Source organism: Streptosporangium sp. NPDC050148 (genome assembly GCF_055586505.1).
The window spans coordinates 1-228,425 of record NZ_JBVJIA010000009.1; the positions used below are offsets into that span (position 1 = coordinate 1).

193 protein-coding genes, 1 tRNA gene and 2 pseudogenes (1 of these 196 running past the window's edge) are annotated in these 228,425 nt (G+C 72.7%); 99 read left to right on the forward strand and 97 right to left on the reverse strand.

The window, feature by feature from the left end; genetic code table 11:
• Positions 1-104: 104 nt before the first annotated feature.
• From ACZ6RT_RS12115 to lxmK, 5 genes are all read right to left on the reverse strand, one after another.
• Complete coding sequence (locus ACZ6RT_RS12115) at positions 105-257, reverse strand: hypothetical protein (RefSeq protein WP_362692048.1); 153 nt, start codon at positions 255-257, stop codon at positions 105-107.
• Between the two features lie 39 nt (positions 258-296).
• Positions 297-455 carry a hypothetical protein gene (locus tag ACZ6RT_RS12120; RefSeq protein WP_344941908.1) on the reverse strand — a complete coding sequence of 53 codons (159 nt, stop codon included), beginning with the start codon at positions 453-455 and terminating at the stop codon, positions 297-299.
• Between the two features lie 79 nt (positions 456-534).
• The gene (locus tag ACZ6RT_RS12125) at positions 535-693 is read right to left on the reverse strand and encodes a hypothetical protein (RefSeq protein ID WP_344941908.1); all 159 of its coding nucleotides are present in this window, start codon (positions 691-693) and stop codon (positions 535-537) included.
• Positions 694-698: 5 nt separating this feature from the next.
• Positions 699-1,778, reverse strand: coding sequence for a T3SS effector HopA1 family protein (locus ACZ6RT_RS12130; protein WP_470153371.1), 1,080 nt, complete (start codon positions 1,776-1,778; stop codon positions 699-701).
• Complete coding sequence (gene lxmK / locus ACZ6RT_RS12135; RefSeq protein ID WP_399187753.1) at positions 1,775-2,863, reverse strand: class V lanthionine synthetase subunit LxmK; 1,089 nt, start codon at positions 2,861-2,863, stop codon at positions 1,775-1,777. Before lxmK ends, ACZ6RT_RS12130 begins: the two co-directional genes overlap by 4 nt.
• 404 nt (positions 2,864-3,267) lie before the next feature.
• Between lxmK and ACZ6RT_RS12140 the strand changes: the two genes are divergently transcribed.
• The 4 genes and pseudogenes from ACZ6RT_RS12140 to ACZ6RT_RS12155 all read left to right on the forward strand — a co-directional run bounded on the left by ACZ6RT_RS12140 (position 3,268) and on the right by ACZ6RT_RS12155 (position 6,783).
• Positions 3,268-4,290, forward strand: a complete 1,023-nt coding sequence (locus ACZ6RT_RS12140; protein WP_470153373.1) for a radical SAM protein — start codon at positions 3,268-3,270, stop codon at positions 4,288-4,290.
• Positions 4,287-6,035 carry an ABC transporter ATP-binding protein gene (locus ACZ6RT_RS12145; protein WP_470153374.1) on the forward strand — a complete coding sequence of 583 codons (1,749 nt, stop codon included), beginning with the start codon at positions 4,287-4,289 and terminating at the stop codon, positions 6,033-6,035. The genes ACZ6RT_RS12140 and ACZ6RT_RS12145 overlap by 4 nt, the downstream gene beginning before the upstream one ends.
• Positions 6,036-6,139: 104 nt before the next feature.
• Positions 6,140-6,319 (forward strand): annotated as a pseudogene (locus tag ACZ6RT_RS12150) (transposase); the annotation flags it as partial.
• 143 nt (positions 6,320-6,462) lie between these two features.
• On the forward strand, positions 6,463-6,783 hold the full coding sequence (locus ACZ6RT_RS12155; RefSeq protein ID WP_470153610.1) for a hypothetical protein: 321 nt from the start codon (positions 6,463-6,465) through the stop codon (positions 6,781-6,783).
• Between the two features lie 19 nt (positions 6,784-6,802).
• Here ACZ6RT_RS12155 and ACZ6RT_RS12160 read toward each other — a convergent pair whose 3' ends face one another.
• The 5 genes from ACZ6RT_RS12160 to ACZ6RT_RS12180 form a co-directional block, all read right to left on the reverse strand.
• Positions 6,803-8,116 (reverse strand): polysaccharide lyase family 1 protein, encoded by a 1,314-nt coding sequence (locus tag ACZ6RT_RS12160; protein ID WP_399187745.1) that lies wholly within the window; start codon positions 8,114-8,116, stop codon positions 6,803-6,805.
• A gap of 120 nt (positions 8,117-8,236) precedes the next feature.
• Positions 8,237-9,556, reverse strand: a complete 1,320-nt coding sequence (locus ACZ6RT_RS12165; RefSeq protein WP_399187743.1) for an ABC transporter substrate-binding protein — start codon at positions 9,554-9,556, stop codon at positions 8,237-8,239.
• A 91-nt stretch (positions 9,557-9,647) separates the two neighbouring features.
• Positions 9,648-11,684, reverse strand: a complete 2,037-nt coding sequence (locus ACZ6RT_RS12170; protein WP_470153377.1) for a DUF6807 family protein — start codon at positions 11,682-11,684, stop codon at positions 9,648-9,650.
• A gap of 126 nt (positions 11,685-11,810) precedes the next feature.
• A complete protein-coding gene (locus ACZ6RT_RS12175) occupies positions 11,811-12,692 on the reverse strand; it encodes a carbohydrate ABC transporter permease (RefSeq protein WP_399187739.1) in 882 nt (293 codons plus the stop codon).
• Positions 12,689-13,603, reverse strand: coding sequence for a carbohydrate ABC transporter permease (locus tag ACZ6RT_RS12180; RefSeq protein ID WP_470153379.1), 915 nt, complete (start codon positions 13,601-13,603; stop codon positions 12,689-12,691). Before ACZ6RT_RS12180 ends, ACZ6RT_RS12175 begins: the two co-directional genes overlap by 4 nt.
• Before the next feature lie 260 nt (positions 13,604-13,863).
• On the opposite strand from ACZ6RT_RS12180, the gene ACZ6RT_RS12185 reads away from it, so the two are divergent.
• Positions 13,864-14,835, forward strand: coding sequence for a LacI family DNA-binding transcriptional regulator (locus ACZ6RT_RS12185; RefSeq protein ID WP_399187735.1), 972 nt, complete (start codon positions 13,864-13,866; stop codon positions 14,833-14,835).
• Positions 14,832-15,809 (forward strand): aldose epimerase family protein, encoded by a 978-nt coding sequence (locus ACZ6RT_RS12190; RefSeq protein ID WP_470153381.1) that lies wholly within the window; start codon positions 14,832-14,834, stop codon positions 15,807-15,809. The genes ACZ6RT_RS12185 and ACZ6RT_RS12190 overlap by 4 nt, the downstream gene beginning before the upstream one ends.
• 71 nt (positions 15,810-15,880) lie before the next feature.
• Here ACZ6RT_RS12190 and ACZ6RT_RS12195 read toward each other — a convergent pair whose 3' ends face one another.
• Both ACZ6RT_RS12195 and ACZ6RT_RS12200 read right to left on the reverse strand, forming a co-directional pair.
• Positions 15,881-16,525: a LysE family translocator gene (locus ACZ6RT_RS12195; protein ID WP_399187732.1), complete on the reverse strand. Its 645-nt coding sequence runs from the start codon at positions 16,523-16,525 to the stop codon at positions 15,881-15,883.
• A 183-nt stretch (positions 16,526-16,708) separates the two neighbouring features.
• Positions 16,709-17,599 (reverse strand): LysR family transcriptional regulator, encoded by an 891-nt coding sequence (locus tag ACZ6RT_RS12200; protein WP_470153383.1) that lies wholly within the window; start codon positions 17,597-17,599, stop codon positions 16,709-16,711.
• 74 nt (positions 17,600-17,673) lie between these two features.
• On the opposite strand from ACZ6RT_RS12200, the gene ACZ6RT_RS12205 reads away from it, so the two are divergent.
• A complete protein-coding gene (locus ACZ6RT_RS12205; RefSeq protein ID WP_399187728.1) occupies positions 17,674-18,198 on the forward strand; it encodes a cysteine dioxygenase in 525 nt (174 codons plus the stop codon).
• A 167-nt stretch (positions 18,199-18,365) separates the two neighbouring features.
• On the opposite strand, the gene ACZ6RT_RS12210 is transcribed toward ACZ6RT_RS12205, so the two are convergent.
• On the reverse strand, positions 18,366-19,712 hold the full coding sequence (locus ACZ6RT_RS12210) for a M20/M25/M40 family metallo-hydrolase (RefSeq protein WP_470153385.1): 1,347 nt from the start codon (positions 19,710-19,712) through the stop codon (positions 18,366-18,368).
• Positions 19,713-19,991: 279 nt separating this feature from the next.
• On the opposite strand from ACZ6RT_RS12210, the gene ACZ6RT_RS12215 reads away from it, so the two are divergent.
• Together ACZ6RT_RS12215 and ald are read left to right on the forward strand one after the other, a co-directional pair.
• Positions 19,992-21,386, forward strand: a complete 1,395-nt coding sequence (locus tag ACZ6RT_RS12215; protein WP_399187724.1) for an aspartate aminotransferase family protein — start codon at positions 19,992-19,994, stop codon at positions 21,384-21,386.
• A 91-nt stretch (positions 21,387-21,477) separates the two neighbouring features.
• Positions 21,478-22,593, forward strand: a complete 1,116-nt coding sequence (ald, locus tag ACZ6RT_RS12220; RefSeq protein WP_399187723.1) for an alanine dehydrogenase — start codon at positions 21,478-21,480, stop codon at positions 22,591-22,593.
• An 82-nt stretch (positions 22,594-22,675) separates the two neighbouring features.
• Here ald and ACZ6RT_RS12225 read toward each other — a convergent pair whose 3' ends face one another.
• The 4 genes from ACZ6RT_RS12225 to ACZ6RT_RS12240 form a co-directional block, all read right to left on the reverse strand.
• Complete coding sequence (locus ACZ6RT_RS12225; RefSeq protein ID WP_470153388.1) at positions 22,676-24,088, reverse strand: tetratricopeptide repeat protein; 1,413 nt, start codon at positions 24,086-24,088, stop codon at positions 22,676-22,678.
• A gap of 223 nt (positions 24,089-24,311) precedes the next feature.
• The gene (locus ACZ6RT_RS12230; protein WP_399187719.1) at positions 24,312-24,602 is read right to left on the reverse strand and encodes an SHOCT domain-containing protein; all 291 of its coding nucleotides are present in this window, start codon (positions 24,600-24,602) and stop codon (positions 24,312-24,314) included.
• Between the two features lie 126 nt (positions 24,603-24,728).
• A complete protein-coding gene (locus tag ACZ6RT_RS12235; RefSeq protein ID WP_470153390.1) occupies positions 24,729-25,376 on the reverse strand; it encodes a response regulator transcription factor in 648 nt (215 codons plus the stop codon).
• A complete protein-coding gene (locus ACZ6RT_RS12240; protein WP_470153392.1) occupies positions 25,373-26,551 on the reverse strand; it encodes a sensor histidine kinase in 1,179 nt (392 codons plus the stop codon). Before ACZ6RT_RS12240 ends, ACZ6RT_RS12235 begins: the two co-directional genes overlap by 4 nt.
• Positions 26,552-26,683: 132 nt before the next feature.
• On the opposite strand from ACZ6RT_RS12240, the gene ACZ6RT_RS12245 reads away from it, so the two are divergent.
• On the forward strand, positions 26,684-28,504 hold the full coding sequence (locus tag ACZ6RT_RS12245; protein ID WP_470153393.1) for a gamma-glutamyltransferase family protein: 1,821 nt from the start codon (positions 26,684-26,686) through the stop codon (positions 28,502-28,504).
• Between the two features lie 85 nt (positions 28,505-28,589).
• On the opposite strand, the gene ACZ6RT_RS12250 is transcribed toward ACZ6RT_RS12245, so the two are convergent.
• A complete protein-coding gene (locus ACZ6RT_RS12250) occupies positions 28,590-30,047 on the reverse strand; it encodes a flavin-containing monooxygenase (RefSeq protein WP_470153394.1) in 1,458 nt (485 codons plus the stop codon).
• Between the two features lie 555 nt (positions 30,048-30,602).
• Positions 30,603-30,779, reverse strand: a complete 177-nt coding sequence (locus ACZ6RT_RS12255; RefSeq protein WP_399187710.1) for a hypothetical protein — start codon at positions 30,777-30,779, stop codon at positions 30,603-30,605.
• A gap of 176 nt (positions 30,780-30,955) precedes the next feature.
• Between ACZ6RT_RS12255 and ACZ6RT_RS12260 the strand changes: the two genes are divergently transcribed.
• Together ACZ6RT_RS12260 and ACZ6RT_RS12265 are read left to right on the forward strand one after the other, a co-directional pair.
• Positions 30,956-31,807 (forward strand): SURF1 family protein, encoded by an 852-nt coding sequence (locus ACZ6RT_RS12260; RefSeq protein WP_470153397.1) that lies wholly within the window; start codon positions 30,956-30,958, stop codon positions 31,805-31,807.
• A gap of 152 nt (positions 31,808-31,959) precedes the next feature.
• Entirely contained in the window at positions 31,960-32,271 is a 312-nt protein-coding gene (locus tag ACZ6RT_RS12265; protein WP_344888969.1) for a DUF3817 domain-containing protein, read from the forward strand.
• Between the two features lie 206 nt (positions 32,272-32,477).
• On the opposite strand, the gene ACZ6RT_RS12270 is transcribed toward ACZ6RT_RS12265, so the two are convergent.
• Complete coding sequence (locus ACZ6RT_RS12270) at positions 32,478-32,669, reverse strand: hypothetical protein (RefSeq protein WP_344888966.1); 192 nt, start codon at positions 32,667-32,669, stop codon at positions 32,478-32,480.
• A gap of 286 nt (positions 32,670-32,955) precedes the next feature.
• Between ACZ6RT_RS12270 and ACZ6RT_RS12275 the strand changes: the two genes are divergently transcribed.
• Positions 32,956-33,966: a winged helix-turn-helix transcriptional regulator gene (locus ACZ6RT_RS12275; protein WP_470153400.1), complete on the forward strand. Its 1,011-nt coding sequence runs from the start codon at positions 32,956-32,958 to the stop codon at positions 33,964-33,966.
• 72 nt (positions 33,967-34,038) lie between these two features.
• Here the strand turns inward: ACZ6RT_RS12275 and ACZ6RT_RS12280 are convergent, their stop codons facing one another.
• The 6 genes from ACZ6RT_RS12280 to ACZ6RT_RS12305 form a co-directional block, all read right to left on the reverse strand.
• A complete protein-coding gene (locus ACZ6RT_RS12280) occupies positions 34,039-35,421 on the reverse strand; it encodes a protein kinase family protein (RefSeq protein WP_470153402.1) in 1,383 nt (460 codons plus the stop codon).
• Between the two features lie 105 nt (positions 35,422-35,526).
• Positions 35,527-37,131: a serine/threonine-protein kinase gene (locus ACZ6RT_RS12285; RefSeq protein ID WP_470153404.1), complete on the reverse strand. Its 1,605-nt coding sequence runs from the start codon at positions 37,129-37,131 to the stop codon at positions 35,527-35,529.
• Positions 37,124-39,157 carry a serine/threonine-protein kinase gene (locus ACZ6RT_RS12290; protein WP_470153405.1) on the reverse strand — a complete coding sequence of 678 codons (2,034 nt, stop codon included), beginning with the start codon at positions 39,155-39,157 and terminating at the stop codon, positions 37,124-37,126. The genes ACZ6RT_RS12285 and ACZ6RT_RS12290 overlap by 8 nt, the downstream gene beginning before the upstream one ends.
• Positions 39,158-39,249: 92 nt before the next feature.
• Positions 39,250-40,827 carry a protein kinase domain-containing protein gene (locus tag ACZ6RT_RS12295; RefSeq protein WP_399187698.1) on the reverse strand — a complete coding sequence of 526 codons (1,578 nt, stop codon included), beginning with the start codon at positions 40,825-40,827 and terminating at the stop codon, positions 39,250-39,252.
• 316 nt (positions 40,828-41,143) lie between these two features.
• Complete coding sequence (locus tag ACZ6RT_RS12300; RefSeq protein ID WP_399187696.1) at positions 41,144-41,998, reverse strand: arylamine N-acetyltransferase; 855 nt, start codon at positions 41,996-41,998, stop codon at positions 41,144-41,146.
• A 102-nt stretch (positions 41,999-42,100) separates the two neighbouring features.
• Positions 42,101-42,622: an SSI family serine proteinase inhibitor gene (locus ACZ6RT_RS12305; protein WP_399187694.1), complete on the reverse strand. Its 522-nt coding sequence runs from the start codon at positions 42,620-42,622 to the stop codon at positions 42,101-42,103.
• A gap of 243 nt (positions 42,623-42,865) precedes the next feature.
• Between ACZ6RT_RS12305 and ACZ6RT_RS12310 the strand changes: the two genes are divergently transcribed.
• Both ACZ6RT_RS12310 and ACZ6RT_RS12315 read left to right on the forward strand, forming a co-directional pair.
• Positions 42,866-43,555, forward strand: coding sequence for a response regulator transcription factor (locus ACZ6RT_RS12310; protein ID WP_399187692.1), 690 nt, complete (start codon positions 42,866-42,868; stop codon positions 43,553-43,555).
• Positions 43,556-43,764: 209 nt separating this feature from the next.
• Positions 43,765-47,637, forward strand: a complete 3,873-nt coding sequence (locus ACZ6RT_RS12315) for a DUF4153 domain-containing protein (protein WP_470153408.1) — start codon at positions 43,765-43,767, stop codon at positions 47,635-47,637.
• Between the two features lie 183 nt (positions 47,638-47,820).
• Here the strand turns inward: ACZ6RT_RS12315 and ACZ6RT_RS12320 are convergent, their stop codons facing one another.
• Positions 47,821-49,515: a glycosyl hydrolase family 8 gene (locus tag ACZ6RT_RS12320; protein WP_399187688.1), complete on the reverse strand. Its 1,695-nt coding sequence runs from the start codon at positions 49,513-49,515 to the stop codon at positions 47,821-47,823.
• Between the two features lie 239 nt (positions 49,516-49,754).
• On the opposite strand from ACZ6RT_RS12320, the gene ACZ6RT_RS12325 reads away from it, so the two are divergent.
• The 4 genes from ACZ6RT_RS12325 (at position 49,755) to ACZ6RT_RS12340 (ending at position 54,238) form a co-directional block, all read left to right on the forward strand.
• Positions 49,755-51,278, forward strand: a complete 1,524-nt coding sequence (locus ACZ6RT_RS12325) for an N-acyl-D-amino-acid deacylase family protein (protein WP_470153410.1) — start codon at positions 49,755-49,757, stop codon at positions 51,276-51,278.
• Positions 51,279-51,456: 178 nt separating this feature from the next.
• Entirely contained in the window at positions 51,457-52,566 is a 1,110-nt protein-coding gene (locus ACZ6RT_RS12330; protein WP_470153412.1) for an alanine racemase, read from the forward strand.
• A gap of 43 nt (positions 52,567-52,609) precedes the next feature.
• Entirely contained in the window at positions 52,610-52,996 is a 387-nt protein-coding gene (locus tag ACZ6RT_RS12335; RefSeq protein WP_399187681.1) for a Rid family detoxifying hydrolase, read from the forward strand.
• Positions 52,997-53,026: 30 nt separating this feature from the next.
• Positions 53,027-54,238, forward strand: a complete 1,212-nt coding sequence (locus ACZ6RT_RS12340) for a hypothetical protein (protein ID WP_399187679.1) — start codon at positions 53,027-53,029, stop codon at positions 54,236-54,238.
• A gap of 50 nt (positions 54,239-54,288) precedes the next feature.
• Here the strand turns inward: ACZ6RT_RS12340 and ACZ6RT_RS12345 are convergent, their stop codons facing one another.
• Positions 54,289-54,843, reverse strand: coding sequence for a TetR/AcrR family transcriptional regulator (locus tag ACZ6RT_RS12345; RefSeq protein ID WP_399187677.1), 555 nt, complete (start codon positions 54,841-54,843; stop codon positions 54,289-54,291).
• Between the two features lie 86 nt (positions 54,844-54,929).
• Here ACZ6RT_RS12345 and ACZ6RT_RS12350 point away from each other — a divergent pair, with 86 nt between their 5' ends.
• On the forward strand, positions 54,930-55,715 hold the full coding sequence (locus tag ACZ6RT_RS12350; protein WP_470153415.1) for an alpha/beta fold hydrolase: 786 nt from the start codon (positions 54,930-54,932) through the stop codon (positions 55,713-55,715).
• Here the strand turns inward: ACZ6RT_RS12350 and ACZ6RT_RS12355 are convergent.
• Complete coding sequence (locus tag ACZ6RT_RS12355) at positions 55,667-56,287, reverse strand: LysE family translocator (RefSeq protein WP_470153417.1); 621 nt, start codon at positions 56,285-56,287, stop codon at positions 55,667-55,669. The two genes, ACZ6RT_RS12350 and ACZ6RT_RS12355, sit on opposite strands and share 49 nt — an antisense overlap.
• Before the next feature lie 113 nt (positions 56,288-56,400).
• Here ACZ6RT_RS12355 and ACZ6RT_RS12360 point away from each other — a divergent pair, with 113 nt between their 5' ends.
• Positions 56,401-59,289 carry a helix-turn-helix transcriptional regulator gene (locus tag ACZ6RT_RS12360; protein ID WP_470153419.1) on the forward strand — a complete coding sequence of 963 codons (2,889 nt, stop codon included), beginning with the start codon at positions 56,401-56,403 and terminating at the stop codon, positions 59,287-59,289.
• A gap of 151 nt (positions 59,290-59,440) precedes the next feature.
• On the opposite strand, the gene ACZ6RT_RS12365 is transcribed toward ACZ6RT_RS12360, so the two are convergent.
• Positions 59,441-59,821: a response regulator transcription factor gene (locus ACZ6RT_RS12365; protein WP_470153602.1), complete on the reverse strand. Its 381-nt coding sequence runs from the start codon at positions 59,819-59,821 to the stop codon at positions 59,441-59,443.
• 522 nt (positions 59,822-60,343) lie between these two features.
• Between ACZ6RT_RS12365 and ACZ6RT_RS12370 the strand changes: the two genes are divergently transcribed.
• A complete protein-coding gene (locus ACZ6RT_RS12370; RefSeq protein WP_470153420.1) occupies positions 60,344-61,534 on the forward strand; it encodes a Cmx/CmrA family chloramphenicol efflux MFS transporter in 1,191 nt (396 codons plus the stop codon).
• 79 nt (positions 61,535-61,613) lie between these two features.
• Here ACZ6RT_RS12370 and ACZ6RT_RS12375 read toward each other — a convergent pair whose 3' ends face one another.
• Positions 61,614-62,777 carry a serine hydrolase domain-containing protein gene (locus ACZ6RT_RS12375; protein ID WP_470153422.1) on the reverse strand — a complete coding sequence of 388 codons (1,164 nt, stop codon included), beginning with the start codon at positions 62,775-62,777 and terminating at the stop codon, positions 61,614-61,616.
• A gap of 1,136 nt (positions 62,778-63,913) precedes the next feature.
• Here ACZ6RT_RS12375 and ACZ6RT_RS12380 point away from each other — a divergent pair.
• Together ACZ6RT_RS12380 and ACZ6RT_RS12385 are read left to right on the forward strand one after the other, a co-directional pair.
• A complete protein-coding gene (locus tag ACZ6RT_RS12380) occupies positions 63,914-64,399 on the forward strand; it encodes a C40 family peptidase (protein ID WP_470153424.1) in 486 nt (161 codons plus the stop codon).
• Positions 64,400-64,715: 316 nt separating this feature from the next.
• A tRNA-Arg gene (locus ACZ6RT_RS12385) sits at positions 64,716-64,790 on the forward strand.
• A 302-nt stretch (positions 64,791-65,092) separates the two neighbouring features.
• On the opposite strand, the gene ACZ6RT_RS12390 is transcribed toward ACZ6RT_RS12385, so the two are convergent.
• The 7 genes from ACZ6RT_RS12390 to ACZ6RT_RS12420 form a co-directional block, all read right to left on the reverse strand.
• Complete coding sequence (locus ACZ6RT_RS12390; RefSeq protein ID WP_470153426.1) at positions 65,093-65,827, reverse strand: hypothetical protein; 735 nt, start codon at positions 65,825-65,827, stop codon at positions 65,093-65,095.
• A complete protein-coding gene (locus ACZ6RT_RS12395) occupies positions 65,820-66,368 on the reverse strand; it encodes an RNA polymerase sigma factor (protein WP_470153428.1) in 549 nt (182 codons plus the stop codon). The genes ACZ6RT_RS12390 and ACZ6RT_RS12395 overlap by 8 nt, the downstream gene beginning before the upstream one ends.
• Complete coding sequence (locus tag ACZ6RT_RS12400; protein ID WP_470153430.1) at positions 66,272-66,970, reverse strand: carbon-nitrogen hydrolase family protein; 699 nt, start codon at positions 66,968-66,970, stop codon at positions 66,272-66,274. The genes ACZ6RT_RS12395 and ACZ6RT_RS12400 overlap by 97 nt, the downstream gene beginning before the upstream one ends.
• 124 nt (positions 66,971-67,094) lie before the next feature.
• Positions 67,095-67,664, reverse strand: a complete 570-nt coding sequence (locus ACZ6RT_RS12405; protein WP_399187657.1) for a dihydrofolate reductase family protein — start codon at positions 67,662-67,664, stop codon at positions 67,095-67,097.
• A 133-nt stretch (positions 67,665-67,797) separates the two neighbouring features.
• Positions 67,798-68,598 (reverse strand): class I SAM-dependent methyltransferase, encoded by an 801-nt coding sequence (locus ACZ6RT_RS12410; RefSeq protein ID WP_399187655.1) that lies wholly within the window; start codon positions 68,596-68,598, stop codon positions 67,798-67,800.
• Between the two features lie 45 nt (positions 68,599-68,643).
• Complete coding sequence (locus ACZ6RT_RS12415; protein ID WP_470153432.1) at positions 68,644-70,044, reverse strand: cellulase family glycosylhydrolase; 1,401 nt, start codon at positions 70,042-70,044, stop codon at positions 68,644-68,646.
• Positions 70,045-70,403: 359 nt separating this feature from the next.
• Positions 70,404-71,189 (reverse strand): DeoR/GlpR family DNA-binding transcription regulator, encoded by a 786-nt coding sequence (locus ACZ6RT_RS12420; protein ID WP_399187651.1) that lies wholly within the window; start codon positions 71,187-71,189, stop codon positions 70,404-70,406.
• 148 nt (positions 71,190-71,337) lie between these two features.
• On the opposite strand from ACZ6RT_RS12420, the gene ACZ6RT_RS12425 reads away from it, so the two are divergent.
• Positions 71,338-72,207 carry an SIS domain-containing protein gene (locus ACZ6RT_RS12425; RefSeq protein WP_470153434.1) on the forward strand — a complete coding sequence of 290 codons (870 nt, stop codon included), beginning with the start codon at positions 71,338-71,340 and terminating at the stop codon, positions 72,205-72,207.
• Between the two features lie 71 nt (positions 72,208-72,278).
• Here ACZ6RT_RS12425 and ACZ6RT_RS12430 read toward each other — a convergent pair whose 3' ends face one another.
• The 3 genes from ACZ6RT_RS12430 to ACZ6RT_RS12440 form a co-directional block, all read right to left on the reverse strand.
• Entirely contained in the window at positions 72,279-73,454 is a 1,176-nt protein-coding gene (locus ACZ6RT_RS12430) for an NAD(P)/FAD-dependent oxidoreductase (RefSeq protein ID WP_470153435.1), read from the reverse strand.
• Between the two features lie 175 nt (positions 73,455-73,629).
• The gene (locus tag ACZ6RT_RS12435; protein WP_399187645.1) at positions 73,630-74,595 is read right to left on the reverse strand and encodes a TIGR03557 family F420-dependent LLM class oxidoreductase; all 966 of its coding nucleotides are present in this window, start codon (positions 74,593-74,595) and stop codon (positions 73,630-73,632) included.
• A 153-nt stretch (positions 74,596-74,748) separates the two neighbouring features.
• On the reverse strand, positions 74,749-76,089 hold the full coding sequence (locus tag ACZ6RT_RS12440) for an NAD(P)/FAD-dependent oxidoreductase (protein WP_470153437.1): 1,341 nt from the start codon (positions 76,087-76,089) through the stop codon (positions 74,749-74,751).
• A gap of 356 nt (positions 76,090-76,445) precedes the next feature.
• On the opposite strand from ACZ6RT_RS12440, the gene ctaD reads away from it, so the two are divergent.
• Positions 76,446-78,110, forward strand: coding sequence for an aa3-type cytochrome oxidase subunit I (gene ctaD / locus ACZ6RT_RS12445; protein ID WP_470153604.1), 1,665 nt, complete (start codon positions 76,446-76,448; stop codon positions 78,108-78,110).
• Positions 78,111-78,206: 96 nt separating this feature from the next.
• Here ctaD and ACZ6RT_RS12450 read toward each other — a convergent pair whose 3' ends face one another.
• Both ACZ6RT_RS12450 and ACZ6RT_RS12455 read right to left on the reverse strand, forming a co-directional pair.
• Entirely contained in the window at positions 78,207-79,187 is a 981-nt protein-coding gene (locus ACZ6RT_RS12450; RefSeq protein WP_470153439.1) for an MBL fold metallo-hydrolase, read from the reverse strand.
• Positions 79,188-79,238: 51 nt separating this feature from the next.
• The gene (locus tag ACZ6RT_RS12455; RefSeq protein ID WP_470153441.1) at positions 79,239-80,489 is read right to left on the reverse strand and encodes an epoxide hydrolase family protein; all 1,251 of its coding nucleotides are present in this window, start codon (positions 80,487-80,489) and stop codon (positions 79,239-79,241) included.
• A gap of 62 nt (positions 80,490-80,551) precedes the next feature.
• On the opposite strand from ACZ6RT_RS12455, the gene ACZ6RT_RS12460 reads away from it, so the two are divergent.
• Positions 80,552-81,520: a helix-turn-helix transcriptional regulator gene (locus ACZ6RT_RS12460; RefSeq protein ID WP_399187637.1), complete on the forward strand. Its 969-nt coding sequence runs from the start codon at positions 80,552-80,554 to the stop codon at positions 81,518-81,520.
• A 99-nt stretch (positions 81,521-81,619) separates the two neighbouring features.
• Here the strand turns inward: ACZ6RT_RS12460 and ACZ6RT_RS12465 are convergent, their stop codons facing one another.
• Positions 81,620-82,945 carry a carotenoid oxygenase family protein gene (locus tag ACZ6RT_RS12465; protein ID WP_399187635.1) on the reverse strand — a complete coding sequence of 442 codons (1,326 nt, stop codon included), beginning with the start codon at positions 82,943-82,945 and terminating at the stop codon, positions 81,620-81,622.
• 87 nt (positions 82,946-83,032) lie between these two features.
• On the opposite strand from ACZ6RT_RS12465, the gene ACZ6RT_RS12470 reads away from it, so the two are divergent.
• Complete coding sequence (locus ACZ6RT_RS12470) at positions 83,033-83,575, forward strand: PadR family transcriptional regulator (protein ID WP_470153443.1); 543 nt, start codon at positions 83,033-83,035, stop codon at positions 83,573-83,575.
• Positions 83,576-83,682: 107 nt separating this feature from the next.
• On the opposite strand, the gene ACZ6RT_RS12475 is transcribed toward ACZ6RT_RS12470, so the two are convergent.
• Together ACZ6RT_RS12475 and ACZ6RT_RS12480 are read right to left on the reverse strand one after the other, a co-directional pair.
• Positions 83,683-84,576, reverse strand: a complete 894-nt coding sequence (locus tag ACZ6RT_RS12475) for a serine/threonine-protein kinase (RefSeq protein ID WP_399187631.1) — start codon at positions 84,574-84,576, stop codon at positions 83,683-83,685.
• Positions 84,577-84,602: 26 nt separating this feature from the next.
• Positions 84,603-86,522 (reverse strand): N-6 DNA methylase, encoded by a 1,920-nt coding sequence (locus ACZ6RT_RS12480; protein ID WP_470153445.1) that lies wholly within the window; start codon positions 86,520-86,522, stop codon positions 84,603-84,605.
• 84 nt (positions 86,523-86,606) lie between these two features.
• Between ACZ6RT_RS12480 and ACZ6RT_RS12485 the strand changes: the two genes are divergently transcribed.
• Positions 86,607-87,410: a PP2C family protein-serine/threonine phosphatase gene (locus ACZ6RT_RS12485; protein ID WP_399187627.1), complete on the forward strand. Its 804-nt coding sequence runs from the start codon at positions 86,607-86,609 to the stop codon at positions 87,408-87,410.
• A 165-nt stretch (positions 87,411-87,575) separates the two neighbouring features.
• Here ACZ6RT_RS12485 and ACZ6RT_RS12490 read toward each other — a convergent pair whose 3' ends face one another.
• The 5 genes from ACZ6RT_RS12490 to ACZ6RT_RS12510 form a co-directional block, all read right to left on the reverse strand.
• Positions 87,576-88,406, reverse strand: coding sequence for a phosphoribosylaminoimidazolesuccinocarboxamide synthase (locus ACZ6RT_RS12490; protein WP_470153447.1), 831 nt, complete (start codon positions 88,404-88,406; stop codon positions 87,576-87,578).
• A gap of 189 nt (positions 88,407-88,595) precedes the next feature.
• Positions 88,596-89,276 (reverse strand): winged helix-turn-helix transcriptional regulator, encoded by a 681-nt coding sequence (locus ACZ6RT_RS12495; RefSeq protein ID WP_399187623.1) that lies wholly within the window; start codon positions 89,274-89,276, stop codon positions 88,596-88,598.
• A gap of 38 nt (positions 89,277-89,314) precedes the next feature.
• A complete protein-coding gene (locus ACZ6RT_RS12500) occupies positions 89,315-89,647 on the reverse strand; it encodes a hypothetical protein (protein WP_470153449.1) in 333 nt (110 codons plus the stop codon).
• 111 nt (positions 89,648-89,758) lie between these two features.
• A complete protein-coding gene (locus tag ACZ6RT_RS12505) occupies positions 89,759-89,890 on the reverse strand; it encodes a hypothetical protein (protein WP_470153451.1) in 132 nt (43 codons plus the stop codon).
• Positions 89,887-90,264: a VOC family protein gene (locus tag ACZ6RT_RS12510; RefSeq protein ID WP_470153453.1), complete on the reverse strand. Its 378-nt coding sequence runs from the start codon at positions 90,262-90,264 to the stop codon at positions 89,887-89,889. Before ACZ6RT_RS12510 ends, ACZ6RT_RS12505 begins: the two co-directional genes overlap by 4 nt.
• A gap of 202 nt (positions 90,265-90,466) precedes the next feature.
• Between ACZ6RT_RS12510 and ACZ6RT_RS12515 the strand changes: the two genes are divergently transcribed.
• The 3 genes and pseudogenes from ACZ6RT_RS12515 (at position 90,467) to ACZ6RT_RS12525 (ending at position 92,392) form a co-directional block, all read left to right on the forward strand.
• Entirely contained in the window at positions 90,467-90,964 is a 498-nt protein-coding gene (locus ACZ6RT_RS12515) for an SRPBCC domain-containing protein (protein WP_399187615.1), read from the forward strand.
• A gap of 104 nt (positions 90,965-91,068) precedes the next feature.
• A pseudogene (locus ACZ6RT_RS12520) lies at positions 91,069-91,515 on the forward strand (MFS transporter); the annotation flags it as partial.
• A gap of 340 nt (positions 91,516-91,855) precedes the next feature.
• Positions 91,856-92,392, forward strand: coding sequence for an MFS transporter (locus ACZ6RT_RS12525; protein WP_470153454.1), 537 nt, complete (start codon positions 91,856-91,858; stop codon positions 92,390-92,392).
• Positions 92,393-92,552: 160 nt separating this feature from the next.
• Here the strand turns inward: ACZ6RT_RS12525 and ACZ6RT_RS12530 are convergent, their stop codons facing one another.
• The 4 genes from ACZ6RT_RS12530 to ACZ6RT_RS12545 all read right to left on the reverse strand — a co-directional run bounded on the left by ACZ6RT_RS12530 (position 92,553) and on the right by ACZ6RT_RS12545 (position 101,833).
• Entirely contained in the window at positions 92,553-93,395 is an 843-nt protein-coding gene (locus ACZ6RT_RS12530; RefSeq protein ID WP_470153456.1) for a nitroreductase/quinone reductase family protein, read from the reverse strand.
• A gap of 486 nt (positions 93,396-93,881) precedes the next feature.
• Positions 93,882-99,077 (reverse strand): DNA repair ATPase, encoded by a 5,196-nt coding sequence (locus ACZ6RT_RS12535; protein WP_470153458.1) that lies wholly within the window; start codon positions 99,075-99,077, stop codon positions 93,882-93,884.
• Entirely contained in the window at positions 99,074-101,182 is a 2,109-nt protein-coding gene (locus tag ACZ6RT_RS12540; protein WP_470153459.1) for a flotillin family protein, read from the reverse strand. Before ACZ6RT_RS12540 ends, ACZ6RT_RS12535 begins: the two co-directional genes overlap by 4 nt.
• 12 nt (positions 101,183-101,194) lie before the next feature.
• Positions 101,195-101,833 (reverse strand): hypothetical protein, encoded by a 639-nt coding sequence (locus ACZ6RT_RS12545; RefSeq protein ID WP_470153461.1) that lies wholly within the window; start codon positions 101,831-101,833, stop codon positions 101,195-101,197.
• Between the two features lie 269 nt (positions 101,834-102,102).
• Here ACZ6RT_RS12545 and ACZ6RT_RS12550 point away from each other — a divergent pair, with 269 nt between their 5' ends.
• Positions 102,103-102,813, forward strand: coding sequence for a helix-turn-helix domain-containing protein (locus ACZ6RT_RS12550; RefSeq protein ID WP_399187603.1), 711 nt, complete (start codon positions 102,103-102,105; stop codon positions 102,811-102,813).
• On the opposite strand, the gene ACZ6RT_RS12555 is transcribed toward ACZ6RT_RS12550, so the two are convergent.
• On the reverse strand, positions 102,795-103,370 hold the full coding sequence (locus ACZ6RT_RS12555) for a dihydrofolate reductase family protein (protein ID WP_399187601.1): 576 nt from the start codon (positions 103,368-103,370) through the stop codon (positions 102,795-102,797). The genes ACZ6RT_RS12550 and ACZ6RT_RS12555 overlap by 19 nt on opposite strands.
• Before the next feature lie 489 nt (positions 103,371-103,859).
• The gene (locus tag ACZ6RT_RS12560) at positions 103,860-104,621 is read right to left on the reverse strand and encodes a PP2C family protein-serine/threonine phosphatase (RefSeq protein WP_399187599.1); all 762 of its coding nucleotides are present in this window, start codon (positions 104,619-104,621) and stop codon (positions 103,860-103,862) included.
• A gap of 250 nt (positions 104,622-104,871) precedes the next feature.
• On the opposite strand from ACZ6RT_RS12560, the gene ACZ6RT_RS12565 reads away from it, so the two are divergent.
• Both ACZ6RT_RS12565 and ACZ6RT_RS12570 read left to right on the forward strand, forming a co-directional pair.
• Positions 104,872-106,455, forward strand: a complete 1,584-nt coding sequence (locus tag ACZ6RT_RS12565; RefSeq protein WP_470153463.1) for a peptide chain release factor 3 — start codon at positions 104,872-104,874, stop codon at positions 106,453-106,455.
• A 100-nt stretch (positions 106,456-106,555) separates the two neighbouring features.
• Positions 106,556-107,545 (forward strand): Gfo/Idh/MocA family protein, encoded by a 990-nt coding sequence (locus ACZ6RT_RS12570; protein ID WP_399187595.1) that lies wholly within the window; start codon positions 106,556-106,558, stop codon positions 107,543-107,545.
• Positions 107,546-107,683: 138 nt separating this feature from the next.
• Here the strand turns inward: ACZ6RT_RS12570 and ACZ6RT_RS12575 are convergent, their stop codons facing one another.
• Positions 107,684-108,487 carry an SDR family NAD(P)-dependent oxidoreductase gene (locus ACZ6RT_RS12575; protein WP_399187593.1) on the reverse strand — a complete coding sequence of 268 codons (804 nt, stop codon included), beginning with the start codon at positions 108,485-108,487 and terminating at the stop codon, positions 107,684-107,686.
• Positions 108,488-108,542: 55 nt separating this feature from the next.
• Between ACZ6RT_RS12575 and ACZ6RT_RS12580 the strand changes: the two genes are divergently transcribed.
• On the forward strand, positions 108,543-109,142 hold the full coding sequence (locus ACZ6RT_RS12580) for a TetR/AcrR family transcriptional regulator (RefSeq protein ID WP_399187591.1): 600 nt from the start codon (positions 108,543-108,545) through the stop codon (positions 109,140-109,142).
• A gap of 107 nt (positions 109,143-109,249) precedes the next feature.
• On the opposite strand, the gene ACZ6RT_RS12585 is transcribed toward ACZ6RT_RS12580, so the two are convergent.
• The 5 genes from ACZ6RT_RS12585 to ACZ6RT_RS12605 all read right to left on the reverse strand — a co-directional run bounded on the left by ACZ6RT_RS12585 (position 109,250) and on the right by ACZ6RT_RS12605 (position 112,291).
• The gene (locus ACZ6RT_RS12585) at positions 109,250-109,912 is read right to left on the reverse strand and encodes a hypothetical protein (RefSeq protein ID WP_470153466.1); all 663 of its coding nucleotides are present in this window, start codon (positions 109,910-109,912) and stop codon (positions 109,250-109,252) included.
• Between the two features lie 323 nt (positions 109,913-110,235).
• Complete coding sequence (gene mscL / locus ACZ6RT_RS12590; RefSeq protein ID WP_399187587.1) at positions 110,236-110,664, reverse strand: large conductance mechanosensitive channel protein MscL; 429 nt, start codon at positions 110,662-110,664, stop codon at positions 110,236-110,238.
• A gap of 43 nt (positions 110,665-110,707) precedes the next feature.
• Positions 110,708-110,956: a DUF397 domain-containing protein gene (locus ACZ6RT_RS12595; RefSeq protein ID WP_399187585.1), complete on the reverse strand. Its 249-nt coding sequence runs from the start codon at positions 110,954-110,956 to the stop codon at positions 110,708-110,710.
• Between the two features lie 143 nt (positions 110,957-111,099).
• A complete protein-coding gene (locus ACZ6RT_RS12600; protein WP_344888781.1) occupies positions 111,100-111,279 on the reverse strand; it encodes a DUF397 domain-containing protein in 180 nt (59 codons plus the stop codon).
• A 148-nt stretch (positions 111,280-111,427) separates the two neighbouring features.
• Positions 111,428-112,291 (reverse strand): helix-turn-helix domain-containing protein, encoded by an 864-nt coding sequence (locus ACZ6RT_RS12605; RefSeq protein ID WP_399187583.1) that lies wholly within the window; start codon positions 112,289-112,291, stop codon positions 111,428-111,430.
• A 210-nt stretch (positions 112,292-112,501) separates the two neighbouring features.
• On the opposite strand from ACZ6RT_RS12605, the gene ACZ6RT_RS12610 reads away from it, so the two are divergent.
• From ACZ6RT_RS12610 to treZ, 5 genes are all read left to right on the forward strand, one after another.
• Entirely contained in the window at positions 112,502-112,930 is a 429-nt protein-coding gene (locus ACZ6RT_RS12610; protein WP_470153468.1) for a hypothetical protein, read from the forward strand.
• A gap of 181 nt (positions 112,931-113,111) precedes the next feature.
• A complete protein-coding gene (locus ACZ6RT_RS12615; RefSeq protein WP_470153470.1) occupies positions 113,112-116,600 on the forward strand; it encodes a BTAD domain-containing putative transcriptional regulator in 3,489 nt (1,162 codons plus the stop codon).
• A gap of 113 nt (positions 116,601-116,713) precedes the next feature.
• On the forward strand, positions 116,714-118,819 hold the full coding sequence (gene glgX, locus ACZ6RT_RS12620) for a glycogen debranching protein GlgX (RefSeq protein ID WP_399187577.1): 2,106 nt from the start codon (positions 116,714-116,716) through the stop codon (positions 118,817-118,819).
• Positions 118,812-121,361 (forward strand): malto-oligosyltrehalose synthase, encoded by a 2,550-nt coding sequence (gene treY, locus ACZ6RT_RS12625; protein WP_470153472.1) that lies wholly within the window; start codon positions 118,812-118,814, stop codon positions 121,359-121,361. The genes glgX and treY overlap by 8 nt, the downstream gene beginning before the upstream one ends.
• A 3-nt stretch (positions 121,362-121,364) precedes the next feature.
• The gene (gene treZ / locus ACZ6RT_RS12630) at positions 121,365-123,092 is read left to right on the forward strand and encodes a malto-oligosyltrehalose trehalohydrolase (RefSeq protein ID WP_470153474.1); all 1,728 of its coding nucleotides are present in this window, start codon (positions 121,365-121,367) and stop codon (positions 123,090-123,092) included.
• Between the two features lie 207 nt (positions 123,093-123,299).
• Here the strand turns inward: treZ and ACZ6RT_RS12635 are convergent, their stop codons facing one another.
• A complete protein-coding gene (locus ACZ6RT_RS12635; protein WP_470153476.1) occupies positions 123,300-123,932 on the reverse strand; it encodes a hypothetical protein in 633 nt (210 codons plus the stop codon).
• Between the two features lie 2,040 nt (positions 123,933-125,972).
• On the opposite strand from ACZ6RT_RS12635, the gene ACZ6RT_RS12640 reads away from it, so the two are divergent.
• Together ACZ6RT_RS12640 and ACZ6RT_RS12645 are read left to right on the forward strand one after the other, a co-directional pair.
• On the forward strand, positions 125,973-126,344 hold the full coding sequence (locus tag ACZ6RT_RS12640) for a hypothetical protein (protein ID WP_470153477.1): 372 nt from the start codon (positions 125,973-125,975) through the stop codon (positions 126,342-126,344).
• 173 nt (positions 126,345-126,517) lie between these two features.
• Complete coding sequence (locus ACZ6RT_RS12645; protein WP_470153479.1) at positions 126,518-127,195, forward strand: DNA alkylation repair protein; 678 nt, start codon at positions 126,518-126,520, stop codon at positions 127,193-127,195.
• A gap of 202 nt (positions 127,196-127,397) precedes the next feature.
• Here ACZ6RT_RS12645 and ACZ6RT_RS12650 read toward each other — a convergent pair whose 3' ends face one another.
• The 3 genes from ACZ6RT_RS12650 to ACZ6RT_RS12660 all read right to left on the reverse strand — a co-directional run bounded on the left by ACZ6RT_RS12650 (position 127,398) and on the right by ACZ6RT_RS12660 (position 130,302).
• Positions 127,398-128,477, reverse strand: coding sequence for a YbgA family protein (locus ACZ6RT_RS12650; RefSeq protein WP_470153481.1), 1,080 nt, complete (start codon positions 128,475-128,477; stop codon positions 127,398-127,400).
• On the reverse strand, positions 128,474-128,998 hold the full coding sequence (locus ACZ6RT_RS12655; protein ID WP_399187561.1) for an RNA polymerase sigma factor: 525 nt from the start codon (positions 128,996-128,998) through the stop codon (positions 128,474-128,476). The genes ACZ6RT_RS12650 and ACZ6RT_RS12655 overlap by 4 nt, the downstream gene beginning before the upstream one ends.
• A gap of 320 nt (positions 128,999-129,318) precedes the next feature.
• A complete protein-coding gene (locus ACZ6RT_RS12660) occupies positions 129,319-130,302 on the reverse strand; it encodes a MerR family transcriptional regulator (protein WP_399187559.1) in 984 nt (327 codons plus the stop codon).
• A gap of 134 nt (positions 130,303-130,436) precedes the next feature.
• Here ACZ6RT_RS12660 and ACZ6RT_RS12665 point away from each other — a divergent pair, with 134 nt between their 5' ends.
• Positions 130,437-131,885 (forward strand): cryptochrome/photolyase family protein, encoded by a 1,449-nt coding sequence (locus ACZ6RT_RS12665; protein ID WP_470153484.1) that lies wholly within the window; start codon positions 130,437-130,439, stop codon positions 131,883-131,885.
• A gap of 169 nt (positions 131,886-132,054) precedes the next feature.
• On the opposite strand, the gene ACZ6RT_RS12670 is transcribed toward ACZ6RT_RS12665, so the two are convergent.
• From ACZ6RT_RS12670 to ACZ6RT_RS12695, 6 genes are all read right to left on the reverse strand, one after another.
• Entirely contained in the window at positions 132,055-132,387 is a 333-nt protein-coding gene (locus ACZ6RT_RS12670; RefSeq protein ID WP_344888737.1) for a hypothetical protein, read from the reverse strand.
• Positions 132,388-132,424: 37 nt separating this feature from the next.
• Complete coding sequence (locus ACZ6RT_RS12675; RefSeq protein WP_399187554.1) at positions 132,425-133,102, reverse strand: uracil-DNA glycosylase; 678 nt, start codon at positions 133,100-133,102, stop codon at positions 132,425-132,427.
• Between the two features lie 83 nt (positions 133,103-133,185).
• Complete coding sequence (locus ACZ6RT_RS12680) at positions 133,186-134,061, reverse strand: carbohydrate ABC transporter permease (RefSeq protein WP_399187552.1); 876 nt, start codon at positions 134,059-134,061, stop codon at positions 133,186-133,188.
• A complete protein-coding gene (locus tag ACZ6RT_RS12685; RefSeq protein WP_399187551.1) occupies positions 134,058-135,668 on the reverse strand; it encodes an ABC transporter permease subunit in 1,611 nt (536 codons plus the stop codon). Before ACZ6RT_RS12685 ends, ACZ6RT_RS12680 begins: the two co-directional genes overlap by 4 nt.
• 12 nt (positions 135,669-135,680) lie before the next feature.
• On the reverse strand, positions 135,681-137,012 hold the full coding sequence (locus ACZ6RT_RS12690; RefSeq protein WP_470153486.1) for an ABC transporter substrate-binding protein: 1,332 nt from the start codon (positions 137,010-137,012) through the stop codon (positions 135,681-135,683).
• A gap of 143 nt (positions 137,013-137,155) precedes the next feature.
• A complete protein-coding gene (locus ACZ6RT_RS12695) occupies positions 137,156-138,415 on the reverse strand; it encodes an ABC transporter substrate-binding protein (RefSeq protein WP_399187547.1) in 1,260 nt (419 codons plus the stop codon).
• Positions 138,416-138,542: 127 nt separating this feature from the next.
• Here ACZ6RT_RS12695 and ACZ6RT_RS12700 point away from each other — a divergent pair, with 127 nt between their 5' ends.
• The 3 genes from ACZ6RT_RS12700 (at position 138,543) to ACZ6RT_RS12710 (ending at position 142,212) form a co-directional block, all read left to right on the forward strand.
• Complete coding sequence (locus ACZ6RT_RS12700; RefSeq protein ID WP_344888722.1) at positions 138,543-139,049, forward strand: PadR family transcriptional regulator; 507 nt, start codon at positions 138,543-138,545, stop codon at positions 139,047-139,049.
• The gene (locus tag ACZ6RT_RS12705) at positions 139,046-139,807 is read left to right on the forward strand and encodes an ABC transporter ATP-binding protein (protein ID WP_399187544.1); all 762 of its coding nucleotides are present in this window, start codon (positions 139,046-139,048) and stop codon (positions 139,805-139,807) included. Before ACZ6RT_RS12700 ends, ACZ6RT_RS12705 begins: the two co-directional genes overlap by 4 nt.
• 125 nt (positions 139,808-139,932) lie before the next feature.
• Entirely contained in the window at positions 139,933-142,212 is a 2,280-nt protein-coding gene (locus ACZ6RT_RS12710; protein ID WP_470153489.1) for an ABC transporter permease, read from the forward strand.
• A gap of 98 nt (positions 142,213-142,310) precedes the next feature.
• On the opposite strand, the gene treS is transcribed toward ACZ6RT_RS12710, so the two are convergent.
• Together treS and ACZ6RT_RS12720 are read right to left on the reverse strand one after the other, a co-directional pair.
• Complete coding sequence (treS, locus tag ACZ6RT_RS12715) at positions 142,311-144,005, reverse strand: maltose alpha-D-glucosyltransferase (RefSeq protein WP_399187541.1); 1,695 nt, start codon at positions 144,003-144,005, stop codon at positions 142,311-142,313.
• Between the two features lie 357 nt (positions 144,006-144,362).
• The gene (locus ACZ6RT_RS12720; RefSeq protein ID WP_470153492.1) at positions 144,363-146,021 is read right to left on the reverse strand and encodes an asparagine synthetase B family protein; all 1,659 of its coding nucleotides are present in this window, start codon (positions 146,019-146,021) and stop codon (positions 144,363-144,365) included.
• 71 nt (positions 146,022-146,092) lie between these two features.
• On the opposite strand from ACZ6RT_RS12720, the gene ACZ6RT_RS12725 reads away from it, so the two are divergent.
• From ACZ6RT_RS12725 to ACZ6RT_RS12750, 6 genes are all read left to right on the forward strand, one after another.
• Positions 146,093-148,000, forward strand: a complete 1,908-nt coding sequence (locus ACZ6RT_RS12725; protein WP_399187537.1) for a hypothetical protein — start codon at positions 146,093-146,095, stop codon at positions 147,998-148,000.
• 197 nt (positions 148,001-148,197) lie between these two features.
• Positions 148,198-148,857, forward strand: a complete 660-nt coding sequence (locus tag ACZ6RT_RS12730) for an anticodon-binding protein (protein ID WP_470153494.1) — start codon at positions 148,198-148,200, stop codon at positions 148,855-148,857.
• On the forward strand, positions 148,857-149,723 hold the full coding sequence (locus tag ACZ6RT_RS12735; protein ID WP_399187533.1) for a neutral zinc metallopeptidase: 867 nt from the start codon (positions 148,857-148,859) through the stop codon (positions 149,721-149,723). The genes ACZ6RT_RS12730 and ACZ6RT_RS12735 overlap by 1 nt, the downstream gene beginning before the upstream one ends.
• Before the next feature lie 141 nt (positions 149,724-149,864).
• The gene (gene lysA, locus ACZ6RT_RS12740; protein ID WP_470153496.1) at positions 149,865-151,247 is read left to right on the forward strand and encodes a diaminopimelate decarboxylase; all 1,383 of its coding nucleotides are present in this window, start codon (positions 149,865-149,867) and stop codon (positions 151,245-151,247) included.
• Positions 151,248-151,325: 78 nt separating this feature from the next.
• Positions 151,326-152,618, forward strand: a complete 1,293-nt coding sequence (locus tag ACZ6RT_RS12745; RefSeq protein WP_344888697.1) for a homoserine dehydrogenase — start codon at positions 151,326-151,328, stop codon at positions 152,616-152,618.
• 268 nt (positions 152,619-152,886) lie between these two features.
• Complete coding sequence (locus tag ACZ6RT_RS12750; protein ID WP_470153498.1) at positions 152,887-153,714, forward strand: polysaccharide deacetylase family protein; 828 nt, start codon at positions 152,887-152,889, stop codon at positions 153,712-153,714.
• A 36-nt stretch (positions 153,715-153,750) separates the two neighbouring features.
• Here the strand turns inward: ACZ6RT_RS12750 and ACZ6RT_RS12755 are convergent, their stop codons facing one another.
• The 4 genes from ACZ6RT_RS12755 to ACZ6RT_RS12770 are packed head-to-tail and all read right to left on the reverse strand — an operon-like array spanning position 153,751 to position 159,798.
• Positions 153,751-155,511: a glycosyltransferase family 2 protein gene (locus ACZ6RT_RS12755; RefSeq protein WP_470153500.1), complete on the reverse strand. Its 1,761-nt coding sequence runs from the start codon at positions 155,509-155,511 to the stop codon at positions 153,751-153,753.
• A complete protein-coding gene (locus ACZ6RT_RS12760) occupies positions 155,508-157,430 on the reverse strand; it encodes a glycosyltransferase family 2 protein (RefSeq protein WP_470153502.1) in 1,923 nt (640 codons plus the stop codon). The genes ACZ6RT_RS12755 and ACZ6RT_RS12760 overlap by 4 nt, the downstream gene beginning before the upstream one ends.
• The gene (locus tag ACZ6RT_RS12765) at positions 157,430-159,247 is read right to left on the reverse strand and encodes a glycosyltransferase family 2 protein (protein ID WP_470153504.1); all 1,818 of its coding nucleotides are present in this window, start codon (positions 159,245-159,247) and stop codon (positions 157,430-157,432) included. Before ACZ6RT_RS12765 ends, ACZ6RT_RS12760 begins: the two co-directional genes overlap by 1 nt.
• Positions 159,244-159,798, reverse strand: a complete 555-nt coding sequence (locus tag ACZ6RT_RS12770; protein WP_470153506.1) for an MCP four helix bundle domain-containing protein — start codon at positions 159,796-159,798, stop codon at positions 159,244-159,246. Before ACZ6RT_RS12770 ends, ACZ6RT_RS12765 begins: the two co-directional genes overlap by 4 nt.
• Positions 159,799-160,051: 253 nt before the next feature.
• On the opposite strand from ACZ6RT_RS12770, the gene ACZ6RT_RS12775 reads away from it, so the two are divergent.
• The gene (locus ACZ6RT_RS12775; RefSeq protein WP_470153507.1) at positions 160,052-161,203 is read left to right on the forward strand and encodes a glycosyltransferase family 2 protein; all 1,152 of its coding nucleotides are present in this window, start codon (positions 160,052-160,054) and stop codon (positions 161,201-161,203) included.
• The gene (locus tag ACZ6RT_RS12780; protein ID WP_470153509.1) at positions 161,200-162,999 is read left to right on the forward strand and encodes a glycosyltransferase; all 1,800 of its coding nucleotides are present in this window, start codon (positions 161,200-161,202) and stop codon (positions 162,997-162,999) included. Before ACZ6RT_RS12775 ends, ACZ6RT_RS12780 begins: the two co-directional genes overlap by 4 nt.
• Positions 163,000-163,072: 73 nt before the next feature.
• Here ACZ6RT_RS12780 and ACZ6RT_RS12785 read toward each other — a convergent pair whose 3' ends face one another.
• The gene (locus tag ACZ6RT_RS12785) at positions 163,073-164,773 is read right to left on the reverse strand and encodes a glycosyltransferase (protein ID WP_470153510.1); all 1,701 of its coding nucleotides are present in this window, start codon (positions 164,771-164,773) and stop codon (positions 163,073-163,075) included.
• A gap of 238 nt (positions 164,774-165,011) precedes the next feature.
• Here ACZ6RT_RS12785 and thrC point away from each other — a divergent pair, with 238 nt between their 5' ends.
• From thrC to ACZ6RT_RS12905, 24 genes are all read left to right on the forward strand, one after another.
• Entirely contained in the window at positions 165,012-166,070 is a 1,059-nt protein-coding gene (gene thrC / locus ACZ6RT_RS12790) for a threonine synthase (protein ID WP_399187514.1), read from the forward strand.
• Between the two features lie 190 nt (positions 166,071-166,260).
• A complete protein-coding gene (locus ACZ6RT_RS12795; protein WP_470153513.1) occupies positions 166,261-167,265 on the forward strand; it encodes a homoserine kinase in 1,005 nt (334 codons plus the stop codon).
• 465 nt (positions 167,266-167,730) lie between these two features.
• Positions 167,731-169,875 carry a transcription termination factor Rho gene (rho, locus tag ACZ6RT_RS12800; RefSeq protein ID WP_470153514.1) on the forward strand — a complete coding sequence of 715 codons (2,145 nt, stop codon included), beginning with the start codon at positions 167,731-167,733 and terminating at the stop codon, positions 169,873-169,875.
• Positions 169,876-170,185: 310 nt separating this feature from the next.
• The gene (locus tag ACZ6RT_RS12805; RefSeq protein WP_399187508.1) at positions 170,186-171,505 is read left to right on the forward strand and encodes a sensor histidine kinase; all 1,320 of its coding nucleotides are present in this window, start codon (positions 170,186-170,188) and stop codon (positions 171,503-171,505) included.
• A 12-nt stretch (positions 171,506-171,517) separates the two neighbouring features.
• Positions 171,518-172,162: a response regulator transcription factor gene (locus ACZ6RT_RS12810; RefSeq protein ID WP_399187506.1), complete on the forward strand. Its 645-nt coding sequence runs from the start codon at positions 171,518-171,520 to the stop codon at positions 172,160-172,162.
• A gap of 211 nt (positions 172,163-172,373) precedes the next feature.
• Positions 172,374-172,592, forward strand: a complete 219-nt coding sequence (gene rpmE, locus ACZ6RT_RS12815) for a 50S ribosomal protein L31 (protein ID WP_399187504.1) — start codon at positions 172,374-172,376, stop codon at positions 172,590-172,592.
• A 101-nt stretch (positions 172,593-172,693) separates the two neighbouring features.
• A complete protein-coding gene (prfA, locus tag ACZ6RT_RS12820) occupies positions 172,694-173,746 on the forward strand; it encodes a peptide chain release factor 1 (protein ID WP_399187502.1) in 1,053 nt (350 codons plus the stop codon).
• A 9-nt stretch (positions 173,747-173,755) separates the two neighbouring features.
• A complete protein-coding gene (prmC, locus tag ACZ6RT_RS12825) occupies positions 173,756-174,610 on the forward strand; it encodes a peptide chain release factor N(5)-glutamine methyltransferase (RefSeq protein WP_470153517.1) in 855 nt (284 codons plus the stop codon).
• A 10-nt stretch (positions 174,611-174,620) separates the two neighbouring features.
• Positions 174,621-175,286 (forward strand): L-threonylcarbamoyladenylate synthase, encoded by a 666-nt coding sequence (locus tag ACZ6RT_RS12830; RefSeq protein WP_399187498.1) that lies wholly within the window; start codon positions 174,621-174,623, stop codon positions 175,284-175,286.
• A 106-nt stretch (positions 175,287-175,392) separates the two neighbouring features.
• Positions 175,393-177,882, forward strand: a complete 2,490-nt coding sequence (locus ACZ6RT_RS12835; protein WP_470153519.1) for a DNA polymerase III subunit gamma/tau domain-containing protein — start codon at positions 175,393-175,395, stop codon at positions 177,880-177,882.
• Between the two features lie 52 nt (positions 177,883-177,934).
• Positions 177,935-178,315, forward strand: a complete 381-nt coding sequence (locus ACZ6RT_RS12840) for a hypothetical protein (RefSeq protein ID WP_344888643.1) — start codon at positions 177,935-177,937, stop codon at positions 178,313-178,315.
• A gap of 200 nt (positions 178,316-178,515) precedes the next feature.
• Positions 178,516-179,781, forward strand: coding sequence for a serine hydroxymethyltransferase (locus tag ACZ6RT_RS12845; protein ID WP_399187494.1), 1,266 nt, complete (start codon positions 178,516-178,518; stop codon positions 179,779-179,781).
• A gap of 57 nt (positions 179,782-179,838) precedes the next feature.
• Positions 179,839-181,209 (forward strand): glycosyltransferase family 4 protein, encoded by a 1,371-nt coding sequence (locus ACZ6RT_RS12850; protein WP_399187492.1) that lies wholly within the window; start codon positions 179,839-179,841, stop codon positions 181,207-181,209.
• 152 nt (positions 181,210-181,361) lie between these two features.
• A complete protein-coding gene (locus ACZ6RT_RS12855; protein ID WP_399187490.1) occupies positions 181,362-181,787 on the forward strand; it encodes a hypothetical protein in 426 nt (141 codons plus the stop codon).
• A gap of 78 nt (positions 181,788-181,865) precedes the next feature.
• Positions 181,866-182,081, forward strand: a complete 216-nt coding sequence (locus tag ACZ6RT_RS12860) for an AtpZ/AtpI family protein (protein WP_344888631.1) — start codon at positions 181,866-181,868, stop codon at positions 182,079-182,081.
• A gap of 67 nt (positions 182,082-182,148) precedes the next feature.
• Positions 182,149-182,940 carry a F0F1 ATP synthase subunit A gene (atpB, locus tag ACZ6RT_RS12865; RefSeq protein ID WP_399187488.1) on the forward strand — a complete coding sequence of 264 codons (792 nt, stop codon included), beginning with the start codon at positions 182,149-182,151 and terminating at the stop codon, positions 182,938-182,940.
• 70 nt (positions 182,941-183,010) lie between these two features.
• Entirely contained in the window at positions 183,011-183,238 is a 228-nt protein-coding gene (atpE, locus tag ACZ6RT_RS12870) for an ATP synthase F0 subunit C (protein WP_068921643.1), read from the forward strand.
• A 32-nt stretch (positions 183,239-183,270) separates the two neighbouring features.
• Positions 183,271-183,825: a F0F1 ATP synthase subunit B gene (locus ACZ6RT_RS12875; RefSeq protein WP_399187486.1), complete on the forward strand. Its 555-nt coding sequence runs from the start codon at positions 183,271-183,273 to the stop codon at positions 183,823-183,825.
• On the forward strand, positions 183,825-184,634 hold the full coding sequence (locus ACZ6RT_RS12880; protein ID WP_399187484.1) for a F0F1 ATP synthase subunit delta: 810 nt from the start codon (positions 183,825-183,827) through the stop codon (positions 184,632-184,634). Before ACZ6RT_RS12875 ends, ACZ6RT_RS12880 begins: the two co-directional genes overlap by 1 nt.
• A 23-nt stretch (positions 184,635-184,657) precedes the next feature.
• Complete coding sequence (gene atpA / locus ACZ6RT_RS12885) at positions 184,658-186,307, forward strand: F0F1 ATP synthase subunit alpha (protein WP_399187482.1); 1,650 nt, start codon at positions 184,658-184,660, stop codon at positions 186,305-186,307.
• 3 nt (positions 186,308-186,310) lie between these two features.
• Complete coding sequence (locus tag ACZ6RT_RS12890) at positions 186,311-187,210, forward strand: F0F1 ATP synthase subunit gamma (RefSeq protein WP_470153523.1); 900 nt, start codon at positions 186,311-186,313, stop codon at positions 187,208-187,210.
• 1 nt (position 187,211) lies between these two features.
• Positions 187,212-188,639 carry a F0F1 ATP synthase subunit beta gene (gene atpD, locus ACZ6RT_RS12895; RefSeq protein WP_399187478.1) on the forward strand — a complete coding sequence of 476 codons (1,428 nt, stop codon included), beginning with the start codon at positions 187,212-187,214 and terminating at the stop codon, positions 188,637-188,639.
• A 66-nt stretch (positions 188,640-188,705) separates the two neighbouring features.
• Positions 188,706-189,113, forward strand: coding sequence for a F0F1 ATP synthase subunit epsilon (locus tag ACZ6RT_RS12900; RefSeq protein WP_470153525.1), 408 nt, complete (start codon positions 188,706-188,708; stop codon positions 189,111-189,113).
• A gap of 42 nt (positions 189,114-189,155) precedes the next feature.
• Positions 189,156-189,578 carry a DUF2550 domain-containing protein gene (locus tag ACZ6RT_RS12905; protein WP_399187474.1) on the forward strand — a complete coding sequence of 141 codons (423 nt, stop codon included), beginning with the start codon at positions 189,156-189,158 and terminating at the stop codon, positions 189,576-189,578.
• Positions 189,579-189,636: 58 nt separating this feature from the next.
• Here the strand turns inward: ACZ6RT_RS12905 and ACZ6RT_RS12910 are convergent, their stop codons facing one another.
• Positions 189,637-190,227 carry a cob(I)yrinic acid a,c-diamide adenosyltransferase gene (locus ACZ6RT_RS12910; RefSeq protein ID WP_399187472.1) on the reverse strand — a complete coding sequence of 197 codons (591 nt, stop codon included), beginning with the start codon at positions 190,225-190,227 and terminating at the stop codon, positions 189,637-189,639.
• A 63-nt stretch (positions 190,228-190,290) separates the two neighbouring features.
• On the opposite strand from ACZ6RT_RS12910, the gene ACZ6RT_RS12915 reads away from it, so the two are divergent.
• Positions 190,291-193,512, forward strand: coding sequence for a S41 family peptidase (locus tag ACZ6RT_RS12915; RefSeq protein WP_470153528.1), 3,222 nt, complete (start codon positions 190,291-190,293; stop codon positions 193,510-193,512).
• Between the two features lie 296 nt (positions 193,513-193,808).
• Positions 193,809-194,126: an STAS domain-containing protein gene (locus tag ACZ6RT_RS12920; protein ID WP_399187468.1), complete on the forward strand. Its 318-nt coding sequence runs from the start codon at positions 193,809-193,811 to the stop codon at positions 194,124-194,126.
• A 134-nt stretch (positions 194,127-194,260) separates the two neighbouring features.
• Here ACZ6RT_RS12920 and ACZ6RT_RS12925 read toward each other — a convergent pair whose 3' ends face one another.
• The 6 genes from ACZ6RT_RS12925 to ACZ6RT_RS12950 all read right to left on the reverse strand — a co-directional run bounded on the left by ACZ6RT_RS12925 (position 194,261) and on the right by ACZ6RT_RS12950 (position 200,695).
• Positions 194,261-194,866 (reverse strand): TetR/AcrR family transcriptional regulator, encoded by a 606-nt coding sequence (locus tag ACZ6RT_RS12925; RefSeq protein WP_470153530.1) that lies wholly within the window; start codon positions 194,864-194,866, stop codon positions 194,261-194,263.
• Between the two features lie 123 nt (positions 194,867-194,989).
• Positions 194,990-196,465: an aldehyde dehydrogenase family protein gene (locus tag ACZ6RT_RS12930; RefSeq protein ID WP_470153606.1), complete on the reverse strand. Its 1,476-nt coding sequence runs from the start codon at positions 196,463-196,465 to the stop codon at positions 194,990-194,992.
• 317 nt (positions 196,466-196,782) lie between these two features.
• Positions 196,783-197,406, reverse strand: a complete 624-nt coding sequence (locus tag ACZ6RT_RS12935) for a response regulator (RefSeq protein ID WP_399187462.1) — start codon at positions 197,404-197,406, stop codon at positions 196,783-196,785.
• Between the two features lie 3 nt (positions 197,407-197,409).
• The gene (locus ACZ6RT_RS12940) at positions 197,410-198,789 is read right to left on the reverse strand and encodes a sensor histidine kinase (RefSeq protein ID WP_470153532.1); all 1,380 of its coding nucleotides are present in this window, start codon (positions 198,787-198,789) and stop codon (positions 197,410-197,412) included.
• Entirely contained in the window at positions 198,786-199,628 is an 843-nt protein-coding gene (locus ACZ6RT_RS12945) for an ABC transporter permease (protein WP_399187458.1), read from the reverse strand. The genes ACZ6RT_RS12940 and ACZ6RT_RS12945 overlap by 4 nt, the downstream gene beginning before the upstream one ends.
• A gap of 224 nt (positions 199,629-199,852) precedes the next feature.
• Entirely contained in the window at positions 199,853-200,695 is an 843-nt protein-coding gene (locus ACZ6RT_RS12950) for an ABC transporter ATP-binding protein (protein ID WP_470153534.1), read from the reverse strand.
• Between the two features lie 240 nt (positions 200,696-200,935).
• On the opposite strand from ACZ6RT_RS12950, the gene ACZ6RT_RS12955 reads away from it, so the two are divergent.
• Positions 200,936-201,319 carry a VOC family protein gene (locus ACZ6RT_RS12955; protein WP_470153535.1) on the forward strand — a complete coding sequence of 128 codons (384 nt, stop codon included), beginning with the start codon at positions 200,936-200,938 and terminating at the stop codon, positions 201,317-201,319.
• 160 nt (positions 201,320-201,479) lie between these two features.
• Here the strand turns inward: ACZ6RT_RS12955 and nucS are convergent, their stop codons facing one another.
• The 5 genes from nucS to ACZ6RT_RS12980 all read right to left on the reverse strand — a co-directional run bounded on the left by nucS (position 201,480) and on the right by ACZ6RT_RS12980 (position 205,205).
• The gene (gene nucS / locus ACZ6RT_RS12960) at positions 201,480-202,139 is read right to left on the reverse strand and encodes an endonuclease NucS (protein WP_399187452.1); all 660 of its coding nucleotides are present in this window, start codon (positions 202,137-202,139) and stop codon (positions 201,480-201,482) included.
• 115 nt (positions 202,140-202,254) lie between these two features.
• Complete coding sequence (locus tag ACZ6RT_RS12965) at positions 202,255-203,409, reverse strand: ABC transporter permease (RefSeq protein ID WP_470153537.1); 1,155 nt, start codon at positions 203,407-203,409, stop codon at positions 202,255-202,257.
• 79 nt (positions 203,410-203,488) lie between these two features.
• Complete coding sequence (locus tag ACZ6RT_RS12970) at positions 203,489-204,367, reverse strand: ABC transporter ATP-binding protein (protein WP_399187449.1); 879 nt, start codon at positions 204,365-204,367, stop codon at positions 203,489-203,491.
• Positions 204,364-204,768, reverse strand: a complete 405-nt coding sequence (locus ACZ6RT_RS12975; RefSeq protein ID WP_470153539.1) for a winged helix-turn-helix domain-containing protein — start codon at positions 204,766-204,768, stop codon at positions 204,364-204,366. Before ACZ6RT_RS12975 ends, ACZ6RT_RS12970 begins: the two co-directional genes overlap by 4 nt.
• Positions 204,765-205,205 (reverse strand): hypothetical protein, encoded by a 441-nt coding sequence (locus tag ACZ6RT_RS12980; protein WP_399187445.1) that lies wholly within the window; start codon positions 205,203-205,205, stop codon positions 204,765-204,767. The genes ACZ6RT_RS12975 and ACZ6RT_RS12980 overlap by 4 nt, the downstream gene beginning before the upstream one ends.
• Positions 205,206-205,390: 185 nt before the next feature.
• Here ACZ6RT_RS12980 and ACZ6RT_RS12985 point away from each other — a divergent pair, with 185 nt between their 5' ends.
• From ACZ6RT_RS12985 to ACZ6RT_RS13000, 4 genes are all read left to right on the forward strand, one after another.
• A complete protein-coding gene (locus tag ACZ6RT_RS12985) occupies positions 205,391-206,884 on the forward strand; it encodes a 3-hydroxyacyl-CoA dehydrogenase family protein (RefSeq protein ID WP_470153541.1) in 1,494 nt (497 codons plus the stop codon).
• Positions 206,881-207,198 (forward strand): ATP/GTP-binding protein, encoded by a 318-nt coding sequence (locus tag ACZ6RT_RS12990; RefSeq protein WP_470153543.1) that lies wholly within the window; start codon positions 206,881-206,883, stop codon positions 207,196-207,198. The genes ACZ6RT_RS12985 and ACZ6RT_RS12990 overlap by 4 nt, the downstream gene beginning before the upstream one ends.
• A gap of 30 nt (positions 207,199-207,228) precedes the next feature.
• A complete protein-coding gene (locus ACZ6RT_RS12995) occupies positions 207,229-208,035 on the forward strand; it encodes an alpha/beta hydrolase (protein ID WP_399187439.1) in 807 nt (268 codons plus the stop codon).
• 146 nt (positions 208,036-208,181) lie between these two features.
• Positions 208,182-208,970 (forward strand): alpha/beta fold hydrolase, encoded by a 789-nt coding sequence (locus ACZ6RT_RS13000; protein WP_470153544.1) that lies wholly within the window; start codon positions 208,182-208,184, stop codon positions 208,968-208,970.
• 132 nt (positions 208,971-209,102) lie between these two features.
• Here ACZ6RT_RS13000 and ACZ6RT_RS13005 read toward each other — a convergent pair whose 3' ends face one another.
• Both ACZ6RT_RS13005 and mce read right to left on the reverse strand, forming a co-directional pair.
• Entirely contained in the window at positions 209,103-210,389 is a 1,287-nt protein-coding gene (locus ACZ6RT_RS13005; protein WP_399187435.1) for a DivIVA domain-containing protein, read from the reverse strand.
• A 157-nt stretch (positions 210,390-210,546) separates the two neighbouring features.
• Positions 210,547-211,008: a methylmalonyl-CoA epimerase gene (gene mce, locus ACZ6RT_RS13010; RefSeq protein WP_344888579.1), complete on the reverse strand. Its 462-nt coding sequence runs from the start codon at positions 211,006-211,008 to the stop codon at positions 210,547-210,549.
• Between the two features lie 84 nt (positions 211,009-211,092).
• On the opposite strand from mce, the gene ACZ6RT_RS13015 reads away from it, so the two are divergent.
• Together ACZ6RT_RS13015 and meaB are read left to right on the forward strand one after the other, a co-directional pair.
• Positions 211,093-212,280 carry an acetyl-CoA C-acetyltransferase gene (locus ACZ6RT_RS13015; protein ID WP_399187433.1) on the forward strand — a complete coding sequence of 396 codons (1,188 nt, stop codon included), beginning with the start codon at positions 211,093-211,095 and terminating at the stop codon, positions 212,278-212,280.
• A gap of 2 nt (positions 212,281-212,282) precedes the next feature.
• Entirely contained in the window at positions 212,283-213,221 is a 939-nt protein-coding gene (gene meaB, locus ACZ6RT_RS13020; RefSeq protein WP_399187431.1) for a methylmalonyl Co-A mutase-associated GTPase MeaB, read from the forward strand.
• Between the two features lie 133 nt (positions 213,222-213,354).
• Here meaB and ACZ6RT_RS13025 read toward each other — a convergent pair whose 3' ends face one another.
• Positions 213,355-214,032 (reverse strand): DUF4230 domain-containing protein, encoded by a 678-nt coding sequence (locus tag ACZ6RT_RS13025; RefSeq protein WP_399187429.1) that lies wholly within the window; start codon positions 214,030-214,032, stop codon positions 213,355-213,357.
• A 55-nt stretch (positions 214,033-214,087) separates the two neighbouring features.
• Entirely contained in the window at positions 214,088-215,479 is a 1,392-nt protein-coding gene (locus tag ACZ6RT_RS13030; RefSeq protein ID WP_470153546.1) for a hypothetical protein, read from the reverse strand.
• 355 nt (positions 215,480-215,834) lie between these two features.
• On the opposite strand from ACZ6RT_RS13030, the gene ACZ6RT_RS13035 reads away from it, so the two are divergent.
• The 10 genes from ACZ6RT_RS13035 to ACZ6RT_RS13080 all read left to right on the forward strand — a co-directional run bounded on the left by ACZ6RT_RS13035 (position 215,835) and on the right by ACZ6RT_RS13080 (position 227,299).
• Positions 215,835-216,401, forward strand: a complete 567-nt coding sequence (locus ACZ6RT_RS13035) for a MarR family winged helix-turn-helix transcriptional regulator (protein ID WP_470153548.1) — start codon at positions 215,835-215,837, stop codon at positions 216,399-216,401.
• Between the two features lie 361 nt (positions 216,402-216,762).
• Positions 216,763-218,430, forward strand: a complete 1,668-nt coding sequence (locus tag ACZ6RT_RS13040) for a methylmalonyl-CoA mutase (protein WP_399187423.1) — start codon at positions 216,763-216,765, stop codon at positions 218,428-218,430.
• A 60-nt stretch (positions 218,431-218,490) separates the two neighbouring features.
• Positions 218,491-219,426: a tetratricopeptide repeat protein gene (locus ACZ6RT_RS13045; protein ID WP_399187421.1), complete on the forward strand. Its 936-nt coding sequence runs from the start codon at positions 218,491-218,493 to the stop codon at positions 219,424-219,426.
• A 105-nt stretch (positions 219,427-219,531) separates the two neighbouring features.
• Positions 219,532-220,944: an NAD-dependent malic enzyme gene (locus ACZ6RT_RS13050; protein ID WP_399187766.1), complete on the forward strand. Its 1,413-nt coding sequence runs from the start codon at positions 219,532-219,534 to the stop codon at positions 220,942-220,944.
• Positions 220,945-221,176: 232 nt separating this feature from the next.
• Positions 221,177-221,755 (forward strand): YqgE/AlgH family protein, encoded by a 579-nt coding sequence (locus tag ACZ6RT_RS13055; RefSeq protein WP_344888026.1) that lies wholly within the window; start codon positions 221,177-221,179, stop codon positions 221,753-221,755.
• Between the two features lie 199 nt (positions 221,756-221,954).
• Positions 221,955-222,206 carry a DUF3039 domain-containing protein gene (locus ACZ6RT_RS13060; RefSeq protein WP_399187419.1) on the forward strand — a complete coding sequence of 84 codons (252 nt, stop codon included), beginning with the start codon at positions 221,955-221,957 and terminating at the stop codon, positions 222,204-222,206.
• A 96-nt stretch (positions 222,207-222,302) separates the two neighbouring features.
• On the forward strand, positions 222,303-223,157 hold the full coding sequence (locus ACZ6RT_RS13065; protein WP_399187417.1) for a zinc metalloprotease: 855 nt from the start codon (positions 222,303-222,305) through the stop codon (positions 223,155-223,157).
• A complete protein-coding gene (locus ACZ6RT_RS13070; protein WP_470153551.1) occupies positions 223,154-224,551 on the forward strand; it encodes an MFS transporter in 1,398 nt (465 codons plus the stop codon). Before ACZ6RT_RS13065 ends, ACZ6RT_RS13070 begins: the two co-directional genes overlap by 4 nt.
• A gap of 97 nt (positions 224,552-224,648) precedes the next feature.
• Positions 224,649-225,335: a hypothetical protein gene (locus tag ACZ6RT_RS13075; protein ID WP_399187413.1), complete on the forward strand. Its 687-nt coding sequence runs from the start codon at positions 224,649-224,651 to the stop codon at positions 225,333-225,335.
• 212 nt (positions 225,336-225,547) lie between these two features.
• Positions 225,548-227,299, forward strand: a complete 1,752-nt coding sequence (locus ACZ6RT_RS13080) for a DEAD/DEAH box helicase (RefSeq protein WP_470153553.1) — start codon at positions 225,548-225,550, stop codon at positions 227,297-227,299.
• A gap of 95 nt (positions 227,300-227,394) precedes the next feature.
• Here the strand turns inward: ACZ6RT_RS13080 and ACZ6RT_RS13085 are convergent, their stop codons facing one another.
• Positions 227,395-227,799 carry a hypothetical protein gene (locus ACZ6RT_RS13085; protein WP_470153555.1) on the reverse strand — a complete coding sequence of 135 codons (405 nt, stop codon included), beginning with the start codon at positions 227,797-227,799 and terminating at the stop codon, positions 227,395-227,397.
• 209 nt (positions 227,800-228,008) lie between these two features.
• On the opposite strand from ACZ6RT_RS13085, the gene ACZ6RT_RS13090 reads away from it, so the two are divergent.
• A protein-coding gene (locus tag ACZ6RT_RS13090; protein ID WP_470153557.1) for a hypothetical protein crosses the window boundary here: on the forward strand, positions 228,009-228,425 show its 5' portion. The gene runs 291 nt beyond the window's last position; only the first 417 of its 708 coding nucleotides appear in the window; the start codon lies at positions 228,009-228,011; its stop codon lies beyond the right edge, outside the window.

Sequence of the window (228,425 nt, forward strand, 5' to 3'; positions counted from 1 at the left end):
CCCCCCCCCCCCCCCCCCCCCCCCCCCCCCCCCCCCCCCCCCCCCCCCCCCCCCCCCCCCCCCCCCCCCCCCCCCCCCCCCCCCCCCCCCCCACGTCAATCACGTCAGCAGCCGCCCTCGATGGTCAGCGTGCAGATGCTGTAGATCCAGTCGGTCGTCGTCGGGAGGGCCTCAAGGGTGTCGACCCCCGGGACCGCCGCGACCTCGGCGAGCGAGGTGTAGGCGTCGGCGCCCTCCATCAGAATCTCCGCGGACATGTGTTCACCCCCTTTGCGGCTCAGGCTCGAAGCGCCGGTTCAGCAGCCGGACTGGATGGTGTAGGCGATGCTGCACAGCGGGCTGGTGAGCCAGCTGTTGGGCGGGAAGGCCTCGAGGTTGTCGCCGCCGGGGACCGTCGCGACCTCGGCGAGCGAGGTGTAGGCGTCGGCGCCCTCCATCAGGATTTCAGTGGACATGGTGTTCTCCTTGTTGCTCTCAGGTGAATGTGGGGTCGTGGCGTGGCCGCACGTGTCGCGAGGCCGCCACGCGGTTTCGTCAGCAGCCGGACTGGATGGTGTAGGCGATGCTGCACAGCGGGCTGGTGAGCCAGCTGTTGGGCGGGAAGGCCTCGAGGTTGTCGCCGCCGGGGACCGTCGCGACCTCGGCGAGCGAGGTGTAGGCGTCGGCGCCCTCCATCAGGATCTCGGTGGACATGGTGTTCACCTCCTTTCCTGGATCTCGCGGGTTCCGGACCCGGGTTCGGGTCCGGTGGTCTCGAAGGGGAGCGGTGGCGAGGCGAGGTTGCGGTGCACCGCGCCGGGCATCGCCCCGGCGGCCCGCAGCGCCTCGGTCACCGCCTGCTCCCGGTCGCCGCCCTGCCCGGCGCAGGCCACCAGCCCGGCGGCGACGGCCTGGGAGCGGTGCTCGCCGAAGCTCAGCCCGCGCATCCCCGGCCGGAGGTCGTGCGGCTCCCAGGCCCAGCCGACGCCGCGGCCGAGCGCGGCGACATAGAGGGACAGGTCCTCGCGCAGCCCGCCGGCGGCGGCCGCGGCCGCGGCGACGTCCGGGGCGGCGTGCCAGGAGCGCCGCCCCAGATAGACGACGACGCTGTCGCGGCGGGGGTAGTGGTCTCGGGCCGAGAGCACCTTGGCCCGGTAGGGCAGCCGCAGTTCCTCCAGCCGCGCCAGCATCGCCCCCCACAGCCCGGGGGCCGCGTCGGGCGTCCGGGCTCCGGCGTACACCCGCACGCAGGCGCCCTCCTGCATGCCGTGGCCCTGCGATCCGTTGACGAGCAGGAAGCCGGGCGACAGTGCCGGCAACACCGCCGGCAGGGTGACCCAGCGCGACAGCCCCCCGCCGGCCTCGCCGCCGGTCCCGGTCCCGGTCCCGGTGCCGGTGCCGGTCCCGGTCCCGGTCCCGGTCCGGGTCCGGCCGGGGGTCTCGCCGCCGGTCTCGGTGCGAGCCTCGGCGCCGATCCGGTCCTGCGGGATCAGCACGCGCACGCCGTTCAGCCGGACCACCGCCGGCGAGCCGGGCTCCACCGTGGCCAGGACGCGAGTGCTGTCGTGCGGGACCATCGCGCGAAGCTCCTGCTCGAAGCCGGGGTCGTGCGGTGGCCTGCGCGGCTGCTCCCTGTGCGGGTCGCGGCCGGTGTGGAAGGCCTCGTACAGCGCGTCGGCGAGCACCTTGCGCAGGGCCTTGGGACCGCCGGCGGTGATCTCCCGGCCGTCCACGGTGGCCGAGGTCAGGTCCGCGCCGACGCGTACCCGCTCCAGTGCCCGCATCAGTGCCCGCGTCATCGTTCGTCTCCAAGGCCCAGGATGGTGGGGAAGGCTGCGGGGTCGAGCAGGAGCCTGCGCCCGACGCCGGCCGCGGCGCGCTCCAGGGGTGACAGCCGCCCGCGCCGGTGGCCGGCCACGATGAGCCGGTCGATCAGGTGCCAGCCGGCGAAACCCGCCGCCCTGGCCGCCAGCTCGCGATCCGAGCGCGCCGCGGGCCTGGCCTGCAGGTAGCCCGACCAGAAGGACTCGACGCAGGGCCGCAGGGCCTCGAAGCGGCGGGTGCCGTTGGCGACGACCTCGCGCTCGTTCGGGGTGTCGTCGCCGCCGGCCATGCCGAGCACGCCCCGGTAAAGCCATTCGCCGGCGAAGGCGCCCACGTCGCGCGCGGCGTCGGCCGCCCTGGCCTCCTCCCAGTCGGTCAGGTAGAGGGTGTCGTCGTGGTGCAGGAACTGGTCGAGCCGGATGTCGCAGTGCACCGGGACACGGGGGGCGCTGCGCTCCCACCGCGCCAGGTCGCCGATCGCCTCGACGATCGCGGGGTCGTTGTGCAGGATCGCCCACGCCTCCAGCTCGGCGCCGCTCGCGGCCGCGTAGACGCTCAGCGGGAGAGCCGACAGGCGGCCGAGCGGCGGGACCGGCGGCGGAGAGGTGTCCTGGGCCACCACCGGCGGCGCCTGAAGGGTGTGGAGCGTTCCGATCTGCAGACCGGCCGAGCGGGCCAGCTCCCAGGTGAAGTCATCGTCGGAGGCGAGGTCGGCTCCACTGCGGGCGTCCTGCAGCAGGGTGAAGGCCACCAGGCCGGATTCGGCGTCGCCGCCCAGGAATCGGGGCGCGTTGATCACCTGGTGTCCGTCGAGCAGCGCGCTCATCGCCCTGGTCCGCTCCACCCTGAGCCGGACCAGGTCCGCCTCGCCGAGGGTCTTCTTGACGAAGACCGGGACGCCGGCGTCGGTCACCCCCGCCCAGCTGTCGTTGCGGCCGAAGAACGCGGTGATCGCGTCCTGCCGCAGCGCTCCCAGGCCGAGCTCGGTGAGGAAGCGGGTGACCTCGGGCACCTGCTCCAGCGGTACCGGCTCCAGCGTCAGCCGCTCACGCACCGCCATCGCCGGCTCCCGGGACAAGGGCCGCGTGCGCGGCCGGTACGCGTTCGTCGTGCATGGTTGCGTCTCCCCGTCGTCGGAACGGACGTCCGCGATCCCCGGGCCGGACACGACGTCCGGACGTGACGTCGGACCGTGTCCGGCTGACCGCGGTTCAGAGCATGCAAGGCGCTACTTGCGCCGCACTTGGAAGCGACTGCAGGTGCGGGTGGCGAGGACGGCGCCCGCCGTCACAGCGAGCGTCGCCACCATTGTCTGCGCAGGTCACAGTGTTTCCAGGTGGTTCGTGGCAGGCGGGAGCGAGTGCCCTGCGCGCCCGAGGACACGCTGCAGCCGCTTCCAAGTGCGGCACAAGCGGCGCCGCGCATGCTGGCGCCCACCGACCGTCAGGCGTTGAAGGGAATGCCATGAGCAGCCTCAAAGGGCCCGGTACCGTCACCTGGGACGTCACCTATGCCTGCCCCCTGCGATGCACGCACTGCTACTCCGAATCGGGCAGGCGGCCCTCTCGCCAGCTGGGCCACGACGAGATGCTCCGGGTCGCCGACGCGATCGTCGCCCTGGGCCCGGAGTCGGTGGAGTTCGCCGGCGGCGAACCGTTGCTGGTGCGGGGGATCTTCGACGTCGCCGAGCGCATCAGGCAGGCCGGCATCGCCGTCAACCTCTACACCGGCGGCTGGACCTTCACCCCGCGGGCGGCCCGGGACGCCGTCCGGGTCTTCTCCCGGATCACCGTGAGCGTCGACGGGGCCAGCGCCGAGGTCCACGACGGGATCCGCGGGCGGGCCGGCTCGTTCGAGCGGGCGATGCGGGCGCTGGCCATCCTCGACGAGGTCGCCCCGCACCACGAGGTCAGGTTCGGCATCGACTGCGTGGTCACCCGCGGCAACCTCCACCAGATGGAGGAGTTCTGCACCGCCGTCGCCCCCCGCTTCGCGAACATGGCGTTCCTCATCTTCGGCGCCGTGCTGCCGTCCGGGCTGGCCAGCAGGCCCGGCTTCGAGGGCGAGCTGCTCACCGAACAGGAACTGAGCACGCTGGCGAGCCCTGAGCGCGTCACGCACCTGCAATCCCTGGCGCCGCCCTCGGTGCAGGTGATGACGACCGACAACTTCCTGCTGCAGATGAACCCCGACATGATCGCGCGCTACGGCTTCCCGATGATGCAGGTGGAGCCCGACGGGCAGGTCCGGGCGATGCCCATCTACGAAGGGACCGTGGGAAGCCTGCTGGCCGACGATCCCCTCACCCTGTGGCAGCGCTCGATCGAACGCTGGCGCGACCCCTTCGTGGTGGAGACCCTGTCCTCGATCCGCTCGATGCGCGACTGGGCCGAGGCGACCCGGCGCCTGGACCACCACTTCGGATCCGAGGAGGTCCGCCGCCGCATAGCCCTTCGCCCGGCCTACCTCGCTCCCGCCCCGGCATGAGCCGCGCGCACGGTTCCTGGCGGTCGCTGCTGGACCACCTGCGGCCCCACCGCGGCCTGCTGGCGCTCGGCGGGGCGCTCACCCTGGCCGGCTCGCTGGCCGGGCTGGCGATGCCGCTGCTGGCCAAGACGGCGGTCGAGGCGTTCGGCGCGCAGCGCTCACCGGCCGGGCCGCTGCTGGGCCTGACCGTGGTCGTGCTCGCGGCAGGCGCGCTCGCCGGCGCGCTGGGCAGGTACGTGCTGGAGCGGATGGGGGAGGGCATCGTCTACCGCGCCCGGCGCGACCTGGTGGACCGGATGCTGCGGCTGCCCGTCTGCGAGGTGGACCGGCTCAAGCCCGGCGACCTGCTGTCTCGCGTCACCTCCGACACCACCTTGCTGCGCGCGGTGTTCACCGACGGGATCGTCGAGTCGGTCACCGCGGTGTTCATGCTGGTGGGCGCGGTGGTGATGATGGCGCTCATGGACGGGCCGCTGCTGCTGGTCACCGTGGGCGTGCTCGTCCTGGTCGGCGGGCTGGTGGGCCTGGTCATGCCGCGGATCCGGCGGGCCTCGGTCCAGGCGCAGGAGTCGGTGGGGGAGATGGGCGCGGCGCTGGACCGGGTGCTGCAGGCCTTCCGTACGGTCAAGGCCGCCGGCGCCGAGCAGCAGGAGATCGACGCGGTGGCCGGCGCGGCCCGCCGGGCCCGCGACCGCGGTGTCGCCGTCGCCTGGTGGACCTCCGTCGCGGGCACCGCCTCCTGGGGCGCCGCCCAGCTCACCTTCGTGGCGGTGCTCGGCGTCGGCGGGGCCCGGGTCGCCTCCGGGGCCCTGCAGGTGTCGTCGCTGGTGGCCTTCCTGCTCTACCTGTTCTACCTGGTCGCGCCGATCGCCCAGCTGCTGCAGGGGGTCACCCGGGTGCAGGGCGGCCTGGCGGCGCTCAGCCGGATCCGGGAGATCGAGGACCTCCCGGCGGAGGAGACCTCGCCGCCGGGCCCGGTCGGCACGGACCGGTTGCAGGCGCCGGTCGGCGTGCGGTTCGAGAACGTGGCCTTCGGCTACGGCGGCGGCCGCCCGCCGGCGCACCACGAGGTGTCCTTCGCCGTCCCGGCAGGTGGCGTGACGGCGCTGGTCGGCCCCTCGGGGGCGGGCAAGTCCACGGTCTTCGCCCTGCTGGAGCGGTTCTACGAACGCCAGGGCGGCGAGATCAGCGTCGACGGGCGCGACATCCGGCAGTGGCGGCCGGCCGAGCTGCGCGCCGCCCTCGGCTACGTGGAGCAGGACGCGCCGGTGCTGGACGGCACGCTCCGGCAGAACCTGGTCCTGGCGGCGCCGCACGCCTCGGACGAGGCCATCGGGCGGGTGCTCCGGCTGACACGGCTGGAGGAGCTGGTCGCCCGCCTCCCCGCGGGGCTGGACAGCGAGGTGGGTCATCGCGGCGTCATGCTCTCCGGAGGCGAGCGCCAGCGGGTGGCCATCGCGCGGGCGCTGCTGCGCCGCCCCCGCCTGCTCCTGCTGGACGAGGCCACCTCCCAGCTCGACGCGGTCAACGAGCTGCTGTTGCGGGAGGTGATCGCCGAGGTGTCCTCGGAGACCACCGTGCTGGTGATCGCCCACCGGCTGTCCACGGTGACCGGTGCCGACCAGATCGTGGTGATGGAGGGCGGCCGGGTCAGGGCCATCGGTACCCACGCCGACCTGCTCGGCACCGACGACCTGTACCGCGAGCTCGCCGCCACCCAGTTCCTCGCCGCCCGGCCCGCCTAGGAGAGCTGTTCGGCGTCCGGACCTGGATAGGCCCGGTGACGGGCTGGCTGTGGCTGGTAGAACTCGGACGTGGCGCGTTTTGATGTGAAGGGTGCCGAGGGGCGTTGATCGAGCCGTATCTGTCGGTGGCGGTCATCGGGCCGCTTCCTCGGCGGGTGCGTGATCGGTTCGACGGGATCTTGTGGCGGTTTCGTACGGGATCTGGCCGGCGTGATGTGCCGGAGCGGTGTGGGTCTTGGTCCACGTTCTATTCCCGGTTCGGTGGCTGGGCCAAGGCCGGGGTGTTTCAGGGGTTGGTGGACGCGCTGCTCGTCGAGGCCGCTTTGCGTGGGCAGGTCGGGCTGGAGGTGGTCAGTGTGGACTCCACGATCGTGCGGGCGCGTCAGGAGCCGGCCGGGCCGGCCGGCCTCGGACCCGCCCTGCCGCGGTGGTCGCGGTGGCCGCGGACGAGGCCTGCTCCTCCAAGGCCAACCGCTCCTACCCGCGCCGCCGCAAGATCACCGTGGTCATCCCGGAGAAGAGTGATCAGCGGGCCGATCGGAAGAAGAGAGGTTCAGCGGGCGGGCGGCCCGCCGGCTTCGATGCGCAGCGCTACCGGCGGCGCAACACCGTCGAACGCTGTTTCCAGAAGCTCAGGACCTGGCGCGGTCTGGCCACCCGCTACGGCAAAGCCCCGGAAAGCTACGAGGCCGGGCTCTACCTCCGAGGCTCGGTCATGTGGCTGAAGCTCCTCACCTCAACCACATGATCCGAACTCCGGACAACTCCTAGCGGAGCTCGCCCGCGCCCGCGTGGCGGGAGACCGAGCGGCGCACCGACTCGGCCGGGTCGATCCCGGTGTGCAGGACCGGCGTCCAGCCCGCGTCCGCGCCCAGGTCGGGGTCGTTGACCGCGTTGTGGACCGCGACGAGGTCGATCGGGACGACCCGGCCCCCGACGCGGAGCACGTCGCCGCGGGAGGTCATGGCGGTGCCGCCCCAGTTGCGGACGATCGAGGCCGGGTCCACTGCGCGGCCCAGGCGGAAGAAGTTGTTCTCGGAGAAGATCTGCGACTGCACGCCCACGCCCAGGGCGTAGGAGAAGGTCTCGGCGTCGGGGATCTCGTAGTAGTTGTTGTAGACGTGCACCTGGCCGAAGCGCACGCGCGGGAGCCGCTGGAGCACGTTCTCGAAGTGGTTGTGGTGGATGGTGACGTTCAGCTTGCCCGCGTCGTTCGCCGGGTTGTTGGTCGAGCCGATCAGCATCGTCTTGTCGTGGCCGGAGAACCGGTTCCAGGACGCGGTGACGAAGTTGGAGGCGTTGGTGATGTCGAGCTGGCCGTCGTGGACCTGGTACGGCCTGCCGAAGTGGCGCGGCTGGGCGGAGTCGGGGTTGTCGCCGTCGGTGAAGGTGTTGTGGTCGACCCACACGTGCGTGGAGCCGGTCACCGTGATGTTGTCGTAGAGGGAGTTCCAGTTGCCCTCGGCGCCGTCGGTCGGGTCCCACTGCGGGAAGCAGTCGGCGGTGTCCTCGAAGGTGATGTTGCGGATGATGACGCTGTCGGCCTTGTCGACGTGCAGGTTGAGGCCGCGGATGCGGGCGTCCCTGCCCAGGCCGACGACGGTGGTGCCGGAGCGGACCTTGAGCTTGATGTCGGAGGTCTGCCGGGCGGCCGAGGCGACGCGGGCGGCCTCCAGCGGGCCCGACGGCTTGGCCGTCCTGCCCCACACCGCCGGGTCGTACGCGGCGAGGTAGCCCTCCAGCGTGTAGCCGCCGGTGACGTAGTCGGCGCAGGTGCTCTCGGGGGCGATCGTCCCCTTCACGTAGACGATCGACGGTGAGGGGGCGGCGAGCGCGGTGGCCAGCTCGGTGCGGGTGGAGACGACGTGCACGTTCGAGGCGGGCGCGGCGGCGCCCCCGGTGGTGCCGGTGCCCTCGGAGGCCCAGCCGTCACCCGCAGGCAGGGTCTGGCGTCCCAGGTCCGGCCGTGGGCCCTGGAACGAGGCGGAGCCGGAGGACGGGGAGACGGCGGTGGCGGAGGCGGCCGGGGCGGCCAGGACCGCCAGGGAGAGCAGGGCGGTGAGCGCGACGGCTCGTTTCATGGTGGTTCCTTCACGGGTCAGGCGGAAGGAGGCTCCGTACGGTCCCCGAGAGCCTTCCGGGTGGTGGGAGGCGGGCGCGCCCCGGTCAGGAGAGACGCACCCACCTCCGGTCTGTGGGGCTCAGCCGCCGTTGCGCTGTCTGTACGACGTCTGCGCCTCGGTCAGCTTGGCCGCGAACGCGTCCAGGAAGTCCTTGGCGGGCAGGGAGCCCTGAAGGACCTTCTGGAACTCGGGCTCCATGTCGGTCTTGGTGATCGCGTTGAACTCCGGCAGGTGGTAGGGCATCTGCACGACCTTCGTCGCCGGGTCGTTGAGGACCTTGAGCGCGGTGGAGACGTGCTGCAGCCCGGCGACCCAGGGCTCGTCGGCGACGTCGGTGTTGGCCGGGAGCACACCGGTCTTCTCCGACCAGTAACTGTTCATCTCCTTGGAGGCGACGAACTCGGCGAACCGGTACGCCGCGTCCTTGTTCCCGCCGGAGGCGAACACGCCGATGCCCGAGACCGGGTTGGACAGGATCGAGCGGGCGCCGGACGAGGACGCGGGCACGGCCATCGCGGCCACCTTGCCCGCGCCGAGCGTCTTGGCGTGGTCCTGGTACGAGCCCAGGTTGTGCTGCATGATCCCGATGTTGCCTCCGTCGAACTGGGCGACCATCTTCGTGTAGTCGTTGCCGATGTCGGCCTCGGGCGTGACCTTCTTGTACAGCCCGGCCAGCCGGGTGAGGGCCTCCACGTTCCTCGGGTCGTTGACGGTCGACCTGCCGGAGGCGTCGAAGATCTCGGTGATGCCGGACTGCCCGTACACGACCTCCAGCATCTGCGCGATCGAGCCGGCGCCGCCGCGGAGGGTGAAGCCGTAGCGGTTCCGCGCGGTGTCGGTGAGCCTCTCGGTGGCGGTGAAGAAGTCGTCCCAGGTCCTGGGCGGCCGGAGGCCGGCCTCCTTGAACCAGTCGGTCCGGTACCAGAAGACGCCCATGTTGGTGGACAGGGGGACCATGTAGGTCCTGCCGTCCGGCACGGTGTTCTTGACCGTGGACAGCACCTGCTCGTTCAGCCTGCCGTTCAGCGCGCCGCCCGAGAGCCGGTCGTCCAGCGGTTCCAGCGCCTTCTGCGCGACCAGGCCGGCGAGCATCGCGGTGGACATGCCTCCCACGTCGGGCAGGCCGCCGCCGGCGATGGCGGTGTCGTACTTCTGCTGGGCCTGGGCGATCGGGATGCCGACGTACCTGACCTGGATTCCGGGGTTGACCTTGTTGAACTCGGCGATGATGTGCCGCCACACCGGGGTGCGCGCGGGGCCGCCGTTGTCGTCCCAGAAGGTCAGCGTGGTCTTCCCGCCTTCGGAGGCCGACGGCTCGTCCGAACCGCAGGCGGCCAGGCCGGTGCCCATGGTCACGGTCACGACCAGGACCGCCAGGCGCTTCGCGCGTGAGATCATTGCCCTCCACCTCTCTCTTTCGTCTCCCCCGACGTGGTGTGACCGTACGGGTACGCGGCCCTCGGCGGGAGACCCCGCCGCGCCCGGCCCGTCACCACGCGACCTCCTCGGCGAGCGCCGCGGCCTCGCGCGGGCTCAGCCGCCCGTCCGCGACGACGGTGACCACCCGCCGCCGGAGGACGTTCTCGACCACCAGGGGGGTGTCCCAGGCGAGCGCCGCGCCCACCCCCGGGTACTCCTCCACCCGGACGAACCAGGGATCGTCCCGCTGCACGAACACCAGGGTCCACTTCCGCGCCGTCATGGCCAGCCAGGGCGCCGTCGAGCCGTGCACGGCCGGCTCGCCCTCGGCGTCCGCGGTGAAGACCCGGCGGTCTGCGGAGGACGCGGGGGCCCGCCAGAAGAACCCGCCGTACCCGGCGCCCGCGCGGCCCTTGGTGGCCGAGCTCCGGATCACCAGCGGCTCGCCGGTGAGGTTCGTCAGCGTGAACGACACCTCCAGCGCCCAGCAGCCGATGAGCTCCACCGCCCGCACGCTCCGCGCCTCGCGGGCCGTCTCGGTGCCGTCCGGGCCCTCCCAGGCCAGTGCCTGCCCGAACCCCGACGCGTCCGACCAGGTGAACTCCAGGTGCCGCTGCACGCCGTGGTCGCCGAGCCAGGACGGACCGGCGTCGCGGACGTAGGTGCGGCCTCCCCAGAAGTTGCCCCCGCCCAGGTCGGAGATGGCGACGCACACGCCCAGGTGGTGCGGGTGGTCGGCGGGCGCGACCTCGGTGACGGTCGTGCCGGCCAGCGTCCGCACCGGGTGCAGGTACGGCCGGGGGGAGGACGTCCGCGGCATGTCGGGCGCCACGACGTACTCGGCGACCTTGCGGCCGTGCGCCACCAGCACCGGCCGCGCCGGCTCAGGCCGGACCGCCCCCGGCCCCGGCGGGACCGCTCCCGCCTCCGGCCGCGCCGCTCCCTCGGAGACGCCCGGCGAGGGGCTCGCGGAAGGGCCCGGCGCGACGCCCGCCGGGTCGCCGGTCCCGGTCTCGGCTCCGGGGAAGGGCCTGCTCCAGGGCACCCGCAGCTCCGAGTAGAGCGCCAGCCGTTCCGCGCTCGCCGCCGTCACCTCGGCGATCCTGGGCAGCACCCGGCGCTCGGTGCCCACCTCCTGGAACACGTCCGGGATGGCCCGGGGCGGGGGCGCCAGCCGTACCGCCTCCAGGACGCGCATGAAACCCGCGGTCCTCTCCAGCGGCACCAGCAGCTCCGCGCCGTCGCGCAGGTGCGCGACGAGGTTCTCCAGCAGGTCGGTCCTGGGGTGCACGACCGAGGTCCCGTCGAACTCGATCCGGTCCTCGGTGTAGGTCAGCCTGATCCGTCCCCGCTCGCCGTGCACGATCAGGTACGGCTCGTGCCGCCGGTCCGCGCAGAGCGAGACCGCGACCGTCACCGTGGTCCGGTCGTCCATCCGCAGCCGCACGCACGAGGTGTCGTCCGCCTCGATCGCGTTGGCCCGGTAGAGCTCGACCTCGACGTCCCGCACCTCGGCCCCGGAGACGGCCAGCGCGGTCGCGGTCGCGTGCGCGAGCGGGTTGGTGAGGGCGCCGTCCACGACCGGTACGCCGTCCACCTCACGCCTGCCGGCCCAGGAGACCCGGCCGTAGTAGGAGTAGGGCCGTTCCCACGCGCCCGCCGCGCCGATCCCGGTGACCCGGCCGATCGCCCCCTCGGCGATCATCCTCCGCACCGCGGGGACGGCCTCCGATCCCAGGCTCTGGAAACCGACCTGGCAGGCGAGCCCGGTCCGGCGCGCCGTCCCCGCGATCCGCAGGTAGTCGGCGTACGTGGCGGCGGGCGGCTTCTCCAGCAGCAGGTGCGTGCCGGCGAGCAGCGCCTTCTCCGCCAGGTCCGCGTGGGTGTGGATGGGCGTGCACAGGATCGTCACCTCGGCTCCGGTACGCCCGATCAGGGCGGCCAGGTCGCCGGAGAACTCCGTCCCGTCCGGCAGGCCGTCGACCGGCCGGACGTCGCACACCCCGACCAGCTCCACCAGCCCGGCCTCGGCCAGCCTCCGCACGTTCGACAGGTGCCACCAGCCGTGCCCGTGCGCCCCGGCCAGTACCACGCGAACCGGTTCCATCACGCCGCCTCCCATCGCAGTCCGGGCCTCACGGGTTCCCCATCTCGGTGGCCGGGCCCGGGGCCGTCGCCGGGCCCGGGGACGGCTTCGCGGAGCTCGCGGAGCTCGCGGAGCTCGCGGAGGACGTCATCCCTTCACCGCCCCGGCCGACATGCCCTGCACCAGGTAGCGCTGGATCACCGCGAAGACCAGGACGACCGGCACCGCCGCGACGACGCCGCCCGCGGCCAGGGCGCCGAAGTCCACGCTGAACTCGCCCAGGGTGTACGCGAGGCCGACCGGCACCGTGAACTTCTCCTGCTCGCTGATGAACATCAGCGCGAACAGGAAGTTGTTCCAGCTGTGGATGAAGGCGAACGAGCCGACCGCGACCAGCGCCGGGCGCAGCAGCGGCAGCACGACCGCGAAGAAGCCGCGGAGCCGGCCGCATCCGTCCACCCAGGCGGCCTGCTCCAGCTCCACCGGGATGTTCCTGATGAAGCCGCCGAGCAGAATGAGCGAGAGCGGCAGCTGGAAGACCGTCTCGGCGATCACCAGGCTCCACAGCGAGTTGACCAGGCCGAGGGTACGGAAGATCTCGAAGAGCGGGATCAGCATCATCGCGCCGGGGATGAACTGGGTGCAGAGCATCCCGATCATGAACGGTGTCCGGCCGCGGAACTCGTACCTGGCCAGGGCGTAGCCGCCGGCCAGGGCGACCACGGTGGTCATCACCAGCGAGGCGACACCGACCATCAAGCTGTTCCTGAAGAAGAGCGCGAAGCTCAGGTCGTTCCAGACCGTCGCGAAGTTGTCGAACGTGATCGGCCAGGGCAGCAGCGAGGTCGACCCGCGGGGCCGGAACGCGAAGACCAGCATCCAGTAGAAGGGCACCAGCGTGAACAGCAGGTACAGCCCGAGGGGGACCCAGATCTCCCACCGGCGGGCCCGTCCCCGGTCCTGCCGTCCGGGCCGCGGCGCGGTCGCGGGCGGGGCCAGCCGCGGCCGTTCGGCCGTCTGGAGGGTCATGGCTTCGCTCCGAACCTGCTCAGCCGCAGGTAGGCGATCGAGAAGAAGGTCAGGATCAGGAAGGCGACGGTCGTCAGCGCCGAGCCGTATCCGAAGTCGTGGGACTGCACGGCCTTGGCGGCCACGTACAGCGGCAGCGTGGTGGTGGCGTGCGCCGGGCCGCCGCCGGTCAGCGTGTAGAGCAGGTCGACGTTGTTGAACTCCCACACGCAGCGCAGCAGCGTGGACAGGATGATCGCGTCCTTGAGGTGGGGGAGCGTGATGTGCACGAAGCGCCGCAGCCGCGCGGCCCCGTCCACCGAGGCCGCCTCGTAGAGCTCTTTGGAGATCGTTTGCAGGTCGGCCAGCAGCAGGATCGCGAAGAACGGCACCCCGCGCCAGAGCTCGGCGAGCACCGCCGCCCAGAAGACCGTGTCGGGGTCGGCCAGCGGCGCGGCCCCGTACCGCATCAGCCCCAGGTCGGCGAGGTAGCGGGACAGCCCGGTCGTCGGGTTGTAGAGCAGGATCCAGATGCCGGTCGTCAGCACCCCGGAGACCGCCCAGGGGGAGAAGACCGTCGCGCGGGCCAGCCCGCGGCCGACGAAGGTCTCGTTCACGATCAACGCCAGGGCCAGGCCGAGGACCAGTTGCAGGGCGACCTCGACGCCGACCCATTTGAGGCTGAAGCCCAGGCTCTGCCAGAACAGGGGGTCCTCGAACAGCAGCGTGCGGAAGTTCTCCAGTCCGGCGAAGCCGTTGTCCCAGGGCCTGGTGACGTTGTAGTGCTGGAGGCTGTAGTAGAGGACGCCGGCCATCGGGTAGACGAGAAAACCCAGCATGGCGATCACCGCGGGTGCGATCAGCACGTAGGGGGTCCTGGCGGCACGACCGGGACGGCGGCGCGTCCGGGGACTCGTCGGGGTGATTGCCATGACCGGCAACCTCCTTCCGAGTCGGCGTCAGGAACTGCAACCGGTTGCATGAAACATTGCGGACATCTCCCGGCAACGTCAAGGGCCCAATTTGGTAAACGCCCGCTTATCTGCCCATTTTTCGATATTTGCAACTTTCAGCGGTCCGGATAGGATGCCGGAACCTTCCGGGAATCGTCGGATTCGGTCGTTGACAGCGGTACAACCGCTTGCACTAATGTTCTCCAGGACCCGCAGGAGGGTCGCGACGGAGGAGTACGGTGGCAGCGACGATCAGGGACGTGGCGCGGGCGTCGGGAGTGCACGTCTCGACCGTGTCCCGCACGTTCTCGGCGCCGCACCTGGTCAACAGCGAGACCCGTAACCGCGTGCTGGCCGTCGCCGAGGACCTCGGCTACCGGCCCAACCGCGCCGCGCGCGCCCTGACCACCGGCAGGACCCACAACATCGGCCTCATCGTCGCCGACATCTCCAACCCCTTCTTCCCCCCGCTGATCAAGGCCGCCCAGGCGCACGCCAGGGCCCGCGACTACCACGTGTTCGTGGCCGACACCGACGAGGACCCGCTGGTCGAGGAGGAGCTGATCCACACCCTCGCCAAGCAGGTGGACGGGGTGCTGCTGTGCAGTCCCCGGCTCTCCAACCGGGTGATAGAACGCCTGCACGCCGACGTGCCGTTCGTGGTGGTCAACCGCCGGGTGAAGGGCATGCCGACGATACTGATGGACATCGGCCAGGGCGCCCGGCTCGCGATCGAGCACCTGGCCGGGCTCGGCCACCGCAGGATCGCGCTGCTGTCCGGCCCCTCCGGCTCGTGGACCAGCGGCGAGATGTGCGCCGCCGCGGCCGCCGCCGAGGGGGTCGAGGTGGTGATCATGGGCCCGAACGCGCCCACCGAGCGGGGCGGTCTCGCCGCCGCGGCCGAGGTGATCGGCTCGGGGGTCACGGGCGTGCTCGCCTACAACGACCTGGTCGCCATCGGGCTCATCGAGGGACTGTACGAGCGGGGCGTCCGCGTCCCCGGCGAGATCAGCGTGGTCGGCGTCGACGACATCGTGTCCGGCCGGCTGAACCGCCCCAAACTGACCACCGTGGCCATGCCCACGGCCGCCGCCGGGCGGATGGCCGTCGATCTGCTGCTGCACTCCTTCGGCGACGGAGCCACGCCCACCCTGGCGACCCTGGAGACCAGCCTGGTCGTCCGCGAATCCACCGGAGAGGCGCAGAAATGAACGTCGGAACCACCCCGTCGGGCGAGCCGGTCGAGCGGCACGTGCTGTCGAAGGGGCGGATGCACGCCTCGATCCTCAGCTACGGGGCGATCCTGCAGACCCTGGAGGTCTCCGGGACGAACGTGGTCCTCGGCTACCCCGACCTCGCCGACTACTTCACGCGCAGCCGCTACTTCGGCGCCGTGGTCGGCCGGTACGGCAACCGCATCGCCGGCGGGCGCTTCACCCTCGACGGCCGGACCTACGAGCTGCCGGTCAACAACGGCCCCAACAGCCTGCACGGCGGGACGGACGGCTTCGACCGGCGCGTCTGGCAGGTCGTCGACGCCTCGGACACCGCGATGACCCTGCGCCACGTCAGCCCCGACGGCGAGCAGGGCTACCCCGGCACGCTCGACGCCTCGGTCACCTACACGCTGGACGAGGACGCGATCCGGCTGGACTACCGGGCGGTCACCGACGCGCCGACCGTGCTGAACCTCACCAACCACTCCTACTTCAACCTCGCCGGTGGCGGTGACGTGCTGGGGCACGTGGTCCGGATGGACGCCGACCACTACCTGCCGGTGGACGACACGCTCATCCCGACCGGGGAGCTCGCCCCGGTCGCGGGCACCCCGTTCGACTTCACCGCGCCGCACCGGATCGGCGAGCGGATCGACGATCCGGCACTGGGCAACGGCTACGACCACTGCTACGTGCTGCGGAGCGGCGACGGCGGTGCCGGCGGCGCCGTCATCGAGGTGAGCGAGCCGACCGGCGGGCTGGTCATGACGGTCACCACCACCGAGCCCGGCGTGCAGTTCTACACCGGCAACATGCTGGACGGCGTCGCCACCGCCTACGACAGGTACGCGGGACTGTGCCTGGAGACCCAGCACTTCCCGGACTCGCCCAACCGGCCGGACTTCCCCTCGGTGGTGCTGCGCCCGGGGGAGGAGTACACCTCCTCCACCACCTACCGGTTCTCCTGACTCTCCCGGGCGGACGGGCGTTCCGGCCGTCAGGTCCCTCCGGCACCGAGGGCCCTCCGGCGGGGGCACCGTCAGGCCTTGGCGGCCGCACTCTCGCCGCTGAGGGCCGCGACGGCGCCCATGCCCAGGTAGACGACGCCGCTGGTGACGTCGAGGCGGCGGCGGGCGCGGGCCGAACGGCGCAGGCGGCCGGCCATGGCCGAGGCGAGCAGGGCGTAGGCGCCGTCGCTGACCAGGCCGAGCAGGGTCCAGACCAGGCCGAGCAGCACGATCTGCGGGGCGATCGGCCCGGCGGCCGGATCGGTGAACTGCGGCAGGAAGGCCAGGAAGAAGATCGCGGTCTTCGGGTTGAGCACGTTGACCACGAAGCCCTCCCAGAACAGCCGGGACCTGCCGGCGACCGGGGCCTCGACGGTCTCGTCCGCGTCCGGCCGCGCGGTCAGCCTGCGCACGCCCAGCCAGATCAGGTAGGCCGCGCCCAGGTACTTGACGATCATGAATCCGGTCGCCGAGGTGGCGAGCAGGGCGCTGATGCCGAACGCGGCGGCGGCCACGTGGACCAGCGAGCCGAGGTGGATGCCCAGCACCGACACCAGACCGGCCGAGCGGCCCTGCGCGACGCTGCGGGTCACGATGTAGACGACCGCGGGCCCCGGGACGAGCAGCAGGGTGAGGGTGGCGGCGACGAAGAGCGCGAGGGCTGTCGGATCCGGCATACCCGGATCGTAGGGTCGTCCTCTCTCCCGGCGCCTCACATTTTCCGCCCGGTCCCGGCTCCGGCCCCGGTCCCGGCTCCGGCCCCGGCTCCGATCCGGCCCCGGCTCCGATCCGGTCCCGGTCCCGGTCCTGGCCCGGATCCCGCCCGGATCCCGGCCGGAAGGCCCGGGACGGGCGGGTCGCTAGGGGCGCGTCACCGAGGTCAGCGCGGTCAGCAGGGCCGTGGTGGCCGGGGGATCGGGGGGCTCGCCGTAGGTGGCCGCGTAGACGTGGCGGGTCGAGCCGGGCAGCTCGATCGCGGTGACGTCCGGGTTCCGGTGGGCCCGCAGGGCCAGACCGGGCAGGGCGGTCACCCCCACCCCGGCGGCGACCAGGGCCTGGACGGCGACGCCGTCGTCGGTCGTGAAGGCGATCTCCGGTTCGAAGCCCGCCCTGTCGCACAGCTCCAGCAGGTGCGTACGGCACCGGTCGCACCCCCCGATCCAGCGGGAGTCCCGGTAGGAGGCGAGACCGCCGTCGGCCCCGGGGACCGCGGCGCTCGCGGCCTCCGGGATGACCAGGTAGCTGGGGTCGTCCAGCAGGTGGAGCAGGCGGATCCCGTCGGCCTCGGGGGCGGTGCCGTCGTAGCGGAAGATCACGGCCACGTCCACGTAGCCCGCCCGAAGCATGCGCAGCGCGTCCGGGGGCTCGGTCTCGGTCAGCCGGAGCTCCAGGCCCGGGTGCTCCCCGGCGAGGGCGGCGGCGGCCCTCGGCACGAACGTCCCCAGCGCCGAGGGGAAGGCGGCCAGCCTGACCCGTCCGGCGCGCAGGCCCACGTGGGCCGAGAGCTCGGCGGACGCGGAGTCGAGCCGGCCGATGATCTCGACGGCGCGCTCGGCCAGCAGGCGGCCCGCCTCGGTCAGCCTGATGCCCCGCCCGGCCCGCTGGATCAGCTTGGCGCCGGTCTCGGCCTCCAGCTTGGCCAGGTGGTGGCTGACCGAGGGCTGCGAGTAGTGCAGTTCCCTGGCCGCTGCGGTCACCGACCCGTGCCGGGACACGGCCGCGAGAACACGGAGACGCACGATATCCAGCATGTATTAACTTTATCGATGAATCAGGGGATAAATGCGCATTAGACGTTATGGGTCGTCCGGAGCATCCTGGATCCATGACGACGTTGACGCTCACCCGCCCGGGCCTGGCCGAGTTGGTCGAGGGAGTCCGGGAGCTCACCGCCTCCTCCGCCGGACCCCGGGCCACCGCCTTCGCCGTGGCCGGTCTGCTGCGTGAACGGCTCCCGTCCCCGGAGATCCTCACCGAGACCGAGCGCCTCGGCGACCCCGACCACTACGCCGCGCACACCCTGCACACCGAGGAGACCTTCTCGGTCGTGGCCGTGGTCTGGCGGCCCGGCCAGAAGACGGTGATCCACGACCACATCGCCTGGTGCGTGTTCGGGGTCCTGCAGGGGGTCGAGTACGAGACCCTCTACCGCGACCACGGTGACCACCTGACCGAGATCGGCCGCACGGCCAACCTGACCGGGGAGGTCAGCGGCTTCGCCCCTCCCGGGGACATCCACCGGGTGCACAACACGGGCGACGAGACCGCGATCTCGCTGCACATCTACGGCGCCGACCTGAGCGCCGCCCCCACCAGCGTCCGCCGGACCTACGACCTGCCCGTCCGCTGAGAAGAGACCTGTCCCTCCGCCGGGGGGCCACCCCGTCCCCGCGTGGGGCCGCCCGTCCTCTCTGAGGAGCGGTCGAGAGGCCCCCCGCGAAGGGCCGTCCACCGAAGGGTCGTTCCACCGGGGGCGCGCTCGAAGCGACGCCCCCGGCGGACGGGGCCGGACGGCCGTCAGGCGGTCGCGGAGCCGTACTCGTGCAGGAAGAGCGCCTCGGCGGTGGCGGTGCGGCGGAACTCCTCGATGTCGACCCGCTCGTTCGGGGCGTGGATCGCCGCGTCGTCGTCCTCGGCGCCGAAGAGCAGGACCGTGGCGGCCGGGAACTGCCGGACGAGGGTGGAGACGAGCGGGATCGAGCCGCCGGCGCCGATGTCGCGCGGGGGACGGCCGAAGGCACGTTCCATCGCCCGGTTCAGCGCGGAGCGGGCGGCGCCACCGGTGTCGGCGAGGTAGCCCGAGCCCATGTTGTACTCGCCGACCTCGACCTGGACGCCCCAGGGGGCGACCTGCCGCAGGAAGTCGACCACGGCCTCGACGGTCGTCTTGGGGTCGCCCGCGGGGGGCACCCGCACGGTCACCCTGGCCCTGGCGACGGCCTGGACCGCGTTGATGGCGCCGGAGACCGACGGCACGTCCAGGCCGGTGACCGTGATGGCGTACGAGGCCCACAGCCGGTCGGCCAGCGATCCCGAGCCGACCAGCGAGACGCCGTCCAGCACGCCCGCGGTGGCCCGGAACTCCTCCTCCGACGGGCCGGCGCCGAGGAAGCTGCCGCGCGGCAGGCCCGGCACCCGGATGTCGCCGTGGTCGTCGTGCAGGGCGGCCAGCATCCGGATCAGCGCGGCCAGGGCGTCCGGGGCGGCGCCGCCGAACGAGCCGCTGTGCAGTGACTCCCGCAGGGTGCGCACCTCGATCGTGAAGGCGCCCATGCCGCGCAGCGAGGTCGTCACCGACGGGTCGCCCACCCTGGGGTTGCCGGTGTCGGCGACCACGATCGCGTCGGCGCGGAACAGCTCGGGGTTCTGCTCGACGAAGGACTCCAGCCGCTCGCCCGCGTACTCCTCCTGGCCCTCGACGACGACCCTGACGCCGACCGGGAAGCGGCCCTGGAAGGCGCGGAGCGCCGCGACGTGCGAGAGGACCCCGGACTTGTCGTCGGCCGCGCCGCGGCCGTAGATCGCGCCGTCGATCTCGGTCGGCTCGAAGGGCGAGGTGCGCCAGAGAGCGGGGTCGCCGGCGGGCTGCACGTCGTAGTGCGCGTACAGCAGCACGGTCGGCGCGCCGGGCGGGGCCGGGGCCTCGGCGTAGACGGCCGGGAAGCTGCCCTCGACGGGGATCTGCCGGACGTGCGGCAGGCCGGTGCTGCGCAGCAGCTCCTCGGTCAGCGCGGCGGCCGCGTGGACCGGCTCCTCCGGGTGACCGGGGAAGGCGACCGAAGGGATGGCGACGAGCCGCTTGAGGTCCGCGATCGCCTGAGGCATGCCGGCGGTGACGGCGTTCTCGATCTCGTCAGGAGTCACGACGTTCCCTCGAATCTCTATATCTGGTGCGTCCCATTGCACCACAACGGCCGGGACGGCCGTGTCCGCGCACGATTCCAGCACACCTTGGTTCCGCACGGTGGAACCGGGGTCGGACGGATCCGGCGTGCCCCGCCGCACCATCGCGGATTTCGTCGTTGTTACATGACGGTTTTGCGGATTCCGGGGTTCTTGCACTCCAATGCCACGCTTTCACTTGGCAAGAACCTTTCTGGAGTGCAGACTGTGGGGAGCCCGGCTCAACGAGGAAAGATCGCCATGACGCACCCTGAGAACACCGACGTGGCCTCGCTCATGAAGGCCGCACAGGACAACCTGTGGATGCACTTCACCCGGCACGGCGCGTACGAGGGCGCCGAGGTGCCGATGATCGTCCGGGGTGAGGGCTCCTCCATCTACGACGTGCGCGGCAAGCGCTACCTCGACGGGCTCGCCGGCCTCTTCGTGGTCCAGGCCGGGCACGGCCGCAGCGAGCTGGCCGAGGCCGCCGCCAAGCAGGCCCAGGAGCTGGCGTTCTTCCCGCTGTGGTCCTACGCCCACCCCAAGGCCGTCGAGCTGGCGCAGCGCCTGGCCGCGGAGACCCCCGGCGACCTCAACCGGGTCTTCTTCACCACCGGCGGCGGCGAGGCCGTCGAGAGTGCCTGGAAGCTCGCCAAGCAGTACTTCAAGCTGACCGGCAGGCCGCTCAAGCACAAGGTCATCAGCCGCCAGGTGGCCTACCACGGCACCCCGCAGGGCGCCCTGTCGATCACCGGCATCCCGGCCTTCAAGCAGATGTTCGAGCCGCTGGTCCCGGGGTCGGTCCGGGTGCCCAACACCAACCACTACCGGGCCGACGAGATCACCGGCGTGCCCGGCATGACGCCCGAGCAGTACGGCTTCTGGGCCGCCGAGCGCGTCGCCCGCGCCATCGAGATGGAGGGCCCCGACACCGTGGCCGCCGTCTTCGTCGAGCCGGTGCAGAACGCCGGCGGCTGCTTCCCGCCGCCGCCCGGCTACTTCAAGCGGCTGAGGGAGATCTGCGACGAGTACGACGTGCTGCTCGTCTCGGACGAGGTCATCTGCGCCTTCGGCCGGCTCGGCACCATGTTCGGCGGGCAGAAGTTCGACTACGTCCCCGACATCATCACCTGCGCCAAGGGCATGACCAGCGGCTACTCGCCGATCGGCGCCATGATCGTCTCGGACCGGCTGTTCGAGCCGTTCAAGAGCGGCAGCGAGATGTTCGCCCACGGCTACACCTTCGGCGGGCACCCGGTCTCCTCGGCCGTCGCGCTGGCCAACCTCGACCTGTTCGAGCGCGAGGACCTGCTCGGCCACGTCACCCGCAACGAGCCGGTCTTCCGTTCCACCCTGGAGCGCCTGCTCGACCTGCCGATCGTCGGCGACGTGCGCGGCTCGGGCTACTTCTGGGGCGTGGAGCTGGTCAAGGACAAGGCCACCAGGGAGACCTTCACCGCCGAGGAGTCCGAGCGCCTCATCCGGGGCTTCCTGTCCGGCGCCCTCTACGAGGCGGGGCTGTACTGCCGCGCCGACGACCGCGGCGACCCGGTCGTCCAGCTCGCGCCGCCGCTCATCTGCGGCCCGGCGGAGTTCGACGAGATCGAGTCCATCCTCCGCTCGGTGCTGACGGAGGCGTGGAGCCGTCTGTGAACGCGGGGCCGGTGCCCCCGGCCGGGGCCGGCGGGTCACCGCCCGACGCCCCGGGAGTCCCACCGTACCGATGACAGGAAAGGGAAGATCAATGAAGATCGGCGTCCCCAGCGAGGTCAAGAACCACGAATACCGCGTCGCGGCCACCCCGGCAGGGGTGCACGAGCTCGTCCGCCACGGTCACGAGGTCTACGTCCAGCGTGACGCGGGCCTCGGCTCGCACCTGTCCGACGAGGAGTACCTCGGCGCCGGGGCCAAGATCCTCGACTCCGCCGACGAGGTGTGGGGTCAGGCCGAGATGATCCTCAAGGTGAAGGAGCCCATCGCGGAGGAGTACCACCGCATGCGCCCCGGCCAGGTGCTCTTCACCTACCTGCACCTCGCCGCCGGTCGCGAGTGCACCGCCGCCCTGTTGGAGCGGCAGGTCACCGCCATCGCGTACGAGACCGTCCAGGTCGGCAACACCCTGCCGCTGCTCGCGCCGATGTCGGAGGTCGCGGGCCGGCTGGCCCCGCAGGTCGGCGCGTACAACCTGATGCGCTTCAACGGCGGGCGCGGGGTGCTGCCCGGCGGCGTGCCCGGGGTGGCCCCCGCCAAGGTGGTCGTCATCGGGGCCGGCGTGTCCGGGCTCAACGCCGCCCAGATCGCGGTGGGCATGGGCGCGGACGTCACCGTCCTGGACCTCAACGTGGACCGCCTGCGCTTCATCGACGCGATCTACCAGGGCCGGATGAAGACCCTCGTCTCGACCTCGTACGCGATCGAGAGGGAGGTCCTGGAGGCCGACCTGGTCATCGGCGCGGTGCTGATCCCCGGCGCCAAGGCCCCGACGCTGGTCTCCAACGAGCTGGTCTCCCGGATGAAGAAGGGCTCGGTGCTCGTCGACATCGCGATCGACCAGGGCGGCTGCTTCGAGGACTCCCGGCCGACCACGCACGCCGAGCCGACCTACCGGGTGCACGACTCGATCTTCTACTGCGTGGCCAACATGCCCGGATCGGTGGCCCACACCTCCACCTACGCGCTGACCAACGCCACGCTGCCCTACGCGGTCAAGCTGGCCGACCTCGGCTGGAGGTCCGCGCTCCAGCGGGACGCCTCCCTCGCCCCGGGCCTCAACACCCACGCCGGGCGGCTCACCAACGAGCAGGTCGGCCTCTCCCTCGGCCTGCCGCACGTGCCGGTCTCCGAGGCCCTCGCCGCCTGACGTCCCCGCCGGGCCGTACGACCCGCTGCCGTACGGCGCAGGTCGTCCCGTCCCCGCCCGCGTGATCGGCCCCACGGCCCGGTCACGTGGGCAGGGCCGTGCGCAGCGCGCGGGCGGTGACCAGGACGTGCTCGATCTCCACCGGGGTCGGCCAGGGCGCCCCGCCGGGACGCAGCAGCGTGGCCCGTACGGACGCCAGGTGCTCGACGGCGCCCCGCGGCAGCCCGCTCCGCTCGGTCAGCCAGGTCGTGACGTCGGTGTGGTCGCGCAGCGGCCGGGTGACGAGATCCCAGGTGCCGAGCACCTCGGTCAGGTCGGAGACCCTCAGCGGGGTGCCGCCCCGGCGGGCGACGGCGGCCGCGGCCAGCTCGGCCCGGGCGACCAGCTCGGGCTCGGTGGCCCGGTCCCACAGCGGGGACGGCGGATCGCGCAGCCAGCGCTCGGCCTCGCGGGCGAAACCCGCGGCCGACAGCAGCGCGGCCAGCTCCACCGCGGCCCGGTGGTGACCGGCCTGTGCCGCCTGGCGGAACCAGTGCTGCCCGCCCTGGAGATCGCTGTGCTCGGCGATGAGGAGCAGACCGAAATTGAAGGCCGCCTCGGGATCGCCACCCGCCGCAGCCCGGCTGAACCAGTGGCTGGCCCCCTGCGCGTCGCTCATCTCCACGCACACGAACCCGGCCGTCCGCTGGTCGTCGATCCGGCCGGTGCAGGCCGCGCGCTCGAACCAGGCGCGGGCGGTGCGCAGGTCCCCCAGGGAGAGCGCGATCCCGCCGAGCTGGGACGCGGCGCCGGGATGCTCGTTCCTGGCGGCCAGCCGGAAGAACGCCTCCGCCCCCTCCGGATCCCGGTTGGCCTGCAGGAACAGCCCCAGATGGTAGGCCGCGTCGGCGTGACCGCCCCGGGCGGCCAGCTCCCACCAGCGCAGCGTCTCGTCCTCCTCCCCGGACGCGTAGGCGAGGAACCCCAGGTCGTGGGCGGAGGCGAGGTCTCCGTCCATCGCCGCCCTGCGGTGCCACTCCCCGGCGGCCTCGGCCTCCCCGCAGTCCTCGCAGAGCAGCGCGAGCCGCCGGGCGGCCCCCCGCGAGCCCGCCCTGGCCGCGGTCTCGAACCAGCGGCGGGCGGCCGGGACGTCACCGTGCTGGTCGAGCAGGAGCGTGGCCAGGTTCACCGCGGCCTCGACGTCACCGGCCTTCGCCGCCAGCTCGTACCACCTGGCGGCGTCCCCGGGGCTGCCGTGCTTCTCGTGCCAGACGCCGAGGTTGTAGGCGCTGTCGAGGTTGCCCGCGGCGGCGGCGCGCTCCCACCAGTGCCGGGCCGCCGACCGGTCGCCCCGCTGCGCGAAGTGACGGCCGAGCAGGTGGGCGGCCTGCACGTCACCGCCGTGCGCGGCGAGCAGCAGCCCGGTCTCGCCGTCGGCGTCGTTCTCGTGCGCGGGCATGCGGGGAGTGGGCACCAGCCCCGCGGTCGTCTCCGGGTCGTCGGGCCCCCATTCCATGTCACCCTCCTCGCTGACGGCACGCGGCCGACAGATCACAGGGTGACACGTAACCGATCGGTGACGGAAGGTAATCATGCACATCGGGCCCGCGCCGTTCCCGATTCCGGACCCGCGGCCGTCCGTCCGCTCCCGGAGGAGCGCCCGACCGCTCCTGGACGAGCGGACGGGCCGAGCGGACGGACGGACGGCCGCCCGGATGACCGGCCGCCCGGGATCTCGGTCAGGCGCCGCTGCGGAGCACCGACACGCGCTCCAGGTACTCGTCGCCGCTCATCTCGCCGCGGGCGTACCGCTCGGCGACGATCTGCTCGGCCGCCGCGGTCGGGCTCTGCGGGGGAGCCGCCGGGGGCGTGCGGCGCGCGGCCCACGGCCCCCGGCCCGCACGGCGGGCCCGGAACGCCAGCGTCGCCACCACGATCCAGAACACGATCCAGAAGGCCGGGAACACCGGCCACCACGGTCCGGGCCCGCCGTGCGGGACCATTGACGGGACCATCGAGAGGACGTCCATGTCCTCACCTCCTTCGACACGTCAAGCCTCCCGCCGGGGGCCTCGCCGCGAATCGCCCCGCGGTCCCGTCCCGCCCTACCGCGGGCGGTGTACGACGCGGCCCACCGGGCGCGGCCGGGGGGAGCGTCAGGCCCAGCCGGGGCGGACCAGGCCGGACTCGTAGGCGATGACGACGAGCTGGGCGCGGTCGCGGGCGTGGAGCTTCATCATGGCCCGGCTCACATGGGTCTTGGCGGTGGCGGGGCTCATGAACAGCGCGCCGGCGATCTCGTCGTTGGTCATGCCGGTGCCGACCAGGGCGAGGACCTCGCGCTCCCGCTCGGTGAGCGAGCCGAGCTCGCGGGTGCGCCGGGGCTCCTTGGCGCGGCTGGCGTACTCGGCGATCAGGCGCCGGGTCACGCCCGGGGAGAGCAGGGCGTCGCCCGCGGCCACCACCCGCACGGCCTGGATGAGCTCGGCCGGTTCGGTGTCCTTGACCAGGAAGCCGCTGGCGCCGTTGCGCAGGGCCTCGAAGACGTACTCGTCCAGCTCGAAGGTGGTCAGGATGATGATCTTCGGGCCGGGGGGCATCTCGCGGGTGGCGGTCAGCCCGTCCATGCCGGGCATCCGGATGTCCATCAGGATCACGTCGGGCCGCTGCTCGGCGGCCAGCCGGAGGGCCTGGGCACCGTCCCCGGCCTCGCCCACCACGGTCATGCCGGGCTGGGCGTCGAGCAGGGCGCGGAACCCGGCCCTGACGAGCGCCTGGTCGTCGGCGAGAACGATCTTGATCATCGGGGTGCCTCCGGGATCGGTCGTGGTGCCTCCGGGAGCGGCCGGGACGCTTCCGGGAGCGGGAGCCGGGCCTCGACGCGGAAGCCCCGGCCGTGGCGGGTGGCGGTCAGCGTCCCCCCGAGGGCCGAGGCCCGCTCCCGCATGCCCGGGATGCCGTTCCCGCCCCCCAGGCCCTCCGCGTGGGCCTCGCCGCCCTCGGTGCCCGAGTCGGTCACCCGGACGGTCAGCGTGCGCGGCCCGTAGTCGAGCACGAGCCTGACCGACGCCCCCGGGGCGTGCCGGGCGACGTTGGTCAGGGCCTCCTGCGCGATGCGGTACCCGGCCCGGTCGACCTCGGCGGGCAGCGGCCTGACCTCGCCGGTGACCTCCCGCTCCACCGGCAGCCCGGTGCGGCCGACGAGGTCGTCGAGCAGGCCGAGCCCGGCGGTGGGGGAGCGCGGGGCGTCGTCGCGGAGCACGCTGAGCACCGAGCGCATCTCGGTCAGCACGTCCTTGGACGCCTGCTTGATCGTGGTGAGCGCGGTCCGGGCCTGTTCGGGATGCTCGTCGATGAGGTGCAGGGCGGTGGAGGCCTGCACGTGGATGAGGGAGATGTTGTGCGCGAGCACGTCGTGCAGCTCCTGGGCCATGGTCAGCCGCTCCTCGCTGGCCTGCCGCCGCGACTCCTCCTCCTCGGTCCTGGCGCGCTCGGCCCGCCGCTCCCTGCGGGTCCGGGAGAACTCCGCGACCACCAGCACCAGGCCCATCAGCGCGGCCACCGTGAGGAGGTGGAACCAGTCGCGGGTGGGGACCGGGGCGAACCAGACCGTGTAGACCACGACGAAGCCGTAGGCCGCGGCCCAGACCGGCCAGGCCACCCGCCGGTGACCGGCGGCCACGGCGTGGTGGAAGGCGATCACCGGGCTGAGGAAGACCGGGCCGTAGGAGTAGCCCAGGGCCATGAAGAGCGCGGTCGAGTCCACCGCGACGAGCATGCCGAACACCGGGTGACGATGGCGTACCACGAGGGCGAGGGGGCCGGTCAGCAGTAGCGCGCAGCCCAGCGGGTCGAGCGGGGTGCGGAGCAGCCCCGGGTCGTGGATCTGCCAGCGCTGCGCGGCGAGCGTGCCCACGCCCTGGAAGAACCCCGCGACGAGGGGCAGCAGCAGGTCCGCCGGACGGGGTTTGGCGTGCACGCTCAGCACTGTACGGACGTTCCCCCGCGGCCGCGTCCACCCGGTGGGGCAGAAGGTGGTACTTCGTCCGGGGTAGGGAAGGGGGCTGACAAGGCTCGGAGACTGGGCCAAGCTGTCTGCGGGAGGTCATCAATGATCAATCGTCGTGTCGCCGTCCCCCTGGCGGGGATCCTCGCGGGAAGTTCCGTCCTGCTCGTCAACCCCGCGGCGGCGTCCTCGCAGGCGCTCTCGGCGCCACCCCAGGCGCCCCCGGGAACGCTCGCACCGGCGTCGCAGACGCCGCCGCAACCACCCCGCGCGGAGAAGAAGCCCGTCGCCGAGGGGTACGGGGGCGCGGTCTCGACCGTCGACCTCGACGCGAGCAAGGCCGCGCTGGAGGTGCTGCGCCGGGGCGGCAACGCCGTCGACGCCGCGGTCGCCGCCGCGGCCACGCTGGGCGTGACCGAGCCCTACTCGGCCGGGCTGGCCGGGGGCGGGTTCATCGTCTACTACGACGCGCGCCGCAAGAAGGTCCACACGATCGACGGCCGGGAGACCGCGCCGAAGGCGATGACCTCCACGTCCCTGGAGGGCATCCCGTTCGAGGAGGCCGTCACCAGCGGCCTGTCGGCCGGGGTCCCCGGCAGCGTGGCCCAGTGGGAGCTGGCGCTGCGCAGGTTCGGCACGCTCTCGCTGCGCCAGGCCCTGCGGCCCGCGATCGAGGTCGCCTCCAAGGGGTTCACGGTCGACAAGACCTTCCACGACCAGACCGCGGCCAACGCGGCCCGGTTCAAGGACTTCACCTCCACCGCCAGGCTCTACCTGCCCGGGGGCGCCCCGCCGGCGGTCGGCTCCACCTTCCGCAACCCCGAGCTGGCCGAGACCTACCGCACGCTCGGCAGGCGCGGGGGCGACTGGCTCTACCGCGGCCCCCTCGGCGCCGAGATCGTGGCCACCGTCAAGAAGCCGCCGGTCACACCGGGCTCCACCCGCAACGTGCGCCCCGGGCTGATGGAGACGTCCGACCTGAGGGCCTACCGCGCGCTGGAGCGGCCGCCCACGAAGATGACGTACAAGGGCATGGACGTGTACGGCATGGAGCCGCCGTCCTCGGGGGGCACGACGGTCGGGGAGGCGCTGAACATCCTGGAGGCGCTGCCCGAGGTCGGCCAGCACGAGTACCTGGAGGCCTCCCGGCTCGCGTTCGCCGACCGCGGGAAGTACGTGGGCGACATCCCGGGCGTCCCGGTCAGGGAACTGCTCTCCGACGGGTTCGCCAAGGAGCGCGCCTGCCTGATCGGCGAGCGGGCGATGCCGCACCCGGCCGCCCCGGGCACCCCCGACGGGACGTACGGGCCGTGCCCGGCCACGCCGTCGGCCCAGACGACCGAGGCCGCTCCCGAGGGTCCCGAGACCACCCACCTGGTGGTCACCGACCGCTGGGGCAACGTGGTCGCCTACAACATCACCATCGAGTCGACCGGCGGCAACGGCATCGTCGTCCCCGGCCGGGGCTTCCTGCTCAACAACGAGATGACCGACTTCACCTTCGGCCCGGCCCCGGGTGACCCGAACCTGCCCGGACCGGGCAAGCGGCCCCGTTCCTCGATGGCGCCGACCATCGTGCTGTCCGACGGGAAGCCGCTGCTCGCGCTGGGCTCGCCCGGCGGTTCCACGATCATCACCACCGTGCTGCAGATCCTGGTCAACCGCTGGGACCTGGGCATGTCGCTGCCCGAGGCGCTGGCCGCTCCGCGTGCCACGCAGCGCAACACCGCGCAGACCCAGGCCGAGCAGGCCTACCTCGACCGCTACGGCGCCGAGCTGACCGGGCGGGGGCACAGCTTGGTGCTGAACCCCGAGATCGGCGCGGCCACGGCGGTCGAGTTCCTGTCGCGCGGCAGGCTCCAGGCGGTCGCCGAGCCGACCCGGCGCGGCGGCGGCAGCGCCCTGGTGGTCAGCGAGCGCAGGTAACCGCGGCCGTGCTGGCTCCCGGGCCGGGAACACCCCGGCCCGGGAGCCCGTGCACGCCGCCGGGACCGGGGACGCGCGCCGCGGGTCAGGGGACGAGGTCGAAGGCCGCGGGCCTCGGCCTCCGGGTGCGCGCCCAGTACTCGAAGGTGAAGCCCGGCCAGAGGGTCCTGTTGACGCCGTGCTCGTCGAGGTACCAGCTGCGGCAGCCGCCCTCGCTCCAGACCAGCCGGTCCAGGCGCGCGCGAAGGCGGTCGTTGTAGGCGCGCTGCGCCTCGGGCCGGACGTCCAGCGCCCTGGCCTTCGTCCTCGACAGCAGGCGCAGGCAGTCCAGGACGTACCGGACCTGGGCCTCGATCATGAAGACGACCGAGTTGTGGCCCAGGCCGGTGTTGGGGCCGAGCAGGAAGAACAGGTTGGGGAAGCCCGTCGTGGTGATGCCGTGGTACGCCTCCACGCCGTCCTGCCAGGCGTCCTGGATCTTCCTGCCGTTCCTGCCGACGATCCGCTGCCCGCCCAGGGCGTCGGTGACCTTGAAACCGGTGCCGTACACGATCACGTCGACCTCGGTCTCCCGGCCGGTGGCGTCGACGATCGAGTTCTCCCGGATCTCCCGCACCCCATCGGTGATCACCTCGACGTTCTCCCTCGTCAGCGCCGGATAGTAGTCGTTGGAGATCAGGATGCGCTTGCAGCCGATCGTGTAGTCCGGGGTCAGCCGGGCGCGCAGCTCCGGGTCGGGCACCTGGGCGGCCAGGTGCCGCCGGGCCGAGGTCTCGTGGACCCTCATCAGGCGCGGGTCCACGGCGAAGCCCAGCGCCCGGGTCTCCAGCGCCCAGTAGATCGAGGCGCGCAGCGCGCGGGCCGCGCCGGGCAGGGCGAGGAACCGCTTCGCCCGCGGGGAGAAGGGGAAGTCCGGCTTGGGCTGGATCCAGGGCGGCGTGCGCTGGAAGAGGTGCAGGCGGGAGACGCGCGGGGCGATCTCGGGGACGAACTGGACCGTCGAGGCCCCGGTGCCGATGACGGCGACCCGCCTGCCGGTCAGGTCCACCGAGTGGTCCCAGCGGGCCGAGTGGAAGGACGGGCCGGAGAAGGTCTCGCGGCCGGGGATCGCGGGCAGCGACGGCACGTGCAGCGCGCCCGTCGCCGAGACCACGGCGTTGGTGGTGAGGCTCTCGCCGCCGGAGAGGCTCACCCGCCAGTCACGCGCCGCGTCGTCGTACTCCAGCCCGACGACCTCGCGGCCGAACCGCAGGTGCGGTCCCAGGCCGTACCTGTCGGCGCAGGCCCGCAGGTAGTCCTGGATCTCGGCCTGCGGGGAGAACATCCGCGACCAGCCGGGGTTGAGCTCGTAGGAGAAGGAGTACATGTGCGAGGGGACGTCGCAGGCGCAGCCGGGGTAGGTGTTGTCCCGCCAGGTCCCGCCGAGCTCGGCGGCCTTCTCCAGGATGACGAAGTCGTGGTACCCGGCCTCCTTGAGCTTGATCGCCATGCCCAGCCCGGCGAAACCGGAACCGATGATCGTGATCCCGGGACGCGCGTTCATACGGTCTCCTCGCTGGCCGTTTCCGGTGACGACCTCTCCGGCGTGCTCCTGGTCCGGTCGCGGCGATGGGAGCGTTCCGTGCCTCGTGCTATTGGATTCAAGATCCAATGTAATGAGCGGGCCGTGCCGCCGTCCATAGCGGGGCGAGGGTGAGCCGCGTCACACCGACCGGTCGGTATGGGACGCGACCGGGGAGGACGCGGGGATTCGCGAGGGTACGGGCTTCTTCGAGGGACGCGGGGTCCGGGGAGCACGGGGCCGGGAAACGCGAGGTCCCGGAAACGCGGAGTCCGGGAAGCCGGGAACCCGGGAAACGCGGGATCTGGTGAACGCGGGGTCCGGGAAGCAGGGAACGCGAGGTCCGGAGAACGCGGGGTCCCGGAGGTGCGAGGCCCGGGAACGCGAAAAGCGCCGAGGGCGGAGGCCATCGGCGCCGAAGGGGCCCGCGGGCCCCTGAACGTCCTCGCGAACGTCCCCCGGGGAGCGCCGGGAGCCCTCGGAAGACCCCTGGGGGCGTGGAGGGGCCCTCGCGGTCCTCGGGAGGTCGCCGGAGGATCAGAGCATCAGGTACGCGACCACGGCGACGACGACCAGCACCGCGACCACCACTGCCGCCGTGATCGGCAGGGTGAGCGACCGCTTCTCGGGGGCGGCCTCCGGGTCCTTGCGCTGGGCGAACGCGCGGAACGCCTGGGTGTTGCCCGCGGGGTCAATCTGCTGAGGATCTGACATGGGGATGACTTTAGCGACACGGGACGCCTCCCCAACACTGATTTGTGGCACTTTCGTGAAAGCCCGCATCGAGTGCCGGATGTCGGGGAGCCCAGGCCGGAGGCGGAGCGTACCGGTACCGGATCGGGGTGGGTGCTGGGGACGGGACCGCCGACCGGGACGGATAGCGTGGTGTCATGCTCCGGATCCTGTTCTCCGCCCGAGTGGTGGCGCTTCACCTGCTCGCGATCGGAGCGCTCGTCACGTGCGGGCTGCTGGGCAGGTGGCAGCTCGGTGTCTTCGAGGACTCCGGCAGGCCCCGGTCGACGCTCGACCCCGCCCCGGTGGCGGTCGCCTCGCTCACCACGCCCGGACGGCACATGACGGCCGACATGATCGGCCGCCGGGTGACCGCGGAGGGCACCTTCGACCCCTCCAGGCAGCTCCTGGTGGCCGGACGCGAAGGCGGCCTGTGGGTGCTCACCGCGCTCGACCTCGGCGACGGCACGACCGTTCCGATCGTGCGCGGCAGGGTGGCCACGGCCCAGGACCCGGCGACCGCGGTGCCCGAGGGCAGGGTGACCGTCAGCGGGAGGCTGCAGCCGTCGGAGGACACCGAGAGCGTGCAGCGCCGACCCCGGCAACTGCCGCCGGGACAGGTGATGACCGTCTCGTCGGCCGAACTGATCAACCTGTGGCGGGGGGCGAAGCTGCGCAACGGGTTCGTGGTGGCCGCCTCCCAGTCGCCCGCCCCCGCGGTCGCCCTTCAGCCGGTGAGCATCTCCCCGCCGACCGAGCCCGGCGGGCTGACCTGGCGCAACCTCGCCTACGCCGCCCAGTGGTGGATCTTCGGGCTGTTCGCGGTCTTCATGTGGTGGCACTTCGTGCGCGACGCGCTCCGCGGCCGGACGGAGGGGACCGGCGCGACGGTCCCGGCGGGTGCCGTGCCCCCGAGGGACGCGACGGCCCCGACGGGCGCCACGACCGCGACGACGGACGCCACCGGCACGCCCGCGGAGACCGCGCCGCGGACCCGTGCCGCGCCGTGAACCGGAACCATCGGGACCGGACGACGTCGTGCCCCCCGCCCTCACCGTCCCGTTCCCGCACCGCCCCCGTTCTCGCACCGCCCCCGTTCCCGCACCGTCCCGTTCCCGCACCACCCCGTGAACCGCGAACTTCAAGACCGAGGTAACCGACCGTGGAATCCGCTCTCAAGCCCTTCCGTGTCCTGGCGTACATCGTCGGCGTGATGTTGCTCGTCCTGGTCACCTGCATCGTGCTCAGGTACGGCTTCGGCATCGAGGAGCCCTCGAAGATCGTCTCTCCGATCCACGGCTTCCTCTACATGCTCTATCTCGTGGCCACGATGAACCTGGGCATGAAGGCCCGGTGGACCTGGCCCTACATCCTCGGCGTGATGCTCGCGGGCACCGTGCCGCTGCTGTCGTTCGTGTTCGAGCGCAAGGTCACCCGCCGGGTGGAGGCGGAGCTCGCCACCCCCGCCGCCTGACCGGCCCCGGCCCGCCGGGACGCGGCCCGGTAGAGCCCCGGCCGGATAGGGCTCCGGCCCGGAAGACCCCGGCCCGGAAGACCCTGGCCCGGAGAGGACCGGGCCCGGAGAGGGCCGGGCCGGTCAGGCCGCGGGGATCGGGTGGCGAGGGTGGGCGCCGGCCCCGGCAGGGCCGACGCCCGGCCGGGCATGCCTCCGGCGCCGCCTCAGCGGCCGAGACCGCGGCGGCGGGAGCGCTTGAGCCGCGCGCGCTGGGACGGGTCGAGCATCAGGTAGCCGACGACCGGGGCGGCGACGACGCCCAGGAGGATCAGCATCGTCACGAAACTCGGCAGGAACAGCCACGACAGGAACACCACTGCTCCGGCGCCGATCGCGTACTTCTGGACGGGCGACATCCTCAACATCCTCCGAACGCGGGGCGGGCGCCCCGTCTGTAGTTCATTGTGCGTCGCCGGTTCAACGTATGGACCCGTCCCGGTGGTTCCGACCGAGATATATCGTGATCGCCGCCATCCCGCCGGGAACCGGATGTTCACCGCGCCCGTTGGAGGGGCACGATTCCCGCCGCGTCCACCGGAGCCCGGAAACGCCGGTGACACCGGCGATGCGGGCGGACGGGCACGACCGTGCCCACCGGGAACGGGCGCCCGTACGGACGGCGGCAGGGTGGAAGGGCGGGGTGTGAGCGGCGCTGAGCGGGAGCCGAGGCGGACCGAGCTCGGTGCGATCGGGCAGGCACTGGCGATCCTGGCGGACCGGTGGGTGCTGCTGATCCTGCAGCGGGCGTTCCTGCTGCGGATCAGGACCTTCGCCGGCTGGCGCGACGCGCTGGGCATCTCCGAGTCGGTCCTCGCCGCCCGCCTCAGGGAACTGGTCGGCCACGGCGTCTTCGAGCTGTCGGCCTACCGCGACGGCCGCACCCGCCACGAGTACCGGCTGACGGAGCGCGGGCTGCGGTTGTGGACGCTGCTGATGGCCATCCAGGTGTGGGAACGCGACTGGGTCGCCCCGGGAGGGCTCCCGCCGCTGCTGCACGAGCGGTGCGGCCGGGACGCCGAGCCCTATCTCGGCTGCGGGACCTGCCTGAGGCCGATGAGCGCCCGCGACACCCGGACCGAGAACGGCTCACCGGTCGCGACCGCCCTGACCGGCCCGGCCCGTCGCGGGCGCGCCGTGTCCCGCGCGGCCGCCTCGCCCGAGGCGATCGGATCTCCCCGGCTGCACCGCCGTACGGTCCGCGCCGGTGCCCCCGCCGACCCGATCGGCTACCGTCCGGCGTCCATGGAGATCCTCGGCGACCGCTGGAGCAGCGGGGTTCTCGTGGGGGCCTTCCTCGGCGTCCGCCGCTTCGTCGACTTCCAGTCCGGTCTGGGCATCGCGCCGTCGGTGCTCACCGACCGGCTGCGCCGGTTCGTCGACCTCGACGTCTTCGGTTCCCGGCCGGACGGCTCCTACCGCCTCACCGACAAGGGGCTGGCCTTCTTCTCGGTCTTCGCCTTCCTGGTCGACTGGGCCCAGCGCGAGCTTCCCGTCCCGGCGGGCTCGGCGTTCTCCATCACCCACACGTTCTGCGGTACGGCCTCCCGCCCGGTCCTGCTCTGCCGGGCCTGCGGAGGGCCGCTCGAACGCCGCGCGGTCCGCTTCGTGCTCCCCGCAGACGGCGCTCCCTGCGGTGGCGCTCCCCGCCGATGATGCTCCCCGGCGGGGGCACTCCACGTCGGCGGCGCTTCCCAGAGCCGGCGGGCTCCACCGATGCCGATGGGGCTATCTCGCCCGGGCGAGCCTCTCCAGGACCCACCGGGTGGCCGTCGAGACGCCCTCGCGCGTGCTGTTGCCGGCGTCCTCGGCGGAACCGCGCTCGTACTGGACGCTGACCACGAGGTTGGCCGCCCGGAAGACCGTCGAGCTGTAGTAGGTGATCTTGTTGGTGCCCTCGACGGTGTAGGCCTCGGAGCCCGTTCCGGCCACCGGGGCGGCGGGCCTGGTGACCGTGAGCGGCAGGCCCACGGACGTCTTGGTCCGCGTGCGCTCCTGCTCGAGGAAGCGCGCGTAGAGCTCGCGGGCCTTCTCGTCGGAGGGCAGGCGGACGGCGAAGATCCGCAGGCTGTAGCGCAGGTTGCTCGGCTGCCTGGTGTCGGTGCTCCACCGGCACTCGTGGTCCCCCGACCTCCTGGGGGTGGTCTCCAGCTCCAGCGTGGCCGCCTGGTCGGCGGACAGGAGCGTGCAGGGGTCGGGCTCGCGGGTGAACGTCGTGGGCAGCGTGACCGGTGCGGCGGCGACCGGTGCCCGCTCGGCGGGACGGGGCCAGAGCCAGACGGCGAGGCCGCCGCCGACCAGCAGGACGGCCAGGGCGACGGCGGCGGCGAGGAGCGTCCTGCGCGACCCCGCGCCGATCCCGCCCGCCCGGCCGGGGCCGGACCGGTCAGGACCGGGAGCCGCTCCCGGGGCGATCCTCTCCAGCGTCAGCCGTACCGAGGTGGCGTCGAGGCGGTGGCCCGAGCCGGACGTCAGCAGCCCCTCCACCAGCGGGACCAGCGGGCCGGAACCCGTGGAGCCCAGCGGGCCGGTGGCCGGCGCGGCCAGGGGCGTCCCGTCCCCGATCACGGGTACCGGGCGTTCACCGGTCCCGGGCGTCCGTCCCTCGACGGCGGTGAACAGGGTGGCGCCGAGGTCGTGGAGCTCGTCACCGGTCGCGAGGGCGACGACACCGGTCAGCACCACCCGCCCGCTCCGGGTGAGCAGCACGGTGTCGGGGGTGGCGGCCAGGTGGACCCCCTGCTCGCGGGCGGCGGTCAGCGCGTCCAGCACCCGGAGCCCGACCTCGGCCGCCCGCTCGTCGGAGAGCGGGCCGTCGGCCCTGACGGTCTGCAGCAGCGAACGGCCCTCGACCGCCTCCATGACCAGCCAGAGCCGGTCATGGCCCGGGATCACGTCGTGCAGGGCGGTGACGCCCGGGTGCCGCAGACCCGCCGCGGCGCGGATCTGCGCGAGCAGCCCCTCCCGGTACGGCCCCGGTGGCGGCAGCCGCACCTCCGCGATCGTCACGTCGCGGCGGAGCAGCTCGTCACGCGAGCGCCAGCTCGTGCCCGCGTGGTCGCGGCGTTCCAGCAGGCGGTAACGTCCGGCCAGCAGGGTGGGGTCGGTCATCCGGTCCCCCGGGTATCGGTACCGGTGTCCGTGCCGTGCCGGGCACGGCCGGTGAGGGTGTCGGACCCGGCCAGGGCGGTGCGGGTGGTGCGGGGCGTGCCGTTCTCAGTCACGGCTGTTCAGCTCCTCGGAGACCAGACGCGCTATCCGCAGGGCCTGCCGCCGCAGCGGCGTACCGGCCCGCTTCCCGTCCTCGGAGAGGTCGACCTTGACGAGCAGGTTGCTCACCCGGAACCGGATGACGCAGGAGACCCGGTCCAGGCCGACGACGTCGTAGGTGAACGCCTCGGCCCCCATCCGGTCGATCCTCCTGAGCGGCCCGGTGGTGCCGAACGGGCCGCTGCCCTCGTCGGCGACGGTCCTGGCGCGTTCGGAGGCGAAGAACGCGTGGGCGGTCTCGGGGCCGCTCTTGCCGGGGACCGGGGTCTTGTGGCCGACCGCGACGCTCAGCCTGCGGTCGGGCGGGTCGTCCTGGGGGCCGTCCCAGACGCAGTAGGGTTCCTCGCCCCTCTGGGACTCCATCGGCGAGGACGACGCGCCCGGCACCACGGTCAGGGCCTGCGAGGTGGTCAGCAGCGAGCACGGTTCGGGAGCGGTGGCGAACCGTCCGACCTGCGCCGTCCGCGCTGCTCCGGTCGGCTGCGGCACCGTGGAGGCCCCGGGATCGTCCCTGGTCATCAGGACCACCCCGGTCGCCACCACCGCCACCGCGCCCACCGCGGCTCCGGCGATCAGGCCGGTACGGCGCCGCCCGGCCGGGACGGCGGCCCGGTCCGCGGGAGCCCCCGTCCCCTGCGGCGCCCCGGCCCCGTCCGCCACCCGCAGTTCCTGGCGCGGCACGGTCGCCGGGGCGAGCGGGCCCGCGGGCAGTCCCTGGGCGACCCGCCGCAGCGCGGCGCGCAACCCGGCCTCTCCCGGCCGGTGCCGGGGATCCTTGGCCAGGACGGCCAGCAGGACGGGGGCCAGCTCCCCGGCGCGGGAGGGGAAGGGCGTCTCCTGGGTGAGCACCGCCCCGAGGGTGGCGACCGGCGTGCCGCGCTGGAAGGGCCCCCGGCCCTCGACGGCCGCGTACAGGGTCGCGCCCAGGGACCACAGGTCGGCGGCGGGCCCGTCGCCCTGGCCGCGCAGCCGCTCGGGGGCGATGTAGCCGGGAGAGCCGACCAGTGCGTCCGGCGAGGTGAGCTGGACGTCGCCCTCGACGGTGGCGATGCCGAAGTCGGTCAGCAGCACCTCGCCGTCGTGGGAGAGCATGATGTTGGCCGGTTTCACGTCCCGGTGCATGATGCCCCGGCTGTGCGCGAGGGCCAGCGCGTCCAGGACGGCCAGGCCGATCGCGGCCACCCGGTGCGGCGGCAGCGGCCCGCCGGCCCGGATCGCCTGGTCCAGCGACCGTCCCCGGACCAGGTCCATCACGATCCACGGGCGGCCGTCCTGGGCGACGACGTCGTGGACGGCGACGATGGACGGGTGCCCCAGCCGGGCGGCGGCGCGGGCCTCGCGCATGGTGCGCTCGCGCGTCTCGGTGCGCTGCGCCTCGGGCAGCTTCGGGTCGAGCGTGACCTCCTTGATGGCCACCTCGCGGTGGAGCAGCTCGTCGCGGGCCCGCCACACCACGCCCATGCCGCCCGCGCCCAGCTTCTCCAGGGCCCGGTAGCGGCCGGCCAGCACGGGCAGCGGGCCGGCCGCCCGGCCGGCCAGCCCGTCAGTCATCGGTCTTCAGGGACTCGGTGAGCCACCGCGCCACCTTCAGCGCGCCCTGGCTGATGTGGCCGTCCGGATCCTCCTTGACGCCGCCCCGCTCGTAGTCGACCTCGGCGATCAGGTTGCTGACCCGGAAGATCACGGTCGTCTTGTACGAGCCGCCGTACAGGTTGATGGAGTTGGACGTGCTCGCGGTGAACGCCTCCTCGCCGATGCCGCTCAGGTCCTTGGGCGGGGCGGGTCTGGGGGTGGCCAGGAGGCCCCTGTCGAGCATGTCCTTCTTCCTGCCGGCCAGGTACTCCCTGGCCCGGGCGACCTCCTTCTGCGCGATCAGCCGGACCCGCAGGTCGTACTTCTCCACGTTGGGCTTGCGCCAGTCCTGCTGGTTGAGCCAGTCGCACGCGGAATGCTCGACCTCGGAGCTCCTGAAGCCGGGGACGACCTCGGCGGCCTGCTTCTCGTCGAGCAGGCTGCAGGCCCGGGGTGCCGTGGCGAAGCGGCCCTTGGCGCCCGGAGGCTCCGAGGGGAACGCGTCGTCGGCCGGGTTCGTGAGCACCGAGGTGAGCAGCACGCCGATGGCGACCGCCATGCCGAACAGCAGCGCCCCGGTCAGCGCCACCACGGGCTTGGGGACGAGCACCCCCGCCGTCCTCGTGGAGCGCTCGGTCGGCTCGTCCTCCGGCCTGCGGGGCGCACCGGTGGTGCCGCTCGCGCCGCTCACCTCGGCCCGGCCGTGCGCGGGGTGGGGCGGCGGCCCCGGCCGGAAGGGCGTGCCGGGCTGCGACGGGTCCTGCCGTCCGGGCTCCGGCAGGCCGGGTCCCCGGAGCGCCTCGTGCGGCCCCGACCCCTGTGGCCGTTCCCGGTCCTGCGGGCCGGGCGGGCCCTGCTGGGGCGGTCCGGCGTGCGAGGGACGCGGCGGTCCCTGGTGCGCGCCCGACGGCTCCCGCCAGGGGCCCTGCGCCCCCGACGGCGATCCCTGCCAGGGGCCCTGCTGTGCCGTCCGGGCCGGGGAGCCCGGGGGCAGCGCGAGCCAGGCGGCGGGCGTGTCCGGGCCTCCGGGAGGGTCCTGCCGGGTGGTGGACGCGTCCGGCGGTCCGGCCGGGTCCTGCCGGGGCGCGAGCGGGTCGTGGACGGGTGAGGGACCCGACGGGTGCCGGGACGCGGAGACGTCCCGGGAGGGGAACGGGGCCTGCCGGGGGTCCGGGACGTCCCGCAGGGTCAGGCCGGCCGTGATGTCGGACATCTGGTCGTTCAGGGTCTTTCTGAAGGGCGCGGTCACGTCCCCCTCGGCGGACGGGACGTCCCCGTGCTCCTCCCGCCCTCCCGGCCCGGCGGGTCCGGCCGTCTCCGGACTCCCGGAGCCAGGGGCGGCCGTCCCGGAGCCCGGGACGTTCCCCTGGGGGAAGACGGCCGTCTGCGGAAAGGCTCCCGCCTGGGGGAAGGCGGGCGACGATCCGGAGGAGAAGGGGGCCGGCGTGGCGGAGGGGCTGAGCACGTCGACACCGAAGCGGGGGGACGCGTCCGTACCGGAGGCTCCCGGGACGGGCGGGGGCACGTTCTGCGGGACCGGCGGGGGCGCGTCCGCGGGGGAGGGCGACCCGGGACGGTACCGGGAGACGTCGACCAGCGCGGCCCGCAGGGTGGCCGGGTCCGGTCGCTGGGAGGGTTCCCCGGCGAGCAGGCGGAACAGGACCGGGGCGATCGGCCCGGCGTTGTCCAGGGAGGCGCCGGGCGACGGCGGACGGCCCTCGACCGCGGTGTACAGGGTCGCGCCGAGCGACCACAGGTCGGCGGCCGGGCTGGTCACGCCCTCGGGGGAGGTGAAGAGCGAGGACGGCAGGGAGGGGGCGGCGAGCGTGATCTGGTCGTGCGGGCCGAGCAGCACCGAACTCGGCCGCACGTCACCGTGGAGCATGCCCTGCGTGTGCATGGACACGAGCCGGTCCAGCACGGCCAGGCCGACCACCGCGGTCTGCTGCGGGGACATCGGCCCGAACCGGGCGATCACCTGCTCCAGCGAGCTCTGCTCAAGCATCGGCGCGCCCTCGGCTCCGGCGACCCCCGGTCCCGGCGCGGAAGCCTGCCCACCGGCGTGCCTGCCCTGGGGTCGGGGGAGGTCTGGATGGTTCATTCGCCAGCTTTCTGCTTGTTCAACGCGTTCGCGATCCATGTCGCGGCGGTGTGGGCGCCGGCCTGGATCGCCGGTCCGTCCTTGCTGCCGTCGACCACGCTGTAGCCGACGTCGAGAACGAGGTTGTCCACGCGTACGACCACGTAGCTCTGCTCCAGTCTGCCGGTCTTCCGGTTCTCGTAGACGTCGTAGCCGAAGGACTCGTCCCCGACGGGCTTCACCGTCCTGGGCGCGGTGGAGCGGGAGGAGCGCAGGCCGGCCTGGATCTCCGGCCAGCTCCAGGCGTTCTCCCCGCTGGGGATGACACCGTTGCGCCGGTTCACGAACAGCTCGTGGGCCTGGCGGGGGCTCTTGCCCCACTGCTTGTCCCCGGACAGGCGCACCTCCAGCCCGGCCCCGGAGGTCGGCCACTGGCATCCCCCGTCGTTGGTGGGCTTGCCCTCCGCCGGAGCGGGCAGCAGCCGGCCGGCCATGGCCGCAGGGATGAGCGCGCAGACGTCCACCGGTGTGGCGAAGACTCCGGGACTCTCGCTGAGCCCGACCTTCTTCTCCCCGGCGGCCGTGGAGTCCGAGGCGAACAGGAACGTCACCCCGAAGGTGATCCCGACGACCGCCGCGACCGCAGCCACCTCGGCGGCGGCCCACAGCACCGCGCGCCTCCGGCTCCGCCCGTCCGGCGGTACGACGCCGCCGTGCGCGTACGACGGCGCGGGCGCGGGACGGTCCGGGACGTGCGGCAGGGCGACGGCCGTGCGCCCGGAGGCCAGCTCGGCCAGGGAACGGGCGACCGCGTCGAAGGACGGCCGGGCCTCGGGCACCGGGTCGAGCATGAGCATCAGCAGCGGGCCCAGCGGGCCCGCCCGCTCGGGCGGCCTGGGCGGTTCGGTGAGCACCCGGCCGATCGCCGCGATCGGGCTCTCCGCCGGGTGCGGGGGCGTCCCCTCGACGGCGAAGTAGAGGGTGGCGCCGAGGGACCACAGGTCGGAGGCCGGGCCGCCGCGCTCGCCGCGGAGCCGTTCGGGCGCGATGTAGTTGGGCGAGCCGACCAGGTGGTCGGTACGGCTGGAGGTGCCCTCGCCCTCGACCACCGCGACGCCGAAGTCGGTGAGGACGGCCTTGCCCGTCCTGGTCAGGAAGACGTTGCCCGGCTTGACGTCACGATGGACCACCCCGGCGGCGTGGGCGGCACCCAGCGCGCTGACGATGCCGACCCCGATCCTGGCCACCTGGTGGACGGGGAGCGGGCTGCGGTCGCGGACGGTCTGCTCCAGCGACGCGCCCGAGAGCAGCTCCATGACGAGCCAGGGGCGATCCTGCTCGATGACCACGTCGTGGACGGTCACGATCGAGGGATGCTTGAGCCGGGCGGCGAGGTTGGCCTCGCGGAGCGCCGCGGCACAGACCTCCTGCCGCCCGGCGGCGTCGAGGCCGGGCGGGATCCGTACCTCCTTCACCGCCACGTCGCGGCCGAGCGTCTCGTCGGCGGCGAGCCAGACCGTGCCCGCCCCGCCCTCGCCGAGGGGGTTGAGCAGCCGGTAGCGGCCTGCCAGCACTTGAGTGTCGATCCTGCTCACCCCGTTCGCCATCCCATCGCGGACAGCAACATAGTCACTTAGTGGCACATGAACCAACGAACTGGGACTTCGCCGTCGTATTCGTTTCCGGCCCCTGCCCTCATGGGACAGGGGAATCCTCGCAAAGACCCGGAAGAGGCGACGAGGCGGCCACCGGATCCCGCGACCGGAGCGGGACGGCCCGGAGAACGGGGGGGCAGCCGCGGCCGGAGCGGGACGGCCGGGAGAACGGGGGGGCAGCCGCGGCCGGAGCGGGACGGCCCGGGGAACGGGGTCGGCCGCGGTCGGCCCAGGGCGGCCCGGGGAGGGGGAAGGATCAGCCGCGGTCCGCCGCCCACTTCTCGTGGGCGGTCCACAGGCGCCGCCACAGCGCGGCGCGTTCGGCCGGGGTGACGTCGGTCAGGGGGAGCGCGAAGACGTCGGCCAGCACCTCGAAGTAGTCGCGCTCGGTCTCCGCGGTGAGGCCGTGCTCCCGGTCGCCCACCCGGGTGAGGACGAGGCCGCGCAGGATGTCGGCGCCTCCGGCGTCGCGTCGTGCGACCGTGGCCACGCGGACGAACCCCGACTCCGGGGAGGTGGACAGGAACTCGTGCGTCCCGGCGAACTCCGGCATCCGCGCGGGTGCGGTACGGAAGTCCATGCCGGCGAAGGAACCGCGCGGGTCGTGGTCGAACCGCCATCCGCCGGGCTCCGCCTCCGAGGGACGCAGGCCGTAGGTGAAGGGCCCCTGCCGGTAGGTGCCCGCGACGAGCGGCAGGGGGGCGTGCAGCCCGTCGCCCATTCCCAGGTCGACCAGCCACTCGCCACCGGGATTCTGCGGATCGGGCAGACCGGACACCGTGAGCACCAGATGGTTGCCGGTCGCCCCCGCCTGGTCCTCGGGGCGGCGTCCCTGGACCCCGCCGACGTGCCTGGTCACCCGGTAGCCCAGTTCCCGAAGCACCCCGGAGAAGGCGCCGTTCAGGTGGTAGCAGTAACCGCCCCTGCCCCGGACGATCCGGGCCGCCGACTCCGCGGGATCCACCGTGGTGGAGCGTCCGAGCCAGATCTCCAGGCATTCGTACGGCACGCGTTCGGCGTGGGCCCGGTGGAGCAGGTGCAGTGACTCCACGCTCGGGGGGCCGTCCACCCGGGCGCCGATCCTGCGGAGGTATGCGGGAACATCGATCACCCTGACACGGTAGCTCCGCCCGCGGGCGGGTCCCCGTCGCGGTCCTCGTCCGGAACGGGCCGGGCCGGAGGGCCGGGCTGGAGGGCCGGGCGGAGGTCGCGGTCAGAAGACGGCGATGTCTCCGAGCGAGCTCCGCAGCAGGCAGTTGTTGCTGAAGGTCTGGGAGGACACGTAGAACCGGCCGTCCCAGATGCCGCCCGCCGATATCGTGACCGGGTCGTAGATCAACGGGCAGAACGCCTTCGTCGACGGCTTGATCTTCCCCACGTCGCCGTTCACGCGGATCAGGGCCGCACACGCGTTCTGTGACTTCGGGTGCGTTCCTCCCCTGATCGGCGTGCACTGCAGCACCACGACCCGGGTGGTCGGCGAGATGGTCGCTCCCTGGTTGATGGAGAGCACGACCGCCCGGCCCAGGACGAGGCCGGTGGACCCGCCCCGCCGCTCCGCCGGATCCGAGGGGCCCGACGGGCCCGCCGGACGCGAAGGCCCCGACGGGTCCGGCACCCGCGCCATGACCGGCGTCCCCGGCGACGGCCCGCCGTCCGGACCGGCGTTCGCGGGCGACACCCCGAGGGTGGCCATCCAGCCGGTGAGGGCTGCAAGGCAGACGATATGCCTCATGAATGGCCCCATCGTTATCATCCCCAGATCACATGAAGTTCGGTGTTCCCAGCCTGACCTGCCGTGATCCGGTCACCAAGCGACGGTTTTCAGGCATCGGTCAAGATTTTCACCGGTCGGTAAAATCCGTCACGACCGGCACGGGGGGTGTCCGGGCATGGCGGCGCCGACGGCCGGGCCGTGCGCGAAACCTTCACAATTCCCCCCAGGTCTTCTGCACCGCCGCGGTCTACGCTGCCGAGCATGGCAACCCCTCAGCAACGACGCGTCCTCGTGGTCGAGGACGACGAGACGATCGCGCGGGCCGTACGTCACCGGCTGGCCGCCGAGGGCTTCGACGTGCAGATCGCCGGGGACGGGGAGGCGGCGCTGGCCGCCTACGCGAGGACCGGGCCCGACGTGGTGGTGCTGGACCGCCTGCTGCCCGGTCTCGACGGCCTGGAGGTGTGCCGGCGGATGCAGGCGGCCAGGCCGGTGCCGGTGCTCATGCTCACCGCGCTGGGGGAGGAGACCGACCTGCTCGTGGGGCTCGGGGTCGGGGCCGACGACTACATGGCCAAACCGTTCAGCATGCGCGAGCTGGTCGCCCGGGTGCACGCCCTGCTGCGCCGGGTCGAGCGGGCCTCACAGCTCGCCGTGGACGACACGGTCATCCGCGTCGCCGACGTCGAGATCGACACCGCCGAGCGCCGGGTCTACGTGCGGGGCACCGAGGCCCAGCTGACCAGGACCGAGTTCGACCTGCTCTGCCGCATGGCCGAACGCCCCGGGCAGGTCTTCGAGAGGGAACGCCTGCTGACCGACATCTGGGGCTTCTCCGAGGCCGCGGCCACCCGCACGGTCGACAGCCACGTCCGGGCCCTGCGCCGCAAGCTGGGGCCCGGCATCGTCCGTACCGTCCACGGTGTCGGCTACGCCCTCGTCAAGCCGTGACCGCGCGGCACGGGCCGGGCCGCGGGTGAGCGCCCGCGCGCTCCGACGGCGTCCCGAGCGCGGCCGATGGCGTCCAGAACGCGGCAGGCGGCGTCCCGCGGGCGGCCGACGGCGTCCGGAGCGCGGCAGGCGGCGTGGGCACGTCCGGCGTCCTGGGCCGGTGCCCGCGAACGGGCGAGAACCGATCGTCCCCGTCGTCACTCGAACCCATGTACACCCATCACTTCGACATCGGGATGCGCCGACCAGTGAGACCCCTCGACTTCCTCGGCCGGATCAAGGCGAAGCTCGGCATGGTGATCCTGCTGGCCGTGGTGGCGGCGTTCGTCGTCAACGAGGTCGGCATCAACGCCGGATACTCGCGCGACGTGCGCGTCGCGGTGGCCGCGGTGTTCGCGCTGATCATGGTGCAGCTGCTCGCGCGGGGAATGACCAAGCCGCTGCGCGAGATGGCCGCCGCCGCGCAGACCATCGCCAAGGGCCGGTACGGCCTGCGCGTCACCGCCACCTCCCGTGACGAGGTGGGCGAGCTGGCCCGCGCCTTCAACGCGATGGCCGCCGACCTGGGCGAGGTGGACCGGCAGCGCCGGGAGCTGGTGGCCAACGTCAGCCACGAGCTCCGCACGCCGATCACCGCGCTCCGGGCCGTACTGGAGAACGTGGTGGACGGGGTCTCCGATCCCGATCCCGTCACCCTGGGCACGGCGCTCGCGCAGACCGAGCGGCTCGGGCGGCTGGTCGCCCAGCTGCTGGACCTGTCGCGGCTGGAGTCCGGCGCCCGCCTGATCGAGCGCGAGGACGTCGAGCTGCGCCCGCTGTGCGAACAGGCCCTGCGCGAGGCCGTACTGGCCAGGGAGGGCGTCACGGCCCGCTGCGAGGTCCCCGAGGGGCTGAGCCTGCGCGCCGACCCCGACCTGCTCGCGCAGGTCCTCGCGAACCTGCTGGACAACGCGGTACGGCACAGTCCCGCCGGTGGGGTGGTGGTCCTGGCGGCGGCGGCCTCCGGGGACGGTGTCCGGCTGCGGGTGAGCGACCAGGGCCCCGGCATCGCGGCCGAGGACCGGACGCGGGCGTTCGAGCGCTTCTCGCGGCTGGACGCCGGACGGGCCGCCGACGACGGCGGCGCCGGGCTGGGTCTGGCCATCACCAAGGAGATCGTCGAGCTGCACGGCGGCTCCATTCGCGTCGAGGACGGTGTCGGCTGCCACGTGGTGACCGACCTCCCGGAAAGGATCGAGATGACCTCCCCGTCTTCCCCGGCCCAGGGCTCGCCCGCTCACGGCCCCGTCGGCACCGGGGTCTCGGCCCGGGTGCCCTCCACCGGGGAGCCTCCGGCCCGGGAGGCCCCGTCGCGCACCTCCCGCGCATTGGAGCCGACCGCCTCGGAGTCGCTCGTCGTGGAACCGTCCGTGCCGGAACCGGCCGCCCCGGAGTCGGCCGTCGTGGAGTCGCTCGTCGTGAAGTCGCCCGCCTCGGAGGCTGCCGTCGCGGAGGCGGGGGAGGGGAGGCCGGGGCAGGTGGCCGGGGGCGCCGGTCCCCTCGCGCCCGTTCTTCCGGGCCGGGGTCCCGCGGACGGCACGCCCCCGGGCGGACCTCCGGAGCCGGACGGCCCACCCGTTCCGTTCGGGTCGTCCGGGCTTCCCCAATCGTCCGGAACGGCCGGTTCCGCCGGATCCCGTGGCCCGGACGGACCGGCTACGTCCGGTGACCCGGGCACGGCGGGCTCATCGGGTTCGTCGGGCGGCTCCGGCTCCGGTTCCGGTGAGCCGGGCGGCCCTGGTGGCTCGGATGGGCCGAGTGGTTCGGGTGCCCCGGCTGCCCCGGCTGGTCCGGTTGGTCCGGTTGGTCCGGCTGGTCCGGGTGGTCCGGGTGGCCCGAGTGGCCCGAGTGGCCCGGACGGGTCCGGCGGTTCGGGAGGGGCGGACGAGGGGGACGAACCGGCTCGGCCGACGGCGTCCCCGGCGTCGCCGTCGCCGTCACCGTCGAGAGTCCCGCCGTACCCCCCGCAGCCGGTCCTGGTCCGGAGCGGGGACGCGCGTCCGCAACAGGTCGTGGTGCGGAACTGGGCGGGGGCGTTCCTCGGGGTCTTCCTCGGTGGTGTCGCGGGAGGGCTCTGCGCCATGGTCGTCGGTATCGCCATGTCGGGGATCGACTCGATGCTCGGGATGATGGCCGCCGCCGTCCTGTTCGTGGGCGGCGGGTTCGTCGGTACGGTCCTCGGCGCCACCACCTCCTTCAACGACCCCCTCGCCGTCCATGAGCGGCTTCCGGACAGGCACCAGGTCCAGGGGGCCGTGGCGGTGCCCGCCGTGGCGAGGCGGGTCCCGGCCGGGCAGGGCGCGACGGGGCCCGCGAGCGGGAGCACGGGCGCCACGGGCGCGGAAGCGGGGGCCGCGGGCAGGACGGGAGGCACGACCCCGGGAACCACGAGCCCCGGAACCACGAATCCCGGAACCACGACGCCCGGGACCCCGTACCCGAGGGGCACGAGCCAGGTGGGCACGAGCCAGGCGGGCGCGAACCCGGGGACCGCGGGCGTGACGGTCCCCGCCCGGACGCAGGCGGGGGCCCCGGGCGGGCGCGGGGCGGGAGGCTACGAGGCGCCGCCCATCCTGCCCCGGCCGGATCTGCCGGACACGCCCCGCTGGGTGCTCCCGGCGTCGGCCGCCGTCGGCCTGCTCGCCGCGGTCGCGGTGCCGTACAGCAGGGCCGGGCTGGGGCTCGTGCTGGTGGCCGTCGCCATGGGGGCGGCGGTGTTCCCCGCGGTGCGCCGACGGATCACCCCCTGGTCGGTGGCGCTGGCGGCGATCGCCTACGGCCTGGTCGTCACGGTGCTGTTCAGGGACGCGGACTGGCTGGTCGGCGTGGTGTCGCTGGCCGGGTTCCTGACGGCCGCGCTCGCCCTGTCGGGAGCCGGTCGCGGCTGGTTCGGGGTGCTCAGGGGCGGCGCGTCGGTGATCCTGGGACTGCTGCCGGTGCCGTGGTTCCTCGGTCCCCGGCTGAGGGCTCTCGCGGCCCGCGGGCGGGTGATGCCCCTGCTGGTCGGGGGCGGGCTGACCGTCGTGCTGCTGATGGTGTTCGGGGCGCTGTTCGCCTCGGCGGACGCGGTCTTCGCCGAGGCCGTCGAGCGGGTGCTGAGCGTGCAGGACTGGGCGGAGTCCATGCCGCTGCGGATCGTGCTGTTCGTGGTCTTCGCGGCCACGGTGGCCTCGGCGGTGCTGGTCGGCCTGCGGCCCGTGGCCGAGCCGCGCACGCCGGGTTTCAAGGTCGCGGCCGGCCGCATCCTGTGGGTGCTCCCGCTGACCGCGCTCAACCTGCTGTTCGCCACGTTCGTGGGGATGCAGCTGACCGTGCTGTTCGGCAGCACCCGATGGGTGGTCTCCGCCACCGGCCTGACCTACGCCGAGTACGCGCGCTCGGGGTTCTTCCAGCTCGTCGTGGTGAGCGTGTTCGTGCTGGCGATCGTGGCGGTCGCCTCGGGGGCGCTGGAGCTGAAGGGCTTCGACCGGTGGCTGATGGCCGGTCTGCTCGGGCTGCTGTGCGTGCTGACCCTGGTCGTCCTGGTCTCCGCGCTGCACCGCCTGGGCCTGTACGCCGACGCCTACGGCCTCTCCCGGCTGCGGGCCTCGGTGGCCGCGACGGTGTGGTGGCTGGGCGGGGTCTTCGCCCTGGTCCTCGCCGCGGGGGCGGCCCGGCTCGTCGGGCGCGGGCAGGCGTACTGGCTGCCCAGGACCCTCGTGGTGATGACCAGCGTCTCGCTGCTCGCGTTCGCGCTGTGGAACCCCGACCTGCGGGTCGCGGAGACCCAGATCGCCGTACGCGGCCCGGCCGGGGTGGACCTGGACTACCTGGGCGACCTCGGGGCGGAGGCGGTGCCCGCGCTGGACCGGCTGCCCGAACCGGCCCGCAGCTGCGTTCTGCGGGACGTCGTGGCCGCCAACGACCTGGCCGGGCCCGACCCCTGGAACGGCTGGAACCTGGCGCGGGGGCAGGCGAGGGAGCTGCTGGCGAGCAGACCGGTGCTCGAAGGCGTCGTGTGCCCGCAGACCGTCTCCCGGTCGGAGATCCCCTCCCAGTACTGACCGCCGCGCGGACGCGGCCCGTCCGAGAGGACGCGGCCCGTCCGACGGAACACGGCCCGTCCGACCGGACGCGCTCGGTGAAGGAGACGCGGCCCGTTCGGTTCGAGGAGACGCGGCCCGTTCGAAAGGACGCGGCCCCCGCCCGGGAGGCGGGGGCCGCGTCCGCGCGGGGGCGGGTGCGGGTCAGGGGACCCAGTGGTTGCCGGTCACGGTGATCATGACCTGGAGCTGGATGCTGGTCGAGTAGTAGTCGCTCGCGGTGAACGGGGTGTTGACCATCTTGGTCCACAGCGCGTCCAGCCACGCCTGGCTGCCCGGGTCGGTCATCGCCGCCACCGCGAACGGGGCGAAGTAGGCCGGCTCGCTGCCGCCGGAGATCTGGGTGCCGTTGAGCGAGTAGCCGATCGCGATGTTGTCCGGGTTCCCGCCGGTCTTGCCCTTGATCCAGGTGTTCAGCTTGCGCGCGGCCGCCAGCGACCTGGAATCACCGCTGGTCACCGCGTCGTTGCCGATCCGCCACGGGTCGCGGCAGGCGTTCCACCAGTACCGGCCGTCGTTGGCGTCCTCCAGCACCTGCCCGGGGGCGGGCCTGGGGGTGGTGTCGGTGTCGACCACGAAGTCCGCCAGCAGGCCGGTGTTCGGGGCGTGGGCGGCCTGCTGGGAGGCGATCAGGTTCTGGTGGTTGACGCGGACGGTGTCCCAGGTCGTGTCGCCGGTGGCCTTCCGGAACGCCCGGAAGTGGTCGATCATCCAGTCCGACGAGCGGCTGATCCAGTAGTACCGGTCGCCCGCGCTGCTCCAGTCGCCCAGCTTCATCAGCTTGGTGGTCGGGTTGACCTCACCGGCCTTGATGGCGTTGATGTGGTCGATCGCGAGCTTCCTGTAGTCGTACGTGCCCGAGCTGCCCCACTGCCGGTCGGCCAGGAGCAGGCCGTAGGCGACGTCGAGGTCGCCGTCGGTGGCCGAGTCGCCGCCGTTGACGCTCTGGCAGGCGGCGTTCTGCTCGGCGGCGAGCAGGCCGGGGGTGATCGACGACGGGTGGGCCAGCACGTACTTCACCAGGCCATCGAAGATCTTCTTCGCGTCGGGGTCGGCGCCGGCCATCGTGGCGGTGATCACCATGCCGTAGCCCTGCGCCTCGGCCACGTAGGGGTGGTCGGCGTCGGGGGAGATGATCTGATACCAGCCGTTGCCGCAGTTCTGCCTGACGAAGGCGGCCTTCCAGGCCCGGTAGTAGTCGATCACCTTCTGGTCGAGCGCGGCCACCGGGCCGCTCGGGCGCAGCGTCCCGGCCGCGTACGGGATCCTGTGGGAGCCGAACGGCACGGCCGGGCCGCCGGGGGGCGGGGTGACCGTCGGCGTCGGGGTGGCGCCGCCCCGGGTGCCGTAGACCTCCATCTCGTACAGCGAGTAGCCGTAGGGGGTCCCGCGGGACAGGCCGTACATCCGCACGTAACGGCCGGTGCCCGAGAGCGTCAGGTCGTCGGTGCCGCCGTTGCCGGTCGTGGTCGCGTAGACCTGCGTCCAGGCCGAGCCGTCGGGGGAGACCTCGATCCGGTACGAGGTGGCGTAGGCGGCCTCCCAGAGCAGCCTGACCCTGGAGACGGTGGCGGAGGCGCCCAGGTCGACGCGGAGCCACTCGGGGTCGTGGCCCTCGGCGGAGGCCCAGCGGGTGCCGGTGGAGCCGTCGAAGGCGGCGGCGGGGAGCAGCGTGCCGTCCTCGTTCGAGGACGAGGTGGCCGGGCGTCCCTGGGAGAGCAGGGAGTCGGCGGCGAAGCCGGGCGGGGCCACCAGGACGAAGATCGACGCGATCAGCGCCGAGGCCAGGGCCAGGATGAGGACGGTCGAGGGGTGTCGGAGACGCGGTCTCGCATGCACAGGGGGTGCCCTCTCTTCGATCATCTAGTTAGGAAAGGTTCCTAACTAGTGAAAGATGCCACCATTCCTACCATCCCTCGTCAAGCGGTGGAAGATCCGTGTTCCCGGGTGAGGCGGGTGCGACCGGCCCCGGGGACGGGCACGACCTGGCCCGCGGGCGGGGACGCACGGTCCGGGAGACGGGCGGGTAACGGGGCGTTCCGCTGTGCCGGGCACCCCGCGGATGATTGAATCCGGGCATGTCGTTCGACGTGTTGATCAGCGGTGGCCTGGTGCTGGACGGCACCGGGGCCCCTGCCCACCGGGCCGACGTCGGCGTCACCGGGGGCCGGATCGCCGCCGTGGGCCGCCTGGACGGCGCCGAGGCCGCGACCACGGTCGACGCCGCCGGACGCCACGTGATGCCCGGCCTGGTCGACTGCCACGTCCACGGCGACGCCCTCGTCCTCGACCCGGACGTGCAGCTCGCCGCGCTCCGGCAGGGGGTGACCACGTTCGTGCTCGGCCAGGACGGGCTCTCCTACGCGCCGTGCACCACCCAGGAGACCTTCGCCTACGTCACCCGGTACTTCGCCGCGATCAACGGTTCCCACCCGCTGGCCGACGGGCCGCTCGGCGTGGCGGAGCTGCTCGCGGGCTACGACCGGGCCACCGCGCTGAACACCGCCTACCTGCTGCCGCACGGCACGATCCGGCACGACGTGATGGGCGCGGCCGAACGCGCCGCCTCGGCCGGGGAGCTGACCGCCATGCTGGCCCGCGTCGAGCGCGGCCTGTCCGAGGGGGCCGTCGGGCTCTCCACCGGCCTGGAGTACGCCCCGGGCCGCTACGCCGACGCCGCCGAGATCGCCGCCCTGTGCGCCCCGCTGGACCACCTGCCGTACGTGACGCACATGCGCGGGTACGGCGCGTCGGCCCCGGAGGGGATGGCCGAGGTGGCCGACATCGCCCGGCGCTCGGGCGCGGCCGTGCACGTCTCGCACTACCACGGCCCGGCCGCCACGCTGCTGCCGCTGGTCGACGAGGCCCGGCTGCGCGGGCTGGACGTCACCTTCGACACCTACCCCTACCTGCGCGGCAGCACGATCCTGGCGATGGTCGCGCTGCCCGGGTGGGTCCCCGCCGCCGACACGGACCGCGCGCTGGAGATGCTCCAGACCCGGCCGGTCGAGTGGGACGAGACGCTCTGGCCCAGGATCACCTTCTCGCACGTGCCCGGCGCCGAGTGGGCCGAGGGGCTGACCCTGTCCGAGGCCGCCTCCGGGGCCGGGCTGGAGCCGGGGGAGTTCTGCCGCAGGATCCTGATCGACACCCGGCTGGAGGCCGGGTGCGTGGTGGCCCGTCCCGACGAGGGCGCGGGCGGCGAGGAGTCGGTCCGCGCGATCCTGCGCCACCCGGCCCACACCGGCGGCTCCGACGGCATCTACGTGGGTGGCCACCCGCACCCCCGCGCGTACGGGGCGTTCGCCCGGATGCTCGGCCACCACGTGCGCGAGACCGGCGACTGGACTTTGGAGCAGGCGGCCGTCCACCTCGCCTCGCACCCGGCCCGGCGCTTCGGCCTCGAGGGCCGCGGGCTCGTCCGTCCCGGCCAGGTCGCCGACCTGGTCGTCCTGGACGCCGGGGCGGTCGCCGACCTGGCCACCTACGCGGCCCCGCGCGCCCTGGCGGCGGGGGTCGGCGACGTCCTCGTCTCCGGGGTGCCGGTCCTGGCCGGAGGGCTGCTCACCGGAGCGACCCCGGGCAGGGCGCTGCGTCCCTGAGACGCGCCCGCGGCGGCGCCCGGCCGCCGATGAGACGTGCGTGAGACTCGTCCCCGAAGGGGGCGCCGTGAGGATAGGGTCCTCAGGGCGAACGAGGGGGACGTGATCTCCCATGCCCGGACATCGGCGGCCGATCGGCCACCGGGATCCCGGGGCGAGCACAGGGAGGGGCGGGGACGTGAAGGGGATCGTGGACCCCGGCAGGGCCGTGGGGACGTCGCTGTTCGGCGGGGCGTTCACCTTCCCCGTGATGGTGGCCCGGCGGAGCGCGCTGGAGCACAACATCGCCACCCTCGCCACCTTCACCCGCCAGTACGGGATGATCTTCGCCCCGCACGCCAAGACCACCATGTCGCCCGAGCTGATCGAGGCGCAGCTGGAGGCGGGCGCGTGGGGCATGACGGTCGCCACCCCCAGCCAGGCGCTCACCCTGCGCGAGTTCGGCGTCCCCAGGATCGTGCTGGCCAACCAGGTCTTCGACCCGGCCGGTCTCGACGCCCTGGCCGCAGAGCTCACCGCGGACGAGACGTTCGAGTTCCTGTGCTTCGTCGACTCGACGGCCGGGGTCGAGACGCTCTCCCGGCACGCCGGGACCAGGCCGTTCCGGGTGCTGGCCGAGCTGGGCCACCCGGGCGGGCGGGGCGGCAGCCGCACCCTGGAGCACCTGCTGGAGGTCGCCTCGGCGGCACAGGCGGCCGACGGGGTGGAGCTCGCGGGCGTCGCCGGGTACGAGGGCTCGCTGGGCTCGGCCGGGGAGGTCCGGGCCTACCTGCACCGGCTGCTGGAGGCGCTGGAGCACCTGCGGGTCCGCGACCCGATCCTGTCGGTGGGCGGCAGCCAGTGGTTCGACGTGATCGGCCGCGAGCTCGTCACCTGCCCGGCCAGGGTCATGCTGCGCAGCGGCGCCTACGTCTCCCACGACGACGGCTACTACCGCGAGCGCACCCCGTACACCCGGATGGACGGGGAGCTGCGCGCGGCGCTGGAGATCTGGGCGCACGTGCTGAGCGTTCCCGAACCCGGCCTGGCCGTGGTCGGGTTCGGCAAGCGGGACGCGCCCTTCGACGAGGGCCTGCCGATCCCGCGCGGGGCCGTCGCGGACGCGACCGTGCTCAAGGTCCAGGACCAGCACGCGGTCCTGCGGCTCGCGCCGGGCTCGCCGGTCAGGCCGGGCGACCTCGTGTCGTTCGGCATCTCCCACCCGTGCACCGCCTTCGACAAGTGGCGGGTCATGCCCGTGGTCGACGACGACCACGTCGTCGTCGGCCTGCTGAACACCTTTTTCTGATTCCCGATGTCCCGTCCTTCCCATCGTTGAGGAGTGTTGTGAGATGAGCGCCAAGCAGGAACTGCGGACCGACGAGGGAGCCGCGCCGGTGGGGGCCTATTCGCAGGGCCTGGTGGTCGGCGACTTCGTCTACACCTCGGGCATGGGGCCGCTGAGCCCCGAGACCGGCGAGGTCGTCGGCACCGACGTGGCCGAGCAGACCCACCAGGTGATGCGGAACCTCGGCGCCATCCTCGCCGCGCACGGGCTCGGCTTCGACGACGTGGTGAAGGCGACCGTGCACCTGCAGCACCTCAAGCGTGACTTCGCCGCCTACAACGAGGCGTACAAGTCCTACTTCACCCGCCCCTACCCGGTGCGCACGACCGTCGGCTCGGAGCTGATGGACATCCTCGTCGAGATCGACTTCGTGGCCCACCGGCCGCGCTAGGGTCCGATCGGTTCCAGGGAGGGCGACGGCTTGGACAGCTCGCTATACGTCTACGTCGAGGACGTACGCGGGGAGGGCATGGAGGCGGTCCTCGACCGGATCACCGGGTACGGGGTGCGGGGGGTGACCGTGGCCGCGGCCTACCACCGCGCCCGCGACGTCACCCCGCACGGCCGCGCCCGGGTGACGGTCCGCAGGGACGGCGCGCACTTCGTACCGCCGGCCGACCTGTTCGACGAGCTGCGGCTGGTCCCGCCGCTCCAGGACGGGGCCGCCGACGAGCCGCTGGCCGCGCTCCGCGAGGCCACCGCCGAGCGCGGGCTGGCGCTGCACGGCTGGACCGTCTTCCTGCAGAACACCACGCTCGGCCTGGCCGAACCCGACGTGACCGTGCGCAACTGCTTCGGCGACCGCGGCTCGCCCGCGGACCTGTGCCCCTCCCACCCGGACGTGCGCCTGTACGCGGTGGCGCTGGGCCGGGCCGTGGCCAGGCAGGGCGTCGACAGCGTGGTGGCCGAGGCGCTGCACTTCGGCACCTTCGGCCACGGCTACCACCACGAGCGCAGCTTCGTCCCGCTCGGGCCGATGGACACGTTCCTGCTCGGCCTGTGCTTCTGCGGTTTCTGCATGCGCCGCGCCGCCGACCTGGGCGTCAACGCCGAGGTGGCGCGGGAGGAGTGCTCCAGGATCGTGGGCGCGGTGCTCGACGGCGCCCCGCCCGCGCAGGGCGAGGTGACCCGCGCGGCGCTGACCGCGTACGCGGGCCCCGAGGTGGTCGCCTACGCGCGGGCCCGCTCGGAGACGGTGACCTCGCTGGTCTCCGACGTCTCCACCGCCGTCACCGCGGAGGGTTCGAGGCTGGTCTTCCTGGACGCCACCGGCGCGGTCAAGGGCTACAACGACGGCCTGCCCTCCTCCGGGCTGGCGGCGCACGACTCCTGGCAGCTCGGCGTCGACCTGGTCGCCCTGGGCGACCTGGTGCCCTCGCTCGGCGTGCTCGCCTACGCCCGCGACGCGGGCAGGGTGGCCGAGGACGTGGTCGCCTACCGCCGCTCGACCGGCAAGGACAGGGAACTGCGGGCCGTGCTGCGTCCCGGCCTCCCCGACACCGACTCGGCGGAACGGCTCGCCGCCAAGGTCCGCGCCGTACGGGCGGCGGGCGCCGACGCGGTCGACTTCTACGCGTACGGGCTGATGCCCTACCCGATCCTGGACCGCATCCCGGGCGCGCTGTCCGCCTGACCGGGCCCTGCCCTTCCGGGAGTCGTCCTTCGTGGGCGGTCCGTCCGGCCTCAGCGGGTGGCCGAGCCGTCCAGGACGGCGCTCACGACCTGGGCGGGGAAACCCTCGCCGAGGGGCAGGCCCCGGAAGATCGCGCGCAACCAGACCGCCCCGGCGAGCAGGTCCATGATCAGCATGGGGTCGGCGGTGGCGGACAGCTCGCCGCGCCGCCGCGCGCGCTCGAAGACCGCGGCCTCCCGCGCGAACCGGTCGGCGAAGAACCGCCGGGACGCCTCGGCCAGCTCGGGATGATGGACGGCCGCGCCGAGGGCGGCCACCGCGACGTCGGAGGCCGGGGGACGGGTCAGAAGGGCGACCATCCCCTCGACCAGGGCTTCGAGGTCCCCCCTGAGGGCGCCGGTGTCGGGCGGCTCCAGGGCGAGCAGGTCGGCCTCGACCAGCGCGGCGGCCAGCAGCGCCGCCTTGGACGGCCACCACCGGTAGATCGTCGTCTTGTTGACCCCGGACCGCTCGGCCACCCCCTCGACCGTCAGGCCCTCGTACCCCCTGGCGGCGAGGAGTTCGAGGGTCGCCCGGAAGATCTGCCGTTCGCTGCGCGGTGCCATGCGCCCACCATAGCAACGCAACGGTGCGTTGTGTTCTAATCGAGGTGTCCGGAGCCCCCGAGCCCCGGAGACCTTGGAGGTCCGCCATGTCCCCTGTGCTCCCCATCGTCCTCGTCCACGGCGTCCGGGTCAGCGCGACCATGTGGGACCCGGTCATCTCCCGCCTGGACCGCCCCGCGACCGCGCCCGACCTGCCCGGCCACGGCACCCGCAGGGGTGAGCCGTTCACGATGGACGCGGCCGTCTCGGCGGTCGCCGACGCCGTGGACGCGGTGGGAGGCCGCGCCCTGGTGGCCGGTCTCTCGCTCGGCGGATACGTCGGCATCGCCGCCGCCGGACGTCTCCCGGAACGGGTGGCCGGGCTGGTCGCCATGGGGTGCACGGCCCGGAACCCGGCCATGGTCCGCCTCTACCGGTTCGCCGCCTCGCTCGCCGCCCGCGACCCGGCCCTGGCCGACCGGCTCGGGGCGCTCGCGCTACGCCGTCTCCTGCCCGGCCCGGCCGGGGAGGCGGCGGTGGCGGGAGGGCTCTCCAGCGAGGTGCTGCCCCAGGTCGTCGACGCGGTCTCCGGCCACGACCAGCTCGCGGCGCTGGCCTCGTACCCGGGACGCGTGTGGCTGGTCAACGGCGCCAGGGATCCGTTCCGGTCGCAGGAGCGCGACTTCCTCCGCGCCTGCCGCGACGGGCGGCTGATCCTGATCCCCCGGCGGGGACACCTCGGCGTCCTGGCCGCCCCCGGCCCGCTGGCCCGCCTGCTGGGCGACCTGTGCGACCAGGTCGACCGGTGCGGGCGGGACCCGCACGCCCTGACCGGGCCGTCCCGTCAGGTGGAGCGGCCCGACAGCGCGGTCGCGAGCCCCAGCCCCAGGTAGACGACCCCGCTGAGGTTGCCGAGCACGCCCGACCTGGTCCTCAGCCGCCTGCCGAGGGCGTCCGCGCTCAGGGCGTAGATCAGGTCGGAGAGCAGTCCCAGCAGCAGCAGGGTCCCGCCCAGGACGGCGATCTGCAACGGCACCGCGCCCGCCTCGGGGTCCACGAACTGCGGGAGGAAGGCCAGGAAGAAGAGGATGACCTTGGGGTTGAGCACGTTGACGACGACGCCCTCGAGGAAGACCGACCGCAGCGGCTGCGGCACGGCCTGTCCGGCCGCGAGCTCCTGCCTGCTCGTCAGCGCCCGGACGCCCAGGTACACCAGGTAGGCCACACCGGCCCACTTGATCACGTTGAACAGGGTGGCGGACTGCGCGATCACGTACGACAGACCGGCCGCCGCGGCCGCGATGTGCACCATCGTGCCCACCTCCACGCCGAACGCGCTGGCCACGCCCGCGGCCCGGCCCTGCGAGACCGCGCGGGTGATGATGTAGATGTGGTTCGGGCCCGGTATCAGCACCAGGGCGAGGGACGCCAGCGCGAAGATCAGTAATGTGGACGGGGAGATCATGCCTCGACCCTAGGACCGCGCGGCCTGCCACGGTCAGGACCAATGCGCGGGCGCTTCAGCGGACCAATCGGCCCGGCCCGTCCTCCGGCGACGCCGCCGGTGGGGGTCGGTGAGTGCCGGAGCAGCATGGGATACTCGCCGACGTGGGGTGGCGGAGCGGGCGGAGCGCGCTGATCGGCAGATCGAGGGAGCTCGATCGGCTGACCGCGGTGCTCGACGCCGCCGCCGCCGGACAGGCCGGGGTCGCCCTGCTGGGCGGCGACGCGGGCATCGGCAAGACCAGAATGATCGCCGAGCTGGCGGAGCGGGCCGCCTCGGCCGGATTCGCCGTGCTCATCGGGCAGTGCGCCGAACTCGGCGACGTCCTGCCGTACCTTCCGCTGGCCGACGCCCTGCGCTCGGCGCGCGGGGAGCTCCGCGCGGCGCTCGACGCGCGGCCGGTCCTGGGCAGGCTGCTGCCCGGAGGCACCGACCCCGGCATGGAGAGCACCTCCGGCCTGACCCAGCAGCAGCTCTTCGGCTCGGTGCTCGGTTTCCTGTCCGCGCAACCCGTGCTGCTGGTCCTGGAGGACCTGCACTGGGCCGACCAGTCCACCCGCGACCTGCTGGTCTTCCTCAGCCGGATGCTGCAGACCGAGCGCGTCTGCCTCGTCGGCACCTACCGCACCGACGACCTGCACCGGCGCCATCCGCTGCGCCGGGTCCTCGCCGAGCTCAACCGCCTGCCCTCGGTGACGTCGGTGGAGCTGGGGCCCCTCGACCGGCACGAGATGACCGACTACCTCGCCGCGCTGGGCGGCACCGACCCCCGCGTGATGGGCGAGGTCGTCGACCGGGCCGAGGGCAACCCGTTCTACGCCGAGGAACTGCTGGAGGCCGCCTCCGACGGCTCCTCGATGACCGAAGGCCTGGCCGGTCTGCTGCTCTCCCGGACCGAGCTGCTCTCCGACCCGGCGCAGCAGGTGCTCCGCGGCGCGGCCGTCGCGGGCCGCCGGGCCGACCACGACCTGCTCCAGCGGGCCTCCGGCCTGGAGGACCTGGCCTTCGAGGAGGCCATGCGGGAGATCGTCTCGCGCGGCCTGCTCCAGCCCGACGGGGACTACGGCTACGCCTTCCGGCACGCGCTCCTGCAGGAGGCCGTCTACAACGACCTGCTGCCCGGCGAGCGGACCAGGATGCACGGGGAGTTCGCCCGCCTGCTGACGGCCCGGGGAGGGTCCGCGGCCGAGCTCGCCCACCACTACCTGGCCGGGCACGACCTGCCCGAGGCGCTGGCCGCGTCCGTGGAGGCCGGGCGCAGGGCCGAGCGGCTGGGCGCTCCCGCCGAGGCGCACCGCCACTTCGACCGGGCGCTCGGCCTGTGGGACCGGGTGCCGGACGCCGAGGACCGGGCCGGGATCGACCACGTGAGCCTGGCGGTCCGCAGCGCCACCGCAGCGGCCGACAGCGGGGACAACCACCGGGCGATCTCCCAGCTGCGGCGGCTCCCGCCCTCCGCCGAGATCAACGAGCGGCTGTCGTACATCCTCACCGACCTCGACGACGAGCAGGGCGCGATCGCCGCCGCGCACGCCGCCGTCGAGGCGGCCCCCGACGGGCCGGTGCTCGCCCGCGCGCTCGCCACCTATGCCCGTTCCCTGCAGTGGAGCGAGCGGCACGACGAGGTCGAGGCCATGGCCGGCCGTGCCCTGGAGACGGCCCGCGCGAGCGGCGCCGCCGACGCCGAGACCAGCGCGCTGATCACGCTCGCCGCGCTGGCCGCCCTCGCCGACGACATCCCCCGGGCCAAGGAACTGCTCGCCTGCGCCACCGCCGAGAGCTCCGGCAACCTCGCCGTCGACCTGCGGGCCATCTTCACCCAGGCCCGGGTCCAGTACGAGAACGGCGACCTCGCCGAGGCCGCGGTCAGCGCCGACCGGGGGCTGCGGCTGGCCTACGACAGCGGGCTCAAGTGGAGCACCTTCGGCACCGACCTGCGCTTCCTGCGCCTGCTCGTCCACTACGTCGCCGGGGAGTGGGAGGCGGCCGAGAAGGTCGCCTCGGGGTTCGCCGTCCGCGTCGGCACCCCGGCCGAGGCGCTCCTGTCGTCCTTCGCGCTCTTCGTCGAGGTCGCCAGGGGCCTGCCCGTCGTCGAGGAGCGCCTGTCGTGGCTGGAGCCCTTCTGCCAGAGGGACCCCCTGGTGAACGCCATGACCCGCGGCCTGGCCGCCGAGCACGCCCTGTGGCACGGCGAGGCCGAGGTCGCCCTCGAACACGCCCGCGCGGCGATCGAGGGCCTTCCGGTCAACGACCCCGCCGCGATCCGCCTCAGCAGCACCGCCCTGTGGGCCCTGGCCGAGCTGGGACGTCCCGGCGAGGCCGACGCCTTCCTGGAACGGGCCAGGACGCCCGCGGCCATCGGCCCCGGGTCCGTCCGCCGGGGGCCGCTCGGGCCCGAAGGGCTGGCCTGGCTGGCCAGGGCCGAGGCCGAGTGGCACCGCGCGCACGGCCGCCTCGACGTCGCGGCGTGGCGCGCGGTGGTCGAGGCGTTCGACTTCGGGTTCGTCTACGAGGTCGCGCGCTCGCGCCATCGGCTGGCCGAGGCGCTGCTCGCCGCCGGGGACCGCGCCGGGGCGCAGCAGGAGTGGGGGCTCGCGGTCGAGGCCGCCGCGTCCCTGCGCGCGGAACCGCTCGGCGCGGCCCTGGCCGAGCTGGGCCGCAGGGCGCGCTTCTCCGCGCCGCCGTCCACGGCCGGCGAGGAGCCGGTCCCGGTCTCCGCGAGGTCGGCCCCTGCGCGACCGGTCCCTGCGCGATCGGCCCCCGGGCGGGCGGCGCCGCTCACCGCCCGCGAGCGGGAGGTGCTCGCCCTGGTGGCCGAGGGGCTGCCCAACCGCGAGATCGGCGAGAGGCTGTTCATCGCGCAGAAGACGGTCAGCGTGCACGTCTCCAACATCCTGTCGAAGCTGGGCGTCGCCTCCCGCACCCAGGCCGCGGCCGTGGCCCATCGGGACGACCTTCTCTGACGGGGGGAGGACGCGGTGGCCCGCCGAGACGGGGAAGAGGACGCGGTGGCCCGCCGCCATGTCACGACATGTCGGTAAGTGCTCCGGCGTGCGGCCGGAAGCGTCCCGGCGTCGGCGTGCGGCCGGAGGCGTTCCCGTGTGGCGCGGAGGGTCAGGAGCCGTTCCGGCCGCTGCGCGCGGTCAGGGCCAGCTCCCGTACGACCTGGATCAGCTCGGCCGGGTCGAAGGGTTTCGTGAGGTAGGCGTCCACCCCGATGCCGAGGCCCCGCCGCTTGTCGTCCTCCTGCGCCCGCGCGGTGATCAGGACCACCTTGATGTGGCCGGTCCCCTCGCCGCTCCGCAGCCTGGTGGCGGTCATCCAGCCGTCCAGCCTGGGCATCATGACGTCCAGCGTGATGACGTCGGGCATCACGTCCAGCACCCGGTCCAGGCAGTCCTGCCCGTCGGAGGCCGTGTCGACCTGGAACCCCTCCAGGGTCAGGTTGACCGCGATGAGCTGCCGGATGACGTCGTCGTCATCCACTACCAACACCCTGCCCAGAACCTCTCCCACGGGCGTGAGGCTAACCGCTCCGCCGCGTCCCCGCGCGGGTTTCCGCGGATGTCCACGTACCCGTACCGCAGGAGGAAGGAGACCCGTCCCGTCCGTCCGGTCCTCCCGTTCGGCTCTCCCGCCCGCCCGTCCCGGGTAGGGCGTGCCGCACCGCTCGGCGGGCCCGCGGTCAAACGGGTGGACACGCCGTTCCCGGGCTTGCTAGCTTGCGCCTGTGTCCAGCCCCGAGGCGTCAAGACTCTAGCCACCGGTCGTCCGGTGGCCGCCCACGTCGTCGCGTCGAAGCACCGTGGCCGATGAGGCCGCGGTCGTCGCCGTCCGCGACCACCGCCACCGGATCACCGTAGAGCGGGCCGTGTCCGACCTGGACCGTGCGTCACCTCCGTGACGCCGGCGGGTCCTTCCGCGCGGTGACCGCGCCCCGATCGGACGTTCCTTCTCCGGTACGGGCGCGGTCCCGTTCTCTCTCACCGATCCACCATGTGGCTGTGGAGTCCTGTCATGCCATTCGTCGTCCATCTGCTCGGACTGGCGGTCTTCGCCCAGGGAACGTCCGAGTTCATGCTGTCCGGCCTGGTGCCGGACATCGCACGGGACATGCACGTGTCCATCCCCGCGGCGGGGTCGCTGACCTCGGCGTTCGCGGTGGGGATGGTCGTCGGCGCGCCGCTGATGGCCGTCCTGAGCCTGCGCCGGTCGCGACGTCGCTCGCTTCTGACCTTCCTGATCACCTTCCTGCTCGTCCACGTCCTCGGCGCGGTCACCACCGACTTCGGGGTGCTGCTGGCCACGCGCGTCATCGGGGCGCTGGCCGGCGCGGGGTTCCTGGCGGTGGCCCTGGCGACCGCGACCGGTATGGTCGCGCCCGACGCCAAGGGCCGCGCCACCTCCGTCCTGCTCGGTGGCATCACCCTCGCCTGCGTCGTGGGCGTTCCCGCCGGTGCGCTGCTCGGCCAGCTGTGGGGATGGCGCTCGGCGTTCTGGGCGGTGGCCGCCGTGTCGGTGCCGGCCGTCATCGCGATCCTGCGGGCCGTCCCGGCCGGCGCCCCCGACCCCGCCCACATGAGCGTACGCGGGGAGCTGCGCTCGCTGCGCGATCGGCGGTTCCTGGTGACCCTGCTCCTGGGGGCCCTCGTGAACGGCGCGACGTTCTGCACCTTCACCTACCTCGCGCCGCTGGTCACCGTCGTCAGCGGGATCGAGCCCGCCTGGGTGCCCGCCGTGCTGGCGCTCTTCGGCCTGGGGTCGTTCCTCGGCGTCACCGTCGGCGGCCGCGTCGCCGACGTGCGACCCGTGCTGCTCCTGGCGGCCGGCGGGCCGGCCCTGCTCATCGGCTGGGTGGTGTTCGCGGTGACCGCCGGGAACCCGGTGACGACGGTTCCGCTCGTCCTCGTCCAGGGGACCCTGGCGTTCGCCGTCGGATCGACGCTGATCTCACAGGCGCTCTACGCGGCGGCCGGGGCGCCGACCCTGGCCGGAGGGTTCGCCACGGCCGCGTTCAACGTGGGCGCCGCGATCGGCCCCTGGCTCGGCGGGATCCCCATCGGCGCGGGACTCGGGTACCGCTCGCCGCTCTGGGTCAGCGCGCTGATGGTGGCCCTCGCGCTCGTCGCCGGTGCGGTCCGGGGGATCCGGCGCGGGACGGCGAATCCTCACGGGGATCCCTTTCACGGGGATTCCGTGGTGACGTAGCCGCCCGCGCCGCATCGTACGGTGCGGAGAAGGTCTTCCGTGCGGAAGGCCGGAGAGCGCCCCGCGCGGCCTCTCCGGCCTACGCGGGGTTCCCGGGTCTTCCGGCCGGTCCGTTCCCGCCGATGCCCCCGGCCTTCTCAGTGTCCTCAGTGTCCTCAGTGTCCTCGGTGTCCTCGGTGTTCTTGATGTTTTCGGCCTGCCCGGCCTGCCCGCCCTGCCCGGCCTGCCCGGTCTCCCCGGTGTGCCCGGTGTGCCCGGCTGCACCGGCCTCCTCGGTGAGCTTCGCCAGCATGACGAATCCGGGGCGGTCCACCGAGATCGCGGTCGCGGACAGGACGACGACTCCGGTTCCGGCCGCCCGGTCGATTCCGATCCACGTACGGAACCCTCCCGTGCCGCCGTTGTGCCAGGTGACGAAACGTCCCTTCGTTTCGAGGACGACCCATGCCGCGCCGATACTTACCGCCCGTCCGGCGAACGTCGTCACGGGATCGAGGGCGGTGATGCCGGGAGCGCTGCCGTCCAGCAGGGCGGAGGTCAGCGTGGCCATGTCCTCGATCGACGCCCGGATCCCGCCCGCGGGCCCCAGCGCCTCTCCCGTCCAGGGCTGCTGTTCCCGGCCCGACCTGGTCCTGCCGGTGATCGCACCGGGTCGCAGCTCGTCCGGGGCCGAGGGGACGTAGAACACGCCGAGTCCCAGTGGCTCGGCGATCCGCTCGTTCACGAGCTCCCGGTAGGTCGTACCGGCCGCGCGCGCGATCGCGTGACCGAGCAACTCGAACCCGAGGTTGGAGTACCGGGGGCGCGGTCTCCCGACCTGTACCTCCCGGGCCTGGGCGAGGAGCTCGTCGAGGTCCTCGCCGTAGGGGTTCGTACCGTGCCTCCACAGGGAGAAGGTCCGCCGCCACGGCTTGGCGGACGCGGGCAACCTCGGCAGGCCCGAGCGATGCGTGCTGAGCGACGCCAGCGTCACGCCCGCCGCGGGAACGTCTCCGAGGGGCAGGAAGTCACCGAGGGTCGATTCCGGGCCGATCTCCCCGCGGTCGAGCGCGTCGGCGTAGAGCAGGCCGGTCACCCCCTTGGAGATGGAGCCGATCTCGAAGTCCGCGCCGAGGGGGGCGCCCAGGCTCGTCACCCTCGTGCCGCCGGGGGAGACGGCGGCGGCGGCCACCACCGGGTGACGCTCACCGACCGCGTCACGGAGCCTTACCGCGAGCTCCTCGTCGCCGTACGGGCCCGTCATGACCCGGCACCGTACGAGCGGTGGGCGGCGCCCCGATGAGCGGCGTGACCGGTGTCCCGGCGAGTGGCGCCCGCCCGCTCGGGCTCCTCCCGGAGCCGCACCGTCGTCACCGGTTCACCTCGGAAGGCGATGGTCGTCGTACCTGGCGTGGGTGTCATCCGCCGCGCACCGTTCATATGTCAACTCTAGTTGACGTAGTGGCCCGTGAGCAACCACGGCCGCCGGTCCCGGGGCGAACATCCCGGTCGGAGGCCCGTTCCGGTTATCCACAGAACCACATTCGGCTTCTTGGGGATCAGCGTCTCCCGCGCATCCTGGGGCCTCGATCCTTCATCGAGCCCAGGAGGCCGTGCGTGATCACGAAATTCGCCACCGTCACCATCCTCTCGGCCGCCCTGGCAGGGGGCCCGCAGATCCCCGCGCCGCACCTCCCCGCGGCCGTCTGCGACATCTGGGTCAGCCTGTTCCTCCCGTTCCTCCGGGCCGCCCCGCCGGGGGCCGTCCACCGGCTGCCGGAGGAGACACGCGCGACCCTCGCCCTGGCCTGTGGATCCACCTCGCCCGATCTTCCCGCCCTGCCCGCCTCTCCGGCCGTGAACGGCCACCGACCGACGGCCCTGTCGGCTCGGGGAGGTGAGCAGCCGCCGGTCGCCACGCAACCGGAAGGCCGCCGGCCGGGGGAGTTCTCGCCCGAGGGCTGGTGGCAGGAGAGGCCCGCGGATGTGGACGGGCGGCCCTTCGGGTTCGCGGCCCCGGACGGAGGGCCATCTGACCCCGCGACCTCGGGCGGAGGGTCGTCTGAGCTCACGACCCTGGACGGAGGGTCATCCGGGCTCATGGCCCAGGACGGGCGACCCGCGAAGCCCCCGATCACGGGTGGAGAGGTGTCCGAGTCCTTGGGCGCGGGCCTGCGGCAGGAGGAGTCCCCGGAGGAGTCCACGGCCGCGAGCGGGTGGCCCGCGAAGCCTCCGGCCTCCGGCGGACGGCCGACGACCTCGATCACTCCCGGCACGACATCCGCTTCCGGCAGGCTGTCTCCTCCCGGTAGGCCGTCTGCTTTCGGCAGGACGTCCGGGACCCTCCGGGGTGGGCAGGAGACGTTCTCCGGCACACCCGAGGCGACGTCCGGCGGGCCGGTGTCCTCGCGAAAGGGGAAGGCGTTCGCCGACCGGCGGCAGGCGTCTCCGAAGGGAAGGCGGCCGTCGTCACGAGAACGCGCTCTTCCCTCACGAGGCGAGATCGCGGCCGCCGCGGCGCTCCGCCAGCTCGGCAGGCCGTACGTCTGGGGAGGCGGTTCGAGCACGGGCCCGACCGGCGGGGGCTTCGACTGCTCGGGTCTCGCCCTGCACGCCTGGTCCAAGGCGGGGATCACGCTCGTCCACTACACCGGCACCCAGTTCAGGCAGGGTCGTAAGATCCCCTTCTCCCGGCTCCGGCCGGGGGATCTGGTCTTCTTCGGCAAGGACGCCAAGAAGGATCCCACCCACGTGGGCGTCTACCTGAAGGACGGGATCATGGTCCACGCCCCCAAGACCGGTGACGTCGTCAGAACCGTCGACTTCGCCGCCTCGCCCTACTACCGCTCCCTCTACCGAGGCGCCGTCCGCCCCTCTGCGGGCTGACTCCCGTCCCTCCCGGGCGCACCTCATCGCTCACCCGTGAGGCGACCGACCCTGGATCCCACCGGTCGTCCCCGAAGCGGCCGTGGCCCACTCCACCACCGATCACCCCCGAAGCGATCACGGCCTGCTCCACCACATGTTCCCGAGCCGACCGGTCGCCCTCGCCGGACCGCTTCGAGCCCTCCGGCGGCGGCCCGTCACCCCGCGGTTCCGCCGATCCACTGCTCCAAGGCGGTCCCGAGTCCCCTTGGTGATCACCGGTTGCCTATCTGAGTGTCGGTTCCCCCCAGGATGCTGGTAATGTAATCACGCGTTGGCCCCCTTAGCTCAGGGGATAGAGCACCGGCCTCCGGAGCCGGGAGCGCAAGTTCGAATCTTGCAGGGGGCACCAACCGAAGGCCAGGACAGAGATTCTCTGACCTGGCCTTTCGCTTGTCCCGGTGATGGTCCGGTGCGCCGTCATCCAGTGATGGAGACATCGGATGCCGAGTGCCGTGGACGGCCGCGAGGCATGGTCGTTCTTGCTCGCCGGGTCTGTATGTCCGGCGGGGCGCCGGTGGTGGCGGACCCACCGGCCGACTGAGCGGCCGATGTACCCGCACGATCGATCGGTGTCCTCGCACGTGTCCGGTCCACTGGCAGGTCCCGCCGCTCACCGTCGTGGAACGGCTCGCGGCGGCGGCCGAGGCAGTCCTATCGGGAAGCGTCGTAGACGGCGACCGACCAGGGCTGGGGTCGTGTACCGATCCGGGCGGCGAGCGTATCCGCGGTCTTCGTGCCGAGCCTGTACCTCCCGTCGCACACGGCCTTGCCGCACCTGAACGCGTCGCGGGGCGACATGATCGGGGCGTCCGGGGGGAAGACCCAGAACGTGACCGTGTGGGTGCGGCTCGTCCAGCCGGGCTCGTGACTCTTGTCGCCGAAACGGCTGCGCGTGCCGTCGGGGCCGCAGACACCTGGCGCCTCGCTCAAGCCGTGCTCCCAGGGTTCGGAGACCAGGACGAAAGAGCCCGGTGCGGAGCAGCGCAGCACGATCGCTGTCCTGGTGCTGGTGGGGCGGAACCTCAGGGTGACCTTCGTCGCCGTGCTCCGCGCCGTCTTCGAGCGAAGAAGCCGGAGCCCTTCGTACGTGGCCGGTGGTTCGACGGACGGCGTGGGCGGGACGGACGTGGGCGGCACGGACGGAGACGGGGCGATGGGAGACGGAGCCGTCAGGCCGCCGGTCATGATGACCACGGCGAAGGCCACGACGGCCGTCACCGCGGCGCAGGCCAGTGCCCAGGTCCAGCCGGGACGTCGCCTGGAGCTGCGACGACCGGTCGGCCGCCGTTCCTCGACGGTCAGCCGGTCACGCGCACGGGCCACCACCTGGGACGAGGGAGGCGGTACGTCCGGAACGGCCTGCCCCAGCAGGCTGATCTCATCCATCCTGGGCCTCCTTCAGGGGGTTCGCGTCGCCCAGGGCCTTGCGCAGTTGCTTGCGCGCCCGGTTCAGCCGGGACGCGACGGTCCCGTACGGAATGCCGAGGGCGGCGGCCACCTCCGCGTGGCTGAGGCCGCCGAGAGCGAGGAGGAGGACCACGTCGCGGTCACGCTTGGCGAGACCGGCCAGTGCCCCCGCGAGCCTGCCCGTCACCTGCCGCGCGGCCAGCCTGGTCGTCACCGGGCCTTCGGGTCCCTCCTGGTCGTCGGCCGCCTCGGCCCGGCTGAGCGTCTTCCGCCGGCGTACCTCGTTCCGCCGGTGCCCGGCCAGGAGGTTGGTGGCGATCCCGTACAGCCATGGACGGATCCCGCCTCGGGAAGTGAGCGTCGAAGACCCGGCCGAAATCCTCGTGCGGCGACCACTCGCCGATCCCGGCCTGCGGCCCGGGATCAGGAGCGCTGGCCGATCGTCAGGCGGACGACCTCGTCCGGCTCCGGTCCCGCCTGGGCGGCCAGGTCGCCACCCGGCCTCCAGAACCCCGAGCACCCGGCCGTGTGCTCGAAGCCGCCACCGGTCGGTCCCGCGAAGCTCGCCACCGCCACCCAGACACGGTGATCGGTGGCGATCCGCCGCGCTCTCTCCTGCTGAACCGCCACGTCCGCCGCCTGGTGGACCACTCCGGCCGCATAGACGTCGATCCCCAGCGCGGCGGTCTCCTCGGCGTGCTGCGCGATCATCAGGTCCCGGCAGATCGCCAGTCCCAGCCGGAGGCCGTTCACCTCGATCACCTCGGACCGCTCCCCGCAGGCGAACCGATGCTCGCTGGAGTGCACGTTGACCTTGCGGTAGGCCACCCCGACCCCGTCGCCGTCCACCGCCAGCATCGCGATGTACTCGAGTCCCTCTTCTGCGACCGGTGCCCCGACCAGGGCCAGCGCCCCCGTCTCCGCGCAGGCCTCCACGATCGGCCTCAGCCTCAGGTCCTCCGCGGTGATCGCCGGAGCGTCCAGGTGATACCCCGTAAGCGACAGTTCCGGAAATATCACCACCCTGGCCTCTGCTCTTCGCACCATCTCCGCGTGCCGTACCGCGTTCTTCTCCACGTCGTACGGCACACAGTCCGGTTGAGCCACCGCCAGCACGAGCACAAGGACCTCCGAAGAAGGGATCACCACGGGCGACCCAGATGACGGCCATCATTTCATCGGGGACCGGGACCGTCGGGGACGAGGACGCCCTTCAGGACGGGGCGGTCACCTCAGGAGGAGGCGGTCACCTCAGGACCCGGTACCGCAGGTGAGTGGCGTGGCGGGACTCGATCACCTCGGTGCGCTCCAGCCGGATCTGACGGCCGAGATGCTCGAACAACCGGGTGCCGCCGTTCAGGATCACCGGGGCGACGTGCAGGAACAGCTCGTCGACCAGCCCGGCCGCCAGCGCCTGCTGGATGATGCCGGCGCCGCCCATGATGTGCACCGGCCTGTCCCCGGCGGCCTCGATCGCCTGCTCGACGGCGCGCTCGACGCCCCCGGTGACGAACGTGAACGTGGTCTCGCCCTTCACGACCACGTCGTGCGGCCGGTGGGTGACCACGAACACCGGCAACCGGTAGAACCCGCCCTCGGCCTCCCAGCCCTCGGTCTCGTCGTACACCTTCCGGCTGGTGACGACCGATCCGGCGAGCTCGCGGTCCTCGCCGATGGCGAGGTCCATGCTCCGGTCCTCGCCGACCCAGGCGTGGAGGACGTCGCCGCCCTCGCCCAGGCCGGGGTGGCGGTCGAGGTTCGGGCCGGTGACGAAACCGTCCAGTGACATCGAGATGTTCGCCTCCACCGTGGCCATGGCGACTCTCCTTCGGATCGGCGGGACGCGGCCGTCGCATCCGCGGCCGTGCTCCGGTACGTACGTTCTCGGGTTCGTTCCGACGTCGATCGGCGCCACCCGTTTTTTGCGCCTGCCCGTCGTGAACCGGGACTCACCCCGTCCCGGCGGCCACTCCCCGTACCGCCCAGGCCCTGGCGGAGAGGTGGACGGAGCCGTCCGGCCGGACGGGCAGGCGGGTGCGCAGGAGATCGCGCAGGGCGTCGCGGTGCTCGTCGTCCAGGGACGCGACGTACCCGGGGGCCGCTCCCTGCCCGCCGAGGAACGGCGTCCAGTAGTCGTCGAAGTCGGCGAACACCGTCGGGACCTCGATCGCCCGTACCGTCACCTCGCGCAGGCCGGCGTCCGCCCACAGGCGGCCGAGGGGCTCGGGACGGCAGAGGGGGAAACGCCGCATCTCGTCGGAGGCGGCCGTGTCCGGGCGGAGGGCGACGGCGGCGTCCCAGAAGTACCGCATCATGCCCATGCCCTCGGCGTAGTCCCAGACGTAGGCGGCGACCACACCGCCCGGCGCGGTGACCCGGGCGAACTCGGCCGCGCTGCGCCGCGGGTCGGGCGTGAAGTTGAGCGCCAGGCCGCTCACCACGGCGTCGAGACGACGGCCGGGCAGCGGCAGTGATCCGGCGTCGCCGGCGCAGAAGGCCGACCGGACGTCGACGATCCGGGTGCGGGCGTGGGACAGGAACCCCTCGGAGGTGTCCACGCCCAGGACCCGCACGGGATCCGTCATGGCCAGGACCGTCTCGGTGAGGGCCCCGGTGCCGCAGCCCACGTCGGCCCATCGCCGGCCGGTGGGCACGTCCAGCCACCGGAGGAACTCCTCGGCGACGGGACGGCTCCACCGGCCGACATAGGCCTCGTACGCGTCACCGACCACCCATGTGTCACGCCTCATACGAGGAGACGATACGACGGTTCGGCGACGGGGACGGGCCGGGTATCAGACCGCCTGGCAGGAGCCTCCGTTCAGGGCGAAGAAGGTGGGTTCGGCGGTGTTGCCGGTGTGGGTGGCCTGGAAGCCGATGGTGACGGAGCCGCCCGGCGCGAGGGTGCCGTTCCAGCCGGCGTTGGTCGCGGTGACCTGCGAACCGGTCGCCGCGTACGACGCGTTCCAGCCGTTGGTGAAGGTCTGGCCGGAGGGCAGGGTGAACGCCAGCCGCCAGCCGTTGATCGCCGAGCCACCGGTGTTGGTGATCGTGACGCTGGTGGTGAACCCGCTGTTCCAGGAGTTCATCACGTACGCCACCCGGCACGAGCCTCCCGGGCTCGGCGTCGGGGTGGGGGTGGGCGTCGGGGTGGGCGTGGGAGTGGGGGTGGGAGTGGGGGTGGGGGTGGGGGTCGGGGTGACGCCACCGTAGACGGTGGCCTCCCTGGCCGTGGCCTTGATGCCGTTGGCGCCGTTGAAGATCCGCTGACCCCAGGTGGTGAGCCGGGCGGGGTCGAAGTCGACCGCCATGTCCAGGATGGGATCGGTGTTGCCGCTCCAGGACCAGGCGAGGTAGCCCAGGCCCCGCGACACCGCCTCCGACAGCAGCGTCTCGTGGTCCACCTCACCGGCGTTGAACCGCCAGCCGAACTCGCCGATGACCAGCGGCCACCCGTTGGCCTCGAACCGGTCGAGGTAGTCGGTGATCGACGCGGCGGTGTTGAACACGGCGTACATGTGGATGGACAGCACGGTGTTGCGCAGGGTGTCGGCGTCCAGGACCGTCTGGGCGTTGTCCCGCATGACGTACTGCCAGTCCTGGCCCCAGTTCGGCGCGTCGACCATCAGCAGGTGCTGGAAGCCGTTGGCGCGCATCTTCTTGATGGCGGCGGTGGTCGCGCCGGTCCACTGGGCGGCGTTGGTGTTGCCGATCGGCTCGTTGCCGATGTTGATGACGACGTGGTTCTCCTGGCCGACCAGCGCGCTCTTCTGGCTGATCCAGTAGTCGGCGGCCTCGTCGAGCGAGGCGGCCGCGCCCTCCTCGCCGTACCCGGTGGTGTCGTGCACCTCCAGGACGCAGATCAGCCGGTTCTGCTTGCACAGGGAGATCACGTCGGCGACGTCGTTGGACGGCCCCCACCGCTTGCCGGTGCCCAGCACCACGCGCACGGTGTTGGCGCCCAGCGCCTTGACGTCGGCGAACGACGAGGTCCGGCCCGTGTACCAGACGTGCGGGTGGTTGACCCCGCGCATGATGAACTTCTGGCCGTTCGCCTCGACGATGTCCGTGCCGCTGATGCGGAGCCCCACGGCCGCATGCGCGGGCTGAAGGCCCGTGAGCATGACGGCGCACAGGGCTACGGCCATGGCGACGAGTGCCGCGCCGGCCGTGGAAAGCCGCCGTATGGATCCCATCGAATCTCCTCGCTGGTTCTTCGCAACGGCCGGCGACGCGTCGACGACCGAGGGCCTGGTGGAAAGCCCCCCAGAATGTAGGCAGCGCCACCGGAGCTGTACAGCCGCCGCCGCGCCGCCCTGCCGCGCCCCGTGCGCCCCGTCCGTCTCCCCGGCCGTCACGGCGGTGCTGAGCTGGCCGGACCCCTCCATGACACGACGGTGACGATCCGTACGGGACCTCCCGGGACTCGTCCGGTCATGAAAATTCCACGTGGGAGGGGGCGGACGCGCCGGTGGGCACGGGGTGGCGCCGCCCGGACGGAGGGCGTGCAGCCGGGGGACGGTTCAGACGATCGGGTTCACCGGGGCGAGGCCGGTCAGGTACGGACGACCTCGATCCCCGCGTCGGTGAAGCGCCGGACCGTCGCGTCCGGGGCCTCGTCGTCGGTCACGAGGACGTCGATGTCCTCGCACGGGCAGATCCGGGCGAACGCCCGCATGCCGAGCTTGGAGGAGTCGGCCACGACGACCACCCGGGCCGCACGGGAGGCCATCAGCCGGTTGACGCCGGCCTCGCCCTCGTGGTGGGCGAACGCGCCGTGCTCGGGGTCGAGCGCGTCCACGCCGAGGATCGCCAGGTCCAGCGAGATCTCCCGCAGCACGCCGTCGGCGAGCGGCCCGATGAGCTCGTACGAGGCGGGCATGGCGACGCCGCCGACGACCACCAGCTTGACGTGCCTGCGCACGACCAGCTCGCCGGCGATGTTCAGGGCGTTGGTGACGAGGGTGAGAGCCGGCTCGCCGTCCCGGCGGCGCGGATCGGCACCGGTGGCCAGGCAGCGGGCGACCTCGGTGGTGGTGGTGCCGCCGTTCAGCCCGACGACCGCGCCCGCCGGGACCAGGGCGGCCGCGGCCGTGGCGATCCGGTGCTTCTCGGGCGCGTGCCTGGCCGCCTTGTACTGCAGCGGCAGGTCGTAGGAGATCGCGTTGACGACGGCGCCGCCCCGGGTCCTGGTCAGCATCTGCTGGCGGTCCAGGTGGTCGAGGTCGCGGCGGATGGTGGCGGCCGACACCCCGAGCTCGCCGGCCACGGCGTCGACCTCGACCCTGCCGTCCCGCGCCAGGATCGCGAGCAGCGCGTTCCACCGGTCATGGCTCGTCATGGGTGCCCTCCTCGCCCTCCTCGCCGTCCCCGCCCGTGCCGCGGTTCCGCCACGCGAAGCGTACCGAGCATCGGAACACCTCCACTTGCTCATCGATGCTCGAACATGGCATCTTGCAAGCATCTACGAGCATCAACGGGAGGCGTACGTGACGCACGGCCTGCGGGAGATCGCGAGCCAGCCCGAGTGCTGGCGGCAGGCGCTGGAACTCGGCGCGGCGGACCCGGCGGGCCTGCCGGAGACGGGCGAGCGCGTCGCCGTGATCGGGTGCGGGACCTCGCTGTACATGGCGCAGGCGTACGCGACCCTGCGCGAGCGGGCGGGTCAGGGGGAGACCGACGCCTTCCCCGCCTCGGAGCTGCCGCCGCGGCGCTACGACCGGCTGGTGGCCATCACCCGCTCCGGTACCACCACGGAGGTGCTGCACGCCCTCGGCGCCGCGGGCGACGTCCCCACGGTCGCCCTCACCGCCGACCCCGCGACCCCGGTCTCGGCGGCGGCGAGGACCGTGATCGCGCTGGAGTTCGCCGACGAGCGCTCCGTGGTGCAGACCCGGTTCGCCACCTGCGTTCTCGCGCTGCTCCGCGCGCACCTGGGGCAGGCGCCCGACGACCTGGTCGCGCAGGCCGAGACCGCGCTCGCCACGCCGCTGCCCGAGGGGGCGCTCACCCGGCGGCGCTTCACCTTCCTGGGCCGCGGATGGACCGGCGGCCTGGCGAGGGAGGCCGCACTGAAGCTCAGGGAGGCCGCCCTGGCCTGGTCGGAGGCCTACCCGGCGCTGGAGTACCGGCACGGGCCGATCAGCCTCGCCGACGAGGAGAGCCTGGTGTGGTTCTTCGGCGGTCAGGAGGAGCTGCTGGACGACGTGGCCCGCACCGGAGCCCTGACCACGGTCACCGCGCTCGACCCGCTGGCCGACCTCGTCCGGGCCCAGCGGCTCGCCGTCGAACTCGCCCGGACCCGCGGCCTGGACCCGGACAACCCGCGCAACCTCACCCGTTCGGTGATCCTGCCCTGACGCCCTGACGCCCTGACGCCCTGACGCCCTGACGCCCTGACGCCCTGACGCCCGTGCCGGGGCCGTCACGGTCAGGGCCCGCAGTGCCCCCGGCGCCCCCGGCGACCCCGGACGCCGTTCAGGGCCCAGCGGCGCAGGACGGCCATCGCCAGCGGCACCGGAACCGTCCCCGCCCCGAGGCCCACGTCGACCAGCAGGTCGAACACCTCCTTGCGACGGGCCGCGGTGTCGATCGCCGCGTCGATGAAGCCGGGCGACTGGGAGGCCCTGGCGAGCACGTCGGTGGTCCGCAGGTGCCGCCCGAGGGCCTTGCCGAGGCCGCGCCGGTAGGCGGGCAGCGGATCGTCGGCCGCCCGCATCGCGGCCTCCCCGGCGAGCCGGCCGGAGACGAGCGCGTAGTAGATGCCCTCGCCGGTGAGCGGGTTGATCAGACCGGCGGCGTCCCCGGCGAGCAGCACCCGTCCCGACCCCGGCCCGGGCCTGCCGGGGGAGAGCGGCAGATGGTGGGCGCGCAGGTCACGGGCGCGCAGGTCGGGCAGCAACTCGGCGAGCCGGCCGTGCAGCACCTCGCGGCCCGGCAGGCCGGTGGCGTGCAGCCGGGGCAGCAGCATCCCGTAGCCGATGTTGGCGGTGCCGTCGCCGATCGGGAACGACCACGCGTACGCGGGCCACCCGTCCTGCTGCATGAAGATGGACTGGACGTCGTCGTCGGGGGACACGTCGGCGTAGCCGCGCACCGCGATCGCGGTGTGCCGGTCGGGCGAGGGCGGGACGCCGATGAGGCGCCGCACGGTGGAGTTGGCCCCGTCGGCCGCGACCACGGCGCGGGCGGTGACGGTGCCGTCCAGGACGACGTGGCCGTTCCGGGCGGCGAGCGAGCGGACCTGGTGGCGGCGGACCTCGACACCGCGGGCCCGTGCGGCGTCGACCAGGCGGGCGTCGAAGACCTTGCGGGGGACGACGTGGTTGGGCCGGGCCGAGGTGGCCGAGACGCGTGCGCCACCGGGGGAGACCACCGCCAGGCGCTGCGTCGGCCGGTAGTCGGCGATCAGGTCGGGCAGGCCCAGCAGGGCGAGCTCGTCGCGTCCGTGCGCGGCGATGCCGTCACCGCAGGCCTTGTCGCGGGGGAAGTCGGCCCGGTCCAGCAGGAGCACCCGCGCGTCCGGCCGGAGCTGCCTCGCGCGCAGCGCCGCCGCCGCCCCGGCGGGCCCGCCGCCGACCACCACCAGATCCCAGACGTCGTCCACCCCGCTGAGCCTTCCCCGTACGACCGGGCGGAACCTCTCGCGGGCCCGCGTTCCGCCCGGTGCGCGTCGGGTCCCGGTCGTCGGGTCCCGCTCCCGGGGGCCGGCAGGGGCCGGTCCGCCACGGCCGACGGACACCGGCTCGCGGTACCCGCCGGGTCTCGGTGCCGGACGGTCGTCAGAGGCGGCGCAGCGCGGGCAGCAGTTCCTTCTCCGACCAGTCGAAGAACGCGCCCTGGTGCTCGTGACCGATCTGGACCAGGGCGACGTGGGTGAAACCGGCGTCGGTGAAGGCGCGGACCGCCTCCACGACCGCGTCCACGTCCGAGCCGCACGGCACGCTCTCCGCCACGTCCTCGGGCCGCACGGTCTGCGCGGCGGCGTCGAAGTTGACCGGGGCGGGGAGCTCGGCCATGACCTTCCAGTTGAACACCGACCAGCGCCAGAGCTTGTGAGCCCGCTCCTTGGCGGCCTCGGGGTCGGGGTCGTAGCAGATCGGGAGCTGGCCGTAGACGGGCTTGCCCGTGCCGCCCTCGGCGGCGAACAGGCTCACCAGGCCCGCGTCGGGGTCCGTCGCGACGAGGGCGTCCCCGTGCTCGGCGGCGATCCTGCCCGACCGGCCGCCCGAGGCGGCGATCGCCAGCGGGACGGGCCGGTCAGGCCGGTCGAAGAGCTTGGCCGAGTCGACGTCGAAGTACTCGCCCCGGTAGGTGACGTAGCCGCCCTCGAACAGCTCGCGGATGATCTGTATGGCCTCCCTGAACATGCCGTGCCGGGTGTCGGCCGAGGGCCAGCCCTGGCCCACCACGTGCTCGTTGAGGTTCTCCCCGGCCCCCAGCCCCAGGGTGAAACGGCCCTCGCTCAGCACGCCCATGGTCGCCGCCTTCTGCGCCACCACCGCCGGGTGGTACCGCATGATCGGGCAGGTCACGTACGTCATCAGCGGCAGGCTCCGGGTGGCGTAGGCCGCCGCGCCGAGCACCGACCAGGCGTACGGCGAGTGCCCCATCTCCTCCAGCCACGGGAAGTAGTGGTCGGAGATGACCGCGTAGTCGAAGCCGATCCGCTCGGCCGTGACCACGTCCTCGACCAGCTGCCGGGCGGGCGTCTGCTCGCACATCATCGTGTAACCGATCTTTGCCATACCCGGCTCCCTACCCCGACGCCCGCGCGCATCGCCCGCGGGGCCGACAATTTCGTCCTCTTTTACGCTTCCCCCGCTCGGCGTGGTGAGCCGTCCGGGCCCTTCTTCGGGCCGCTCAGTGCGGTGAGCCGTCCGGGTCCGCCTTCGGGCCGTTCAGCGTGACGAGCCGTCCGGGCCCGACGCCGAGCCGCTCAGCACGGAGGTCCGCTCGGGCTCGCAGCAGGCGAGCGGCACCGCCGAGGCCGGGACCATGTCCAGCTGGACGGTCTGGCGGGGCAGCATGAAGTCCAGCAGCCAGCTCCCGGCGATCCGTCCCCGGCCGTGCGGGACGGCGAGCAGGTGGTAGGCGCGGGTGACGATCTTGGCCGCCAGGCCCGACAGCGGCACGCCCAGCGGGTTCGCGGCCGCTGCGGCGCCGCCCAGGTCGACGAGGAACCCCAGGTCCCCGTGCCGGTACGGCTGCAGCCGCCCGTGCCCGTACGAGGCGGCGATGTTGCGGGCGACGCGCTTGCCCTGGCGTTCGGCGTGCTGGGCGGTCATCGGGGTGTACTCGCCCGGCCGGGTGAGGTCGGGCACCGCGGCCGCGTCGCCGCAGGCGTAGACCCCCGGGTGGCCGGGCACCCTCAGGTACTCGTCGACCAGCAGCCGTCCCCGTTCGGTGGGCAGCCCCAGCGCCTCCACCATCGGGTCCGGTCGCACGCCGACGCACCAGATCAGGGACCGGGTCGGCACGAACTCCCCGTCGGAGAGCCTGACGCCCTCCGGTGTCGCCTCGGCCACACCGGTCCCGGTGCGGATCTCCAGGCCCCGTCCCGTCAGGGTCCGGTGCGCCGTCCTCGACAGGCGCTCGTCGAGCTCGGGCAGGATGCGCGGGGCGATGTCGGCGAGGATCCAGCGTACGGGCTGGTCGCGCAGGTGCGGCCGCGCGTCGCGCAGGTCCAGGGTGAGCAGCTGGCCCTGCGCCGCCACCTCGGTGCCGGTGTAACCGGCGCCGACCACCACGAAGGTGCACCGCGCCCGGCGCTCCTCGGGGTCGGTGGAGGTGTCGGCGAGCTCGATCTGGCGGATCAGGTGGTCGCGCAGGTAGATCGCCTCGGCGATGCTCCGGAAGCCGTGGGCGTGCTCGGCGACGCCGGGCACGGGCAGCAGCTTGTTGACGCTGCCGACCGTGATCACCAGGCGGTCGTAGCCCAGCTCGCGACGCCCTCCCTCGGAGTCGACGCAGGTCACCCGGCGTGCCTGGAGGTCGACGCCCTCCACCGTGGCGAGCAGGTGCCGGACGCCGGGACGGTCGCCCGCCAGCGGGATCGCCACCTTGCGCGGGTCGAGGATGCCCGCGGCGACCTCCGGCAGCAGGGGCAGGTAGAGGAAGTAGTCGGTGGGGTTGATCAGGACGATCTCGACGGCACCCTTGGCGATCCTGGAGAGCGTGCGGACGGCGGTGAAGCCCGCGAACCCTCCCCCGATCACGACGACTCGCTGTCGCTTGGTCATCAGGGTCGCTCCTTTCGACGCTCCGTTTCCAGCGGCGTGCCCTGTATGCCCCCCGGTCAAGCGCGACGGACCGGACCTCCTCGCTTCCGAGGCCCGCCCGTCCCGCCACCGCGGACGATCCGGTACGGGGCCGGTAATCCGCAGGTCAGCGCGCGGGCAAGATGGCCGGGCGAGCGAGTGGGAGCCGTCTCGCGGGGGGATGGCCGGGGGGAGGACGGTACGGAGCGGGGGCCACCCCCGGCCCACCGGCCCGCCGGTCCGGGCGGCGCACCGGCCCGGGACGACGCCGGTCCGACAACGAACGGGTTCGAAGGGGGTGGGCCGTGACGACCTCCGAACGGTCGCGCGAGGAACCGCTGACCTCACCGCTGGCGCCGCGCAGGAGCCCGCCGGGCTCGATCGTCGTGAACTGGCTCACGAGCACCGACCACAAGGTGATCGGGTACATGTACCTCATCACCGCGTTCGGCTTCTTCCTGTTCGCCGGGCTGATGGCCCTGGTCATCCGGGCCGAGCTCGCCCAGCCCGCGATGCAGCTCGTCAGCCAGGAGCACTACAACCAGCTGTTCACCATGCACGGCACGCTGATGCTGCTGCTGTTCGCCACCCCCCTGTTCGCCGGGTTCGCCAACGTGATCATGCCCCTGCAGATCGGCTCCCCGGACGTCGCCTTCCCCCGGCTCAACATGGTCAGCTTCTGGCTGTTCCTGTTCGGCGGGCTGATCGCCAGCTTCGGTTTCTTCACCGACGGGGGCGCGGCCGACTTCGGCTGGACCGGCTACCCGCCGCTGTCGACCGCCGCCTACTCCCCCCAGTACGGCAGCGACCTGTGGATCGCCGGGCTGGTGATGTCGGGCCTGGGCACGATCCTGGGCGCGGTCAACTTCATCACCACGATCATCTGCATGCGGGCCCCCGGCATGACGATGTTCCGGATGCCGATCTTCACCTGGAACACGCTGCTGACCAGCGTGCTGGTGCTGATGGCCTTCCCGGTGCTCGCGGCCGCGCTGCTGGGGCTGGAGGCGACCCGCAGGTTCGGCGCGCACATCTTCGACCCGCGCAACGGCGGGGTCCTGCTGTGGCAGCACCTGTTCTGGTTCTTCGGCCATCCCGAGGTCTACGTCATCGCGCTGCCGTTCTTCGGCATCATCACCGAGGTCATCCCGGTCTTCAGCCGTAAGCCCATCTTCGGCTACATCGGCCTGGTCGGCGCCACCATCGCCATCACCGGCCTGTCGATGACCGTCTGGGCCCACCACATGTTCCCCACCGGCCAGGTCCTGCTGCCCTTCTTCTCCTTCATGTCCTTCCTCATCGCGATCCCGACGGGGGTGAAGTTCTTCAACTGGATCGGCACCATGTGGCGCGGCCACATCATGTTGCAGACCCCCATGCTGTTCGTGATCGGCTTCCTGGTCACCTTCCTGCTCGGCGGCCTGACCGGCGTCATCCTGGCCTCCCCGCCGCTGGACTTCCACGTGCACGACTCCTACTTCGTGGTCGCCCACTTCCACTACGTGGTCTTCGGCACCGTGGTGTTCGCCATGTTCGCGGGCTTCTACTTCTGGTGGCCCAAGATGACCGGCAAGATGCTCAACGAGAAGCTCGGCAAGTGGCACTTCTGGACGCTGTTCGTCGGCTTCCACGCCACCTTCCTGGTCCAGCACTGGCTGGGAGCGCGCGGCATGCCGCGCCGCTACGCCGACTACAGCGACCTGGACGGCTTCACCGGTCTGAACATGGTCTCCTCGGCCGGCGCGCTGCTGCTGGGCGCCTCGACCCTGCCGTTCATCTACAACCTGTGGTACACCGCCCGGCACGGCGAGCGGGTGACCGTCGACGACCCCTGGGGGTACGGCAACTCGCTGGAGTGGGCCACCTCCTGCCCGCCACCACGGCACAACTTCCTGTCGATCCCCAGCATCCGCTCCGAGCGCCCCGCCTTCGACCTGCACCACCCCAGGGCGGCCATGCAGCCGCGCCAGCTCGACCCGACCAAGCCCTCCGAGGAGATCTGACCGCGCTCCGGTACGTCCCGCTGTTTGGGGCCGCGGGACGAGGCCGTACGACCGGGGGCGGGCTCGCCTGGGACGGTGCGGAACGGTAAGGAACGGTCAGTTCGGGGCGGCCGCGCGGCGCAGGGCGATCTCCGTGGTCTCCCGGGGGTAGGGCGATCGGCGTACGGCCTCGGCGGGGGAGAGGAGACCCGCGGCCACCTCCTCGCACAGCCCGGCGAGAGCGGCGATCTCCGCCTGCTGCGCGGTCACGAACGCGCGGTCCACCGGGTCGCCGTGCCCGGGGACGAAGGTGACGACCGGGACGGTGCCTCGTCGGGCCGCGTCCCCGCTCCCGTCCTTCACGTCCCCGCTTCCGTCCTTCACGCCCCCGGTCACGCTCCCGCTTCCGGCCGCGTTCCCGGCTTCGGTCACGGCGCCGGATCCGGGCGTGCCGGGGTCGGGGGTGCCGGGGTCGGGATCGGTGGCGTCGTCGGCGAGGGAGAGCAGGGCGGCGACCGTGGCGGGCCACTCCAGGGGGTAGGCGTCCTCGTAGGCGGGCGGGGCGCCGTTCTCCACGAGGTCACCGGCGAAGACCACTCCGGCGTCCGGTACGTGGACCACCAGGTCGTTGCCGGAGTGACCGCGGCCGAGGTGGGCCAGGACGATCCGGCGACCGCCGACGATCAGTTCCGTCCGGCCGGTCACCAGGTGGTCGGGAGGCACGATCTCGGTCCCCTCGATGTCCGCGGCGACGTCCGGACGTCCCAGGTCCCGGTAGTACCGGGCCCACTCCCGCCTGGCCCGGTCACCGTTACGGATCAGGTCGGCGCGGCAGTCCCGGTGCCCCCAGACCGGGCCGCCGGGGAACGACCGGGTGCCGAAGGCGTGGTCGAAGTGCGAGTGGGTGATCGCCACCGTCCAGGGGGCGCCGGTGATCCGGCGGACCTCGGCGGCCAGCTCGGCCCCCTGCCGCTCGTCCCCGCGCGTGTCGACCACCAGGCAGCCGCCCTCGCCCACCACCAGCCCCACCGACAGGTCCAGCTCGGCGTACCGCCGCACCAGCACCCGGTCGGCCACCTCGACCCATCGTCCTTCCACGGCTCGTATTCTGCCTCGCCCACCGGGCCGGGCACATCAGGTCGGACGATCTCAGCGAAGCTTCGCGAAGAACTCGCGGACGTCGTCGACCAGCAGGTCCGGTGCCTCCATCGAGAGGAAGTGGCCGCCCCGCTCCAGCTCGGTCCAGCGCACCACGTTGTGGTCGCGTTCGGCCCAGCGGCGGATGGTGACGTCATGGGCGGAGACCAGCACGCCGGTCGGCACCGTCCCGCGCTGAGGGGTCCAGCCGCCCCCGTCCCCGCCCCAGCCGGCGTCGTCCGCGGCGGAGGCGTCGTCGGCCGTCCCGCCCCAGGCGTCCGCGGCGGTGTCGTCGGCCGTCCCGCCCCACGCGTTCGCGGAGATCTCCTCGTAGTAGATCTGCGCCGAGGATCCGGCCGTGCCGGTCAGCCAGTACACCGAGACGTCGGTCAGGATGCGGTCGCGGTCCACGCTCTCCTCGGGCAGCCCCTCCTCGGGGTCGGTCAGCTCCTTGAACTTCTCCACGATCCAGGCGAGCTGCCCGACGGGCGAGTCGTGCAGCCCGTACGTCACCGTCTGCGGCCGCTTGGAGTTGCACTGCAGGTAGCCGTCGTTGAAGTTCTCCATCGCCTGCCAGCGTCGCCGCTCGACCTCGGTCAGGCCGTCCATCTCGCCCTCGGCGCCGATGGGGAAGGTCAGCAGGGCGTTGACGTGCATCCCGATCACGCGGTCGGGGGCCTGGGCGCCCATCTGGGGGGCGACCCACGCGCCGGTGTCGTAGCCCTGCACGCCGTAGCGTTCGTATCCGAGCCGCTCCATCAGCCGTACGAAGATCCCGGCCATCCGGGCCGCGTTCATGCCCGGCCCGGCCAGCGGGGTGGAGAAGCCGAAGCCCGGCAGCGACGGGATCACCAGGTGGAAGGCCGTGGCGGGGTCGCCGCCGTGGGCGCGGGGGTCCGAGAGCGGGCCGATGACGTCGAGGAAGTCCGTGACCCCGCCCGGCCAGCCGTGCAGCAGGACCAGGGGGACGGCGTCGGGCTCGGGAGAGCGTACGTGCAGGAAGTGGACGTTCTGCTCGTCGATGGCGGTGACGTACTGCGGGATCCTGTTGAGCGCGGCCTCGTGCTCCCGCCAGTCGTACCCGGTACGCCAGTACTCGGCCAGGTCCCGCAGGTAGGCGACGGGCACCCCCCGGCTCCATCCGACCCCGGGCAGCTCGTCGGGCCAGCGGGTACCGGCCAGCCGCGCCTTGAGGTCGTCGAGCCGGGACTGCGGGACGTCGATGCGGAAGGGGTGCACGTCCTCGTGCGAGGTGTTCGTCATGCCGATGAATCTGTCAGCCGCTTAGGACGGATTCGCTCCTAAGCGCGTGACATTCTGGCGGCATGGTGGAGACCTCCGCGCGGCTGCTCACGCTGCTGTCGCTCCTGCAGACCCGCCGGGACTGGTCCGGTGCCGAGCTGGCCGAGCGCCTGGGCGTCTCCGGGCGTACGGTCCGCAGGGACATGGAACGGCTGCGCGGGCTCGGCTACCCGGTGCACGCCGTCCAGGGCACCGCCGGGTACCGGCTGGGCGCGGGCGCGTCGCTGCCGCCGCTGCTGCTCGACGACGACGAGGCGATCGCCGTGGCGGTCGGCCTGCGCACGGCGGCGGGCGGGCCGGTCACCGGGATCGAGGAGACCTCCCTGCGGGCGCTCACCAAGCTCGAACAGGTGCTGCCCTCCCGGCTGCGCCACCGGGTGAACACGCTGCACACGGCGACCGTGCGGGTCGGTGCCGGCGGGCCCGCGGTGAGCCCGGACACGCTGATGGCGATCGCCGACGCCTGCCGCCGCCACGAGCGGCTGCGCTTCGACTACGCCGCCCCTCGCGGTGGTGACACGGTCAGGTCGGTCGAGCCGCACAGCCTGGTCAGCTTCGGCCGTCACTGGTACCTCGTCGCCTGGGACACCGGCCGTGAGGACTGGCGCACCTTCAGGGTGGACCGGCTGACCCCCCGCGCCCCGACCGGCCCGCGGTTCACGCCCCGGCCACCGCCCGACGGCGACGTCGCGGCCTACCTGGCGCGGCGGCTGTCGTCGCGGGCCTGGCCGGTGCAGGCGACGGTCGTCCTGCACGAGTCCGCGGAGACCGTGGCGGACCGGGTGTGGCCCGGCATGGGCGTCGTCGAGGCCGTCGACGACGACGGCTGCCTGCTGCACGTCGGCGCCGAGACCCCGTCCGCGCTGGTCTGGATGATCACTTCGGTGGACACCGCCTTCACCCTGGTCAGCGGGCCGCCGGAACTCGTCGAGGCGCTGCGCGCCCAGGCCGAGCGGTGCCTGCGCGCCCTGGGGGAGGGCCCGCGGGACTGACGCGTCCGGAGCCGAGAGGACCGAGGCCGAGGCTCGGGGGCGGCCGAGGCTCAGGGTTGTCGAGGCTCAGGGCGGTCGGAGCTCAGGGGTTGTCGGGGCTCAGGCGTCGGCGAACCAGCCGCCGTGGAAACCGGCGGGCACCCGGCGCGGCAGCCGTACGGTCGCGACCGGCTCCAGCGTGCCGGCGTCCAGCACCAGCAGCGCCGAGGCGTCGGCGGCGGTGACGATCGACATCAGCCAGCCGTCGTCCTCGGCGCGGGCGCCGTCGGCGGGCACGAACACCGCCTCGCCCGTCGTGCCCCCGGTCGGCCTGACGACGCTCGCGCCGGTCCGCGCGTCGTACTTGACGACGGCGTCGTCGGCCACGGTGTACAGGTAGCGGCTCGGCAGGCCGGTGCGCTCCTCGTTGAGCGTGGGGAACTCGACCGGACGGTCGTCGAGGGCCTCCTCCTTGGCGTGGCCGCCGTCCAGGTCGAGCGTCCAGCGGTGCAGGGTCGAGCCGATCTGCAGGGAGGAGGTCTCGGCGGGCCCGGGGACGCCGGTCGCGCTGCCGCCCATGCTGCCCCACGTCTGCCGGAAGCTCTCGGGCGAGTACCGGACCGCGTCGAGGACGACCCGGCCGGCGGCGTCCTCGTGGGCGTTGCCGACGTGGAAGACGTAGCACGGGTCCACGTCGAACCAGCGCACCCGCCCGTCGGCGCGGCCCATCACGCCCAGCCGGGCGCCGTAGCCGTCGTCCCACCGGTAGGGCAGGCCGCGGCGGGCCTTGGCCATCTCGATGTCGAAGATCACCGGCAGGTCGAGCCACACCACGTGGTCACGGGTGATCGCGAAGTCGTGCATCATGGTCGGCCCGGGGACCTCGACCCGGCGGCTCTCGACCAGCTCCCCGCCGGCCGACAGGCGATGGTAGGTGAGGTAGGGCGGGGCGAAGCCGTACCCGAAGAAGAGCAGCTCCCCGGTGTCCGGGTCCCGCTTGGGGTGGGCGGTCATGGCCGTGGTCAGCCGGCCGCCGAAGTCGCAGGCGCCGACCGTGTCCAGCTCGGGGGTGACCTCGTACGGCAGCCCGTTCTCGACCAGCGCGAGCGTGCGGCCGGAGTGCCGGATCACGCTGGTGTTCGCGGTGACGGCGGCCAGGTCGCGCTCGCCGCCGGGCCGCAGCGAGAGGGCGCCGTCGGTGAACCGGGTGGTCCGCGTCCACCGGTTCCGGTACCACTCGGCGCGGCCGTCGCGCAGGCGGACGCCGTGCAGCATGCCGTGCCCGGCGAACCAGTGGCCCGAGTCCTCGCCCGGGCGCGGGTTGGGGCCGTTGCGCACGTAGCGGCCGGTCAGCTCGGCGGGGAGGACGCCCTCGACCGGCAGATCCCGGGCGCCGATCTCGTCGGCGACCGGTGCGAGGTCGCCCCGCAGGTAGGACGGAACCATGATCTCCCCTTTGATGTTCCAGTAGTGACATGTCGAAAGTAGACCTTCCAGATATGACATGTCAACATAGGAAGATACAATGTGGTCATGAGCCTCCGACACGCGTTGCTGGGCCTGCTCTCCGAGGGACCCGCGAGCGGATACGACCTGATGAAACTCTTCGACCTCTCCCTGGCCAACGTCTGGCCCGCCACGCAGAGCCAGCTCTACGGCGAGCTGGGCCGTCTGGCCGGTGCCGGGTTGATCGAGGTCGTCGCCGAGGGGCCCCGGGGCCGCAAGGAGTACGCGCTGACCGAGGCCGGCCTGTCGGAGCTGCGTCACTGGCTGACCCGGGTCGAGCCCGAGCAGGTGCGCCGCAGCGACATGCTGCTGCGGGTCTTCTTCCTCGGCGTCGTCGAACCCGCCGACGCCCACGCCTACCTGGCCAGGCAGGGCGCCATCGCCGCCGAGGAGCACGGACGGCTCGAGCTGATCCGGCCCGCGACCGAGGGCGACGAGCCCCTGTCGGTCTACGGACGGCTCGCGCTGGAGTGGGGGCTGCGGTTCACCGCCCTGCAGCGGGACTGGGCCGAGTGGGCCGCCCGCGAGATCGAGGCCGTCACCTCCGGGGACGCGACGCCCGAACGGTAGGGGCCGGTCGCGGTGCCCTGAGCCTCAGGTCCGGCCGCCTTCCGCGATTCCGGGCCTCAGGTCCGTTCCCGGCCTCGCCCCGGCGGGTTCCCCGGTCCGGCCGGACCTCAGGCCAGGACGCGGCCCACCATCCGCGCGTACATCCGCCCCGGGCTCGGCACCGACGACGGGTGCAGGAAGCCCGGGAGCATCGGCAGGTCCACCGCGAACGGCTGCAGCCGCTCGTACAGCACGTCCGCGCCGGAGGGGCGGTCGTCCGGGTCCTTCTCCAGCAGCTCGGAGACGAGGCGGTCCAGCTCGGCCGGCACCCCCGGCACCCGCGGCGGGCGCTCCTTGACCTGGCGCTCGAACACGGCGTACTCGGTGGGGCCGGTGAACAGCTGCCGGCCGGTCAGCATCTCGTGGATCACGCAGCCGAGGGCGTACAGGTCGCTGCGGGGGCCGGACAGGCCGCGCTGGATCTGCTCGGGCGCCATGTAGGACGGGGTGCCGAGGATCTGGCCCACCCGGGTGAACTGGGCGGTGTCGGCCTCGCGCAGCACGGCCAGGCCGAAGTCGAGGACCTTCACGCTCCCGTCCGGGCAGAGCATCAGGTTGGTCGGCTTCAGGTCGCGGTGGTGGATGGAGAGCGCGTGGGCGGCCGTCAGCACCGCGCAGGCCTGCGCGGCGATCGCCGCCGCCCAGGGCACCGGGAGCGGGCCGTGCTCGCTGACCACGTCGGCCACGGTGACGCCCTCGATGAACTGCATGACCTGGAACAGTCGCTGGTCGAAGGTGCCGAAGTCGTACAGGACGGGTGCGCCGGGGTGTTCCAGCCTGGCCAGGATGCGGGCCTCGCGCAGGAAACGGCGGTTCAGCTCCTCGTCGGACCCGGCGAGGAACCTCAGGAACTTCACGGCCACCCTGCGGTCGAGGTGCCTGTCGTGGGCGCCGTAGACGGCCCCCATGCCTCCCTGGCCCAGCGGGAGGTCGTCGAGCACGTATCGGTCGCCGATGACCATCGACCCTCCCATCGACGTGCCGGGCGTCACGCCCCGTGGTCGCACGGCCGGAGATGACCGTCGACCAGTCCGTCAAAGCCTAGCCGGATCAGTGTCTCCCCCAGCGTCCTCGTCACCCGGAGTCGATCTTCCAGCTCGAACAGCTCGCGGAAGGCCGTGCCGTACAGCCGCTGGTCGGCCAGGGGCAGCATGGGCACCCGCGTCCGCCGCACGTCCAGGCGGCTGGAGCCGGCATGGACCCTGGTGCCGTCGGCCGAGCGCAGGAAACCGGCGAGGAACGCCGAGTCGAGCCGCTGCGGGTCGACCCGGTAGAGCGTGAGCTGCGGCCCGAGCGCCGCGCCGCTCTGCGTGATCACCCTGACCGCGCCCAGCACGCTGGTCACCACGTCCCCGGGCCTGATCATGACCAGCGCCGGGTCGAGGACGGTGCGGCCGGAGGGCGAGGCGCCGGCCGCGGTGTCGTCGGCGGTCAGCACCGGCAGCGGGCCCTCGTCGGCCGACATCCGGGGCGGCGCCTGCAGGATCGTGATCAGGCCCGCCTTGGCCAGCTCGCCGACGGTGGTGGTCGGCAGGTCCTGGCGCTCGGCGAGCGGCTCCAGGGCCGGGGTGGCGTCCGGCAGCGTGGCCGAGGTGGCCCTGAACCTGTCCAGCGCGTCGGTGAAGTCGCGCAGGAAGTCCGGGCCGACCTGCTGCGGGCGGTGCCTGGCCGGGGTCAGGTCCACCTCGTCGTCGAGCAGGTCGATGATCCGCACCGTGCGGCCGTGGCCGCGCGGTTCGGCGTCGGGGTTCTCCAGGTACGCCCGCCAGGCCGGCTCCACCACCGACAGGTCGTCGGCGGCGTCCACCACCAGCAGCCGGGACGGCGGCCGTCCCCCGTCCGGGCGGCGGAGCATCCACAGGTCGGGGCCGCCGGGCGCGAGCGTCACCACGGCGCGCAGCGCCCCGGACCGGAGCAGGTTGCCGCGGATCCGCTTGCCCGGACGGCGACCGGCCGCCGCGGCGGGCATCAGGATCGCCACCAGGCCGCCCGGCCGCACGTGGGCCAGGCAGTGCTGCACCCAGGCGAGCTCGGACTCCCCGCGCGGCGGCAGGCCGTACTCCCAGCGCGGGTCGCCGGCCAGCTCGTCGTGCCCCCAGACCCGCTCGTTGAACGGGGGGTCGCAGACCACGGCGTCGGCGGCCTCGCCGGCCAGGCCGTCCTCGCGCAGGGAGTCGCCGGCGACGACCCGCGCCGGGGCCCCGCGCAGCAGCAGCCGCACCGCCGCGATCAGCGCGCTCGTCTCGCCGATCTCCTGCCCGGCCAGGACGGTCCTGCGGCGCGCCACCGCGTTCGCGCCCAGCAGCAGGGTCCCGACGCCGCACGCCGGGTCGAGGACGACGCCCCCGCTCCCGGCCGCCAGCCGGACCATCAGCGCGGCCACGTCGTCCCGGGTGACCGAGAGCTGGCGGGAGTGGGCCTCGACGTAGCGCTCGCACAGGAACTCGAACGCCTCCAGCGGGCCGCGTTCGGAGGCGAGCTCGGCGACCAGCCGGACGAGGGCCAGGTCCTCCAGGCGGAGATCGGACGGGCCCGGAAGGTCCGTCGTGACCTCGGCCGCCCGGGTGAGAGACTTCACCCCATGATCACGCCAGTCGGCGGGCTCGCGGCTCAGGAACAGCAGGAAGGCGCCGACCCTGGCCACCAGCTCGCCCAGCTTGAGGTCGTCCACCGAGGTGCGCATCCGCTGCCAGACCAGGTCGCCGAGCGAGATCTCGAACGACTTGCCGTTCGCGCGCAGCCACCCGGTGACCTCGGGCAGTGAGAAGAGCGGGCTGGAGGCGGTGCCGCTCACCGGCCGGGGGAAGTCCTCGTGACGGCGGCGCCAGTTGCTCACCGCTGCCCTCCCGACCCCGGCGAGGCGGGCGATGTCGCCCGCGTTCACGGTGATCTCCTGGCTCTCCTCCATGGAGGGTCACAGTAGTTCACTGTGCCGCGACGGTCTACAAGGACTTTGCTTGTGAAGTGCTTCAACCAATGATTTACTGCCCTCATGGCACTGAACCAACCACTGGCACTGCGCTACGCGGCCCGCTCGGACGTGGGTGTCCGTCGCGAGGCGAACGAGGACTCGGGCTACGCGAGCGTGCGCCTGCTCGCCATAGCCGACGGCATGGGCGGCCACGCGGGTGGAGAGGTCGCCAGCTCCCTAGCGGTCACCGCCATGGCCGCGCTGGACGAGAGCCTGCCGGGGGAGGGCGTCGACCTGCTGGCCACGCTCAAGGGCGTCGCCAGGGACGTGAACCACACGCTGCGCGAGATGAGCGAGCAGGACCCCACGCTGCGCGGCATGGGCACCACCTTGACCGCCATGCTCTGGGACGGTGCCACCTTCGCCCTCGCGCACGTCGGGGACTCGCGGGCCTACATGCTGCGCGACGGTGCCCTCTACCAGATCACCCACGACCACACCCTGGTCCAGTCGCTGGTGGACGAGGGGCGCATCACCCCCGAGCAGGCGGCCGAGCACCCGCGCCGGTCGATGGTGCTGCGGGTGCTGGAGGGCACCGGCGACGGCGAGCTGGACCTGTCGCTGCGCGAGGCCTACCCCGAGGACCGCTACCTGCTCTGCTCCGACGGCCTGACCGCCGTGGTCGGCCCGGAGACGCTGTTCAACACGCTGACCGAGATCTCCGACCCGGACGAGGCCGTCGGCCGGCTGATCGACCTGGCCAACCGCGGCGGCGGCCCCGACAACATCACCTGCATCGTGGCCGACTTCGCGGCGCCCACCGGTTCCACCCCGGCCGTCCCGGCCATCGTGGGCGCCGCGGCCGAGAGGAGACTCGCCCGGTGAGCCCCGCCGGGTGAACCTCACCGGATGAGCCTCGCCGGATCCCGGCCCGCACCCTGACCGGGATCCGTCCGGACCCGTCCGGATCCGACGCGTCCGGGTGCCGGCGGGCGTGGCGGGTGCCGGCGGGCACCGGTGGGTGCCGGTGGGCTCACGCGCTTGCGGTGCTCACCAGGTCTCGCCGGTGATGCGCTCGTACGCCTCCACGTAGCGCGCCCGGGTGACCTCCACGACCTCCGCGGGCACCTCGGGCGCGGGCTCCCTGCGGTCCCAGCCGGTGCCGGTGGCCCAGTCGCGCACGTACTGCTTGTCGAAGGAGAACTGCGGGCGGCCGGGCTCCCACCGGTCGGCGGGCCAGAAGCGGGAGGAGTCGGAGGTCAGCACCTCGTCGCCGAGCGTCAGCGTGCCGTCGGCGGCCCGGCCCAGCTCGATCTTGGTGTCGGCGATGATCACACCCCGCCCTGCGGCCAGCTCCGACCCGCGCCGGTAGATCTCCAGCGTGATCCGCCGGAACTCCCCGGCGGCCTCCGCGCCCTCCAGGGCGACGACGTCCTCGTAGGAGATGGGCTCGTCGTGCTCTCCCAGCGGTGCCTTGGTGCTGGGGGTGAAGATCGGCTCGGGCAGCCTGGACCCGTCCACCAGGCCGGGCGGGAGCGGCACGCCGGAGACCGTCCCGCTCGCCAGGTACTCCTTCAGGCCGCCACCGGTCAGGTAGCCGCGCGCGACGCACTCGACCCGCGCCATCTCCAGCCTCCGGCACCGCACCGCGCGCCCCTCGAACTCCGCCGGTACGTCGGTCGCCGAGATCACGTGGTTGGGCACGATGTCGGCGAGCCGCTCGAACCACCACAGCGACAGCCGGGTGAGGATCTTCCCCTTGTCCGGGATGGGGGTGGGCAGGATCACGTCGTACACCGACACCCGGTCGGACGCCACGAGGACGATGTCCCCGCGGTCCTCGTAGACGTCGCGGACCTTCCCGGAATGAAGAAGCTTCACTGCGTTCCCTGCTCTCGCACGGCCCGGCGGCCCCGCGGGCCACCGGTCATCGACCGACATCCGCCCACCGTATTGGACGCGCCCCGCGGGCCGTGCCGGGTGGTCCGCCCTGCCGGTGGGGGACGCCGGGCCGGTCCGGTCCGCCGTGCGAGGGCCACCCGGCCGCGCGGGGGCCGGGGAGACCGGGGGTCAGGCCGTCGGGGGGATCAGGCCCAGCAGGCGGCAGCAGCGCAGCACCGCGCCGGAGTCCCCGTCGAGGCGGAGCCTGCCCAGCACGACGGCCTCCAGCGGATCGAGCCGGCCCGCCCCGATCTCCACGAAGGTGACCGCGTCGGTGACGGCGAGCAGGTCGGGGGAGACGGCGCGGCCGGGGACGATCCGGGCCGTTCCCTCCTTGACCTCCAGGTGGAAGACCTCCTCGCGCCCGTCCTTGCCCGCGATCTGGAACTGGTAGCACTCGTCGGGGCCGTCCGCGGGAGGCGTGCGCATCATGGCCTCCACCGCGACCAGCGACCACTCCGGGCGCACCTCGTCGTGCGGGTCCGGCTCGGCCAGCAGCGGCATGCCCCACCGGGCCAGGCCCAGCACCACGGGACGGAGCGACTGGCCGGTCTCGGTCAGCCGGTAGCGGCGGGCCCGGCCGTCCGGGTCGGAGGTGAGCTGCTCCACCACCCCGGCCTCGCCCAGCAGCCTCAGCCGCACGGCCAGCAGGTTCGTGCCGATGCCGGGCAGGTTGGCCAGCAGCTCGTTGTAGCGGCGGGGCGCGACCAGCAGCTCCCGGACGATGAGCAGGGTCCACCGCTCACCGATCACGTCAAGGGCCGCGGCCAGGCCGCAGTACTGCCCGTAGTGTCTGCGCCCTTCCTTCATGAGGTGACTTTACTCGCATTAGGTATAGCGATGAACGCTCAGCGCCGGGTGAACAGCGCCTGGATCAGATAGGGCATCGCGAGCTCCTGGAAGTCGAGCTCCGGGTGGTGGTCGTTGATGGCGCCCTCGAAGACGAGGATGCCTAGCAGCGGGAAGATGAACAGCGGGTCGGCGTGCAGCCCGTGCCGGCGCTGCAGCTCGAACAGGTCCGCGGCGAAACGCAGCAGGTCGAAGTCGGCGGCACGGGCCCCGGTGACCGAGTCCACCAGGGCGACCATCTCGGCGGTGAACGCGGCGGCGTCCATGCCTGCCGGGTACCGGGCGGTGGAGAGCACGATCTCGGCGCAGCGCCGCCCGTTGCCGGTGCCCATCCGGAAGAACTCGGTGAAGGCCCGGCGCGCCGCCTCGGGCAGCCGGGTGGCGACCGCGCGGGCGGTCGCGGCCGGCAGGGCGCGACGCCGCCCGGTCAGCGTCGCGACGGCTCACAGGCCGGCGACGCGGGCGGCCACGCCGATCACCGTGCGGGTCACCGTGAGGACGCGCCCGGGGGCCGCGCCCAGGCCCGTGCCGGTACGCGGGGGCGCGCCGGCACGGCTCGCGGCGACGCTGGTCACTCGCTGAACCGGATCAGCTCGATGACGTTGCCGCTCGGGTCGGCGACACCGAAGTAGGGGCCGACGGGACTGTCCTGCAGGGACTCGTGGAGCAGCTCGGCGCCGGACTCGCGGAGCCGGGCGAACTCGGCCGCGACGTCGGCGACGGCCAGGTTGATCATGATGCACGCGCCGGACGGGTAGTCGGCCTTGGCGGGGCGCTCGGCGAGCTGCAGCAGCGGCCGGGGGCCGTCGTTGACCAGCTCCACGAAGTAGGGCGCCCCGGCGTCGGAGCGGACGGCGAACCCCAGGGCGTCGGTGTAGAAGGCCACCGCCTGGTCCATGTCGTGCACGTTGACGCTGATCACCGCGATGCGCGCCGCGTTCTCGGCCATGGGCACGAGTTCCGCCAGCTGCGCGGCTGAGGACTCGGCCAGCCCAGGCGGGCCCGCGACCGGCGACGGTCGCGGGCCCGTCCCGGGCTCCGGTACGGAGATCTCAAGCGGCGGGCGCGGCCCCGCCGGTTCCACCCCGTCCCACCCCGGTGCCCGCGGCGGCGTGACGTCACGGCACCCTCCCCCCCGAGAGGAACCTTCCTTGACGTCCCTGAGTTTCCGGCCGGGCAGCAAGCAGGACCCGAGTTACGCGCACGAGGACGGCACCCACTCGCTGCTCGTCACCGACATCATCCAGCGCGGCACGGCCAGCCAGATCTACCGGGCCCTCACCGACCCCACCTCCCTGGCCGCCTGGACCGGTGAGCCCGCCGGCGAGACCTCCGAGGGGGTGCGCTGGAGCATCGCGGAGTTCGGGCTGGCGGCGACCACCGCGGAGCTGGTCCTGGGCGAGCGGGTCGCGGTCACCATGGAGTGCGAGGGCTGGCCCACCCGCAGCAGCGTCGCCGAGATCAGGCTCTGGCCGACCCCCAGGGCGACCATGGTCGTGGTCACCCACCGCGGCCTGTCCGAAGCCGACCTGGAGCACGCCCGGCAGATGTGGGCGCCCCGTGTCCTGGACCGGATGCGCTGGTACATCTGCGCCGTCGGCCCGCAGAGCAGCCCGGTCGGCGTCGTCGACCGGGGTGAGAGGGGATGAGCCGGGTCGAGGCGCGGCTCGCCCCGCCTCCCGCGCCGGTGACGGCGTACGCGGTCTCGCTGCGCGGTGCCTTCACGGTCGCCTTCCTGCTGCGTGCCTCGCAGATGGGGACCATCGCCATCATCGTCCCCTACCTGCTGGACCGCGGGGTCGAGCTGGCGATGCTCGGCACCGTCATGGTCTGCTCGGCGTTCGGCGCCGCCGCGTCCAACCTGATCACCGGACGGCTGGTGGACCGCTTCGGGGCCTGGCGGGCCCTGGTCGGCGGCTGCGCGGTGGCGTTCCTCGGCGCGCCGGCCTTCATCATGATCTCCTTCCTCCCGGCGATGGCCGCCGCCTACCTGTTCACCACGGGCGGCATGGCGGCGGCCGGGAACGCGTTGCGCACCACGATCGGCCTGGGCACCCCCGCGGACGAGCACGAGCGGACCTTCGGCCGGTTCAACAGCGTGGGGACGGCCGGGGCGCTGGTCGGGCCGATCCTGGTCGGCCTGGTCGTGATCGACGGCACCGCCGCCGCCCCCTGGTTCGCGGTGGTGGCCCTGGGCAGCGCCGGGGTCGTCAGCCTGCTGAGCCGCAGGCCGGCCCTGCCCGTCGAGCTGCGCAAGGACGGCGCCAAGGCCGCCGAGAGCACAGAGAGCACAGAGAGCACAGAGAGCACAGAGAGCACAGAGAGCACAGAGAGCACAGAGAGCACAGAGAGCACAGAGAGCACAGAGAGCACCGGGACCACCGAGAGCACCGAGGACGCCGGGTCCACCGGGGATGCCGGACCCACCGGGGGCACCGGGGGCACCGGGGGCACCGCGAAGGCGGACGGGGCCGCCCCGGCCGGGCAGGCGACGGCGGAGAACCCCTCGCTGCTGGACGTGCTGCGCTCCATCGGCCCGGTTGGTCGCCCTGGTCTCGGCCACCGCCACCATGTACGGCGTCTACGCCGTGCTGTGGGGTCCCTACCTGCGCGAGCTGGGCGCGGCCGACCCGATCATCCCCTGGTCGTTCACCGCGACGATGCTGCCGGTGGTGCTGCTGTCGCCGCACGCCTCCAAGGTGCTGCCCGACACCCCGCGCCGGCTGGTGGTGGGCGTCGTCACCGGCCTGCTGGGCGTGCTGGCCTTCGCGTACGCGCTGACGATCAGCATCTGGATGGCCATCGTGATCTCGGTGGTCGAGGGCGTGCTGATGGCCGTCTCGGTCCCCCTCACCTACGCGCTGATCACCAAGCTGGCGCCGCCGGCGGCACTCGGCCGCTCCTTCGGCGTGGCCAGCGCCTCGGACTCGATCTCCTCGGGCATCGGTACCTCGATCGCGGGGGTGCTGATCGCCGCGGGCGGCGTGGCGTTCGTCTTCCAGCTGGCCGGTGCCTACTGCGTGCTCGGCACCGCCCTGGCGATGTTCTGGTGGTGGCGCAAGAGCGTCCGGCGCTGAACCTCCCCGGGTACGGCGGCCCGTGACCCGGGCCGCCGTACCGGAGGGGCGTCGTGTCTTGAAAGACCAGTGTCCTGGGACAACCGTGTCCCGGAAGAACCTGTGCTCCGGAAGGCCCGCGCCCCGGAAGACCTGGTGCCCCGGGGCGAGGCCGCGCCGATCAGGAGGCCGGCGCGTCCAGGATCGGGATCAGCTGCTCCTCCTCGTAGGTCAGGTGGGCCTCCAGCTCGCCGGTGAGCCGCTCGACCTCGGTGAGCACCGGCAGCGGGTCGGTGCGGTCGGCGGAGACGACCTCGCGCAGGTCGCCGAGAAGGACCGCGATCCTGTCGTGCTCCTCGCGGAGCCGCTCCAGGACCGGCTCCAGGTCGGGACGGTCGCGCCCCAGCATCGGGAACATCATCATGTCCTCGCCGGTGTGGTGGTTGTGCAGCCCCTGGCAGAGCGTCAGGCAGTTCACCCGGAGCTGGGCGCCCAGGCCCGGACCCGACCGCGAGACCTCCTCGCGGATCAGGGACAGCTCCCGCCGGAACGCGTCGTGGACCAGCTTCAGGTGCGCGCCCCAGGACGTGACGTTCGGCGCCGGAGGCCCGTCCCCGGCGTGTTCGAGGGCGACCACCGGGATGACGCGGTCGGTCTTGGCCTGGTACTCCGCCCACCCGGGGTCGGCCTCGGCCGCGCGGGCGAAGACCCGGTCGCGTTCGGCGCCCTCCAGCACGACGGCCCGCGCCTCGTAGGTGAAGGCGCCGGTCTCGATCGTGACCCGGGGGTCGGCCACCAGGTTGTGGAACCACGCCGGGTGTCTCGGCGCGCCCGCGGCCGACGCGATCACCAGGACCCGGCCACCGCCGTCGGGAAGGTAGCCGAGCGGGGTCGTGTGCGGGGTGCCGGACCGCGCGCCGACCGTGGTCAGCAGCAGCAGCCGGGCCCCCTCGAAGAAACCGCCGACCCGGCCCGCGTTGGCCCGGAACTCCTCGATGACCTGCCGGTTGAAATCATTGGGCATTCTCTGTACGCACTCCTGTGTCGATGGCCCGCGAACCGTTCGCGGGCATGGCGGATGACCGCACGGCGGGAAATGCGAAATCACCGTCGGGTGATGCCGTCCGCGATGCGGGTGACAATGGGAAAGGGCATGCCGGATATCCGGCGGGGGCGGATGACCCGCCCGCGGGACCGGTTCGTCAAAGGCACGCTGAAGCGACGGTGACCTGCACCGTCGTACTCATGAGAACGTCGCGCGGAATGCGCGGGAAAAGAAAAGGCGGGCCCCTGGCCCGCCCGGCGATCACGCCGTGGCCGGGCTACTCACTCGCTCTTGGCACAAGGCCGACCCGGCAGTCATGAATTCAATGTAGTGCCTGACGGCCGGACGGGGCAACACGGGTTTTTCGTAGGACGCCTTTCACCGGCGCGTTCTCCCGGAGGCCCTTTCCGCGCACCCGCGGACGGACGGGTGGGCGGGCGGCCGGACGCCGCCCGCCCACCGGGGTCACGGCTCGGCGGACAGCCGGTCGGCGGCGTGCTCGATGGCGGTGCTCACCCGGTCGGCCAGCAGGCCGACCGCGCCCACCGCGCGGGTCACCGGGTCGTCCCCGGCGCCGCCGAGGGCCTGCGAGCGCACGTGGGCCGCCTTCACCTCCGCCCACCGGGCGGCCTGCTCCGGCGTCATGGTGCCGCGCAGCTCGGCCAGCTTGAGCAGGTTGGACTCCGCCCCCGAGGTGAGCGTCTGCGCCTCGCCGGCGTAGTGGTCGTCGATCACCGCCTCCAGCTCGGCGTCGTTCATCACCGGCACGACCCGCGCCGCGAGCCGGTTCATGTTCCGGTACGAGCCCTGGAGCCGGAACGGCGGCTCGGTCCGCGAGGCGTCCGACCGCGCGGCCGAGGCGATGTACTCCCGGTTGCACGCCAGCACCGTCCGCTGGATCCGCAGCAGCTTGCGCAGCACCGCCAGGATCTGCTCCAGCTCCGTCGGGGAGTACGGATGGGAGAGCCGGTCGGCGCGGACCCCCTCCTCGCCCCGCGCCAGCCGCACCAGCAGGCGGACGTCGTCCCGGTCCCGGGTGGAGAGCGGGGCCAGCACCGGGTTGGAGGTCAGCGCGTTGTCGATGTAGCTCAGCGCGAACAGCTCCTCCCGGCCGGAGAGCACGTCGCCCAGGTTCCACACGTCGGCGCGGTTGGCCAGCATGTCCGGGATGCGGAACCGCCCGCCCGACTCGGTGTACGGGTTGCCCGCCATGCAGACCGCGAAACGCTTGCCCCGCAGGTCGTAGGTGCGGGCACGGCCCTCCCGGACGCCCTCCATCCGGCGCTGGCCGTCGCAGAGCGAGATGAACCTCTGCAGCAGCTCGGGGGAGGTGTGCTGGACGTCGTCCAGGTACAGCAGGACGTTGTTGCCCATCTCCAGCGCGAAGGAGATCTTCTCGACCTCCTGCCGGGCCGTGGCGTCGGGCGCCCGCGCCGGGTCCAGCGAGGTGACCAGGTGACCCAGGGCCGGCCCGTCGACCTTCACGAAGATCATCCCGAGCCGGTCGGCCACGTACTCCATCAGCGTGGTCTTGCCGTAGCCGGGCGGGGAGACGAGCAGCAGCATGCCCATCTGGTCGGTCCGCTCGGCGTCACCGGCCGCGCCGAGCTGCTTGGCCAGGTTGTCGCCGATCAGCGGCAGGTAGACCTCGTCGAGCAGCCGGTTGCGGACGAAGGTGCTCATCACCTTCGGCCGGAACTCCTCCAGCCGCAGCCGCTCGCGCTCGGCCGCGACCAGCTCGTTGCGCCGCCGCTGGTAGGCGCGGTACGCCGGGACCCGGTGCTCGCGGAAGCGCCGGGTCCTGGTCAGGAACTCGTCCAGGCGCAGCTCCATCCGGCGCGCGGAGATCCGGGGATGGGTGCCTAGCAGGTCCTCGACCGTGACGGCCGTCGCCGAGCGCGAGTCGTACCGCGGCAGCTCGCACAGCAGCACGGCCACCGCCTCGGCCCGCTCCGGCGACCCGTCCCGGCCCGGCCGTCCCGCCCCGGCCTCCTCGGCGGAGCCGGTCCCGGAGCCCGCCGCCACGACGCCCGCGCCCGGATCCGCGCCCGGGTCCGTCGCGGGGCCCGTCACGGTCTCCCGGGCGGAGACGTCGAAGGCGAACAGCCACGCCTCGGCCAGGCGGAGGCGACCGGCCAGGTCGTCGCCGAGCGCCCGCAGGTCGTCCTCGAACTCCGCGCGGGCGGGTCCCAGCGCCCGTTCGAACCGCTCCAGCAGCGACCGGGCCCCGGCGCTCGTCACGAACCCGTCCGGCCCGCCCGCGAGCTCCTCGAAGAGGTACTCCCCGGCGTCGCCCATGACGTCGGTGTGGTCCGTGTCGTCCCCGGTGTTCCCGGTGTGCCCGCCGTCCCCGGCGCGCACGGTCTTCAGGAAGGACCCGATCGCGCGGGCCAGGGCCTCCCGGGTCTCCCGCACCGCCTCCACGCGGCCGAACAGGGACCGTGCGCGGGCCAGCGACCTCACCCGGGTCGTCCAGGCCGCGCGGGCGCCGGTGTCGGCGCCGAACGCCCAGAACAGCTGGGCCGCGGCCCTGGCCGCCGGCGGGTGGCGCAGCAGGCCCGCGTCCGCGCGCAGCCGGAGCAGGGCCCGCAGGACGAGGGTGGCGTCGTGGTCGTGGACGCCGCGCTCGTACCCCTCGTCGTAGCGGCTCTCCGCCACCCGGCGGACGATCTCCAGCAGCTCGCCGCCGTCGGACGCCGCCGCCTCCTCCAGCGCCTCCACCGGGATCGGGGTCCCGCCCGCGCGCAGGACGCCGTCCTCGGCCGCGGCCAGGACCGAGGCGGCCAGGTGCTCGCACCGGTAGACCTCCGGCGACTCCGAGACGACCGGCTGCTCCCAGAACGGCCGGGTCCCGGCGAAGGCCGCGTCCCGTACCGGGGAGCGGTAGTCGGTCCCGGTGACGGCGAACGCCAGGCCGCCCTCGTGGGGGACCAGGGTCAGGTCGGCCGGCCGGGTGTTGACCGCGAACAGGTGCCGGCCGAGCCGGATGGTCTCGCCGCCGTCGGCGTAGAGGTCCATCCGGTCGCGCAGGGCCCGGCCCGCCTCCTGGCGGGCCGACGTGATCCGTCCTTCCAGCTCCTCCGCGCGGACCTGGTCGCCCAGCGCGCGCAGCTCCCCGGCCACGGCCCTGAGCTTGAGCACCATCGGGTCGGACCCGAAGTAGGTGTTGACCTCGTCCAGGGACGCCAGGGCGGCCACCCGGCGCCGTACCCCGGCCAGGATCCGGGTCGCGGAGTCGGCCAGCCGGTCGGCCCGGCGGGCCCGTTCGTCGAGCAGCGCCTGGCGGCGTGAGGAGAACGCCTCGTAGACGTCCTCCCGCCTGGCCGCCAGCCGCTCCAGGAAGTCGTCGAACTCGGCGAAGCGCGACTCCAGGTTCTCCAGCTGGAGCATCAGCCGGCCCAGTTGCTCGTCGCAGCGCTCGGGGGTGTCGGACATCGCCAGCGCACCGGTGACCGCCTGCCCCAGCAGGGCGTACTCGGCGGCGAACGCGGCCCGCCCCTCACCGGCCAGCAGCTCCGTACGGCGGGCCTGGAGCGTGGCGCGGGCGCGGTTGACGCCGCCGAGCACCTCGCCGACCCGTTCCAGGATGGCGGTGCGCACGGTGGCGTCGGTGATGTCGAGCGTGCCGACCACCTCGACCAGGACCTCCAGGCCGCGCGCCTGCCGGTCCAGCCGCTCGGCGACCGGCCCGGCCTCGGCCACGGTGGCGATCGCGCCCGCGTCCGCGACCAGCCGCCCGACCTCGGCGTGGTAGCCGGCGAAGGCGTCCTGCTCGCCGAGGAAGCCCGCGGCGCCCCGCGCGGTGGCGTCCAGCTCGGCGGACAGCTCCGCCCCCAGCGCGTCGATCCCGCCGGTGTCGACGTACCGCATCTCGCGCAGGGTCACCAGGTGCCCCTGGGCGCGGCGCAGCTCCGACAGCCGGTCCACCCATCCCTGGGCGGACCGGGGCGCGTCGACGCGTGCCCGCCGTACCAGCGCGGTGACGTCGGCGCCTGCGGCCTCCAGCGCCTCGGCCGCCTGCCGGGTGAGCTCCTGGACCGCCTCGAACTCGTCCAGCACCTGCTCGGCGGTGGCCCGCACGTCGGCGAGCGGGCCGTGCAGACGGTGCTCGCCCACCCAGTGGTAGCGGTCGAAGACCCGGGCGCAGGCGGCGATCAGCGCCTCGAAGACCGGCACCGACGGCGACATCTCCTCGGTCATGCGGGCCACCGACAGGCAGTCGGAGATGCCCCGCACCAGCTCGGCGTTGCCGATCCGCTCCAGCGGCCCGGTGCCCGCGGGCCGCCCGGCGGCGTACAGGTCGGACTGGTAGGCCGTCTGCCAGACCTGCATGGGGTGGACGCGGGTGGGCTCGTCGGAGACCGCCGTGAGGACCACCAGCGTGCCGTCGTCGAACAGCGAGTACCCGTGACAGGACAGCGGCGTCGCCACCTGCTTGCGGATCACGTTGTACGGCAGCAGCAGCGACCGCCCCTGTGCTCCGGCGTGGAAGACGTAGAGCACGTCCTCGCCGTTGGGGGAGCGGACGACCCGCTCGAACTCCAGGCCGGACACGTCGGTGTCGAAGGTCTTGCCGGCCCCGGTGGACAGGTGGTAGCCGCCGGGGAAGATGATCCCCTGGTCCTCGGGCAGGCGCAGGCACGCCTGCCCGATGCCGTCGAGGCGGACCACGCCCTTGGTGCGGGTGTTGAAGACCAGGTGCCGCCACTCGGTCTCCTTGTACGGGCGCACCCTCAGCAGGATCAGCGGGCCGACCCTGGCATGCTGGACCTCCGCGTCGGCCAGGCTCTGCAGCGGCTCGTCGACGGGCTCCCGGTAGATCCCCTCGCCGGTCTCGGTGTTGTTCTCGATCTTGACGGTGAGGTCGCCGCCGACCGTCTCGACGAACACCTCGCCCTCGATCGAGATGTGCGGGTGGCGTCCCATGACGTGGTCGTCGCGGGTGGCCGGGATCCACTCGAAGTCGTGCGAGGGCGGGAACGTGTGGTCGCGCTCGCCGCGGTCGTCGATGTAGGTGAGCGTGCCGTCGGTCTCGACCTGCCAGCGCAGCACGCGGGTGTCCTGCGGGCCGGTCCGGAAGACGGCCAGCAGCCTGCCCTCGACGCGGCGCAGCCGGAGCAGCCGGGTCTCCCGGTAGTACCGGTGGAGCTCGGCGAAGTCGTGCTCGAAGCGGGGGTCGCGGAACATCGGCGCGGGGTCGAAGCGGAACGGCCTGCCCGCCTCGCCCGCGCCGTCCGCGGCCCCGTTCCCTGCGGCCCCGTTCCCGGTGGCCTCGTTGCCCGCGGCCCCGTTCCCCGCGCCGCCGGGGGCACCGGCGGGGCCGGTGTCCCGTACGAACCGGTGCACGGAGAAGACGTCCTCGACGGTCGTCTCCGGCTTCAACCCGATGAACACGTTGTAGCCGAAGAGCATGAGCCCGCCGATCGACACGATGTCGCGCGGCACGCAGTTGTTCTCGGTGCGGATCCGCTCGGTGCCCAGCAGGCGCATCTCGGTCCCGCCGAACACCGCCAGGCGTTCGGCGTTGAGCGCGTCGGCCCGCCGGGCCAGCTCGGCGGCCTGTTCGGCCAGCCGGGCGCGGAGCACCTCGTAGGTGCCCGCGTCCAGCCCCGCCCCCTCGCCGGGGGCCCCGATGACGGCTTCGGCCGTGGAGGACGTCACCGCCGGGCGGAGTCGAGCGTGCCGGCCGGGATCTCGGTGGCGCCGGACGCCTGCGCCTCGGCCAGCAGGACACGCAGCCTGTCGGCGTCGGGCCCGCCCTCCTTGACCAGCTTCATCAGCAGCGCCGAGAGGGAGAGGTCGCGCACGCCCGCGGTGTCGATCGAGCCCAGCATCCCGGCCAGGTCGGCGGGAAGGCTCGCCGAACCGTCCAGGTACGGCCCGGCCAGCGTCCTGGCGACGTCGGAGTGCTCCATGAAGCCGTCCACCGCCTTGCCCATGGTGATCGAGCCCATCAGCCGGTCGAAGAACACGCTGTCGCCGCCGACGATGTCGATGTTGGCCTTGGACAGGCCGGCCGACAGGACCGAGGCCTGCGCCTCGGCGATCCTGCGCTGCACCTCCACCCCGGCGAGCCGGATCTCCTTCTCCGCCTCCAGCCGCAGGCGGTACTCCTCGTGGGCGCGGGTCGCGTCGTCGAGCGCGGCCATCGCCGCGGCCTTCTCGGTCAGGCCCTCGGCCTCGGCCTTGAGCTTCTCGCCGATCGCGGTGGCCGCGGCCAGCGCCTTGGCCTGCTCACCCTCGGCCTCGGCCTTGAGCCTCTCGCGCACCGAGGTGGCCACGGCGAGCGCCTTGGCCTGGTCGCCCTCGGCGACCGCCAGCGCCCGCTCCCGTTCGACGGTGGCCTCGGCGCGGCCGACCTTCTCGATCGCCGCGGCGTCCCGCTCGCGCACCTGCACCTCGGCCAGACCGGCCGCCGCGACCTCGGCCTGCACGCCCTCGGCCAGGCGGATCTTGGCGCGGGCGTCGAGCTCGGCGGCCTGCTGCCGGGACTCGGCCAGCACCAGCGCCTCGCGGGCCCGGTGCCTGGACGCGGCCTCGGAGGCCTCGGCCGCCTTGATGTCCTTGACCAGGTTCTCCTGCGCCTCGGCCTCGGCCTGGATGATCACGGCCTGGCGGGTCCGCTCGGCCTCCTCGACCACCCGCAGGCGCTTGATGCTCTCCTCCTGCTCCGCGACCGTCCTCTCGACGACGATCCGCTCGCGGACGACCTCGGCGATGGAGCGCTTCTCGCCCTCCACCTCCTTGTCCTTGGAGATGCGCGACAGCTCGGTCTCGCGCTCGCGGGCGATGACCTCCAGCAGGCGGTCCTTCTCGATGCGCTCGGTCTCGATGGCGAGGACCCGCTCGCGGTTCTTCGCCGCGACCGCGATCTCACGGGCCTGGTTCTCCTGCTGGACGCCGAGCTGCTCGTCGGTACGCAGCCCGGCGGCGTGCGCCTTGAGCCGCTCCTCGGCCTGCACCTTGGCGGTCTCGGCCTCCTCGCGGGCGCGCATGGTCGCGACCTCGCGCTTCTGCTTGGTCTCCGCGTCGGCCTGGCGGCGCTCCAGCTCCAGGATGGCCTCCCGCGCGTCCACGTTCTGGCGGGTGATCTCCTTCTCCTCGCGGCGCTGGAACTCGTTGGTGCGCACGTGCTCGATCGCGGTCAGCTCGGTGATCTTCCTGATGCCCTGCGCGTCGAGGATGTTGTTCCTGTCCATGGAGAGCAGCGAGGTCTGCTCCAGGTAGTCGATGGCCGCGTCCTCGAGGCTGTAGCCGTTGAGGTCGGTGCCGATGACCTGGATGATCTGGTCGCGGAAGTGGTCGCGCTGGGTGTAGAGGTCGACGAAGTCGAGCTGCTTGCCGACCGTCTTGAGCGCCTCGGAGAACTTGGCGTTGAACAGCTCCTGCAGCGTCTCCTGGTGGCTGGCGCGGGCGGTCCCGATCGCCTGGGCGACCTTCACCACGTCCTCGACGGTCTTGTTGACGCGGACGAAGAAGGTGATGCGGATGTCGGCGCGGATGTTGTCGCGGCAGATCAGGCCCTCCCGGCCGGTCCGCGCGATCTCGATGGTCTTCACCGAGATGTCCATCAGCTCCGCCTTGTGGAAGACGGGCAGCACGACGGCGCCGGTGAAGGTGACGTCCACCTTGTTGATCTTGGAGACGATCAGTGCCTTGCCCTGTTCCACCTTGTTGAACAGGCGGCTGACCAGGAAGAGCAGGCCGATGACGAGCAGGAGGACGACGGCGAGCAGGATGCCGAGTCCGGTGGAGATGACGTCCATGTGGTCCCTCGGTTAAATCGGACGATCGGGGTCGAGTTCCGCGTCGTACGGCATCACCCAGAAGAATTCGCCGGGAAGGTCATAGGCGAATATCAGGGCGGTGCTGCCGGCTGCGAAATCCTCGTCGCCGGTCTGTCGTACCTGTACGAGAGCGGAGGAGCCGTCCGCGGAGGTGACCTCGGCCTGACCGAAGTCGCGGCCGACCCGCCTGGTGCGGATGACGCATGTGCGGCCCACGAAGTCGGCGCGGGAGGGGACGCGCTCCTTCGGGACGAGACGCCGCATCGAGAGGACGACGATGCGCGTGCACGCCCAGGCGCAGAGCAGTGCCCCGAGGAGCACCGCGACCAGGGCGGGGGTGCCGGTGACCAGGGTGCCGCCCACCAGGCAGGCGAACCAGGCGACGGCGACCAGCAGCGAGACGGCCACCGCGGCCGGGACCCCGCCGAGTCCCAGGCCGCCCAGGAGGCCGGTGGCGTTCGCGGCGCCGGGGCCTCCAGAGCCGTCAGGGCCGTCAGAGCCGTCGAGGGGACCGTCGTCGAACCCGAACACCCCGGCCACGACGAGCACCCAGTAAAGGACGATCACCAGGAGCAGGAACGTGAAAAGAACGGTCGGGAAAGAGAGCGCGGCGTCGAAGAACGGCCCCATCGGCGTGTCGGATCCCCCTGCTGGCGTACCGGATCGCGCTCCCCCGAGCGCGCGCTCATCACTATGTAGAGATAAAGACTGAATAAAAGGAAAAGTTCCCTGAAGCGGGAAATATTCGTATACGTGATCGGCGCGGGGAGCCCGGTGGTCTCAGGGGTCCCGGCAGAACGATCCGGGCGTCCTCCGTCCCGCGCAGGGGCGCGGGCGTCCGCCCTGAGGCATGGTGGACCGGCTCGGACGGCGCGACGAACCGCGCCTATCCTTCTCCCATGGCACTGCTGTTCGAGAATCGCGCGTCCGACTCACCCTGGGTCGACACCGTGTGGACCTGCACGAGCGACCGGGTCGCGGAGATGACCTCGGTGGCGGCGGTGTGCTGGGGCCTGGTGTTCTGGGAACTCGACGGCACGGCGTACGCGAACGTCTCCGGTCCCGAGACCGGGACCGGCACCGCGCAGGTGCCGGAGGGCGCGACCTTCGTCGGCATCGAGTTCGCGGTGGGCACCTCGCTCCGGACCGTGCCCACACCGGCCCTGGTCGACCGTGGCGTCGCGCTCCCCGACGTCACGCACCGGACCTTCCGGCTGGACGGTCTCCGCTGGGGGACGCCCGGTCCCGACGACGTCGAGGCCCTGGTCGACCGCCTGGTGCGCGCCGGAACCGTGGTCCGCGACCCGCTGGTCGCCGAGGTCCGCCGAGGCCACCGTCCGGTGGCCTCGGAACGCACCGTCGAACGCCGGTTCCGCGCCGCGACCGGCCTCACCCAGGGCGCCGTGCGGCAGATCGAACGCGTCCGCGGCGCCTCGGCGCTGCTGGCCGCCGGCACTCCGGTCGCCGACGTCGTCTCCGAGCTCGGCTACTTCGACGAGCCGCACCTGGCCCGTGCGCTGCGCCGGTACGTCGGGCGTACGGCACTGCAACTCCGCGAGGGCACCGGCGGCGCGATCGCCCTGGACCTGGGTCAGCCGACGACGTCGTAGATCATCTTGACGACGCCGTTCGGGTAGGACTCCGACGTCCGCAGGCGCAGTGTCTTCTTGTCCTGGTCCGCCCTGCTGAACAGGCTCTTGCCGGCTCCGAGCAGCACCGGGAAGACGAGCAGGTTGTACCGGTCGATCAGGCCCGCGTCCGACAGGCGCCGGGCGAGCTCCGCGCTCCCGTGGATGAAGATCGCGCCACCCTCGCTCTTCTTGAGCTCGGCGACGTCCTCGGTCGAGCGCAGGATCGTCGTCGCCCCCCAGCCCTCGACGAGGGCGTCATCGGGCAGCGTGGACGAGACCACGTACTTGGGCAGTTCCTTGTAGGCGGCGTGGTCCTCCGAGTCACGCCAGAACGGTGCGAACGCCTCGTAGCTGCGGCGGCCGAACATCAGCGCCGTCGTGTCCTCGAGCTCCTCGCCCTTGAGCGAGAACGCCTCGGGCAGGAACTCGATGTCGTTGACCACCCAGCCACCGCTGCGGTGCCCCTCGCTCGGCCCGCCCGGGGAGTCCACGACGCCGTCGAGCGAAACGAACGCGGTATAGACCAGATCACGCATATGACGTTCTCCTCAGTGCCCGGCGACGAGGCCGCCGGGTGGATCGACCAGCAGATGAGCGCGGGCACGCCGACGCGGCGAAGTGCCCACACCCATGCTAGGAAACACCGCCGTGGCCGTCTTGTACGGAACCGGCGGCCCGAGGAGGTGGCGGCGACGCACGACCGGGCGGTGGCCGGTGCGGACCGGCGCCGGCGCCGCCCGCCCCGCGCGGCGGAGCGGGCGGGGCGTCCCGGTCCCGCGGCCTCAGGCGGGACGGGTGATCATGTAGGCGAGGCCGACGAGGATCACGACGGGAATGAGCCAGACCACGGCCTCGATGGCGAATTCCTTGTACACGGGAGCATCCCTCCGCAACGGCGATCGGCAGGAGTACGGATCTCCGACGATAACCGCCGCAGCCGTCCCCGGCCAGGACCCGGCGGCCGTGCGCCCGGGCGGCCCGTCGTTCTCCGTGCGGATCACCGGTTCCCGGTCCGGGGTGCCGTCCTACGCGGGGTCGGCGGAACCGACCACCACCGGCTCGTCGGAGAGCTCCCCCTCGACCACGTCGGCGACCACGCAGGTGATGTTGTCGGGTCCCCCCGCCTCGCGGGCGAGCTCGATCAGCTGCCGGGTCACCTCCTTCAGGTCGTCGACCTCGGCGAGCACCTGGCGCAGCCGCTCGGCCTCGACCACCCCGGACAGCCCGTCGGAGCAGAGCAGGTAACGGTCCCCGAGTTCGGCGTCCCGCAGGGAGAGGTCGAGTTCGAGGTTCTCGCCGCCGTCGAGGACCTGCAGCAGGATCGACCGGTGCGGGTGGCGGGCGGCCTCCTCGGCGGTGATCCTGCCGTCGTCCATCAGCGTCTGGACCAGGGTGTGGTCATAGGTGATCTGGTACAGGTCGCCGTTGCGCAACAGGTAGGCGCGGGAGTCGCCGATGTGGGCGAGGGCGACGCGCGACCCGTTCCAGAGCATGAGGGTCAGGGTGGTGCCCATGCCGCTGAGCGTCGGGTCCTCCTCGACCAGCTCGCGCAGGCGCTGGTTGGCCCTGCGGACCCCGGCCTCGGCCGCGGCGGCGAGGTCGCCGGGGCACTCCTGGTCCAGGGACGCGACGGTGGCGATCGCCGCGGAGCTGGCGACCTCGCCGCCCACGTGGCCGCCCATCCCGTCGGCGACGGCGAGGAGCCGCGCGCCGGCGTAGGCGGCGTCCTCGTTGCCTTGCCGGACCCGGCCCACATCGGAGCCTGCCGTATAGCGCAGCGTGATCATATGCACACCACTGGATCGTCGAGTTGCACGAGCTAAGCCGCTTTCGGACAGTTGGGATGGGCACGGGCGAACCGAGATGTTCCACGATCCACTGAACACCATGGTGGCGCAAGCGGCCTGGGGAAGTGTTGCCACATCTGTTGACGGCCGTGGCGGCGCGTAAGCTGTTTCAGAACCACTCTCCTGGGCCCCTTCGGTGCGGTTGCACCGTGCCCGGAGTTCCGCGCCTTACGCACCGAGGAGACCAGGAATGGCCGCGATCATTCAGGAGGCGGCACGGCGCCGCACGTTCGCGGTGATCAGCCACCCCGACGCGGGTAAGTCGACCATGACCGAGGCGCTGGCCCTGCACGCCTCGGCGATCAGCCAGGCCGGCGCGGTGCACGGCAAGTCCGGGCGGCGCGGGGTGACCTCCGACTGGATGGAGATGGAGAAGGCCAGGGGCATCTCCATCACCTCGGCCGCGCTCCGCTTCGAGTACCGCGGGCACATGTTCAACCTGGTCGACACCCCCGGTCACGCCGACTTCTCCGAGGACACCTACCGGGTGCTGGCCGCCGTCGACTGCGCGGTCATGCTGCTGGACGCGGCCAAGGGCATGGAGCCGCAGACGCTCAAGCTGTTCGAGGTCTGCCGGCACCGCCGCATCCCGGTGATCACGTTCGTCAACAAGTGGGACCGGCCCGGACGCGAGGCCCTGGAGCTGCTGGACGAGATCGAGGAGCGGACCGGTCTGAAGCCCACGCCGATCACCTGGCCGATCGGCACCGGAGGGTTCTTCCACGGGGTGGCCGACCGGACCGCCGACCGGATCGTCCGCTACACCCGGACCCCCGGTGGCGCCACCAAGGCCATCGAGACCGACCTGACCGCGGAGCGGGCCCTGGCCGAGCTGGGCGAGGACTGGGAGCGGGCCAAGGACGAGATCGACCTGCTCTCCGCGATCGGCGCCGACCACGACCAGAAGGCCTTCGAGGCGCACGAGGCCACCCCGGTGCTGTTCGGTGCCGCGCTGTCCAACTTCGGCGTCGGCCGCCTGCTGGACGCCATGGTCGACATCGCCCCCGCGCCCACGCCCCGCCCGGACGTGCGCGAGGACCCGCGCCCGCTGGAGGAGCCGTTCTCCGGGCTGGTCTTCAAGGTGCAGGCCAACATGGACCCCTCGCACCGCGACCGGATCGCCTTCGTCCGGGTCTGCTCGGGCAGGTTCGAGCGCGGCATGGTGCTCGTCCACGCGGCCACCGCCCGCCCGTTCGCCACCAAGTACGCCCAGTCGGTCTTCGGCCAGGAGCGCGCCACGATCGACGAGGCCTACCCCGGGGACGTGGTCGGGCTGGTGAACGCCAGCGCGCTGCGTCCGGGTGACACGCTCTACGACGGCCCGCCCGTGGAGTTCCCGCGGATCCCGAGCTTCGCCCCCGAGCACTTCTCCACCGCCCGGGTGCGCGACTCCAGCCGGTCCAAGCAGTTCCGCAAGGGCATCGAGCAGCTCGACGCCGAGGGCGTGGTGCAGGTGCTCCGCTCCGACGTCCGGGGCGACCAGTCGCCGGTGCTCGCCGCGGTGGGCCCGATGCAGTTCGACGTGGTCAAGCACCGGATGGCCGCCGAGTTCAACACCGAGATCCTGATGGACCGGCTCGACTTCAGCATCGCCAGGCTCACCGACGCCGAGTCGGCGCCGATCCTGGCCCGCCAGCGCGGGGTGGAGGTCTTCACCCGCTCGCTGGACGGGGTCCTGCTGGCGCTGTTCACCGACGAGTGGCGGATGCGGGGCGTGATGCGCGACCACCCCGACCTGGTGCTGAACGCCCTGCTCGCCGACACGCGCGGCTGAGCGGAAGCCGACACGGGCGGCTGAGCGGACCCCGCGGGCGTGACCCAGGGGGCACCCGCGGCGGGAGCTGATACAACGACGCATGGTGAGATATGGGGCTATGAGCGCGATTAAGCCGATCAAGTGGGGCATTCTGGCGACCGGCGGTATCGCCGCGACCTTCACCGAGGATCTGAAGCTGCTGCCGGACGCCGAGGTGACCGCGGTCGGATCGAGGTCGGTGGAGTCCGCGCGGGCCTTCGCGGACCGGCACGGCATCCCCCGCGCCCACGGGAGCTGGGCCGAGCTCGCCGCCGACCCCGAGGTGGACATCGTCTACGTCGCCAACACCCAGAACGCCCACCACGACGCGGTACGGACCTGCCTGGAGGGGGGCAAGGCCGTCCTGTGCGAGAAGACGTTCACCCTCAACCGGGCCGAGGCCGCGAGCCTGATCGACCTGGCCAGGGAGCGCGGCCTGTTCCTCATGGAGGCCATGTGGATGCGCTGCATCCCGGCCATCCGCAGGATCGTCGAGCTGATCGGGGAGGGCGCGATCGGGCCGGTCAACGCCGTGCACGCCGATTTCTCGATCTCCGTGTCGGTCGACCCCGGCCACCGGCTCCGTGACCCGAGGCTGGGCGGCGGCGCCCTGCTCGACTTGGGCGTCTACCCCGTCTCGTTCGCCCACCTCATGCTCGGCGTCCCGGCCGGGGTGCGGTCCTGGGCGCGGCTCACCCCCGAGGGGGTGGACGAGAACACCGGGGTGCTGCTCGGCTACGACAGCGGCGCGGTCGCCCTGCTCTCCTGCGGGATCACCACCGACAGCCCGGTCACCGCGTCCGTCTCCGGCCCGCTCGGCCGGATCGAGCTGCCGCACCTGTTCTTCCGTCCCGACACGTTCGTCCTGTACCGCGCGGGCGAGGAGCCCGAGACCGTGCACGTCCCCTTCGAGGGCAAGGGCATGCTGCACGAGGCGGCCGAGGCCATGCGCTGCCTGCGCGAGGGCCTGCTGGAGAGCCCGCTGGTCCCCTGGCAGGCCACCCTGGACGTGATGGGCATCCTGGACGAGGTCCGCGCGCAGGTGGGGGTCCGCTTCCCCGGCGAGTGAACCGCGGCCCGCCCGCGCGACGGCCGGGCCGTGCGACGGCCGCGTGACGGGCCGCGTGACGGGCGCCGTGACGGGCCGTGCGACGGGGGAGGACCGGCCCGCCGGCAGGACCGGGTGCCGGGACCGGGATCCGCCCGCTCAGCCGGGGACGGCCGCCACCATCGCGCGGACGGCCGCCTCCATCCTCAGCGCCGAGGCGCGGTCCACGGCGAGCTCGAAGGGCCTGCCCCTGCGGTACGCGGTGAGCGGCGCGGCCGGGGGACGGTCGAGGAGGGCGGTGATCGGCGGCACGGCGTCGTCCACCCGCTGGGCGAACAGCGCCGACACCACCCGGACGACGCCGCGTACCGGCTGCCCGAAGGACTCGTGCATCCCGGTCGCCACGAACCCGGGGTTGTAGAGCACGTACCGCGTCCGCCCGCCGTCGTGGAGCGAGGCCAGCAGCTCGACGGCCCTGGCGCCCTGCATCGTCGCGGTGAAGGGACGGTAGCCCCGGGTCAGCTGGAGGTCGTCCCAGCGGATCCCCGCCGAGCGGGGACCCCCGACGCCGCACAGGTTGACGATCACCGGTGCCGGTGCCCCCTGCAGCGACCCCCGCAGGCCCTCGGCCAGGAGCAGGCGGCTGAGCACGTACAGCGCGAAGGTGCGCTCGAACCCCTCCTCGGTCTCGGCCCTCACCGTGTTGTACCTGAAGGCCCCCAGGACCAGCGCGTCGACCACCGGGAACTCGTCCCGGAGCCGCCGGGCCAGGTCGCGGGTCCGCCGGACGGAGGCGAGGTCGGCCCGGACGAAGCGCGCCCCGGGAACCCGTTCCAGAAGGCGCCGGCCACCCTCCTCGGTGCTTCCCACGGCGACGACCAGGTCGCCCCGCCCCGCGTGGTGGCGGGCCAGGGCCATGCCGATGCCGCCGGTGCCTCCGGTGATCACGATGGTCCGTCGCATATGTTGAGGCCCTCCTCAAGTTGAGATGGGCCTCAACTTAGCTAGACTCCGGGACATGCGCAAGGACGCCCTGCAGAACCGGGAACGCCTCCTGGCGGCGGCCAGAGGGCTCTTCGCCGACCGCGGGCTCGACGTGCCGCTCGAAGAGATCGCCCGTACGGCCGGGGTCAGCATCGGCACGCTGTACAACCGCTTCCCCACCCGGGCGGAGCTGGTGGAGGCGGTGTTCGAGGACCGGGTGGCGACGGTCGCGCGGCTGGCCGGGCGGGCGCTGGAGGCGGACGACGCCTGGGAGGGCTTCACCACGTTCGTCACCGCGGTGTGCGAGCTGCAGGCCGCCGACCTGGGCTACAACGACCTCGCCGTACGCGGGGCCGCGACCGCGACGGACCCCGGGTACGCGTCGATGCTGCGGATCGTCGAGCGCGCCCGGGAGTCGGGCGCCCTGCGCGACGACGTCACCATCACCGACATGGCTTTCGTGATCTGGGGGGTCGCGGCGACGGTACGCGCCACCTCCCGCGTCGCGCCCACCGCCTGGCGGCGGCACCTCGCGCTCACCCTCGACGGCCTGCGCGCCACCGCGGCCCACCCGCTCCCCGTCCCGCCCATGTCGGTCGAGCAGACGCGCGCGGCGCTGGACGGGTGCGGCTGAGCGGACACGGCCGTGCCGTCACGGGGCCGCCGGATCGTCCGCTCGACGTCCTCGGACGGGCATCGGACAGGGCTCGGGCGGGGCTCGGACAGGGCTCGGGCGGGCCGTCAGACGGGCTGCCAGTCGTGCCGGTCCAGGAAGGCCCGCACGCCGGTGGCGTACTCGGTGAAGGCGTCCTGGACCGCGGAGAGGTCGGCGACGTGCGTGCGGAACATCCGCCCGCGCACGCTGTCGCGGTACTCCAGCTCGTAGCCGGACGGTTCCGGGGAGGTCTGGACGAAGTGCTCGCCGAAGACGATCAATGCCATGAACGGGTTCTGCGGGGACAGGGTGGTGAGCGCGTCCGAGACGAGCCGCAGGTCGGGGCCCACCACGATCATCCCGTCACCGGTGCGCATCTCCATGGTGGGGTAGACGCCCCGAGGGCCCAGGTTGTGCACCAGGTGCCGCTGCGGGTCGTAGCAGACCAGCCCGCACTCGGCCGCCAGCGCGAAGACCTCGGCCGAGACCTGGTCGGCCTCCTGCGGGGTCAGGGTGACCAGGACGAGATCGGGGGAGAGCCACCCGGCACCGGGGAGGCGCTCGGCGAACGCGACCACCCCGGGGTGCGGCTCCGCGACCTCGGCCTCGTCCTCTCCACGGTGGTCGGCCTCACCCGGACGGGCCCGTACGCCCTCCGGTGCCGCGTGGCGCGCCTCCTGGAGAACGCTCCGGGCGTGCTCCCGGGTGATCGGTTCGGGCTCGTACCAGACGGCCAGTTCGAAGCTCACGATTCCATTGTCCCCGGTCGGCGCGGCCCCGCCGACCCGGACGGTCTCATGGAAAGGGCCGCCGTTCCGCGGGCGCCGATTCCACCGGCGACCTCGGAAGGGAAGGGCGGCCCGGCCTTTCGGCCGAGGACGGCCGGGCCGTTTCACAGGAACGGCCGGTCCGTTTCGTCGGGACGGCCGGGCCGATGAACGATCGGCTCGATTTCCGGAGGAACGAGACGCGGGACGGACTCCCCGAGGGGATATCGGGTCGCGCACTCTCGGCGACGCTCTTTCGTCCGCCCGGTGTGAACCGGGGTGCGGGGTGTTCTCCGGACTTCCCGTCAGGCCGGGGGCCGGTCACCGACCGCGACCCGCGACAGTTCCACGGTGCAGAACGCGCAGCGCTTGGCCTCGATCGGGATGTCGCTCAGGCACTCCGGGCATTCCTTCTCGGTGGCCTTCTTGTCCCGGTCGAAGAAACCGATCAGGCGGGTCATCGGCATCACGACCAGCCAGTAGACGACCGCGGCGATGATCAGGAAGGTCAGAAGGTGGTTGATGAAGTCGCCGTACATGAACTTGGAGCCGTTGATCGTGAACATGTACTGCGAGAAGTCCGGCTGCCTGCCGCCCGTGACGGCTCCGATCAGGGGGGTGATGAGATCCTTGACCAGTGCCTGGATCAGCCCGCTGAAGGTCGCCCCGACCACGACCGCGACGGCCAGCTCGACGAGGTTGCCCCTCAGCAGGAACTTCTTGAATCCGCCCATCCTTGGCGCCCTCCAATCGCGAAGACGCTGGACTACCCATCGATCAGCGGTCAAACCTCCTGTTCCTGCGGGCGATCCGCCGGAACCAGGGGATGTCGAAGCGTCCTCGGCGGATGGACCGGACGAAGGAGTCCCACTCCGCCAGGGTGAAGACGAGGACCGGTCCGTTCGTTCCGTGCTTGCCGTCGCGCACGCCGACGCTGCCGTGCTCGAAGGCCACCTCCACGCAGCTTCCGTTGTTGCACGCCGGCCGGTGCCAGACGCTGTTGCTGAACCGAGGTCGGCCCGTCATGCGCTCTCCCAGAAGATCGGTCGTGAAGCCGGGATGTCATGCCGGGAGCATCGTAATATACGTCACCAAAATGTAAGTGTTTCTTTTTGGCTGTACTGTGTACCGGGACCGTGATTTCGGTCCCGGTACATGTTTAAGTCCATCTATGAGAGGTCGTATTCGCCCTGCTTGATGGCGTGGACGAAGACGGCCCAATCGCCGCGCGAGTAGCGCAGCAGGCCGCCGTCGGGATTCTTGGAATCACGAACACTGACCATATCGGACGCGAAGGCCACTTGGACGCAGTTCCCCGCGTTGCAGCGGGAAGAGATGCGCCACTCCATGGGGGGAGTGGTCGTGCCTTGCGGTGAGTTCATTGACACTCCCGGTGTCTTTGGAAAGAATAGGACCCCTGTTGCGCGGGCGTCCTGACACCACCGGTGTGACGCGGGAGTTCGTTTTATTTATTACGAAATGTGCATTTTTTCTCTTTTAATCCATATAGGCCCGCATCATCCGGGCGATATGTTCCAGTGAGGCGTGGGGATCCAGCGCCGTGGCGCGGATCTGGTCGATCGCCTCCCGGTGCACGTCCAGGTCGTCGGCTCTCTCGAGATACTCGTTCCGGACGAGGATCTCGATGTAGACGACGTGCGAGCCCACGCCCTCCTCCATCTCCAGGTAGACGAACGGGCTGCCCGCTCCCATGTAGGCCCCCTTGTCGAAGGGGACGACCTGAAGGGTGACGTGGCGCTTCTCCGCGACCACCAGGGCGTGCTCCAGCTGGGCCCTCATGATCTCGGTGCCGCCGACCCGCCGGTGCAGCACTGCCTCGTCGATGAAGGCCCAGTAGCGCGGGGGCTTCGGCCGCTCCAGCACGGCCGGCTGGCGCGCCATGCGGGCGGCGACGCGCCGCTCCAGCACGTCGTCGGCCATCCGTGGCAGCAGACCCCGGATCAGGGCCCGGGCGTAGTCCTCGGTCTGGAGCAGGCCGGGAAAGCACGCGGTCTGGAACTCGGTGATCGACGACGCCCCGGCCTCCAGCTCCATGTACGTGTACAGGGCGTCGTTGCCGAGATCGCCGTGCTCGTGCTTCAGGCCGGGTTTGCGGATCTCCCGGGCCAGCGTCATGAGCTGGTCGATCAGTTCCTCGTCCGTGATGCCGTAGGCGGCGCAGAGGTCGCGCACGTCCCTCTGGCTGGCGCCGCGCTGGGCGTTCTCCATCCTGCTGATCTTCGAGGGGGTGCAGAGCAGCACCTCGGCCGCCTGCTCGACCGTCAGCCCGGCCTGTTTGCGCAGCTCCCGTAGCCGGCCCCCGAGACGGCGCCGACGAAGGGTCGGGTTGTTCTCGGCCATCGGCGCACCCTCTTCTCGATGCCACCGACGGGCGGACCGGTCTCTGCCCGGCCTCCGGTACGACCCGGCACGGAGCGGTGGCACGAACCAACGGAAAGATCTACTGGCAAATACTACATGGCAATTGCCAGACGCATATTGCCAGCGGCACAAAACAGGGGTAGGCAAAGGGTAAGGCCCGGGAAGGGCGAATCTTCAGGGGGTGAAGCCTTGAAGCACGACGTCGAAGGCGGGAGCGGCCGCTCGATCGGAGTACGAAGCTTAGCGATCATCGGCCTCCGGGCGCTGGACGATTGGATCTTCGGGGAGATCGACGCGTTCGCCTGGGTGCAGGGGTGGGAGATCGACCGCGGTCGCCTGACCGCGCACGCGTACCGCTCCCCGGGCTTCGACGCCCTGCAACGGTGCGGGCTGTGCGGCGGCGAGGGGCGGACCGGCGCGCGCGGCCCCGCGCGGGCCCTGGCCGCGGCCGGTGCCGACGAGCCCGCCGGCGCGGTGCCGGGCGGGAGCGGCGCGGTGGCGCGCCAGAACGGCCGGGCGGCGGTCGAGCCGGCCGAGCGCGACGGCGACGTGTGCGGGCTCTGCGAGGGGGACGGGCGGATACGGCGGCTGCGGGCGGGGGCGGGCCTCGAACCGTGAGGGGCCACCGGCCGGGGTACCTCCGCGACCCTCCACGACGCGGAGGGCGGTGACCCCGTCCGAGGAGCCGGGCCTGACCGGAGCGGCGGGGCGGGATCCGTGACGGCGAGGGCCGGTCGCGTGAGGGCCGGCAGGACAGGCGAAAGGTACTATCGGCGCAGTTCAATGCGAGGTGGGCCGGATGGACTTTCGCGTGCTGGGCCCGGTCGGGGTGCTCGCAGGTGACGGGACGGCGCTGGACGCCGGTCCCTACCAGCAACGGCTGGTGCTGGCCATGTGCGTCCTCGCCGCGCCACGGCCGGTCGGGCCGCACCGGATGATCGACGCGCTCTGGGAGGGCGATCCTCCCCCGGGGGCGCTCAACACCGTGCAGGCGTACGTCTCCAAGCTCCGGCGGCTCTTCGAGCCCGGCCGGACGCGCAGGGCGGCCCCGACGGTCCTGGTCACCAGGCCGGGCGGGTACGCCCTGGACGTGCCGGTCACCGCGATCGACCTGGGCCGGGCCCGGGAGCACGCGGCCGCGGGCGCGGGCCGGACGGCCGAGGGCGACCACGAGGGGGCGGCCCGGGAGCTGCGGCGGGCGCTGGGGGAGTGGGGCGGTGAGCCGCTCGCGGACCTCGCGGCCTCCTCCTGGGCGGCCGAGGAGGCCGCGCACCTGGCCGAGTTCCGGCTGACGATCGAGGAGGACCTGGCCGGGGCGGAGCTGGCGCTGGGCCGGGGGGCGGCGCTGAACGGCCGGCTGGCCCAGCTGGTCGCCGCGCACCCGTTCAGGGAGCGGCTGCGGGTGCTCGCGGCGCACGCCCTTTACCAGGCGGGCCGGCAGGCCGACGCGCTCGCCGTGCTCGCCGAAGGACGGCGGCTGCTGATGGAGGACCTGGGGCTGGACCCCGACGCGGGTTCCAGGGAGATGGAGCGGCGCATCCTGGCCCAGGACCCCGCCCTGACCCCCCGTCCCCCGGCGGGCGTGCAGAGCGCGAGGGGTGCGCCGAGCACGGCGAGCACGGTGGGCACACCGAGCGCGGTGGGCGCGGTGGGTGTCGCGGACGTGACGAACCGGGCGAGTGCGGCGAGCGCGGTGGGCACGGTGGGCACGGTGGGCGCGGCCGGGGACGCGGGAACGGGGACGGCCACCGAGGCCGGACAGGACGACGGGCCGGTCGGCAGGGACGCCGAGACCGCGGTGCTGGAGCGGGTGGTCGCCGGGGCCGGGCACCGGGTGGTGCTGCTCGCCGGGGAGCCGGGCATCGGCAAGACCCGCCTCGCCGAGCACGCGGCCGACGCCGCGCGGGCCCGGGGCCGGCGGGTGGTGTGGGGCCGCTGCTGGGACGGCGCCGGCGCGCCCCCGTTCTGGCCCTGGACACAGGCGGTACGGGAACTGGTCGGCAGGGACGGGGAGCTGGCGCAGCTCACCGGAACCGGAGCGCGACCGAGCATCTCAGGCACCCAAGGCACCCAAAGCATCCCGGGCGCCCAAGGCACCCCGGGCACTCAAAGCACGCCGGGCACGCCGGGTGCCTCGCCGGGGACCGGGCAGTTCGAGCTGTACGAGGCGTTCGCCCGGCTGCTGAACGAGCACGGCCGGACGCTGGTGGTGCTCGACGACCTGCAGTGGGCGGACCCGTCGTCGCTGCGGCTGCTGGAGTTCCTGGCCTCCACCCGGCTCTGCCCCGAGCTGACCGTGGTGGCGACGTACCGCGACACCGGGGAAGGGGACGCGGGGCCGCTGGGGCGCACGCTGGGCGCGCTGGCGCGGCTGCCGCACGTGCGGCGGCTCCCGCTGCGCGGCCTGAACGAGCAGGAGATCCGCCGCTACCTGGAGCGGGCCGGGGCCGACCCGGGCAGGGCGGCCGAGATGGGCAGGCTCACCGCGGGCAACCCGTTCTTCCTGGGCGAGGCGCTCCGGCTCGGTGAGACACCCGGGGCGCTGCCGGACGTGGTACGCGGCCGGCTGGCGGGCCTGCCGCCCGGCACCGAGGAGGTGCTGACCGCCGCGGCGCTGCTCGGCCGGGAGGCGGACCTCGACGTGCTGACCCGGGTGGCAGGACCGCCCCCTGAGCGGGTGCTCGACATCGTCGACGCCGCCGTGCAGGCCCGGCTGCTGGTCGCCGAGGACGGGCCGGCCTGCCGGTTCGTCCACGACATCGTCCGCGACGTGCTGCGCGAGGCGCTGCCGCCGCTGCGCCGCAGGAGGACGCACGCGCGGATCGCCGAGGTGCTCCGGGAGCGGGGCGGGACGCGGCTGAGCGAGATCGCCCACCACTGCCGCGAGGGCCTGCTCGGCCCGGAGTCGGCGGCCAGGGCCATCGGCTACACGCGGCGCGCGGCGGCCCAGGCCGGTGCCCAGTTCGCCCACGAGGACGCGGCGGAGGGCCTGGAGAAGGCGATCGCGCTGGTCGACCGGCTCGCGGAGCCGGACGCCGCGCTCCGCTGCGACCTGCTGCTCGACCTGGCCGAGGCCCAGGCCGCGGCGGGGATGACCGGGGCGGCCCGCGCCTCGCTGGAGGCCGCCGCGGAACTCGCCGAGGGGCTCGGCGACGACGACCGGCTGGCCAGGGCGGTGCTCGGCTTCTCCGACCCGCTGCACCTGGCCATGTACGAGGAGATGACCGGCATCGACCGGACGGCCGAGCGCATCGACCGGGTCCTCGCCTCCGGCCTGGCCTCCGACTCGCCGTGGCGGGCCCGGCTGCTCGCCGCCGCCGCGCTGACCGGATCGACCGGCCGGCCGGTGGAGCGGAGCGTGGAGACGGCGCGGGAGGCGGTGTCGCTGGCCCGCCGCAGCGGTGACGAGGCGACCCTGGCCAGGACGCTGATCGCGCTGGAGATCCTGCTGCGTTCCGACCGCGACCACGAGCGCGGGCGGGAGGTCGTCGCCGAGATCGTGGAGCTCGGCCGCCGTACCGGGGACCTGGTCACCGAGTGGATCGGCAGGGAGAACGCGTACGTCGAGCTGATGGCCCGCGGCGAGGCCGGGCCCGCCGCGGAGCTGCTGGCCTGGCTGCGGGAGAACGCCGGGCGGCTGCGGCTCCCCTCGATGGTCAGCCTCGCCGAGTGGCAGGCCGCGGTCCGCGCCTACCTGTCCGGGCACCTCGCCGGCGCGCTCGCCGCGGCCGACGCCTCCGGTGCCGCCCACCCCGAGGGGGCGCTGGGCCGCGACGACGCGCTGCTGCGCCGGGAGACGTTCCGCTTCCTGTCCCTGCGCGCCGCGGGCGAGAGCGGCCGGGCGCTCGCGCTGGCCGAGGAGATGCTCGGCCGCCGGCCCGGCCAGCGGCCCTGGACGATCCTGCGCTGCCTGGCCCTGGTCGACCTGGGCAGGACGGGCGAGGCGCGCGAGGTCCTGGCCGGCCTGGCCCGGGACGGCTTCGCCGCGATAGGCCCCGAGCTGGCCTACCGGTTCGTGGCGGACGCCGTCAGCGAGATCTGCGCCGCGCTCGGCGACGAGACCGCGGGCAAGGTCCTGTACGGCCTGCTCGCACCGCACGCCGGACGGCTGCTGGGCTGGTCGCAGGCCGACCTCTGCCTGGCCAGGCTGGCCCTGCTCGGCGGCGACGAGGAGCGGGCCGCGGCCCACCTGGGGGCGGCCGAGACCTTCGTGGCGCGGGCGGGCCTGCGCGTGTACGAGCCCGCCGTGCGCGCGCTGGCCGGACGCCTGAGGCCGGGCCCGTCCTAGGCTCGTGACGGCGTGCCGCGTCCATCTGCTGAGATCGGAGTCACAGGAGTGGGAATGTATGCATGCCACGGCGAACACGGGGCATATCTGTCCACCGCTGAAGGGGCGGTGTAATGATCGAGATCTGGCCGGGTGATCCCTATCCTCTGGGGGCCACCTACGACGGCGCGGGAACCAACTTCGCGCTTTTCACCGAGGCCGCGGAACGCGTCGAGCTGTGTCTGTTCGACGATGACAATCAGGAGACGAAGGTCCCTCTCACCGAGTGCGAGGGGTTCGTCTGGCACGGATATCTGCCGCGCGTCGGCCCGGGGCAGCGGTACGGCTACCGCGTCCACGGCCCGTACGACCCGGCGGCGGGGCAGCGATGCAACCCCGCCAAACTGTTGCTCGATCCCTACGCCAAGGCGATCGACGGCGACGTGAACTGGAATGAGGCCGTGTACGGCTACCGCTTCGGCGAGCCCGACAGCCTCAACGACGCCGACTCGGCCGTGTTCATGCCGAAGTCCGTCGTGATCAACCCGTTCTTCGGGTGGGGGCACGACCGGCCGCCGAGCACGCCGTACCACAACACGGTGATCTACGAGGCGCACGTCAAGGGCCTGACGATCAACCACCCGAAGATCCCTGAGCGGATCCGCGGCACCTACGCCGCGATCGGGCACCCGGAGATCATCGACCACCTGACGTCGCTCGGGGTGACCGCGCTCGAACTGATGCCGGTGCACCAGTTCGTCACCGACCACATCCTGTCCGACCGCGGGCTGACGAACTACTGGGGCTACAACAGCATCGGCTTCTTCGCGCCGCACAACGCCTATTCGAGCACCGGGCAGCGCGGCGGGCAGGTGCTGGAGTTCAAGGCCATGGTCAAGGCCCTGCACGAGGCGAACATCGAGGTCATCCTCGACGTGGTCTACAACCACACCGCCGAGGGCAACCACCTGGGCCCGACGCTGAGCATGCGGGGCATCGACAACGCCGGGTACTACCGTCTGGTCGACGACGACAAGCGGTACTACATGGACACCACGGGCACCGGCAACAGCCTGTTCATGCGCTCCCCGCACGTCCTCCAGATGATCATGGACTCGCTCCGCTACTGGGTCATCGAGATGCACGTGGACGGCTTCCGGTTCGACCTGGCCTCGACGCTGGCGCGGGAGCTGCACGAGGTCGACCGGCTGAGCGCCTTCTTCGACCTGGTCCAGCAGGACCCGGTGCTCTCGCAGGTCAAGCTGATCGCCGAGCCGTGGGACGTCGGCCCGGGCGGCTACCAGGTGGGCAACTTCCCGGCCCGCTGGACCGAGTGGAACGGCCTGTACCGCGACACGATCCGCGACCTGTGGCGGGGCGAGCCCGCCGCGCTGCCCGAGTTCGCCTCCCGGCTGACCGGCTCCAGCGACCTCTACCAGGACGACAGCCGCCGTCCGGCCGCCTCCATCAACTTCGTCACCTGCCACGACGGGTTCACCCTGCAGGACCTGGTGTCCTACAACGGCAAGCACAACGAGGCCAACGGCGAGGACAACCGGGACGGCGCCGACGACAACCGCTCCTGGAACTGCGGTGAGGAGGGGCCGGCGTCGCTGGCCATCGAGTCGCTGCGCGAGCAGCAGAAGCGGAACTTCCTGACGACCCTGTTCCTGTCCCAGGGCGTCCCGATGCTCTCCCACGGCGACGAGCTGGGCCGCACCCAGCGGGGCAACAACAACGTCTACTGCCAGGACAACGAGCTCAGCTGGGTCGACTGGTCCGACGTCAGGGAGAACTGGCTGCTGCTGGAGTTCACCCGGCGGGTGGCCAAGCTCCGCGCCGACCACCCGGTCTTCCGGCGGCGCAGGTTCTTCTACGGGCGCCCGGTACGCGGGTCCGAGGACAGCCTCAGCGACATCGCCTGGCTCACCCCCAAGGGGGAGAAGATGACCGACGCCGACTGGAACGTGGGCTACGCCAAGTCGCTGGCGGTCTTCCTGAACGGCGACGCCATCACCGAGCCCGACCGCCGGGGCCGGCAGATCGCCGACGACTCGTTCCTGCTGCTGTTCAACGCCCACCACGACGTCATCAAGTTCACCCTTCCCAAGGACTACGGCGAGATGTGGCTGACGGAGATCGACACGGCCATGCCGATCACGATCGACACCCGGCTGTGCCGGGCCGGAGAGAGCGTGCCGGTGGTCGGCCGCTCGGTGAGGGTGTTGCGCCGTGTCTGAGCCGATGAACCGCCACGAGCCGCTGACCCGGCCCGAGCCCGGACTCGTCCCGGCCGAGCCCGTCCTGACCGGACCGGTCCCGGCCGAGCCGGCGCCCGTCCCCGAGCCCGCACCGGCCGGCCCGGGGGCACCGCCGGCCGAGCCCGCGCCCGTTCCCGGGCCCGGGAGCGTGCCGCCGCAGGGTGTGCCGGACGTGCCGCCCGCCGAGACGGTGCCCGGCGCCAGGACCGGTGAGGACGGCGACCAGATCGTCGACCCGGCGCCGCTGGAGACGGACGGGCAGATCCCGCTGCCCTCGCCCGGCTCCTACGAGGTGCCGCTGTCGACGTACCGGTTCCAGCTGACCCCGGACTTCGGGTTCGACAAGGTGGCCGAGCTCGCCCCGTACCTGCGGGACCTGGGGATCAGCCACGTCTACCTGTCGCCGATCCTGCAGGCCGTGCCCGGGTCGCAGCACGGCTACGACGTGACCGACCACTCGCGGATCCGCGAGGAGTTCGGCGGCGCCGAGGGCCTGCGGGAGCTGTCGGCGACGCTGGCCCAGCACGGGATCGGCATCGTCGTCGACATCGTGCCCAACCACATGACGATCCCGGTGCCCGAGTCGGGCAACGCCCAGCTCTGGTCGGTGCTCAAGGAGGGGCGCGAGTCGCCGTACGCCTCCTGGTTCGACATCGACTGGGAGGGCGGCGAGGGCAGGGTCAACATGCCGGTCCTCGGCGGCGACCCGGAGGAGGTCGTGGCGGACGGCGACGTGCTGCGCTACCACGACCACGAGTTCCCGCTGCCCGACACCCACTACCGGCTGGTCGACTGGCGGCGCGGGCCCGGCTACCGCCGCTTCTTCGACGTCTCCTCGCTGATCGGGCTGCGCGTCGAGGACCCGCAGGTCTTCGACGACACGCACGCCCTCATCCTCGCCCTGGTCAAGGAGGGCGTCGTCCAGGGGCTGCGGGTGGACCACCCCGACGGGCTCGCCGAGCCGCGCGGCTACCTGTCTCGGCTGCGCGCGGCCTCGGGGCTGTGGACCGTGGCCGAGAAGATCCTGGTCGGCTCCGAGCGGCTGCCCGCCGACTGGGACTGCGACGGCACCACCGGCTACGACGTGCTCAACCGCATCACCGGCCTGTTCGTCGACCCGGCCGGCAAACAACCGCTGGTCGAGCTGTACGTCACGCACACCGGCGGGCCGTCCGACTACGCCCAGGTGGTCCGCGAGTCCAAGATCCAGGTCCTGGACCTGTTCTTCGGCTCCGAGATCGACCGGCTGCACGCCGTGACCGGCTCCGACCGGCAGACCTTGGTGGAGCTGCTGGCCGCCATGCCGGTCTACCGCGCGTACGCGGTGCCCGGGGAGCCGGTGCCCGAGGCGTCGGCGCGGATCGTCGAGGAGGCCGGCCGGATCGCGGCCGGGCACCTGCCCGAGGGCGCCCCGGTCGACGAGGTCGTCCGGCAGGTGCTGCACGGGCCGGCCGAGGCCGTCACCCGCTTCCAGCAGACCTGCGGGCCGGTGATGGCCAAGGGGGTCGAGGACACCGCCCTGTACCGCTGGTACCCGCTGTCCTGCCTGAACGAGGTGGGCGGCGAGCCCGACCGGTTCGGCGAGTCCGTCGAGGAGTTCCACGCGTTCTGCCGGAGGATGTCCCCGGCCACCATGACGACGCTGTCCACCCACGACACCAAACGCTCCGAGGACGTACGGGCCCGGCTGGCCGTGCTGTCGGAGATGCCCGCCGACTGGGCGGCGGCGGTCGGCGAGTGGTCGGCGAAGGTCTCCTTCGACCCGGCCCTCGACTACCTGGCCTGGCAGAACCTGATGGCGTCCTGGCCGATCGACCCGGACAGGTTCTTCGACTACCTGTTCAAGGCGGCCCGCGAGGCCAAGACCTCGATCTCCTGGGCCACCCCGGACCCGGCCTACGAGCGCGGCATCCGCGACTTCGTCACCCGCGCGGTGGAGGAGTGCGGTCCTTCGATCGCGGAGTTCGGCGCCAGGATCGAGCCGTACGCCAGGTCCAACTCGCTGGGGCAGAAGCTCGTCCAGCTCATGCTGCCCGGCGTGCCCGACCTGTACTGGGGGAACGAGATCACCGACTTCTCCCTGGTCGACCCGGACAACCGCCGCCCGGTGGACTTCCAGCTCCGGCGCCGGATGCTCTCGTCGGCCCAGGCCCACGCGAGTCACGCCAACCCCGACGAGGCCAACCCGAGCACCGCCGCCGAGGACCTCACCTGGGACGAGGCCAAGCTGGCCGTCACCTCCCACGCCCTGGGGCTGCGGCACCGGCTGGGCCCGGACGCGCCGTACCTGCCGATCGAGGCGGGCGAGCACGCGATCGCCTTCGCCCGCGGCGAGCGGGCCGTGACCGTCGCCACCCGGCTCCCGGTCGGGCTGGAGCGGCGCGGCGGCTGGGGGGGCGACACGCTCACCCTGCCGCGCGGCACCTGGCGGGACCTGCTGACCGGCACCGAGCACACCGGCCGCATCCCCCTGGCGCACCTGCTCTCCATCCACCCTGTCGCGCTGCTGGAAAGGAACTGACACGTGTTCGAAGTATGGGCGCCACAGGCGACGTCGGTGGACGTGGAGATCGGCGAGGTCCGCTACCCCATGTCGGCGTCGGGCGGCGGCTGGTGGACCGCGGAGGTCCCCGGCGCCGGCCACGGCACCGACTACCGGTTCCGGCTGGACGGCGGCGACCCGATGCCCGATCCCCGAAGCCGCTGGCAACCGGACGGCATCTTCGGCCCGAGCCGCCTGTACGACCACGACCGCTTCGAGTGGGGCGACGAGCTGTGGCGGGGCCGTGACCTGCCGGGCGCGGTCATCTACGAGCTGCACATCGGCACCTTCACCCCCGAGGGCACCTTCGACGCGGCGATCGGCAAGCTGGAGCACCTGGTCGACCTGGGCATCGACTTCGTCGAGGTCATGCCGGTGCCGCCGGTGCCGGGCGGCCGCAACTGGGGCTACGACGGCGTGGACCTGTGGGCGGTCACCGAGAACTACGGCGGCCCGGACGCCTTCAAGCGCTTCGTGGACGCCTGCCACCGGCGCGGGCTGGGCGTGATCCTCGACGTCGTCTACAACCACCTGGGTCCCTCGGGGAACTTCCTGGCCCCCTTCGGCCCGTACTTCCACTCCAGCGCCTCCTCCTTCTGGGGGCAGGCGGTCAACCTGGACGGTCCCGGGTCCGACGAGGTGCGCGCCTACTTCGTCGGCAACGCGATGCAGTGGCTGCGCGACTACCACGTCGACGGCCTGCGGCTGGACGCCGTGCACGCGCTGCACGACAGCCGGGCCGTGCACCTGCTGGAGGAGCTGGCCGTCGAGACCGAGGCGCTCTCGGCCGCGGTGGGCAGGCCGCTGACGCTCATCGCCGAGTCCGACCTCAACGACCCCCGGCTGATGACGCCCCGCGAGGCCGGTGGGTACGGCCTGACGGGGGCCTGGAACGACGACGTCCACCACGCCCTGCACGTCGCGGTGAGCGGTGAGCGGCACGGCTACTACGACGACTTCCACGGTGCCCTGCCCAAGGTGCTCAGCCACGGCTACTACCACGACGGGACCTTCTCCGCCTTCCGGGGACGCTCCCACGGCCGCCCGGCGTCCCACGTTCCCGGGTACCGCTTCGTCTGCTGCGCGCAGAACCACGACCAGATCGGCAACCGGGCCGAGGGCGACCGGCTGGACCCCGAGGCGCTCCGGCTCGCCGCCGGGCTCCTGCTGACCTCGCCGTTCACGCCCATGCTGTTCATGGGGGAGGAGTGGGGGACGCGCTCGCCGTTCCTGTTCTTCACCGACCACGTGGAGCCGCAGCTGCGCGAGGGCGAGGGTGACCGGCGGCGCCGGGAGTTCGTGGGCTTCGGCTACGACGACTGGGCCGAGAAGGCGCCCGACCCCGGCGAGGAGACCACGTTCCTGCGCTCCAAGCTCGACTGGAGCGAGCTGGACAAGGACGCCCACCGGGCCCACCTGGACTGGTACCGGGCCCTGATCGCGCTGCGCCGCGCCCACCCCGAGCTGACCGACCCCCGGCTGGACCGGGTCAAGGTCGACCACGGCGAGTCCTGGCTGGTCGTGCACCGGGGAGGGCTCAGGGTGGCGGCCAACCTCGGGCCGGTCCCGCTCACGGTCAGGCTCGGCACGGGCCGGTCCGCGCCGGGACACGTCCTGCTCGCCTCGGAGGCGTCGGTGACCGTGCAGGGGGAGGAGCTGTCCCTGCCGCCCCGCTCGCTCGCGGTCGTCCGGCTGGACCCGCCGGTCTGACCCCTGTCCCCGTGGCACCCTCCCGTCGCCGGCGGGACGGTGCCACGGGGCCCCGGTCGTGGTCGCGGGGCGTCACCGGGGTACGGCGGCCCGCCTCCGCGCACCGTCCCCCGGCACGGAGTCCCGCGGAGGGTCTCCGGTCCCCCGGCACGGAGTCCCGCGGAGGGTCTCCGGTGATCCCGGAACCTCGCGGGGCACGCGCGGGGGTCAGCCGGGGAACGGCGAGACGTCCTTGACCGTGTACCCGCCCGCCTTGACCCTGAAGAACGGCGCGGGTGCCGCGCACCGGCGCAGTTCGGGGTCACCGGCCAGGCGTGGGCCCGACCATCCGATCCTGTCGAAACGGCCGGCGCCGTTGTCGGTGACGCTGAACCCGACCCGCTGGCCGACCCAGTCCGCGTTGTTCGCCGAGGCGGCGGTGACGAACCCGGTGACGGTGGCACTCCGCCCACCGGTGAGGACGCAGTCCACGGAGACGTCCGCCCATACGGTGGTCGGCGTGGGGGCGTTCGCGAAGTGGTGGTGGACCCGCGCGGTGCCTCGTGCCTCACCGGCGAAGGGGTCGAGCTCCCCGGGCCGGTAGGTGACGGTGGCGTCCACGGTGAACCGCACGTCGTCGTCCGGATCGGGATAGGCGATCCGGCCCGAGCCCTTGACGACCCCGATGACCGGCCTCTCCGCCGCGGGGCGTCCGGTCGCGGCGTCGGCCGTCGTCGCGCTCGCCGTCGTCGTGCTCGTCGTCCCGTTCGCTGTCGTCGCGCTCGCCGTCGTCGCGCTCGTCGACGGAACGGTGAGGGCGACGACCGAGATCAGTGCCATGCCGCCGGTCGCTCTTCTCATGCGCTTCTCCCTGGTGTCGAGGCGCCTTTTCGCGCCCCCGGTGAACGGCCCTCATCATGTGCGCGGGCCGCTGTGATCACGCTGAGAGGAGCTGAGGGCCGGCTCAGAAAGCGCCTGCGGCCGATCAGGTCACCGGACGGGGCCCGGCCCGGTACGAGAACGGGACGTGACCCGAAACGGCGGACACCGAAGGGAAATGCCCACTCCATTCCCGGAACGGCGAGGAATGGCCCTGACCCGTCGCGGGCCGGTCGCCCCGGCGGCAGGTCGGGGCCCCGTACGGTAGCGCGACCGGGCTGTAGCGCCCCGGGGAGCCGATCCGGTCGCGCTGTCGTACGGCGGCCGGCACCTCGTCGACCCGGCGCCGGAGTGGTTCATCATTAGTTTCTGGTAGAAAATTCACTGTTGTGGGGATTTCGTTACTACGCTCGTAATTTAATGACTGTTGGCGTGTTCGATGTGCCGATGTTTCCCGGATCGGGAATGTAATGCTGGTCGCCGATCGGGGCTGCTGCCCGGATTCCTCATGACAGACCTTGAATGGGAAAAATGACCTATAGGGGTAACAGGCGCATTTCGTGGGTGGGCTTCGACGGGTGTGCCTACACCCTGATCGTCACGGCGACGATCGCCGGGGCCTACCTGGCGGCGTCGTGCCGGACGCTCGCGGGTGCCGACGCCGGGGAGAGGGAGGGCCGGTACGGCTCGTCCTTCGTGCTCGCCGGTACGGCCGCGGACGCCTACCTCACCGATCCCCTCGCGAAGCACCGCACCCGTCCCGGGGCCGGGTGCCGGGACGGGCGATGCAGGCGCTGCGGCTGCGGGATCACGGTCTGCCACCGCGAGTGCAGGCGCGGACCACGCGGTCCCGCGGGCCCCAGGGGTGAGAAGGGGGCCGAGGGTGAGGAGGGCCGGCCGGGTCCGAGCCTGCCGGGACCGGCGGGCCCCCCGGGTCCCGTGGGCCCGCAGGGGCCTCCCGGCGTGTTTCCCGCTGACACGGGCCCTCCGGGGCCCCCAGGTCCTCCGGGGCCCGCGGGGCCGGTCGGTCCCGCAGGTCCGGCCGGCCCCGCGGGGGCGGACGATACGGACGGCGCACCGGGCGCACCGGGCGCACCGGGCGCGACAGGACCGGCAGGACCGGCAGGACCGACGGGCCTGACGGGGCCGAGGGGCCCGCGCGGTGTGAGGGGACCCGCCGGTGACACCGGTGCGACCGGTGCGACCGGTGCACGCGGCCCGGCCGGTGCGGCCGGACCCGCGGGTGCCAGGGGCCCGACCGGCCCGGCCGGTCCCGTGGGCGCGACGGGGTCCAGAGGCGTGCAGGGACGGCGTGGACCCGCCGGTGCCACGGGTGCGACCGGTGCCACGGGCGAGGCCGGTCCCGCGGGTGCGACGGGTGCCACGGGTGCCACGGGTGCCGCGGGGCCGAGGGGGCCGAGAGGTTTCCGGGGACCGAGGGGCTTTCGGGGGCTGAGAGGGGCGCGGGGACTGACCGCAGCCACGGGCCAGACCGGTCCGGCGGGCCCGGCCGGTCCCGTGGGGGCGACGGGGCCGAGAGGACAGACGGGTGCGACGGGGCAGAGAGGGGCGACGGGTGCGACGGGCCAGAGAGGTCTCACCGGGCCCCGGGGCCTGATCGGTCCGGCCGGCCAGCAGGGCCCCGCGGGACAGCCCGGTCAACCCGGTCAGACAGGACAGACCGGTCCCACCGGCGCGACCGGTCAGCAAGGTCCGGCGGGCCAGCCGGGGCAGCCCGGCCAGCAGGGCCCCGCCGGTCAGCCCGGCCAGACAGGACAGACCGGGCAGACCGGTCCCGCCGGTCCGACCGGGCAGCAGGGGCCCGCGGGACAGCAGGGTCCGGCCGGTCAGCCGGGACAGCCCGGCCAGCCCGGTCCGGCGGGGCAGCCCGGCCAGACAGGGCAGACGGGCCCCACCGGCCCGATCGGGCAGCAGGGGCCGGCAGGGCAGCAGGGGCCCGCGGGTCCGACCGGTCCTGCGGGCCCGGCCGGCCCGGCCGGGCCTGCGGGTCCCGTGGGCCCGGTGGGACCCGCAGGTCCGCCGGGACCCGCGGGTGCCGCCGTCCTGAACGTGCGGTCGGGCGGGAGCGTCGCCACCTCCCTCAACGACGTGGCCCGGTTCACCGCGCTCGTCCTGGGCAACGGGACGACGTCGATCCGGGACCCGCGCACGAACCCGCCCTGGCACGGCGTCATGTCGGTGCCGGGATACCCCGGCGACGTGACCCAGGTGGCACTGGACAGTGACGCCACCGACCTCTACGTCACGGTGCTGAACGCGACCGGCATGGTCTCCCACACGACCTGCCTCGTACGGCCCACCCCGGGAACGCTGTCGGACCCGGCCTGGCCGCGGAACTGCGAGGCCTTCACCGACCTGACCCCGCCGAACTGAGAATCCTGCCCTCACCCCGTCCGTACGAGGACGGCGGTGCCGCGAACCGCTCGAACGGGCGAGGACGCGGCGTCCCGTGCCGATGGCCGCCGGACCGGCGGGTGCGACGGGAGGCGGCCTTCCGCCGTAGGCTGCATCCCACCTGTGACGGACGGAAGGCTGAGGTGGCCGGGATGACGGTGGCCGAGGTGATGGCCGAGCTGGCCGAGCTCGAGAACCCGAGAATGCGCGAGGTGAACGAGAGACACGGTGACGATCACGGTGTGAACCTCGGCAAGCTGCGCGCGATCGCGAAGCGGCTGAAGACCCAGCAGGAACTCGCGTGCCGGCTCTGGGAGACGGGAGACACCGCGGCGAGGCTGCTGGCGATCCTGACCTGCCGCCCGAAGGCGTTCGGGCGCGACGAGCTGGACGCCATGTTGCGCGAGGCGCGCGCGCCCAAGGTGCACGACTGGCTCGTGAACTACGTGGTGAAGAAGGGCCCGCACGCCGAGGAACTGCGCCTGGCCTGGTCGGCCGATCCGGACCCGGTCGTCGCGAGCGCGGGATGGGCGCTGACCGTCGAGCGCGTGGCGAAGCGGCCCGAGGGCCTCGACCTGCCGGGACTGCTGGACGTCGTCGAGGCGCGGATGAAGGACGCCCCGGACCGCCTGCAGTGGGCGATGAACCACTGCCTGGCTCAGATCGGGATCGAGCACGCGGAACACCGCGCCCGCGCGATCGACATCGGTGAGCGCCTGGAGGTGCTCAAGGACTACCCGACCCCCCCGGGCTGCACGTCCCCGTTCGCGCCCGTCTGGATCGACGAGATGGTGCGCCGGGACGCGTCCCGGAGCGAAGCACGCTCCTAGGGCGCCCCGACCGGCACCCCGGCGTGCCGCGCGTTCCCCGGGACGCCGGGAGTCCTCCGCCGTCCGTCTCCTCGTGCCCGGTGAGGCGGACCGGTGGCCCCTCCCTCGCGGGAGCCCGGCCTTCCCGTGGTCGCGGTCTTCCCGGCCGCCGCGAAGGCCCCCGCGCCCGGGTTCGTGGGCAGGCGTCGCGATGGCCGGAAGTTCAGGCGGGCACGTGGTTGCGAAGCCGGAGCCCCTCCGGGTACGGGGCGAAGTAGGTCTGGTCGCGCACGTACTCGGAGGCCTCGCCCCGGGCGTGGTGGCGGATCAGGGTGGTGGGGACGCTCAGCGACACCCGGCCGGCCCGGTAGGCGGCGATGACCTCGGCGAGGTCGGCCCGGCGGGCCGGGTCGAGCGCCTCGCTCAGCATGCCCACGCAGTGCTGCAGGACGTTGACGTTGCGGCCGATTCCGGCCTTGGCGGTGAACGCCGTGGCGAAGGAGCGCGCGTAGTCGCCGGCCAGCTTCTCGCGGGGAAGTACGCCCGCCTGGGCGACCAGCCGCCCGGCCTCCCGGTAGGCCGTGGGATGGTGGGCGAGCAGCTGCATCTTGTGCCGCGCGTGGAAGGCCACCAGGTCCCGGGGCCGCCAGTCGCTCTGCAGCAGGGCGCGGAGCCGGGCGTGGGCGAAGATCCGTTCCACGAAGGTCTCGCGGAGCAGGGCGTCGTTGAGCCGTCCCTCCTCCTCCACCGGCAGCAGCGGGTGGGTCTCCAGGACGACGGCCGCGAACACGCCCCGGCCCCGCCGGTGCACGACCGGGTTCCGGTTGCCGCTCCTGCGCCCGTTGCCGTCACCCCAGGTCGAGGTGACGCCCTCCGGGTCGTGGGCGTACAGGGGGATGCCGTGCACACCGCAGCTGGGGCTCTTGGACTTGAGGACGTAGCCGTCGACCTCGTCCAGGGTGCGCGCCCGCTCGGCGGCCAGGGCGGTCATCCGGTCGGTGAGGTCGATCCGGGTCTTGCGGGTGACCAGGCGCGGGCCGTCCGGTGAGTTCTCCAGGCGGAGGGTCTCGCGCGGCGAGCCGAGGCCGATCTCCATCTCCGGGCAGACGTGCACCCAGTCCACGTGGGCGTCGAGCTCGTCGCCGAGGAAGCGGTCGCGGCTGTGGCCGCCGTTGAACCGGACGGGCTCTCCCATGAGGCAGCTGGAGACCGCGATCCTCGGCCTGACGGCCGCTTCCTCGGCTCCGGTGGTCGCGGTGGTCCCGGCCTGGGGCGTCCGCGCGGGGGTGGACCGGCCGTTCATGCGGCGGCCGCGGTGAGTATGCCGGACAGGCGGCGCAGGCCACGGGCCGTACGGGCCTTGACCGTGCCGAGGGGGACGCTCAGCCTCTCGGCGATCTCCCGCTGGGTCAGGTCCGCGTAGTAGGCCAGCTCGATGGCCTGGCGCTGGGGCGCGGGCAGCTCGGCCAGCGCCCGCTGCACCTGGTCGCGCTCGGCCATGCCGTCCCCGTCCACCCGGCCGTCGTCGCCCGCCGGGTCCGCCAGCACGTCCAGCGGCACCGTGCGCAGGGTGCGCATCCGCAGGTGGTCGACCGCACGCTTGTGGGCGATCCCGAGCATCCAGGCGGGCAGGCTGCGTGACGGGTCGAAACGATGCCGTGAGCGCCAGACCTCGGCGAACACGATCTGCTGGAGATCGTCGATCTCCTGTGGCGGTACGAAGCGCCGCAGGTAGGAGCGCACCAGGGAGCCGTGAACACGGAAGCACTCGGCGAGCGCCATGTCGTCGCCGGCGGCGAAGCGAATGTTCAAGGTGTCTGTCATGATGACTCCCTTACCGAGATAAGCTACTCAAAACTTATTCATACTCGCTCGGTGGGCGTGATCGCAAGCGGCGGGGACGACCGGTCGTGAGACGTTCACCCCACGGGGTGAGGACGGGGACGAGATGCCGGAAACCGGGTGCGGAGGCCGTCCAGGGCCGGTGGGGGCGTGGACGGGACGCCCGAGGAGAGGGCGGTGTCACGCCGGGGACCGGGCGCCGAGGCCGTCCGGGACCGGTGGGAGGGGGTGGGGGCGTCCCGGGACGCGGGAGGCCGGGCCCGGGACGGGTGACGTTTCCGGGACGCACCGGGAGGGCGGGGTCAGTCCAGGGCGGCCAGGACGCGGGTGATCGCGTCCTCGAACGAGGTGACGTGCGGGATCGACGCGGGCAGCCCCTCCTGCCAGCCGACGCCCCCGGCGATGATCCGGCTCGGCGGGCGGAGCGCGGGCAGCGACGCGAGCGGGGCGGGATCGCCGGTGGCCGGGAGCTGGGACCAGACGAAGACCACCGAGGGCCCCAGGCGGCGCATCGCGTCCGCCAGCGCGGGGTAGGGGGTGCGGGAGCCCAGCACCCGCGTCTCGACCCGGTGCTCGGTGGTCAGGGCCGCGGCCAGCGCGTAGATCGGCAGGCTGTGCTGGTCGTCCTGGGCGCAGGCGAGCAGGACGGGACGGACGTTGACCGGCCGGGCCGGACGCTCGGTGAGCCCGATCAGGGAGGCCAGCAGCCGGTCGGAGAACAGGTGCTCGACCTCGACCCCGGCGGAGCTCTCCTGCTGGAGCCTGCAGATCGTCTCGAAGACCGGGATCACCAGCCGCTCCCAGGTCCACGGCACGCCGTGCCTGGCCAGCGCCGCGCCGAGCCAGTCGTGCACCGTCCGGCTATCCAGCGCCGCCGCCGCCCGCGCCAGCATCGCCACGGTCGGCACCGCCGGGGCGTCCTGCCGCCCGGCCGCGGGGGAGGGGACGCGCTCCGGGGACGGCCGCCTCGGACCGGGCTCCGGTGCGGTCCCGGAGCCGGGGGCGGGCTCGGCCCGCGCCTCGGGGACGATCTCGATCCTCAGCACCTCGCGGGCCGCGTCGGCCGCGGGGACGCCGCTCTTGATGAGCCGGTTCATCTCCTCCAGGCGCCACAGGTCACGGGCGTCGTAGCGGCGGTGCCCCCCCGGGCTCCGGCGGCTCGGACCCAGGCCGTAGCGTAGGTTCCAGGTCCGCAGCGTGGGGGCGGGTACGCCGAGGCGCCGTGCGACGGCTCCGATGCCATAGCCCGGTTCCTCATCGATCTCCACCTGACGCTGCTCGTCCATCTCATCTCATTTCCGGCCCGTCATCGCAATACCAAGAGTGACAGGCGACGGGAGCGGTCGCTCCCTGAACGTTCCTTCGAGATGCGGGCTCTGCTGGATGCAACCGACCCAGCGTGACCGGCCGAAAGGAAAACGTGACCGATACGGTGATCGTTCTGTTCAGCCGCGACCTCCGGGTGCACGACCACCCGGCGCTCGCCGCGGCGTGCGAGCGCGCACGTCATGTCGTACCGCTCTTCGTGGCCGACCCCGCCGTGCCGTCGGGCAACCGGTGGGGCTTCCTGTCACAGTGCCTGGCCGACCTGCGGGAGTCACTTCGTGAACGCGGCGGCGAGCTGGCCGTCCGCCGGGGCGACACGGTCGCCGAGACGATGCGCCTGGCCGGGGAGCTGGGGGCGGACGCCGTCTACGCGAGCCTGGACGTCAGCACCTTCGCGCGCCTGCGCCAGCGCAGGCTGGCCGAGGAGTGCGAGCGCGCCCGGATGGAGTACCGGCTGTTCCCGGGCCTGACGGTCGTCCCACCGGACGCCCTGCGCCCCTCGGGCGGAGGGGACCACTACCGGGTCTTCACGCCCTACTGGAGGGCCTGGAGCGGGCGCCCGCGGCGGGAGGTGCTCAAGGCCCCGGGGACGGTGCCCGTTCCACGGAGCCTGTTCGCGGGCCCCCTGCCCGAGCCGGAGTGCCGGACCTACGAGCTGTTCACCGGCGGCGAGACGGTCGGCCGCCGCAGGATGGAGCAGTGGCTGAGGCACTGCGTGCGGGAGTACACCGACGGCCACGACGACATGGCCGGCAACCGCACGTCCAGGCTCAGCCCGTATCTGCGCCTCGGCTGCATCTCACCGCTGGAGCTGGAGTCGCTGGCCCGGGAGGCCGGGAACATGTGGGCCGCCGGAGCCACCGGGTCCGCCGGGTCCGCCGGGATGGTCGGTCTCGCCGGGGACGCCGACCCCGCCGGGGAGGCCGACCCCTCGGGGAACGCGCGTCCCGAGGACGCCGGGGACCCGCGGGAGGCCGCGTACGCCCGGGCCGCGGGCGAGGTCGCGGCCTTCGTCAGGCAACTGTGCTGGCGCGACTTCTTCTACCAGGTGACGCGGGCCTTCCCGCGCATGGACCGGGACGACTACCGCCCGCGCGGGAACGAGTGGCGCGGTGACGAGCAGGCGGCGCAGGCGTGGAAGGAGGGCATGACCGGCGTCCCGATCGTGGACGCCGGCATGCGGCAGATGCTCACCGAGGGCTGGATGCACAACCGGGCCCGGCTGATCACGGGCTCGTTCCTGGTGAGGCGGCTCGGCGTCGACTGGCGCGTCGGGGGCGACCACTTCTTCGAGCACCTGCTCGACGGTGACGTGGCCAACAACTACGGCAACTGGCAGTGGGTCGCCGGGACCGGCAACGACACCCGTCCCAACCGGCCCGTCAACCACATCCGCCAGGCCAGGCGCTACGACCCGGACGGCGAGTACGTCCGCCGGTACGTCCCCGAGCTGCGCGCCGTGCCGAAGCGGATGATCCACGAGCCGTGGCGGCTCCCGGCGCCGGTGCCGGGCTACCCGCCGCCGCTGGTGTCCATGGACTGACCGGAGGGCCCGCCAGGACGGACCGGCCGGAAGGCCCGGGGAGAGGCCCCGGCCGCGCGGAAGGCCCGTGAAAAAGCCCTGCCGGCGAGCGGCCCTCCCCGCGGGGCGCCGGCGGGGAGGGCCACCCACCGGCAGGGCGGCCAGGGGGAAGGTCGTCGAGGGCGGGGCGTCAGTGCTGGTGGTCGTCCTCGTCGTCGTCCTCGTCCGAGGGGCCGTCCGAGGGCTCGACACCCAGCACGGCCTCACGGGGCTCGATCTGGTCCACATGCTCGATCAGTCCCAGCACGTGGTCCGGCTCGATCAGCCACTGCAGCGCGGTGGCGCCGGTCTCGTCGGAGGAGACCAGCTCGGCCTGCTCCTTGCGCTCGTCGTCGTCCAGATCGGCGTCAGGGTGGTTGACCTCTTTCAGCGCGGCGGCCTGCAGGGCGGCGATGTCCTGCACCTCCACGGTCAGCTCAACGGTAAGACGCAGATAGCGTTCGGTGCCCGATTCATCACTCATGGTGGAAATCCTAGTGCCTGGAGAGGGGCGGACCCGCCTAGGGGAGCTTCCACTCCACGGGGGTCGCGCCCTGTTGCCGGAGAAGGTCGTTCGTTCTGCTGAACGGGCGGGAGCCGAAGAAACCGCTGCGCGCGGACAGGGGGCTCGGGTGGGCCGACTCGACGGCGGGCAGGTCGCCGAGCATCGGGCGCAGGGTGCGGGCGTCGCGGCCCCACAGGATCGACACCAGGGGCGTGCCGCGCGCGACGAGGGCCTCGATGGCCCGCGCGGTGATCTCCTCCCAGCCCTTGCCCCGGTGCGAGGCGGGCTTGCCCGGCATGACGGTGAGCACCCTGTTCAGCAGGAGCACGCCCTGCTCGGTCCAGGGGGTCAGGTCGCCGTTGCTCGGCATCGGGAGCCCGAGGTCCTCGGTGAGCTCCTTGTAGATGTTGCGCAGACTGCCCGGGATGGGCTTCACGTCCGCCGCGACGGAGAAGCTCAGGCCGATCGGGTGACCCGGGGTGGGGTAGGGGTCCTGCCCCACGATCAGGACCTTCACCTGGTCGAAGGGCTGCTGGAAGGCGCGGAGCACATTGGGCCCGGAGGGGAGGTACTGCCTGCCCTCGGCCACCTCCCTCCGCAGGAACTCGCCCATTTCGGCGACCTTCTCGGAGACGGGTTCGAGGGCCTTGGCCCACCCGGCTTCCACGACTTCGTTCAAGGGACGTGCGGCCATGGGTGGACCCTATCGAGGTTTGAGGTCCGGTACGGCGCACCCCGTCGAATCGACGCGCGCCGTACCGGGCCTGCCCCTGTTATCTATTTCACCGAACCAGCCATCATCCCCTGAACGAAGTAGCGCTGGAAGGCGAAGAAAAGGATCAACGGGATGATCAGCGACAGGAATGCACCCGGCGCAAGAATGTCCACGTTGGTCCCGAATTGCCGCATTTGCGATTGAAGAGCCTTGGTCATCGGCTGGTTCTCGGGGTTGGCGAAGACCAGCGAGACGAGCAGGTCGTTCCACACCCAGAGGAACTGGAAGATGCCGAGCGAGGCGATCGCGGGCTTGGCCAGCGGGAACACCACGGTCGAGAAGATCTTCCACTCCCCGGCGCCGTCCATCCGCGCCGCCTCCAGCAGCGAGCGCGAGATGCCCGCGAAGAAGTTACGGAGCAGGAAGATGGCGAAGGGGAGGCCGAACGCCACGTGGAAGAGCACCACGCTGACGATGGAACCGAAGATCCCGGCCGATCCGTAGAGCTTGGCGATCGGGATCAGCGCGATCTGGGTCGGCACCACCAGCAGGCCGACCACGACCAGGAACAGGGCGTCCCTGCCGGGGAACTCCATCCAGGCGAACGCGTACGCCGCCATGGCCGCGATGCCGATCACCAGGACGGTCGAGGGCACCGTGATGAACACGGTGTTCCAGAACGACGCGGTGAACCCGGTGGCCAGCAGGTCGGAGTAGTTCTTCAGGGTGAGCTCGGCCGGCTTGGTGAACACCGTCCACCAGCCGGTGGAGTTGTTGGCCGTCTCATTGCGGATCGAGACGACGAACAGGCCCAGCGTGGGGACCAGCCAGAACAGGCCGATCACCACCAGGACCGCCTGGACCACACCGCCGCCGATCCGGTCCACGATCCTGCCGAGGGCGCCGCGCCGCGGGGCGCCGAGAGTGGAGGTCGTCACTGGTTGTCCCTCCGGAACCGGCGGATGTTGAGAATCATGAAGGGCAGGACGAGGATCAGCAGGAAGATGGCCAGCGCGCTGCCCAGCCCCTGGTTGCTGCCCCCGCCGAACGAGACCCGCCACATCTCCAGCGCGATCACGTTGGCCTGTGGCTGCACCGATCCCGGGGCGATGACGAAGACCAGGTCGAACACCTTCAGGGTGTTGATGATCATCGTCACGAACACCACCAGGAGCACCGGGGAGAGCAGCGGAACGGTGATCTTCCGGAACACCTGCCACTCGGTGGCGCCGTCGATGCGGGCCGCCTCCAGCGCGTCGCGCGGGATGGCCGCGAGGCCGGCCGCGATCAGCACCATGGCGAACCCGGCCCACACCCAGATGAACGCGCCGATGATCGCCGGAGTGATCAGCGCCGGGCCCAGCCAGGGGATGCCGTTGAAGGCGGCCTGGAAGTTCGACTGCGGCAGCCGTACCTGGTAGTCGCCCGGAGCGAGCCCGCCGAAGCGGAAGGTCCCGTCGGCCTCGGTGGTGGCGGTGGCCTTGACGGCGCCGTTCTGCACCGCCTCGACCGTCACCCCGGACAGGGCCTTCTCGGTGGCGTCCACCTGGTTGAGCGCGCCACCGCCGCCCTGGGTGAAGTCCACCCAGACGGTCCCGGCCAGCTCGCCGGAGGCGGGCTGCGCGGCCTTCGCCGTCGCGGCCGAGGCCACGTCGGCGGGCTTCACGCCCACCAGCGGGATGAGCACCGGCTGCCCGGGCTTGACGGGCTGCCTGGTCACCACCGCGCCCTGCTGGGTGACGACGGGCGCCTGGTCGTTCTGCCGGGCGCGGGCGTCGGGGTAGGTCTGGCCGGAGCCGAAGAAGCCGGTCACCGTGGTGGCCACGGCGTTGGCCACGCCCCGGTCGGGGTCCTGCTCGTAGACCAGGCGGAAGATGACGCCCGAGGCCATCAGGGAGACGGCCATCGGCATGAACACGATCAGCTTGAACGCGGTCGCCCAGCGGATCCGCTCGGTCAGCACCGCGAAGATCAGGCCGATCACGGTGACCAGGGCCGGGGCCACCAGGACCCAGATCAGGTTGTTCCTGATCGTGGTCAGGGTGCTGGAGTCACTGAAGATCGTCGCGTAGTTGTCCGCCCCGACGAAGGTGTTGCCGCTTGCGTCGTAGAGGCTGCGGAAGATGGAGTAGATGATCGGGTAGATCACCATCACCCCGAGCACCAGCGCGCCCGGCAGCAGGAACCACAGCGCCAGCCGGGGCGGCGGTCCCAGCCGGGAGGCCCCGGCGGGGATAACCGTCGGGGCGGCGGGCCCCGCCGGGGCGAGCTCGGGCCCCGCGGTCGCCTCCGGTACGGCCGGGTGGCCGGACCGCTCGGTCGTGCCGGTGGACCCGGAGACCGCGCCCTCGGAGGCGGTGGCCTCGGCGGTGGTGGTCCCGGGGGCCGCCGTCCCCAGGGCCGGGGACCCCGGGGCCCCGGGGGCGGTGTCGGAGGCCGGCGACGAGGAGTCGTCCGGCGGGATGTCGTTCGGTCCGGAGGAGGGACCGCGGGCGGCGTCGCCGCCGCCGCGCGGGCCCTGCGGGCCGTCTAACCGTTCGGTCACGGCCGCTCTCCCCTACTTCCAGGCCTTCTTGGCGTCGGCCTCGAGCTTGGCCTGGATGCCCTTGATGTCGGAGGGGTCGCGGACGAAGTCCTGCAGGTGCTTCCACTCGGCCTTGCCGTCGGTGCCGCCGAAGGCGCTGGGCGCGAGGTCGGACATGTCGTAGCGGACGGTCTCACCGGCCGCGATGATCGTCTCGGCGAGCTTCTTGGTCAGCTCGTCGGGGTAGTTGTCCGGGGAGACGTTGCGGTTGGGGGACAGGTAGCCGGGCAGCTTCGCCCAGACCTCGCCGCCCTCCTTGGAGGCGAGGAACTCCAGCAGCGCCATCGCGCCCTTGGAGTCCTTCAGCGCCACCGCGATGTCGCCGCCCAGCACGACCGGGGCGGTGTCACCGGCCTTGGGGAACGGGAAGTACTTGGCCTCCTCGCCGAGCTTGGCGCCCGACTGCTCGGCCGTGACGCCCACGAAGTCCGCCTCGATGACCATCGCCGACTTGTCCTGGCCGTAGACCTGGGTCACGCAGGTCGGGAAGTCGGTCTGCAGGGCGCCGGCGGAGCCGCCGAGCAGGAACTCCTTCTTGCCGACGAGCTGGGCGATCTTCTCCAGCGCGGTGGTGACGCTGGGGTCGGTCCACGGGATCTCGTGCTTGGAGAGCTTGGTGTAGTTCTCCGGGCCCGCGGTGGACAGGTAGACGTTCTCGAACAGGTCGGTCAGCGTCCAGCCGGAGGCGCCGCAGAGCGAGAACGGCGGGGTGCCGGAGTCGGCGACGGTCTGGGCGGTCTTGATCAGGTCGTCCCAGGTGGCCGGGGGCTGCGCGCCGGCGTCCTGGAAGGCCTGGTCGCGGTACCAGATGAGCGACTTGTGGGCCGCCTTCACCAGCACGCCGTAGGACTGGCCGCCGGCCGAGCCGAGCTCCTTCCAGTACGGGGTGTAGTTCTGGTCGATCTGCGCCAGGACCTCGGGGGTCAGCGGCTTGAGCGCCTTCTGGTCGGCGTACTGGCCCACCAGGCCGGGCTGGGGCAGGATCGCGATGTCCGGCGGGTTGCCGCCCTGGATGCGCGGGCCGAGGTAGGCGCCGGTGTCCTCACCGGTGGAGGCGTAGGTGACCTTGGCACCGGTCTTCGCCTCGAACGCCTTGAGCACCTGCTGGAAGTTCTCCTGCTCGGCGCCGGTCCACTTGGCGGCGACCTCGACGGTCACGCCTTCGAGGGTCTTGGCCGCGGCGGCCGGCGCGGAGGAGCCGCCGCTCGCTGCGGGGGACGCGGCCGGGGTCGACGACCCGCCGCCACACGCGGCGAGAGCCAGCGCCAGTCCCGCCGTGGTCACCGCGGGGATGGTTTTGCGCATGCTGGACAGACCTCCTGGATATGGCGTTCCCACCGGCGGGGGAGCTGCCGGGACGGGAACGGTCGTACGAATTGAGATGTATTCGGTGTGACGTTTTTCGTTCGACGTGCTCGGAGGCGGTGCCGTACCGGGGCGTCCCGGCGTCACCGGCCTCGGATGATCTCGTCGAGCTGGCTTTTCATGGAGGCGACGACGTCGTCGCCGGCCTCCTCGAAGGGCGGGGTGAGCGCGTTGGAGACCGCACTGGCGATCGCCAGGCTCACCTGTTCGTAGTTGGCACTGGCGGGCCTGGGCCGAGCCGACAGGATGCTCTGCTTCAGGACCGGCAGGTAGGGGAACCGTTTGATCAGTTCGGGGTCGTCGTACAGCTCGGCCCACACGGGCGGGAACGAGCCCTCGGTGAGCACCCGGCGCTGGTTCTCCAGGCTGGTGAAGTAGCGGATGAACTCCACGGCCGACTTCTGCCGCTTGGAGAACGCGCTGACCGCGAGGTTGTACCCGCCCAGGGCCCCGGTGCCCGGCCCGTTCGGGCCGGGCAGCCGGGTGACCGCGAAGCGGTCCGCGACGGACGAGGCGGTGGCCGGTCCGTACGCGTGCGGCCAGTTCCTGGCGAAGGCCAGCCTGCCCTCCTGGAAGGCCAACCTGGACTCCTCCTCCTTGTAGGTGAGCGACTCCACGGGGATCCACCCCTCGCGGAAGCCGTTCACCAGGAAGTTGAGCCCGGACGTGGCCTTGGCCACGTCCATGGTCACCTTGGTGCCGTCGGGGCTGAGGATCTGCCCGCCGGCCGACTGCACGGCCTCGGTGAAGTTGACGGTCAGGCCCTCGTACGCCAGGAACTGCCCTGCGTACCCGCCGATCCGGTGCTTGGCGTGCAGGGCGCGTGCCTGCTCGCGAAGCTCCTTCCAGGTCTTCGGCGGGGAGAACTTGTGCTTGGCCAGCAGGTCCTTCCGGTAGTAGAGCAGCCCGGCGTTGCTGGTGTACGGCACCGCCCAGAGCTTGCCCCGGTAGACGGCGGTGTCGACGACCGGGGGCAGGAACCGGCCGAGCGGGAACGTGCCCCGCTCCAGCGGCAGGATCCAGCCCGCGTCGGCGAACTCCGCCGTCCAGACCACGTCCAGCCCGAGCACGTCGTAGCGGTCGCTCTTCGCCTGGAGGTTGGCGACCATCTGCGCGCGCTGCTCGTCGGCCGCCTCGGGGAGTTCGAGCAGGGTCGCCCGCTCCTCGGGGTGCGCCTGGTTCCACCGGTCGAGCAGCGGCTGCAGGTACGCGGTGGTGTCGCGCCCGATCACCAGGGTGAACGGGCCGCTCCCGCCGAAACGGTCGGTGGGCTGCGCGTCGGCCGCCGAGCATCCGCTCAGAAGGATCATGGTGAGCGCGACGGGGATGAATCGGCGCATCATGACCTCCTGATTTCCAGTTGGTTACATACGTGTTAGGTAGATGCATGCATGTTATGCATAGCGATAACATCAGCGTCAACGGATGGACACGTAACGCTCACGTAACGAGCTTCCGAGGAGGTGGGGCGTGCGGCTGACGCTGCTGGCGCTCCTCGCGAAGGAACCTGCCCACGGGTACGAGCTGAAACAGGCACTTGAACAGATCTTCGGCAGCGCCTACCCTTCACCGAACATCGGGCAGATCTACGTCACGCTCGGCCGCCTGGAGAAGGACGGCCTGGTGCGCGCCGTGGGCGTCGAGCAGTCCAACCGGCCGAACAAGAAGGTCTACCACCTGACGGCGGAGGGCCGCGAGGCGCTCGGCACGTGGGTGGACGAGCCCTCGGAAGGGCCCAGGGTCCGGGACGAGTTCTTCATGAAGCTCGTGCTGGCCCCGACGACCGGAATCGCCGACAGAACAGCGATGATCAATCGCCAGCGACGTCACTACCTCGGACTGATGCGTGACCTCAACGAGCTCGCCGAGCGGACCGACCCGGCCAACCAGGTCGCGCTGCTGCTCGTCGAGGGGGCCATGCTCCACCTCCAGGCCGACCTCGACTGGCTCGAGCGCTGCCAGGAGGACCTGAGGTGACCCCTTCCGCGGTCGACGTCCCTCCCGTGGTCGACACCGTCAATCTCGTGAAGATCTACCAGGACGGCGGGGTGCCGGTGCCCGCCGTGCGCGGGGTCGACCTGCGGGTGGCCGCGGGGGAGTTCGTCGCGATCATGGGACCGTCCGGCTCGGGCAAGTCCACCCTGGTGCACATGCTCGGCGGCCTGGAGAGCCGCACCAGCGGGGAGATCTGGCTGGACGGCCAGCGGGCCGACACGCTGGGCGAGAGCGCCTGGGCGCTGCTGCGCAGGCGGAAGATCGGCTTCGTCTTCCAGTTCTTCAACCTGGTCGCCAACATGACCGTGGCCGACAACGTCGAGCTGCCCGCGCTGCTGGCCGGGGTCTCCGCGCGTGAGGCCCGCAGGCGCCGCGAGCACCTGCTGGGCGAGCTCGGCCTGACCGACCGCGCCGACGCCGCGCCCTCCCAGCTCGCCGGTGGCGAGCAGCAGCGGGTCGCGCTGGCCCGCGCGCTGGCCAACGAGCCGAGCCTGCTGCTCGCCGACGAGCCCACCGGCAACCTCGACAGCCGCAACACCCGCGACGTGCTGCGCCTGCTCGGCGAGGTGCACCGCGACGGCCAGACCGTCATCCTGGTCACCCACGACGCCAGGGTGGCCAGCCTGGCCGACCGGGTGGTCTCCCTGCTGGACGGCCAGATCGTCGACGACGGCGGCGCGGGACTGGTCCGGCGCCGACCCAGGGGCGGCGCGGGCGACGTCGTCGAGCTGAGGGGCTGACCGGTGCCTCTCCGGGCCGGGCCGCCCGCGCTCCCCGTGCGCCCCGCGCTCCTCATGAGCCCTGCCCCCGTGCGTGCTCAGGCTCCCGTACGTGCCCCGGTGCCCGCGCGCCCCGCGGGGGCGCGGTGAGCACCGTCCGCGCCTCGGTCAGGTGGGTCCGGGCCGACCTGCGGGCGCGCCGGGGGCAGACGCTGCTGACGGTGCTGGCCGTGGCCGGTATCGTCACGGCGCTGATCACCTCCGCGACCCTGCTGGAGGACGGCACCAACCCCTGGCGGGCGCTGTTCGCCGAGTCCAGGGGCGCGCACGTGTGGATCCACACCGGGGAGGCCCCCGACACGACCGCGCTGTCGCGGCTGCCGGGCGTGGTCGAGGTCGCCGGCCCCTACCGGTCGGCGCCGGTCACCCTCACCCTGAACGGCAAGAAGTCCCCGGTGGCCCTGCGGGAGACGTCGTCGGCGCCCCCGCGGGTCGCCGCCCCGCTGATCCGCGAGGGGCGCACGCTCCGCTCCGGCGACACCGACGGGGTGATCGTCGAGCGTTCCTTCGCCAGGGCGCTCGGCCTGCGGGTCGGCGCGCCCTTCCCGGTGACCGCGCTCAACGGCGCCACCCACCCGCTCATCGTGGTCGGCCTGGCCGACAGCGCCGAGCAGGGCTTCTACCCCGAGTGGACGCCGGGCCTGGCCTGGACGCTCCCGTCGGCGCTGGCCAGGGTCGAGCCGGCCCTGGGCCGCAGCGAGTCCGTCACCGGGCTGCGCCTGGCCGACGGCGAGGCCACCCTGCCCGCCGTGCACGGCGCCGTCACCCTGCTGGACGGGCAGATCCAGCGGATGTCCACCTGGCGCGAGGTACGCGCCTCGATGGAGCTGGACAACCGGCTGCTCGGCCTGCTGCTGGCCCTGTTCGGCGTCACCGGGCTGGTCGCCGCGGCCCTGGCCATCGCCAACGCGGTGGGCGGCCGGGTGCTCACCCAGACCCGTGACATCGCCACCCTGAAGTCCCTCGGCTACACCCGCGGCCAGGTCTTCGCCGTCCTGATGGTCGAGCACGGCGCGCTCGGGGCGGTCGGCATCGCCATCGGGCTGGTCTGCGGCCAGGTCGCCGCCTCGTTCGTGCTGGACGGCGTGCCGATCCCGCCGCTCTCGCCGGTCCCGCTGCTGGCCATCGCCGGCGGCACCGCCGCGGTGGTCCTGGTGGCCGTCGCGCTGCCGGCCTGGCGCGGCGGCCGGACCCCGCCGGTGCCCGCGGCCCCGGCCGCGCCGCCCAGGGGCCACCTGTCCCGGCTGGCCCGGCTGGCGCTCCTCGCGCGGCTGCCGCCCGCCCTCGTCCTGGGCAGCCGGGACGCGTTCACCCGCAGGCTCCCGGCCTTTCTGAGCATCTTCGGGGTGGCGATCCCGATGATGATGATCACCATCGCGCTCGGCTGCTGGAGCACCCTGGACGACTTCCTGCGCCACCCCGAGCGGGTCGGCCAGGCCGCCGCGCTCGTGGTGCGGCCCGCCAAGGTCCCGGCCGCCGAGGCCGTGCGGATCGCCAGGGCCGACCCCGACGTGCTGGCCGCCCACCCGGGCGCCGAGGTGCCCGCGCTGGAGCCGGAGCAGACCAGGAGCGTGCTGGCGCGCGCCGTGGGCACCTCGGCCGACCCGTACCCCTTCTCGGTCGTGGAGGGCCGGATGTTCGCCGCCCGGGGCGAGGCCGTCGCCGGGCAGGGGCTGCTGGACCTGCTGGACGTGAGCATCGGCGACCGGGTCAGGCTGACCGTCGGCGGCACCCCGCTGATCGTGCACCTGGTCGGCCGGGTGGTGGAGCCCGACCACGACGGGGAGGTGCTCTCCCTAGGGATCGACAGCCTCCCGGCCAAGGACGCGGTGCCGCCGCAGTTCTACAGCCTGGTGCTCAGGCAGGGCGCCGACCCGGCCACGGTCCGGGCGCGGCTGCTGGCCGCCTCGGGCGAGACGCTGGAGGTGGCGCGGGTGGTCAACCCGGCCGAGCGGCTCGCCGTCATCCGGGTGGTGATCGTGGCGCTGATCGCGGTGCTCGCCCTGCTGGGCCTGGCCAACCTGCTCACCGCCGGCGCCCTGGGCCTGCGCGACCACGCCTTCGACCTGGCGGTGCTCAAGGCCATGGGCCTGACGCCCCGGCAGGTGGCCGCGACCCTGGTCACCGGGACCGGCCTGCTGATCGTGCTGGGCGTGGTCGCGGGCACCGTGGCCGGGGCCTCGGTGGTCGGCGGGCTGATCGACCTCCAGGGCCACACCAGCGGCGTCGGGGCCGGTATCGGCCGTACGCCCTCGGCCATGACGCTCGCCGTCGCGGTGCTCGTCGCGGTCGGCGCCTCCCTGCTGGTGACCCTCATCCCGGCGGGCCGCGCGGCCCGCGCGCAGGTCCCGGTCACCGCCCGCTAGTCCCGCGGATCCGGCCGGTCCCGCACGGCTGCGGGATCCCGTACGGCCTCCGGGCAGGCGACAGGGCCCGGGGGTCTCCCCGGGCCCTGGGGTGCCGCTCAGAACGTCAGCGAGAACCAGTAGAAGCCGTGACCGGGCAGGGTCAGCAGGTACGGCAGGGTGCCCACCTCGGGGAAGCGCACCCCGCCCCTGGCCTCCACCGGGGTCATGCCCAGGAAGCGGCGCAGGTCCAGCTCGACCGGCTGCGGGAACTTCGACAGGTTGTTGACGCAGAGCATCAGGTCGTCCCCGTCCTCGCGGACGAAGCTGAGCACCGCCGGGTTGCTGGACCACAGCTCGTTGTAGACGCCGGTCCCGAAGACCGGGTGGTTCCGGCGGATCGCCAGCATGTTCCTGGTGAAGTGCAGCAGCGAGGCCGGGTTCTTCTGCTGGGCCTCGACGTTGACCGCCTGGTAGCCGTAGATCGGGTCCATCACGGCGGGCAGGTACAGGCGGCCCGGGTCGGCCCTGGAGAAGCCGGCGTTGCGGTCGGGGCTCCACTGCATCGGGGTGCGGACCGCGTCGCGGTCCTCCAGCCAGATGTTGTCGCCCATGCCGATCTCGTCGCCGTAGTACATGACCGGGGAGCCCGGCAGCGACAGCAGCAGCGCCGTGAACAGCTCGATCTGGTCGCGGTCGTTCTCCAGCAGGGGCGCGAGGCGACGCCGGATGCCCAGGTAGGCCCGCATCCTCGGGTCCTTGGCGTACTCGGCGTGCATGTAGTCGCGCTCCTCCTCGGTCACCGTCTCGAGCGTCAGCTCGTCGTGGTTGCGGAGGAAGATGCCCCACTGGGCGCTGTCGGGGAGCTTGGGGGTCCGCGACATGATCTCGGAGATCGGCTCGCGGCTGCCCCGGCGCACCCCCATGAAGATGCGCGGCATCAGCGGGAAGTGGAACGCCATGTGGCACTCGTCGCCCCCGGTCGCGGGGTCGCCGAAGTACTCCACCACGTCCTCGGGCCAGCCGTTGGCCTCGGCCAGCAGCACCCGGTCGGGGTAGAGCCGGTCGACCTCGGCGCGGATCTTCTTCAGGTACGCGTGGGTCTCCGGCAGCCCCGAGCAGCTGGTGCCCTCCCGCTCGAACAGGTAGGGGACCGCGTCCAGGCGGAAGCCGTCGATGCCGAGGTCCAGCCAGAACCGCAGGACCTCCAGCATGGCCTCCTGGACCGCGGGGTTCTCGTAGTTCAGGTCCGGCTGGTGGTGGAAGAACCGGTGCCAGTAGTACTGCTTGCGGACCGGGTCGTAGGTCCAGTTCGACTCCTCGGCGCCGACGAAGATGATCGGCGCGTCCGGGTAGCCGGTGGGGTCGTCGGACCAGACGTAGAAGTCCCCGTACGGGCCCTCGGGGTCGTGCCGGGAGGCCTGGAACCACGGGTGCCTGTCGCTGGTGTGGTTCATCACCAGGTCGGTGATGATGCGCAGGCCCCGCCGGTGCGCCGACTCGATCAGCTGCACGAAGTCCCCGAGGTCGCCGAAGTCCGGCAGGATCTTCATGTAGTCGGAGATGTCGTAGCCGCCGTCGCGCAGGGGGGACTCGTACAGCGGCAGCAGCCACAGGCAGTCGACGCCGAGCCACTGGACGTAGTCCAGCTTCTCGATGAGACCGCGCAGGTCACCCGTACCGTCGCCGTTGGAGTCCTTGAACCCGCGGACCAGCACCTCGTAGAAGACGGCGCGCTTGTACCACTGCGGGTCCGCCGAGACGAAGTCCTCGGCCACGGACTCGGAGGCATGGAAAAGGGGGGATGCGTTCATCGTGTTCTCGCTCACGGTGATGGAGGCAGGACGAAGTCACCGGATGCTCCGGCTGATGATGTTTGGTGACCGCGCCGGCGGGAGCCGTCATCCCCACGAGCTCCGTGCCCTTGGACAGACCGAATTTGTGATTCTGGTCCATCCGTTCTGGCGCTTTCTGGGCCGAACACTACCAGCCGGCCGAACGTCCGGAAGCCCTCTTGGCATGGTCGATCGGCCCTCTGGCGCGGAATCCTCCCGGGGGCCGTGCCGAGGCCGCGTAATCGCCGCGTCGCTCAGTGTTCTCCTGCCGGAAACATGGCACGCCGCACGGCGCCCACCTGGGCCGCCGCCCGGGGACGCCCGATCGCGGGAGGCTCAGGCCCAGGGCGGGGAGAGATCGTCCAGGTGGTCGCGGTGGTCGCCGATCCAGGCGCCGAACAGCACCAGGCTCCGCACCCAGAAGCGGTCGTTCCAGCCGTGGAAGCGGGCCAGCGCGTCCGGGCCCTCGGCGAGGGCGGCGAGCAGGTGCTCCGACAGCAATGAGGGCACCGTCTCGGCGACGAGGCCGAGCATCCGGTGGCCGTACCGCCGGGCGGGCGCGGCGGCCGAGCGCAGCGGGACCCGCTGGAGCGGCTGCTTGACCACGTTGGTGGAGGGCAGCGCGGCCACCCGGGGGTCGGCCGCGTGCAGCAGCTCGCGGTAGAAGCGCCCGGCGGCCTTGCGGTGCACGCCGACCGAGAGCGCGGCGTCGAAGAACTCCGGGTGCAGGAACGGCGCCGCGAACGACGCCTCGGGGCCGACCAGGTTGACCGGGGAGCGGGCGATGCCCCGCGCGGTCCGGGTGTGCAGGACCGACAGCGGCAGCTCGGCCCGGTGGCCGTTGAGCACGGCGGTCGACTGCGTGAAGGCCCGCTCGACCGCGTCGGCGATCCAGGACTCGGCCTGCTCGGACAGGAACGGCACCGAGGCCGGTCCCAGCGTCAGCGAGCCGAGCAGCGCGGCCTTGCGCTCGGCCTGCGTGGTGGCCTCCAGCGCGGCCCCGCTGACCATGAAGTTCTTCAGCAGCGGCCCTCCGGCCAGCCCGTCGACGAGGGTCCGGCCCGACCGGTGCACCTCGCGGGCGAACGGGGTGTACCAGGCGTGGTGCGGGGTGAGGAACTCCAGCCGCCGCGCCGCGGCCAGCGCGTCGTCGGGGTAGGCGGCGGCGTCCTGGGGGATCACCCGGTGGCGCACGCCCAGCTCGCGGGTGATCGCCCTGGCGAAGACGATGTCGGTGTCGGTGCCGTCGTCGGGACTGGTCGTCCACGACTCCACGTCGGCCCCGCGCGCCACCGCGACCGAGCAGAGCAGCCGCGAGTCGTAGCCGCCGCTGACCGGCACCAGCAGCGGGCGCCCGTCGAACTCCTTGTAGACCTCGTGCAGGATCTCCAGGATCTCCCCGGCCGTCCGCCCGGCCTCGTAGGGCTCCTCGCGCAGCCAGCGGGGCAGCATCCGCTCGGCCGAGATCCGGCCGCTCGCCCGGTCCCAGACCAGCGCGCCGGACCCGGCCAGCCGCCGCACCCCGGCGTAGGGGGTGTCGTCGCGCAGCGGGAAGGTCAGCCGGATGATCGAGGCCCAGGCCTCCCAGTTCACCTCGTGCGGGCCGCGCGCGAGGGCGAGCAGCGGCTCCAGCAGGGAGGAGAAGTAGACCGCCCCGTCGCGCTCCAGGTGGTAGACGTCCACCAGGCCCAGGCCGCCGGCGTGCAGGACGACCCGCTCGCCGTCGCCGATCAGGCCGGGCGTCTCGTAGGTCTCCGCCACGGTGATCCAGGGCGCCGTGCCCTCGGGGGTGCGCTCGCCCCAGGCGAAGGCCCAGGTGCGCTCGTCGCGCCGGTAGGGCGGCAGCGGCGAGGAGCTGAACAGGGCCGCGCCCGGCTCCCGGAGGGCGGGCGTGACCCGCGGCCCGGCCCCGCGCAGCGTCTCCAGGACGGCCTCGTCGAGGTGTCCGATGCCGCCGCAGACGTACGGCCTCACATTGAACGTCGGCCACTGCACCGTGCTGACTCCTCTATGTCGCGATTGACCAAAGGGTATCCTTTCGGCCGGCTGAGAAAACGGAGGACGGCGTGGCGGGCGACCAACTCGAAAGCACACGACAGGCGTTACGCGAGGCGGTGGCTCACGCGGAGCGGGCCTCCGAACTGGCCCGGCTGCTGGACGCGGCGCAGGCCAGGGTCGCCGAGGCGGAGCGTGCGGCCGAGGAGCTGCGGGCGCTGCGGGAGCGGCTGAGCGAGACCGAGGAACGGCTGGAGGCCGCGAACGCGGCCGAGGAGAAGCTCAGGAAGGACCTCGCCGAGCAGCGCTACCAGGCCGAGGTGGCCAAGTGGAAGCTGTCGTCGGTGCAGGTGGCCCGCTGGTCCAGGCTCGGCGACGCGATCAAGACCGGGAAGAGCAACCCGGTACGGCTGGCCCGGGGCCTGCGCGGCGCGGCCAAGCCGGCCAAGCGCCCGACCGCCCCCAAGCGCCAGCCCGTCCCGCGCAAGACCGCCGACAAGCCCGCCGCCCCCGGCGCGTCCTTCCAGGCCACCAGCTCGGTCAGGACCGTCGGCGGCAGGTCGGTGAAGCTCAAGCCGTTCCGCGTCCCGACCGGGCCGAACACCCGCCCGCACCTGACCGCGGCCGTGATCGCCGAACCGCACGGCGAGGCGCTGCTGCGCTACGAGTGGCGCCAGACCACCGGCTTCACACCGCGCGACTTCGCCCGGGTGCTGGCCGCGGAGGTGCCGCACCTGCTGCTGGTGGAGTCGGTGACCGAGGGCCCGTGGGCCGAGGAGCTGCGCCGGCCGGGGCAGGGACTGCGCGCCCTGCTGTCCTGGTGCGCCCAGCGGGGCATCCGCACGGTCTTCTGGCACACCCGGGGAGAGGTGGACGACCTCGCCCCCGCGGCCGGACTGTTCGAGCACGTGGTGACCGCGCTGCCGGCGTCGGTGAAGTCCTGGGGCGCCGCGCTGGCGACCCGCGAGCCCGAGCCCGGCCGCAGGGCGCCCTCGCTGGGCATCCTGCCGTTCGCCGTCCAGCCCCGGGTGCACAACCCGCTGCCGCTGGCCGGGGACCGGTTCGGGCGGGTGCTGTCCCTGGAGGAGCTGCTCCCGGGGCACCTGTCCTACCCCGACGTGCTCACCTCCTACCGCTGGCCGGTCGCGGTGGACTGTCCCGCGGGCACCGAGCCCTGGCGGATGGCCGAGCTGGCCGCCTGCGGGACGCCCATCGGCACCGAGCCCGACCCGGTCCGCGCGCACGTGGCGCTGCGCCAGGCGTACGCCTCGGGGACGATGACCGAGAAGGTCGACGACCTGCTGGACGCGATCGGGCTGCCCAGCGGCCGGGCCACCCTGAACATCTCGGTGATCATGATCGACCGGGGGGACCTCGACCACACCCTGGCCCAGGTCGCGCCGCAGAAGGGCGTCGTGCAGCTCGTGCTGCTCTCGGACGCCCCGGACGCCCCGGGGCGGGCCCGCGAGGCCATGCCGGACGGGGTGGACGTCACGGTCCGCCGTACCGACTCCGGCCTGACCGTGGGCGGCATGCTGGACCGGGCGCTGGACCTGTGCCAGGGCGACCTGGTGGCCGTCATGGACGCCCGCGACCGGTACGGCGAGCACTACCTGGCCGACCTGAGCAGGGCCTTCCTGTTCACCACCGCCGACATCGTCGGCAAGGCGGCCTACTACGCCCACCTGCGCGACGTGGCCGCGACCGTGCTGCGCCAGCCCTCTGCCGAGTACTCCTACCTGCCCGACGTGGCCGGGGCGACCTTGCTGGCCCGCCGCACGGTGCTGCGCGGCATCGGGTTCGCCGACGTCTCCGACGGCTGGGCCGAGGTGCTGATGCGCCAGTGCCGCGCCGACGGGGTCAAGGTCTTCTCCGCCGACCGCTTCGGCTACGTCTGCCTGCGCGACCGCGACCGGTGGCTGCTGGGCTCGGCCCAGCTCGTCGACTACGGCCCGGCCGAGCCGCACGCCCTGGTCTGACGTCCGCGATCCCGGCCCGGCCGCGCGTTCTCGCCCGGCGCCCGTCCGGTACGGGGTCGCCGACGTCGGTCCGGTCGGGGTCGCCGGTCCGCCCGGTACGGGGTCGCGCCCGGCCTGGCGCGGCCCCGTCACCGAGGGGGCGGGCGGTCCCGTGCCGAGGGGGAGGGCGGCGCCGGGCCCGGGGTTAGGCTGCCGGGATGACGCCCGCCCGGCTCGACGAGCTTCTCGGCCGGCCGCCGATCCCCCGGGGCACCTGGGCCCGGGAGGCGGTCTACCTCTGCCCGCCCGTCGCGGGCCCCTGCGGGGACCCGGAGGCGACGGCCGGGCGGCTGCGCACGCTGGACGGCGTCTCGGACGTGCGGGTGCGCCCGGGGGGGTTCCTGGAGATCGTGGTGGCCGTGCCGGGCGAGCTCGTCACCGGGATCGGCCCGGCCGGAGCCCCCGCGGTCACCGGCGCCTCCCCGTGGGAGGACCTGCCCCGGACGTGGGCCAACCCCGGATTCGCGGTCAGGTACGCGCACGTGCGGGCGGCCGCCGTGCAGCGCTGGGCGGCGGAGCTGGGCGTGGGCGGGCCCTTCGTGCCGGAACTGCTCGACGGCCGCCTGGACCGGGCCGTGCTCAGGGTGCTGGCCGAGGCGCACGGCAGGAGGGCGAGCCGGGACCCCGGGTGGGCCGCCTACGCCCTCCGGCTGGCCCTGGCCTACCACGACGCGTTCGAGGGGGCCGGGGTGCTCCCGGTGGGCGACGAGGAGCCCTCTCCGCTGCACGCCGCCCGGGTGCGGCTGGCGCGCGCGGTCCGGGACGTGCTGGCCGAGGCGCTGGCGGCCGTTGGCGAGGCGGCCCCCGGCAGGATGTAATGAATCCTCCTGATCGACATGAGAACAGCGGAAAGAGCGGAAGGGGCGCGATGGACGGCTCCGGGGAGCCCCCGCCCGGGACCGGGCGTACGGCCCGGCGGGCGCTGCGCAGGACGCTGCCGGTCCTGCTGGCCTTCGCCGTCGTCCTCGGCGGGCTCGCGTACTTCGGCGACGAGGTGCGGGAGCTGATCGGCACCGCGCCCGGCTCGCCCCGCTCGCAGGCGGCGACGCACGGCCTGCACGAGCGGGCCGAGCCGATCGACGCCCGCTGCGCCACGCTCCCGAAGGACCTGGACGCCGACGCCGGGGCGTCGCTCCGGGCCTTCGGCCGCTGCCTGGACCGGATGTGGACGGCCACCCTGAACCGGGCCGGGATGGAGTACGAGCCGCCCGAGCAGGTGCGGCTGGTCACCTCCGCCTCCCGGGCCGCGTGCGGGACCGGCGACGACGACTGGGCCGGGATCTACTGCCCGGACTCCCGGGTCGTCAACGTGCTGATCGAGGACGACGAGGTCTTCCCGATGATGTTCACGCTCGCGCACGAGTACGCCCACCACGTCCAGGAGGTCACCGGGCTGGCCGACCGGCGCGGCTCCGAGGCGTTCGACGAGGCATGGTCGCGACGCCTGGAGCTCCAGGCGGACTGCCTGGCCGCGGCGACGCTGCGGCAGGTGGCCCCGCGACGGCTGGAGCGCCTGCGCGCCCTGGCCGGACCCCAGGACGGCGCCGACGACGACGTACGGGCGGACCACCGGCGCTCGCACGGTTCTGGCGCCAGCGGTGCCGAGTGGATGCGGCGGGGCCAGCAGGAGGGCAGCGTGGCCGCCTGCAACACCTGGGGCGCCCCGGCCGACCAGGTCTCCTGAGCCCTCCGGACGGACCCCGGCGCGAAAATATATCGCTAAATCGGCAAATAACGTAAAAAGTTCGCGCGGTGGCGGGCGATCCCGTCTCGATGGGTGGGCAATCGTCTCAGGGGGATCACCGGGTCCGATAGCCTCGATCGGGTGAGTCGATTCGCCCATCCCGCCGGTGACCGGCATGCCGAAGTGCTGCCCGAGGAGCGCCCTCCGCACGCACCCGCCGACCTGAACACCCTCGATCCCGCCATCTGGCCGCGAACGTCCGGCCGCGCCGACGGCGCGGTCACGATCGGCGGCGCGGACGTCAGGGACCTGGTCGCAGAGCACGGCAGCCCGCTCTACGTGGTGGACGAGGAGGATTTCCGCTCCCGCTGCCGCGACTACGCCGAGGCGTTCTCCGGCGGTGACGTCCACTACGCGGGCAAGGCGTTCCTGTGCCGCGAGGTGGCCCGCTGGATCATGCAGGAGGGCCTCGGCCTCGACGTGTGCAGCTCAGGGGAGCTCGCCGTCGCGCTCAGCGTCGGGTTCCTGGCCGAACGGATCACCCTGCACGGCAACAACAAGTCGCTCGCCGAGCTGGAGCGGGCCGTCGAGGCGGGCGTCGGGCACATCGTGGCCGACTCCTTCGAGGAGATCGCCCGCCTGGGCTTCCTGGCCGAGAAGCACGGCACGCGCCCCAAGGTGATGATCCGGGTCACCGTGGGCGTCGAGGCCCACACCCACGAGTTCATCGCGACCGCCCACGACGACCAGAAGTTCGGCTTCTCGCTGAGCGGCGGCGCCGCGGCCGAGGCGGCCAGGCGGATCCTCGCCCTGCCCCAGCTGGAGCTGGTCGGCCTGCACTCGCACATCGGCTCGCAGATCACCGACACCGCGGGGTTCGAGGTGGCCGCGCGCCGCCTGGCCACCCTGCTGGTGCAGATCAAGGACGAGCACGACGTCGTGCTGCCCGAGCTCGACCTCGGCGGCGGGTACGGCATCCCGTACGTCGAGGGCGACGTCGCGCCCGACGTCAAGGAGATCGCCGACAGCCTGCGGGAGATCGTCGCCAAGGTGGCCGCCTCCGCCGGCCTGCCGGTGCCCAGGCTCACCGTCGAGCCGGGCCGGGGCATCGCCGGGCTCGCCGGGGTGACGCTCTACGAGGTCGGCACGATCAAGGACGTCGAGGGCCTGCGCACCTACGTCAGCGTCGACGGCGGCATGAGCGACAACATCCGCACCGCCCTGTACGGGGCCGAGTACACCGCGCGCCTGGCCTCCCGGGAGAGCGCCGCCGGGCCGATGCTCTCCCGCCTGGTCGGCAAGCACTGCGAGAGCGGCGACATGATCGTGCGCGACCTGTGGTTCCCGGCCGACCTGGCCACCGGCGACCTGATCGCCGTGGCCGGCACCGGCGCGTACTGCCGCTCGCTGGCCAACAACTACAACTACCTCCCCAAGCCCGCCGTGGTCGCGGTCAAGGACGGGGTGTCCCGCGTGATCGTCCGCCGGGAGACCGAGGACGACCTGCTGAGAGGACAGCTGTGAAACGACCTGGAGCGGCGGGGGCGGCCCTCGTGGCCGACGGCCCCGTCCGCCGTGCGAACGAGAGGGGCGTGTGACCTCATGGCACTGAAAGTCGCGCTTCTGGGATGCGGCGTCGTCGGCTCCCAGGTGGTCAGGCTGCTGCACGAGCAGGCCGACGACCTCGCCGCCCGCGTCGGCGCCCCGCTGGAGCTGGCCGGTGTCGCGGTGCGGCGCCTGGGCCGCAGGCGGGACGCCGAGGTGGACCCCGCCCTGCTCACCACCGACGCCGAGGCGCTGGTCACCCGCGACGACATCGACATCGTCATCGAGGTGATCGGCGGCATCGAGCCCGCCAGGTCGCTCATCCTGAGCGCGCTGAACGCCGGCAAGTCGGTCGTCACGGCCAACAAGGCCCTGCTCGCCGAGGACGGCGCGACCGTGCACGCCGCGGCCAGGGCCGGGGGTGCCGACCTGTACTTCGAGGCGGCCGTCGCGGGCGCGATCCCGCTGATCCGGCCGCTGCGCGAGTCGCTCGCCGGGGACCACGTGCACCGGGTGCTCGGCATCGTCAACGGCACCACCAACTACATCCTCGACCAGATGGACTCCAGCGGGGCCTCGTTCTCCGACGCGCTGGGCGAGGCGCAGGCGCTGGGCTACGCCGAGGCCGACCCCACGGCGGACGTGGAGGGCTTCGACGCCGCGGCCAAGGCCGCGATCCTCGCCGGGATCGCGTTCCACAGCCGGGTCACCGCCGCCGACGTGCACCGCGAGGGCATCACCGAGATCACCGCGGCGGACGTGGCCAGCGCAAAGGCGATGGGCTACGTGATCAAGCTGCTGGCGATCTGCGCCCGCTCCGACGACGGCCGCTCCTTCGGCGTACGGGTGCATCCGGCCATGATCCCCCGGACGCACCCGCTGGCCGGGGTCCGCGAGGCCTACAACGCGGTGTTCGTCGAGGCGCGCTCGGCGGGACGGCTCATGTTCTACGGCGCGGGCGCGGGCGGCGCGCCGACCGCCAGCGCCGTGCTGGGCGACATCGTGGCGGTGGCCCGCAACGTGCTGGCGCGCACCCGGGGGCCGGAGGAGTCCACCTACGCCGACCTGGTCGTGCACCCGATGGGCGAGACCGTCACGCGCTACCACGTCTCGCTGGACGTCGCCGACCGGCCCGGCGTGCTCGCCCGGGTCGCCGACATGTTCGCCAAGCAGGACGTCTCCATCCAGACCGTCCGCCAGCAGGGTCACGGCGACGACGCCCAGCTCGTCCTGGTCACCCATCGGGCCAGCGACGCCGCGCTCTCGGCCACCATCGAGGCGCTGCGCGAGCTGGAGATCGTCCGCAACGTGGTGAGCGTCATGCGCGTCGAGGGCGAGGACGCCTCCTAGCGGCGGCCGTCGTCCCCTGACGGCCGGGGTCCCGGCCCCGGCCGTCCGCGTCCGCCCGCCCCGGTCCCGTCCGGGTGCCGCCCGGATCCCGGTCCCGGCCCTGCCCGGGGCCTGGCCGGTCCGGCGGAACGGGCCGTTCGCGGCCCGGGGCGCTCGTCATGCCGGGTCGGCATGGTTCCTGGGTGTTCGGTAACGGATGATCTCGCGGCCCTCGATGGGCGATATGTTGCCTTTGTCGGTGTCAGCAGTTCCGGGAAGGGGACCCTCCGTGAAGGTCGTTCGTCGGATGGTGGCGCTCCTCGCGGTACCGGTCCTGGTGACGGTGGCCGCACCGGCCGCCCTGGCGGGGAGCGGCAAGCCTCCGAAGGTCAGGACGGTCGTCTCGCTGACCTTCGACGACGGCGACTCCACCCACCCGGCCGTGGCCGGCATGCTGGAGAGACACGGGATGCGGGGGACGTTCTACGTCAACACCGACACCGTCGGCGGCGAGGAGAAGCTGACCCGGCGCGGGCTCGCCCGGATCGCCAAGAAGGGCCACGAGATCGGCGGGCACACCCTCACCCACGTCCGTCTCACCGAACTGACCCGGAGCGAGCAGGAGACGCAGATCTGCGACGACCGCAGGAGGCTCGTCTCCTGGGGGTACCGGCCCGTCACCCTCGCCTACCCGTTCGGCTCGGTCGACTCCGACGCCAAGGCGGTGGCCCGGCGGTGCGGTTACGACGCGGCCCGCGGGGTCGGCGGGCTCAAGGAGTGGGCCTGCCCCGCCTGCCCCGGTGCCGAGACCCTCCGCCCCAGGGACCGCTACGACATCCGCACGCCGGGATCGATCCGCGAGGACACCCTGCTGCGGCACATGAGGCAGCAGATCCTCAACGCCGAGAAGACCGGCGGCCTGGTGCCCCTGGTGTTCCACCGGGTCTGCGACGACTGCGGCCTCTACTCGGTCACCCCCGAGCGCATGAACGACTTCCTCGGCTGGCTCAAGGACCGCAGGTCCCGGGGCACGGTGGTGAAGACCCTCAAGGACGCCGTCGGCGCCCGCCACCGCCCCCTGCCCCCGGCGGAGGACCCGGCGGCCGCACCGGGCTGAGCGAGGACGCTCCCGTCCCCGCCGCGGGCCCGGATCTCACCGCGAGCCCCCCGCGAGCCCCCGCAGGCGGCGGGCGGCGCGGCGCAGCAGGGAACGCTGCCGAGCCCGGTGCAGGGCGACCGCCTCCAGGCGGCGCTGCTCGGCCTTCTCCTTCCACCGGTCGGCGTCGCGCCGTCCCTTGGCGGCGTCGGCCCGGAGCCGCTTGACCTCGGCCTTGAGGGCGGCGGCCTGCCGCCGGGCGCGCTCGGCCTCCCGCGCCCGGGTCTCGGCCGTCGCCCGCCAGCGCGCCGCCTCCCGGTTGCGGTTCGTGGTCCAGGAGGGGTACGCGCGCGCCGCGGGCAGCAGCCGCCAGGACTCGGCGTCCAGCCAGGTCACCCCGTACAGCTCGGCGATCACGTCGTCGATCGGCTCGTCCTCGCGCGCCACCCGCAGCGCCCGGGAGACGGCGGCGGTCCGCTCCAGCCGGGCGGCCAGGACGCCCGTCTCGTCCTCGTCCAGCGCCACCAGCAGCAGGCCCTCGCCGCCCTTCTCGGCCCGCTCGATCAGCATGTCCAGCGACTCGGCCCCCGGGACCCACCCGGCCGGGCAGACGAAGCGGAACGGCGCGGGCGCCGAGGTGGCGGGGACCCGTCCGAGGAAGCGGACGCGGCCGTCGTGGGCGTACTGGCCGTGCAGCAGCCGCAGGTCGAGCAGGGGGTCGTCCAGCGGCGCGGGGCGTTCGCCCTCCAGCGACTCCCACGGGCCGGTCACCGTGACGCGCACGTCGGGCAGGGTGCTGGCCAGCGTCCCGTCCACGCTCGCCCGGACGTCCTCGAAGCGGGCACCGCCCTCGGCGTTCACCACGACGTCGACGTAGGGGACCAGCCACTGCCGTCCGGAGTCGGTGCGCAGGGTGCGCCGGTAGGGGATCCGGTCGGCGATGAACGGCTCGTTGTGCCGCCTGACCTCGGCGGGCCTGCGCATGGCCGTCGTCGTGCCCAGGTGCCAGCTCAGCGCCCGCTCCTCCGGGACGAACACCGCGCCCGCCTGGGTCAGCCGGTACCCCAGCTCGGTGTCCTCGCCGAGGACCAGCGAGGTGTCCAGCCCGCCCACCTCGCGCAGCAGGGCGGCGGGCAGCGAGACCGTCGCGCCCACGTGGACGCGGTGCAGCAGCGCACCGGGTGCGTCGCGGAAGCCCCGGTGCGCCTCGACGAGCTCGCCGATCCAGTCGTGCCCGTGGTCGGGGTCCTCCTGGAACAGGGTCCCGGCCCGGTCCCCGGCGACGGCGGCCCGCACCTCGGCCGGGGTGGGCGGGGTCCCGTCCATGGCGGTGAAGCGCAGGGTGCCCGTCACCACCAGGTAGTCCGTCAGGTGGTGCCAGCGCAGGTGCGTCTCGACGTGCTCGCGGTAGGCGACGATGTCGGCGTCCATCCGGTGGATCACCTCGCCGTCGGCGACGGCCGTGCCGGTCTCCACGGCCCAGGCGATGCCCCGGCGGCCGGGCGCGGTGCCGACGATCCGGGTCCGCTCGGGGGCGATCTCGGGCAGCCGCAGCCGGGGCGTGCTGCCGTCGTCCACGACGATCACCTCGAGGAGGTGCGACGGGTAGGTCTGGGCGGCGAGCGCGGCCAGCGTGAGGTCCAGCCTGTCCTGCCGTCCCCGGGCCGGGATGACCACGCTCACCGGCAGGCGGGGCTCCCAGGCGCCCGGATCGGCCGGGCGGAGCACCCCGTAGTCGTTGCCCGGGATCCGCGGCGCGTCCACGGGGTCCGGGGTCCGTGGCGCGTCCGCGGCGCCGGGTGGCCGCGGCGCGCTCATGGCGCCTCCGCCGGGAGCTCCATCAGCGCGCTGGGCCGGAAACCCCGCCACTGGCGCTTGTTGCGCCGCAGGAACGTGCCGATCGGCTCGCGCCAGGTGTGGTTCGCGACGTTGCCGCGCCGCAGGATGTAGCCCAGGCCCTGGGTGCGGTAGATCTGCCCGCCCGCGGCCTGCACGGCGTGCTGGAACTGGGCGTCGATCGTCCCGGGCATGGGACGGAAACCGCCCACGGCCTCGAAGGCGGAACGTTCGGAGAAGATGGTCCCTCCGGCGATGAAGTTGGTGATCTGCTCGGTGACCTGCTCGCGGTGGACGGTCACCCCGATCGAGGCGAGGTGGACGAACTCCGGGACCATGCCCACGACCTGGGCACCCGAATAGGAGTGGGCCAGCAGCAGGTCGGAGACGAAGTCGGGCCCGTACCAGTCGTCGTCGTCCATCTTCAGCAGGAACGACCCCGACGCCCTGGCCGCGGCCTGGTTCAGCACGGTCCCGAACACGGTGCCCGCGTCCGGCTCGAACACGGTCACCGGATGCTCGAAGGAGGCCAGCGCCCCGGCCACGCCGGGGTGCGCCGCGGAGACGCCGTGCAGGGCCAGGATCACCTCGAACGTGGCGCCGCGCTGCCTGGCGAGCTGCTCCAGGGCGAAGGGCACCATGTCCGGGCGCCGGGTGGCCAGCAGCACCGAGACCGGGGCCGGGGGCCGGGCCGGGGCCCCGAGCTGTTCCCAGCGGGCCCGGACGCCGTGCACGCGCAGCGCCTGCCGGCGCAGCCGGACGCTGTGCTCCTCGCGCTCCAGGTCGTCCTTGAGGCCCGGCTCCCCGGCCGAGGTGATCAGCCTGGTCAGCTCGTCTCCCAGGGCGCCCGCCCAGCGCGGCACGGTCTCGCAGACCAGCGGCACCCCGGCCGCCGCCAGGCCGGTGACGACCCGCAGCGCGGCCACCGGCCCGGTGTGGGCGCGCCGCCAGTCCACCCGCACGCCCCGGACCTGCCGGATCCGGTCGACGTCCACGTCGGTGACGCGGCCGGAGGCGTCGAAGACGGTCAGCTCGCGGCCCTCGCAGACGATCGTCCAGCGGCCGGAGCGGACCGACAGGTCGGCCATGCCCAGGGAGGGCACGGTGACGAAGCCCATCGGGTTGACCGAGCGGTCGTCGACCGGCGGGATGGTCCGGGGCTCGGACAGGTCGCCGAGCCCGCTCCGGGCGATCGCGCCCCCGCCGGGCCGGCCGAGCCGCTCCCAGCTCATCAGCGCGGCCTCGGGACGGTCGTCCGGGACCGTCTCACCTTCCCAGTCCGGCGGCTCCTGCCCGACGGCGCGCACCCCCAGGTCGGCCCCGCGGGCGCCGAACCTGTCCGGGACCGGCCCGGCCGGGGGGGCGGGGGCCGCGTTCGGGTCGCCGGGACGCCAGTGGGCCGCCCCGGGACCGGCCAGCGCGGCGACGGGCGCGGCCACCGCGTCCAGCCGGTGCCCGCCGAACGCCCTGGCGGTCGCGGCGAGCGTGCGACCGGCCGGGACGGGTTTGGAGAAGGTGGCCTCGACCACCCAGGACGGTGGTGCCGGCCGGTGGACGCGGAGCTCGACGAGCGCGCGCCAGCGGTGGGCCGGGGTGGGGGAGAGCACCGGCGCGGTGTACCAGTGCGGCGTCTCCCGTACGGCGACGACGACCCGGGCGGCCAGGGGCAGCAGCGCCTGCAGGCTCGCGGCCCTGCGGACGTCGGTCGCCGTCCGGGCGAGCACCAGGACCTCCGCGGCGCTCTCCTCGGCGCCGGGCAGGCCGCCGGTGTCGCCGTCGAGGTCCATCGCCCCGCATGCCTCCAGCTCGCCCGGCGTCTCGAAGCCCACGTGGTAGACCAGCACGCGCCCCTTGCCGGCGCGCTCCCGGGCGGCGCGGACGAGATCGGTCAGGAGTGACATCAGCCGGTCCCGCCCCGGCGCGCGGCCGTCGAGAGGATCCTCCCCAGCGGGCCGCGCCGCCGCTCGTCCCGCAGGCGCCCGGCCTCGTCCCGCAGCCGGTCGGCCTCGGCGCGCAGGTCCCGCAGCTCGCCCTCCAGGCGCCGCGCCTCGCGCTTCCAGCGGGCCGCGTCGGCCCGCCACCTCGCGGTGTCGCCGGTGACGGGTTCGGCCTCCGCGACGGTCGTCACGCCGAACTCGGCGGCGCCCACCCAGAACGACCCGAACAGCTCGTGGACGAGGCCGTCGAGGTCCGCGGGCGCGCCGTCGGCGGTCTCCCCGGCGTCCGGGGCCGGAACAGGGACCCCAGGGACCCCGTCGTCGGCCACCAGGGCCGCCCTGGCGAAGGCGGCGGTGCGCTCCAGCCTGGCCGCGCCGACCCCGGCGGCGCTCTCGTCGAGGGCCACGCTCAGCAGGCCGTACCCCTCGCGCTCGGCGAGGGCGACCAGTTCGGCCAGGCTGCCGGGACCGAGCGCCCACCCCGCGGGCAGCAGGAGCCGGAACGGCGCGGGCGCCGAGCTCGCGGGCACCCGTTCGGTGAAGGAGACGCGCGGCTCGTGGGCGTACAGGTTGTACACCAGCCGCAGGTCGAGCAGCGGCTCGTCCAGGGAGGGGCGGCGCCCGGCCGGGAGCTGCGACCACGGGCCCACCACGGTGACGGCGACGTCGACCAGGGTGCCCGCGAGCGCGGCGTCCACGCATCCCCGCACGTCCTCGTAACCGGTGCCGCGCGCGTCGACGATCACGTGCACGTACGGCACCAGCCAGTTCCTGCGCGGGTGGGTGCGCAGCCAGCGAAGATCCGGGATGAGGTCGGGCAGCACCGACCAGTTGTGCCGGTGCACCTCCTTCTCCCTGACCATGACCGTGGACGGGCCCAGGTGCCAGGCCCGGGCCCGGGGGTCGGGGACGAAGACCGCGCCCGCCTGGGCGAGGCGGAAGCCCAGGTCGGTGTCCTCGCCCATGTTCAGCGTGGTGTTCACCCCTCCCACCGAGCGCAGCAGCGCCGCCGGGACCGAGGTGCTGGCCCCCGAGTGGAGCCGGTACGCCCCGGCGCCGGCGTCCCGCAGGAGGCGGGTCCCCTCCAGGATCCCCGCCCGCCACGCGTGCGGCGCCGACTCGTCGAACAGCTTCTCCGCGTCCCCCGCGGCCACGGCCTCGAAGATCTCCCCCGGGCAGGGGCCGGTCTCCTCCGGGGTGAAGCGGACGTCGCCCATCACGACGGCGTAGGGGACGACGTGGTGCCAGCGCATGTGCGCCTCCACGTGCTCCCGGTCCAGGATCACGTCGGAGTCGACCCAGTGCAGCACGTCCCCGGCGGCCTCGGCGGCACCGGTCTGGCGGGCCCAGCCCCGCCCCCAGCGGCCGTCGGGGACCCGGACCAGACGGGTCGCGGCCGGGGCGAGCGCGGGCGGGCGCAGCGGCGGGTCGCTGCCGTCGTCGGCGACGACCACCTCCATCAGGTGCGCCGGATAGGTCTGCGCGGCCAGGGCGGCGAGCGTGCGCTCCAGGGACTCCTGGCAGTCGTGCGCCGGGATCACCACGCTCACCCTGAGCCAGGGCTCCCACTCGCCCACCTCGGGCGGGACCAGCGATCCGTGGTCGTTGTGCCTGACCCTGGCGCGAGGGACGGCCCCTGGCCCGGTACGCGGCGCGGCCGGTCCGGCGGGCACGGTCCCGGGGACCGGGACCGGGACGGGGACGGGGGCAGGGGTGGGGGCGTCCGCGCGGGCGGGCCCGGGGCCGCCCGCGCCCGGGGAGGCGGGACCGGTCGCGGTCACGCTTCCCTCTCCGACAGGACCCGGCCCGTCCCCTCCCGGGACGGGACCTGCCCGTGCGCGGCCTGTCGGTGCGCGGCCTGTCCGTGCGCGGCGGGCGCGTACGGGGCCTGCCCGTGCGCGCTCTCGGCCGGGTGCGAGAGCAGGTCGCGGACCGTCTCCTCGATCTGACGGCGTCCCGGCGCGAAGGCCAGCCGGTCCTCGCCGAGGGAGACCAGGATCGCCTGCAGATCCTCGTCCCGCCTGTTCTCGTGCTTCTCGATCAGCGCCGTGATCTCGTCCAGCCGACGGTCCAGCCGCTCCGCGACCGTCTTGACGGTGGCCATCTCGGCCTCGTGACGCTTGACGCGGGCGTCGATGCGCAGGGCCTTTCCGTCCACCCTGCGGACGGTGAGGATCATCAGCAGCTGGACGGCCAGGACCGTCGCCAGGGCGCCGAGCACGAGGGCCGCGGTGACCGAGACGATCCCGGTGATCGCGAGCAGTGCCAGCGTGATCAGGACCAGCGGGCCGACGATCGCCGCGAGAAGCGTCAGTTTTCGGGGCGTGGGCATCCGCGCCTACCTTCCGTGCCGCTCTTCTTCCTGGTGTTACCTGTCGTGTGAGGGGAGATAAGCGAGGCTATCCGCCCTGCAAGCGCAAATATGTCGATAAATGGGAATTCGAAGGTTCCTGTGACCCATGTGACAGGTGAGGCACAGACCCGGGGGACGACCTGGGCGGCGGGACGCGTCACCGTCGGCGACCGTCCATGCCGGGTATGAAGTGCGGTGAAAACGGATCTTCCGGGCTCGCTATCCTTCGCTGGTGCCCGCGCCGTCCGCCTCGCTCGCCCCCGCCCCGGCTCCCGTCGTCCCCGCGACGCCGGTGGGTTTCCTGCGCCCGGCGGACGGGGAGACCGCCGAGCTGACCTGGGACGGCCGGGGCTGGTCGGCCGCGGGCGAGCCGCTGGGCGACCGGCCGGACGCCGCCTGTGCGGCCCGTCTGCGCCCGCTGCGCGGGCTGGTCGTACGGTGGCCCTCCTCCCCGGTGCCCGTGGACGCGGTGATCGGGCTGGCCGCCGCGGGGGTGCCGCTGCACGCCGCGGCCTCACCGGACTGGACGGACCCCGTCCTGGCCCGCCTGCTCGCCTCCTGGACGCCCGGCGAGGGCGGTGGTGCCGGTGCCCGGTCGGTCACCGCCCTGCGCAGGGAGGAGCAGAGCGTGCGGCTGCGCCGTCACGGGCTGCGCGAGTACGCGAAAGGCGGCCGGACGGCGACGGCGGAGTCCGAGGTCAGCGTCGTGATGGCCAGCAGGAGACCGCACCTGCTGGGCTTCGCGCTCGGCCAGATCGCCCGGCAGCGCCGGGTCGGGGTCGAGGTCGTGCTGGGCCTGCACGGGGTGCCCGCCGACCACGAGCCGGTACGCCGGGCGGTGGGCGAGTGCGGCCTGCCCGTCACCGTGGTCGAGGCGGCCGAGGAGACGCCGTTCGGGGAGGTGCTCAACCTGGCGGCCTCCCGGGCGGGCGGCGACCACCTCGCCAAGTGGGACGACGACGACTGGTACGGCCCCGAGCACCTGGCCGACCTGCTCCTGGCCAGGTCCTACGCCGGAGCGGACATCGTGGGCACCGCCGCCGAGTTCTTCTACCTGGAGCCGCTGAACGCCACGATCCGCCGTACCGACTACACCAGCGAGGTCTGGTCCGAGCACGTCGCCGGAGGCACGATCCTGATCCGCAGGGACGACTTCGCCGACCTGGGAGGCTTCCCCCCGCTGCCCAGGGCGGTCGACGCCGGGCTGCTCAAGGCCGCCCACGCCGCCGGGGCGCGCGCCTACCGCACCCACGGCCTCGGGTACGTGCTGCGGCGCCAGATCGAGGCCCGGCACACCTGGCGGCTGCCCCTGGCCCACTTCCTCCGCGTCGCGTCGAACCAGTGGCGCGGCTTCCGCCCGAGCCTGATCCTGGAAACGCCATGACCGCACGGATCGCCGGCAACGACTACCGCGGCCTCACACCCCCCGCCTCAGGGGCCTGGACGCCGTCGCTGCGGGTCAGCGTGGTCGTCCCCGCCTATGGTGACCAGGAGAAACTCGATCTGGCGCTCGCCGGGCTGGCCGGTCAGACCTACCCGGCCGCCCTGACCGAGGTCGTCGTGGTCGACAACGGCAGCGAGCCGCCGCTGCGCCTGCCGGACCTCCGCCCGCCCGGGACCCGCCTGATCGTCTGTCCCGTCCCGGGCCGGGCCCACGCCCGCAACGCCGGGCTGTCGGCCGCCACCGGAGACGTGATCCACTGGCTGGACTCCGACGTGGTCCTCGACCGAGGGTCGATCGAGGCGCACATGCGCTGGCACCACGCGGCCCCGTACCTGGTGGTCACCGGATACCTGCGCTTCACCCCGGCCGCGCTGCCCGCGCCCGGGACGGTGGCCGCGGCCGACGACCTCGCCGCGATCTTCGAGCCCGCCGAGCCGCACGCCTGGCTGGTCGATCTCGTCGACCGCACCGACGGCCTCACCGCCAACCCGCACCGTGCCTTCAGCCTGCACGTCGGCGGCGCCACCTCGGTCAACGCCGCGCTGCTCGCCGCCGCCGGGCCGATGGACACCGACCTGATCCTCGGCCAGGACACCGAGCTGGGCTACCGGCTGGCCCAGGCGGGGGCCGTCTTCGTCCCCGAGCCGCGCTCGCGCGCCTTCCACCTGGGCCCGACCATGCGCATGCGCGACAAGGCCCGGATCGACCGGGTCAGCCACGCGTTCGTGGCCGACCGCATCCCGTCCTACCGCTGGCTCCGCTCGCACCCGGCCAGGCAGTGGAAGGTGCCCTACGTCGAGGTGATCGTCGAACCCGCGGCACGGCCGGGCCGGAGCGGCGGGCACGACGGGCACGACGGGCACGACGGTGGACACGGGGACGGGCAGGAGCACGGGCGCCGCCCCGGACACGGCCACCGGTACGGCTACGACGAGGTCCGCGCCACCGTCGACGCCGTGCTCGCGGGCACCGTGCCCGACGTGGCGGTGACCCTGACCGGGCCGTGGGGGCGCGTCGGCACCGAGGGGCGCGCGCCGCTGAGGGACCCCGACCTGGACCTGGCGCTGATCCGCGGCCACTACGCCCACGAGCCCAGGGTCCGCCTCGTCGACTCCTCGCCCGAGTCCGGCTCCGTCACCGAGTCCGTCACCGGCTCCGGCACCGGTTCCGCCGTCGGGGCGGTCCCGTTCCGGTTCAGGCTGCCCGCCGGATGGGTGCCCGGCGAGGACACCCTGGCGCGCCTGCTCGACCTGGCCGCCGACGAGGGGTACGGCCTGGTCTCGGTGCTGCTGGCCGAGGGAGCCGACCCCACCCGGGAGGCGGGGCCGATGATCGTCACAGCGCGTCTGGAACGGACCGCCGCCTTCGCCCGTGCCGCGATCGTGCGCGAGGAGGGCGAGGACCTCGACGACGCCGTGGAGGACACCTTCGGCGTGATCTGGGTGGACGGCGAGAGCTACGGGTTCGCGTCCGAAGCCCGTCCCATCACCGGTCGCCGGGGCGCCCGCCGGGCCAGGATCGAGGCCGAGGCCGAGGTGGCCCGCCTCACCAGGGAGACCGAGCGGCTCAGGGGCCAGGTGGCCAAGTGGCGCGACGAGGCGGGCCGCTGGCGCAGGAACACGGTCGAGCTGCGGCGCGAGGTCGGCGCCCTGCGCAAGGACCTGGCCGCGGCCAGGAAGGTCGTCCAGTACAGGCTGCTGTCCTCGGTCAGACGGGCCATCACCCGTCGCCGCTGATCTTCCCCGGGCCCTGTCCCGGTGGACGCGAGGTCCGGTCTCGCCCGCGCGCTCCCGTACCGGCGGCGGGGCCTCAGTTCTTCAGGGCGGTGCGCAGCCTGCCGAGAAGGGAACGGCGCTCCTCCTCGGGCCGGGGCCGCGCCGGAGCCTGTCCCTGAGCCCGGTCCCGGTCCCGGTCCTGATCCCGTGACCGTGCCTGGTCCTGGTCGCGGGACCGTCCCCGGTCCTGCTCCCGGTTCTGATCCCGGGGTCGTGCCGGGGACGCCGGGGACGCCGGGGACGCCGGGGACGAGGGCCGGGCGGGGCCGGTGCCCGCGGCCCGCCCGGAGGCGGGTGCCCCGGCCCCGGTGACGGCCGGTGCCCCGTCGGCGGCCGGTGCGCGGGACGCCCTCCCGGCCGGCCAGAACTCCGCCCGGTCGCCCCGCAGCACGCCGTGGGTGGCCTCGACCGACGCCGCCACGTCCTGCGCGCCGAGCAGCCTCGCCCGGCCCAGCGCCTCGGTCCGCTCCAGCGTCGCCGTGCCCGCGTCGCCGAGATCGACGACGAGCATGCCCCACCGGTCCTCCTGCACGCGGGCGATCATGCGCTCCAGCGAGTCCCGTCCGAGCGGGACCGAGACCGGGCCGGTGTAGCGGAACGGGATCGGGGCCGGGGTGGGGGAGACCTCGTCGGCGAACCGCACCCGCTCGTCGTGCGCGAAGTGCTCGCGCAGCAGCCGCAGGTCGAACAGGGGGTCGTCCGGTTCCGGACGGCCGTCGCCGGCCAGACGCGACCACGGCGCCACCAGGGTGACGATCACGTCGCCGAGCGACCCGTCGAGCGCCGCGCCCACCGCCTCGCGGATCGGCCCGGCGGGCCCGCCCGCGTCGAGCACCACCTCAACGTACGGGACCAGCCAGTGCCGGCCCCGGTCCTTGCGCAGGTCGCGGCGGAGCGGCACCCGGTGGGCCAGGTAGGGGGCCACCAGCCGCACCGCCCGGTCCCGGTCCCTGCGCTGGGCGGGAAGCCCCAGGTGGACGGCCTGGGCCGCCATGTCGGGGACGAAGACCACGCCGTGCGCGGCCAGCCGGTAGGCGAACTCGGTGTCCTCGCCCCGCAGCACCGCGGGGTCCAGCCCGCCCACGGCCTCGAAGATCTCCCGCCGCATCGACACCGTCGGCCCGGTGCACACGTGGTAGGGGTTGCGGCTGGTCCTCAGGCCGTCGGTGCGGGCGATCGTCTGCTCGGTGGAGCTGGGCAGCGCGGCCGTCAGGTCGAAGATCGAGCCCAGGGAGCCCGCGCGCACGCCCTCGTGCACCTGCTCGGGCGTCAGGACGGGTTCCTCGACGAACCTCTTCGCGCCGATGGCGACCACGTGGTCGGTCAGGTGGTGCCAGCGGGCCAGCGCCTCGATGTGCTCGCGGCAGACGACCATGTCGGCGTCCAGGCGCTGGACGACGCGCCCCCGCGCCAGTGCGGCGCCGGTGTTGACCGCGTGGGCGATGCCCCACCCCGACGGGCCGGCCCGCACGATCCTGGTGTCCGGCGGGGTGATCTCCGGCAGCCGCAGCGGCGGTTCGCTGCCGTCGTCGACCACGATCACCTCCATCAGGTGATCCGGATAGGTCTGCGCGGCCAGCGCGGCGAGGACCAGGTCGAGCCCGTGCTGCCCGCCCCGGGCCGGGACGACCACGCTGACCGGGAGTTCCGGCTCCCATTCACCCAGTACGGGCGGGACCAGCGGTGAGTAGTCGTTGTGCCGGATCGGCGGCAGATCGGCCGCCCCGCCCCTCATGATGTGACAACCCCTCGTCCGTTCGGAGAACCGTGTTCCACGATCAGTCGAGCCCTCGTCGAGGCCCCTCGAACCCGGCAGACCATACCGGCCCATTCTGAGTGCTTCCTGTGGGCAGGACGCGCGGCCTGTCCATCTGTTGGACCACGGATCCCGGAACCGGGCGGGTTGCCCGTAGACTCCTTTCTCAACACCGCAGGTGGCGCGCCCGGACCGGCCGGGCGCGGGAGGAGTGATCATGACCAGGGCGTGGCGTGGCCTCATCGAGGAGTACCGTGACCGGCTGCCGGTCACCACGACGACGCCTGTCGTCACGCTCCTGGAGGGCGGCACCCCGCTCGTCCCGGCCAACCGGGTGTCGGCGCTGACGGGCTGCGAGGTCTACCTGAAGGTCGAGGGGCTCAACCCGACCGGCAGCTTCAAGGACCGCGGCATGACCATGGCCATCAGCAAGGCCGTGGAGGAGGGCGCGAAGGCCGTCATCTGCGCCTCCACCGGCAACACCAGCGCCTCCGCCGCGGCCTACGCGGTCCGCGCGGGCCTGACCTGCGCCGTGCTGGTGCCCCGGGGCAAGATCGCGATGGGCAAGCTGGCCCAGGCGCTGGTGCACGGGGCGAAGCTGCTCCAGGTCGAGGGCTCCTTCGACGACTGCCTGGAGATGACCAGGAAGCTCTCGGAGAGCTACCCGATCGCGCTGGTCAACTCGGTGAACCCGTTCCGGCTGCAGGGGCAGAAGACCGCCGCCTTCGAGATCGTCGACACGCTCGGGGACGCCCCCGACATCCACTGCATCCCGGTCGGCAACGCCGGCAACATCTCGGCGTACTGGATGGGCTACACCGAGTACGCCGGGGACGGCGTCGCGACCCGGACGCCCCGCATGTTCGGCTTCCAGGCCAGCGGCGCGGCGCCGATCGTCGGCGGCGCGCCGGTGACCCACCCGCACACGATCGCCACCGCGATCCGCATCGGCAACCCCGCCTCGTGGGGCCTCGCCGAGGCCGCCAGGGACGAGTCCGGCGGCGTCATCCAGGCCGTCACCGACCGCCAGATCGCCGCCGCGTACAAGCTGCTGGCGCAGGAGGAGGGCGTGTTCGTCGAGCTGGCCTCCGCCGCCAGCGTGGCGGGCCTGCTGCAGGCGCACGGGCAGGGGCTGGTCGAGCCCGGGCAGCGCATCGTGTGCACGGTGACCGGGAACGGCCTCAAGGACCCCGACTGGGCGATCTCGGGCGCCCCGACGCCGGTGACGATCCCGATCGACGCCCACGCCGCGGCCACCGCCCTCGAACTCGCCTAGTGACCCCGGCTCGTCCGGATCCACCGCCGGGCCGCCCCCGCGTCCCCGCACGGCCCCGCGTGACCTCGCGGCGCCGTCCGCCACCGCGCGCGTACACGGGTACGGCAGCAGACACCCCGCCGAGCGGGGCAGGAAGGAGAGGTGACGTGTCCGCCATGGCCACACCGGGGGGCCTGGCCCCCGGACACCGATGACCGCCGGCAGGGTGATCGTCCAGGTTCCCGCGACGTCGGCCAACCTCGGTCCCGGTTTCGACACGCTGGGACTGGCCCTCGGCCTGTACGACGAGGTCGAGGCCGAGCTGTTCGAGCCCCCCGCCGGGACCGGCTCCCGGAGCGTCGTCATCGAGGTCGAGGGGGAGGGGGCGGGCGAGCTCGACGACGGGGAGGGGCACCTCATCGTCACGACGATGCGCGCCACCTTCGACGCGGTGGGCTTCCCGCAGCCGCGCGGCATCCGGCTGCGCTGCCTCAACCGCATCCCGCACGCCCGTGGCCTGGGGTCCTCCTCTGCGGCGATCTGCGCCGGGATCCTCGCCGCCCGCGCGCTGGCGACCGCCTCCCGCCCGCAGGGCCCGGCCGGTGACCCCGGGGCCGTCGACGGCGTCCTGGTCGGCGACCCGTCCGGAGACGGCGATCTCACCGACGACGGCGTCCTCGCGCTGGCCACCGCGATCGAGGGCCATCCGGACAACGTGGCGCCGTGCCTGGCGGGCGGGCTCACCATCGCGTGGACGGACGACGCGGGCGTGCCGCACCTGGTGCGGCTGCTCCCGCACCCGGACGTCCGCCCGGTCGTCATGATCCCCCGGTTCCGTCTCTCCACCGAGGTCGCCCGCGGGCTGCTGCCCGAGGACGTCCCGCACGCCGACGCCGCCGCGAACGCCGGGCGGGCCGCGCTGCTGATCGCCGCGCTGACCGCGCGGCCGGAACCGGACCTTCTGCTGGCCGCGACCGAGGACCGGCTCCATCAGGGGTACCGCGCCCCGGCGATGCCGCACACGGCCGACCTGGTACGACGGCTGCGCAAGGCCGGCGTCGCGGCGGTCGTCTCGGGAGCGGGTCCCACGGTTCTTGCGTTTTCCACGCCGAATACGCAGGATTCGATGGTGGCGGAAGTGGGTAATGACTGGCACATCCAGCCACTGGATGTCGAAACCCGGGGTGCCCGCGTCGTTTCTCCCGAGACACGCTGACGTCTCTTCGACCTTCAGGGAATAGCTGTGTGCGCTGGTGATGTTAGGCTGATAGCCGCACCAGGTGCCCCGCGTTGGGTGCGTGCTTGTCAGCCACACATCGCTGCATCATGTCTCACCTGTGAGGCGTGAGCGCCGCAGTGGCCTCCCCGAAATTCGCCGCCTCCGAACGCTCCACATTCGGTTGGGGCACCGAGAAGCGGTGTTTTCGGGGACATGCGCGTTCGATCTACCTCGACATCTGGTTGCCGGTTAGCGATCCGGGAGGTGTCCTCCAAGTCCCACCGTCGGCGATTCTCGATGGTGACGGCCTGGATACGCCTTCTCCGACAGCGGCGGCGGCCCTCCATGGGCCGTCGAGGATCGCGACGTGCAACCCGACCCGGTCTGTCCCACCGGGTCGATGGCACCACCGGGACGATTGGCTGATCATGGCCACGCCCGACCCCTGGGAAGGACCCATTAGTGAGCGACACCACCGAACTCCTCTCCGACGTCACCGGCACGCCGCCGGCGGCCGGTGACACCCCCACCCGCCCCGCGGCCAAGCCGCGCCGTCGCTCCGGCACCGGCCTGTCCGCCATGGTGCTGCCCGAGCTGCAGGCCATGGCCTCGGGCCTCGGCATCAGCGGGACGGGCCGGATGCGCAAGAGCCAGCTCATCGCGGCCATCCAGGAGAAGCAGGGCGTCTCCAGCGAGAGCGCCCAGGCTCCCGTCACCGTCCCGGAGACCCCGGCCGCGGCCGTCCCCGCCGTCGTGGCCGCCCCGGTCACCGAGCGTCCGGCGCGTACCCGCAGGGAACGTTCCCGCCCCGCCGTGGCCGCCGAGCCCGTCGTGGAGCAGGCGCCCCCGGCCGCGGCCCCCGAGCCCGTGGCCGCCGTGGTGGCGCCCGAGCCCGTCGTGGAGCAGCAGACCATCGACACCGTCCCGGCCGAGGGCCGTGGCGATCGTGGCGAGAGCCGCCGCGAGCGCGGCGAGCGCCGTGGACGCAACGGCGAGCGCGGCGAGCGGACCCGCGACCGCGGCGACCGTGGTGAGCGCGGTGACCAGCGCGCCGCCGACGCCGGCCAGAACCGCTCCGAGCGGCTGAACGACCGTGGCGACCGCTCCGAGCGCCTGGGCGACCGCGGTGACCGCTCCGAGCGGCTCAACGACCGCGGTGACCGTGGCGACCGCCTGAACGACCGTGGCGACCGCTCCGAGCGGCTCAACGACCGTGGCGACCGCTCCGAGCGCCTGGGCGACCGTGGCGACCGCTCCGAGCGGCTGAACGACCGCGGTGACCGCTCCGAGCGCGGTGACCGTGGCGAGCGCGCCGACCGGGGCCCGCAGAACCGCGGCCCCCAGGACCGCAACGACCAGCACGGGGTGGGCGAGGACGACGACCGCCGCGGCCGTCGCGGCCGGTTCCGCGAGCGCAACCGCCGTGGCCGTGACCGTTTCGACAGCAACGAGCCCGTGGTCGGCGACGACGACGTCCTGATCCCGATCGCCGGAATCCTCGACATCCTCGACAACTACGCGTTCGTCAGGACCAGCGGATACCTGCCCGGCTCCAACGACGTCTACGTCTCCCTGGCCCAGATCCGCCGCAACGGCCTGCGCAAGGGCGACGTGGTCACCGGCGCCGTCCGCCAGCCCCGCGACGGTGAGCGCCGCGAGAAGTTCAACGCGCTGGTCCGCCTCGACACGGTCAACGGCATGGACCCGGAGCAGGCCCGGCAGCGGCCCGACTTCAACAAGCTCGTCCCCCTCTACCCGCAGGAGCGCCTGCGTCTGGAGACCGAGCCGAACATCCTGACCACCCGCATCATCGACATGGTGGCCCCGATCGGCAAGGGGCAGCGCGGCCTCATCGTCTCCCCGCCCAAGGCCGGCAAGACGATGGTGCTCCAGTCGATCGCCAACGCGATCACCCGCAACAACCCCGAGTGCCACCTGATGGTCGTCCTGGTGGACGAGCGTCCGGAAGAGGTCACCGACATGCAGCGGTCGGTGAAGGGCGAGGTCATCCACTCGACCTTCGACCGTCCGGCCGAGGACCACACCACGGTCGCCGAGCTGGCGATCGAGCGGGCCAAGCGCCTGGTGGAGCTGGGCCACGACGTGGTCGTGCTGCTGGACTCGATCACCCGTCTGGGCCGCGCCTACAACCTCGCCGCCCCGGCCTCCGGCCGCATCCTGTCCGGTGGTGTCGACTCCACCGCGCTCTACCCGCCCAAGCGCTTCTTCGGCGCCGCCCGCAACATCGAGAACGGCGGCTCGCTGACGATCCTGGCCACCGCGCTGGTCGAGACCGGCTCGAAGATGGACGAGGTCATCTTCGAGGAGTTCAAGGGCACCGGAAACCTGGAGCTCAAGCTCAACCGCTCCCTGGCCGACAAGAGGATCTTCCCCGCGGTGGACGTCGACGCGTCCGGCACCCGCAAGGAGGAGATCCTGATGGGCAAGGACGAGCTCCAGATCACCTGGAAGCTCCGCCGGGTGCTGCACGCCCTCGACATGCAGCAGGCCCTCGAACTCCTCCTGGAGAAGATGAGGGAGACCAAGTCCAACGCGGAGTTCCTCCTGCAGGTGCAGAAGACGACGGTCAGCTCCGACCGGGACTGATCATCCGTGGTACGCGAACGCCCCGGCCGGGAAAGGCCGGGGCGTTCGGCGTCTCCAAAGCCCTTGCCCGGCCCCGCGCTTCGGGATATCCCTACTTCTGGGGACGGATTCTCGTACCGCGCGCCCCGTACCGGATGAGCCGTCCCCGTCCGGAGCGCGCGGAGGGCGCGGGCGCGATCACGGCCCGCGGGCACGGCCGGCGATCAGCCGGCGATCGGTCGGCGATCGGTCGGCGATCAGGGTCCACGCGGGCGCCACGCCCGTGACCGGACGGCCCGCGGCGGCGGGCGGGAACAGGGCGGGGAGGCGCATGACGGCCGAGACGGTGGCGGGCACGACCGTGGCCGGGACACCGCTCCGGCGGCGCGTGCCGCTCGGGCCGGACGGCCCCGTCGGCGTGCTGCTCGACCCGACGACCTGGCGGGCCGTGCCGTACCTGCTGGGGAGCATGTTCTACGGCCTGGCCTGCTTCGCGTTCCTGGCGGGGACGGTACCGATCTCGCTGGTCCTGGTGATCGTCTGGGTCGGCCTGCCGCTGCTCGCCCTGACCATGCTGGCCTGGCGCGGGGCGGCGATGCTGGAGCGCAGGCTCCTGCGGACGGCCCTCGGCGTCGACATCCCCGACCCCTACCGGCCCTCCGAGGGCGACAACCTGTTCCTGCGCTGGAAGGACATGTTCGTCGACCCGGCGACCTGGAAGGACCTGCTCTACCTGCTGTTGCTGCTGCCGATCGGGATCGCGGAGTTCACCGTCTCGGTGGTCCTGTGGACCCTCGGGCTGGCCCTGACCCTCGCGCCGCTGCCGTCGATGCTGGCCGGGGAGCCGATGAACCCCGTCGGCGGGCTGGTGCTCGACACCGTGCCGGAGGCGCTGCTGTGCACGCTGGCCGGGCTGGCCCTGGTGCCGGTCGCCCTGTACGCGACCCGGGGGATGGCCTGGCTGCACGGCCTGCTCGGGGTCGCCCTGCTGGGCGCGAGCGAGAAGAGCCGGCTGGCCGCCCGCGCCGCGCACCTGCGGGCCAGCCGGGCGCGCGGGGTGGACGCGGCCGAGGCCGAGCGGCGCCGGATCGAGCGCGACCTGCACGACGGCGCCCAGCAGCGGCTGCTGTCGGTGGCGATGGACCTGGGCAGGGCCCAGGCCAAGCTGGACACCGCCCCGCAGGAGGCCAGGGAGCTCCTGGCCCAGGCCCACCGGGGCACCAAGGCCGCGATCGCCGAACTGCGCGACCTCGCCCGGGGCATCCACCCGGCGATCCTCACCGACCGGGGCCTGAACGCCGCCCTGTCGTCGCTGGCCGCCCGTGCCCCCGTACGGGTGGACCTGTCGGTGGAGGTCTCCCACCGTCCCCCGCCGGCGGTGGAGAGCATCGCCTACTTCGTGGTCGCCGAGTGCCTGACCAACCTGGCCAGGCACGCCGAGGCGACCGAGGCGTTCGTCCGGGTCAGCCGCCGGGGGCAGCGGGTGATCGTCGAGGTCTACGACAACGGGGTCGGTGCCGCGGTGCCCAGGCCCGGGGGCGGCCTGTCGGGGCTGGCCGACCGGGCGGCCACCATCGACGGCACCCTGAGCGTCGACAGCCCCCTCGGCGGCCCGACGATGATCAGGGCCGAGCTGCCCTGCGAGTGGTGAGGATCCGGACACGTGCGGGTGGTGATCGCCGAGGACTCGGTGCTGTTGCGCGAGGGGCTGGCCAGGCTGCTGGCGGACGGGGGCATCGAGACCGTCGGGGTGGCCGGGGACGGTCCCGGCCTGGTCACGGCGGTCGCCGAGCACGATCCGGACCTGGCGGTCGTGGACGTGCGGATGCCGCCGACCCACACCGACGAGGGGTTGCGCGCCGCGCTCACGGCCAGGTCGGCCCGGCCCGGCCTGCCGATCCTCGTCCTGTCGCAGTACGTCGAGGAGCAGTACGCCACCGAGCTGATCGGCGGTGGCGCCGCGGCGGTCGGCTACCTGCTCAAGGAGCGGATCGCGGACGTGGCCGAGTTCCTCGACGCGGTACGCCGGGTGGCGGCCGGAGGGACGGTGATCGATCCCGAGGTGATCGGGCAGCTGCTGAGCGGCCGGCGCAGGGGCGATCCGCTGGAGTCGCTGACCGCCAGGGAGGGCGAGGTCCTGGCCCTGATGGCCGAGGGCCGCTCGAACGCGGCGGTGGCCGCGCGGCTGACGGTCACCGAGGGCGCCGTGGAGAAGCACATCTCCAGCATCTTCGGAAAACTCGGCCTGGAGCCCGCCACCGACGACCACCGGCGCGTCCTGGCCGTGCTGGCCTACCTGGGACGATGACGCCCGGATCCCGCAGGAGACCGGGAGCTCCAGGTGAGCGGGGGCGGGGAATGTCTTGTGGCCTGGGATGGTTGGAGGATCTGGCACACTGGTAGCCGAACCGTAGCGGTTCCGGTTCCCGCCCGCGCGCACCCCGTGTGCCGAGCGCGCAAGCCTCACAGGCGAGAGACAGTGGCGACCCGGCGACCGCGTTTTGGAGAGGAAAGACGACATGAAGCCCGACATCCACCCGGAGTACAACGCCACCCAGGTGACGTGTACCTGCGGTAACTCCTTCACCACCCGTAGCACGGCCAAGAACGGCGTGATCCACGCCGACGTGTGCTCCGCCTGCCACCCGTTCTACACGGGCAAGCAGAAGATCCTGGACACCGGCGGCCGGGTGGCGCGCTTCGAGAAGCGCTTCGGCAAGAAGCCCTCGGGCCAGTAGCACTCATCCCGACGCCGGCCCGACGGCCCCCGCATGGGGGCCCGGGTCGGCGTTCGTGGTGATGAGGCAGGCACAAAAGGGCTTTCAAGGAAGGACGCACGGTGAATCTCGACGAGCTGCTCAGTGAGTACGCCGAGCTGGAACTCAAGCTCGCCGACCCCTCCGTGCACGCCGACCAGAAGCAGGCGCGTACCTTCGGCCGGCGCTACGCCGAGCTGACCCCGATCATCGGCGCCTACCGGGAGCTGGAGGGCGTGCGGTCCGACCTCGGCACGGCGAAGGAGCTGGGAGCCGAGGACGAGGCGTTCGCCCAGGAGGCCAAGGAGCTCGAGGCCCGGATCCCCGAGCTGGAGGAGCGGCTCCGCCACCTGCTCGTGCCCCGCGATCCCAACGATGACAAGGACATCATCATGGAGATCAAGGCGGGCGAGGGCGGCGAGGAGTCGGCCCTGTTCGCCGGGGACCTGCTGCGGATGTACCTGCGCTACGCCGAGCGGGTCGGCTGGAAGACCGAGCTGATCGACGCCACCCATTCCGACCTCGGCGGCTACAAGGACGTCACGATCGCCCTGAAGGCCAGGGGCGACGAGGGCGTCTGGTCGCGGCTGAAGTTCGAGGGCGGCGTGCACCGCGTCCAGCGGGTGCCGGTCACCGAGTCGCAGGGGCGCATCCACACCAGCGCCGCGGGCGTGCTCGTCTACCCCGAGGTCGAGGACGTCGACGTCCAGATCGACCCGAACGACCTGCGCATCGACGTCTACCGCTCCAGCGGCCCGGGCGGGCAGAGCGTCAACACCACCGACTCGGCCGTGCGGATCACGCACGTCCCGACCGGCGTCGTCGCCTCCTGCCAGAACGAGAAGAGCCAGCTCCAGAACAAGGAGTCGGCCATGCGCATCCTGCGGGCCCGCCTGCAGGCCATCGCCGAGGAGGAGGCCAACGCCGCCGCCATGGCCGAGCGCAAGTCCCAGATCCGCACGGTCGACCGATCCGAGCGCATCCGCACCTACAACTACCCCGAGAACCGGATCTCCGACCACCGTGTCGGCTTCAAGGCCTACAACCTCGACCAGGTGCTCGACGGAGACCTCACGGCCGTCATCCAGTCCCTGCTCGACGCCGAGATGGCGGAGAAGCTCGCCGCCCATTCATAGAACGCGCCCATGACCTTTCTGCTGGACGAGATCGCCCTCGCCACCGCCCGGCTCGCCGAGGCAGGTGTGCCGTCGCCGCGCACCGACGCCGAGGAGATCGCCGCGTGTGTGCACGGCGTACGGCGCAGCGAGCTGCACACCGTCAAGGACTCCGACTTCGACGCCCTGTTCTGGGAGGGGGTCGCCCGCAGGGAGTCGCGCGAGCCGTTGCAGCACATCACCGGACGGGCCTACTTCCGCTACCTGTCCCTGGAGGTCGGGCCCGGCGTGTTCGTGCCGCGCCCGGAGACCGAGGTCATGGCGGGCTGGGCCATCGACCGGCTGCGCGAGATGGACGTCGCCTCGCCCGTGGTCGTCGACCTCGGCACCGGGTCGGGCGCCATCGCGCTGTCCATCGCCCAGGAGGTCGCGCTGGCCACCGTGCACGCGGTCGAGGTCGATCCCGACGCCTACGGCTGGGCCAAGCGCAACATCATCGAGCACGGCCAGGGCCGCGTCCACCTGCACCCCGAGGACCTCACCGACGCCCTGGACGAGCTGAACGGCCAGGTCGACCTGGTGGTCTCCAACCCGCCCTACATCCCGCCCGGCGCGGTCCCCCGCGACCCCGAGGTCCGCGACTACGATCCGCGCCGCGCGCTGTACGGGTCGGGCCGCGACGGCCTCGACGAGGTCAGGGCGGTCGAGAGGACCGCGAGAAGGCTGCTGCGTCCCGGCGGGTTCGTCGCCGTGGAACACGCCGACCAGCAGGGCACCCCGGTCTATCTGATCTTCTCCGAGGAGAACGGCTGGCGCGACGTGCGCAGCCGCCAGGACCTGACCCGCAGGGACCGCTTCGTGACCGCTCGATTCGGCCAGGAATAGGATGCACGCCGTGAGCCGACGTTATGACTGCACCGACACCGAGCAGCGAGCCGCGGGCCTGACCGAGGCCGCGTCCGCGCTGCGCCGCGGCGAGCTCGTGGTGCTGCCGACCGACACCGTCTACGGCATCGGCGCCGACGCCTTCACGCCCGCCGCGGTCTCCGCGCTGCTGGAGGCCAAGGGCCGCGGCCGCGACATGCCGGTGCCCGTGCTGGTCGGCACGGTTCGCGCCGCGAACGCCCTGGTGGAGAACCTCGGCCCGTACGGCCAGGATCTCGTCGACGCCTTCTGGCCGGGCCCGCTCACGCTGATCTGCCGGGTGAACCGGTCGCTGTCGTGGGACCTCGGCGACGCCAAGGGCACCGTCGCCGTCCGGATGCCGCAGCACCCGGTCGCCATCGACCTGCTCAAGGAGACCGGCCCGCTGGCCGTCTCCAGCGCCAACCGCTCCGGCGCGCCCCCGGCCGTCGACGCCGACGACGCGGAGAAGCAGCTCGGCGAGTCGGTCTCGGTGTACCTCGACGCCGGGCGGTGCGACAGCGACGTCCCCTCGACGATCCTCGACCTGACCACGGCGGTTCCCAGGCTGCTGCGCCGCGGTGCGCTCCCGGTGGAGAGGCTGCGCGGCGTGATCGGCTACGTGGCGACGGACGCCGGTCCGGAGCCCACCGGCTGACCAGCGCACGGGCCATATGCCGTGATCCATGCCGTCTGATTATCATCGTGACGCGAGGCGGTCTCCCCGGTACCTTGAAATGGGCCGACACTTCCGGGAGACGTGCATGGGCAAGTTCGAAGGAATGGACCCCAAGCTGGTCCGCGATCTGCTGTCCGAGGTGAAGCAGGCGGCCGAGCAGATGCGCGACGCCGAGGGCAGGGTGACCCGGTTGATGAGCGGGGCGGGGCTGTCCTCGCAGTCGGCCCACAGGCCCGTGCAGATCGCCGAGGCGTGCGACGTGATGGTCCGCGACGTCTCCGCCCGCGTGGCGCTGCTGGAGAAGAGGATCAGCCAGAACACCGCGGCGCCGTCCACCGAGCCGAAGGCCGGGGACGCCAAGGCCGAGGCCGGGTCCCAGAAGGACGCCGCGAAGCCCGGGACGGACTCCCAGGGAGAGGCAGAGGGCGACGGGACCGGCACCCCCAAGGGGGACGCCTCCGCGCCGGGGACCTCCAAGACGGAGACCTCCGGCAGGGACGACGGGACGCGGACGCCCAAGGAGTCCGGGGACGGGCCGCGCGTCGGCGACCAGTCGGCCGGGAACACGCGGAGCGACGACCCCAAGGGCCGCCCCGAGTCCGGCACCGGCTCCGACTCCCCCCGGGACGCGAAGGGCGGCGAGCCCAGGTCCGGGGCGGAGGAGGCCAAGCCCCAGACCGGCTCGAAGGCCGACGAGACCTCCCCGCGCGGTGGCTCGGAGAAGCCGTCGGAGCCGGGGGCGGACGACCGGAGGACGCCGGAACACAAGACGCCGGAACAGGGGACGGGAGACCGGAGACCCGAGGCGCAGGGCCCCGAGCGGAAGCCGGAGCCGCAGGGCACGGACGACCGCAAGCCGGAGACCGGATCGAAGGGCGACGAGACCTCCCCGCGAGGCGGGGACACGACGCCCAAGGAGACGATCAAGCCCGCCGATCCCACGCCCCGCGAGACCGTCCGGCCCGACTCCGGCCCCGAGGCCCCGCGCGGCGAGGACTCCCGTCAGCAGGCCCCCGAGCGCGACACGACGCCCGCCCCCAAGGCCCCCGAGCGCGACACGGTTCCCGCCCCGCAGCCCCCCGAGCGCGACACGGTCCCGGCCCCGCAGGCCCCGCAGGCTCCGGAGCGCGATTCCGCGCCCCCGCCGCCCCGGCAGGACTCCGCTCCGACCCCGCAGGCCCCACAGGCCCCGCAGGCCCCCGAGGCGCCCCGGCAGGACTCGGCGCCCGCTCCGGAGACGCCCCGGGCCGACGACGCCCGGCCGCAGACGCCCAGGGTCGAGGACCTGAAGCCCGCCGTTCCCGGACCGGGCGAGGGCGGGGAGAACGGACGGCAGCCCGTCGACACGGCACCCCGCGAGGCCCCCCGTACCGACACCGTCCCGCCCCCGCAGGCCCCCGAGCGGGACGCCGCGCCCCAGGCACCGGCGCCCGAGGCCCCGCCACAGGATTCCACGCCTCCCGCGCCCCGGCAGGACTCCGCGCCCGCCCCGCAGGCCCCCGAGGCGCCCCGGCAGGACTCCGCCCCGGCCCCGCAGGTCCCCGAGGCGCCCCGTCAGGACCTCGTGCCCGAGGCGCCCAGGGCCGACGACGCGCGGCCGGAGACCGCCGACGTGAACGAGCGGACGCCCCGGGGGGAGGACTCCACCGGGACCGCGCCGTCGAAAGACCCCGACGCCAAGGACGCCCCCGGGACCAAGGGCGACGAGCGCTCACCCAGACAGGAGGGCGGCACCTCCGGTGGCCCGATCCTCGACGGCCCCGCCAAGGACCACCCCGACGACATCGACCAGAGAGGCGATTCCGGGCCGAAGGTCGTGGAGGTCGACGGGGTGAAGGTGCTGCAGATCCCGCTGGACTCGCCCACGGCGGCCGAGGTCGACGAACTGCTCAAGAACATCGAGGACATACCGCCGCTGGGCACGCCCGCCGCCGAGAGCGTCTCCGCGACGGCGGGGCAGCCCGGCTGGGTCGAGCCGCACGCCCCGCTCGACTCCGCCAGGCCCGACCATCCCGTCCTCGACACGGCGGGCCCGGCCACCGACCAGACCGTCCAGCCCCCGGGCACGGGCGGCGAGGCCGCCTCCGGCTCCACCGGTACGGCCCCCGCCGAGGCGCCCCGTCCGGCGGGCACGGTCTCCGGTGAGGCGGCCGTGCAGACGGCCGGTACGGCCTCCGGTGAGGCCGCCGTCCGTCAGGCGGGGACCACGGGAGAGGCGCCCCCGCAGCCAGCCCAGGCGCCGCAGACGGGCGGTCAGACGCCCTCCGTCGGAGATCCGCTCTCCGGCGAGGCGCCCGAGTCGCGGGGTGAGGGGTCGGCGTCCCGGTGGGCCGATGACGGTAGTGACGTGGTCTCGGCGGAGGCGGGCCGGGTGGATCCGGACGCGCTCAGGACGCTCGCCGACAACGCCCGCGGGATCGAGCCCCTGGAGATGCCCGGTGTCCAGGTGCCGGACGGGGAGACCTGGGGCGAGGGCGCCTGGGCCCCCATGGACGTGGGGCCCGACGGCCCGGCGGGCGACGTGGATCCCACGGATCCGGTACGGCCCGTCCCGCCCCCGGGAGGCGGGCGATGACGAGCGGTGAGCAGGGCGCGGGGAGCGTGTCAGCGACGGTGAGGAGCCTGTGATGTTCGTGGATCCACCCGCACCGCAGCCGATGCAGCCGGGGGAGACCCCGCCGGTCTCGTCCGGGGGCGGGCTGCCGTCCTCGGACACCACCACGTCGTGGGAGTTCAACCCCGACTACCAGCGGCTGGTCATGATGTGGAGGCAGGTGCTGCCCGAGCTCGACAGGCTGGCCGCCAGCCTGGACAAGGCGTACCGGCTCGCCAGGAGCAGGGACGTCTGGGACGCGCCGGTCTCGGGCCGCTACGTCGAGGACATGACGGAGTGGCGTACCCGCCTGGGGCTGTACCGGCAGGCGATCCTGACCTCGATCAGCGACCAGGCGGCCGACACGCCGAGGTGGATCCCGGCCGGGGCCGGGGCCCCGCACGCGTTCTCGTAGACGCGGGACGCACCCGCGCCGCGCCCCGCCGCGGACTCGAGGCCCGTGCCCGCCGCGCCTCCCGATCCCCGTCGGACGCACCCGCACCACACCGCGCGGCGACACGCCTTCCCCGGACAATGCGCCCCTGACCTGGGACATCCGAGGTGACCGGGCTTACAGTGGGGGAGTCGTCATCTTCGGGATGCGGGATGTGAGTCATGGGCACGGAGCCGTACTACGGGCCGGATTTCGGCCTCCTGCAGCGGGAGGACCCGGAGATCGCGCAGGTGCTCCTCGACGAGCTCGACCGGCTCCGCGGGGGCCTCCAGCTGATCGCCAGCGAGAACTTCACCTCGCCCGCGGTGCTCGCCGCGCTCGGCTCGACGCTCACCAACAAGTACGCCGAGGGCTACCCCGGCAGGCGCTACTACGCCGGGTGCGAGGTCGTCGACCGGGCCGAGCGGCTCGCGATCGACCGGGCCAGGCGGTTGTTCGGCGCCGAGCACGTGAACGTGCAGCCGCACTCCGGAGCCTCGGCGAACCTGGCGGCCTACGCGGCCCTGCTCCGGCCGGGGGACACCGCGCTGGCGATGGAGCTCTCGCACGGGGGCCACCTCACCCACGGGTCCAAGGTCAACTTCTCCGGCCGGTGGTTCGACGTGGTGGCCTACGGCGTGCGCCGGGACACCGAGCTGATCGACTACGACGAGGTCAGGGAGCTGGCGCTGCGCCACCGGCCCAAGATGATCATATGCGGCGCCACGGCCTACCCCCGGGAGATCGACTTCGCCGCGTTCCGGGGGATCGCCGACGAGGTGGGCGCCTGGCTGCTCGCCGACGTCGCGCACACCGTGGGCCTGATGGCCGGTGGCGCCCTGCCCTCGGCCGTGCCGTACGCGGACGTGGTGACCTTCACCACCCACAAGGCGCTGCGCGGCCCGAGGGGCGGCGGGATCATGTGCACGGAGGAGCTGGGGCCCAGGATCGACCGCGCGGTCTTCCCGTTCGTGCAGGGCGGCCCGCTGATGAACGCGGTGGCGGCCAAGGCGGTGGCGTTCGGCGAGGCATTGCGGCCGGAGTTCGCCCGGTACGCGCGGCAGGTGGTGGCGAACGCCCGGGTGCTGGCCGACGCGCTGGCCGCCGAGGGCATGCGGCCGGTCTCCGGGGGAACGGACAGCCACCTGGCGCTGATCGACCTGCGCGACGCCGGGATCTCCGGCGCGACGGCCGAGGAGCGCTGCCAGGCCGCAGGGATCACCCTCAACCGCAACGCGATCCCCTACGATCCGGAGCCGCCCACCGTGACCTCCGGGATCCGGGTCGGCACCCCCTGCGTCACCACGCAGGGGATGGGCGTCGAGGAGATGAAGGAGGTGGCCTCGATGGTGGCGCAGGTCGTCCGGAGCCCGGACGCGGTGGGCGAGATCCGGGAGCGCGTCGCCGCACTGACGAGCGCCCACCGCATATATCCCAGCGAACTATGAGCTGTTCTGTGTCGTTTTCCGGTCACAGCGGGCCGGACTATCCGCGAAACTGGTCCTGTGCGCGAATACCTACTCATGGCATTGGTCGCCGCGGCGGTGACGTACCTTCTGGTCCCGCTGGTGCGCGCCTTCGCCATCCGCATCGGCGCGATGCCCGAGGTCCGCGATCGTGACGTGCACACCACGCCGACACCCCGGCTCGGGGGTCTCGCGATGTACGGCGGCCTCGTCGCCGGCCTGCTGATCGCCACCGAGCTGCCCTACTCCGGGGGCAACCTGGCGGCCGTGGGCCAGGGCAACACGGCGATCGCGCTGATCGCCGCGGGGGGGCTGATCACGCTGACCGGCTTCCTGGACGACTGGCTGGGAATGGACGCCCTGGTCAAGCTCGCCGGGCAGATCGGCGCGGCCGGGGTGCTGGTCGCCTTCGGGGTCACCCTGCCGTGGCTGCCGTTCCCCACCTCGATGGGCGGGATCATCGTCCTGGACTCCATGCTGAGCCCGATCATCACGATCCTGATCGTGGTCGTCACCATCAACGCGGTGAACTTCGTCGACGGGCTGGACGGGCTGGCCGCGGGGATCATCGGTATCGCCGCCATGGCCACCTGGACCTACTCGGTGCAGCTGTCGAAGGAGTTCGGCGCCACCAGCATCAACGTCACGGCGCTCATCGCCTCGGTGCTCATCGGCGTCTGCCTGGGCTTCCTGCCGCACAACTTCCACCCGGCGAAGATCTTCATGGGGGACACCGGGGCGATGCTGATCGGCCTGGTGCTCGCCTCCACCATGATCACCATCACCCAGCTCGACTCCACCGACATCAACAAGTTCCCGGTGATCCTGCCCGTGCTGGTGCCGGTCGCGATCCTGGTGCTCCCGCTGCTGGACCTGATCATGGCGGTGGTCAGGCGCACCTCCAACGGCCTGTCGCCGTTCGCGCCCGACCGCGGTCACCTCCACCACCGCCTGCTGGACTTCGGCCACTCGCACCGGCGCAGCGTCCTGATCATGTACGCGTGGACCTTCCTGTTCGCCTTCTCGGTCGTGGGCCTGTCCATCGAGGGTGTCCCGGTGATCGTGTTCCCGGTGATCGTGCTGCTCGCGGTGGGCGTCCTGGTGATGATGGCCCTGCCGCGCCTGCGCGCCCGCCGCGACACCGGCGGGGAGGGCGGGGCCGGTGGCCGGGGTCCGCTCACGGTCCTGCCCTCCGACGGGCCGCTCCCGCCCGCCGACGGCCCGGGACGGCACGCCCGCCCGGAGACGCCGGCGCCGCCGCCGGTCCCGGCGCGCCCCCACCCCTACCCGTCGCGGCCGCCGGGTCCGCGCTCGGTCGCGGGCGACGACACCGCGCCGCTGGGCGTGCTGCCCGACCTGTCACTCACCGCTCCCCGCCAGGGCTTCTCAAACCCTGAGACGCCCCTGTGAGGCGGCTCCGCCCGCCTCTTGATCGTTCACTTGAAACGGCAGGTAAAGGCGCTCTTCCCTGAGCTTGTGATAGCTTTCACTAGCAGGTCGCCGGCGGCGCCGGACCTGCGAGGTAGCAATCGCTCGCTTGATAACAGTCACCGGGAGTGTCGATGCAGGCCAACGACATGCGTCTCCTCAAGGGAGCCGTGGTGCCCACGGTGCTCGTGGGTCTGGTCGTGATCGGCGTCGCGGCCCTCCTGGCCGGGTTCCAGGGGGCGCTCGGCGCCGCGATCGGGGCGCTCGTCGTCTGCGTCTTCTTCGCCCTCGGCATCGTCGCGGTCTCCTACGCCGGCCGCGTCTCGCCGATGATGATGATGACCGCCGCGGTGCTGACGTACGCGGTGAAGATCATCATCGTGATGGCGCTGCTCAAGACGTTCGAGGACGCCACCGCGTTCGAGCCGAAGGCGTTCGGCTGGGCCGTCATCGTCTGCACGATCGCCTGGACGGTGGGCGAGATGCGCGGCTTCATGAAGCTCAAGATGCTGTACGTCGACCCGGAGGCCCCCGTTCCGGGTCAGGGCGGGCCGCGATGAGGCGTATGATCTCGCTGGCGCCTCAGCTCCCACCCGATATGACTAGTCCTCACCACGGCTGCTATCGTCATGCCCGCGATGAGCGAAAAGAAAATCCGGCCCGAAGACGACGGCCGCGACTTCGCCAGCGCCGCATGGTCGATCCCCAGCTATCTCCTCTCCGGGATGATCCTTTACGGCGGTGCGGGCTGGTTGCTGTCCGAGTGGACAGGCGTGGTCGCCTTCACTCCGATCGGGCTGATCCTCGGGGTCGCTCTAGCCGTCTACCTGGTCTACCGGAAGTACGGTCGCTAGCCTTCGGCGGCGGTCGCTTCGCTGACGAAGCCATTTCGATCAACTACCACGCTGAAGGGAACGCCGCGTGAGCACGCTGACGCTCCTCGCTCCCGGGGACGAGTTCACGCCTCCGGGACTCGAACTCTTCGACGCCGCCCCGATCATCGCCGGTGTCTCCTGGTTCACGAAGCCGGTGCTGCTGGCCCTGCTGAGCACGGTCCTCGTCATCGGCTTCTGCTGGTCGGCCTTCGGCAGCCCGAAGCTGGTGCCGCGGGGCGTGCAGAACGTCGGCGAGATGGGCTACATGTTCGTCCGCGACCAGGTCGCCCGGCCGTTCCTCGGCAAGGACGCCGACCGGTGGATGGGCCTGCTGCTCAGCATGTTCTTCATGGTCTGGGTGTGGAACCTGATGGGCGTCATCCCGGGCCTGCAGTTCCCGGTCGCCTCGCACATCGCCTTCCCGGTCGTGCTGGCGCTGAGCGTCTACTTCCTCAAGATCTACCTTGGTATCAAGCACCAGGGCGCCATCGGCTACTTCAAGAACATGATGTTCCCGCCGGGGCTGCCCAAGCCGATCTACGTGCTGCTGGCCCCGATCGAGTTCCTGTCCAACCTGATCATCGCGCCCTTCACGCACGCGGTGCGACTGTTCGCCAACATGTTCGCCGGTCACATCATCCTGGCCTTCTTCAGCCTCGTCGGCTTCTGGTTCCTCTTCGAGAAGCTCACCCCGCTGGGGGCCCCGCTCGGCGTGATCGGCGTGATCATGACGATCGCGATGACGGGCTTCGAGATGTTCATCCAGTTCCTGCAGGCGTTCCTGTTCGCGATGCTCGCCGCGATGTACATCGGCAACTCGCTCCACGCCGACCACTAGACGCACAGACCTCCCTCGAATATCCAGACCGGTGACCCTTCACCGGCCGACCTGTAAAGGAAACACACTCATGGGAATCCTCGCTGAGGTCACCGGCTCCCTCGGTTCCATCGGTTACGGCCTCGCCGCGATCGGCCCCGGCATCGGCGTCGGCATCATCTTCGGTCAGGGTGTGCAGGCCATCGCCCGCCAGCCCGAGGCCTACGGCCTGATCCGCCAGAACATGCTGCTCGGCTTCGTCCTCACCGAGGCGCTGGCCCTCATCGGCCTCGTCGCGCCGTTCATGTTCGGTCGCTAAACGCAGAAAACCTCTGACGGAAGGCTGCACAAATGATTCAGGCAGCTTCGCTCCTGGCAGCGGAGGAGGGGCAGAATCCCCTCATCCCGCACACCTACGAGCTTGTCGTCGGCGGCTTCGCCTTCTTCGTCGTCCTCTTCGTCGTCGGTCGGATCCTCACCCCGCGCATCCAGAAGACCCTGGCCGAGCGGACCGACGCGATCGAAGGCGGCATCAAGCGAGCCGAGGACGCTCAGGCCGAGGCCCAGGCGCTGCTCAAGCAGTACAAGGAACAGCTCGCCGAAGCCCGTCACGAGGCCTCGCGGCTTCGTGAGGAGGCCCGCGAGCAGGGCGCGCAGATCAAGGCCGAACTCCGCGAGGAGGCCCAGGCCGAGGCCCGCCGCCTGATCGAGGCCGCGCACCTGCAGATCGAGGCCGACCGTCAGCAGGCGTTCGCCCAGCTCCGCGCCGAGCTCGGCCGTCTCTCGATCGACCTGGCCGGCCGCATCGTCGGGGAGTCGCTGGAGGACGAGGCGCGTCAGCGCCGTACCGTCGACCGGTTCCTCGAGGAGCTCGAGTCGAGCAGCAGCAGCGCGGCGGTTCGCTGATGAGGGGTCTGAGCAGGGCCTCGCTGGCCGAGGTCGAGGAGCGCTTCAACGCGGTCGCGGGAAGCGCCGACCTCGGCACGCTGGCCGAGGAGCTGTTCTCGGTCGCCGACCTGTTCGACCGTGAGCACGGACTCCGCCGCAGCCTCTCCGACCCCGCGCGCCCCGCGGCGCAGAAGACGCAGATCGTGCGGGTGCTGCTGGAAGGCAAGATCAGCGAAGCCGCGCTGGAGACGGTCGTCGCGGCCGTGTCCGCGCGGTGGACCCGCTCGGCCGACCTGGCCGACTCCCTGGAGCGTCTCGGAGTCGTGGCGGCCTCGGCCGAGGCCGAGGCCCAGGGCAGGCTCGACGAGGTCGAGGACGAGCTGTTCCGGTTCGGGCGCATCGCCGCCTCGGACCTGGAACTGCACCGCTCCCTGACCGCGCCGGCCGCGCCCGAGGGGGCCAAGCGGGAGCTGATCGGCTCCCTGCTGGCCGGCAAGGTGGCCCCCACCACCCTCCGCCTGGTGAACCAGATCGTGCTGCATCCGCGAGGACGTAGCCTGGACGTCGGGCTGGAGGAGTTCGGCAGGCTGGTCGCCGCCCAGCGGCAGCGTCTCGTCGCGGTGGTGCGCAGCGCCGTCGTGCTCTCGGAGGAACAGAAGAGGCGGCTGGCCACCTGGCTGCGCGCCTCGTACGGCCGCGACGTTCATCTGAACGTCGAGGTGGATCCGCGAGTGCTCGGAGGGTTCTCGGTGCACATCGGGGACGACCTCATCGACACCACCATCGCGGGACGAATCGAAGAAGTCCGCCGCCGGTTGGCCGGCTAGGCGAATAGGGAGACTGAAGAGAGATGGCGGAGCTTACGATCCGACCGGACGAGATCCGGGACGCACTTGAGCGCTTCGTCCAGGCGTACGAGCCGGAAGGTGCCGCGCGCGAGGAGATCGGGACCGTCGTCGACTGCGGCGACGGCATCGCCCATGTCTCCGGCCTTCCCTCGGCGATGGCGAACGAGCTGCTCGAGTTCGAGGACGGCACGCGTGGCCTGGCGCTGAACCTGGACGTCAGGGAGATCGGCGTCGTCGTCCTGGGCGACTTCAGCAAGATCGAGGAGGGCCAGTCGGTCCGCCGGACGGGCGAGGTCCTGTCCGTGCCGGTCGGCGACGGCTTCCTCGGCAGGGTCGTCGACCCGCTGGGCGTGCCCATGGACGGCAAGGGTCCCATCGAGGCCGAGGGCATGCGCGCCCTCGAACTGCAGGCCCCCTCGGTGGTCCAGCGCCAGCCGGTGAAGGAGCCGCTGCAGACCGGCCTCAAGGCGATCGACGCCATGACGCCGATCGGCCGCGGCCAGCGCCAGCTGATCATCGGTGACCGTGGCACGGGCAAGACCGCCGTGGCCGTGGACACCATCCTCAACCAGCGGGAGAACTGGCTCTCCGGCGACCCGGACAAGCAGGTCCTGTGCGTCTACGTCGCCATCGGCCAGAAGGGCTCCACGATCGCCCAGGTCAGGGGCCGCCTCGAGGCGGCGGGCGCCATGGAGTACACCACCATCATCGCCGCCCCGGCCTCCGACCCGGCCGGCTACAAGTACCTCGCCCCCTACACCGGTTCGGCCATCGGCCAGCACTGGATGTACCAGGGCAAGCACGTCCTCATCGTCTTCGACGACCTGACCAAGCAGGCCGACGCCTACCGCGCCGTCTCCCTGCTGCTGCGCCGCCCGCCGGGCCGTGAGGCCTTCCCCGGCGACGTCTTCTACCTACACTCCCGCCTGCTGGAGCGCTGCGCGAAGCTGTCGAAGGACATGGGCGGCGGCTCGATGACCGGTCTGCCGATCATCGAGACCAAGGGCAACGACGTCTCGGCGTTCATCCCCACCAACGTCATCTCCATCACCGACGGCCAGTGCTTCCTGGAGACCGACCTGTTCAACGCGGGTGTGCGCCCGGCGATCAACGTCGGTGTCTCCGTCTCCCGGGTCGGCGGCTCCGCGCAGGTCAAGGCCATGCGCAAGGTCGCCGGTACGCTCCGGCTCTCGCTGTCGCAGTTCCGTGACCTGGAGGCCTTCGCCTCCTTCGCCTCCGACCTGGACGCGGCCTCCCGCGCCCAGCTGGAGCGCGGCCAGCGTCTGGTCGAGCTGCTCAAGCAGGCCCAGTACAGCCCGTTCCCGGTGGAGAAGCAGGTCGTCTCGGTCTGGGCCGGCACCACCGGCGAGCTCGACGACGTCCCGGTCGAGGACATCCGCCGCTTCGAGGCGGAGTTCCTGGACCACCTGGGCCGCGAGAACAAGGGCATCTTCGACGGCATCCGCGAGACCCGGGAGCTGTCCGACGACACGGTGACGGCCCTCAAGGACGCCATCACCGAGTTCAAGAAGGGCTTCGAGACCTCCTCGGGCGAGCACCTGGTCAACGACGAGCCGGTCGCCGCGCTCGGCGAGCGAGAGGTCGGCCAGGAGAAGATCACCAAGCAGGTCCGCACGGGCGAGAAGAAGTAGCCGATGGGTGCCCAGCTAAGACTGCTGCGCAGGCGGATCAAGTCGGTCAGGTCCACGGCGAAGATCACGCGTGCCCAGGAGCTCATCGCCTCGTCGCGCATCATCAAGGCGCAGCAGCGGATGCAGGCGGCCGTGCCGTACGAGCGGGAGATCACCCGCGCCGTCACGGGCGTCGTCAGCAACACCTCCAGCGTCGACCACCCGCTGACGCAGGCGAAGGAGCAGGCCACCACGGCCGCGGTGCTCATCGTCACCAGCGACCGCGGGTTCGCCGGCGGTTTCAACGCCAACATCCTGCGCGAGGCCGAGGCCCTGGGCAACCTGCTCAGGGGCAGGGGCGTCACGCCCGTGCCGTTCGTGGTGGGCCGCAAGGGCATCACGTGGCACACCTTCCGTGGCCGCGAGATGGGCGGGCACTGGGACGGGTTCTCCGACAACCCCTCCTACGCCGACGCCAAGCAGATCGCCGAGACGCTGATCCAGACGTTCTCGGCGGAGGACGGCGCGGACGAGATCCACATCGTCTCCACCGAGTTCGTCTCGATGCTGACGCAGGAGGTCGTGGTCAAGCGGATCCTTCCCCTGGAGGTCGAGGAGACCACGGAGAGGTCCGACACGCCCCTGCCGTACTTCGAGTTCGAGCCCACCGCCGGCGACGTGCTGGACTCGCTGCTGCCGAGGTACGTGGAGTCGCGCATCTTCAGCGCGCTGCTCCAGTCGGCGGCCTCCGAGCACGCCGCCCGCCGCCGGGCCATGAAGTCGGCGACGGACAACGCCAACGAGCTCATCCGCGTGTTCACCCAGCAGATGAACCAGGCCCGCCAGGCCGAGATCACCCAGGAAATCAGCGAGATCGTCGGTGGCGCGAACGCGCTGGCTGACGCCGCAGCGGGGAAAGAGTGAAATGACCGCACAGACTGTTGAGACCGGCGTGGGACGCGTCGCGCGGGTCACCGGTCCCGTCGTCGACGTGGAGTTCCCCGTCGAGGCGATGCCCGAGATCTACAACGCCCTCACCGTGGAGGTCTCCCTTCAGGGGCAGACCCGTCTTCTGACCCTCGAGGTCGCCCAGCACCTGGGTGACAACCTCGTCCGGGCCATCTCCATGCAGCCCACCGACGGCCTCACCCGTGGCGCCCCGGTGACCGACACCGGCGCGGCCATCTCGGTCCCCGTCGGCGACGTCGTCAAGGGCCACGTGTGGAGCACCCTGGGCGAGTCCCTGGACGTCGAGACCTCCTCGCTCCAGATCACCGAGCGCTGGGGCATCCACCGCCCCTCGCCCTCCTTCGACACCCTCGAGTCGCGGACCGAGATGCTGACCACCGGCATCAAGGTCATCGACCTGCTCACCCCGTACGTGCAGGGCGGCAAGATCGGCCTGTTCGGCGGCGCGGGCGTGGGCAAGACCGTCCTGATCCAGGAGATGATCCGCCGGGTCGCCCGCAACTTCGGTGGCACCTCGGTGTTCGCCGGCGTCGGCGAGCGCACCCGTGAGGGCAACGACCTGTGGCTGGAGATGGAGGAGGCGGACGTCCTCAAGGACACCGCCCTGGTCTTCGGCCAGATGGACGAGCCCCCGGGCACCCGCCTGCGGGTCGCGCTCTCCGCGCTCACGATGGCGGAGTACTTCCGCGACGTGCAGAAGCAGGACGTGCTGCTGTTCATCGACAACATCTTCCGGTTCACCCAGGCCGGCTCCGAGGTCTCCACCCTGCTCGGCCGCATGCCGTCCGCGGTGGGTTACCAGCCGACCCTGGCCGACGAGATGGGTGTTCTCCAGGAGCGCATCACCTCGACCCGCGGTCACTCGATCACCTCGATGCAGGCGATCTACGTCCCCGCGGACGACATCACCGACCCGGCCCCGCACAACGCGTTCGCGCACCTCGACGCGCAGACCGTGCTCTCGCGGCCGATCTCGGAGAAGGGCATCTACCCCGCGGTGGACCCGCTCGACTCCACCTCGCGGATCCTCGACCCGCTGATCGTCGGCGAGGAGCACTACCGCGTGGCCCAGGAGACCAAGCGGATCCTGCAGAAGTACAAGGAACTGCAGGACATCATCGCGATCCTCGGTATCGACGAGCTCTCCGAGGAGGACAAGGTCACGGTCAACCGGGCCCGCCGCATCGAGCGCTTCCTGTCGCACCCGATGTACGCCGCCGAGGCGTTCACCGGCCAGCCCGGGGAGAACGTGCCGCTGGACGAGACCATCGCCTCGTTCAAGGGTCTGTGCGCCGGTGAGTACGACCACCTGCCCGAGCAGGCGTTCTTCATGGTCGGCGGCATCGACCAGGCCGTCGCCAAGGCCAAGGAACTCGCCCGCTAGTCGCCTTCGGCGCCGGTGCGGCCTCGGCCGCACCGGCGCCTGGTTCGATAAGGAACTGGAGAGAACGTGGCGAAGCTGCGAGTAGGCGTCGTCTCGCCGGAACGGGAGATCTGGTCCGGCGAGGCCGACATGGTCATCGCCAAGACCGTCGACGGCGAGATCGGTATCATGCCCAGACACGCGCCCGTGATCGGCGTTCTCGTCGAGGGCGGCCTGCTGAGGGTCAAGCGGGGCGACGGCGAGTCGGATCTGGTCGCCGCCGTCCACGGAGGCTTCCTCTCGGTGGCCGACGACGAGGTGTCGATCCTGGCGGAGCTGGCCGAGCTCGGCTCCGAGGTCGACGTCGCCCGGGCCAAGAGCGCGCTGGAGCGGGCTCAGTCCTCGGTCGAGTCGGGCCAGGACGGCGAGGACGCGACCGCCGGAGCCAAGCGCGCCAGGGCCAGGTTGCGCGCGGCCGGGGAAGAAGTCGGATAAATTCTGCTTCTTAGCGGTACGGGTTCTTGGGGGCGAGCAGACATGGTGATAGCGGACGTACTCATCGTGGTGGGGTTGCTCGTCGCCCTCGTCGCCCTGCTGGCACTACGGGTGCTCGTCCTGACCCGCTCGCGAGGATCGGTGCTGTGTTGTCTCCGCTCCCTGTCCAGGGAGCGAGGGTGGCGGGTCGGTGTGGCCCGCTACGCCGACGGGCACCTGAACTGGATCCCGCTCATAGGTCTGCTGCCAAGGCCGCGCCACGTCATCGTGAGGCGCGGCCTTGTCGTTTCCGGGCGTCGCAAGGTCGGGCCCGGGGAGTTCTACGGGTTCATCGAGGGCGTGACCGCGATCGAGTGCCGCAGCGGGGACAGCGCCTACGAGCTCGCCATGGGGTACCGGGCCCTGACGGGTTTCGTCGCCTGGCTGGAGTCCGCCCCGCCCAGCGCCTACCTCGACGTGGCCTGAGCGGCCCCCTCCGGCCAGGACGGGCCGGAACGGGCCGTGGCGGGCCCCAGGATCGCCCTCAGCGGGTTCCGCCGGGCTTCCAGAGGATCTCCTCGCCCCCGGCCGCCACGCGGCAGAGAATGAACATCAGGTCGCTGAGCCGGTTGAGGTACGTGGCGGTCAGCGGGTTGACGTCGTCGTGAGCCTCCAGCGCCGACCAGACGGCCCGCTCGGCCCGCCGGACCACGGTCCTGGCCACGTGCAGCGCGGCCACCGCCGGGGGGCCACCGGGCAGGATGAAGCTGCGCAGCGGCGTGAGGCGCTCGTTGAACTCGTCGCAGCGCGCCTCCAGCCACTCGACGTAGGAGGGCTCGACGCGCAGCGGCGGGAACTCGGGGTTCTCCACGACCGGGGAGCACAGGTCGGCCCCGACGTCGAACAGCTCGTTCTGGACCCGGACCAGGACGGCGGTGACATCCTCGGCCAGGGAGCCCGCGGACAGGGCCACGCCGATCGCCGCGTTGGCCTCCTCCACGTCCGCGTAGGCGGCCAGGCGCGGGTCGGTCTTGCGGGTACGGCTCATGTCACCGAGCGCGGTCGTGCCGTCGTCCCCGGTACGGGTGTAGATCTTGGAGAGCACCACCGGGTTGTCTCTGTCAGCTCGCGTCATCGTTTCAGCGTATCGGCCGGGAATCGCGCTGTTTAATTTCAACCCGGACAATATGATTCACCGATGGTTTCTGGTTTCTACCTGCGATTCCCCCACCTCTCCCGTGACACGCTGACGTTCGTCGCCGACGACGACGTCTGGACGGCCCCGGTGGAGGGGGGCCGGGCCTGGCGGTTCTCCTCGGACCGGGCCCCGGTGAGCCACCCCTACCTCTCGCCCGGCGGCGACCGGATCGCCTGGACCGGTGTGCGGGACGGGGCTCCCGAGGTCTACCTGGCCGATCTGGGGTCGGGGGCGTCCGAGCGGCTGACCTACTGGGGGGACGCGCGGACGCGCACCCGGGGCTGGACCGCGGACGGCGGGATCCTCGCGATCAGCGCGACCGGCGGCGCCTTCGCGTCGCACGTGTGGGCCCACCGCCTCGATGAGCGGGGAGTCGCCGAGCGGCTGCCGTACGGCCCGGTCAACGACCTGTCGATCGCCCGGGACGCCGGCGGTCCCGGCGCGGGGGACGACACAGAGGGGGACGGCGCGGGGAGCGCCGCGGCCACGGTGGCGCTGCTGACCGGGGGGCTGTCGCGCGACCCGGCGGTCTGGAAGCGCTACCGGGGCGGCACGGCGGGCCGCCTGTGGGTGCGGCGGGGGGAGGGGGACTTCACCCGGATCCTGACCGGGCTGAACGGTCACCTCGCCTCCCCGATGCTCGTCGGCGGGCGGCTGGTCTTCCTCTCCGACCACGAGGGCGTCGGGAACCTCTACTCCTGCGAGCCGGACGGCGGCGGCCTGCGCCGTCACACCGACCACGAGACCTTCTACGTCCGCCACCCGGCCACCGACGGGACCAGGATCGTCTACCAGAGCGCCGGTGACCTGTACCTGCTGGACGGCCTCGACGCCGAGGCCCGCAGGCTCGACGTCACGCTCGGCTCCCCGCTGTCCGGGCCGCGGCCCTACCGGGTCAACGTCTCCCGGCGGCTGCACGACCTCGCGGTGGACGCGACCGGGCGGGCCAGCGCGGTGGAGGTCCAGGGGAGCGTGCACTGGCTCACCCACCGGGACGGCCCGGCCCGCCAGCTCAGCTCGGGCCTGTCGGCGGCGCTGCCCCGCGTCCTGGGTGACGACCGGGTGGTCTGGGTCGCCGACGACGGCGGGACGCAGGGGCTGGAGATCGTCCCGGCCGGGGGCGGCGAGGGCCGCAGGATCGCCGTGGGCCGGTTGGGCGAGGTCGGCGACCTGGCGGTCGCGCCCGACGGGAACACGATCGCGGCGACCTCCAGGGACGGCCGGCTGTCCCTGGTCGACGTGGCCTCCGGGGAGGTCGTGGAGCTGGCGAGGGCGGACGGCGAGATCCGCGACCTCGCCTGGTCGCCGGACTCGGCCTGGCTGGCCTGGTCGCACCCGGACGGCCCCCAGCTGCGCCGGATCAGGCTGGCCCGGGTGGCGGACCGGACCGTGACCGACGTCACCGACGGGCGCTTCACGGACGTCTCGCCCGCGTTCACCGGGGACTACCTGGCGTTCCTGTCGCGCCGCGGGTTCGACCCGGTCTACGACGCGCACTCCTTCGACATGTCCTTCCCCTTCGGCTACCGGCCCTACCTGGTGCCGCTGTCGGCCACCACGCCCTCCCCGTTCGCGCCCAGCGCCGAGGGCCGGGCCGCCTCCACCGCCCGGCAGGACGAGGGCAAGGAGGAGGAGACCGCGATCACCGTGGACCTGGAGGGCATCGGGGGCAGGGTCGTCCAGGTGCCGGTGCCCGAGGGCCGCTACTCGGACCTGCGGGCGGTCAAGGGCGGGTTCACCTGGCTGCGCGAGCCGCTGGCCGGGGAGCTCGGCGAGGACCGCGACCAGGTGGGGGGCGAGCGGCCCCGTCCCGCTCTCGACCGCTACGACCTCCTCAAGCGCACGTGCGACGAGGTCGTCGACAAGCTCGACTGGTACCGGGTGAGCGGTGACGGCACCCAGCTCGTCGTCAGCGACAAGGGCACGCTCACGGTCCGCCCGGCCGACGGCAAGCCGGGCGGCAAGAACGGCGACGACACGACCGTCGACCTGTCCAGGATCCGGATCACCGCCGACCCGCAGGCCCTGCGGCGGCACGCCTACGCCCAGATGGGCCGCAGGATGCGGGCCGACTTCTGGGTCGAGGACATGGCAGGCGTGGAGTGGGACGGCGTGCTGGAGGAGTACCGGCCGCTGGTGGACCGCGTCGCCACCGCCGACGACTTCGCCGACCTGCTCTGGGAGGTCATGGGGGAGCTGGGCAGCTCGCACGCCTACGTCTACGCCGCCCCGTGGGGGCACCCGGCGTCCGAACCGGTCGGGCTGCTCGGCGCCGACCTGTCCAGGGGCGAGGACGGCCGCTGGCGGGTGGACCGGGTGCTGCCGCCCGAGTCCTCCGACGTGCACGCCCGCTCGCCGCTGGCCGTTCCCGGGGCGGGGGTGCGGCCCGGGGAGGCGCTGCTCGCCGTCGACGGCCGTCCGGTGCCGCCGCAGGGCCCGGCGCGCCTGCTGGTGGGGGCGGCGGACAAGCCCGTCGAGCTGACCCTGGACGGTGGCCGCCGGGTGGTGGTCACGCCGCTGCGCGACGACCGGCGGCTGCGCTACCAGCACTGGGTGGCCGGGTGCCGGTCGCGGGTCAGGGAGCTCGGGGGCGGGCGCCTGGGCTACCTGCACATCCCCGACATGGTCGCCGAGGGCTGGGCGCAGTTCCACCGGGACATGCGCCGGGAGATGCGCTTCGAGGGCCTGGTGGTGGACCTGCGGGCCAACCGGGGCGGTCACACCTCGGAGCTGGTCGTCGAGAAGCTGCTGCGCCGGGTCATCGCCTGGGACCTGCCCAGGGGCATGGCGCCGATCACCTACCCCGAGGACGCGCCGCGCGGCCCGCTGGTCGCGGTCACCGACCAGAGCGCCGGCTCCGACGGGGACATCGTCACCGCGGCCTTCAAGCTCCACGGGCTCGGCCCGGTGGTGGGCACCCGGACCTGGGGCGGCGTGATCGGCATCGAGGACCCCCACCGGCTGGTCGACGGCTCGCACATCACCGTCCCCCGGTTCTCCTTCTGGTTCGAAGGGCTCGGCTGGGGGGTGGAGAACCACGGGGTGGACCCCGACGTCGAGGTCGACATCGCGCCGGACGACTGGGCGGCCGGACGGGACCCGCAGATCGAGGAGGCGGTACGGCTCGCGCTGGCCGCGCTGGACGAGCGCCCGGCCGCGACCCCGCCCGACCGGGCCACCCGGCCGTCCCGCGGGCGCCCGGCGCTGCCACCCCGCCCGTAGGAGGTCCCGTTCCCTCGCCCGGGCTGTCCGGGACCGGCCGGGGCCGTTCCAGGGCCGTTCCGGGGCCGGCCGGTCAAGGGATCGTCAAGGAATCCGCTTCGAGCCGCGTTTTATTTCGCATTTCGGGCAAGGAAGCATCATGGTGGTAGGAAGGGTGAATGTGATGGTGGGGGAGGTTCGCGCCTTCTTGCATGCCGTGACGTCGTACGAATGCGGTGCGTGATCCGTCGGTCAGGATGACGCACCGCCGCTGTGCCCGGCCGCCTCCGCAGCGCGGTCAGGCGTGAGGAGGAGGCATGCGCGTCCCCGGCAATTCCCAGGCCCAGGTGGTCGATGTCGGAAACCGTCTCGACGCGGGAACCGTCGCCGGAGTGCGGCCACGGCTGCACGAGGCGGTCGACACCGGGAACGGTGATCTGATAGTGGATCTTTCCGAACTGGAAATGATCGACGCCACCGGTCTGGGCGTGCTCGTGGGCACGCATCGCCGGGCCCTGAGCGCGGAACGCCGCCTCATCCTCAGGGGCGTGCCCCCGAGGATCATGCGGGTACTGGCGGTGACCCGCCTCAACCGGGTCCTCACCGTGGAGCTCCCGGTGGCGGCGATGGCCTGACCGGGCCTGACCGGGCCTGATCGGCCTGGCCGGCGTTCCCGCCCGGTCCCGGCTCGTCCCCGGGGCCCGTTCCGGTCTCGCCCGGGCCCCGGTAGGTCGCGCGTCCCCTCGGATCGCCGGGGGCGCGGTCCGCCTCAGGTCACGAAGGACCGCCGGAAGATGTGCGTCGCGGTGCTGATCAGGCTCTCGACCGGCGGGGGGTCGTCGGACAGGACCCACTCGATGAGCAGTTCCTGGACCGCTCCTATCATGCCCAGCGCCAGCAGGTGCTGGTTGGCCTTGGTGGCCTCCGGCAGATCGGCGACGTTCGCCTTGATCGCGTCGACGAAGCCCGCCACGCCCAGCTGCCGGGAGGTGATCAGGCAGTCGCCCGCCCGGCGTACCTCCATGTGCAGGATCCGCGCCCGGCGCCTGTCCTCGGTGACGAAGCGGATGTACTCGGTCACCCCGGCCTCGACCCGGTCGGCCAGGGTGTCCGGAACCTGGTCGATGGCCTTGTACATCGACTCCAGGGTCTCCTGAATGCACCGCGCGTGCAGGGCCTGCATCAGTTCCTCGCGCCCGGAGAAGCATTCATAGAAGGCGCGATTGGAGATGCGCGCCCGCGCGCACAATCTCTCGATCGTGGTCTCTGGGAATCCGGGGTCGGAATAGAGGACGTACGCCGCGGCGATCAGGCGTTCCCGGCGTTCCGCCAGACGCTCCTCCGGCGACATTCCTCGATATGACCGTCCGTTCATGTCAAGCTCCCACGGGTCGGTGTGAGGTTGACGGACATTCGCTTTATCACTTCCACCTCATGATCCTGGCCCCCAGAATTAACCATTATGGGTGCAAGATCCTTTTTGTGGAAGGGGTGGTCTTTATTGTTTACGTCGTCCGTGCAAGAAGGTGACAAGCCTGATCAGCCGGTCAAGTTCCTTCTCGCCCCGGGTGAACGAGGTGAGGTTCATCCCGGGCAGCGCGAACCTCTGGCGGGAGACCGCCTTGGGCCGGGCGAACTCCCGTAGCCCGTCCGCGCCGTGGATCCGGCCGAACCCCGAGTCGCCGACCCCGCCGAACGGCAGCGCCGGGATCGACGCGAAGGAGATGACCGAGTTGATCGCGGTCATCCCGCCCCGCATCCGGCGGGCGAGCTCCACCGCCCGCCGCGCGTTCCCCGAGAAGACGGTCCCGGCCAGCCCGTACGCGGTGGCGTTGGTCTTCTCCAGCGCCTCCTCCACGTCGGCGACCCGCTTCACCGTCACCGTGGGGCCGAACGTCTCCTCGCGGACCGCGGGGGAGTCCTCCGGCACGTCCTCGACGATCACCGGGTCGACGAAGGGCGCCCGCACCGAGCCGGCCCCGCCCACCACGGCCCGGCCGCCGGCGACCGCGTCGTCGATGTGCCGCCGGATGACGTCGATCTGGGCGGGCATGGTGATCGGGCCGTAGTCGCGACCGGCCCGCACCCGCCCGGCCCGGTCGGTGAGCTCCTTCATGAAGGCGTCGTAGACCGCGTCCACCACGTAGATCCGCTCCACCCCGACGCAGGTCTGGCCCGCGTTGGAGAGCGCGCCCCACAGCGCCGCGTCCGCCGCGGCGGGCAGGTCGGCGTCGGCGTCCACGATCAACGCGTCCTTGCCGCCGCACTCGGCGACCATCGGCGTCAGGTTCGTCGCGCAGGCGGCCATCACCCGCTTGGCGGTGGCCGTCGAGCCGGTGAAGGCGATCTTGCTCACCCCGGGGTCGGAGGCCAGCGCCGCACCGGTCTCGCCCAGCCCGGTCACGGTCCGCAGGACCCGGTGCTCCGGTACGGCCTCGGCGAACAGCGCGGACAGCAGCACCCCCACGCCCGGGGTCAGCTCGCTCGGCTTGAACACCACCGCGTTCCCCGCGGCCAGCGCGTAGGCGATCGATCCCATGGGCGTGAACACCGGGTAGTTCCACGGCCCGATCACCCCGACCACGCCCAGCGGCAGGTACTCCAGGGTGGCCGCGATGTTCGCCCCGACCAGGCCGGGGGAGACGCGCCGCCGCCCGAGCACCCGGTGGGCGTTCCTGGCGGCCCAGTCCAGGTGGGTGACGGCCAGCACGACCTCCAGGACGGCGTCCCCCCTGGGCTTGCCGGTCTCGGCGTGGACCACGTCGGCGATCCTGGACAGGTCCCGGGTGAGGAGCGCCTTGTAGTCGAGCAGCCGCCGCCTGCGCTCGGCCGGGCCCAGCCCCGCCCACCAGGCGGCGGCGACCTCCGCCTCGGCCACGGCGGCGCGCACCGCGGCGGCGTCCTGGATCGGATGGGTGCCGACGACGGCGCCGGTGGCGGGGTCCAGGGAGTCGAAGGTGCGCTGTCCGGTCACCGTGGTCAAGGTCGTCTCCTCTGCGCCGTGGCGGATGCCCGCGCGGGCGGCGCGCCTTCGGCGGCGGGGACGCCCGCCACGAGGGCGGGACGCCCGCCACCCGCGAGACGCGGCGAGCCGTGCGGACACGGTGCGCTCACGATAGACCCGATGCCGCGGTCCGGTACACCGGGACCGGCCCGTCCGGCCTCTCCGGTGCCTCCGGTGTCTTCGGTGTCTTCGGTTCGTCCGGTGCCTGCGGTGGTCCGGTGCCCGTCCCGCGCAGCCGGCCGGGAGCGGGAGCGCGGGGCTTCGGGAGCACGGGCCCCGCGGGGGCGTCAGCGGGTGAGCAGGCCCCGGTCCATGGCCGTGGTGACGGCGGCGGTGCGGTCGGAGACGCCGAGCTTGCCGAAGGCGCGCAGCAGATGGGTCTTGACGGTGGTCTCGCTGATGAACAGGGCCCTGCCGATCTCCGCGTTGGTCATCCCCCTGGCCACCAGGGAGAGCACCTCGGTCTCGCGCGGCGAGAGCGACTCGGTCACCGGCGCCCGCATCCGCGTGACCAGCCTCGTCGCCACCGACGGGGAGAGCACGGTCTCCCCGCGCGCCGCGGAACGGATCGCGGCCAGCAGGTCCGCCCGGGAGGTGTCCTTCAGCAGGTACCCCGCCGCACCCGCCTCGACCGCCCGGACGATGTCGGTGTCCGTCTCGTAGGTGGTCAGCACGATCACCCGGCTCTCCGGCCGGTCGGCCAGGATGCGGGGGATGGCGCTCACCCCGTCCCCGTCGGGCATCCGCAGGTCCATCAGGATCACGTCGGGGCGGATCGCCCCGGCCCGCACGACCGCCTCGTCCCCGGACGCGGCCTCGCCCACGACGGTGATCCCGGGATCGGCCTCCAGCATCCCCCGAAGCCCCTCACGGACCACCGGGTGGTCATCGACGATCATCACGTGCAGCATCCGTCATCCTCTCCCGCCGAGCCGGTCGATCCGCCCGGCCGCGCGGACCCGGCCGGCCGCGCGACCCCGGCCGGTCGTGCCGGCCCGCTCGGCCGTGCCGGGTCGTTCGGCCGTGCCGGTAGGGCCGGTCGTGTCAGGCCGGTCGGTGGGGCCGGTCGTGTCAGGCCGGTCGGTCCGTTCGGTCGTGCCGGCCCGTTCGGTGGTGCCGGTACCGCCGGTGGGGACGATCACCTCGAGCGAGGTCCCGCCGCCCGGCGGGCCGGTCACCGTCACGGTCCCGCCGACCTGCTCGACGCGGCCGCGCATGCCGCGCAGGCCGTACCCCCGGGAGACGGACGGGTCGAGCCCGCGCCCGTCGTCGCGCACCTCCAGACGGACCGACTCCTCCCGGTAGGAGATCGACACGACGACCGACTCCGCGGCCGCGTGCCTGCGCACGTTGGCCAGTCCCTCCTGGACGGCGCGGACGAGCACCACCTCGACCGGTGCGCTCAGCGGCCGGGACGTCCCCGACACCTCGAAGCGGGCGGACAACCCCGTCTCCTCGCCGAGCCGGCCCGTCAGCCGCTCCAGTGCCTCGTCCAGGGTGGAGCCGTCCAGCGGGGCCGGGCTCAGCGTGGTGACCAGCAGCCGGGCCTCGGCGAGGTTCTCCCGCGCGGTCCGGACGGCCAGCGCCAGGTGCCGGGACGGGTCCTGCTGCGCCTCGGCCGCCTGGATCAGCATGATGATGCTGGTGAAGCCCTGGGCCAGGGTGTCGTGGATCTCCCCGGCCAGCCGTTCGCGCTCGGTCTGGGCCCCGCGCTCGGCCGAGAGCGCGGCCACCTGGGCCCGGCTGTTCTCCAGCTGTTCGATGAGCATGGCTCGGTCCTCGCTCTGCGCAGTGATCTTCTCGATCCAGACACCGAAGATGCTGGAGAAGAAGATGATGATGGTCATCACCATCAGGAAGTTGAACGGCTCCGACGTCAGGAAGACGTAGCGGACGGTCGGGGAGAGGTTCAGCGCGATCACGGCGACGATCGCCTGCCTGGCACGGAAGACGATGAAGCACTGCGGGCAGAGCCCGAACAGGGCGAACGTCGCGTCCGGCGCGAACAGCCCCGCGGGGGTGAAGAGCGCGATCATGACGACGATGTAGGCGATCTCGCGCGGGCGGTTCCCGGAGAGGATCGCCGGGCGGCCGAGCAGCAGGTAGAGCGGGAGGATCGTCAGCAGACAGCCCGCGACGACCAGTTTCACGTGCGTCGGGGCGTCGGAGGTCACCGCGAACCAGGTGGGCAGCAGCGTCCCGATGACGAGGAGCGCCTCCCACCCGCGAAGCGATCGCCACGCGTGCGCCCCCGCCCCCCGAAGGAGGGGCTCGGCGCGGTCGTCGGCTCTCATCCGTCGCGACGGCTCTTCCAGCGGAACGTCATCAGGCACAGCACCAGTCCTCCGACGGTCCAGGCTCCCAGGACCAGGGCGACCCGGTCCAGCTCGTAGGAGTTCGCAAGCTCCAGTGTGGCACCGGCGTCACCCAGGAAGACCGACCGGAACCCCTGGCACATCCACTTGAGCGGGAAGAGCGAGGCGATGTTCACCAGCCAGGACGGGAGCGTGAAGACGGGGATGAACACCCCGGAGATGAACTGCAGCACCGTGAACGGCAGCGTGATCACCGCACCGGCGCTCTTGGCCGAGCGGGGCAGGCCGCTGATCGCGACACCGAGCAGCGACGATCCGACCACGCCGAGCACGAACACCCAGGCGAAGGTGAACCACCTGGACGCCTCCGACGGCAGCTGCAGGTCGAACAGCGCGACCCCGATGACCAGGAGGATGACGACCTGCAGGAAGGAGACGAACAGGGTGGTGAGGGCCTTGCCCATGAAGTAGGCGCTCCTCGGCAGCGGCGTTCCGGCCAGCCGCTTGAGCGTGCCGTTGTCGCGGTCCATCGCGATGGTGATCCCGAGGTTCTGGAACCCCGTCATCGCGGCGGTGCCGATCAGCCCGGCCACGTAGAGCTGGGAGACGGTCAGGCCGGTTCCCTCGACCTGGCTGGAGAAGATCGAGCCGAAGAGCACCAGCATGATGATCGGAAATGCGAAGGTGAAGATGACCGCGTCCCTCTCGCGGAAGAACATCCTGCTCTCCAGGGCCGCGCGGGCCAGTCCCAGGTGGACGGTGGAGGGCTGTCGCGTCTCGGCGGGCGGGGCGGCGGGGCGGGCGAGGGTCTGGTTCATCCGGGAAGTACCTTTGCGGGTCGGTCGGCGCGGGGGGCCGACGCGCGGGTTCGACGTTTGGAAGATGTTCGGGAAGGGGGGCGGGGGGTTCGAAAGCCCGGGGATTCGAGGGCCTGGGGTTCGAGGGTCCGGGATTCGGGGGCGGGACGGGGCGGCCGTCGACCGACCGGTCGCCGGCAGGGTCCGCACCCGGGTCCGGCGTGGAACCGGTCCCGGGGAGGGGGTCAGGCCGAGGTGTCGATGAGACCGAGGTAGATGTCCTCCAGGGACGGCCGGGTCACGGTCAGCTCGGGGACCTCGCCGTCGAAGCGGCCGGTCAGCTCCAGGACGGTCGTGGTGGGCGTGTCCGTCTCCACGAAGCGGCGCTCGCCCTCCTCGGACCAGCCGACCACGGCCTTGGCGGTGGCCCTGCCGCCCAGGGACGCGGGATCGCCCTCGGCCACGATCCGCCCCGCGGAGACCACCGCCACCCGGTCGGCCAGTGCCTCGGCCTCGTCCAGGTAGTGGGTCGTCAGCACGATCGTGGTGCCGTCACGGGCCAGGCCCTCGATCAGCTCCCAGAAGCGCCTGCGGGCCTCCGGGTCGAACCCGGTGGTCGGCTCGTCCAGGAAGAGCAGGTCGGGGCCGCCGATCACGCCGAGCGCGACGTCCACCCGGCGCCGCTGGCCACCGGAGAGCTGCCGGATGCGGCTGTTCGCCTTCCCGGTCAGCCCGACCAGCTCGATCACCTCGTCCGGGTCCTTGGACCGCGGGTAGTAGCGCGCGAAGTGCCGGACGGTCTCCCGTACGGTCGTTTCGGCCACGTCCTCGGCCGTCTGCGGCACGATGCCGATCCGCGACCGCCACGCCCGGGTGGGACTGCCGGGATCGACGCCCAGGACGCTGACCTCGCCGGCGTCCCTGGTGCGGTGCCCCTCCAGGATCTCGACCGTGGTGGACTTCCCGGCCCCGTTCGGGCCGAGGATCGCGAAGACCTCGCCCGCGTGGATGTCGAGGTCGATACCGGCGACGGCCTGCACGTCGCCGTAGCGCTTGGTCAGGCCTCTCACTCTCACCGCTGTGCTCATGTCCCCAGCCTCGCGTCGGCGAGGCCGCGGCGGGACCAACGTTCGACGGAGCCGGTTGTCCACCGAACGGAGGACGCGCGGAGGACACGCGGAGGACACGGCGGGGGACGTCACCGGCGAGCGCGATCGGGTGCGTGCCTCGCCGTGGCCGGCGTTGTATCCTCTGCGAGGGCATCAAACGTCGTCACCGGTCGGGTGAGGCGCACGAGGTGTCCGGGATGCCTTTGGGGGCATTTCAGCATGGCTGTTCATTTCAATCACACGATCGTCTTCTCCCGGGACAGGCAGGTCTCCGCCGAGTTCCTGGCCCACGTCCTCGGGTTGAAGGTCGGCAGGCAGTGGGGCCCGTTCCTCCCGGTGGAGACGGCCAACGGTGTCACCCTGGACTTCGCGACCAGCGACCAGGAGACGATCACGGAGCACCACTACGCGTTCCTGGTCGGCGAGGACGAGTTCGACGAGATCCTCGGGCGGGTCAAGGCGGCCGGGGTCACCTACTATCCGGATCCCCGGCTCTCCCGCCCGAACGAGATCAACCACAACGACGGCGGGCGGGGTTTCTACTTCCTCGACCCCGACGGGCACGGCATGGAAGTGATCACCGTCCCCTACGGCGGCTGGTGACCACGGGCCCCGCCCGGCACGTCCGCGCCGCAGGGGCCTGAGCCCGCACTCCCGTCACGCCCGCACCGGTGGGAACGGCGTCGCGTCCACGCCGGGCGGGCGTGATCCGCGGTCTCCCCGACGCCCGGAACGCCCAGAACGACCGGAACGCCCGGAACGCTCAGAACAGTGTGTCGTTGCGCTCGATGCCGCGCAGCTCGTCGTAGTCCAAGGTCACGCAGCGGATACCGCGGTCGGTGGCCAGCGTCTTGGCCTGCGGGGCGATGCTCTGCGCGGCCAGGACGCCGCTGACCGGGGCGAGCAGCGGGTCGCGGTTCATCAGCTCCAGGTAGCGGGTCAGCTGTTCCACGGCGTCGATGCCGGCGCGGCGCTTGAGCTCCACGGCGACGGACGCGCCGGTGTGGTCGCGGCAGAGGATGTCGACCGGCCCGATGGCCGTCATGTACTCGCGGCGCACCAGGGTCCAGCCCGCTCCCAGGGTGGTGATGTGCTCGGCCAGCAGCTCCTGCAGGTGGGCCTCGACCCCGTCCTTGATCAGGCCCGGGTCCACGCCCAGCTCGTGGCTGGTGTCGTGGATGATCTCCTCCATGGTGAGGACCAGCTGCTCACCGGTCTTGCCGTGGGTGACCGTCCAGGTGCCCTCCTCCTCGCGGAGCCTGCACGGCGGGTTCATCCAGTTCAGCGGCTTGAAGGCCCGGTCGTCCGCGTGGATGGAGACGCTGCTGTCGGCCTTGATGAGAATGAGCCGGGGTGCCATCGGAAGATGGGCGGTGAGCTTTCCGACGTAATCCACGCTGCACCGCGCGATGACCAGACGCATGACCGAACCCTACCGGCCGGACGGTCCCCGGATCCCCGTGATCCGTCCGGCCGGCAGGGCGGCGTGCCGCTTCTCCGCGGCGTTCGTCAGCGCATCGCCGTCAGTGCATCCACCGTCAGCGCATCGCCTCGGAGAGCTTGACGCGCCCGCCGGTGCGCAGGACCGCGCGCCGGTAGATGCGCGCGCCGAGCATGAGGGTGCCCACCGTCGCCAGGAGCATCAGGACCGCCGCCACGGCGATCTCCCAGGCGAGCACCTGGCCCCCGGCCATCCGTACCGGCATGACCATGGAGGAGAACGGCGGCACCAGGGACAGGATCCGGGCCACCGAGCCGTTGGGCTGGACCGCCGCGTAGTAGGCCACCAGGTAGGTGACCATCATGAGCATCGTCATCGGCGTCAGGACGCTGTTGGCGTCCTCCTGCCGGGAGACCAGCGATCCGAGCGCCGCGGCCAGCGCCGCGAAGAACGCATAACCCAGGACGAACCAGAACAGGGCGCTGAGCACGATGCCGGTCATGCCCGGGGGCAGGTCGGCGGCGAGGCCGGTGGCCGCGGCCGCGCCGAGACCGGCCACGATGATCACGACGAGGTTCGCCAGCGCGAGCGCGCCCAGTCCCACGATCTTGCCGCCCAGCAGCTGCCAGGGGCGGACCGAGGTCAGCAGGATCTCCACGATCCGGCTGCCCTTCTCCTCGACCACCCCCATCGCGACGTACATGGAGGAGTAGATGAGCAGGAAGAACAGCACCATGACCAGCAGGGACGCGATGCCCGTCCGCACGCCCGCGTAGCGGGCGTCGACGCCGACCGAGACCTGCTCCAGGGGCGCGACCTGCATCGCCTGGGCGACCTTGGCCGGATCGAGGCCGGCGTCGGCCAGCCGGCTCTGGGCCTGGACGGTCTGGTTGGCGTTCTCCAGCAGCAGGCCCAGCTCGCGGTCGACCTCGCCGTCGGCGAGCACCCTGCGGCCGTCCACCACGGCGGCGTCCAGGTCGCCCGCGGTGATCGCGGCGCGCGCGGCGTTCTCGTCGGGCAGGTCCCGGACGGTGATCTTCACGTCCTCGGCCGTGCCGGTCAGGGCCGGTCGCAGCGCCTGCGACTGCGTCCCGGCGAGTCCCACGGTGTAGGAGTCGGGCCCGGAGAAGAGCGTGGGCAGGTACGCGACCGCCGCGACCAGCACGGCGCTCACCACCAGGCTGATGACGAACGCCTTCGTACGGGCGCGCGTGACGATCTCGCGTCGCGCGACCAGCCAGAGCCCGTTCATCGCCGCACCGTCCCCTCACCCGAGGGCGTCACGCCCGCGGTCGTCGTGTCCGTGTTCGTGCCGTTCGTGGCCGGGCGCGTCATGCGACCGCCTCCCGGAAGATCTCGGTGAGCGTGGGCCGCTGCCAGCCGAAGTGCTCGACCCTCCCGGCCTTGATCGCCAGGTGCAGGACCTCCTGGCCGTCGCCGTCGACGCCCGCGACGAGCACCTCGTCGCCCCTCTCGGTGACCTCTCCCGGCAGGGTGGCGGTCCAGCCCGGGGCGGCGTTCCTGACGACCACCCTGAGCAGGCCGCGCCCGCCGCGGTCGCGCAGGCTCTCGGTCGTGCCGCTGGCCACCATGCGGCCCGCGGAGATGATGCCGACCGAGTCGCAGAGCCGCTCGACGAGGTCGAGCTGGTGGCTGGAGAAGAGCACCGGCACGCCCGTGCGGCAGCGTTCGGTGAGCACCTCGGCCAGCGCGTCGACGGCCAGCGGGTCCAGCCCGGAGAACGGCTCGTCCAGGACCAGGACCTCGGGCCGGTGCACCAGCGCCACCGCGAGCTGCGCGCGCTGCTGGTTGCCCAGCGAGAGCGTGTCCACCGCGTCACCGGCGCGTTCGGTGAGCGAGAGCCGCTCCAGCAGGTCGCCGGTGGCCTTCCTGGCCTCGCCCGCGCCCATGCCGCTGAGCCTTCCGAAGTACTCGATCTGTTCGGCGACCTTCATCTTCTGGTAGAGGCCGCGCTCCTCGGGCATGTAGCCGAACCTGCGGCGGTCCTCGAAGGTCAGTTCCCGGCCGTCGCGGCGCACGGTGCCCGAGTCGGCGGTCAGCACGCCCATCAGGATGCGCATCGTGGTGGTCTTACCGGCGCCGTTGGCCCCGACGAAGCCGAACATCTCGCCCGGCCGTACCGAGAACGTCACCCCGTCCAGGGCGGTCTTGTCGCCGTAGCGTTTGTGCAGGTCGTCAATTTCGATCATGAGGGGGACCCATCGGTGAGACGCCTCAGCACGGAGACGTAGTCGTGGAACGCCCGGCGGCCCTCGTCGGTGAGGGCCAGCCAGGTGCGTGGGCGCTTACCCACGAAGGCCTTCTCCACGCGGACGTAGCCGGCCTCTTCCAGGGTGATGACGTGCTTGGACAGCAGGGAGTCGCTGACCTCTATCGTGTCGCGCAGGAAGCGGAACTCGGCCCGGTCGGTGACCGCCAGCGCGGCCATGACCGAGAGCCGGACGGGCGCGTGGATGACGTCGTCGAGCTCGTGGCGGGGGTGTGAACCCGCGCCGCCCGCTCCACCCGTGCCGTCCGTGCTTCCCGCGCCGGTCGTGCCGCCCGCGCCGTTCGTGCCGTTCGCGCCGCCCGTGCCGTTCGCCTGGCTCACCGTGCCGCCCGCAGCACCCGCCAGGCGGCGTAGAGGGGAGGCAGGCTCGCGCAGGCCGCCAGCACGACCAGCGCCACCTTCCAGCCGGTACCGGGATCGTCGGGGACGAGGAACAGGCCGACCAGGAAGACGACCGCGACGGCGCCGAGGTAGGTGACCGTGACCGGCCCGGTCGGCCTGCCGGCCCAGGTGACCTCGCGGTCCTCGACGCTCATCCTGCCGAGATACCAGGTGGACGCGACGGTCAGGACGAGCCACAGCAGGCCGACCGTCAGCTGGGACCAGGCGGGACCGAAGTTCATGACCGGCCAGTACACGATCGTGGCCAGGCCGACGATCAGGTAGATCAGCCCGGCGACGCGCGCCGGGCGCCGGGCGCGCCGGTCGACCTCGCCGATCCGGCGCAGCGCCTCCTGGGGTGTCAGCTCTTCCTTCACGCCTCCTCCTCTGCTCATGTTCTCAAACAGTAATGGATACTCAACTCGCGTTCAAGTAGTCGCGTGTTGTTCACTACTAGGAACCGGCTTTTGGGGTAGCCGGTACCTCTCTGGGACACTGTGGCGATGCCGGAGCAGGTCGTCCGCCACGCGGAGCGGGTTCCGCGGGCAGGGTGGGGAGAGTGATGACGAGCACGTTCGTGACGGTCGGTGTGGTCGGTCTGGGCACGATGGGCGCCGGGATCGCCGAGTGTTTCGCCCGCGCGGGGATCTCCGTGATCGGCGTGGAGGCCGGTCCGGAGGCGCTGGCACGGGGACGGGGTCACCTGGAGGACTCCACCGGACGCGCGCTCGCCAAGGGCAGGCTGACCGAGGCGGCCCGCGCGGAGATCCTCGGCAGGGTGACCCTGACGACCTCGCTGGAGGACCTGGCCGACGCCGACCTGGTGATCGAGGCCGTCCCCGAGGTCATGGACTTCAAGCGGGCGATCTTCACCGACCTGGACCGCATCTGCAAGCCGTCCGCGGTGCTCGCCACCAACACCTCCTCGCTCTCGATCACCGCGATCGCGGCCACCACCACCCGGCCGGGCCGGGTGATCGGCATGCACTTCTTCAACCCCGCGCCGGTCATGAAGCTGATCGAGGTGATCCACACGATGGTCACCGACGAGGGGCTGGCCGAGGAGGTGGCGGAGCTGGCGCGGCGGCTCGGCAAGACCCCGGTCACCGTCGGCGACCGGGCCGGGTTCGTGGTCAACCGGCTCCTGCTGCCGTACCTGAACCACGCCGCCGTCCTGCTGGAGAGCGGCCTGGCCGGCCGCGACGACATCGACACCGCGATGCGGCTCGGCGCGGGGCTGCCGATGGGCCCCTTCGCCCTGCTGGACCTGATCGGCCTGGACACCTCCTACGAGGTGCTGAGCGTGCTGTTCCAGGAGAGCCGCGACCGCCGCCACGCGCCCGCGCCGATCCTGCGCGAGCGGATCTCGGCCGGCCTGCTCGGCCGCAAGGCGGGCGGCGGCTTCTACGGGCCCGGCGAGCACGCCGACACCTCCCACACCTCCGGCGCCTCCGGCCCGTCCGCGGACGGGCCCTCGCCGAAGCGGGTCGCGGTCCTGGGCGAGGGGGGCGACGCCTTCGCCGCCCGCCTGGCCGATGAGGGCCTCACGATCACACCGGTGGAGGAGGCCGAGGCGGTCCTCGCCCTGTCCAGCGTCCCGGTGATCGAGCTCGCCCCGCGGCTGCCGCACCCCGAGCGCCTGGTCGGCGTGCACCTGGTGGGCGAGGGCGTCGCCGAGGTCGCCTCCACGGTGCTGACCGACCCCCGGGTCGCGCGCGCCGTGCAGAGCCTGGTCCGGGCCGCCGGTCGCGTCCCGGTGCCGTGCCGGGACCGTGCCGAGTTCGTGGTCGACGCGCTGCTGTACCCGTACCTCAACGACGCCGTCCGGATGTACGACTCCGGATACGCGACCTGCGAGGACATCGACGTCGCCATGCGGCTCGGCTGCGGCTACCGGCAGGGCCCGTTCGAGACGATCGACGCGCTCGGCCTGGAGACCGTCCGCGACGGGCTGCGCGCCCTCTACGCGGAGTACCGCGAACCGTTCCTCGCGCCCGCGCCGCTGCTGGAGCAGCTCGTCGCGGCCGGGGTCCGGAGCTTCCGAGACCGGCCGTGAGCCCTCGCAGGGCACGCCGCGCCGGCCCCTTCGACCGCGACGGCAAGGGGACGGCACGCCCGGTGGGCGCCTTCGTGCCCGGCCTGGACCGTACCGAGGAGTGGCCCGACGGTGAGTGGCGGGTGCGCAGGCTCACCGGTGGCGCGGCGGACAAGGTCTACCGCTGCCCCGGCTGCGACCAGGAGATCGGGGCGCGCGTGCCGCACGTGGTGAGCTGGCCGGCCTGGCCCGGCGGCGAGGACGAGCGCAGGCACTGGCACACCGCGTGCTGGCGCAACCGGCTCAGGCACGGCCCCGGCCGCAGCAGATACTGAACGACCGACGACGCGGATCTGAGGAGAGACATGGAGATCAGGGCCTCCACGGTGCTGCCCGCGCGCAGGGAGCCGATCGAGCTGCACACCGGTGACGGGCTGACCCTCGTCGGCGAGCTGGCCCTCCCGGCCGACCGGCCCCCGGTGGCCACGCTGGTCTGCCTGCACCCGCTGCCCACCCACGGCGGCATGATGGACAGCCACGTGTACAAGAAGGCGGCCAACCGGCTTCCCGCCCTTGCCGACCTGGCCGTGCTGCGGTTCAACACCCGCGGCACCACCTCCGAGCGGGGCACCTCCCAGGGCGCCTTCGCCGAGGGCGAGGGCGAGCGCCTGGACGTCGCCGCCGCGCTGGAGTACGCCGACTTCCACGACCTGCCCCGGGTCTGGCTGGTCGGCTGGTCCTTCGGCACCGAGCTGGCGCTCAAGTGGGGGCACGACCCGCTGGTGCAGGGCGCGATCCTGCTCTCCCCGCCGCTGCGCCGGGCGGGCGACGCCGACCTCGACGCCTGGGCGCGGTTCGGCCGGCCGCTGGTCGCGCTGGTGCCCGAGTTCGACGACTACCTCCGCCCGCAGGAGGCCCGCGAGCGGTTCGCCCGGGTGCCGCAGGCCGAGGTCGTCGGGGTGGACGACGCCAAGCACCTGTGGGTCGGCGAGCCGTACGTGCGGATCGTGCTCGACGAGATCGTCCGGCGGGTGAACCCGGCGGCCCACCCCCTGCCCACCGAGGTCGCCGACCAGCCCGGCCAACCCGACCCGGTCGGCCGGCCCGGCCAGCCCGGTCAAACCGGTGAGGAGGACCGGACCGACCGGCCCGCCGAGGTCGCGGGCCCCTAGACCCGCCCGTCCCGGACCCCCGTCGTGACCTTCGTGACCGTATCGGCGGGACCGTCCCGTTCACCGGCGGCGCGATCACCCCGCCGCCGGGAACGGCGGGCGATCAGGGGGTGCCGGGGACGGGCCGCGGGAATACGGTGGGGGGCGTGCAGCTGTACACACGCTCGGCGGGTGAGGGACTTCCGGTCGTCCTCCTTCACGCCTTCCCCCTGTCCTCGGCCATGTGGCTGGCCCAGCGGGAGGGCCTGGCCGAGGTCTGCAAGGTCATCACGCCCGACCTGCGCGGCTTCGGCGGCTCGGTGCTGGGCGAGGACGAGCCCTCCCTGGACGTGATGGCCGACGACGTCGCCCGGCTGCTGGACCGCGAGGGCGCCGACCGGGCCGTCGTCGGCGGCCTGTCCATGGGCGGCTACGTGACGATGGCCCTGTGCCGCCGCCACCCCGACCGCCTGCTGGGGGTGATCCTCGCCGACACCAAGGCGAGCGCCGACCCCGAGGAGACCAGGTCCGGCCGCGAGCGGATCGCCGACGACGTGCTGAGGGAGGGCACGTCCGTCCTGGTGGAGAAGGTGCTGCCCGGCCTGCTCGGGCGGACCACGCTGGAGCGCAGGGCGATGGTCTCCGGCCGGGTGCGCGGGCTGGTCCAGGCCGCGCCGCCGGTCGCCGCCGCCTGGGCGCAGCGGGCCATGGCCGCCCGCCCGGACTCCTTCGACACGCTGCGGGCGCTCGACGCGCCGGTCCTGGTGATCGTGGGCGAGGAGGACGAGATCACTCCGGTCGCGGTCGCGGACGCGATGGCCGAGGCCGCCCCCGACGGGCGGCTGGCGGTGATCGAGAAGGCCGGTCACCTCAGCGCGATCGAGCAGCCCGAGGCGTTCAACCGGGCGGTGTCGGCCTTCGTCGCGGAACTCGGCGGGGGATCACCCCGCCGCTGAACGGCACGGGGACCGGCACGGGTCCCGTACGCCGGAGGGATCGGGCGGGGAGCACAGGAAGAGAGCCCGGCGACCGCGATGGTCGCCAGGCTCTCCGGTAGCCGTCGTCAACGCCCCGAGCCGTCGGCCGCCCTACTCCTGCCACCACTCCGCGTCGTCGTCCTTGGTCTCGGCCCTGGCGGGAGCCGGGACCGGCTTCTCGGCACCGTTGGCGCTCGCGGCCGGAATGGCCGGCTTCGGCGGGGCCGCGGCGATCGCGGGCTCCGGCTCGGCGGGCGGCAGCGGCGCGCCACCGAGGAGCTGGCGCAGCTGGGCGAGGTGGCTGGTGATGCTGTCGCGCTGGCGGGTCAGCTCGTCGACCTGGCGCTGGGCGACCGAGCGGCTGCGCTCGGACTCGGCCTTGGCCTCGGAGACGATGGACTCGGCGCTCGCCTTGGCCTCCGACACGACCTGGTCGGCGTTCTTGCGCGCGTTGGCCAGCAGCTGCTTGGCGTGCGTGTCCGCCTCGCGACGGGTCTGCTCGGCCTGCTGGGTGGCCTGGGTGGCCCGCTGCTCGGCGGTGGCCGCCCGCTGCTCGGCCTCGGCGACCAGCTTCTGGGTCGCGGCCTGCGCGGTGGCGTGGCGCTCGGCCTCCTGGCGCTCGGCGTCCTCGCGCCGGGCGGCGAGCTGGATCTCGAACTCCGCCTCGTCCTGGGCCCGCTTGGCCTCGGACTCCTCCAGCACCCGCTGTGCCTGGGCGCGCATCTCGTCGGCCTGGCGCTTGGCGGTGGTGAGGACCTCGTCGCGCTCGCGCTTGGTCGAGGCGCGCAGCTGCGCGACCTCGCGCTCGGTGGTGGTGCGCAGCTTGGCGATCTCGCGCTCGGCGTCGGCGCGCTTCTCGGCCACCTCGTGGTCGGCGGTGGCCCGCAGCTTGGAGACCTCGCGCTCGGTGGTGGAGGTCAGCTCGTCGGCCTCGCGGCGGGCGGTCGAGCGGATCTCCTCGGCGTCGCGCTCGGCGCTGGTGCGCATCTCCTCGACCTCGCGGGTGGCGAGGGCGCGCTTCTCGGCCGCCTCGTTCTCGGCGGCGGCGCGCAGGTCCGCGGCCTCGACCTTGGACGCCGCCTTGATCTCGTTCGCCTCGGACCTGGCGGCCTGCACGAGCTCGGTCGCCTGCTCCTCCGCCAGGCGGAGCAGCTGCTCGATCCGGGCGCCGAGGCCGGAGTAGGTCGGGCGCTCCTGCTCCTGGAGCTGCCTCTGCGAGTCGGACAGCTCCCGCTGCAGGGCCTGAACCTGCTCCCGGGCCTGTCGCAACTCGCCGTCGACCTGCTTCAGATGGTCGTGCACCTGGTGCCGGTCAAAGCCACGGAGCACCACGTCGAATTCCCGAGCGGGAGCGTCCTCGAAGAAGTTGTTGAGCTGGGCGTCGATGTCGGACTGCATGGAGGCTCGATCCTGGGTTGTCGAGACGGCTACACGGGCCGGACGGGGGTTTCAGGCATCCGAAGCGGGAGCCGGGGCGGGATCCACGTCCGGTGGTACGCCAGCGTACTCCGCCGGTGCCGAGTTGGCTGTCTCGTCCGGCTTTATGAGTGACTTGTTACGTATCAGCGTTTCTTGCCTCCTGCGTGGTCTCCGGCTGCCCTTCCGCGGCCTGTACGAGCTCGGTGAGCATGCCCCCGACGTCCTTGGGGTGGAGGAATCCGATCGAGGAACCCATCGAGCCGTGGCGCGGCGTCTCGTCCAGCAGTCGCACCCCCCGGGAGCCGACCTCCTCCAGCGCCCGCGCGACGTCCGGGACGCCGAAGGCGACATGATGCACCCCCTCCCCGCGCTTGGCCAGGAATTTGCCGACCGGCGTGTCGGGCCCGAGCGGTTCGAGGAGCTGGATGTACGATCCACCGCCCTGCCCGTCGGAGATGCGCAGCATGGCCTCCTTGACTCCCTGCTCCTCGTTGATCTCACGTGCCACCACCGTGAGGTCGAAGGTCCGCTGGAAGAAGGCGATCCTCTCCTCAAGGTCGTGACAGGCGATTCCCACATGGTCGATGCGCATGAACATGGGGTGTTCCTCCATGGCGGTCGCTGAGGTACTCATGGGTATGGTGGCAAAGTCGCCCAACGTCCCGCCAGGGAGGCCCCTGTTATGTCTGGTTCCGTCATCGTCGCCGGAGCTCGTACGCCCATCGGACGCCTGCTCGGCTCGCTGTCCGGACTGTCCGCCGCCGAGCTCGGCGGCATCGCGATCAAGGCCGCGCTGGAGCGCGCCGGCGTCGCCCCCGACGCCGTGCAATACGTGATCATGGGGCAGGTGCTCCAGGCCGGCACCGGCCAGATCCCGGCCCGTCAGGCCGCCGTGAAGGCGGGCATCCCGATGACCGTCCCCTCGCTGACGATCAACAAGGTCTGCCTGTCGGGCATGGACGCCATCGCCCTGGCCGACCAGCTCATCCGGGCCGGTGAGTTCGACATCGTGGTCGCGGGCGGCATGGAGTCCATGTCGAACGCCCCGCACCTGCTGCCCGGCATGCGCAGGGGCGTGAAGTACGGCGGCGCCGGCGTCGTCGACTCGATGGCCGTCGACGGCCTCACCGACGCCTACGACCAGGTGGCCATGGGCGAGTCCACCGAGCGGCACAACACCCGCCACGGCGTGACCCGCGAGGAGCAGGACGAGTTCTCGGCCCGCTCCCACGCCCTCGCCGCCGCCGCGATCAAGAACGGGACGTTCGACGACGAGATCGTCCCGGTGGCCATCCCGCAGCGCAAGGGCGACCCGGTGATCGTCTCCGCCGACGAGGGCGTCCGCGGGGACACCACCGTCGACGTCCTGGCAGGCCTGAAGCCGGCGTTCGCCAAGGACGGCACGATCACGGCCGGTTCGGCCTCGCAGATCTCCGACGGGGCCTGCGCGGTGGTCGTGATGTCCCGGGCCAGGGCCGAGGAGCTGGGGCTGACCTGGCTGGCCGAGATCGGCGCGCACGGCAACGTCGCCGGCCCGGACAACTCGTTGCACTCCCAGCCCGCCAACGCGATCAAGCACGCCCTGGGCAAGCAGGGGCTCTCGGTCGACGACCTGGACCTGCTGGAGATCAACGAGGCCTTCGCCCAGGTCGTCCTGCAGTCGGCCAGGGAACTCGGCGTGGGGCTCGACAAGGTCAACGTCAACGGCGGCGGCATCGCGATCGGCCACCCCATCGGCGCCTCCGGGGCGCGCATCGTGCTGGCCCTCGCCCACGAGCTCAAGCGCCGCGGCGGCGGTCTCGGCGCGGCCGGGCTCTGCGGCGGCGGCGGCCAGGGCGACGCCCTGATCCTGCGCGTCCCCTCGGTCTGACCGTGGAGGTCTCCGACCTGGTCGAGATGGCCAGGGCCGGCCGGCCCCGGGCGGTGGCCCGGCTGATCTCCATGGTCGAGAACGGCTCCCCGCGGCTCCGCGAGATCACCGCCCTGCTCTGCGCGGACCGGCCGCGGCGGGCCAGGATCATCGGCCTGACCGGTTCGCCCGGCGTCGGCAAGTCCACCTCGACCGGGATGCTCGTCCAGGCGTTCCGCAAGCGCGACCTGCGGGTCGGCGTGCTCGCCGTCGACCCGTCCTCGCCGTTCACCGGCGGGGCACTGCTGGGCGACCGGGTCCGGATGCAGGACCACGCCACCGACCCGGACGTGTTCATCAGGTCGATGGCCAGCCGCGGGCACCTGGGCGGGCTGTCGTGGGCCGCGCCGCAGGCGTTGCGCGTCCTGGAGGCGGCCGGGTGCGACGTCGTCCTGGTGGAGACCGTCGGGGTCGGCCAGGCCGAGGTGGACATCGCCTCGCTGGCCGACACCACCATCGTGCTGCTCGCCCCCGGGATGGGCGACGGCGTCCAGGCGGCCAAGGCGGGCATCCTGGAGATCGCCGACGTGTTCGTGGTCAACAAGGCCGACCGCGACGGGACCCAGGCCACCGTCCGCGAGCTGCGCAACATGCTCGCCCTGGTCGAACGGCCCTGGAGACCGCCGATCGTGCCGACCGTGGCCTACCGGGGGGAGGGGGCCGAGGAGGTGGCCGACGCCCTCGACGCCCACCTCGCGTACCTGGAGTCCTCGGGCGAGCTCGTCCGGCGGCGCCACGCCAGGGCCCGCGACGAGATCGAGGCGATCGCCCTGGCCGCGCTGCGCTCGCGCTTCGCGCACCTGCACGGGGACCGGCGCCTGGACGCCCTGGCCACCCGCGTCCTGGACGCGGGACTCGACCCCTACACGGCGGCGGACGAGCTCATGGAGGCCACCGGCTGACCCCGGACCCTCCGGCCGGGACCGCTCGCACGGCGGTCCCGGCCGGAGGGCGGTGGTGTCACGGCCCGCGCGGGCGCCCGTCCCACCCGGGCACCGGCCGCGGGTGCGGGGGGTATGGGGGGTACGGCGGGGGTCAGGGCTCGTCGGTGAACTTGACGACGACCTTCGTGAAACCGAGCCCCTTCAGCATGCCCTCAAGCATGATCTTGGTGTTCTGGTCGGCCCGCTTGCGCAGGTCGCTGGCCACCGCGGCCTCGGTGATCTTCTTCTCGGCCAGCATGTACAGCTCCCGCTGGTCGTTCGGGGAGGAGGACAGCAGGTCCTCGACCCGGTCGAAGAGACCGCGCTGCTGGGCGTGGACGTAGGAGCGCTTGTTGTCCAGGTTCGCCTTCTCCAGCTGGGCGCGGGGCAGCCTGACCGTGACCTCGGTGCGGTCGGGGGAGACCGTCAGCGCGCCCTGGGCGATGCCGCCGAAGTCGACGTAGGCGTCGACGCTGCCCGCGCCGACGAAGAGCGTGCGGCTGCCCTTGACCGCGTCGGGCAGGAAGGCCGCGTCCTTCTCCAGGTCGACCACCACCTGGAAGTTACCGGTGGCGGCCTCGAAGCGGCTGAGGTTGTGAATGGACTCCAGCAGCACGGGCTGGCTGCGGTCGACCGTGGCCTCGCCGAACGGGTTCAGCGACGACCAGGCCAGCCGGGCCCCCACCGCGAGGAGGACCGCGACGACGAGGAGCGTGACGAGGAGCGGCCAGCGACGCCTGCGCGGCGGCGCCGGTGGCGTGCCGGGCGGAGCTTCCTGGGAGGCTTTCACAGCGCTCTCCTTCCCCGGACGGTGGTCTTCTCACCCGGAGCCTATGCCGATCTTGTCAGCCCCGGGGTGACGGTACCGTGGCGCCCTCGGCGTAGGGGAGGCTCCACGGGGCCGCCGGGGTGCCGGCCGGTGACGGCGGCGGCCCGCCGGGTGCCCGGTGGGCCGGTCCGAGACTCGGCTCGGGCCCGATCGAGGCGCCCCCCGCGCCCTGGCCGGCCTGGCCGGCCTGGCCGTCCCCTCCGGTCTGCCCCGTCCTGGTGGCCTGGCCCGTCTGCCCCCCGAAGTGGGTGCTCTGCAGCCTGCAGCCGGTGAAGTCGGTGTAGTAGAGCCGGAGCCAGTCGCGTCGCTGGACGTCGGTGAGGCCGGAGAACCACGCCGCGGCGTACCGGTGCTCGGCCAGCGGCCCGCCCGGAAGCGGCTCCCCCCTCAGCCAGGCCGTCACGATGTCGCGGTACCCCGCGGCCGGGGTGGCGTCGCACCGCGAGGCCAGGCCGTCGACGAACTCGTCGGCCGCCTTCTCGGCGAACCCCGCGGCCAGGTCGTCCACGTGGATCGCGATCACACCGGCCGACAGGGGGGCCTCGTCGTCGCGGGAGTGCTGCTCGACCCGGGAGAACTCACCCGGGGTCCCCGCCAGCCGAGCCGCGATCTTGACGAACTCCGCGCTCAGCTCGGGCAGCCCGGCGCGCATCCCCGGGTGCACGCAGACCATGATCGGCCATTCCTGGCAGCTGTAGACCACCCGCTGCGCCGAGACCGGCTGCTGCTCGGTGAAGAGCCTGGCCATCCCGGTCCCCGCCGCCAGCACCGCGATCAGCGCGGCGGCCAGCACCAGCGCCTGGCGGGTCACCACGGCCGCCCAGCCGAGCAGCAGCGCCGCGCTGATCCCCACCAGCCAGAGCGTCTGGTCGGTGAACGCCGCCGCGTTCAGCCCCCGGAACGGGTCGTACGGCTCCCGGGTGGCGGGGGCGAGCCGGTCGCCCCAGGCCGGTCCCTGCGACAGCCAGGTGAACAGGCTGTAGCAGCCGAGCCCGGACAGCACCGGCGTGATCGTCCAGGGCATCAGCCAGCCGGTCACCCAGCCGATCACGACGTACAGCGCCAGCCCGGCCGCGCCCATCACCAGGCCGCTGGGCAGCAGCCGCCCGGCCTGCTCGGTCATCATGGTCCTGACCGCCAGGACCATCACGGTGGCGGTGAACGCGCCCCCGGCCACCACCAGGATCGCCAGCGGCGCCCGTACCGCCTGCCACGGGGTCATCGCCCGGCCGCCCGCCCCGCGCCGCCTGCGCACCGCCACCCAGGCGGCGAAGGCCGCCGCCACCGGGCCGGTCAGCCGGAGCGAGCCGATCACCGCGACGATGATGTTCTCCCACGCGCTGACACCGGGAACCAGGACGCTCCACGCCGCGGCCACCCCGAGCACGAGCAGGATGGCGACCGCCATCAGCCCGCTCTGCCGGAGTTCCTCGCGCGAAACGCCCCTGCGCTCACGCACCGGCGGGCGTGGTGGGAACCCACGCCGCGTCGGTGTGACCGGTATCGGTCCGGCGTTCGGACGCCGTCACGTTGTCGTTCATCAAGACACCCCCCGTGCCGTGAATGTGCCGTGAATGTGTGGGCGCCGGTCCCCTCGGCGCCGGTCCGGCTCGCGTCCCCCGCAGGCCGGACTGAGATCATCGCGGCCACTTGGCCACGGCCTCACCATTCGATGTGGGAACCATAACGGAGCGTGATGTTTGGCGCCCGGGTTCTTGGTGAAGCCATCAGCGCGGTGACTCTGCGCGTCCGGACGGACCGGCGTGAGGCCGCGCTACCGTAGCCCTGTGGGCACAGGTCAGCTGAATCTCCCGTTTGACCCCATCGAACGCGCCGCCTCGACGTGGCGCGTTCACTTCGGGCCCTCCTCGGCCATGGCCGCCGTCACATCGATCATGAGAGCGCACCAGATCCTGCTGTCGCAACTGGACACGCTGCTCAAACCACATGACTTGACCTTCGCGAGGTACGAGGCCCTGGTGCTGCTGACCTTCAGCAGGACGGGGGCGCTGCCGCTGTCGCGGATCGGCGAGCGCCTGATGGTGCACCCCACGAGCGTGACCAACACCGTCGGCCGCCTGGAACGCGCCGGGCTGGTACGCCGCCTGCCCAACCCGCGCGACGGCAGGGGAGTGCTGGCCGAGATCACCGACCGGGGCCGCGAGGTGGTCCGGCAGGCGACCGCCGACCTGATGGAGGCCGACTTCGCCATGTCCGCGTACGGGGAGGAGGAGCTCGGGCAGATGTTCGAGCTGTTCAGGACGTTGCGGGTGGCGGCGGGGGATTTCAGTGTTGATGGCGACGCTTCGCGTCGCGGTGAGTCCGCTTAGATCCGGCTCTGTGTTCATGGCGACGCTGCGCGTCGCGGTGAGTCCGCTCTGATCCGGCTCTGTGTTCATGGCGACGCTGCGCGTCGCGGTGAGTCCGCTCTGATCCGGCTCCTTCCCTCGTCACTCATCCGCTTCGCTCCTTCGCTCCTCGGTCCAGTCGCCGGCGCGGCCTCACGGCGCTTCTCGGTCCAGTCGCCGGCGCGGCCTCACGGGGCGGTCCCCGGGTGGGGTGAGAGGGCGTTTCCCTGAGGGCGGATCGAAGGGGCGGGCGGATCGCTGGCCAAGAATTAATAGGACGTCCTAGTATCTTGGGGAGGCCACAAGCCGGATTGAAGCCATATGCCGTACAAGGGGGTTGGCCATGGACGCCGAGCAGGTCGAGGCGGGACGGGCGCGCTGGCAGGCGCGGTTCGACGGGGCGCGTAAGCGCGATGCCGAGTTCCGGACCCTGTCGGGGCTCGACGTCGAACCGGTCTACGGGCCCGGCGGCGCCGACCCGCGGATGGAGCGCATCGGCTGGCCCGGGGAGTTCCCCTTCACCCGCGGCCTGCACCCCACCGGCTACCGGGGCAAGGCGTGGACCATCCGGCAGTTCGCCGGGTTCGGCAACGCGAAGCAGACCAACGAGCGCTACAAGATGATCCTCGGCGCGGGCGGCGGCGGGCTGAGCGTCGCCTTCGACATGCCGACCCTGATGGGCCGCGACTCCGACGACCCGCGCTCGCTCGGCGAGGTGGGCCACTGCGGCGTGGCGATCGACTCCGCCCTCGACATGGACCTGCTCTTCGACGGCATCCCGCTCGGCGACATCACCACCTCGATGACGATCAGCGGTCCGGCCGTCCCGATCTTCTGCATGTACGTCGTGGCCGCCGAGCGGCAGGGGGTGCCGGTCGGCAAGCTCAACGGGACCCTGCAGACCGACATCTTCAAGGAGTACATCGCGCAGAAGGAGTGGCTGTTCGCCCCCGAGCCGCACCTGCGGCTGATCGGCGACCTGATGGAGTTCTGCGCCTCCGACGTCCCGGCGTACAAGCCGCTCAGCGTCTCCGGCTACCACATCCGCGAGGCCGGCTCCACGGCCGCGCAGGAGCTGGCGTTCACCCTGGCCGACGGGTTCGGCTACGTCGAGCTGGGCCTGTCGCGCGGGCTGGACGTGGACGTCTTCGCCCCCGGCCTGTCGTTCTTCTTCGACGCGCACATCGACTTCTTCGAGGAGATCGCCAAGTTCCGCGCCGCCCGGCGGATCTGGGCGCGCTGGCTGCGCGACGTGTACGGCGCGAAGACCGACAAGGCCCAGTGGCTGCGCTTCCACACCCAGACGGCGGGCGTCTCGCTCACCGCGCAGCAGCCGTACAACAACGTGGTGCGCACCGCGGTCGAGGCGCTCGCGGCCGTGCTGGGCGGCACCAACTCGCTGCACACCAACGCGCTGGACGAGGTGCTGGCACTGCCTTCGGAGAAGGCCGCGGAGATCGCGCTGCGCACCCAGCAGGTGCTCATGGAGGAGACCGAGGTGGTCAACGTCGCCGACCCGCTCGGCGGATCCTGGTACGTGGAGGCGCTGACCGACCGGCTGGAGGCCGAGGCCGAGGCGATCTTCACCAAGATCCGGGACATGGGCCCGGACGGCACGATGACCTCCGGCATCCTGCGCGGCATCGAGGACGGCTGGTTCATGTCCGAGATCGCCGAGGCCGCCTTCGACTACCAGCGCAAGCTGGAGAAGGGCGAGAAGCGCATCGTCGGGGTCAACTGCCACACGGCCTCCATCGACGAGCCGCTGGAGATCCTCCGGGTCAGCCACGAGGTCGAGCGCGAGCAGAACCGCGTCCTGGCCGAGCGCCGCGCCGGGCGCGACCAGGCGGCGGTGGACGCCGCCCTGTCGGAGATGGTGCGCGTCGCACGGGGCGACGGCAACATGATCCCCGCGATGCTCGACGCCGCCAGGGCCGAGGCCACGCTGGGTGAGATCTGCGACGCGCTGCGCGCCGAGTGGGGCGTCTACACCGAGCCGGCCCGCTTCTAGCGGCGGCGGACCTTCCGGCGACGGACCGGGGCATCGACCGGGATACGGCAGGATTGGAGCATGAGCCCAGCGGACTTCACTCGACCCGGATCGCTCTACGGCGCCGTGGACCTCGGCGCACGCAAGCAGGCACTTGAGGCACAGGCGCGGCGGGAGACCGCCGCGCAGGAAACCGGCGGTGTTCCGGCGCCGGTCCTCGACGTCGACGACGCCAACTTCGCGGCCGAGGTCGTCGAACGCTCCATGAACGGCCTCGTGCTGCTGGAGCTCACCGTCACCCGTGCCGAGCAGGCCAAGCAGTACAGCCTGCTGCTGGAGAAACTGGCCGCGGAGAACGCCGGCCGGTTCACCCTCGCCAGGGTCGACGTCGAGCTCAGCCCGCAGATCGCCCAGGCCCTGCGGGTGCAGAACGTGCCCGCCCTGTACGCCATCTTCCAGGGGCAGCCGGTGGCGGTCGTGCCCGGCATCGCCACCGAGCCGCAGCTGCGCGACTGGCTGTCGCAGCTCATGGAGGCCCTCGCCCAGTACCTCCCGCCCCCCGGCGAGGAGCCCGAGCAGGGGCAGGAGCAGGCGCAGGAGCCCCCCGTCGACCCGGACGTGCTCGCGGCCGAGCGGGCCGTCGACGCCGGTGACCTCGACGGTGCCGTGGCCGCCTACGAGCGGCTGCTGGCCCGCTCCCCGAACGACCAGGACGCCAAGCTCGGCCTGGCCGGTCTCGGCCTGATCCGCCGGACGCAGGACGTCGACCCGGCCGACCTGCAGAGCCGCCTGGGCGACCCGGCCGACATCGAGGCCCAGCTCCTGGCCGCCGACTTCGACATGCTCGCGGGGGAGGTGGACAGGGCCTTCGACCGCCTCGTCGACGTGGTGCGCCGCACCTCGGGAGCCGACCGCGACAGGGCCAGGGTGCACCTGCTCGGCCTGTTCGACACCCTCCCGGGCGACGACCCGTCCATCGTGCGGGCCCGCAGGAACCTGGCCAGCGCGCTGTTCTGACCTCCCGCCGGGTTCGCGACGCCGAGCGGGGCGCACGGACCCGGCCGGTGGTGGCACGATGGGAGTCATCCCAACCAAAGTCAGTCGCAAAGGAGCGGATTGGCTGTGGCCACCGTGCCGAGTGTGTCGTACTCCATCACCGTACGCCTGGAGGTGCCCGCCGGCGGCAAGGCCGTCAGCCAGCTCACCCACGCCGTAGAGTCCGCCGGAGGCGTGGTCACCGCGCTCGACGTGACCACGGCCGGGCACGAGACGCTGCGCATCGACGTCACCTGTGCCGCGCGTGACACCGACCACGCGCAGGCGATCGTCGACAAGCTGGAGGGCGTCGAGGGCGTCGTCATCCACAAGGTCTCCGACCGCACCTTCCTGATGCATCTCGGCGGCAAGATCGAGATGAAGTCGAAGGTGCCGCTGCGCAACCGCGACGAGCTCTCCATGGCCTACACCCCCGGTGTGGCCCGGGTCTCCATGGCCATCGCCCGCAACCCCGAGGACGCCCGCCGCCTCACCATCAAGCGCAACACCGTCGCGGTCGTCACCGACGGCTCGGCCGTGCTCGGCCTGGGCAACATCGGCCCGGCCGCCGCGCTCCCCGTCATGGAGGGCAAGGCCGCGCTGTTCAAGCGGTTCGCCGACATCGACGCCTGGCCGATCTGCCTGGACACCCAGGACGTCGACGAGATCGTGCGGACCGTGCAGATCATCGCCCCGGGCTTCGGCGGCATCAACCTGGAGGACATCTCGGCGCCGCGCTGCTTCGAGGTGGAACGGCGGCTGCGCGACCTGCTGGACATCCCGGTCTTCCACGACGACCAGCACGGCACCGCGATCTGCGTGCTCGCCGCGCTCACCAACGCGCTGCGCGTGGTCGGCAAGGACCTCGGCGAGGTCCGCATCGCCCTGGCCGGCGCGGGCGCGGCCGGTACGGCGGTGCTGCGCCTGCTGCTCGCGGCCGGCGCGCGCAACGTGATCGTCTGCGACTACCTGGGCGCGGTGCACCGCGGGCGCGACGACCTGGACGAGTCGCTGCGGTGGATCGCCGACCACACCAACACCGAGGGCTACTCCGGCGACCTGCGCGGTGCGGTCAAGGGCGCCGACGTGTTCGTCGGCGTGTCCGCGCCGGGCATCCTCAACGGCGACGACATCGCCACGATGGCCAAGGACGCCGTGGTCTTCGCGCTCGCCAACCCCGAGCCGGAGGTCTCGCCCGACGCCGCCCGGGAGCACGCCGCCGTGGTCGCCACCGGCCGCTCGGACTACCCGAACCAGATCAACAACGTGCTGGCCTTCCCCGGCGTCTTCCGCGGCCTGCTCGACGCCCAGGCCACGATCGTCAGCCAGGAGATGCTGCTGGCCGCGGCCAAGGCGCTGGCCGCCGTGGTGACCGCCGAGGAGCTCGGCCCCAACTACATCGTCCCCAGCGTGTTCCACCCGGACGTCTCGGCCGCCGTCGCGGCGGCGGTACGCGAGTCGGCCGGCGGCCGGGCGCGTACCGGCATGACCGAGGCCTGACGGCGGGCCGCGGACCTCGTGCCCGGACCGCACGGCCGGACCTCGTGCCCGGACCTCGTGCCCGGATCCGCGTCCCGGGACGCGGATCCGGCGTCGTCGCGGGCGTCGTCACGGGCCCGTACGCTCCGCGGAGTGGCCCGGCGTGCGCGGCCGGTGACACGGACCGAGGTCCGGGCATCGGAAAGGCAGGGGGGAGCAGCGCTCAGGGGGGTTCACCCCTCATGATGGAGGTATGGCGGAGGCGATCTACGTCGGTGGACTCCTGGTGGCGACCCCGCAGCTGGAGGATCCCAACTTCCGGCGCAGCGTGGTCCTGGTGCTGGAGCACGACCTCGACGGCGGCACCCTGGGCGTGGTGCTCAACAGACCCAGCGACATCTCGGTGACGCAGGTGCTTCCCACCTGGGACACCATGGTCACCGGCCCGTCCGTGCTGTTCCAGGGAGGGCCCGTCCAGACCGACAGCGCCCTGGCGCTGGCGGCGGTGCCCAGCGGGCAGGAACCGCTGGGCTGGCGGCGACTGCACGCGGGCATCGCGGCGGTGTCCAGGCTGGGCACCGTCGATCTCGACGCGCCCCCGGAGATCCTCGCCGGGGAGATCGCCCAGATGCGCATCTTCGCGGGCTACGCCGGCTGGTCGGCCGGGCAGCTGGAGAGCGAGATCGGCGAGGGCGCCTGGTACGTCGTGGAGTCCGAGCCCGGTGACACCTTCCACCACGATCCCGAGTCGCTGTGGCGGGCGGTGCTGCGCCGCCAGCGAGGCGAGCTCGCCTACGTGGCCACCTGCCCGGACGACCCCTCGATGAACTAGCGGCCCACGCGATCCGCCGGGCCCTCCCGGTGGCCCGTTCCGTGCGGTCCGGCCGTCCCGCGGTCCCCCGTCCCGCGTGATCCCGCGATCCTCCCGGCGGCCCGTCCCGTGTGATCCGGCGGCCCTTCGGCGACCCTTCGACGGCCCTCCCCGGCCACCGGTGGCCAGGACGGGCGCTCGCGGGCATAAAATCGCCAGGGTGAGTACGAAGATTCTCCCTGAGAGCGACGTCCGCCCGGACCTGTCGCACGGCGACGGCGACCACGAGCGCTTCGCCCACTACGTCGAGAAGAACAAGATCATGGAGAGCGCGCTGAGCGGATCTCCGGTCCGCGCGCTCTGCGGGAAGGTCTGGGTGCCCAACCGCGACCCCCAGAAGTTCCCGGTCTGCCCGGAGTGCAAGGAGATCTACTCGGGCCTGCCGAAGGGCGAAGACGGCAACAAGGAATGAGTGTTGCTCGCGGGTGATCGCCGCGGATGAGGCTACGGTCGGGATGTCGCCGGGGGGCGGCGAAACGACCAGCGCCTGGATCTGTCGGGGGAGTCCATGTTTCGGCGTGCGATCGCCGTTCTTTCCGCATGCCTGTTCACGGTGGGCGTCGACGCGCCCCGCGCGCACGCCGCCCCGGAGCCGCCGCGAGGACCCGCCGTCCCCGCGCAGGCCACGGGCCCGGCCGCTCCGGCGTCGCCCGGTGGCCCGGCCGTGCCGCTCACGCTCCCGGTGACCGTGCCCACCTGGGTGCACGTCCTCACCGACGGCCGCCTGGGCGCCCCCGAGACCGCGGTACGCGACCAGATCGCCACGCTCAACGCCGCCTACTCCGGGAAGCTCGGCGGGGCCGACACCGGGATCCGGTTCAGGCTGGACGGCGTCACCCGTACCGTCAACGCGGCCTGGTTCCGCGATCCCGTCGTCCACGAGCGGGAAATCAAGCGGTTGCGCCGGGGCGGCCCGGAGACCCTCAACCTCTACCTGGCCCAGCTCGGCGAGCTGGTGCTCGGCTACTCCACCTACCCGCACGGGTACACCAAGGCGCCCACCCTGGACGGCGTGGTCGTCGACTGGCGCAGCCTGCCCGGCGGGGCGATGCGCAGCTTCGACCGCGGGTTCACCGGCGTCCACGAGATCGGCCACTGGCTCGGGCTGCTGCACACCTTCGAGAAGGGCTGTGAGGCGATGGGCGACGGGGTGGCCGACACCTCGCCCCAGGGACGCCCCACCGAGGGCTGCCCGCCGGTCAAGGACACCTGCGAGGGCGACGGGCCGGACCCGGTCCACAACTTCATGGACTACTCCGACGACCGCTGCATGTCCGGCTTCACCGCAGGTCAGGCCATGCGGATGCGGCAGATGTGGGCCGCGTACCGGGCAGCGGAGGCGAACACTACCCTTGACGGGTGACAGTACCGAAGACACCTGACGCTACACACGAGGTCCCCAGGGTCTTCGGCCCCGAGTACCGCACCGCCTCGCTGGGGATCATCCTCGTCGTCACGCTGATCGCCTTCGAGGGCATGTCCGTGGGCACCGTCATGCCCGCCGTCTCCAAGGACCTCGACGCCCTCGACCTGTACGGGGTGAGCTTCTCGGCCTTCCTCATCGCCGGGCTGCTCGCCAACGTCGTCGCCGGACTCTGGTCCGACCGGCGCGGGCACGCCTGGCCGTTCCTGCTCGGCGTGGGGCTCTTCACCGCGGGCATGGCCATGGCCGGGGCCGCCGTCTCCAAGGAACTGTTCATCGTGGCGCGGGCCGTGCAGGGCCTCGGCGGCGGCGCCGTCATCGTGGCGATCTACGTGATGATCGCGCGCGTGTACGTCCCCGCCACCAGGCCCCGGATCTTCGCCGCGCTCTCGGCCGCCTGGGTGCTGCCCGCCCTGGTCGGCCCCGGCCTCAGCGGCCTCATCGCCGGGACCGTCGGCTGGCGGTGGGTCTTCTACGGCATCGTCCCGCTGGTCGTGCCCGCCCTCGTGATGCTCCTGCCCGCGCTGCGCGGCGGACGGGACCCTGACGACGCCGCCGCTCCCGTGCCCGCGGGGCCGCGCTCCCGGCCGCTGGCGATGAGCCTGGCCGCCACCGCCACCGCGGTCGGCGCCGGAGTGCTGCTGTACGGCGCGGACCGCCTCCACCAGACCCCGCTGCCCGGCGCGGTCGCCGTCGTCCTCGGCCTGGTGGCCCTCGGCGCCGGGCTGCCGAGGCTGCTGCCCCCGGGCGCCCTGCGGTTCGGCCGCGGCCTGCCCACCACGCTCATGATGCGCGGGGTGCTCGCCTCGGCGTTCTTCGGCGTCAACGCCTTCATCCCGCTGGTCCTCACCGAGGTCCGCGGCTTCTCCGTCGGCCAGGCCGGCATCGCGCTGACCATCGGCGCCCTGGGCTGGACGAGCGGCTCCTACCTGCAGAGCCGCCGCTCCTACGACCGTCCCCTGCTGGTACGGATCGGCGCCGCCGCGATCACCACCGGCATCCTGCTCACCCTGCTCGCGCTGGTGCCCGGCGTCACCGGCTGGATCACCGTGCCCGCCTGGGTGATCGCCGGGTTCGGCATGGGCATCGGCACCACCAGCGTCAACATCACCGCGATGCGCCAGTCGCCCGACGCCGAGCAGGGCGCCAACTCGGCCGCGCTCCAGGTCGTCGACACCCTGGGCAGCGCGCTCACGATCGGCTTCGGCGGTGTCATCGTCAACCTGATCGGCCACGACGACATCGGCACCGGCTACGCCACGCTCACCGTGCTGATGGCCTCGATAGGACTGCTCGGGGTGATCGTGGCCGGCCGGATGCGGGACATCTCCTGACTCATTGGTCACTGGCGTAACAGCGCTCGCGCATGGCCGGACCGCGCCCTCGCGGGCGTGGTAGGACGGTATGACCTGACCGCTTGCAGGAGGCGCCGTGCACGAACGATCCCGGGGATCGGATCCGCCGGACGAGCGCTCGCACCTCACCTGGCCGCCCCGGATCCCCGAGCCGGGTGACGACCTTCCTCCCTCGGCCCGCTGGTACGGCACCCCCGTCGCCCCGCCCGAGCGCGAGCCCGGGCGCCTGCGCCGCGTGCTGGTCGTCCTGCTCTCCCTGGCGGCCGTCGGCGCCGTCCTCGCAGGCGTGGTCGCCCTGGTCCTGTGGGCGCTGCCCACCACGCCTCCGGGCCGGGTGACCGATCCGGTCGCGGGGGTCAGCTACCCGCTGCCCGACAGCTGGTCCGCGGGCATGACGCCACCGGTCACCGCGTTCACCTCGGTCGTGGGCGACGGCGCCAACACGACCGTCATGGTCATGCCGGTGGAGCCCGCCTCCGACGTGCGCGCCACCACCGTCGAGCTCAGCGAGCTGTACGCGCGGCTCCTGCTGCACGGCGACGAGGTGAAGGTCGTGGACGACACCGAGATCTCGGTGGGCCCGCGCACCGGGTACACCCGCTCCCTGCGCGCCGAGTACCGGGACGTGGTGAACCGGCCGTCCTACCTGCGCGTGGCGCTCCTGGTCGGCCGCGGCCGGCCGGTGGTCGTGGTCGGGATGGCCCAGCCGGACGACCCGGCCTTCAGGGCCGAGATCAACACGGTGATCGCGGGCCTGCGCTGAGAGGTGATCCCTCTCCTCGTCCTTCTCGTCGCGGGCCCGCCCCGCCGGGCCCCGCGGCGACCCCCGCCACGACGGCCCCCCCGCCCAGGTCACCGGGCCGTACGGCCCGCCGGACAGGGCTTCGCGGGCCCCTAGCACGCCGGAGGAGCCTTGGCGAGGATCTCGGCCGATCGGCACGTCCTGTCGGCGACGACGATTACGCTGGGGACACTGTGAGCACTTTCGCCGCATCCCACCTGCCGCCCTCGTATCCGGACCGTGCCGCCTGGGGCACCGCGCCGAAGCTTCGCGCGTGGCAGCAGGAGGCATTTGACCTGTACACCCGCCGTGAGCCGCGCGACTTCCTCGCGGTCGCCACCCCGGGAGCGGGTAAGACGACCTTCGCGCTCCGCATCGCCAGCGACCTCCTGTCGCGGGGGATCATCCGCGCTGTGACGATCGTCACACCGACGGAGCACCTCAAGCAGCAGTGGGCGGACGCCGCGAGCCGGGTCGGCATCGCGATCGACCCCGAGTTCAAGAACAGCCAGGGCGCCACCTCCCGCGACTACATCGGGGTCGCCATCACCTACGCCCAGGTGGCCATGCACCCCGCGCTGCACCGTGCCCGCACCGAGGCCCGCAAGACCCTGGTGATCTTCGACGAGATCCACCACGCGGGCGACGCGAAGTCCTGGGGCGACGGGGTGCGCGAGGCGTTCGAACCGGCCACCCGCCGTCTCGCCCTGACCGGCACCCCCTTCAGGTCCGACGTCAACCCCATCCCCTTCGTCACCTACGCCGAGGACGGCGACGGGGTCCGGCGCAGCGTCTCCGACTACTCCTACGGCTACGGGTCGGCGCTCGCCGACGGCGTCGTGCGGCCGGTCATCTTCCTCGCCTACGCGGGCGAGATGCGCTGGCGGACCCGGGCGGGCGACGAGATCGCCGCCACCCTGGGCACCCCCCTCACCAAGGACCAGCTCGGCCAGGCGTGGCGGGCCGCGCTCGACCCGAAGGGCGAGTGGATCCGCCAGGTCCTGCGGGCCGCCGACCGGAGGCTGACCGAGGTGCGCCGGGGCGTTCCCGACGCCGGGGCCCTGGTCATCGCCACCGACCACGAGACCGCCCGCGCCTACGCCCGCCACATCCGGACCATCACCGGCGAGGGCGCCACCGTCGTGCTGTCCGACGACCCCACGGCGTCCAAGAAGATCAAGGAGTTCTCCGCCTCCGAACAGCGCTGGCTGGTCGCGGTCCGGATGGTCTCCGAGGGCGTCGACATCCCGCGCCTGGCCGTCGGCGTCTACGCCACGAGCATCTCGACCCCGCTGTTCTTCGCCCAGGCCGTGGGCCGCTTCGTCCGCGCCCGCAAACGGGGCGAGACCGCATCCGTCTTCGTGCCCTCCGTGCCGACCCTGATGGGGCTGGCCGGGGAGATGGAGGCCGAACGCGACCACGTGCTCGACCGCAAGCCGCCCGAGGAGGGGCTGGACGACCTCCTGATGGAGGACGCCCAGCGCAAGAAGGACAATCCCGACGTCCTGGGCGACGAGCTGCCGTTCGAGACCCTGGAGGCGGTCGCCACCTTCGACCGGGTGCTGTTCGACGGCGGCGAGTTCGGCAGCGCCGCGGAGACCGGCTCCGCCGAGGAGGAGGACTTCCTCGGCCTGCCCGGCCTGCTGGAGCCCGACCAGGTCCGGACCCTGCTCAGCAAGCGCCAGTCCGACCAGCTGAAGGCCAGGCGCGGCAAGCCCGAGCCCAAGGAGCCGGAGGTCGCCCCGCACGAGGTGATCGCCGCCCTCCGCAAGGAGCTCAACGGTCTCGTCGGCGCCTGGAACCACCGCACCGGCCAGCCGCACGGCGTCATCCACGCCGAACTCCGCAGATCCTGCGGCGGCCCGGCCATCGCGCAGGCGTCCGCCGAGCAGATCCAGGAACGGATCGCCAAGATCCGCCACTGGGCCACCCAGCGCTCCCACTGACCGGCCACCGGGGCGGACGGCCCGGACGGCGGGGCTGGCGACTCGGGCCGGATCGGAGGGAAGGACGGCTCGGGCCGCGGGCGCGGGCCGTCCGGTCACCTGACGGCGCGGTTCCGGTGGCGCAGGACCACGGTCGCGCACCCGTCCGTCCCGTCCGTCCAGAAGGGCGTCACGCCCCGCGACGCGTCCCGCTGACGAGCGGGCCGTACCCGCTGCGGCGTGGGCGCCGAGCCGGCACAGGAGTCGGCCCGCACGTCCCGCCGGGCCGCCTGCTGTGCCTCGGGCTCGGCGGACGAGGCCTGGCCCTGGACGGCGGCCGAGGAGGCGGCCACGACCGGGGTCCGCGAGGGGAGGCGGGCGGCGTCGGTGGCCCAGATCGTGGCCCCCTCCAGCGCGACCAGCGCCAGCACGCTCGTCATCCGCACCAGCCTCCCGCCGCGGAAGAGGTTCCACAGGCACAGCGGGGTCAGGACGAGCCAGGAGACGCCGAGTACGAACATGTGAGGTCACCACCGGTAGTGAGAGATATTCACTCCCTGTAATACTCCTGTCCTGCCTGGTGTCCGCCGGGTTTACCCATCCATGCCGATCGGGTAATCGTTCGGATGCTCAGAGTGAACGCCCTTGGTAGTCTGTCGCCGCAACAACACCGGGCCCTCTCACCGGTTCCCCCTGATCCTTCTTTCGAAGAGGACGCGTGTCGGCCGAGATGATTCGTACCGAGATCATGGAGTACGTGGCTCCGATGTTCGAGCAGATCATGGCGAAGATGGACACCCTCGCCACCAAGCAGGATGTCGACGAGCTACGACGAGACGTGGCGAAGTGCGCCACGAAGGAAGAACTGGCCGAGGTCAGGCAGGAAGTGGCCAGGTGCGCCACGAAGGAGGAGCTGGCCGAGGTCAAGCAGGACGTGGCCGAGCTCAAGGTGGACATGGCCGAGGTCAAGCAGGACGTCGCCGAGCTCAAGGTGGACGTGGCCGTCCTGAAGGTGGACATGGCCGAGGTCAAGGAGGACGTCGCCGAGCTCAAGGTGGACGTGGCCGTCCTGAAGGTGGACATGGCCGAGGTCAAGGAGGACGTCGCCGGTCTCAAGGTGGACGTCGGTGAGCTCAAGCAGGATGTG

Bases quoted from the DNA above. Each gene is read 5' to 3' on its own strand.
- ACZ6RT_RS12115 (WP_362692048.1), bottom strand. From the start codon at position 257: ATGTCCGCGGAGATTCTGATGGAGGGCGCCGACGCCTACACCTCGCTC.
- ACZ6RT_RS12120 (WP_344941908.1), bottom strand. From the start codon at position 455: ATGTCCACTGAAATCCTGATGGAGGGCGCCGACGCCTACACCTCGCTC.
- ACZ6RT_RS12125 (WP_344941908.1), bottom strand. From the start codon at position 693: ATGTCCACCGAGATCCTGATGGAGGGCGCCGACGCCTACACCTCGCTC.
- ACZ6RT_RS12130 (WP_470153371.1), bottom strand. From the start codon at position 1,778: ATGACGCGGGCACTGATGCGGGCACTGGAGCGGGTACGCGTCGGCGCG.
- lxmK (WP_399187753.1), bottom strand. From the start codon at position 2,863: ATGGCGGTGCGTGAGCGGCTGACGCTGGAGCCGGTACCGCTGGAGCAG.
- ACZ6RT_RS12140 (WP_470153373.1), top strand. From the start codon at position 3,268: ATGAGCAGCCTCAAAGGGCCCGGTACCGTCACCTGGGACGTCACCTAT.
- ACZ6RT_RS12145 (WP_470153374.1), top strand. From the start codon at position 4,287: ATGAGCCGCGCGCACGGTTCCTGGCGGTCGCTGCTGGACCACCTGCGG.
- ACZ6RT_RS12160 (WP_399187745.1), bottom strand. From the start codon at position 8,116: ATGAAACGAGCCGTCGCGCTCACCGCCCTGCTCTCCCTGGCGGTCCTG.
- ACZ6RT_RS12165 (WP_399187743.1), bottom strand. From the start codon at position 9,556: ATGATCTCACGCGCGAAGCGCCTGGCGGTCCTGGTCGTGACCGTGACC.
- ACZ6RT_RS12170 (WP_470153377.1), bottom strand. From the start codon at position 11,684: ATGGAACCGGTTCGCGTGGTACTGGCCGGGGCGCACGGGCACGGCTGG.
- ACZ6RT_RS12175 (WP_399187739.1), bottom strand. From the start codon at position 12,692: ATGACCCTCCAGACGGCCGAACGGCCGCGGCTGGCCCCGCCCGCGACC.
- ACZ6RT_RS12180 (WP_470153379.1), bottom strand. From the start codon at position 13,603: ATGGCAATCACCCCGACGAGTCCCCGGACGCGCCGCCGTCCCGGTCGT.
- ACZ6RT_RS12190 (WP_470153381.1), top strand. From the start codon at position 14,832: ATGAACGTCGGAACCACCCCGTCGGGCGAGCCGGTCGAGCGGCACGTG.
- ACZ6RT_RS12195 (WP_399187732.1), bottom strand. From the start codon at position 16,525: ATGCCGGATCCGACAGCCCTCGCGCTCTTCGTCGCCGCCACCCTCACC.
- ACZ6RT_RS12200 (WP_470153383.1), bottom strand. From the start codon at position 17,599: ATGCTGGATATCGTGCGTCTCCGTGTTCTCGCGGCCGTGTCCCGGCAC.
- ACZ6RT_RS12205 (WP_399187728.1), top strand. From the start codon at position 17,674: ATGACGACGTTGACGCTCACCCGCCCGGGCCTGGCCGAGTTGGTCGAG.
- ACZ6RT_RS12215 (WP_399187724.1), top strand. From the start codon at position 19,992: ATGACGCACCCTGAGAACACCGACGTGGCCTCGCTCATGAAGGCCGCA.
- ald (WP_399187723.1), top strand. From the start codon at position 21,478: ATGAAGATCGGCGTCCCCAGCGAGGTCAAGAACCACGAATACCGCGTC.
- ACZ6RT_RS12225 (WP_470153388.1), bottom strand. From the start codon at position 24,088: ATGGAATGGGGGCCCGACGACCCGGAGACGACCGCGGGGCTGGTGCCC.
- ACZ6RT_RS12230 (WP_399187719.1), bottom strand. From the start codon at position 24,602: ATGGACGTCCTCTCGATGGTCCCGTCAATGGTCCCGCACGGCGGGCCC.
- ACZ6RT_RS12235 (WP_470153390.1), bottom strand. From the start codon at position 25,376: ATGATCAAGATCGTTCTCGCCGACGACCAGGCGCTCGTCAGGGCCGGG.
- ACZ6RT_RS12245 (WP_470153393.1), top strand. From the start codon at position 26,684: ATGATCAATCGTCGTGTCGCCGTCCCCCTGGCGGGGATCCTCGCGGGA.
- ACZ6RT_RS12250 (WP_470153394.1), bottom strand. From the start codon at position 30,047: ATGAACGCGCGTCCCGGGATCACGATCATCGGTTCCGGTTTCGCCGGG.
- ACZ6RT_RS12255 (WP_399187710.1), bottom strand. From the start codon at position 30,779: ATGTCAGATCCTCAGCAGATTGACCCCGCGGGCAACACCCAGGCGTTC.
- ACZ6RT_RS12260 (WP_470153397.1), top strand. From the start codon at position 30,956: ATGCTCCGGATCCTGTTCTCCGCCCGAGTGGTGGCGCTTCACCTGCTC.
- ACZ6RT_RS12270 (WP_344888966.1), bottom strand. From the start codon at position 32,669: ATGTCGCCCGTCCAGAAGTACGCGATCGGCGCCGGAGCAGTGGTGTTC.
- ACZ6RT_RS12280 (WP_470153402.1), bottom strand. From the start codon at position 35,421: ATGACCGACCCCACCCTGCTGGCCGGACGTTACCGCCTGCTGGAACGC.
- ACZ6RT_RS12285 (WP_470153404.1), bottom strand. From the start codon at position 37,131: ATGACTGACGGGCTGGCCGGCCGGGCGGCCGGCCCGCTGCCCGTGCTG.
- ACZ6RT_RS12290 (WP_470153405.1), bottom strand. From the start codon at position 39,157: ATGCTTGAGCAGAGCTCGCTGGAGCAGGTGATCGCCCGGTTCGGGCCG.
- ACZ6RT_RS12305 (WP_399187694.1), bottom strand. From the start codon at position 42,622: ATGAGGCATATCGTCTGCCTTGCAGCCCTCACCGGCTGGATGGCCACC.
- ACZ6RT_RS12310 (WP_399187692.1), top strand. From the start codon at position 42,866: ATGGCAACCCCTCAGCAACGACGCGTCCTCGTGGTCGAGGACGACGAG.
- ACZ6RT_RS12315 (WP_470153408.1), top strand. From the start codon at position 43,765: ATGTACACCCATCACTTCGACATCGGGATGCGCCGACCAGTGAGACCC.
- ACZ6RT_RS12325 (WP_470153410.1), top strand. From the start codon at position 49,755: ATGTCGTTCGACGTGTTGATCAGCGGTGGCCTGGTGCTGGACGGCACC.
- ACZ6RT_RS12335 (WP_399187681.1), top strand. From the start codon at position 52,610: ATGAGCGCCAAGCAGGAACTGCGGACCGACGAGGGAGCCGCGCCGGTG.
- ACZ6RT_RS12345 (WP_399187677.1), bottom strand. From the start codon at position 54,843: ATGGCACCGCGCAGCGAACGGCAGATCTTCCGGGCGACCCTCGAACTC.
- ACZ6RT_RS12350 (WP_470153415.1), top strand. From the start codon at position 54,930: ATGTCCCCTGTGCTCCCCATCGTCCTCGTCCACGGCGTCCGGGTCAGC.
- ACZ6RT_RS12355 (WP_470153417.1), bottom strand. From the start codon at position 56,287: ATGATCTCCCCGTCCACATTACTGATCTTCGCGCTGGCGTCCCTCGCC.
- ACZ6RT_RS12370 (WP_470153420.1), top strand. From the start codon at position 60,344: ATGCCATTCGTCGTCCATCTGCTCGGACTGGCGGTCTTCGCCCAGGGA.
- ACZ6RT_RS12375 (WP_470153422.1), bottom strand. From the start codon at position 62,777: ATGACGGGCCCGTACGGCGACGAGGAGCTCGCGGTAAGGCTCCGTGAC.
- ACZ6RT_RS12390 (WP_470153426.1), bottom strand. From the start codon at position 65,827: ATGGATGAGATCAGCCTGCTGGGGCAGGCCGTTCCGGACGTACCGCCT.
- ACZ6RT_RS12405 (WP_399187657.1), bottom strand. From the start codon at position 67,664: ATGGCCACGGTGGAGGCGAACATCTCGATGTCACTGGACGGTTTCGTC.
- ACZ6RT_RS12410 (WP_399187655.1), bottom strand. From the start codon at position 68,598: ATGAGGCGTGACACATGGGTGGTCGGTGACGCGTACGAGGCCTATGTC.
- ACZ6RT_RS12415 (WP_470153432.1), bottom strand. From the start codon at position 70,044: ATGGGATCCATACGGCGGCTTTCCACGGCCGGCGCGGCACTCGTCGCC.
- ACZ6RT_RS12420 (WP_399187651.1), bottom strand. From the start codon at position 71,189: ATGACGAGCCATGACCGGTGGAACGCGCTGCTCGCGATCCTGGCGCGG.
- ACZ6RT_RS12435 (WP_399187645.1), bottom strand. From the start codon at position 74,595: ATGGCAAAGATCGGTTACACGATGATGTGCGAGCAGACGCCCGCCCGG.
- ACZ6RT_RS12440 (WP_470153437.1), bottom strand. From the start codon at position 76,089: ATGACCAAGCGACAGCGAGTCGTCGTGATCGGGGGAGGGTTCGCGGGC.
- ACZ6RT_RS12455 (WP_470153441.1), bottom strand. From the start codon at position 80,489: ATGACGAACACCTCGCACGAGGACGTGCACCCCTTCCGCATCGACGTC.
- ACZ6RT_RS12460 (WP_399187637.1), top strand. From the start codon at position 80,552: ATGGTGGAGACCTCCGCGCGGCTGCTCACGCTGCTGTCGCTCCTGCAG.
- ACZ6RT_RS12465 (WP_399187635.1), bottom strand. From the start codon at position 82,945: ATGGTTCCGTCCTACCTGCGGGGCGACCTCGCACCGGTCGCCGACGAG.
- ACZ6RT_RS12470 (WP_470153443.1), top strand. From the start codon at position 83,033: ATGAGCCTCCGACACGCGTTGCTGGGCCTGCTCTCCGAGGGACCCGCG.
- ACZ6RT_RS12475 (WP_399187631.1), bottom strand. From the start codon at position 84,576: ATGGTCATCGGCGACCGATACGTGCTCGACGACCTCCCGCTGGGCCAG.
- ACZ6RT_RS12480 (WP_470153445.1), bottom strand. From the start codon at position 86,522: ATGGAGGAGAGCCAGGAGATCACCGTGAACGCGGGCGACATCGCCCGC.
- ACZ6RT_RS12485 (WP_399187627.1), top strand. From the start codon at position 86,607: ATGGCACTGAACCAACCACTGGCACTGCGCTACGCGGCCCGCTCGGAC.
- ACZ6RT_RS12495 (WP_399187623.1), bottom strand. From the start codon at position 89,276: ATGAAGGAAGGGCGCAGACACTACGGGCAGTACTGCGGCCTGGCCGCG.
- ACZ6RT_RS12500 (WP_470153449.1), bottom strand. From the start codon at position 89,647: ATGGGCACCGGCAACGGGCGGCGCTGCGCCGAGATCGTGCTCTCCACC.
- ACZ6RT_RS12510 (WP_470153453.1), bottom strand. From the start codon at position 90,264: ATGGCCGAGAACGCGGCGCGCATCGCGGTGATCAGCGTCAACGTGCAC.
- ACZ6RT_RS12530 (WP_470153456.1), bottom strand. From the start codon at position 93,395: ATGCCCAATGATTTCAACCGGCAGGTCATCGAGGAGTTCCGGGCCAAC.
- ACZ6RT_RS12540 (WP_470153459.1), bottom strand. From the start codon at position 101,182: ATGGACGTCATCTCCACCGGACTCGGCATCCTGCTCGCCGTCGTCCTC.
- ACZ6RT_RS12545 (WP_470153461.1), bottom strand. From the start codon at position 101,833: ATGGGGCCGTTCTTCGACGCCGCGCTCTCTTTCCCGACCGTTCTTTTC.
- ACZ6RT_RS12550 (WP_399187603.1), top strand. From the start codon at position 102,103: ATGGCACTGCTGTTCGAGAATCGCGCGTCCGACTCACCCTGGGTCGAC.
- ACZ6RT_RS12555 (WP_399187601.1), bottom strand. From the start codon at position 103,370: ATGCGTGATCTGGTCTATACCGCGTTCGTTTCGCTCGACGGCGTCGTG.
- ACZ6RT_RS12560 (WP_399187599.1), bottom strand. From the start codon at position 104,621: ATGATCACGCTGCGCTATACGGCAGGCTCCGATGTGGGCCGGGTCCGG.
- ACZ6RT_RS12565 (WP_470153463.1), top strand. From the start codon at position 104,872: ATGGCCGCGATCATTCAGGAGGCGGCACGGCGCCGCACGTTCGCGGTG.
- ACZ6RT_RS12570 (WP_399187595.1), top strand. From the start codon at position 106,556: ATGAGCGCGATTAAGCCGATCAAGTGGGGCATTCTGGCGACCGGCGGT.
- ACZ6RT_RS12575 (WP_399187593.1), bottom strand. From the start codon at position 108,487: ATGCGACGGACCATCGTGATCACCGGAGGCACCGGCGGCATCGGCATG.
- ACZ6RT_RS12580 (WP_399187591.1), top strand. From the start codon at position 108,543: ATGCGCAAGGACGCCCTGCAGAACCGGGAACGCCTCCTGGCGGCGGCC.
- mscL (WP_399187587.1), bottom strand. From the start codon at position 110,664: ATGGGCGGATTCAAGAAGTTCCTGCTGAGGGGCAACCTCGTCGAGCTG.
- ACZ6RT_RS12595 (WP_399187585.1), bottom strand. From the start codon at position 110,956: ATGACGGGCCGACCTCGGTTCAGCAACAGCGTCTGGCACCGGCCGGCG.
- ACZ6RT_RS12600 (WP_344888781.1), bottom strand. From the start codon at position 111,279: ATGGAGTGGCGCATCTCTTCCCGCTGCAACGCGGGGAACTGCGTCCAA.
- ACZ6RT_RS12605 (WP_399187583.1), bottom strand. From the start codon at position 112,291: ATGGCCGAGAACAACCCGACCCTTCGTCGGCGCCGTCTCGGGGGCCGG.
- ACZ6RT_RS12615 (WP_470153470.1), top strand. From the start codon at position 113,112: ATGGACTTTCGCGTGCTGGGCCCGGTCGGGGTGCTCGCAGGTGACGGG.
- glgX (WP_399187577.1), top strand. From the start codon at position 116,714: ATGATCGAGATCTGGCCGGGTGATCCCTATCCTCTGGGGGCCACCTAC.
- ACZ6RT_RS12635 (WP_470153476.1), bottom strand. From the start codon at position 123,932: ATGAGAAGAGCGACCGGCGGCATGGCACTGATCTCGGTCGTCGCCCTC.
- ACZ6RT_RS12645 (WP_470153479.1), top strand. From the start codon at position 126,518: ATGACGGTGGCCGAGGTGATGGCCGAGCTGGCCGAGCTCGAGAACCCG.
- ACZ6RT_RS12650 (WP_470153481.1), bottom strand. From the start codon at position 128,477: ATGAACGGCCGGTCCACCCCCGCGCGGACGCCCCAGGCCGGGACCACC.
- ACZ6RT_RS12655 (WP_399187561.1), bottom strand. From the start codon at position 128,998: ATGACAGACACCTTGAACATTCGCTTCGCCGCCGGCGACGACATGGCG.
- ACZ6RT_RS12660 (WP_399187559.1), bottom strand. From the start codon at position 130,302: ATGGACGAGCAGCGTCAGGTGGAGATCGATGAGGAACCGGGCTATGGC.
- ACZ6RT_RS12670 (WP_344888737.1), bottom strand. From the start codon at position 132,387: ATGAGTGATGAATCGGGCACCGAACGCTATCTGCGTCTTACCGTTGAG.
- ACZ6RT_RS12675 (WP_399187554.1), bottom strand. From the start codon at position 133,102: ATGGCCGCACGTCCCTTGAACGAAGTCGTGGAAGCCGGGTGGGCCAAG.
- ACZ6RT_RS12690 (WP_470153486.1), bottom strand. From the start codon at position 137,012: ATGCGCAAAACCATCCCCGCGGTGACCACGGCGGGACTGGCGCTGGCT.
- ACZ6RT_RS12695 (WP_399187547.1), bottom strand. From the start codon at position 138,415: ATGATGCGCCGATTCATCCCCGTCGCGCTCACCATGATCCTTCTGAGC.
- treS (WP_399187541.1), bottom strand. From the start codon at position 144,005: ATGAACGCATCCCCCCTTTTCCATGCCTCCGAGTCCGTGGCCGAGGAC.
- ACZ6RT_RS12730 (WP_470153494.1), top strand. From the start codon at position 148,198: ATGACGCCCGCCCGGCTCGACGAGCTTCTCGGCCGGCCGCCGATCCCC.
- ACZ6RT_RS12735 (WP_399187533.1), top strand. From the start codon at position 148,857: ATGAATCCTCCTGATCGACATGAGAACAGCGGAAAGAGCGGAAGGGGC.
- ACZ6RT_RS12745 (WP_344888697.1), top strand. From the start codon at position 151,326: ATGGCACTGAAAGTCGCGCTTCTGGGATGCGGCGTCGTCGGCTCCCAG.
- ACZ6RT_RS12755 (WP_470153500.1), bottom strand. From the start codon at position 155,511: ATGAGCGCGCCGCGGCCACCCGGCGCCGCGGACGCGCCACGGACCCCG.
- ACZ6RT_RS12760 (WP_470153502.1), bottom strand. From the start codon at position 157,430: ATGTCACTCCTGACCGATCTCGTCCGCGCCGCCCGGGAGCGCGCCGGC.
- ACZ6RT_RS12770 (WP_470153506.1), bottom strand. From the start codon at position 159,798: ATGCCCACGCCCCGAAAACTGACGCTTCTCGCGGCGATCGTCGGCCCG.
- ACZ6RT_RS12780 (WP_470153509.1), top strand. From the start codon at position 161,200: ATGACCGCACGGATCGCCGGCAACGACTACCGCGGCCTCACACCCCCC.
- ACZ6RT_RS12785 (WP_470153510.1), bottom strand. From the start codon at position 164,773: ATGAGGGGCGGGGCGGCCGATCTGCCGCCGATCCGGCACAACGACTAC.
- thrC (WP_399187514.1), top strand. From the start codon at position 165,012: ATGACCAGGGCGTGGCGTGGCCTCATCGAGGAGTACCGTGACCGGCTG.
- ACZ6RT_RS12795 (WP_470153513.1), top strand. From the start codon at position 166,261: ATGACCGCCGGCAGGGTGATCGTCCAGGTTCCCGCGACGTCGGCCAAC.
- ACZ6RT_RS12805 (WP_399187508.1), top strand. From the start codon at position 170,186: ATGACGGCCGAGACGGTGGCGGGCACGACCGTGGCCGGGACACCGCTC.
- rpmE (WP_399187504.1), top strand. From the start codon at position 172,374: ATGAAGCCCGACATCCACCCGGAGTACAACGCCACCCAGGTGACGTGT.
- prmC (WP_470153517.1), top strand. From the start codon at position 173,756: ATGACCTTTCTGCTGGACGAGATCGCCCTCGCCACCGCCCGGCTCGCC.
- ACZ6RT_RS12835 (WP_470153519.1), top strand. From the start codon at position 175,393: ATGGGCAAGTTCGAAGGAATGGACCCCAAGCTGGTCCGCGATCTGCTG.
- ACZ6RT_RS12840 (WP_344888643.1), top strand. From the start codon at position 177,935: ATGTTCGTGGATCCACCCGCACCGCAGCCGATGCAGCCGGGGGAGACC.
- ACZ6RT_RS12845 (WP_399187494.1), top strand. From the start codon at position 178,516: ATGGGCACGGAGCCGTACTACGGGCCGGATTTCGGCCTCCTGCAGCGG.
- ACZ6RT_RS12855 (WP_399187490.1), top strand. From the start codon at position 181,362: ATGCAGGCCAACGACATGCGTCTCCTCAAGGGAGCCGTGGTGCCCACG.
- ACZ6RT_RS12860 (WP_344888631.1), top strand. From the start codon at position 181,866: ATGAGCGAAAAGAAAATCCGGCCCGAAGACGACGGCCGCGACTTCGCC.
- atpE (WP_068921643.1), top strand. From the start codon at position 183,011: ATGGGAATCCTCGCTGAGGTCACCGGCTCCCTCGGTTCCATCGGTTAC.
- ACZ6RT_RS12875 (WP_399187486.1), top strand. From the start codon at position 183,271: ATGATTCAGGCAGCTTCGCTCCTGGCAGCGGAGGAGGGGCAGAATCCC.
- ACZ6RT_RS12880 (WP_399187484.1), top strand. From the start codon at position 183,825: ATGAGGGGTCTGAGCAGGGCCTCGCTGGCCGAGGTCGAGGAGCGCTTC.
- atpA (WP_399187482.1), top strand. From the start codon at position 184,658: ATGGCGGAGCTTACGATCCGACCGGACGAGATCCGGGACGCACTTGAG.
- ACZ6RT_RS12890 (WP_470153523.1), top strand. From the start codon at position 186,311: ATGGGTGCCCAGCTAAGACTGCTGCGCAGGCGGATCAAGTCGGTCAGG.
- atpD (WP_399187478.1), top strand. From the start codon at position 187,212: ATGACCGCACAGACTGTTGAGACCGGCGTGGGACGCGTCGCGCGGGTC.
- ACZ6RT_RS12905 (WP_399187474.1), top strand. From the start codon at position 189,156: ATGGTGATAGCGGACGTACTCATCGTGGTGGGGTTGCTCGTCGCCCTC.
- ACZ6RT_RS12910 (WP_399187472.1), bottom strand. From the start codon at position 190,227: ATGACGCGAGCTGACAGAGACAACCCGGTGGTGCTCTCCAAGATCTAC.
- ACZ6RT_RS12915 (WP_470153528.1), top strand. From the start codon at position 190,291: ATGGTTTCTGGTTTCTACCTGCGATTCCCCCACCTCTCCCGTGACACG.
- ACZ6RT_RS12920 (WP_399187468.1), top strand. From the start codon at position 193,809: ATGCGCGTCCCCGGCAATTCCCAGGCCCAGGTGGTCGATGTCGGAAAC.
- ACZ6RT_RS12925 (WP_470153530.1), bottom strand. From the start codon at position 194,866: ATGAACGGACGGTCATATCGAGGAATGTCGCCGGAGGAGCGTCTGGCG.
- ACZ6RT_RS12935 (WP_399187462.1), bottom strand. From the start codon at position 197,406: ATGCTGCACGTGATGATCGTCGATGACCACCCGGTGGTCCGTGAGGGG.
- ACZ6RT_RS12940 (WP_470153532.1), bottom strand. From the start codon at position 198,789: ATGAGAGCCGACGACCGCGCCGAGCCCCTCCTTCGGGGGGCGGGGGCG.
- ACZ6RT_RS12945 (WP_399187458.1), bottom strand. From the start codon at position 199,628: ATGAACCAGACCCTCGCCCGCCCCGCCGCCCCGCCCGCCGAGACGCGA.
- ACZ6RT_RS12950 (WP_470153534.1), bottom strand. From the start codon at position 200,695: ATGAGCACAGCGGTGAGAGTGAGAGGCCTGACCAAGCGCTACGGCGAC.
- ACZ6RT_RS12955 (WP_470153535.1), top strand. From the start codon at position 200,936: ATGGCTGTTCATTTCAATCACACGATCGTCTTCTCCCGGGACAGGCAG.
- nucS (WP_399187452.1), bottom strand. From the start codon at position 202,139: ATGCGTCTGGTCATCGCGCGGTGCAGCGTGGATTACGTCGGAAAGCTC.
- ACZ6RT_RS12965 (WP_470153537.1), bottom strand. From the start codon at position 203,409: ATGAACGGGCTCTGGCTGGTCGCGCGACGCGAGATCGTCACGCGCGCC.
- ACZ6RT_RS12970 (WP_399187449.1), bottom strand. From the start codon at position 204,367: ATGATCGAAATTGACGACCTGCACAAACGCTACGGCGACAAGACCGCC.
- ACZ6RT_RS12985 (WP_470153541.1), top strand. From the start codon at position 205,391: ATGACGAGCACGTTCGTGACGGTCGGTGTGGTCGGTCTGGGCACGATG.
- ACZ6RT_RS12995 (WP_399187439.1), top strand. From the start codon at position 207,229: ATGGAGATCAGGGCCTCCACGGTGCTGCCCGCGCGCAGGGAGCCGATC.
- ACZ6RT_RS13005 (WP_399187435.1), bottom strand. From the start codon at position 210,389: ATGCAGTCCGACATCGACGCCCAGCTCAACAACTTCTTCGAGGACGCT.
- mce (WP_344888579.1), bottom strand. From the start codon at position 211,008: ATGTTCATGCGCATCGACCATGTGGGAATCGCCTGTCACGACCTTGAG.
- ACZ6RT_RS13015 (WP_399187433.1), top strand. From the start codon at position 211,093: ATGTCTGGTTCCGTCATCGTCGCCGGAGCTCGTACGCCCATCGGACGC.
- ACZ6RT_RS13030 (WP_470153546.1), bottom strand. From the start codon at position 215,479: ATGGCGGTCGCCATCCTGCTCGTGCTCGGGGTGGCCGCGGCGTGGAGC.
- ACZ6RT_RS13040 (WP_399187423.1), top strand. From the start codon at position 216,763: ATGGACGCCGAGCAGGTCGAGGCGGGACGGGCGCGCTGGCAGGCGCGG.
- ACZ6RT_RS13045 (WP_399187421.1), top strand. From the start codon at position 218,491: ATGAGCCCAGCGGACTTCACTCGACCCGGATCGCTCTACGGCGCCGTG.
- ACZ6RT_RS13055 (WP_344888026.1), top strand. From the start codon at position 221,177: ATGGCGGAGGCGATCTACGTCGGTGGACTCCTGGTGGCGACCCCGCAG.
- ACZ6RT_RS13065 (WP_399187417.1), top strand. From the start codon at position 222,303: ATGTTTCGGCGTGCGATCGCCGTTCTTTCCGCATGCCTGTTCACGGTG.
- ACZ6RT_RS13085 (WP_470153555.1), bottom strand. From the start codon at position 227,799: ATGTTCGTACTCGGCGTCTCCTGGCTCGTCCTGACCCCGCTGTGCCTG.